Source organism: Maribacter sp. IgM3_T14_3 (genome assembly GCF_049603095.1).
Classification (GTDB): Bacteria; Bacteroidota; Bacteroidia; order Flavobacteriales; family Flavobacteriaceae; genus Maribacter.
On record NZ_CP187138.1, the window covers coordinates 1,005,001 to 1,175,000 of the forward strand.

147 protein-coding genes, 5 tRNA genes, 1 rRNA gene, 1 pseudogene and 2 riboswitches (2 of these 156 only partly in view) are annotated in these 170,000 nt (G+C 35.6%); of the genes and pseudogenes, 52 read left to right on the forward strand and 102 right to left on the reverse strand.

Translation table 11 applies throughout. The features are described from left to right. From ACPF9A_RS04595 to ACPF9A_RS04685, 19 genes are all read right to left on the reverse strand, one after another. Positions 1 to 46: transfer RNA gene (locus tag ACPF9A_RS04595), tRNA-Ala, on the reverse strand; it reaches 28 nt to the left of the window's first position. A 145-nt stretch (positions 47 to 191) separates the two neighbouring features. Then, positions 192 to 265 (reverse strand) — tRNA-Ile (locus tag ACPF9A_RS04600). Between the two features lie 180 nt (positions 266 to 445). After that, positions 446 to 1,970 (reverse strand): 16S ribosomal RNA (locus ACPF9A_RS04605). A 929-nt stretch (positions 1,971 to 2,899) separates the two neighbouring features. Next, the gene (locus ACPF9A_RS04610; RefSeq protein ID WP_424002083.1) at positions 2,900 to 3,139 is read right to left on the reverse strand and encodes a GIY-YIG nuclease family protein; all 240 of its coding nucleotides are present in this window, start codon (positions 3,137 to 3,139) and stop codon (positions 2,900 to 2,902) included. Positions 3,140 to 3,189: 50 nt separating this feature from the next. Beyond that, positions 3,190 to 3,263 (reverse strand) — tRNA-Arg (locus ACPF9A_RS04615). Positions 3,264 to 3,356: 93 nt separating this feature from the next. Next, positions 3,357 to 3,800, reverse strand: coding sequence for a GatB/YqeY domain-containing protein (locus ACPF9A_RS04620; protein ID WP_424002085.1), 444 nt, complete (start codon positions 3,798 to 3,800; stop codon positions 3,357 to 3,359). A gap of 88 nt (positions 3,801 to 3,888) precedes the next feature. Next, complete coding sequence (gene ftsZ / locus ACPF9A_RS04625; protein WP_424002087.1) at positions 3,889 to 5,802, reverse strand: cell division protein FtsZ; 1,914 nt, start codon at positions 5,800 to 5,802, stop codon at positions 3,889 to 3,891. A 43-nt stretch (positions 5,803 to 5,845) separates the two neighbouring features. Next, on the reverse strand, positions 5,846 to 7,189 hold the full coding sequence (ftsA, locus tag ACPF9A_RS04630; RefSeq protein ID WP_133685521.1) for a cell division protein FtsA: 1,344 nt from the start codon (positions 7,187 to 7,189) through the stop codon (positions 5,846 to 5,848). A gap of 6 nt (positions 7,190 to 7,195) precedes the next feature. Next, positions 7,196 to 7,915, reverse strand: a complete 720-nt coding sequence (locus tag ACPF9A_RS04635) for a cell division protein FtsQ/DivIB (protein WP_424002089.1) — start codon at positions 7,913 to 7,915, stop codon at positions 7,196 to 7,198. Further along, positions 7,905 to 9,260, reverse strand: coding sequence for a UDP-N-acetylmuramate--L-alanine ligase (murC, locus tag ACPF9A_RS04640; protein WP_424002091.1), 1,356 nt, complete (start codon positions 9,258 to 9,260; stop codon positions 7,905 to 7,907). The genes ACPF9A_RS04635 and murC overlap by 11 nt, the downstream gene beginning before the upstream one ends. A gap of 1 nt (position 9,261) precedes the next feature. After that, positions 9,262 to 10,350: an undecaprenyldiphospho-muramoylpentapeptide beta-N-acetylglucosaminyltransferase gene (murG, locus tag ACPF9A_RS04645; protein WP_424002093.1), complete on the reverse strand. Its 1,089-nt coding sequence runs from the start codon at positions 10,348 to 10,350 to the stop codon at positions 9,262 to 9,264. After that, positions 10,337 to 11,545 carry an FtsW/RodA/SpoVE family cell cycle protein gene (locus ACPF9A_RS04650; RefSeq protein ID WP_424002095.1) on the reverse strand — a complete coding sequence of 403 codons (1,209 nt, stop codon included), beginning with the start codon at positions 11,543 to 11,545 and terminating at the stop codon, positions 10,337 to 10,339. Before ACPF9A_RS04650 ends, murG begins: the two co-directional genes overlap by 14 nt. A gap of 1 nt (position 11,546) precedes the next feature. Further along, a complete protein-coding gene (gene murD / locus ACPF9A_RS04655) occupies positions 11,547 to 12,881 on the reverse strand; it encodes a UDP-N-acetylmuramoyl-L-alanine--D-glutamate ligase (protein ID WP_424002097.1) in 1,335 nt (444 codons plus the stop codon). Next, the gene (gene mraY / locus ACPF9A_RS04660) at positions 12,881 to 14,101 is read right to left on the reverse strand and encodes a phospho-N-acetylmuramoyl-pentapeptide-transferase (RefSeq protein WP_424002099.1); all 1,221 of its coding nucleotides are present in this window, start codon (positions 14,099 to 14,101) and stop codon (positions 12,881 to 12,883) included. The genes murD and mraY overlap by 1 nt, the downstream gene beginning before the upstream one ends. A gap of 31 nt (positions 14,102 to 14,132) precedes the next feature. Further along, positions 14,133 to 15,596 carry a UDP-N-acetylmuramoyl-L-alanyl-D-glutamate--2,6-diaminopimelate ligase gene (locus ACPF9A_RS04665; protein ID WP_424002101.1) on the reverse strand — a complete coding sequence of 488 codons (1,464 nt, stop codon included), beginning with the start codon at positions 15,594 to 15,596 and terminating at the stop codon, positions 14,133 to 14,135. Then, complete coding sequence (locus tag ACPF9A_RS04670; protein ID WP_424002103.1) at positions 15,593 to 17,599, reverse strand: penicillin-binding protein; 2,007 nt, start codon at positions 17,597 to 17,599, stop codon at positions 15,593 to 15,595. Before ACPF9A_RS04670 ends, ACPF9A_RS04665 begins: the two co-directional genes overlap by 4 nt. Further along, entirely contained in the window at positions 17,599 to 17,925 is a 327-nt protein-coding gene (locus tag ACPF9A_RS04675) for an FtsL-like putative cell division protein (protein ID WP_424004425.1), read from the reverse strand. The genes ACPF9A_RS04670 and ACPF9A_RS04675 overlap by 1 nt, the downstream gene beginning before the upstream one ends. A 1-nt stretch (position 17,926) precedes the next feature. Continuing rightward, a complete protein-coding gene (gene rsmH / locus ACPF9A_RS04680; RefSeq protein WP_424002105.1) occupies positions 17,927 to 18,829 on the reverse strand; it encodes a 16S rRNA (cytosine(1402)-N(4))-methyltransferase RsmH in 903 nt (300 codons plus the stop codon). Next, complete coding sequence (locus tag ACPF9A_RS04685; protein WP_424002107.1) at positions 18,819 to 19,409, reverse strand: division/cell wall cluster transcriptional repressor MraZ; 591 nt, start codon at positions 19,407 to 19,409, stop codon at positions 18,819 to 18,821. The genes rsmH and ACPF9A_RS04685 overlap by 11 nt, the downstream gene beginning before the upstream one ends. A 147-nt stretch (positions 19,410 to 19,556) precedes the next feature. On the opposite strand from ACPF9A_RS04685, the gene ACPF9A_RS04690 reads away from it, so the two are divergent. Then, positions 19,557 to 20,321, forward strand: a complete 765-nt coding sequence (locus ACPF9A_RS04690; protein ID WP_424002109.1) for an alpha/beta fold hydrolase — start codon at positions 19,557 to 19,559, stop codon at positions 20,319 to 20,321. An 11-nt stretch (positions 20,322 to 20,332) separates the two neighbouring features. After that, the gene (gene yihA, locus ACPF9A_RS04695; RefSeq protein WP_424002111.1) at positions 20,333 to 20,953 is read left to right on the forward strand and encodes a ribosome biogenesis GTP-binding protein YihA/YsxC; all 621 of its coding nucleotides are present in this window, start codon (positions 20,333 to 20,335) and stop codon (positions 20,951 to 20,953) included. 928 nt (positions 20,954 to 21,881) lie between these two features. Here the strand turns inward: yihA and ACPF9A_RS04700 are convergent. Further along, positions 21,882 to 22,244, reverse strand: a complete 363-nt coding sequence (locus tag ACPF9A_RS04700) for a GTPase (protein ID WP_424002113.1) — start codon at positions 22,242 to 22,244, stop codon at positions 21,882 to 21,884. A gap of 176 nt (positions 22,245 to 22,420) precedes the next feature. Here ACPF9A_RS04700 and ACPF9A_RS04705 point away from each other — a divergent pair, with 176 nt between their 5' ends. The 21 genes from ACPF9A_RS04705 (at position 22,421) to ACPF9A_RS04805 (ending at position 39,138) form a co-directional block, all read left to right on the forward strand. After that, positions 22,421 to 23,569 carry a hypothetical protein gene (locus ACPF9A_RS04705; RefSeq protein ID WP_424002115.1) on the forward strand — a complete coding sequence of 383 codons (1,149 nt, stop codon included), beginning with the start codon at positions 22,421 to 22,423 and terminating at the stop codon, positions 23,567 to 23,569. A gap of 1 nt (position 23,570) precedes the next feature. After that, positions 23,571 to 25,358, forward strand: coding sequence for an ATP-binding protein (locus ACPF9A_RS04710; protein ID WP_424002117.1), 1,788 nt, complete (start codon positions 23,571 to 23,573; stop codon positions 25,356 to 25,358). A gap of 55 nt (positions 25,359 to 25,413) precedes the next feature. Beyond that, entirely contained in the window at positions 25,414 to 26,037 is a 624-nt protein-coding gene (locus ACPF9A_RS04715; RefSeq protein WP_424002119.1) for a hypothetical protein, read from the forward strand. Positions 26,038 to 26,144: 107 nt separating this feature from the next. Beyond that, positions 26,145 to 26,711 (forward strand): hypothetical protein, encoded by a 567-nt coding sequence (locus tag ACPF9A_RS04720; RefSeq protein ID WP_424002121.1) that lies wholly within the window; start codon positions 26,145 to 26,147, stop codon positions 26,709 to 26,711. Between the two features lie 181 nt (positions 26,712 to 26,892). After that, the gene (locus ACPF9A_RS04725; protein ID WP_424002123.1) at positions 26,893 to 27,558 is read left to right on the forward strand and encodes a hypothetical protein; all 666 of its coding nucleotides are present in this window, start codon (positions 26,893 to 26,895) and stop codon (positions 27,556 to 27,558) included. 36 nt (positions 27,559 to 27,594) lie between these two features. Next, complete coding sequence (locus ACPF9A_RS04730) at positions 27,595 to 28,053, forward strand: DUF2750 domain-containing protein (RefSeq protein WP_424002125.1); 459 nt, start codon at positions 27,595 to 27,597, stop codon at positions 28,051 to 28,053. 63 nt (positions 28,054 to 28,116) lie between these two features. Next, positions 28,117 to 28,815 carry a hypothetical protein gene (locus tag ACPF9A_RS04735; RefSeq protein WP_424002127.1) on the forward strand — a complete coding sequence of 233 codons (699 nt, stop codon included), beginning with the start codon at positions 28,117 to 28,119 and terminating at the stop codon, positions 28,813 to 28,815. A 109-nt stretch (positions 28,816 to 28,924) separates the two neighbouring features. Then, a complete protein-coding gene (locus ACPF9A_RS04740) occupies positions 28,925 to 29,617 on the forward strand; it encodes a hypothetical protein (protein ID WP_424002129.1) in 693 nt (230 codons plus the stop codon). 30 nt (positions 29,618 to 29,647) lie between these two features. Beyond that, positions 29,648 to 30,145 (forward strand): hypothetical protein, encoded by a 498-nt coding sequence (locus tag ACPF9A_RS04745; RefSeq protein WP_424002131.1) that lies wholly within the window; start codon positions 29,648 to 29,650, stop codon positions 30,143 to 30,145. Between the two features lie 5 nt (positions 30,146 to 30,150). Beyond that, the gene (locus tag ACPF9A_RS04750; protein WP_424002133.1) at positions 30,151 to 30,945 is read left to right on the forward strand and encodes a tetratricopeptide repeat protein; all 795 of its coding nucleotides are present in this window, start codon (positions 30,151 to 30,153) and stop codon (positions 30,943 to 30,945) included. A 47-nt stretch (positions 30,946 to 30,992) separates the two neighbouring features. Further along, entirely contained in the window at positions 30,993 to 31,847 is an 855-nt protein-coding gene (locus tag ACPF9A_RS04755) for a DUF5694 domain-containing protein (protein WP_424002135.1), read from the forward strand. 61 nt (positions 31,848 to 31,908) lie between these two features. Further along, positions 31,909 to 32,397 carry an AAA family ATPase gene (locus ACPF9A_RS04760; RefSeq protein WP_424002137.1) on the forward strand — a complete coding sequence of 163 codons (489 nt, stop codon included), beginning with the start codon at positions 31,909 to 31,911 and terminating at the stop codon, positions 32,395 to 32,397. A 70-nt stretch (positions 32,398 to 32,467) separates the two neighbouring features. Next, positions 32,468 to 33,196 carry a zinc-dependent peptidase gene (locus ACPF9A_RS04765; protein WP_424002139.1) on the forward strand — a complete coding sequence of 243 codons (729 nt, stop codon included), beginning with the start codon at positions 32,468 to 32,470 and terminating at the stop codon, positions 33,194 to 33,196. Positions 33,197 to 33,362: 166 nt separating this feature from the next. Further along, positions 33,363 to 33,866 (forward strand): YegJ family protein, encoded by a 504-nt coding sequence (locus ACPF9A_RS04770; protein ID WP_424002141.1) that lies wholly within the window; start codon positions 33,363 to 33,365, stop codon positions 33,864 to 33,866. Between the two features lie 98 nt (positions 33,867 to 33,964). Further along, positions 33,965 to 34,348, forward strand: coding sequence for a DoxX family protein (locus tag ACPF9A_RS04775; protein ID WP_424002143.1), 384 nt, complete (start codon positions 33,965 to 33,967; stop codon positions 34,346 to 34,348). 100 nt (positions 34,349 to 34,448) lie between these two features. Then, positions 34,449 to 34,793, forward strand: a complete 345-nt coding sequence (locus ACPF9A_RS04780) for a cupin domain-containing protein (protein ID WP_424002145.1) — start codon at positions 34,449 to 34,451, stop codon at positions 34,791 to 34,793. A gap of 9 nt (positions 34,794 to 34,802) precedes the next feature. Then, positions 34,803 to 35,204 (forward strand): group III truncated hemoglobin, encoded by a 402-nt coding sequence (locus tag ACPF9A_RS04785; RefSeq protein ID WP_424002147.1) that lies wholly within the window; start codon positions 34,803 to 34,805, stop codon positions 35,202 to 35,204. 665 nt (positions 35,205 to 35,869) lie between these two features. Continuing rightward, positions 35,870 to 36,505, forward strand: coding sequence for a transglutaminase-like domain-containing protein (locus tag ACPF9A_RS04790; RefSeq protein ID WP_424002149.1), 636 nt, complete (start codon positions 35,870 to 35,872; stop codon positions 36,503 to 36,505). An 87-nt stretch (positions 36,506 to 36,592) separates the two neighbouring features. Next, positions 36,593 to 37,180, forward strand: coding sequence for a hypothetical protein (locus ACPF9A_RS04795; protein ID WP_424002151.1), 588 nt, complete (start codon positions 36,593 to 36,595; stop codon positions 37,178 to 37,180). 48 nt (positions 37,181 to 37,228) lie between these two features. Further along, positions 37,229 to 37,810 (forward strand): hypothetical protein, encoded by a 582-nt coding sequence (locus ACPF9A_RS04800; RefSeq protein ID WP_424002153.1) that lies wholly within the window; start codon positions 37,229 to 37,231, stop codon positions 37,808 to 37,810. A gap of 668 nt (positions 37,811 to 38,478) precedes the next feature. Further along, positions 38,479 to 39,138: a hypothetical protein gene (locus tag ACPF9A_RS04805; protein WP_424002155.1), complete on the forward strand. Its 660-nt coding sequence runs from the start codon at positions 38,479 to 38,481 to the stop codon at positions 39,136 to 39,138. Here the strand turns inward: ACPF9A_RS04805 and gldC are convergent. Then, positions 39,135 to 39,476: a gliding motility protein GldC gene (gldC, locus tag ACPF9A_RS04810; protein WP_299325313.1), complete on the reverse strand. Its 342-nt coding sequence runs from the start codon at positions 39,474 to 39,476 to the stop codon at positions 39,135 to 39,137. The genes ACPF9A_RS04805 and gldC overlap by 4 nt on opposite strands. Further along, positions 39,477 to 40,454 (reverse strand): gliding motility lipoprotein GldB, encoded by a 978-nt coding sequence (gene gldB / locus ACPF9A_RS04815; protein ID WP_424002157.1) that lies wholly within the window; start codon positions 40,452 to 40,454, stop codon positions 39,477 to 39,479. Positions 40,455 to 40,524: 70 nt separating this feature from the next. On the opposite strand from gldB, the gene nadE reads away from it, so the two are divergent. Both nadE and ACPF9A_RS04825 read left to right on the forward strand, forming a co-directional pair. Continuing rightward, on the forward strand, positions 40,525 to 41,313 hold the full coding sequence (gene nadE, locus ACPF9A_RS04820; protein ID WP_424002159.1) for an NAD(+) synthase: 789 nt from the start codon (positions 40,525 to 40,527) through the stop codon (positions 41,311 to 41,313). 165 nt (positions 41,314 to 41,478) lie between these two features. Then, entirely contained in the window at positions 41,479 to 42,108 is a 630-nt protein-coding gene (locus tag ACPF9A_RS04825) for a response regulator (RefSeq protein ID WP_424002161.1), read from the forward strand. 75 nt (positions 42,109 to 42,183) lie between these two features. Here ACPF9A_RS04825 and dnaG read toward each other — a convergent pair whose 3' ends face one another. Beyond that, entirely contained in the window at positions 42,184 to 44,169 is a 1,986-nt protein-coding gene (gene dnaG / locus ACPF9A_RS04830; protein ID WP_424002163.1) for a DNA primase, read from the reverse strand. 69 nt (positions 44,170 to 44,238) lie between these two features. On the opposite strand from dnaG, the gene ACPF9A_RS04835 reads away from it, so the two are divergent. Continuing rightward, a complete protein-coding gene (locus ACPF9A_RS04835; protein ID WP_424002165.1) occupies positions 44,239 to 44,460 on the forward strand; it encodes a zinc-ribbon domain-containing protein in 222 nt (73 codons plus the stop codon). A gap of 86 nt (positions 44,461 to 44,546) precedes the next feature. Here the strand turns inward: ACPF9A_RS04835 and ACPF9A_RS04840 are convergent, their stop codons facing one another. From ACPF9A_RS04840 to ACPF9A_RS04855, 4 genes are all read right to left on the reverse strand, one after another. Next, positions 44,547 to 45,629, reverse strand: a complete 1,083-nt coding sequence (locus ACPF9A_RS04840; protein WP_424002167.1) for a hypothetical protein — start codon at positions 45,627 to 45,629, stop codon at positions 44,547 to 44,549. Between the two features lie 89 nt (positions 45,630 to 45,718). After that, on the reverse strand, positions 45,719 to 46,471 hold the full coding sequence (locus tag ACPF9A_RS04845) for a hypothetical protein (RefSeq protein WP_424002169.1): 753 nt from the start codon (positions 46,469 to 46,471) through the stop codon (positions 45,719 to 45,721). Further along, positions 46,458 to 47,021: an RNA polymerase sigma factor gene (locus ACPF9A_RS04850; protein WP_424002171.1), complete on the reverse strand. Its 564-nt coding sequence runs from the start codon at positions 47,019 to 47,021 to the stop codon at positions 46,458 to 46,460. Before ACPF9A_RS04850 ends, ACPF9A_RS04845 begins: the two co-directional genes overlap by 14 nt. Positions 47,022 to 47,165: 144 nt before the next feature. Next, the gene (locus tag ACPF9A_RS04855; protein ID WP_424004427.1) at positions 47,166 to 48,143 is read right to left on the reverse strand and encodes a polyprenyl synthetase family protein; all 978 of its coding nucleotides are present in this window, start codon (positions 48,141 to 48,143) and stop codon (positions 47,166 to 47,168) included. Positions 48,144 to 48,318: 175 nt separating this feature from the next. Here ACPF9A_RS04855 and ACPF9A_RS04860 point away from each other — a divergent pair, with 175 nt between their 5' ends. Next, entirely contained in the window at positions 48,319 to 48,492 is a 174-nt protein-coding gene (locus ACPF9A_RS04860) for a hypothetical protein (RefSeq protein ID WP_424002173.1), read from the forward strand. Between the two features lie 100 nt (positions 48,493 to 48,592). Here ACPF9A_RS04860 and ACPF9A_RS04865 read toward each other — a convergent pair whose 3' ends face one another. From ACPF9A_RS04865 to rsgA, 11 genes are all read right to left on the reverse strand, one after another. After that, entirely contained in the window at positions 48,593 to 49,450 is an 858-nt protein-coding gene (locus tag ACPF9A_RS04865) for an IS3 family transposase (protein WP_424001329.1), read from the reverse strand. Further along, positions 49,450 to 49,821: a transposase gene (locus tag ACPF9A_RS04870; protein WP_024479941.1), complete on the reverse strand. Its 372-nt coding sequence runs from the start codon at positions 49,819 to 49,821 to the stop codon at positions 49,450 to 49,452. Before ACPF9A_RS04870 ends, ACPF9A_RS04865 begins: the two co-directional genes overlap by 1 nt. 267 nt (positions 49,822 to 50,088) lie before the next feature. Continuing rightward, positions 50,089 to 51,132 (reverse strand): 23S rRNA (adenine(2503)-C(2))-methyltransferase RlmN, encoded by a 1,044-nt coding sequence (rlmN, locus tag ACPF9A_RS04875; protein ID WP_424002175.1) that lies wholly within the window; start codon positions 51,130 to 51,132, stop codon positions 50,089 to 50,091. Positions 51,133 to 51,236: 104 nt separating this feature from the next. Continuing rightward, on the reverse strand, positions 51,237 to 52,286 hold the full coding sequence (gene queA / locus ACPF9A_RS04880; protein WP_424002177.1) for a tRNA preQ1(34) S-adenosylmethionine ribosyltransferase-isomerase QueA: 1,050 nt from the start codon (positions 52,284 to 52,286) through the stop codon (positions 51,237 to 51,239). 79 nt (positions 52,287 to 52,365) lie between these two features. Then, complete coding sequence (locus ACPF9A_RS04885) at positions 52,366 to 53,595, reverse strand: 3-phosphoshikimate 1-carboxyvinyltransferase (protein ID WP_424002179.1); 1,230 nt, start codon at positions 53,593 to 53,595, stop codon at positions 52,366 to 52,368. Between the two features lie 37 nt (positions 53,596 to 53,632). Beyond that, complete coding sequence (locus tag ACPF9A_RS04890) at positions 53,633 to 53,959, reverse strand: nucleotide pyrophosphohydrolase (RefSeq protein WP_133674707.1); 327 nt, start codon at positions 53,957 to 53,959, stop codon at positions 53,633 to 53,635. Between the two features lie 10 nt (positions 53,960 to 53,969). After that, positions 53,970 to 55,949: a transglutaminase domain-containing protein gene (locus ACPF9A_RS04895; protein WP_424002181.1), complete on the reverse strand. Its 1,980-nt coding sequence runs from the start codon at positions 55,947 to 55,949 to the stop codon at positions 53,970 to 53,972. 88 nt (positions 55,950 to 56,037) lie between these two features. Then, positions 56,038 to 58,065, reverse strand: a complete 2,028-nt coding sequence (locus tag ACPF9A_RS04900; RefSeq protein ID WP_424002183.1) for a transglutaminase domain-containing protein — start codon at positions 58,063 to 58,065, stop codon at positions 56,038 to 56,040. Positions 58,066 to 58,071: 6 nt separating this feature from the next. Further along, positions 58,072 to 59,964 (reverse strand): DUF3857 domain-containing protein, encoded by a 1,893-nt coding sequence (locus tag ACPF9A_RS04905; protein WP_424002185.1) that lies wholly within the window; start codon positions 59,962 to 59,964, stop codon positions 58,072 to 58,074. Positions 59,965 to 60,043: 79 nt separating this feature from the next. Beyond that, the gene (dtd, locus tag ACPF9A_RS04910; protein ID WP_424002187.1) at positions 60,044 to 60,496 is read right to left on the reverse strand and encodes a D-aminoacyl-tRNA deacylase; all 453 of its coding nucleotides are present in this window, start codon (positions 60,494 to 60,496) and stop codon (positions 60,044 to 60,046) included. Then, entirely contained in the window at positions 60,493 to 61,446 is a 954-nt protein-coding gene (rsgA, locus tag ACPF9A_RS04915; RefSeq protein ID WP_424002189.1) for a ribosome small subunit-dependent GTPase A, read from the reverse strand. Before rsgA ends, dtd begins: the two co-directional genes overlap by 4 nt. 107 nt (positions 61,447 to 61,553) lie before the next feature. Here rsgA and ACPF9A_RS04920 point away from each other — a divergent pair, with 107 nt between their 5' ends. Both ACPF9A_RS04920 and ACPF9A_RS04925 read left to right on the forward strand, forming a co-directional pair. Continuing rightward, positions 61,554 to 62,366, forward strand: a complete 813-nt coding sequence (locus tag ACPF9A_RS04920) for a hypothetical protein (RefSeq protein ID WP_424002191.1) — start codon at positions 61,554 to 61,556, stop codon at positions 62,364 to 62,366. 190 nt (positions 62,367 to 62,556) lie between these two features. Beyond that, positions 62,557 to 62,997, forward strand: a pseudogene (locus tag ACPF9A_RS04925) (hypothetical protein). 57 nt (positions 62,998 to 63,054) lie between these two features. Here the strand turns inward: ACPF9A_RS04925 and ACPF9A_RS04930 are convergent. The 22 genes from ACPF9A_RS04930 to ACPF9A_RS05035 form a co-directional block, all read right to left on the reverse strand. Continuing rightward, complete coding sequence (locus ACPF9A_RS04930; RefSeq protein ID WP_424002193.1) at positions 63,055 to 65,145, reverse strand: DUF5723 family protein; 2,091 nt, start codon at positions 65,143 to 65,145, stop codon at positions 63,055 to 63,057. 155 nt (positions 65,146 to 65,300) lie between these two features. Beyond that, positions 65,301 to 66,383 carry a chorismate mutase gene (locus tag ACPF9A_RS04935; RefSeq protein ID WP_424002195.1) on the reverse strand — a complete coding sequence of 361 codons (1,083 nt, stop codon included), beginning with the start codon at positions 66,381 to 66,383 and terminating at the stop codon, positions 65,301 to 65,303. 5 nt (positions 66,384 to 66,388) lie between these two features. Beyond that, positions 66,389 to 67,255: a prephenate dehydrogenase gene (locus ACPF9A_RS04940; protein WP_424002197.1), complete on the reverse strand. Its 867-nt coding sequence runs from the start codon at positions 67,253 to 67,255 to the stop codon at positions 66,389 to 66,391. Between the two features lie 73 nt (positions 67,256 to 67,328). Continuing rightward, positions 67,329 to 68,477, reverse strand: coding sequence for a pyridoxal phosphate-dependent aminotransferase (locus ACPF9A_RS04945; RefSeq protein ID WP_424002199.1), 1,149 nt, complete (start codon positions 68,475 to 68,477; stop codon positions 67,329 to 67,331). Beyond that, on the reverse strand, positions 68,474 to 69,301 hold the full coding sequence (locus ACPF9A_RS04950; protein WP_424002201.1) for a prephenate dehydratase: 828 nt from the start codon (positions 69,299 to 69,301) through the stop codon (positions 68,474 to 68,476). Before ACPF9A_RS04950 ends, ACPF9A_RS04945 begins: the two co-directional genes overlap by 4 nt. A 345-nt stretch (positions 69,302 to 69,646) precedes the next feature. Beyond that, positions 69,647 to 70,099 carry a hypothetical protein gene (locus ACPF9A_RS04955; RefSeq protein WP_424002203.1) on the reverse strand — a complete coding sequence of 151 codons (453 nt, stop codon included), beginning with the start codon at positions 70,097 to 70,099 and terminating at the stop codon, positions 69,647 to 69,649. Between the two features lie 78 nt (positions 70,100 to 70,177). Then, positions 70,178 to 71,497 carry a hypothetical protein gene (locus tag ACPF9A_RS04960; protein WP_424002205.1) on the reverse strand — a complete coding sequence of 440 codons (1,320 nt, stop codon included), beginning with the start codon at positions 71,495 to 71,497 and terminating at the stop codon, positions 70,178 to 70,180. A 71-nt stretch (positions 71,498 to 71,568) separates the two neighbouring features. After that, positions 71,569 to 72,717, reverse strand: a complete 1,149-nt coding sequence (locus ACPF9A_RS04965) for a serine hydrolase domain-containing protein (protein ID WP_424002207.1) — start codon at positions 72,715 to 72,717, stop codon at positions 71,569 to 71,571. Then, a complete protein-coding gene (locus ACPF9A_RS04970; protein WP_424002209.1) occupies positions 72,714 to 73,526 on the reverse strand; it encodes a head GIN domain-containing protein in 813 nt (270 codons plus the stop codon). Before ACPF9A_RS04970 ends, ACPF9A_RS04965 begins: the two co-directional genes overlap by 4 nt. A gap of 7 nt (positions 73,527 to 73,533) precedes the next feature. Beyond that, a complete protein-coding gene (locus ACPF9A_RS04975) occupies positions 73,534 to 74,631 on the reverse strand; it encodes an acyloxyacyl hydrolase (protein ID WP_424002211.1) in 1,098 nt (365 codons plus the stop codon). Between the two features lie 228 nt (positions 74,632 to 74,859). Beyond that, complete coding sequence (gene metF, locus ACPF9A_RS04980; protein ID WP_424002213.1) at positions 74,860 to 75,813, reverse strand: methylenetetrahydrofolate reductase [NAD(P)H]; 954 nt, start codon at positions 75,811 to 75,813, stop codon at positions 74,860 to 74,862. Positions 75,814 to 75,982: 169 nt separating this feature from the next. Beyond that, positions 75,983 to 78,754, reverse strand: a complete 2,772-nt coding sequence (metH, locus tag ACPF9A_RS04985; RefSeq protein ID WP_424002215.1) for a methionine synthase — start codon at positions 78,752 to 78,754, stop codon at positions 75,983 to 75,985. Further along, complete coding sequence (locus ACPF9A_RS04990) at positions 78,754 to 79,110, reverse strand: four helix bundle protein (RefSeq protein ID WP_424002217.1); 357 nt, start codon at positions 79,108 to 79,110, stop codon at positions 78,754 to 78,756. Before ACPF9A_RS04990 ends, metH begins: the two co-directional genes overlap by 1 nt. A gap of 24 nt (positions 79,111 to 79,134) precedes the next feature. Further along, positions 79,135 to 80,136, reverse strand: coding sequence for a homocysteine S-methyltransferase family protein (locus tag ACPF9A_RS04995; RefSeq protein ID WP_424002219.1), 1,002 nt, complete (start codon positions 80,134 to 80,136; stop codon positions 79,135 to 79,137). 92 nt (positions 80,137 to 80,228) lie between these two features. Beyond that, positions 80,229 to 80,367: riboswitch (SAM riboswitch) on the reverse strand. A gap of 158 nt (positions 80,368 to 80,525) precedes the next feature. Further along, a complete protein-coding gene (locus tag ACPF9A_RS05000) occupies positions 80,526 to 81,587 on the reverse strand; it encodes an NAD(P)/FAD-dependent oxidoreductase (protein ID WP_424002221.1) in 1,062 nt (353 codons plus the stop codon). An 80-nt stretch (positions 81,588 to 81,667) separates the two neighbouring features. Continuing rightward, on the reverse strand, positions 81,668 to 82,510 hold the full coding sequence (gene cobA, locus ACPF9A_RS05005; RefSeq protein WP_424002223.1) for a uroporphyrinogen-III C-methyltransferase: 843 nt from the start codon (positions 82,508 to 82,510) through the stop codon (positions 81,668 to 81,670). Positions 82,511 to 82,515: 5 nt separating this feature from the next. Continuing rightward, positions 82,516 to 84,606, reverse strand: coding sequence for a HEPN domain-containing protein (locus tag ACPF9A_RS05010; protein WP_424002225.1), 2,091 nt, complete (start codon positions 84,604 to 84,606; stop codon positions 82,516 to 82,518). A 159-nt stretch (positions 84,607 to 84,765) separates the two neighbouring features. Then, positions 84,766 to 86,013, reverse strand: a complete 1,248-nt coding sequence (locus ACPF9A_RS05015) for a sulfate adenylyltransferase subunit 1 (protein WP_424002227.1) — start codon at positions 86,011 to 86,013, stop codon at positions 84,766 to 84,768. A 105-nt stretch (positions 86,014 to 86,118) separates the two neighbouring features. Further along, on the reverse strand, positions 86,119 to 87,069 hold the full coding sequence (gene cysD / locus ACPF9A_RS05020; RefSeq protein ID WP_424002229.1) for a sulfate adenylyltransferase subunit CysD: 951 nt from the start codon (positions 87,067 to 87,069) through the stop codon (positions 86,119 to 86,121). A gap of 48 nt (positions 87,070 to 87,117) precedes the next feature. Then, positions 87,118 to 87,741: a phosphoadenosine phosphosulfate reductase family protein gene (locus ACPF9A_RS05025; RefSeq protein WP_299325279.1), complete on the reverse strand. Its 624-nt coding sequence runs from the start codon at positions 87,739 to 87,741 to the stop codon at positions 87,118 to 87,120. 14 nt (positions 87,742 to 87,755) lie between these two features. Further along, positions 87,756 to 88,019, reverse strand: coding sequence for a DUF2061 domain-containing protein (locus ACPF9A_RS05030; RefSeq protein ID WP_291793982.1), 264 nt, complete (start codon positions 88,017 to 88,019; stop codon positions 87,756 to 87,758). Positions 88,020 to 88,423: 404 nt separating this feature from the next. Continuing rightward, positions 88,424 to 88,834 (reverse strand): RrF2 family transcriptional regulator, encoded by a 411-nt coding sequence (locus ACPF9A_RS05035; RefSeq protein WP_073247064.1) that lies wholly within the window; start codon positions 88,832 to 88,834, stop codon positions 88,424 to 88,426. Between the two features lie 85 nt (positions 88,835 to 88,919). On the opposite strand from ACPF9A_RS05035, the gene ACPF9A_RS05040 reads away from it, so the two are divergent. Together ACPF9A_RS05040 and ACPF9A_RS05045 are read left to right on the forward strand one after the other, a co-directional pair. Then, complete coding sequence (locus tag ACPF9A_RS05040) at positions 88,920 to 89,450, forward strand: hypothetical protein (protein WP_424002232.1); 531 nt, start codon at positions 88,920 to 88,922, stop codon at positions 89,448 to 89,450. A 211-nt stretch (positions 89,451 to 89,661) separates the two neighbouring features. Further along, entirely contained in the window at positions 89,662 to 90,393 is a 732-nt protein-coding gene (locus tag ACPF9A_RS05045; RefSeq protein WP_424002234.1) for a carbonic anhydrase family protein, read from the forward strand. A 90-nt stretch (positions 90,394 to 90,483) separates the two neighbouring features. Here the strand turns inward: ACPF9A_RS05045 and ACPF9A_RS05050 are convergent, their stop codons facing one another. The 7 genes from ACPF9A_RS05050 to metK all read right to left on the reverse strand — a co-directional run bounded on the left by ACPF9A_RS05050 (position 90,484) and on the right by metK (position 101,971). After that, positions 90,484 to 91,656, reverse strand: coding sequence for a trans-sulfuration enzyme family protein (locus ACPF9A_RS05050; protein WP_424002236.1), 1,173 nt, complete (start codon positions 91,654 to 91,656; stop codon positions 90,484 to 90,486). Between the two features lie 114 nt (positions 91,657 to 91,770). Continuing rightward, positions 91,771 to 95,157: a bifunctional aspartate kinase/homoserine dehydrogenase I gene (thrA, locus tag ACPF9A_RS05055; RefSeq protein ID WP_424002238.1), complete on the reverse strand. Its 3,387-nt coding sequence runs from the start codon at positions 95,155 to 95,157 to the stop codon at positions 91,771 to 91,773. Positions 95,158 to 95,286: 129 nt separating this feature from the next. Next, complete coding sequence (locus tag ACPF9A_RS05060) at positions 95,287 to 96,561, reverse strand: O-acetylhomoserine aminocarboxypropyltransferase/cysteine synthase family protein (RefSeq protein WP_424002240.1); 1,275 nt, start codon at positions 96,559 to 96,561, stop codon at positions 95,287 to 95,289. A 119-nt stretch (positions 96,562 to 96,680) separates the two neighbouring features. Then, positions 96,681 to 96,783, reverse strand: a riboswitch (SAM riboswitch). A gap of 253 nt (positions 96,784 to 97,036) precedes the next feature. Then, positions 97,037 to 97,498 carry a hypothetical protein gene (locus tag ACPF9A_RS05065; protein WP_424002242.1) on the reverse strand — a complete coding sequence of 154 codons (462 nt, stop codon included), beginning with the start codon at positions 97,496 to 97,498 and terminating at the stop codon, positions 97,037 to 97,039. Positions 97,499 to 97,734: 236 nt separating this feature from the next. Then, complete coding sequence (locus ACPF9A_RS05070; protein ID WP_424002244.1) at positions 97,735 to 99,678, reverse strand: CocE/NonD family hydrolase; 1,944 nt, start codon at positions 99,676 to 99,678, stop codon at positions 97,735 to 97,737. Between the two features lie 386 nt (positions 99,679 to 100,064). After that, complete coding sequence (locus ACPF9A_RS05075; protein ID WP_424002246.1) at positions 100,065 to 100,262, reverse strand: hypothetical protein; 198 nt, start codon at positions 100,260 to 100,262, stop codon at positions 100,065 to 100,067. Positions 100,263 to 100,714: 452 nt separating this feature from the next. Beyond that, entirely contained in the window at positions 100,715 to 101,971 is a 1,257-nt protein-coding gene (metK, locus tag ACPF9A_RS05080) for a methionine adenosyltransferase (RefSeq protein ID WP_424002248.1), read from the reverse strand. Between the two features lie 475 nt (positions 101,972 to 102,446). Between metK and ACPF9A_RS05085 the strand changes: the two genes are divergently transcribed. Genes ACPF9A_RS05085 through ACPF9A_RS05095 form a run of 3 tightly spaced genes read left to right on the forward strand, consistent with a single transcriptional unit; the run spans position 102,447 to position 104,648 of the window. Then, positions 102,447 to 103,061 (forward strand): deoxynucleoside kinase, encoded by a 615-nt coding sequence (locus ACPF9A_RS05085; RefSeq protein ID WP_424002250.1) that lies wholly within the window; start codon positions 102,447 to 102,449, stop codon positions 103,059 to 103,061. A gap of 26 nt (positions 103,062 to 103,087) precedes the next feature. Beyond that, the gene (locus tag ACPF9A_RS05090) at positions 103,088 to 104,062 is read left to right on the forward strand and encodes an aminodeoxychorismate synthase component I (protein ID WP_424002252.1); all 975 of its coding nucleotides are present in this window, start codon (positions 103,088 to 103,090) and stop codon (positions 104,060 to 104,062) included. Next, positions 104,046 to 104,648 carry an aminotransferase class IV gene (locus ACPF9A_RS05095; protein ID WP_424002254.1) on the forward strand — a complete coding sequence of 201 codons (603 nt, stop codon included), beginning with the start codon at positions 104,046 to 104,048 and terminating at the stop codon, positions 104,646 to 104,648. The genes ACPF9A_RS05090 and ACPF9A_RS05095 overlap by 17 nt, the downstream gene beginning before the upstream one ends. A 3-nt stretch (positions 104,649 to 104,651) precedes the next feature. Here ACPF9A_RS05095 and ACPF9A_RS05100 read toward each other — a convergent pair whose 3' ends face one another. Further along, a complete protein-coding gene (locus tag ACPF9A_RS05100) occupies positions 104,652 to 105,680 on the reverse strand; it encodes an App1 family protein (protein ID WP_424002256.1) in 1,029 nt (342 codons plus the stop codon). Positions 105,681 to 105,887: 207 nt separating this feature from the next. Between ACPF9A_RS05100 and ACPF9A_RS05105 the strand changes: the two genes are divergently transcribed. After that, entirely contained in the window at positions 105,888 to 106,592 is a 705-nt protein-coding gene (locus ACPF9A_RS05105; protein WP_424002258.1) for an energy transducer TonB, read from the forward strand. 62 nt (positions 106,593 to 106,654) lie between these two features. Here ACPF9A_RS05105 and ACPF9A_RS05110 read toward each other — a convergent pair whose 3' ends face one another. From ACPF9A_RS05110 to ACPF9A_RS05125, 4 genes are all read right to left on the reverse strand, one after another. Continuing rightward, positions 106,655 to 109,078 carry a sodium-translocating pyrophosphatase gene (locus tag ACPF9A_RS05110; protein ID WP_424002260.1) on the reverse strand — a complete coding sequence of 808 codons (2,424 nt, stop codon included), beginning with the start codon at positions 109,076 to 109,078 and terminating at the stop codon, positions 106,655 to 106,657. 110 nt (positions 109,079 to 109,188) lie between these two features. After that, a complete protein-coding gene (locus ACPF9A_RS05115; protein WP_424002262.1) occupies positions 109,189 to 109,716 on the reverse strand; it encodes an inorganic diphosphatase in 528 nt (175 codons plus the stop codon). A 72-nt stretch (positions 109,717 to 109,788) separates the two neighbouring features. Next, the gene (locus ACPF9A_RS05120) at positions 109,789 to 112,290 is read right to left on the reverse strand and encodes a DUF5686 family protein (protein WP_424002264.1); all 2,502 of its coding nucleotides are present in this window, start codon (positions 112,288 to 112,290) and stop codon (positions 109,789 to 109,791) included. A 105-nt stretch (positions 112,291 to 112,395) separates the two neighbouring features. Then, positions 112,396 to 113,373: a pyruvate dehydrogenase complex E1 component subunit beta gene (locus ACPF9A_RS05125; protein ID WP_424002266.1), complete on the reverse strand. Its 978-nt coding sequence runs from the start codon at positions 113,371 to 113,373 to the stop codon at positions 112,396 to 112,398. Between the two features lie 173 nt (positions 113,374 to 113,546). Between ACPF9A_RS05125 and ACPF9A_RS05130 the strand changes: the two genes are divergently transcribed. The 7 genes from ACPF9A_RS05130 (at position 113,547) to ACPF9A_RS05160 (ending at position 119,197) form a co-directional block, all read left to right on the forward strand. Then, a complete protein-coding gene (locus ACPF9A_RS05130; protein ID WP_424002268.1) occupies positions 113,547 to 114,287 on the forward strand; it encodes an electron transfer flavoprotein subunit beta/FixA family protein in 741 nt (246 codons plus the stop codon). A gap of 37 nt (positions 114,288 to 114,324) precedes the next feature. After that, positions 114,325 to 115,293 carry an electron transfer flavoprotein subunit alpha/FixB family protein gene (locus ACPF9A_RS05135; RefSeq protein ID WP_424002270.1) on the forward strand — a complete coding sequence of 323 codons (969 nt, stop codon included), beginning with the start codon at positions 114,325 to 114,327 and terminating at the stop codon, positions 115,291 to 115,293. 85 nt (positions 115,294 to 115,378) lie between these two features. Next, the gene (locus ACPF9A_RS05140; RefSeq protein WP_133688910.1) at positions 115,379 to 116,008 is read left to right on the forward strand and encodes a bifunctional nuclease family protein; all 630 of its coding nucleotides are present in this window, start codon (positions 115,379 to 115,381) and stop codon (positions 116,006 to 116,008) included. A gap of 14 nt (positions 116,009 to 116,022) precedes the next feature. Next, positions 116,023 to 117,480 (forward strand): NupC/NupG family nucleoside CNT transporter, encoded by a 1,458-nt coding sequence (locus ACPF9A_RS05145; protein WP_424002272.1) that lies wholly within the window; start codon positions 116,023 to 116,025, stop codon positions 117,478 to 117,480. 132 nt (positions 117,481 to 117,612) lie between these two features. Continuing rightward, positions 117,613 to 118,437, forward strand: coding sequence for a thymidylate synthase (locus tag ACPF9A_RS05150; RefSeq protein WP_282076087.1), 825 nt, complete (start codon positions 117,613 to 117,615; stop codon positions 118,435 to 118,437). Between the two features lie 3 nt (positions 118,438 to 118,440). After that, positions 118,441 to 118,833: a hypothetical protein gene (locus ACPF9A_RS05155; protein WP_424002275.1), complete on the forward strand. Its 393-nt coding sequence runs from the start codon at positions 118,441 to 118,443 to the stop codon at positions 118,831 to 118,833. A gap of 13 nt (positions 118,834 to 118,846) precedes the next feature. Further along, on the forward strand, positions 118,847 to 119,197 hold the full coding sequence (locus ACPF9A_RS05160) for an energy transducer TonB (protein WP_424002277.1): 351 nt from the start codon (positions 118,847 to 118,849) through the stop codon (positions 119,195 to 119,197). A gap of 24 nt (positions 119,198 to 119,221) precedes the next feature. Here the strand turns inward: ACPF9A_RS05160 and ACPF9A_RS05165 are convergent, their stop codons facing one another. Beyond that, positions 119,222 to 120,418, reverse strand: coding sequence for an IS256 family transposase (locus ACPF9A_RS05165; RefSeq protein WP_423997793.1), 1,197 nt, complete (start codon positions 120,416 to 120,418; stop codon positions 119,222 to 119,224). Positions 120,419 to 120,674: 256 nt separating this feature from the next. On the opposite strand from ACPF9A_RS05165, the gene egtB reads away from it, so the two are divergent. Continuing rightward, positions 120,675 to 121,835 (forward strand): ergothioneine biosynthesis protein EgtB, encoded by a 1,161-nt coding sequence (gene egtB, locus ACPF9A_RS05170; RefSeq protein ID WP_424002279.1) that lies wholly within the window; start codon positions 120,675 to 120,677, stop codon positions 121,833 to 121,835. 16 nt (positions 121,836 to 121,851) lie between these two features. After that, positions 121,852 to 122,820, forward strand: coding sequence for an L-histidine N(alpha)-methyltransferase (locus ACPF9A_RS05175; protein WP_424002281.1), 969 nt, complete (start codon positions 121,852 to 121,854; stop codon positions 122,818 to 122,820). A gap of 75 nt (positions 122,821 to 122,895) precedes the next feature. Here ACPF9A_RS05175 and ACPF9A_RS05180 read toward each other — a convergent pair whose 3' ends face one another. Continuing rightward, on the reverse strand, positions 122,896 to 123,192 hold the full coding sequence (locus tag ACPF9A_RS05180; RefSeq protein WP_424002283.1) for an isoamylase early set domain-containing protein: 297 nt from the start codon (positions 123,190 to 123,192) through the stop codon (positions 122,896 to 122,898). 148 nt (positions 123,193 to 123,340) lie between these two features. Further along, a complete protein-coding gene (locus ACPF9A_RS05185; RefSeq protein ID WP_424002285.1) occupies positions 123,341 to 124,426 on the reverse strand; it encodes an aminotransferase class V-fold PLP-dependent enzyme in 1,086 nt (361 codons plus the stop codon). 54 nt (positions 124,427 to 124,480) lie between these two features. Between ACPF9A_RS05185 and ACPF9A_RS05190 the strand changes: the two genes are divergently transcribed. After that, positions 124,481 to 124,882 (forward strand): 2TM domain-containing protein, encoded by a 402-nt coding sequence (locus ACPF9A_RS05190; protein WP_424002287.1) that lies wholly within the window; start codon positions 124,481 to 124,483, stop codon positions 124,880 to 124,882. A gap of 11 nt (positions 124,883 to 124,893) precedes the next feature. After that, positions 124,894 to 125,394 (forward strand): dihydrofolate reductase, encoded by a 501-nt coding sequence (locus tag ACPF9A_RS05195; RefSeq protein WP_424004429.1) that lies wholly within the window; start codon positions 124,894 to 124,896, stop codon positions 125,392 to 125,394. Here ACPF9A_RS05195 and murI read toward each other — a convergent pair. Beyond that, entirely contained in the window at positions 125,381 to 126,169 is a 789-nt protein-coding gene (gene murI / locus ACPF9A_RS05200) for a glutamate racemase (RefSeq protein ID WP_424002289.1), read from the reverse strand. The genes ACPF9A_RS05195 and murI overlap by 14 nt on opposite strands. A gap of 1 nt (position 126,170) precedes the next feature. Further along, positions 126,171 to 127,838, reverse strand: coding sequence for an alkaline phosphatase PafA (gene pafA, locus ACPF9A_RS05205; RefSeq protein ID WP_424002291.1), 1,668 nt, complete (start codon positions 127,836 to 127,838; stop codon positions 126,171 to 126,173). Positions 127,839 to 127,955: 117 nt separating this feature from the next. Here pafA and ACPF9A_RS05210 point away from each other — a divergent pair, with 117 nt between their 5' ends. Together ACPF9A_RS05210 and ACPF9A_RS05215 are read left to right on the forward strand one after the other, a co-directional pair. Next, positions 127,956 to 128,693 carry an MlaE family ABC transporter permease gene (locus ACPF9A_RS05210; RefSeq protein WP_424002293.1) on the forward strand — a complete coding sequence of 246 codons (738 nt, stop codon included), beginning with the start codon at positions 127,956 to 127,958 and terminating at the stop codon, positions 128,691 to 128,693. Continuing rightward, complete coding sequence (locus ACPF9A_RS05215; RefSeq protein WP_424002295.1) at positions 128,693 to 129,460, forward strand: ABC transporter ATP-binding protein; 768 nt, start codon at positions 128,693 to 128,695, stop codon at positions 129,458 to 129,460. The genes ACPF9A_RS05210 and ACPF9A_RS05215 overlap by 1 nt, the downstream gene beginning before the upstream one ends. On the opposite strand, the gene ACPF9A_RS05220 is transcribed toward ACPF9A_RS05215, so the two are convergent. The 9 genes from ACPF9A_RS05220 to porV form a co-directional block, all read right to left on the reverse strand. Then, on the reverse strand, positions 129,457 to 130,926 hold the full coding sequence (locus ACPF9A_RS05220; RefSeq protein WP_424002297.1) for a DUF389 domain-containing protein: 1,470 nt from the start codon (positions 130,924 to 130,926) through the stop codon (positions 129,457 to 129,459). The two genes, ACPF9A_RS05215 and ACPF9A_RS05220, sit on opposite strands and share 4 nt — an antisense overlap. Positions 130,927 to 130,928: 2 nt before the next feature. Next, positions 130,929 to 132,008: a mannose-1-phosphate guanylyltransferase gene (locus ACPF9A_RS05225; protein ID WP_424002299.1), complete on the reverse strand. Its 1,080-nt coding sequence runs from the start codon at positions 132,006 to 132,008 to the stop codon at positions 130,929 to 130,931. A 1-nt stretch (position 132,009) separates the two neighbouring features. Further along, a complete protein-coding gene (locus tag ACPF9A_RS05230) occupies positions 132,010 to 132,612 on the reverse strand; it encodes a SprT-like domain-containing protein (RefSeq protein ID WP_424002301.1) in 603 nt (200 codons plus the stop codon). Positions 132,613 to 132,614: 2 nt separating this feature from the next. Continuing rightward, positions 132,615 to 133,295: an SDR family NAD(P)-dependent oxidoreductase gene (locus ACPF9A_RS05235; protein WP_424002303.1), complete on the reverse strand. Its 681-nt coding sequence runs from the start codon at positions 133,293 to 133,295 to the stop codon at positions 132,615 to 132,617. Beyond that, on the reverse strand, positions 133,295 to 134,344 hold the full coding sequence (locus ACPF9A_RS05240; RefSeq protein WP_424002305.1) for a M28 family metallopeptidase: 1,050 nt from the start codon (positions 134,342 to 134,344) through the stop codon (positions 133,295 to 133,297). The genes ACPF9A_RS05235 and ACPF9A_RS05240 overlap by 1 nt, the downstream gene beginning before the upstream one ends. Before the next feature lie 86 nt (positions 134,345 to 134,430). Continuing rightward, positions 134,431 to 136,071, reverse strand: coding sequence for a 2-oxo acid dehydrogenase subunit E2 (locus ACPF9A_RS05245; protein WP_424002307.1), 1,641 nt, complete (start codon positions 136,069 to 136,071; stop codon positions 134,431 to 134,433). Positions 136,072 to 136,075: 4 nt separating this feature from the next. Next, entirely contained in the window at positions 136,076 to 137,074 is a 999-nt protein-coding gene (gene pdhA / locus ACPF9A_RS05250; protein WP_424002309.1) for a pyruvate dehydrogenase (acetyl-transferring) E1 component subunit alpha, read from the reverse strand. A 188-nt stretch (positions 137,075 to 137,262) separates the two neighbouring features. Next, the gene (gene cdd / locus ACPF9A_RS05255; RefSeq protein WP_424002311.1) at positions 137,263 to 137,751 is read right to left on the reverse strand and encodes a cytidine deaminase; all 489 of its coding nucleotides are present in this window, start codon (positions 137,749 to 137,751) and stop codon (positions 137,263 to 137,265) included. A gap of 130 nt (positions 137,752 to 137,881) precedes the next feature. After that, the gene (gene porV, locus ACPF9A_RS05260; protein WP_424002313.1) at positions 137,882 to 139,030 is read right to left on the reverse strand and encodes a type IX secretion system outer membrane channel protein PorV; all 1,149 of its coding nucleotides are present in this window, start codon (positions 139,028 to 139,030) and stop codon (positions 137,882 to 137,884) included. Between the two features lie 437 nt (positions 139,031 to 139,467). Here porV and gldJ point away from each other — a divergent pair, with 437 nt between their 5' ends. Together gldJ and ACPF9A_RS05270 are read left to right on the forward strand one after the other, a co-directional pair. Next, positions 139,468 to 141,135: a gliding motility lipoprotein GldJ gene (gldJ, locus tag ACPF9A_RS05265; protein ID WP_424002315.1), complete on the forward strand. Its 1,668-nt coding sequence runs from the start codon at positions 139,468 to 139,470 to the stop codon at positions 141,133 to 141,135. 63 nt (positions 141,136 to 141,198) lie between these two features. Continuing rightward, the gene (locus ACPF9A_RS05270; protein WP_424002317.1) at positions 141,199 to 142,476 is read left to right on the forward strand and encodes a UDP-N-acetylmuramoyl-tripeptide--D-alanyl-D-alanine ligase; all 1,278 of its coding nucleotides are present in this window, start codon (positions 141,199 to 141,201) and stop codon (positions 142,474 to 142,476) included. Between the two features lie 3 nt (positions 142,477 to 142,479). Here ACPF9A_RS05270 and ACPF9A_RS05275 read toward each other — a convergent pair whose 3' ends face one another. The 16 genes from ACPF9A_RS05275 to nhaD all read right to left on the reverse strand — a co-directional run bounded on the left by ACPF9A_RS05275 (position 142,480) and on the right by nhaD (position 164,888). Continuing rightward, entirely contained in the window at positions 142,480 to 144,195 is a 1,716-nt protein-coding gene (locus ACPF9A_RS05275; RefSeq protein ID WP_424002319.1) for an efflux RND transporter periplasmic adaptor subunit, read from the reverse strand. A gap of 4 nt (positions 144,196 to 144,199) precedes the next feature. Next, positions 144,200 to 147,877, reverse strand: a complete 3,678-nt coding sequence (locus ACPF9A_RS05280) for an efflux RND transporter permease subunit (protein ID WP_424002321.1) — start codon at positions 147,875 to 147,877, stop codon at positions 144,200 to 144,202. A gap of 154 nt (positions 147,878 to 148,031) precedes the next feature. After that, positions 148,032 to 148,106: transfer RNA gene (locus tag ACPF9A_RS05285), tRNA-Val, on the reverse strand. A gap of 93 nt (positions 148,107 to 148,199) precedes the next feature. Further along, positions 148,200 to 149,471 (reverse strand): Nramp family divalent metal transporter, encoded by a 1,272-nt coding sequence (locus ACPF9A_RS05290; protein ID WP_424002323.1) that lies wholly within the window; start codon positions 149,469 to 149,471, stop codon positions 148,200 to 148,202. A gap of 225 nt (positions 149,472 to 149,696) precedes the next feature. Next, on the reverse strand, positions 149,697 to 150,398 hold the full coding sequence (locus ACPF9A_RS05295; protein ID WP_424002325.1) for a FadR/GntR family transcriptional regulator: 702 nt from the start codon (positions 150,396 to 150,398) through the stop codon (positions 149,697 to 149,699). A 224-nt stretch (positions 150,399 to 150,622) separates the two neighbouring features. Further along, positions 150,623 to 151,600: a polysaccharide lyase family 7 protein gene (locus tag ACPF9A_RS05300; RefSeq protein ID WP_424002327.1), complete on the reverse strand. Its 978-nt coding sequence runs from the start codon at positions 151,598 to 151,600 to the stop codon at positions 150,623 to 150,625. An 8-nt stretch (positions 151,601 to 151,608) separates the two neighbouring features. Further along, the gene (locus tag ACPF9A_RS05305) at positions 151,609 to 152,520 is read right to left on the reverse strand and encodes a polysaccharide lyase family 7 protein (protein ID WP_424002329.1); all 912 of its coding nucleotides are present in this window, start codon (positions 152,518 to 152,520) and stop codon (positions 151,609 to 151,611) included. 118 nt (positions 152,521 to 152,638) lie between these two features. Beyond that, the gene (locus ACPF9A_RS05310; protein WP_424002331.1) at positions 152,639 to 154,606 is read right to left on the reverse strand and encodes a PKD domain-containing protein; all 1,968 of its coding nucleotides are present in this window, start codon (positions 154,604 to 154,606) and stop codon (positions 152,639 to 152,641) included. Between the two features lie 17 nt (positions 154,607 to 154,623). Continuing rightward, positions 154,624 to 156,072 carry a RagB/SusD family nutrient uptake outer membrane protein gene (locus ACPF9A_RS05315; protein ID WP_424002333.1) on the reverse strand — a complete coding sequence of 483 codons (1,449 nt, stop codon included), beginning with the start codon at positions 156,070 to 156,072 and terminating at the stop codon, positions 154,624 to 154,626. 21 nt (positions 156,073 to 156,093) lie between these two features. Next, entirely contained in the window at positions 156,094 to 159,192 is a 3,099-nt protein-coding gene (locus tag ACPF9A_RS05320; RefSeq protein ID WP_424002335.1) for a SusC/RagA family TonB-linked outer membrane protein, read from the reverse strand. A gap of 907 nt (positions 159,193 to 160,099) precedes the next feature. Beyond that, positions 160,100 to 160,174, reverse strand: a tRNA-Val gene (locus ACPF9A_RS05325). A 59-nt stretch (positions 160,175 to 160,233) separates the two neighbouring features. After that, positions 160,234 to 161,445, reverse strand: a complete 1,212-nt coding sequence (locus tag ACPF9A_RS05330; RefSeq protein WP_424002337.1) for a bifunctional folylpolyglutamate synthase/dihydrofolate synthase — start codon at positions 161,443 to 161,445, stop codon at positions 160,234 to 160,236. Next, entirely contained in the window at positions 161,442 to 162,380 is a 939-nt protein-coding gene (locus ACPF9A_RS05335) for an energy transducer TonB (protein ID WP_424002339.1), read from the reverse strand. Before ACPF9A_RS05335 ends, ACPF9A_RS05330 begins: the two co-directional genes overlap by 4 nt. Next, positions 162,380 to 162,766, reverse strand: coding sequence for an ExbD/TolR family protein (locus tag ACPF9A_RS05340; protein WP_424002341.1), 387 nt, complete (start codon positions 162,764 to 162,766; stop codon positions 162,380 to 162,382). Before ACPF9A_RS05340 ends, ACPF9A_RS05335 begins: the two co-directional genes overlap by 1 nt. Positions 162,767 to 162,775: 9 nt before the next feature. After that, positions 162,776 to 163,465, reverse strand: a complete 690-nt coding sequence (locus ACPF9A_RS05345) for a MotA/TolQ/ExbB proton channel family protein (protein ID WP_133688941.1) — start codon at positions 163,463 to 163,465, stop codon at positions 162,776 to 162,778. 52 nt (positions 163,466 to 163,517) lie between these two features. Beyond that, positions 163,518 to 164,888: a sodium:proton antiporter NhaD gene (gene nhaD, locus ACPF9A_RS05350; RefSeq protein ID WP_424002343.1), complete on the reverse strand. Its 1,371-nt coding sequence runs from the start codon at positions 164,886 to 164,888 to the stop codon at positions 163,518 to 163,520. Between the two features lie 336 nt (positions 164,889 to 165,224). On the opposite strand from nhaD, the gene ACPF9A_RS05355 reads away from it, so the two are divergent. Together ACPF9A_RS05355 and gltB are read left to right on the forward strand one after the other, a co-directional pair. After that, on the forward strand, positions 165,225 to 166,364 hold the full coding sequence (locus ACPF9A_RS05355; protein ID WP_424002345.1) for an acyl-CoA dehydrogenase: 1,140 nt from the start codon (positions 165,225 to 165,227) through the stop codon (positions 166,362 to 166,364). 320 nt (positions 166,365 to 166,684) lie between these two features. Continuing rightward, a protein-coding gene (gene gltB / locus ACPF9A_RS05360) for a glutamate synthase large subunit (RefSeq protein WP_424002347.1) crosses the window boundary here: on the forward strand, positions 166,685 to 170,000 show its 5' portion. 1,193 nt of this gene lie beyond the right edge of the window; 3,316 of the gene's 4,509 nt are visible here — the first part of the coding sequence; it begins with the start codon at positions 166,685 to 166,687; the stop codon falls past the right edge of the window.

Consider the following 170,000-nt stretch of genomic DNA (forward strand, 5'->3'; position numbering starts at 1 on the left):
CTCCTGCGTGCAAGGCAGGCGCTCTAGCCAGCTGAGCTAATCCCCCATTTATTTTAGTTATGAGTTATTAGTTAAGAGTTATGAGTAACAACCCCTTTAACTCCTCAACTTCTAAAATTTCCTTCAATATTTCAATCTTTATGAACGTTCGTACTACGTACCTCTTTTACCTTGTACCTCGTACTTTTCAGTAGTCCCAGGCAGACTCGAACTGCCGACCTCTACATTATCAGTGTAGCGCTCTAACCAGCTGAGCTATGGGACTGTCCCTACTCCTTCCTCTCGGCAATAAATACCTCGCGAAAAAAGCAATTACTTATATATCATAATTATGGAGATCATTATATTGGAACATTGTTAAAGAAACTATTATTAAATCAAAAGACCGGGACCGTAGTTCCATTCTTTACTTCGTCAGGGACTGTCCTTAAAGGACAATCTCTAGAAAGGAGGTGTTCCAGCCGCACCTTCCGGTACGGCTACCTTGTTACGACTTAGCCCTAGTTACCGATCTTGCCCTAGGCCGCTCCTTACGGTGACGGACTTCAGGCACTCCCGGCTTCCATGGCTTGACGGGCGGTGTGTACAAGGCCCGGGAACGTATTCACCGGATCATGGCTGATATCCGATTACTAGCGATTCCAGCTTCACGGGGTCGAGTTGCAGACCCCGATCCGAACTGTGACAGGTTTTATAGATTCGCTCTGCCTTGCGACATGGCTGCTCTCTGTACCTGCCATTGTAGCACGTGTGTGGCCCAGGACGTAAGGGCCGTGATGATTTGACGTCATCCCCACCTTCCTCACGGTTTGCACCGGCAGTCCCGTTAGAGTCCCCATCATGACATGCTGGCAACTAACGGTAGGGGTTGCGCTCGTTATAGGACTTAACCTGACACCTCACGGCACGAGCTGACGACAACCATGCAGCACCTTGCAAATTGCCCGAAGGAAAATCTATCTCTAGACCTGTCAATATGCATTTAAGCCCTGGTAAGGTTCCTCGCGTATCATCGAATTAAACCACATGCTCCACCGCTTGTGCGGGCCCCCGTCAATTCCTTTGAGTTTCATTCTTGCGAACGTACTCCCCAGGTGGGATACTTATCACTTTCGCTTGGCCGCCCAGAACTCAAGGTCCCGGACAGCTAGTATCCATCGTTTACGGCGTGGACTACCAGGGTATCTAATCCTGTTCGCTCCCCACGCTTTCGTCCATCAGCGTCAGTATATAGTTAGTCACCTGCCTTCGCAATCGGTGTTCTATGTAATATCTATGCATTTCACCGCTACACTACATATTCCGGCAACTTCACTATAACTCAAGACCAACAGTATCAAAGGCAATTTTACAGTTGAGCTGCAAACTTTCACCCCTGACTTATCGGCCCGCCTACGGACCCTTTAAACCCAATAATTCCGGATAACGCTCGGACCCTCCGTATTACCGCGGCTGCTGGCACGGAGTTAGCCGGTCCTTATTCTTACAGTACCGTCAGTAAGCTACACGTAGCTCTTTTTCTTCCTGTATAAAAGCAGTTTACTACCCATAGGGCATTCTTCCTGCACGCGGCATGGCTGGATCAGAGTCTCCTCCATTGTCCAATATTCCTCACTGCTGCCTCCCGTAGGAGTCTGGTCCGTGTCTCAGTACCAGTGTGGGGGATCCCCCTCTCAGGGCCCCTACCCATCGTAGCCTTGGTAAGCCGTTACCTTACCAACAAGCTAATGGGACGCATGGCCATCTTGTACCGCCCGAAGGCTTTAACCACATCCCGATGCCGGGGCGTGGTGCCACGGGGCATTAATCTTCGTTTCCAAAGGCTATTCCCCTGTACAAGGTAGGTTCCATACGCGGTGCGCACCCGTGCGCCGGTCGTCGGCGGAGCAAGCTCCCCGTTACCCCTCGACTTGCATGTGTTAGGCCTGCCGCTAGCGTTCATCCTGAGCCAGGATCAAACTCTTCATCGTTGTTTTGTAAATATTCGTCCCAACGAAGTCCAAATCTCTCCCGGCCCCGACTCTCGATTCAATTCCTTATATATACCTTGCGATATACTAAATTGTATGTTTCCTTAATTCTTGTTCCTCTCATCCAGGTCCTCACCTGAACTCGATTCTTATCTCCACAATATTTCAATGAACTTCTATCCACTCAACTCCAAATCTCTCGATTTCCTCGCCTCGTTTCCCTTAGGTGTTTCCCTAAGCGGCTGCAAATATACAACTGTTTTTTAACCTGGCAACTTTTATCGAAAAAAATATTTTTCTTTTTTTCCCCAGACCTAATCAACATTTATATGAACCTTTTTCCAACGCCCGGTTCAGACATAAACTTCACCGTTTGCGGGGTGCAAATGTACACACTATTCTTAACTACACAAGCCTTTTTTGAATAAAATAAACAAAGTTTTTTGACCAGTCACTAACTGCATGATTTACCGCACGTTAGAATCAACAAAATTCACATAAAAATATAACAACAATGATTACCATAATACACAATACACTTACTAACAATAAAACTGTTTTTTGATTCTGGTATTCAAACGGCAATAGAAACCCTGAAAAGAAGTTTCAACTTGTCATTATCTTAGATTTAAGACATAGAATATATTAGAAACAGTACCTAATTGCATGTCAAAATTCGTATTCAAACTTCAAATATGTCTAGAAAATTATTCAGAAGCAATTGACTAAAAATCTTACTCCTATATAAAGTATAGATTTCTTGTTTTTATAAAACAAGATTCTAACCACATTAAAACCTCATATCATCAGTTTTAACTTCCGCTTAAACATTGGTTCTTTTGCTATGGTATATAAATTTCATCACTAAGAATATTCAAAACCAAAATTGATTTGAAATCTAATGTGTTATCAGGCAGGTCTGATGCTTATTAATTCAATAAATTTCTCAAAAACTCACGCCCAACACCTGATTTAAAATTTTTCTCCTTATTACGTGCTTCTAACCTTGTTTCAAATTCTTCTGAATACATTAAGACCCAAGGAAGAAATCCTTTAGTAGATTTATTCCTCCCTAAATTATGTTGTTCTATTCTTTTCTGAAGATCATTGGTCATTCCTTTATAAAGACGCCCATCCACTTCACTTCTTAAAACATAAACGTGATACATAACTTAAAATAAAAAAGGTCTTGCAAATGCAAAACCTTAATTTAAAAGTGTGACCTCGAAGGGATTCAAACCCCCAACCCTCAGAGCCGAAATCTGATGCGCTATTCAGTTGCGCCACGAGGCCATATTCAGTATTCAATTAGCAATTAGCAATTAGCAATTAGCAATTAGCAATTAGCAATTAGCAAAATTAAAAATGACCTAATACTAATCTATGTTATGCTAATTTCTTCTTCACGATGGTAGATATCAATTTACCGTCTGCTTGACCGGCTAATTCTTTAGAGACGATTCCCATAACTTTTCCCATATCCTTCATACCTGAAGCACCTATAGCATCTATAGTTTGTACAACAACTTTTTCTACTTCTTCTTCCGTAAGTTGTTCTGGTAAAAATTTCTCGATAACTGCAATCTGAGCTAGTTCTGGATCAGCAAGATCTTGTCTACCCTGCTCCGTAAAAATTGCAGCACTATCTTTACGCTGTTTTACCAATTTTTGGACAATCTGAATTTCATCATCTTCAGTAATTTCGCCAGCTCCACTTGTACTCGCTACCAACAATGCAGATTTAATAGCCCTAAGCGATTCTAGTGCTACTGAATCTTTTGCCTTCATAGCCAATTTCAACTGCTCCATTACTCTTTCCTGTAAACCCATTTGCTCTTTATTTTGGTCTGCGAAGATAAAAAATAAAACCCGAAAACTAACTTAGTTTTCGGGTTTTAAAATTATAGTAATCCTATTACTAATCTACATTATCATGTAAAAAAGAGTTATTAGAACGTAACTGAATATCATCATTACTATCACCACTTAACGATGTTCTAGAAATCTTCTTTTCTCTAGGATTTTCGTTCAAATTAACACCTTGTCTTTGATATGCCGGCTTCTTTTCGTCATAACTGGTAGGTGCGTTATTTTTGAACTTATAGTTAAAATCTTTCAGTTTTCTTCTACGCTCATCAGCCCTATCTCGTAACAATTCTTCAATCGGAGTTTCCATTGGATCTAATTGCTCTTCTGGGTGAATTTCTCTTCTTGGCGCTACTGTCTTTTTCTCGAAAATTAATTCATCTTCAATAACTTTTGGCTCATATTCTTCTGCCTTAGACCTTGCACCTGTCAATTTACTTTCTAATTGCATGTAGTCATCTAAGCTATAGCGCTTTTCACCATTCTTATTATACTCTAATACCGGCACAATTTCGATACTATCGTTAACATCTATATCTTTTACTTCATCATGTAAATCGAACATGATTACATTTTCCTTTTCTTCTTCATCTCTAGCAGATGATTCGAAATTTATTGAAAATTCATCTTCTTCATCTTCAAATCTTAATACTTCTGGCTCTACGACTTCGATATTTCGAAAAGATGACGGTGCATCTACGATTACAAAATCTTCTTCAGATACATTTTCAGCCAATACTTCCTCATAAAAAACATTGAAATTTTTAATATAGTTCGTTGTAGGTATCAAGTCAAAATCTGCTTCCTCAACGAACTCATACTTTTTTACGGGTTTGACTTGTTTTACCTCCTCTTCCTCCTCGTCCATTTCTAAAGTATGAACAGTTTTAGTATTAGATAACAACATTGCCTCGGCACGTTGCCCTTCTTCTAAAGTATGAATGATTTTCTTCGATTCGGTATTTACAATATCATCTTGTTGCTCAATATTAAAACCAGTAGCAATTACTGTTACCGCAATAGCCTCACCTAAGCTTTCGTCTTCACCAACACCCATTATAATGTTTGCACCGTAACCCGCTTCGATTTGAATATGATCATTGATCTCACCTATTTCATCAATAGTAATTTCTTGCGAACCAGAAACAATCAATAACAATACGTTTTTAGCTCCTTGTATTTTGTTATCGTTCAATAACGGAGAATCTAACGCTTTCATGATTGCTTCATTAGCTCTTGCCGAACCAGATGAAATAGCAGAACCCATTATAGCAGTACCGCTATTGGATAATACTGTTTTGGCGTCACGTAAATCTATGTTTTGTGTATAGTGATGTGTAATAACTTCTGCAATACCTCTAGCTGCAGTTGCTAATACTTCATCGGCTTTAGAGAAACCAGCTTTAAAACCAAGGTTACCATAAACCTCTCTTAATTTATTGTTGTTGATAACGATTAACGAATCTACATTTTTGCGTAATTTTTCGATACCTCGTTGTGCTTGCTCAACTCGCATTTTACCTTCGAATTGAAACGGCATAGTAACGATACCTACAGTAAGAACATCCATTTCTTTAGCAAACTTAGCAATTACGGGAGCAGCACCAGTTCCTGTTCCCCCGCCCATACCAGCAGTAATGAAGATCATTTTAGTAGTTGTATCCAACATACTTTTAATTTCTTCCATACTTTCCATGGCAGCTTGCTCACCTACTTCAGGATTGGCACCAGCCCCCAAACCCTCTGTCAATGATACACCTAATTGTATTTTGTTAGGCACCGGACTATTGTCTAAAGCCTGAGAATCTGTATTACAGATTACAAAATCAACTCCGTTAATTCCTGCTTGGAACATGTGATTAATGGCATTACTACCACCGCCACCTACACCAATGACCTTTATAACGTTGCTTTGATTCTTTGGTAGATCAAAGGAGATATTATCAAATTCGATGTTCTTGCTCATATTCTAATTATTACTGGTTATGTATTCTCTTATGCTATGCTTATTACTCTGCGTTATCTAAAAATTCTTTCAACTTTTCAGACCACTTGTCAAAAACAGATTTTCTTTCCTTATGTAGGTTCGGGCGTGCTATAGCTTCTGTTTCACGTTCTGCGTATACCAATTCCTCTTCCTGTTCTTGCTCTACTTCTTGTATAATTTCTTCTTGCGTTAACTTCAACTTTTCTTGGTTTTTAATGGCATTCATTAAAAGACCTACAGCTGTTGCGTATAACGGACTAGCGACTTCTTCGTCAGAATCACCTGCCAAATGTTCGTTAGGGTACCCTATACGAGTATCCATACCTGTTATATATTCTACTAATTGCTTTAAATGTTTTAGTTGGCTTCCACCACCTGTTAACACTATACCTGCAATTAATTTCTTCTTTTGCTCTTCGTGACCGTAGTTTTTGATTTCAACATAAACTTGCTCTATAATCTCAACTACACGTGCATGAATTATTTTAGAAAGATTTTTCAAAGAGATTTCTTTTGGCTCTCTACCACGTAAACCTGGTATAGATACAATCTCATTATCTCTATTTTCTCCTGGCCATGCAGAACCAAACCTAGTTTTCAACAACTCTGCCTGTTTCTCTATAATTGAACAACCTTCCTTAATATCTTCTGTGATTACCCCACCACCAAAAGGTATTACAGCAGTATGCCTAATAATACCATCTTTAAAAATAGCCAGATCAGTTGTACCACCACCTATATCTATCAGTGCTACACCTGCTTCTTTTTCTTCTTGACTTAACACAGCGTCTGATGATGCTAATGGCTCTAGTGTTATGTTTCCTAAATCTAACCCTGCACTTTTAATGCAACGACCTACATTCTTAATAGAAACTACCTGACCAACTACTACATGAAAGTTAGCCTCTAGCCTACCACCATACATACCAACAGGCTCGCGTATTTCAGCTTGCCCATCAACCTTGTATTCTTGTGGTAAAACATGAATAATTTCTTCACCTGGTAGCATAATCAATTTGTGCACTTGATTACATAGTAAGTCTACATCTTCATCACCGATTACTTCTTCAGAATCTTTTCTGGTGATGTAATCGCTGTGCTGTAAACTTCTAATATGCTGCCCGGCAATACCAACAACAACAGATCCGATTTTAAGTCCAGAATTTGCTTCTGCCTCTTCGACCGCTTGTTGAATAGATTTTATAGTTTGTGTAATATTGTTTACTACACCTCTGTGTACACCTAAACTTTTGGACTTACCGATACCCAAAATCTCAATTTTACCATATTCGTTTTGTTTCCCGATTATGGCAACGATTTTCGTTGTTCCTATGTCTAAACCGACTGAATATTTAGTTTGTTCCATTTTCTATTATATTTTAGTGCACACCACCTGGTTATTGAATTCTAAACTTACTACCGCATAATCTTCTAAGGTCTGATCCTTGCTCGCTTTGGCATAAAACGCCTTAAAATTGCTGAACTTAGCCTCTAAATCTTCAATACCGCCTACGTTTACAACAAAATTGTTGAGCCTTAATCGCAATTGATATTCCTTCTCACTTTTGATATGAATACCGATTACCGATTCACGAAAAAAATCATCCTTATTCACATGTTCCAATATGACATAGACATCCTCAAGGCTTTTACCACTGATATTGCCTGTTATGATGGGAACTCTTGCTGAATGATTATTTGAAAAAGGCATTCTCTTTCCTTCATCATCCAAATAAAACTTTGTATCCCCCTCTATGCGTCCGATTGGTTTGCGTTGAACTATTTTTGACGTTAGCTCACCATCTATTGTTAGATAGACTTGGGCACTTTTTACCATTTCATTGGCCTCAAGGGCCTTTTCTACAGTATTCAAAACTATATTTTCTTTAGGGACATTTTTGAGACTACCGTAATTTTGTATTAACAATTTATTAACCGTCCCCTCTGTGAGGTACAAATTCTGATCCCCAACGAATTCTACCTTCATTCCCGAAACGTTTTTAGCGTTATTTCGTTCATTAGAAAACGCGTATAACCCCATGATTACCAGAACCAAAGCAGCTAACTTTATTAAATTCCAATTAACCTGCATACGACATTTCTTTTTTTATGTTTACCACTTCTAAACCTATATCTCCAGCTCCCATTGTTATTAAAACTTCTGGATTCTGTTTTTTTATTTCAAAAAGGATTTGTTCTTTCGAAATTAATTTTCTATTGGTATTCGTCATCTTTTCTAACAACCATGCTGAGTCAACACCTGCAATCGGTTCTTCTCTAGCCGGATAGATATCTAGTAACAATACATTTTCGAACTGCGATAAACTTTCTGCAAATGCATCTGAAAAATCTCGTGTTCTTGAGAACAAATGAGGCTGAAAAATTGCCAGTACTTTTTTATTCGGATGCATTTCTGAAACTGCTTCAAAAACGGCATTTATCTCTGTTGGATGATGCGCATAATCATCAATAAAAATAAAGTCTTCATTCTTAATTTGATATGAAAAACGCCTTTGAACACCCTTAAATGTCGCTAGTGCCTCAGCAAGGCGATGCGGCGGGGAACCTGCTTGCATCGCCATTGCGAAAGCTACCAAACCGTTCAACAAATTATGTCGCCCAGGTTTGTTGAATTCAACCCCTTCTAGTTTGAGGTCGGGGGTCTCCAAATCGAATATGTAGGTGCCATGTTCTATTTTTATGTTTCGGATGCAATAATCCGAATCGTCTTCTATACCATAGGTCAACCCTTCTAAAGGCAAACCATTTCGAACAAATAATTTACCGCCTGGCTTTAAGCGTTTGGTAAAATCAACAAATGTTCTTTCCAATTCTTGCGCATCACCATAAATATCAAGGTGATCAGCATCCATTGACGTAACACAGGCTACATTAGGCGTTAACTGCATAAATGAACGATCAAATTCATCTGCTTCTACTACCGAATACTCTGTTCCTTCTAAAAGGAAATTGCTATTAAAATCTTCTGATATTCCACCTAAAAAAGCGGTCATTTTAACACCTGTTTCTTGAAGCAAATGCGCCAAAATACTTGAGGTCGTTGTTTTACCGTGTGTACCCGCAACTGCCAAGCAGAAAGAGTCTTTGGTTATTAAACCTAAAACCTCTGAGCGTTTTTTAATCGTAAAACCATTATTTAAAAAATACTGATACTCTGAATGTTTTGAAGGTACTGCCGGTGTATACACCACCAAAGTATGTTCTGCATCATTCTTATATTCTTGTGGCACTGCATCGATATCATCTGTATAGTGAATATCAATACCTGAACTTGCCAATTCTTTTGTTAGCGGACTCTCGGTTTTATCGTACCCGGCAACCTCTTTATTTATGAACGCAAAATAACGCGCCAAAGCAGACATACCTATGCCCCCTATGCCTATAAAATACACCCTATGTATTTGCGTTACGTTCATCTTATTTTATCAATTTTTCTATTTCATCGCAGATATCAGACGTGGCATTCGGTAATGCCAATGCCTTAATATTCTTTGATAATTCTTGTTGCTTTTCTGCAGAATTCAATACCGATTCGAATTCAGATTTAAATTTTTCGTCCAGCTCTTTTTCTCTAATCATAATCGCAGCCTCATGCCCAACCAACGACAATGCATTCATGGTCTGGTGATCTTCTGCTACCACTGGCGACGGAATAAAGAATGTTGGTTTACCTACCAAACACAATTCTGATACCGCACCCGCACCTGCTCTTGAAATAATGAAATCTGCCGCTGCATAGGCTTTATCCATAGAATTTAAAAAAGCATGCACTTTACTATTTACTGACTGATGCGATTTGTAGGTATCGTAATACCCTTTTCCACATTGCCATATCACTTGCAGCCCCAATGCCTCAAAATATTCTAAATGATCTGCTACCAATTGGTTGATACGTCTTGCCCCTAAACTTCCACCTAATATTAAAAGCGTTTTCTTATCGGCATTTAATTCAAAATATTGTAGAGCTTCACATTTAGTCGCTTTCAATTCCACCAAATCTGAACGTACAGGATTACCCGTTTTTACAATCTTATCTTTCGGAAAAAACTTCTCCATGCCATCATATACCACACAGATTTTCTCCACTTTATCTTTTAATAGTTTATTGGTAATGCCCGCAAATGAATTCTGTTCTTGCAGCACACATGGTATCCCTTTTACGGTTGCCATTTTTAACAACGGACCACTAGCAAAACCACCCGTACCAATTACGACGTGTGGTTTAAACTTCGATACGATGCTATTTGCTCTCATTAAACTACTTATTAATTTTATTGGAAATAGTAGATTTTTAAGGGTCAGTTTTCGCTGAATTCCCGTAATCCACAATCCTTCTATTTTGTACCCTGCTTGTGGTACTTTCTCCATCTCCATTCTATCCTTGGCGCCAACGAACAAAAACTCTGCATCAGGATATCTCCTCTTCAATTCGTTCGCTATGGCTATCGCCGGATAAATATGTCCGCCAGTACCTCCTCCTGATAAAATGAACCTATAACTGCCCACTTAAAATCTCTAAAGGGTTCGTTTCATCCATATCAATATCATTGCCAGAAGCACTCTCCTGAGCTATACTTTTATTACTTGCACTTAATATGATGCCAATCGCCAAACAGGTCATCCAACTAGATGTTCCTCCACTACTGATCAATGGTAAATTCTGACCTGTTACAGGAAATAATTCTACCGCGACCGCCATGTTTATCAATGCTTGAAACACAATGGGCAAACCAACGCCTAGCACGAGTAACTTACTAAAGACCGATGCGCAACCATTGGCAACTACCACTATTCTAAAGAGCAGAAACAAATAAAACAACATGAGGATAAATCCTCCTATTAAACCATATTCCTCAACTATAATCGCATAAATAAAATCTGATGAACTCTGTGGTAAAAAGTTCTTCTGCACACTTTTTCCAGCTCCTTTACCCATTACTCCGCCAGTAGCTATCGCTATTTTTGCTCTTTCAATTTGATAGGAGCCTTCGGTATCCTCAGGATTTGAGAAGCTATCTATACGGCTCATCCACGTATCTACCCTATTCGGAAATAGATCTGGAAAAGCTTTTGCAGTTAATACGAAAATGGTCAGAAACAACATGCCCGCACCAACAATGCCTAACAGGTATTTCATAGGATATCCTCCTAAAAAACACAACACCATAACCATAGCAAATACAATCGCAGCTGTTGAGAAGTTCGCCGGTAAAATAAGTGCTACGACCAAGAAAACTGGAAGCCATAAGGGCAATATGCTTTCTTTAAATGTTATTTTGATTTCTCTTACTTTAGAAAAATACCGTGCTACATATATCATTAATACTACTGCCGCCAAATTCGAGGGCTGAAAACCGAAACCTACCAATGGTAACCGGATCCAACGACTATCGTTGGTACCACCACCAGAGGTGCCTTGTGCCAAAACGAATATGAGTAATACCAATACTATTGGCAGGGCAATCATTGAAAGCCCTTTAAAAAAGTGTGTCGGTATTTTATGTACCCCATAAATAATTCCAAAGCCTAAAAACAACAGTATGGCATGTTTTACCAAGTGCCCCACTGGCGTACCGTTACCCACTACATATACCAAATTACTACTGGCACTATATACTGGCAAAAATGAAAATAACGCCAAAAGTGCCGCAATGGCCCAAATGGCTTTATCTCCTTTTATATTTTGGAATATGTTCAACACCTTATAGGTTTTTTACACAGTTCTTAAATTGATCTCCGCGATCTTCATAATTCTTAAACAAATCGAAACTTGCACATGCTGGTGATAACAAAACAGTATCGCCACGTTCTGCTATTTTATAAGCAACCTTCACTGCTTCTTCCATTGCGAATGTTTCTACTAATAAATCTACCGCATTACCGAATACATGCTTTATCTTTTCATTATCCTCTCCCAAGCAAATAATTGCTTTTACTTTCTCACGTACCAAAGGCATTAACTCCATGTACTCATTGCCCTTATCTACACCACCTACGATCCATACAGTAGGGGTTTTCATGCTATCTAATGCGTAATAAGCAGCGTTTACGTTCGTTGCCTTTGAGTCATTGATATATTCAACATGATGTATTTTTAACACCTTCTCCAAACGGTGGGGAGCCCCTTGAAAATTAGAAACACAGGCTCTTATCGTCTCCTTACGGATGCCAATTAATTTTGCAATTGTTGCCGCTGCCATTGTGTTCTTTACATTGTGCTGACCTTCTAAGGCCAAAGTGTCTTTAATCATGCTAATAGTGTCTGTTGTTGTTTTTATTATTATCTCGTTTTGTTCTATAAATGCCCCTTGTTCAAATACTTTGTTCAGTGAAAAGGGCATTAATTTCGATTTAACCGTGTGCTTGTTCAGCCATTCTACCAAAACCGTATCATCTGCATCATATATCAAATAATCATCTTCGTCTTGGTTTTCTGCTATTCTAAATTTCGATGCGATATAGTTTTCAAACTCATACTCATACCGATCTAAATGATCTGGTGTAATATTCGTAATCACGGCTATGTGCGGTTTAAAATCTACAATACCGTCTAGTTGAAAACTACTGATCTCGAGCACGTAATACTCAAATTCATTCTCTGCAACCATTTTCGCATAACTATCACCAATGTTTCCTGCCATACCGACTTTCAATCCGGCATTTGCCAAAATGTGGTTCGTTAACATGGTTGTCGTTGTTTTTCCATTGCTTCCCGTGATACCAATAATTTTTGCATCAGTATATTTTGATGCAAATTCTATTTCTGATATTACCGGAATGCCTTTCGCTACCAACTGCTTCACTAATGGTACTTTGTCTGGTATACCCGGACTCTTCATTACCAAATCGGCTTTTAGTATGCGGTCTTCAGAATGCTGTTCTTCTTCCCAATCAATTCTAAAATGTTCAAGAACGTTTTTATACTTCTCTTTTATTTTTCCTTTATCAGACACAAATACATCGTATCCTTTTTTTAATCCTAAAATAGCAGTTCCTACGCCACTTTCTCCTCCACCCAGTACTACTAAAAGTGCCATTATCTAATTTTTAAGGTCACTACGGTTAATATTGCCAATAGTATTCCTACAATCCAAAAACGGGTTACAATCTTACTTTCATGGTATCCCATTTTTTGATAATGGTGATGTAATGGTGACATTAAAAATATACGTCTACCCTCACCAAATTTTTTCTTTGTGTATTTGAAATATCCTACTTGCATCATTACTGAAAGTGACTCGGCAAAGAAGATTCCGCATAACACGGGAATCAATAATTCTTTACGTACTATAATTGCGATAACTGCAATAACACCACCTATAGTTAAACTACCTGTATCTCCCATAAACACTTGGGCTGGGAAAGCATTGTACCATAAAAAACCAATCAATGCACCCACAAAGGCGGTAATGAATACCAACAATTCACCTACTCGTGGTATATACATTATATCTAAATAGTCAGAGAATATGATGTTACCAGATACCAAGGCAAATATGCCCAGGGTAAATACGATAATTGCCGATGTACCTGCCGCGAGACCATCTATACCATCGGTTAAATTTGCCCCATTTGATACTGCAGTCACGATTAGAATAATAACCGGTATAAACAATAACCACGCATAATCTTTTGCATCATCACCTGCCCATGATATTAGACTCTCATAATCAAATTCATTGTTTTTAAAGAAAGGAACCGTTGTCATGGTCGATTTAATCTCCGCCCCTTTTACCTGCTCCACGGTGTATGCCTGTGTGATAATCGTTTTATCATGATCACGCATGGTCACTTCTGGGTGAAAATATAGAACAGCACCTACTATTAGCCCTAATACCACCTGACCTAATACTTTGAACCTACCTTTTAATCCTTCTTTATTTTTTTTGAAAACTTTGATGTAATCATCTAAAAAGCCGATTGCTCCCATCCACAGCATAGTGAATATCAACAACATGATGTATATATTTTCTAATCTTGCGAAAAGCAATACCGGTATTAAGGTGGACATGATAATAATAACACCACCCATTGTTGGCGTACCTGCTTTTTGCTTTTGACCATCAAGACCCAAATCGCGAATGGTTTCCCCTACTTGTTGTTTCTGTAGAAAAAGAATAACACGCTTACCGTATACTGTCGCAATCATTAGCGAAAACAGTATAGCCATTGCCGCACGGAATGTGCTGAACTGAAACAGCGAAGCTCCAGGCAACTGGTATTGTTTTTCTAAATATTCGAACAGGTAGGTTAACATATAATCTATATTCTTTGCTACTAAGCCTTGGTTATTTATCTAAGCTTGTTAAAAGCTCTTTTACTATTTTAAAATCGTCGAAATCGATACGTACACCGTTGGTTTCTTGATAGGTCTCATGACCTTTACCGGCAATTAATATAATGTCGTTATCGTTTGCCAGTTGACAAGCCGTTTTAATGGCTTGCTCCCTATTTTCAATAGACAATATTTTCTTTACATTCTGTGGCTCCACGCCTGCCTCTATCTCCGCAATAATCTCAGTTGGAGATTCGGTACGAGGATTATCAGAAGTGAAAATAATTTTATTACTCATTTCTGATGCGATATTGCCCATTACCGGACGCTTTGATCTGTCTCTATCGCCACCACACCCCACAACGGTGATGACGTTTTCATTTCCAGTTCTCAACGTGTTGATTGTCTCAAGCACATTTTTTAGGGCGTCCGGCGTATGGGCATAATCAACTATTGCCGTAATTTTTTTCTTTGATATGTAATATTGAAACCTACCGTCTACATTCTCCAACTCGCTTAATAAGCGTAGGGTTTCTAATTGCTCCAATCCTAATAAATCTGCCGTTGCATAAATTGCCAGCATATTATACGCATTGAAATGACCTATTAATCTTGTCCACAATTCATGGTCATTGATTTTCAACAACTGACCGTCAAATTGATTTTCTAAAATCTGCGCTCTGTAATCTGCATAATTCTTTAAGGCATAGGTCGCTTTTGTTGCCTTCGTATTCTGCAACATTACCAACCCATTTTTATCATCGATATTGGTCAATGCAAATGCCGTTTTTGGCAACTGATCGAATAATATTTTCTTGGTATCGCGATACTCGGCGAATGTTTTATGGTAGTCTAGGTGATCGTGAGACAGATTCGTAAAAATCGCGCCTTCGAACACTAAACCTTCTGTTCTTTTTTGATGAATACCATGAGAACTTACCTCCATAAAGCAAAACTCTACACCGGCATCATTCATCATCTTCAGATGCTTATTGATCACCAATGCATCGGGAGTGGTATGTTTTGTTGCGAATTCAGTATCATCGACCATAATTTTAATGGTAGACAACAAGCCTACTTTATATCCTGCTTTTTTGAATAACTGATATAATAAACTAGATACGGTTGTTTTACCATTAGTACCTGTTACCCCTACTAATTTTAAATTCTTAGATGGCGTACCGTAGTAATTAGAAGCCATCAATGCCAATGCCTGATTACCGCTTTCTACCTCTACATAGGTAACATCATCTTTCATGTCTATAGGCAATTGCTCGCAAATAATTGCTCTTGCACCTGCTGCCACGACTGCATCTATATATTTATGACCATCGGTCAATGTGCCTTTTATAGCAACAAAGGCATCACCTTTTTGAACCTCACGAGAATCAAAACAAACTGATACTATATCACAAGAGGTAGTACCGCTAACAGCAGTAATACGCACTCCATATAATATGTCCTTTAAATGCATCATATTAATTCTAACACTATTTTTTTCACCGAGCTTAAATCGGTGCCTTTAGAAATCGATTGGTTCTTCACCTTTCCGTTTCCTTTTACTTCTACCTCGATACCTAAATTTTCAAGAATCGCAACCGCATCCATACCACACATACCTTTTACATTTGGCATTGATGAATATTTTTGTTGTGCTACCTTATAGTACCCTTGGTGCGAATCTTCATTTTTAGCGATCAACACATCTTTTACATCTACCTCGCTTGTTAATGGCGATGTAGCATATACTTTTTGTGCTACAGATTTAAATACAGGACCAGATACATCGGCACCATAATACCCAACACTTTTGTCTGGCTTATGAATTACCACGATACAGGAGTACTTCGGATTGTCTGCCGGAAAATAGCCTGCGAACGATGAAATATATTCGTATTTCGATTTATCTCTAGATACATAGTTCGTTTGCGTAGTACCCGTTTTACCTGCCATAGAAAAGTTTTTAGAGTACATACCATGACCGGTACCGTGCTCTTTCTCTACCACATTCTTTAATATCTGTTGTACTTTTTTAACCGTTGACTGAGAACATATTGCAGGGTTCAATACTTTTTTATCGAACTTCTCGATAGTCTTGTTCCACTCCTTCACTTCTTTCAGCAAACGTGGCTTTACCATTTCACCATCGTTCGCAATAGCATTATAGAATGCCAATGTTTGTAGTGGCGTAATAGAAACCTCGTACCCGTAAGCCATTTGCGCCAATGAAAGTCCTGACCACCCTTTATCGCCTGGGTAACGCAATACTGGTTTTCCTTCACCAAGAACTGGTAACCCCAATTCTTTATGAATACCCATACTCATTAACCTGTTCACATATTTCTCTGGATCGTTCTTATACCCTTCATGTATCATTTTTGCAAATGCCACATTCGACGATACTTCAAAAGCTGTAGACATGGTAATTTTACCATGACCGCCACGCTTGGTATCTTTAATAGTATGCTTATACAATTTCCAAGCTCCTTTTTCGGTATCGATTACAGAACTGGTATCTATCACCTTATCTTCTAATGCAGCGACCAAATTCACCAACTTAAATGTAGAACCTGGCTCGTGCGATTCGCCAATGGCATAGTTTAAGCGCTCGTAATATTTACCGTCAGCAGTCTGCCCTAAGTTCGATATTGCTTTTACCTCGCCCGTTTTCACTTCCATTACGATTACCGTACCGTGGTCTGCTTGGTATTTTTCTAACTGACCCAATAAAGCATGGTGGGCAATATCTTGTATATTAATGTCAATGGTAGAATACACGTCGTAACCATCTTTCGGTTCAATGATATTATCGTTACCGATCGGTTTCCACTGTCCCTTTGCGATTTTTTGCTTTAAACGTTTTCCAGAAATTCCTCTTAGGTATTGGCCAAAAGCACCTTCCATACCTACACGGGTGTAATATCCGTTCTCATCTACACGCTCATACCCAACACTACGCTCGGCAATTTTACCTAACGGATGCTCTCTTTTGGTATTCTGCTCAATGATCAATCCTCCTTTAAAAGCGCCTTTATTGAAAAGCGGAAATTGCTTAACCGCCATATATTCAGAATAGTCTAGGTTACGAACGATAAGTGCATACCTATTTTTATTCTCACGTGCCTTTCTTAGAATTTGCTGATAGTGAGAAGATGTTTTACCGAAATTCTTGGCTAAGGCATCTGCCAATGGTTTTACATTCGCTTTAAAATCTTCGTTAGATACCGTTACAGCATCAAAACGTATGGTGTATTTAGAAACCGATGTTGCCAAAAGACTACCATCGTCTGAATATAGATTACCTCTATTCGGCTCAATGGTGAACATACGCTCAGTACGCGTATCTGCCATTGCCTGATATTTTTCGCCGTCTACTACTTGTATCGATACCAGTTTAAACAAAACCGCACCTGCAAAAAGTACCATGAACCCGGCTACTAAGTAAAGTCTCTTTAATATGCTTTTATCTGTTGCTGCCATTAGTCCTCCACATTTAAAGATTTCACCTTAATTTTCTGTGGGGGAGTTTCGGAAGGGAATAACCCTTTTGCCGAAATTTTACCGGTAATACTCGATTCTAATTTCAGCTGCTGCACATCTGATCGCATATCAACAAACTCGTTACGCAATTCTTTTACCTCTTCATTTAATAAAGCGATACGGTGTACTTTTTGATCGGCACTATGAGAGCTACTGATCATAACCGTTGCCAAAAAAGAAATGAAAATAATGAACAGCCAATTCTTAGGGGCGTCACCGCTCACCAAAAATTTGCCCTTCAATAGGTCTAATACACCCGTTTTCATTTTATTTTTTGCCATTACGCTCTGCTATTCTCAATTTTGCACTACGTGCTCTGTTATTCAATTTTATTTCTTCTCTGGTCGGTACTATCAATCCGCCAACCTTTTTCAACGGCACATCTATATTGCCGTAAAAATCTTTTTCTGGTTCTCCTTTAAACTGACCTGCTCTAATAAATCGCTTTACCAGCCTGTCTTCTAAAGAGTGATAGCTAATAACACTTAGCCTTCCATTATCATTCAATAATTCTGGTACTTGCTCTAAAAACTCTTTTATAACCTCAATCTCTTGATTCACTTCTATACGAATCGCCTGATATATCTGTGCCAATATTTTATGCTGCCTATGCTCTGGTAAAAACTGCTTCAATGCTTCTTTCAATGCATCAGTAGTTTGTATTTGCCCTTCTTCTCTAGTTGCAACGATTACTTTTGCCATGGCGTTCGCGTTTCTAATATCGCCGTACTCGAACAACACTTTACGCAAATCGTCATATGAGTACTTATTTACCACCTCAAAAGCCGATAATGTATTTCGCTTGCTCATTCGCATATCTAAATCTGCATCGAAACGGGTAGAGAATCCTCTTTCCGCTTGATCGAACTGATGCGATGAAACTCCGTAATCCGCAAGAATACCATCTACCTTCTTTATGCCATAGAACTTTAAAAACTGGGCGATGTATCTAAAATTTTCCGCTATCAGCGTAAATCTTGGATCACCTAATGAATTTGCCTGCGCATCTTCATCTTGATCAAAGGCATATAACCTGCCTTCTTTACCCAACCTTTTTAATATCTCTTTCGAATGACCGCCACCGCCAAATGTTACGTCTACATACACGCCATCTTCTTTGATGTTTAAACCGTCTACCGATTCTTTCAGTAATACTGGGTTATGATACATCTCCACTTGGTTTTTCACCTAGCATTACACGCTTGGCCAACTTTACTTTCTCTTCTTTTGTTGCACTTATAGATTCATCGTACGCTTTCTTATCCCAAATCTCTAATCGCTTACCTATTGGTGCTATCACCACTTCTTTAGATATGCCTGCCAATGAAATAATATCTTTCGGTATCAATAATCTACCGGTCGAGTCTACTTCTACTTGTCGCAACCCTGCCGTGTACATTCTTATAAACTGTAGGTTCTCTTCATCGAACCTGCTTTTTTCATTCAATTCTGCCATCACTCTGTGCCACTCATATGCCGGGTACAACTCCAAACACTCGCTCAAATATGATTTTTTAATGAAAAACCCATCTTTTAGGATCGGAGACACTTGATTGCGCAGCGCAACTGGGAGCATAATTCGCCCCTTAGCATCAGCTTTACAGTTAAATGTCCCAAAGAAATAGATGTCCAAAATGGATGTGTTTTGTTTATATAACTCAAATATATAAATATTATTACCACATTTTACCACTAAAAACCACTTTGTTAATAAATTACCCCACTTTTGAACACCTTTTTTGCACTTCATCGATATTTATGGGAAATTTTTACCACTCGGGCTTAAATTCTGGAAAATCTGAAATCTGAAAGAATCAACAATTCACCTTATCGAAAAGAGTTGTTTGCTATTCTCGGTAATTACCTATATTTGGAGAATTACTGATGAGTAGTGTGCATGGAAAACGATTTGATCAACGAAGGAGGATTTAAGTATATAGAGAAAGGCGAAGGCAAACCCATTATTATTCTTCACGGATTAATGGGCGGACTAAGTAATTTTCAAGGAGTATCAGACTATTTTCCTCCGAAAGGATACAAAGTTCTTATTCCTGAATTGCCCCTATACGCTATGCCGATGTTAAAGACAACGGTAAAGAACTTTGCCAAATACCTTAAGAAATTTATAGATTATAAAGAGCTAGACGATGTTATTCTTTTAGGTAACTCATTAGGTGGCCACATTGGTCTGTTACATACTAAAATGTACCCGACCAAAGTAAAAGCATTGGTTATTACCGGTAGTTCTGGTCTTTATGAAAGCGCGATGGGCGACGGTTACCCTAAACGTGGCGATTATGAGTTTATTAAAAAGAAGGCGCAAGATGTTTTCTATGACCCAGAAGTTGCTACCAAAGAAATCGTAGATGAAGTATTCGCTACAGTTAACGACCGTGTAAAATTGGTGAAGACCTTGGCAATCGCAAAAAGCGCTATTCGCCATAATATGGCGCAAGACTTACCGAAAATGAAAACCCCTACGTGTATTATATGGGGAAAAAATGATAGTGTTACCCCACCAGACGTTGCCGAACTGTTCGATGAACTTTTACCTAATTCAGATTTATTTTGGATGGATAAATGCGGACATGCACCGATGATGGAGCACCCAGACGAATTCAATACCATTCTAGATGAGTGGTTGACGAAAAACAATTTCTAAATACCCTACGAATGAAAATAAAGTCGGCCGACTTTGTAATGAGCAACTCTGATGTTGCCAAATGCCCGAAAGAGCCTTTACCCGAATACGCCTTTATTGGCCGTTCTAACGTTGGTAAATCTTCTTTGATAAATATGTTGACCGAGCGTAAAAGCTTGGCAAAAACATCTGGCAGACCTGGTAAGACCCAATTGATCAACCATTTTAAAATCAATGAGAATTGGTTTTTGGTAGATTTACCTGGCTACGGTTATGCCCGTGTTTCTAAAAGAGATAAAAATACCTTTCAAAAATATATCACCAATTACTTTTTACAGCGAGAGCAGCTTGTTTGCTCTTTTGTACTTATAGATATTCGCCATGACCCTCAACCTATAGATCTGGAGTTCATGCAATGGATGGGTGAAAACGGAGTACCATTTGCCATTATCTTCACCAAGGCAGATAAATTAAAACCGAAAGCCGTTGAGCGGCAAGTAAAAAAATACCTAGATCAGCTAATAGCCGACCTGTGGGAAGAAGCACCGCCACATTTCGTAACCAGCTCAAGCCACCGTAGCGGTCGCGATGAAGTACTGGCGTATATAGATGATATCAACGAGAAGTTTTTCGAGGCAACGAAGAATGGTTGATGGTTGTTCGTTGTTGGTTGTTCGTTTTTTAACGCTGCGCGTTTTTTGTATTAAGTACTTGTTTCTAGTATTCAGTTTTCAGTAACGGTAGTCAGTTTTTTGTATTAAGTACAAAGTACTTAGTTGTTCGCGCTAGTTCTTCATACTGTTTTCCTTTTGCTATTCAATTTACACTCCACATTCATTACTTAGTACTTTGTACTTCTTACTTTGCACACTGTACTTTCTCGCCAACGTCTTAGCGAGCAGACCGAGGCTATCTGCTTGTTTGGAAGACGACACTCATCTCGTGAACGCATTGTCAGTTCGAGTGGATTTTATACTGTAACAGAGCGGAAGTAGAAAATTTGTATCGAGAACCGTCACGTGTTCCAAACCTGTTCTCGATACAAATTTCTCGTACCTCGAAATCCACTCGAACTGACAATAGTACTATCAAGAATAAAAACCTTCAACAAACTGAAATGTCATCCTGAGCGCAGTCGAAGGGACTGGAACACGCCAACCGCAACAAACCACATTGTCACTTCGGCTACGCTAAGCGACCAACCGACAACGAACAACTATCAACAAAATAAAGAATACACTTTCAACAGATTGCCACGTCGCAAAAAGCTCCTCGCAATGACAAATATTAAAATCTCTCCGTCATAGCGAGCAAAGCGCGGCTATCTGCTCATTTGGAACATGCCACACTACAACAAAGCTCAGCGACCGAGTAAACCAACAACCGACAACGAACAACTATCAACCAAACACAGTACACACATTAAACAGATTGCCACGTCGCAAAAAGCTCCTCGCAATGACAAATATTAAAATCTCTCCGTCATAGCGAGCAAAGCGCGGCTATCTGCTCATTTGGAACATGCCACACTACAACAAAGCTCAGCGACCGAGTAAACCAACAACCGACAACCGACAACTATCAACTAAGCGTAGCGATCAACGCCTCCACCGTCTCCATAGCATTCAACTTTTCGTCAGACACCAATACCTCTAAATCATAATCTGTTTCTACCAATATAATAGGATAGATATACTTATGCCCGAACTTACTTTTGTACTTTTTTTGAAACTCATCTTTATGAAAGAATTCTAGCTCGTAGCCTTGCGCTAACAAACTTTCTCTAAACGCTGCCCATTGTTTGTTTTCGGTGAAGTTGCCGTGGGTTAAAGAACAGAGTGCGCAGTCGTACGTATCGGGACTCACAATTTTATGGGCGAAGTCTAACATTTTACTGCCGGTATCACTATTGGCATTATAGATAAATAGAATTTTCTTTGACATGACCTTTTGGTCGTAAAAATACCCAAACTATACATAATTTTTGACCAATTATGGTTTCCCGTAATGTAGTGTGAAATGGAAATTGTAGGTTTATTCTTTAGTGGTAACCCGTATTAGGAATTCTACTTTTTAATAAAAGAAACAATATCTACCACTTGTACAAAAAATGAAATAATATGGATGGAGGTTATTACGCTATAAAAGGATTCGAATATCAGATTGACAAATCGATTCTCGAAGTTTTATCTTGTAATGACATAAAGCAAGAGGTCTACATTGAGCAAATTCAAGATTTAAATACAGAAAGTTTTGTGATGCAAATAAAATATAAAGAAGCTTCAAAACTTATTCCATCTGTAATTAGGAAGCCAATTATACAGCTGATTAACGAGTTCAAAAATAATCCAACCAAAAATTACATTCTTTATTGTTACTTCTCCGACACAAATGGATATACGGAGAAAGTTGATTTAGTTTTTCTGGATAATATTCTAGGAAAGGAAAAGGATAACTTTAATTCTACGATAAAAAATGATTTCCTAGTAAAGTTTCAATTATGTTTTTCTGAAAATTTTCAAAATCAATTTCAATTGGTTTTAGGCAAAATACTTGAATATGATTTTTGCGTTTCAAAAGATGATGCCATTTATTTCTATGCAATTATTGCTGATTATTTGAGAAAAAAAGTAGTAGATAACCCATCAGAAAAAATTGCATCTAGAAAGGTAACTAAGGACGAACTGTTAAATTACTTAAATAAAGGGCGCAGAATTACGTTTTTACCTGCTTATAGAGAATATAGAGGAGAACAAGAGTACTTTAAATTGCTAAAATCACAGTTCAAAAAACCAATTAAGAATCAGAATACTGTAATTTTATTTGGTGAAATTAAAGAATCAAATTCCTGCAAATTACCTTCACTAATATATCAAATAATAGAAAAACATTATACGAAGGCTACTCATGATATAAAACCTTTGATTTTTATTATTCCTGATAATAAAACAGTCGAAGTAAAAACCTACCTAATTAAACAAAATCACCCTTTCAATGATGGATACGAGATGATTTTATTTAGCCAAAATCATTTTGAATCATATCCAATCATAAACAAAAAAACTTCTGGCGGAAAAGCAACTAGCAGCCTTTCGAAAACTTCTTTTAAAGCAAGGGTGATTTCTAATTCAACTCTTAATAAAATAGCAGGATTGAACATAAATGTTTCGTGGATATTTATAGATGTTGACAAACATATGCTATTAGGGGATTCTGAATATCAAAATATTAACAACCTAAACACAGAACAAATATTAAAATTATTCTAACATGAATTCAGATAACTTTAAAATCATAAATGTTTCATCGACTTCAATAACTATTGAGATTGTCGATCCGAGTCAATTTGATGAACAATTCAATTTAGGTAGCTATATTAAAATTCCATATAAAAGTAACGATAGTAAATATGTTATCGGGATTATTGATAATTATAAAATAAAGGATCAAGACAATAACGACAATCAGACAGAATCTACCCCTCCATCCTTTATTTTGGAAGTAAAACTTACTGGAACGCTTGAAGTAAAAGCAGATGGTTCGGTTTTTGAAAGAGGTGGACATGGAATTCCTCTACCACCTAACAATGGGATTTCGTTGCTTACTAATGAAGAATTAGAAAGCATTTTTACGACTAGGTTAAAGGAGAACGAAAGATTTTCATTTTCAAAACTAACAACAACAAATATTAGTATTCCAATTAATGGAAATAAATTTTTCAACAAACACTTTGCTATTGTAGGTTCCACAGGCTCAGGTAAATCCCACACTGTTGCAAAAGTGCTTCAACAAGCTATTTCAGCAAAAAAAGGAACATCCAAAGGCTTAAACAATTCGCATATAATAATTTTTGATATTCATGGAGAATATGAACAAGCATTTCCTGATGCACAAATTCTTAATGCATCAAATTTATCTTTACCATATTGGATGTTAAATGGAGATGAACTTGAACAATTATTCTTAGATACCGGAGACCGGAATAATTACAACCAATCTTCAGTATTGAGAAAAATTATCACTGAAAATAAAATAAAGCACAATAAAAATATTTCAAAAGTACATTTTGATTCTCCGATTAAGTTTGATATAGGAGAAGTTTTCAATTGCTTGTGTAATTTTCAAAATGAAACTATAAATGCAAAAGCACCTGAGAGAGTTATGATTCGTGGTGAAGCAGGAGGATATACAGGTGTAAATTCAATTACAGCGACTGACGGATTACTTTTAACTTCAGAAACACGCCTAGAAAAGTATTTTTTAGAAATATTTGACTTTATACCAAACAGGGGCTCTAATGTAAATAAGGGAATATATGCAGATGGCACTTTAGATAAATTTGTTGAACGCCTTGAAAACAAGATAAAGAATTCAAGATTAGGATTTTTATTTGGCGAAAAATCAAGAGACATATCTTTTGAGGAGACTTTAAAACAATTTATTAGTTATTCAAATGGAAAAGAATCGAATGTTACTATTATAAACCTTGGCGGAATACCTTTTGAAGTGCTTAGTATAACAGTTTCATTAATATCAAGAATTTTATTCGACTTTGGATATTTCTTCAGCAAAATAATGACTGATGCACAAAAATGTGAAACACCTCTTCTCCTGTTATATGAAGAGGCTCATATTTATGTACCTAAAAGTGATTTATTAAAATACCGTTCATCAAAACTAGCTATTGAAAGAATCGCTAAAGAAGGCAGAAAATATGGTATTACTTTAGGAATAGTAAGCCAACGACCATCTGAAATTTCAGAAACTATTTTTTCTCAATGTAATAACTTCATAGCAATGAGACTCACTAATCCTGAAGATCAAAACTATGTAAAAAGACTACTTCCTGACACCTTGGGGAATTTAACTGAAACTTTGCCAACACTCCAAGCTGGTGAAGCCTTGCTTATTGGTGAATCAATAGTACTACCATCACTCGTTAAAATAGATCCCTGCTCGCCTCCTCCAAAATCTTCTGATATTGCATATTATGAAATTTGGAAAGAACAATGGAAGAGCGTTGATTTTGATAAGATATTAAGTGAATGGAAAAAATAAAGCTTAAATATTATCCAATAAAAATATTAATGAACAATCGATAGCAACTGTTTAAATGAATAACTTTCACCTAACCTGTTTGACTCTTCTAATTTCATTGTGTGCCCATTCACAGTCAATATTAAATATAGATGAATTAGAAAATCAAAAGAAAAATATTGAACTAGAGGTTGAAAACTTGACCGATTCAATAAGAAGTATTGATTTAAAAATAGCTCAGTTAAAGTCCAAAAAGTTTTTAGACAAAATAAAAGACTCTTCTCTTACTGCGATTGCAAGAAAGGGAGCCAAATTAAAAAATAAACCAAGTATATATGCTGAAATTATTTCAACTTTAAAAGAAGACCAGGAAATTATAATCTTAGAATATAATGAAAGTTACTTTGCGGTATGTCAAGGCTCACTTTGTGGTTATATGAATGAAATTTGGATTATCAATAATATTTCAACAACTGAATATATTAAATCAATTCAAACGGAAAAAAAATTTAGCACGAACTTCATTAGTACTCCATCCTCATTTAGTTCATCAGCAAAGAGTACAAATTCAAATAGTTCATCCTATAAACCAACGAGAAATCGCTCTTATAGAACCTACTATAGCGGGTCTAGAGGTGGTTGCTATTATATAAATTCAAGTGGTAATAAAAGCTACGTCTCTAGGAGTTTATGCAATTAACACGGAAATCCACTTTAGTCAATTACTATTATAATAATTGTAACCTTTGTGCTTTTTAATTTCTTAAGAAAATAACTAATCATTACACAAATACGTTGCTAAACTTAATGAAAAAAACGCTGATAATATTAATACTAGTTTTGACTTCAAACTTCGCTGAAGCTCAGTTTATAAAAGAAAAATCAATAAATGCCCAAATTGGTTATGGAATTAGTGCACCATTCAATAGCATTGACGAAATCGCTGACGAAGGCATTTTTGTACAAGGCGAACTCGTATTAAAAGTCACTTCTTGGTTTGAATTGAGACCATACGCAGGTTTTATATTGACAAATTCAAACGGAAAAGATTTATATAACAACCCAACTTTTGAAAAAGCCGAATCTAAAGCAGTTTTAATTGGAGGAAAAGCAAGAGTTCGCGCACCAATACCGTGGGTTGCACCTTACATTGAAATTGGACTAGGAACTTCTATTGGAACATTTGAAACATTAACAGCTTTTGACAACGTTGATAAAGGTGGAATTATTTATCATATACCCTTTTCACTTGGACTAGAATTAGGAAAAAACAATAATGTTGATTTAGGTTTAGCATATTATTTTCAACCATCAGTCGAACAATTCGTTGGAGCTTTTGCAGTTGGAGTTACATTTCCACTAAATGCTAAATAATATGGTTTTAAAAATTCGACTTACGAGGAGCTTATATTAAAATTCATTCTTAATCTAAAATCATACAATTCTAAGCTCTTAGATTCTCAAATCAGATTCTTGAGTTTTTTTAATTTCAATAAAATTACAAGGCAACTAATCAATTGCAATTACGTTAGCTATAATTCAAAAAGTATAAAATATGGCAAATAGAAGTTATTTATATAATCTTGATTTCAATCGACTTGATAGACCAAAGACTCCCGAAGATTCTGTATTAAGTGTTTCTGAATACGCATATGAAATCCCGTTGTCTTATAAAGTTTTATTAAGCAACGACACTTTAAATAGCAAATCAATATTATGGGGTTACGAACACCCGATAACTATAAGTGGAAACGCCAATAAAGGAAAGGATAGTCTTTTTCAGTTTTTGGACAGATTGCAAACTTTGAATTTATTCGAACCCGAATATCTCAATTCAGAAATAGAAAAAACGAAACAATTTTTCTCAGATAATAAATTCGAATTAAACTATTTCTTTCTTGAAGGCGGAGAATTGTATGAAATGGGAAATGAACCCTTTGAAGAACAAAACCTTGAAGTTTTTAATGAAGTAACTCAAATAGAAACCACTATTGAGAACTTCATTAAAAAAGTGACCTCTATTAATAAGGAAATAGAGAATCTTGCATCACAAAGAGACCGAATGACAAAAAAATCTTGGTTCAAGAAATCAGTTCCAGTGTTGTCTGAAAAAGAAAAAGTAGAAATTGAAAAAGCAATACGAAACAAACAAATCGAAAAAAGAGTTCTGTTAGGTATTGATAATTGGTCAACAATACTTTATTTTCAATTCGATAAGTAAAAACCAATTAATAATTACTTTCCACAAACACAAAACATGGAACAACAAGGCTCAGATATCATTGCAAATAGATACCAAAAATTTATAAAAACGGTTTGCGAAACAGACATTGTTTATGCGCTTCAAAATCATGAAGGCTTTGCAACCTCAGCATCTGTGCAATATGATGATGAAAATGACAGACCTGTTGGTGTACTTTGTTTTTGGGCAGAAAGTGGCAGGGCGAAATCTTGCACTATAAACCATTGGGCGAACTATCAGCTTACTGAAATAGCATTAACAGACTTTATTGAAAATTGGGGTGTAGGCATGGAAAATGACGGAATACTAGCTGGTATCGAATTTGACCAAAATATGTTCGGCTACGAAGCGAAACCCCTAGATTTAATTCTTGACCTAGTAGCTGAAATAAAAGCTACCAATAAAGAACTACCACTTCAAAAATTCGAAAATATTGCTGATTTAGAAGAGCAGGCGAAAGAGGCGAATGGGTAATATATTAAATCTAAAGCGATTTATGCTTTAATGATTTTTATAGAAAACTCAAATTTAGATGAAATGAATCAACCCATCAGAAAACACATTTTATTACTACTTCTAATTTTGCTGAGCACTGTTTCTTTTGCTCAAAAAGGCGATGCTATTCTTATACTTAAAGATAGCTCAAGAATTAATGGTTATGGTACAATAAGCGGTATCTCATCTATAATGGCAATTCGTTTTAAAAACGATACACTTAAATACAAAAAGTACAAAGCAAAAGACCTTATCGGTATCGATATACTTGAAAACAATTACTATAGGCAGTTTCGTTATAAATACAAAGACAGCGCTAAATTCCCCGAATTGTTAGAAATAGTTTCTATTGACAGTTTAAGCCTTTACGTAAGAATATATGAAGGTGGCGTTATAAGTAATTCACTTTCAACCGAACCCGCGTATGTTATAGGAGACATTCCTAAACAAACAGTTAGGCTCAGTAACGGTCAAGAAGTAGAGATTGGTCAAAGTAAAAACGTTTATAAAGAAATACTCTTTCCGAGATACAGCTATTATGTTGGGCATGGCCAAAGTGATCATGTTTACCACCTTTATACCAAAGGTTTACCCTTTGCAACAAGTTTTAAAAAATCGATGATGGATTACTTCATCAATTGCCCTAGGTTGATTGAGAAAGTTGAAGCTAAAGAGTTCTCAAATGATGACTTATTGAGCGTTCTAGAATTTTATAATCGAAGCTGCTTAAATTTAGAGTAAAACCCATGCTACACCTCATATTTCGCATCAATCCTTCTGACAAAGCACATAACATATAATTCAAATTTTTGTAAGTTTATATTTACTAAACCATTAAAAAGTTGAATTAATGAACATCGGAAGCTGGAAAAAACACGGATTTGAGTTTCTATCCATTTTTATTGCTGTTATATCTGCTTTTGCTTTAAACAATTGGAACGACAACCGAAGAGACAATACCTCTGAACAAAAGATTCTAAGAGAAATTGCAAACGGACTCGTAAAAGATCTTGAAGATGTTCGAGGCAATGAAGGAGGTCATAAATTGGGGATTTCTGCATGCCGGTATTTCAAAAATATCGTGACAGATAAACCTGTTGATTTAGACTCTTTAGGCATTTACTACTTTGTTGTTACCAGAGATTTTGTTTCCATTCAAAATGTAGCCGGGTACGAAACTTTAAAATCTCAAGGTCTAGAGTTAATCAAAAATGACCGTTTAAGACTTGACATTATTTCATTATACGAATATGATTATCAGACACTAAGAAAATTAGAAGAAGAATATTCAGAAATTCAATTCAATGAAAACTATTTTAAAGAAATTAATCAAAGTCTAGCACCTAACTTTCAATTCGATGCTGAGCAAAACATTAGTGGTATTGATCTACCTCTAAACTTACCAACCGAACAGAAGAAAATATTATTGACATACATCTGGAAGATAGAAAAAAACAGAAATTTTATTCTTAAATCTTACGCTCAAGTTGAAACAAATATCAATAAGGTATTAGAAGAAATTAATGTTGAAATATCTGAGTAAAATAATCTCCGATTAAATCCGAAATCTGATTTGAAAAATAAACTGAATATCCTCTTACTTACTAGTTTTCTTATAGCTGTAGCTGTTTACTTTTGGGCTAACTCCCTACATAGAAGTCAAGTTGGTGACATCACTTTTGACGCGTCTATTGACAATTCTGAATTTGTGGTTTGCGATGAAGAACGCATTGTTCAATACTATTCGGCCGGCACTTATTATGAAGGCGGAGAGAAAGCTATAAAAACGGAACTAAGAGAACTTATAACTCAACTCAATTTCGAAAAATCAGGTATGATTACTTTTAGATTTGTTGTTAATTGTACTAATCAAACAGGTAGATTTCGAGTAAAAATGGTAAACACAGGTTTAAAGGAAACCAGCTTTAATTCTAGTAATATCATACAGATTCAAGAATCAATTAAAAACTTGAATAATTGGCAAGCCGGTAAATGGAACAATAAAGCACTTGACACATATTACATTTTGAACTTTAAAATTCAGAATGGTAAAATCACAGATATATTTTAAAGACTATGAAGACATTTATGAAAATAATCAAAGTAGTTCTTACTCTATTGTTTTTATCCTTTTCAATAATCATGCTTTATTACACGGCATTAGCTCCTAAAGTTGACCGATTTAAATTGGCTGAACATTTTCAAGGTTCTTATTTATCTCAAGCTATGTTCGACATTTTAAAAATGCAACACCCAGAGTATTCTGATGCCTATTTTGAACAATCTGTAGCTTTCAATAAAAGAGGCTATTACGCGAAAGGTTTTGAGCTTTTAGACAAAGCTATTGAACTTGATCCAAAAATACATTTGGGATATCGAGGTTGGATGAAATTGAGAAAATTAAGAGATTATGACGGTGCTTTAAGTGATTTCAATAGATTAGATAGCTTAACACCTAACACCATTGATGCACCCTGGGGAGAAGACATTGACTTTCTAAGAGGAGAGTGCTATTTTGGTAAAAAGAATTATCAAAAAGCTATCGATTTCTTTAACCAATGTATCGTAAACCAAAAAGAAGATTGGGCTGATGTACATGCATTCGTTTATTTAGGACTTTGCGAATACGAACTTGGTAATTACGAGAAATCCATTTCTGAATTTCAACGCGCTTTAAACCAATCGGACCACGTACCAGAAGCTCATTTCGGTATGGCAAAAGCGTACCAAAAAATTGGGGAATTAGAGAATGCTAAAGAGCACATTCTAAAAGCTGAAGAAAATATAGCCTCTAAACGTGAAGATTATTACAATGAGTTTCTAAATGAAATATATTTGAATGAAATTTTAGATTTTAAACAATCTCTTTAGAAGAATAGCCTTCTATCAAAATACCACCGACCACCAACTTAAAAAAAATGAAAAACTTAAAAATAGTAACAGGGCTTCTGATCGTATCATTCTTTATTTCTTGCACAGAGACTCCAAAAGAAACAGCAGAAACAAGCACAGAAGGAGCACCAATAACGCCAGAAAGTTCTAGCATAAAAGTATTGAACTTTGCTACCTTCCACATGGGGTACACCAGCGATGCACACACCATGGATTTTGATGAAAACAACGAAAAAAACAAAGACTCTATTCACCAAATAGCTAAAATGCTCTCTGCGTTTAAGCCTACTGTTATTATTTTAGAAACCGTACCTGAATACAACGAGACTTTACAAAAGAACTACGCTACTTATTTAGAGGCGCCAGAGACTAATTTTGAAGAACCAAATGAAGTCGAGCTTCTTGCTTTTGAATTGGGAAGACTAGCGGGTGTAAAACGTATTTACGGCGTTGATCATAAAATGGAGTATAACTATGCTATTGGTTCAGAAATTACAAATGCAATTGATTCCGTAACCTACAACGCATTTATGAAGAATCCGTTTGAGTCCGTTCCTGGTCAAAATATTTTTGAGGACGGTATATCGTTATACGAGAAATTAGCTCGAATGAACAATCCTAAAATATTGGATCTACTTATTACCGCAAATGCTGACATGCTCACCTATGTAGGTACTGAAAATGGTTTTGAAGGTGCTGATGAAGCTGCAAAATATTATCAAAGAAACCTAAGAATATACGCTAACCTAAACAGACTTAAACTAGCCCCATCTGAAAGGGTTTTTATTATATCTGGCGGAAGCCACACTGCTTTTCTTAGAGAATTTATGCGTAGAGATGTGAAGTACGACATGGTAGATACGTTCGAGTATTTGAATTAGGAAACACAAAAAATCTATCCATAAAAGAGGTTATTCTAAAACTTAAAATTTTAAAAACTCTATGCTACACCTCATCGTCGGTAATACAGGGTCCGGTAAAACGACCTACTCGAACGAACTGAAAAAGAAAACCAAAGGTGTAATTTTCTCCATAGATACTTGGAACAACACCTTATTTCTACCTGATAAAACTGAAACTGACGGATTAGAATGGTTTCTAGAGCGCATTGAGCGTGCAGAAACCATGATCTTAAATGTGGTAACGCAATTAGAAGAATCAAATACAGATGCTATTCTAGACTTAGGCTTATCGAAATTTGAACACCGAGAAAAGTTTAGAGCTTTTGCTGTATCTAATGGGTATGAGATTACGCTCCACTTTTTAGATATTTCTAAAGATACCAGATGGCAACGTGTACAACAGCGCAACACCAAAAAAGGAGCTACTTTTGAGTTTGAAGTTACTCAAGAGAATTTCGATTTTATGGAAACTTGGTTTGAAAAACCTACCGAAATTGAACTTATTAATAGTGTTACTATCACCGAATAATACTAATTTTACAACGGCTTTTTTCGCCCATCTATTTTTATAAAACCATACTATCAACCAAACCAACTACTTGAACGTAAAACATACCTTCGTCAACTTTTTTCTTAAGACCAGTAGTAAGCAAGAATGCCATGAGGTTCTAACCATTTGGAATACGTACTACGCTGCTTTATCTGAAAAACATCAAGAATCGTTTGTGGTAAGAACATTGCTGTTTTTAAATACTACAGATTTTGGTTCTACAGAAGGTTTTGATCTTACTACCGAAATGAAACTGGTAATTTCTAGTGCATTCGTTCAAATTACTTTTGGCTTAAAACAAGATGTACTGAGTATCTTCAAAACCATTTTTGTTACTCCGACATCATATTCATACACCGGTAGAGATGTTTTGTATGATGGTGATGTAAATACCGTTACGAAGCGTGTAAACTTACCATGGCCTGCCGTAGAAAAAGGCTTCGTTATTACTAATGACGGGTTAAATATTGCTATTCATGAATTTAGCCATTGCCTAATTATCGAAAATTCTATGGGTTCTTATGTCTCGAAGGTTTTCAATAATACAGACCTCAACGCTTGGAAAGAATTGGCTACTCAAAAACTTCCGCTTATTCGCGATGGTAACTATACTATTTTCAGGGACTATGCCGGTACCAATTTAATGGAGCTTTTTGCTAACGCGTTAGAAACTTTTTTCGAGCAGCCACATGAGTTTTATTCATACGCACCTACCTTTTACCGCACAACAGCCAAAGTGCTAAAACAAGACCCTAGAAACGGCAAAAACCCCAAGTAAAGTATGTCTAAATAAGATACTGGCTATTCAAAAGGAGAACAAGCGTAAGTCTCAAGGAATTCTTCAAAGCATAAAAATCTCGATTATCTAGTAAAACAATACTAGAAGTATTGCGTTGTGTTTCATGGTACACTAATTCACTTCAATTATATTAGACTATTATCTTATGAAGAAATCGCTACTTTTTATCGCATTAATCTTATGTATACTAGCCTCATGCAAAGAAGGTTCAGTTGATAAAACAGAACGCTCTGGTGAACCCGATGTATACAATGTAGAAGACGACGACGCCAAAATGAACCAGGCTATGGTCGATGCAAAAAATTCTATCGGTGAATTTAAGAATGCTCTTGCCAGCGACAACCCTAGTTTTGAGTATTTTACCATCAAACAGAAATTCAACGCCGATGGTGGTGCCGAACATATTTGGGTGGGTGATATTCAGCTCATTGATAACGATTTTATGGGTATTATTGCCAACGAACCGGTATATACCAGCGAAGTACAATTAGGTGATACTATTACCGTAAACAGTGCTCATATTAGCGATTGGATGTACTACGACGACGGAAAAGTGGTCGGCGGCTATACCATTCGTGTTATTCGCGATGCACTCTCTCCCAAAGAACAAGCACAGTTCGATGCTGAAAACGGACTGACATTTAAATAATTACTTCTTCTTTTTTACTGTTCTCCATAACGTAACTAGCTGTATTCTATTGAAATAAGACGTACATTGTAGTTGACAATCAAATCAACCGGTACGTTATGGAAACTATAAAAAAAACCTCGAAAGGCATCTTGTGGACTTCTTATATTCTACAAGGCATTGTTATTATTATGCTTTTAATGGGTGCTGTAAATAATGTTTTACAAACCGAAACGGCTGTTAAAGGAGCTGTAGAAATGGGATATCCTTCAGAGTACGTCATGTCTTTAGGCATAATCTTATTAGTATCTATTGTACTATATGCCATGCCGAAAACCATGTTTATCGGTGGTTTGCTTGTAACCGCATGGTTAGGTGGCGCAGTGGCAACTCATGTAATTCATAAAGACCATATGACCTTAACTATTTTTCCGGTTATTTTTGGTGTTCTTGTGTGGGTAAGTGTTTTACTCAGAAACAAAAAATTGCGTGCATTGCTATAAAATCAATCTATTTCTTAATTCGAAATCTTAGTTATCGGTATAGTATGAGAAGTGTCATAGTTCTAGTTGCCGATCATTACTACTTTTGAAAAAAAGTACCATGCAAAAGATATCTTTCACCGAAAATTTAGATTTCAACGATACTAAAATTGTTACCAAAGTGCTATTGGAAACTTCGTTTTCAAAAGAGATTCGAATTCTATTGAAAAACGGGCAGATCATGAAAGAGCACAAAGCTCCTTTCCCCATTATAGTACATATCGTACAAGGTGAAATTGATTTTGGTGTGGATGGTACTCATCACACTTTAAAGCAAGGAGATATCATTACCTTAGCCGCAAATGTGCCGCACGACCTTTTAGCAAAGTCTGACAGTATTGTACGTCTTACCCTTTCTAAACAAGATGCTGCAGAACGGGTAGAAAAAGTAGTTGCCGATTCTTAATAACAAACCATGAACGAAATTACCAATAGAGAAGATGTTAGCATATTGGTGCATACTTTCTATGATAAAATACGGCAAAACGAACTATTGGGACCCATTTTCAACGGACATATTACCGACGAGGAATGGCCTTCGCATTTAAGCAAACTTACCGATTTCTGGGAATCGAATCTTTTTGGCGTCCGTACGTTTCGTGGGAGTCCGTCTAAGGCACATGTCAACGTCGATAAAAATCTAAACCATACCATCTCTCAAAATCATTTCGCACAGTGGTTACAACTTTGGTTCGAAACTATTGACGAACTGTACGAGGGTGAGTTGGCCAATAACGCAAAAGATATGGCTCGTAGAATGTCGACAGGGCAGTATATTCATATTTGGCAAAATAGACCGGAAGAATTTAGGAACTAGGTTTTAGGGGTTAGGATATAGTTTTCAGTATTCAGTAACAGTTGGCAGTGTTCAGTGTTCAGTGTGTTAGTGAATTAGTTTGATAGTGGATTAGTATAAATTTGCTTTTGGCTACTGGCTACTTAAACATCAACAATTTAGCTTTGCTAAATACTACAGTAAAAACAAGTCTATTCTCTATCTTCTATTTTCTAAATTCTAACTTTACAATAGATACTTAATACTGGCTTTTGGCTTTTGGCTTTTGGCTTTTGGCTTTTGGCTTTTGGCTTTTGGCTTTTGGCTTTTGGATGCGTAAACACACAAAATTTAGCTTTGCAAAATACCAAAATCAAAACAAGTCTTTTCTCTATCCTCTATTTTCTCTATTCTAACTTAATAATAGTTACTTAATACTAAATTCTGGCTTTTGGATGCGTAAACACACAAATTTAGCTTTGCTAAATGCGATTCAATCAATAAAAGTCTATTCTCTATATTCTATTTTCTCTATTCTAACCTTGTAATATCCACTTAATACTTGGTACTCTTTACTTAATACTAAACTGGAGCTGCGAACATAATTAAATCTTTAGAGCTGATAGAAATGTCTGCCATCCATGAAGCAAGTATGCCAAATCTATTTCGTAAATTGAACATGAAATAATTTGCTAATTTTCAGTACTATGGATTTTCTATCGCCTACCTATTTTTTTGATTATGAAAGTGATGAGATACAAGAATTGGTATCTGAATTTAAAAATTCGTCACTTTCTGAAAAAGAAATTTCTATTGCCCTTTATCACAAAGTGCGTGATGCATGGCGATACGACCCATATAGCTTAAGCTTCAATAAAGAGAAATACCGAGCCAGTGAAATTGTAAAACGCCCAAAAGGGCACTGCATTGATAAATCGATCGTATTAATTGCATGCTTTCGTGCTGTGAATATACCCGCTAGAATTCACTTAGCAAAAGTTAAAAACCATATTGGTGTAGAACGTTTAATAGAAAAATTCGGATCTAACGAGCTTACTCCCCATGGTATGGTCGATGCTTTTATAAATAATAAGTGGTTGAAGCTATCTCCATCGTTCAATGCATCGTTATGTGAAATGATCAATGTAGCTCCCTTAGATTTTGATGGTGAAAATGATGCTGTATTACAAGAGTATAATGAAGCGGGAACACAATTTATGGAGTACTTAGAAGATTACGGTCATTTTGAAGATGTACCGATGGAATTTATGGAACGAAATGCACGAGAGCATTACCCAAATATTTTTGACCCCAATAGTAACCAGACCGAATTTCAGTTGTAGATTTTAACAAACTTTAATACTCAAAATTCTGGTCACCTACTGTACAGATTATTTTTTATAGTACATTCGATGGAAAATACAATTCCCTTGAAAAAATTCATATTTACTTTATTCATAGCATTTTCGTCTTCATTGGCAATAGCCCAAGAACCAATGGAATGGTCACCCGATTACGAGTTGCAATTGAGTGATTACCAATCTCCGGAATCGGAAATTAATACCACCCTTACCTCCTATTCTATTTATTCGGGCGCAAAAATCGATTTCAGTTTCAATATGAATTCGGTCTCTTTCATGTTCACCAAAAATTTTAACGACAAAGTAAGAGCAATTTTTCAGAGAAACCTGGCTGTTTTGGTTGCTCCAGATTCAGTGACAGCAAATCAATTACTCCGTTTTGGAAGGTATGACTTTGATTTGGTAGAGCTATACTCCAGAAAAATACGCAAGAAAATTTTTGAGGAAAAAGGTGCTTTTAGCGATTCGAGTTTATTTCAACCTATTTTCAATGAGCTACAAGAAGAAATGAATACGGTTAGTGCCCAAGTCTTTAAAGCCACCGATTTTGGTAAAGATGCTGAAATGTTACAAAAAGAACACGAAAAGGTAACACAAAAGATACATGCTTTATCCGACTTTTGTTTGAGTTGTAAGCCTAAGAAAATAAAGAAATAAATACATGCCTTTATGTATTGGCAAACAACTTCACTAAAACCAATACATATGAAAAATACACTTCTATTTTTATTAGTTATAACAACTTTATTTTCTTGTAAAGAAAATAAGTCAACTCCTCTATTAGTTGCCACAAATGATAATTCGGCTACTATAACCTCAAAATTTCCAGAGAGTGTTCGTACTTGCGGAGCCAATAACAAACTATTTGATGCCATACCGCATCTCGATACCTACGCAACCTATAATTTTAAAAATGTGGGCTGCACTAAGCACGGTCTTAGTGTTCAATACGACCATCCTACAAAAGAATTTTACGAATTTAATTTCACCATCAATGAAGAAGTAAGCGAAAACAAAGCAATGCTCAACTATTTAAAAGTAGGTTACAATGGTGCAGTAAAATTAGATATCGAAGGTACTTACGTTAGTGATCTATCTATATTCGATAATGCGTTTATAACTACCACTACCGAAGCCGAATACGAGGAAGCAAAGTATCATGCCACCTATAAAGATAAATACACTATCATATTAGCCATAAGAGGCGAAAACCTATCTACTAAAGCAGCTATAGATGGCTTAGTAAAAAAATATCTTGAAGCAATAAAAAAAGATTTACTTGATTAGGTATCATACCTCTAGGCATGCACCTGAGAATGACTTTTCGATTTTATGAATATCAAACAGAGCACAGTCAAAGGGAGTGGAACACGCAAACTCACCTCATAACCTCAATGTCACTTCGACTGCGCTCAGCGACCAAGTAAGACCGTCAACGAACAACTATCATCCAAAAAACATACATTCAAGAGATTGCCACGTCGTGAAAAGCTCCTCGCAAAGACGAATAGCCAAATATCTCCGTCTTAGCGAGCAAAGCGCGGCTATCTGCTTGTTTGGAACACGACACCCATCTCGTAAACGCATTGTCAGTTCGAGTGATTTTAGCTAGAGTGCAACGAAAGCCTAAAATTGTATCGAGAACCATTGCGTGTTCCAAACCTCTTCTCGATACAATTCTACGCCTCCACTATGCTACATCTTAAAACCACTCGAACAGACATTGATAGAATTAAGATCACAGATTACCACTTCGTGAAAAACTTCTCGCAATGACCTATACTTTATACTTAAGACTTAAGACCTCTTACTTACTACTTTGTACTTTGTACCTCGTACTTGATTACCTCGTACTTCCAAATTCAACTCAGCATCCAAAACCTACAATTGAGAACTATTTTTTATCTTATGGATTGTTAATACTCCATCTTTGAGTAATATAAAACCAACCGACCATGGAAAATATCATTGAAATCTTTATTTACATACATGCCTTTTTTGGTGGTGTGGGGCTTATTACCGGTATCGCAAGTATCATTGTTAAAAAAGGAAGGTTAAACCATAAACGATTGGGCAAATGGTTTTCGTGGTCTATGATTATTAGTTCTGCGATTTCTTTGGTGATTGCGAGAATGCCCAACCACATTAATACTTTTTTATTCTTGATCGGTATTTTCACAATTTATATGGTGCTAGCGGGTAACAGAGCACTTACATTTAAATCTGTCAAAAAAACAAAAGCAAATTTGACCGATCAATTGGTTTCGGGTACAATGGCGTTCTCGGCTCTGATAATGATTGGCTTTGGTATTACCGGACTCATTAATGGCTATTCGCACAGCATTCTTTTTCTGTTCTTCGGAATAATAGGTCTGTTTCTACCTTATGGAGATTATAAACTATTTAAGACCACATTAGAAAACAGGAAGCTTTGGCTCATAAACCACCTAAGTAGAATGTTAGGTGCACTTATTGCCTCGGTTACCGCATTTATAGTTGCAGGTATGCACCAAGACACCCTTTGGGCATGGATGACTCCGTCCGTTTTAGGAACTATCTATATTGTCTACTGGATTAAAAAAACGAAAGGTAAAAAGAAGTTGAAAACAGCTTAATCTTTTTCTTTAAGATTTAGGTTTTCTGCGAAGTAATCACAGAAATCTTTCATCGTAGCCGTCATTTTATCGTCTTGTGTTGCCTTTAAAAAAGTGTCGGTCAAAGAAACCAAAGTTTGATGAAAGAAAGTTTTCATTTCATCTACGGGCATATCTTTTGTCCATAAATCAATTTTTAAAGACTCTTGGTTTTTACTATCCCACACAGATAATAACATTGCCTTTGCTGCCTCATTCTCAATACCACCGTCTTGTGCAGACCAGTTTAAAGTTTCCGGAATTCTATTTTCATCTAATCCTACGCGCAGTGTAATTTCTGAAGTATGTAAATCTGCCATCTAATTTCTCGGTTTGTAATTTGATTTCTTAAATATTTCATCTGCAGGCATGGTCATTAATTGTTTCATGCTTACATCATTATTTTCCATAAAGGCACGAACTATTTGCCATCCTATATAACGACCTAGTCTACCTGGCGATTCATTATCCAACTCCAATCCGAATTTCGAAAAAGGGGCAGGTTCTAAAAATCGTTGGTTCAATTTATTATCTGTACTATATAAATATTCGTTCTCTATAAAATTTCTCCAAATAGGTTCTTCATTGGCAATTGCCCAATCGATTTCTGTTTGGGTGTATCCTATTTTTTTACCATCTTCAGCTTCTGGCATCAATTTATCCTTCAGGTATAATTCTTTACCAAAATAAACCATTCGAGCAAGATAGGTACGGTCTCTAGGTCTTGGCACTACTTGCTTAGCAAAAGAACTGGCAACATCGCTTACTAAAAAATTGCGATCTAATGATTGTGCTATATACCTTTGGAATCCGCCATAATACATATGCTCGGAGCCCAAATAATTATCAAGACTAATGAACAACAAACTATCGGTTAAAATAATTCGGTTATTATAATCGACATCATTGGTTACCGTTATAATCTTTGGTAGGGTATATTCTGGAAAGTAATATTTTATATGCTTAAAAAGTTGTTCTAAACCTTTTTCTTCATCTTCAAAACTGCGAAAAGCATTACCTACTTCTTGAAATAATTCAATTTGAAGAGAATCGTTCATTTTGGCTACCCAAACACTATCTGGTGCCGGAAATAAATAAGGATAGGTTTTACGCAATGCAGGTAAACCCTTTTCACCCGAAGCGGCAAACTCACGATCAAATCGTGAAATTTTAAGATCTACTGGTATAGCAGCAATCTCTTCAGCTACCTTTTCACTATCATTACAGCTATAAAGAATGGTAAATACTGATAATAGTATAAAAATAGGTTTGACTTTGGCAAGTATTTTACAATACATTTTATTATTCACAGTGTTCAACTTATTTTTATGGCAAAGTTAATTGATTTTACTAAATAATTAGAACGGTATGCAAACGGAAAAGGTAATTGAGCACATTGTTAATTGGTTAAAGGATTATGCTACCAATGCAAAACAGAAAGGTTTTGTCATTGGTATATCTGGCGGAATCGATTCTGCGGTTACTTCTACCCTTTGTGCAAAAACGGGTTTAGACTTGCTTTGCCTAGAAATGCCGATTCACCAAGCCGAGAATCAGAGTGACCGAGCATCTCGACATATAGATTGGTTACAGGCTAATTTTCCTAATGTAAAAAGGCAGCCTGTGAATCTTACGCCAGTGTTCGATAGCTTGGTAGCTGCTTTGCCATCTGTTGAAAATGAAGAAGAGCGTTTTATGTCTTTGGCAAATACACGTGCTAGATTACGAATGACAAGCCTGTACTACTTTGCTGCCCTAGAACGTTACCTTGTCGCCGGTACAGGAAATAAGGTCGAAGATTTCGGCGTTGGATTTTACACCAAATACGGTGATGGTGGCGTTGATTTGAGCCCTATAGCCGATTTAATGAAGACCGAAGTTTATGCCATAGCAAAGGTTTTAGGCATAAATGAAGAGATTATAGGTGCTGCACCAACCGATGGTTTGTGGGGCGATGACAGAACAGATGAAGATCAGATCGGTGCTTCTTACCCTGAGCTAGAATGGGCAATGGACATGAAGGACGAAGGCAAAACAGTTGATGATTTTGAAGGAAGGAAAAAGGAAGTTTTCACTATCTTTACAAGATTGAATACCATGAACCAACACAAAATGTTGCCAATACCCGTTTGTGAGATACCAAAACAGTTAAAATAACAACTCAACTAAGAATCAAGGTATTAAATCGAAAATAAAGTCCAAAATTATACGTTCCTAATAAAATAATGCAACTTTGACTTCTAATTTAGAATTTTAAGCCTTACATTGCATGTAGTCTTTTCAGACAAAATAGGTTCTAAAATCTATATAAAAAATTAATTAATGATCAAAATTTTAATAGCGGACAACCACCCTATCATAAGAATGGGAGTAAGAAAGGTTTTAGAAGCCGCTGAGGGATTTGAACTGATCGATGAGGTAGCTACTACCGAAGAACTGTTTGAAAAACTCAAAAACACAACCCCCGATGTGGTCATGTTAGAAATGGATATTCCAGATATAAATGGAATAGCAGCATTACGCAAGATCAAGAAAGATTATGCAGACGTAAAAGTACTTATGTACAGCGGTCAATCTGAAGATGTATATGCCCTTAGTGCCATTAGAGCAGGAGCTTTCGGTTATTTATCAAAATCTTCTGGTGTAGAATACATAACTGCAGCAGTAACTAAAGTAAGTGAAGGTAACATGTTCATTACAAACGAACTTGCACAACGTCTTGCTTTTGATGAAGGAACTAAGAAACCTAGAAGGTTCTTTAGAAAACTTTCTACTAGAGAAATAGAAGTATTAAAACTTTTAGCTAGTGGTAAACGTAACAAAGAAGTTGCATTAGGATTGAACCTAAATGAAAAAACAGTTAGTACCTACAAAGCTCGTTTAATGAAAAAGTTAAATGTAGACAATATGGTCGATTTATTACAACAGGCTAAAGCCTTAGAATTGTACTAAATTCTTACAACTGTCATATAATAAAAAAAGACCTGCTTTTAGCAGGTCTTTTTTTATGCACTCTATTTTTTTATACTATGATAAAACCCTATTCAATTTCTGATTAAGTAATTTATTCAACTGTATATAGTTCATAATCTCCTCTAATGCCTCTCTATTATCTTTTTCTACCCCTTCTGTAGTATTTTGCAATGTTGCCATTCTTTTTTTAATTAAAAAGCAACGAAGTGTCAGTATGGTTTCACTGACCAATTGTGCTACACCTATTTCTTTTTTCTTCGGAAAAATCTCTTTACGCTCCCAGTCATCCAACTTATAGCGTTCCTCTTCCATTAAAATAGAAGAAATCTGATTCGCCATCTCTTGCTCTAAACCATTGACAAAATTGGTGATCGAAAATTCTTCTTTTTCATTCAAGGCTTCGATCAACCTTGAATACATTTTACGAAAATCTTCATTCGCCAATTCTATTTCGTCTTCTTGAAGATCTAAATAGATTTTCTCATATACCTTAATCTCAGATAACTCTGGCTCTAATACCAAATCTCCTGCATCGTTTTCTTTTAGCACAAGGTCTTCAAACTGCTCTTTGTGGTTTCCGTACAACATTAGCGATTCAATAATTTTTCGCTCCAACATATATTGTACATCTACTTTTTCTTCTTTATGCTCATCGGTATTGCGAACAACATCAAATGCCTTCTGTTTTTCTTTCTGCTGTACCTGTACACTGCTCTCTTCTTTCTTCCCTATTTGGGCAAGTGTATTGTACAAAACCGCCTCAGATATATTCATGATCTGGGCGCACTCTTGAATATAAATCTCTTTTTGAATACGATCCGGAATCTTAGAGATACTATTCACGATATCCCTTACCGTATCTGCTCTCTTTATTGGATCGTTATTTGCCTCTTTTACAAGAAGCGATGCCTTAAACTGAATAAAATCTTTTGAGTTGTCATTTAGATAGTTCATGACATCTTCTAACTCATTATTCTTCGCAAAGCTATCTGGATCTTCACCTTCGGGGAATGTACATACCCGCACATTCATACCTTGCTCTAAAATAAGATCTATACCACGTAGCGATGCTCGTAACCCTGCTGCATCCCCATCAAACAAAACCGTAATATTTTTTGTCAATCTATTGATGAGCCTAATTTGTTCGGGAGTCAATGCCGTACCACTAGAGGATACTACGTTATCTATACCGCGTTGTACAAATTGAATTACATCGGTATACCCTTCTACCAAATAACAATTATCTTCTTTAGCGATAGACTGCTTAGCATGGTAAATACCGTACAGCACCTTACTCTTATGGTAAATGTCACTTTCGGGGGAGTTCAGGTATTTAGCTGCCTTTTTATCGTTCGTTAAAATACGACCACCAAAACCTAATACACGACCACTTAGAGAATGTATCGGAAACATCACCCGACCTTTGAACCTGTCAAATTTTCTAGACCCATTCGGGTTGTTAGGATCTTCCTTAACAATGGTCAATCCTGTTTTTGAGAGGTAGTCTAGTTTATACCCTTTATCTAGCGCTGCAGTTGTAAATCCGTCCCATTGATCTAGGCAATACCCTAACTCAAATTTCTTAATAGTTTCATCTATAAAACCACGCTCCTTAAAATAACTAAGTCCTATAGCTTTACCCAACTCTGATTCCCACAGCATTTCTTTAAAATGCGTTTGGGCAAATTCAGATACCAAATACATGCTCTCGCGTTCGCTAGCTTGTTCTTTTTGTTCGTTAGATTGCTCGGTTTCTTCTACTTCAACATTATATTTCTTCGCTAAATATTTTATAGCCTCAGGATACGTAAAATGCTCATGCTCCATTAAAAAAGCTACCACATTACCGCCCTTACCACTACTAAAATCTTTCCAAATCTGCTTTACCGGCGATACCATAAAACTTGGCGATCTCTCATCAGAAAAAGGGCTAAGTCCTTTAAAATTAGACCCTGATTTTTTTAGCTGCACAAAATCACCAATAACCTCTTCTAATCGAGCAGATTCATATACTTTATCTATGGTAATTTTTGAAATCATATTTCGACCTTAATCCCTCTTAAGGAGGGAAATAAATTTGTGTAAATTAGAACCTCAAAAGTACACATTATGATTTTATTCTTTGGCACTAGACCAGGAAAGCCAGAAACTAAAAAACTTTTTAATAGCACTTGTCCGTATTGCCATCAACGCGGGACTTTAACAGCTGTTGCACAAAAGAACTATTTTCATATATTTTGGATCAAGCTCTTTAAAATATCTAGCACAACTACGATAGAATGCAGCCATTGTAAACGTGGGTTTAAGAAAATGAGTTTACCGAAGAGATGAACAGAGAACTATCTAAAACAAATTATTAGCTGTAGTAACGTTTTTTACGCACGTTACCACAGCTAATTTGATTGATGAATTTTTTATTAAAGGTCGAAACGGAGACCTAAGGAAATGTTGTGCTGCTCTACAACGGCATCTTTAAATATAGGATTCAAATCATATTTCACATATAATAGAAACCCGTCAATACCTGCATATGCACTTACCCCATAAATTAAATCATTGGTATTGTAACTACGCTTCAGTTTGTCTTTTACATTATCACCGTCAAGGTTGTATTTCAATTTTTGGCGAGTGCCTATATTAAATCCGCCATAGCCACCTATTCCTACTCTAAATTGATTTTTTAAAGAATATCGCATGGTTTTATCTGTTGTTTTCAACTTGGACGGACCAAATTCGAAATGTATCGGGAAAACCAGATTATCCATTCTAAACTTTGATTTATCTAGCTCATAATCGTACTCCTGAAGTTCTGATTGTCCGTTTTCAAGGGAGACTAAATACTGATTATCCTTGGCTTTTAATCCGTTAAACTGAAATGAGAAACCGTAATTGAACCTTAAAAAATTCGTGTTTTTAAATACACGAGTACGCCACTGCCATCCCATTTCAAAAAACCTACTACCGCCTATTTTATATGGTGAATCATTTAAAGACTGCCCTTCTACAATAGCATTATTTAAACCAACAGCAAGAACCAAATCTGAGTATGTTCTTCTGTCATACATAGGTTCTATTCTATCTGAATTTTCATTTAGTCTAAAACCAAGTAGTTTCCCTCCATCACCGTCATCATCTCCAAAACCGATTTGAAAAGCAAATTTATAATTCAGGGTATCTAATTCTTTCACCTCTCCGCTGTTCCTTTCTAATAATGAAACTTTATTATTGATAATAGCAATTCTATCTTCAATATTCAAAGCTCTCTTTTCGGCCGCTTCCATTTTCAGAGCCTCCGCTTCTTCTTGTGTGATTTCGCCTTTCTCTAATCTTTTAGAAATCGCTTCTATTTCAAATTTTAAAGCTTCCTTTTCTTGTCTAGTTACACTTAGCTTTTGCTCTTTTAAAATTTCTACTGTTTTTTGATAATCTTCTTGCGCTACTGAATTTTGCACCATAAATAGGGTCAGCACCACGATTAAATACATTGTAATTGTTCTCATTTCGATTTTGATTTTTTTGATGAATAATACTCCGCCCCCTGTCCCTATAGCATATTATAGAGATATAGGATAAAACGATTTGTGTTTGATTAATTATTACGGTCTGCCACTGCAGTTCGCACTTTTATAAAACCGGCTTTTAAAGAATTAAAAATTTGGTCTCGGAAAGATTGATCAAGTTCTTCTTCAACCTCTGTCAACAAAGCCATGGCATCGACAGATTTATCTGTATTAAATATTCTATCTCGTAAAATTTCATCTTGTGCTCGTTTCAATAAGGAATCTACTTCTGCATCTGTAACTGCACTATTTTGTTCTAAAACATCTACCTGAGCAACTATAGCCGCAATTTTAGAATTAATAATTTCATCTGAAATTTTTAATTTAGAACTCGCTTTTTCTGAAGATACATGCTCTACAACTGCTATTTCAACGGCATCATTTAAAGTTTTATTCTCTTGTTCTTCAGGCATTTTATACTTCTCAACTTCAACAGCCACACTTTCTGTCTTTGTACCTGTTTCTACTAAAACCAATTTTTCTTCTTCTTTAAAAGTCACTGGTTCTTTAGCAATTACTTCTTCTAAAGTATCTTCTTTTTCTATGTCAACAATTTCTGCTGGAATATCATTTACCACATCACTGCCATTAAAGTAAAAAAGTGCAACACCTATTAATACAATAACACTTGCCGCAACGCCCATCCATAGATACACAGGTTTCTTTTTTGCAGTATCAGTATTTAATTCTGATGAAATTTTGGACCAAGCATTTTCTGACGGATGAATCTTCCGCTCTTGTAACTTGGTTTTTATGTGTTTTTCAAATTTATCGGTTTCCATACCCTATACTATTTTGCTGCCTTAATTGTTCTTGAAGCAATTTTCGGGCTTTTAATAATTGTGTTTTTGAAGTACTCCCTGTAATTGAGAGCATTTCTGCGATTTCTTTATGCTTATAGCCTTCTACGGTATACAGCACAAATACCATTTTATAACCTTGCGGTAAAGCATCTATCAATTGTTGAATATGCTCGGTATCTAAATCGGTACTTTGCGATATTTCTTCAGATCGATTCTTTTCATACACCTCATCGTCATACACCACAAACTGTTGCTTTCTTAAATAAGAGATGCTTTCTCGAATCATTATCCGCCTCAACCATCCTTCAAAACTACCTTCGAACTTAAACGTATCTAGCTTATTGAACATTTTTAGAAAACCCTGAACCATTACATCTTCCGCAAAATGAATATCTTTTATATACTGCCGGCAGACACTCAACATTTTTGGAGCATGTTTTTTATACAAACGCTCTTGCGCATCGCGGTTACCCGATGTTGCTTTTTTAATGAGCTGTTGCTCGTTTTTATAAAAACGTATAATTTTCAAAATATTGGTTTGGTCTTCTATTAGCATAGACGCAGAAGAAGTAACTATAGTTGCCTGAAGATATGAAAAAAATAAAATTAATTCTTAAATGACTGAATTACAAATGTTTAAAAATTAATTAAATGAATAAAATTTTTACCGGATTTACATTTTACGATCCACCACGTAATTCACCATCAACTTTAAAGCACTTTTATACTCAGAATCAGGGTAGGTACTTAGCAGTTCTAATGCCTCGTCTCTATATTGTAGCATTTTAGATACTGCATAATCCAATCCGCCTTTGTCTTTTACGAAACCGATAACTTCTTTGACCCGCTTTTTGTCCTTATTATGGTTTTTAACGGAATTGATTACCCAGCTTTTCTCTTTTTTAGTACAGTGGTTCAGTGCGTATATTAATGGCAAAGTCATTTTTTGCTCTTTAATATCGATACCTGTTGGCTTTCCTATTTGTTTGGTTCCATAATCAAAAAGGTCGTCTTTGATCTGAAACGCCATACCGCAGAGCTCTCCGAATTTCCTGAAGGTTTCTACATCTGTACTATCCGGTTTAACCGAACAAGCACCAAGCGAACAGCATGCCGCAATCAACGTTGCCGTTTTTTGCCTGATAATATCATAATAGACACCTTCTGTAATATCTAGACGCCTTGCTTTTTCTATCTGTAATAATTCGCCCTCGCTCATTTCGCGAACGGCAACAGAAATAATTTTAAGCAAATCGAAATCTCCGTTATCTATGGAAAGCAAAAGACCTTTAGACAGTAAATAATCACCTACCAAAACGGCAATCTTATTTTTCCAAAGGGCATTTATAGAAAAGAACCCCCTGCGTTTATTACTTTCATCAACCACATCATCATGAACCAATGTTGCGGTATGTATCAATTCTATAACCGATGCACCACGATAGGTGCGCTCGTTTACTTCGCCGTCATTCAACAGTTTTGCTGTTAAAAAAACAAACATAGGGCGCATTTGCTTCCCCTTGCGATTTACGATATAATGGGTAATTCTATTGAGTAGCGCCACTTTAGAGGTCATTGAATCTCTAAACTTAGATTCAAACAGCTCCATTTCCTGGTAGACAGGTTCCTTTATTTGTGCTACTATTTTCAGTTGCTCTTTATTTGGACTCCAAAATTAGTCAAAAGCTAGCAGTTAACAGTAGTTGGCGAGGAGATAATGGTTTCTAGAGTAATTAGGAGTTGGTGGTTAGGAATTAGTTGTTGGTTGTTGGAAAAAATAAGTTCAAGTTCAAAACTCAAGTTCAAGTTCAAAAAACAAACTCAAAATGGCTTTTGGCTTTTGGCTTTTGGCTTTTGGCTTTTGGCTTTTGGCTTTTGGCTTTTGGCTTTTGGCTTTTGGCTTTTGGCTTTTGGCTTTTGGCTTTTGGCTTTTGGCTTTTGGCTTTTGGCTTTTGGCTTTTGGCTTTTGGCTTTTGGCTTTAACGCTTCGCGTTTTTTAGTATTAAGTAATAAGTAATAAGTATAAAGTACTAAGATATTACGCTAGCAATTGCTCTAGTATGTCACGTCCTAAAATACGGCTACAGATTAATATTAGTTTTAAGCGGCATATTGATGCACGTAATTAGGTGTTTTATAATCTAAAGATAAATGCAATCTTTTAGAGTTGTATAGTTTGATTGCATTTTTGGCTGCTTTTTTAGCATGTACCACGCTGGTAAAGGTCTGGTCAAGATAGAATTCATCTTTTAGGATACCGTTTACCCTTTCGGCCAGTGCGTTTTCATAGCAATGGTTCTCTTCTGTCATGCTGATCTTGATTTTCTTTCTTTTTAGTATTTGGGTATATACATTGCTGCAATATTGAATGCCCCTGTCCGAATGATGAATAAGTTGATCAATGTTTTGAGCATTGTAAATAGCCTTATTTAAAGCTCTGACACAACCTTTTAGCTCTAGGCTATCACTTAGGTCATATCCAACAATTTTACGTGAGTGCATGTCGGTGATCAAGGCCAGGTAACAGAATCCTTTAATGGTTCTGATGTAGGTTATATCGGAAGCCCAGACTTGATTAGGTCTATTGATATTAAGGTCTTTTATAATATTACCATACTTGTAAAACCTATGATATGAATTTGTGGTTCTAGAAGAATATTTTTTTCTTCTAACGAGTAACCTGTTCTCTCTTAAGATACGGAATAGCCGGTCTCTGCCTACTTTAAGGTCATATTTATGAAACTCATTTTTTAATGATCGCATGAGTTTTCTTGTACCTTCTCGAGGTAGTGTTCTTCTACTTTTTCGAACAAGTTCGATTACATCTTGTTCTATCTGTTTTTTGATTAGAAACCTTTTTTGGTATTTGTAATAGGCATCTCTTTTCAGATCAAAGGCATTACAGATAGTACCAATTGAATGCAGCCTTTCATTACGGTTTATCGGTGCTACTTTCATCAAGGCTTTATGTTTAAGTTTTTTTTTAATTCTTCAACATCTCTATAGCCCAGGTTTTCGGCGGCTACCTCAAGATAGCTATCGGTCACCAGTTTGTCCAGGTCCTTTTTAATAAGAAGGTCCTTAAGTTGTTTCAGCTCTTTTTGAAGGGCTTTGATACGGGAAAGTTCGTCGTCTGTTTGCACGGTTACACGGGTATTCATTAAATCTTTACGATCATACTTTTTGATCCATACGTTTATAGTACTGGATTGTATACCGTAAGTTAATGCAATTTGTCTTTTGGAATGGTTTCCTTTGGTAAGTTCTGCCAAGACTTTGAGCTTGAAGCTCTCACTATAGCGTTTTACATATCCATCATTTTTATACATATACTTGAAGTGTTTTGTATACATATTTCAGGACGGGTCAGTAATTCGTTTTACTTAATACTATATTATTACTTTTGCAAACTAGTATTACTGATTTTGGACTTCGTACTTAATACTTTGTATTTCCTAAGTTTAGCTTTGCTAAATATTACACTTCGTAACAAGTCTATTATCTATTTTCTCTCTTCTAACTTCTGACTTTGTACCTCGTACTTAATACTTTGTACTCTTTACTTTGTACCTCGCACTTAATACTTTGTACTTACCTTAAGACTTATTCGCCAACTGCCCGCATGCGGCATCAATATCCTTTCCTCTAGAACGACGAACGGTTACTACTATATTATTCTTTTCTAATGTATTAACGTAGCGATCTATGGCTGCGTTTGAGGCTTGCTTGAACTCGCCATCATCAATAGGGTTATATTCTATTAGATTTACTTTAGAAGGTGCAAAGCGGCAGAATTCTACCAAGGCATCGACATCTTTCTGGGTGTCATTAATTCCGTCCCAAACTACATATTCGTAAGTAATTCTACTTCTTGTTTTCTCGTACCAATACACTAAAGACTCTCGCAAATCGCTTAAGGTAAACTTGGCATTAAACGGCATAATTGAAGTTCTGATCTCATCTATCGCCGAATGCAACGAAACAGCCAATTTGAATTTCACCTCATCATCTGCCATTTTCTTAATTAACTTAGGCACCCCGGAAGTTGAAACGGTAATTCGTTTTGGAGACATCCCTAATCCATCAGGAGAAGTAATCTTATCAATTGCCTTCAATACATTATTATAGTTCATTAACGGCTCTCCCATCCCCATAAAAACAATATTGCTCAATGGCCTTTCGAAATATAAACGACTTTCATTGTCTATAGCCACAACTTGATCGTAAATCTCATCAGGATTCAGATTTCGCATACGTTTCAAGCGAGACGTTGCACAGAACCTACAGTCTAAACTGCACCCAACCTGACTAGATACACAGGCAGTGGTTCTTGATTTTGTTGGTATCAAGACCGATTCTACAATTAAATCGTCATGCAAGCGAACGGCATTCTTAATAGTGCCGTCACTACTACGCTGCATTAAATCGACCTTAATATGGTTGATTACAAAATTAGCTTCTAGCATCTCTCTAGTTTCTTTCGATATACTTGTCATCACATCAAAAGAATAGGCAGCTTTTTGCCATAACCACTCATATACCTGGTTTCCCCTAAAAGCTTTGTCACCATTAGAAACAAAGAAATCCCTAAGCTGCTCTCGCGTTAGTGCCCGAATGTCTTTTTTCTTTATTTCTTCCATCACTTTAAAGGTAGGTATTACTAATTATAAAAATCCCGCTTTCTCCATTTGCAGATAAAGCGGGATTTTTTATTTGTCCTTTTAATAAAGGATTTATTTTGAACTTATATAATCAACATAGCATCACCATAAGAATAGAACTTATAGCTTTCCAATATTGCTTCTTTATACGCTTTGTTCATTAAATCATGACCCATAAATGCAGACACCATCATCAATAAGGTAGATTTTGGTAAGTGGAAATTTGTAATCATCGCATTTGCAATACTAAAATCGTATGGAGGAAAAATAAATTTATTCGTCCAACCTTCATAAGTATTCAACGTTTGCTTAGATGAAACAGCACTTTCTAAACCTCTCATTGCTGTAGTACCTACTGCACAAATACGACGTTTTTCTCTCTTTGCATTATTAACGATATCTGTAGCTTTCTCATCAATAAATAACTCTTCACTATCCATTTTATGCTTAGAAAGATCTTCAACTTCTACTGGGTTGAAAGTACCTAAACCAACATGTAACGTTAATTCTGCAAAATCGATACCTTTAATCTCTAAACGCTTTAATAAGTGTTTAGAAAAGTGAAGACCTGCCGTTGGAGCCGCAACTGCACCTTCATGCTTTGCATAAATCGTTTGATAACGACCTTCATCTTCTGGCTCAACTTCTCTTTTTATGTATTTAGGTAATGGAGTTTCACCTAATTCTCTAAGTTTTCTTCTAAAATCTACATATGCACCATCATATAAGAAACGTAATGTTCTACCTCTAGATGTAGTATTATCGATAACCTCAGCTACCAATGTTTCATCATCACCAAAATATAGTTTGTTACCAATACGAATTTTACGTGCAGGATCTACAAGAACATCCCAAAGACGTTGCTCTTCGTTCAACTCACGTAAAAGAAAAACTTCGATACGCGCACCTGTTTTTTCCTTGTTACCGTATAAACGGGCAGGAAAAACTTTAGTATTGTTTAGAACCATTACATCGCCTTCATCAAAATAGTCGATCATGTCTTTGAACATCTTGTGCTCAATTTTTCCGGTATCTCTGTGGATCACCATCAATTTAGACTCATCTCTATTTTCAGAAGGATGCTCCGCCAATAATTCTTTAGGAAGCTCAAAACTAAAATTTGATAATTTCATGTAGCTATTATATTTAATGCAGCAAATTGCGGCTGCAAATATACAATCTGAAGATAGGCCTTGTCAAGTAAAACGTTAATTATAATTCCGTTATACTGAAATGTAGTTGTTTTAGATCGTTCCAAAAATCAGGATATGACTTAGATACTACCTCTGCATCGTTCACAAAAAGTGTAGTTTTCATTGCCAAAGGCGCAAAAGCCATTGCCATTCTATGGTCGTTATACGTATCTATAGCTACATCTGCGTTAATTTCAGCCGTTGGTAAGATGGTAAGTGTTTTATCGGTTACCGAAATAGTAGCACCTAGTTTTGACAGTTCTGTATGTAAAGCTTCTAAACGATCGGTTTCCTTTATTTTTAAAGTATGTAGACCTATTAAATGGCAGCCTACTCCCAATCCGAAACAAGTAACCGCAATAGTCTGCGCAATATCTGGCGCATTCGCTAAATCGAATTCATTTTCAGCTAACACCTTTTTATCGGTCTTTTTTAAGGTGATTTTATTTTCGCCATATGTAGTTTCTACTCCAAAAGATGCGTAAATATCGGCAAGTACACTGTCGCCTTGAAGGCTTTTCTTTTTATAGGCAGACAAGGTTATTTCTGTGCCTGGTGCTGCAAGTGCGCAAATACCATAGAAATAAGAGGCTGAACTCCAGTCAGACTCCACCACCAATGTTGTTGGCGCCACTTTTGCCTTAGAAGATACTTTGATGATATTACCCTCAAATGAAGTCTCTACTCCAATTTCTTCCAACAAAGCTAGGGTCATTTTTATATAAGGCACCGAAGTAATTTTACCAACCAACTCTAATTCTAGTCCGTTTTCTAAACTTGGTGCAATTAACAATAATGAAGAAATATACTGGCTACTTACATTTGCAGGCAGACTCACTTTATCTTTTATGATACGTTGCCCTTTAATTTTTATCGGCGGATACCCTTCATCTTGTACATAAGAGATTTCTGCACCCAAAGTTTTTAAGGCATTTACCAAAATTTCAATAGGTCGCTCTGTCATCCTTTTAGATCCAGTAAGAATTACTTCTTTACCTTCTTGAGAAGAAAAATAACCCGTTAAAAAACGCATTGCCGTACCAGCATGATGAATATCGACCGTACCCTCTGAAATTCTCAAACCTTTTGCCATAACCTGGGCATCATCAGAATTTGAAATGTTTTCTATTTTAATATCTGAGAATAATGCAGCCAATAATAAACTACGGTTAGATTCACTTTTAGAACCTGTTATAGTTATAGTATCTTTTAATTGATGATTTGACGGACCAGTTAAGTGAAGTTTCAATGCGTATAATTTTAAAAATAGAACGCCAAATATACGCCTATTTCAACTTTTTATTGCTGTGATGACGGTCATGATCTCGCTTTGTTTTTAAATCTAACTTTTTATCGAAAGCTTGTTGTAAATCGATACCTGTTTGATTTGCTAAACATAAAACCACGAACATTACATCTGCCAATTCTTCACCTAAATCTTTGTTCTTATCAGATTCTTTTTCGCTTTGCTCACCGTAGCGTCTTGCAATAATTCTAGCGACCTCGCCCACTTCTTCTGTTAGCTGTGCCATATTGGTAAGCTCGTTAAAATAACGAACGCCATGTTCCTTAATCCAATTATCTACTGCTAGTTGTGCGTTTTCAATGTTCATTTTGATTATCCTATATTTTTTCAAAAACAATTAAAGATTGATTCTGACTTTTTACAGCTTCATTAAAAAGCTGTTTTAACCCTGCATAATATCCATTACTGTAATGTGCAGAATTCAATTCAAAAGTAAAAAATAAACTTATCGAACCACTATTATTATCTAACTCATTTAGTTTTAATATACCTCCATCACTTGGCATACTAAAACTTTTGTTTTCAGGAATAGATTTTAATTTATATCCATTAGGTATGTGCATGTTAAGAATATATTGGTATTTAATCGGATAACCGAAATCGACAGGGTAGTTTCTTTCTGAAGATGTAAAAGGATTTTTTTCAAAAAATTTTATGACAAACGGATTAAGATAAATATTATCGCCTTGAAATACATTTTCAATTTCAAAATTGAACCGTTCGGTAATTTTTTTATCATCAGAATATTTCAGGTTTTTTTCATGTGAAATAATATGGAAATCATCTGAAATTTCTTCTTCTAATTTCTCTAGATAAATAGCTTCTTTTGTGGTCGACAATACTTCATCTTGAGCAACTTTATTATACCCCATATTAATGAAATCAAATATGCCCGATAATTTCTTCTCTTCTGGATCAAGAGTCATTTGAGCACGAATCATTTTGGCATTTAATTTTTCTGGTTCAATATCATACCAATAACTTTCAGTATCAAAATCCATAACCCTACCATAATAATTTAAACAACGAAAAGGCAACATACCAAAAGGCATATATTTATCAGTAGCATCTAACAAATATGATTCCCCTTCAATATCAACTTTTGCAATTATATAATTAAAATCATTCATAACTGGGTGTGTCTTCTTTGGCAAACCCCTATTTCTAGTTGCCAAAACCATCATATTTGCTTTTATATTAGCCGCGTTCAAAAGATTTATTAGAGCTATATTTATTTCAGCTACATTACCTCTTTTTTCATCAAAGGCTGTTTTGACCTTATTATCTTGCCAAATACTGTATTTTTCATTCCAAGTGAAATGTTTTTTTATGAATTCATAAATGTTTTTTGCACGGGTAAGTTCATCACCTTCCGTCAATAAACTTTCATCTACATTTTTTTCGAAAAAACTCTTTTTACGAAGCTGACTACCTATATCCTTATCAGTCTTAAATTCTTTATCAACATCATCCCACGATTTGGTATATTTTTCGGTACCACCATAGAAACTTTTATATTCAGACAGCTCAAATTCTATTTTAGATCTGTAATTATTGGAAGAAAGCATGTATTCTTCAGAATCTTTAAATGCAGGTATATCTTTCATTACATATTTTAAAGATTCGCAGTCACTATTATCTTTAGCCCTTGGAAACTCAAAACATCCTTTTACAATATCAGCCTCATTAACATCTAAATTTAAATCTCCCTTAAGACTTCTATTATATAACCAATTACCTGGAATTTTAGCATTAAATTCAGAGTATAGCTTGGGGATGTCTGACTGAAACACCCAACCTGTAAAATTGAAATAAAAAGGAGATTGCATCTCGTATTCATACTCAATTATCGAACCTTCTTGTACATTAGGAAAAGTGAACTTTGTCTGAGACCATTTCTCATTAATCTCCTCTTCGAAGAACTCACTTTTCTTTACCGAATTTTTAATTGCGCCATTGTGAGTTAACGCCTTAATCGCAACAAGTTTTTCTTTTCTGTCCTTAGAATGATAAAGTGGTATTTCAACATTTGCATATTCAAAACCCTCTTTTTCTAGTATTTTAATTTTAGCATGATATTTTGTTATCAGGTAGATATAATCATCTCTAATTTCAAAATAATTATCTCCGTATTCATAAAGATATATGGCCGTTGCTTCTGAATCTTTCCCGTATGATTTAAACTCACTTTCAGATTGTGAAATGGCTCCAAACTCAACGTTATCTTGAGCTAGAATAAGGTTAGTACAAAATATTGAGATCGCTATAAGAAAAATGAAACGGATGATTTTATGCATTTGAGTTGATTGGTTTTATTCAATTTAAAAAATAACTTCAGAACGATTGATTTAAACTTTTTTCAATCTGTTTTAATAACCCTTATTTTTAGATTTTAGTCAATATTATCTTTTCTGATTGTTTCTGTACAATTTGATTGTAAAACTCTTTTACTGCAGTATAATAATTAGGAGAAAACATTGCATATTTAATTTCATAACTACTAACTAACTGTATAATATTTCCATTCTCTTTCATGATAAAGTTATAAATGCCCCTACCCTCAGGTAAACCAATAGCTAAATTCTCTGGCAAGTACTCTACTTTATATCCTTCAGGTATTTTTAAACTGATATTAATTTTCTCTGTTCTTGGAAATACAAAATCTATAGGATACTCTCTTTTCTCCATTTTGAACGGATTTTCTTTTATTGCCAAAAACAACATAGGATCTACGTATATTTTTTCTCCAATACGTTCTAATCCGTTTTCATTTTCAAACGATATGGTTTCTACCATTGGCAAACCAGGCACGTTAAGATTCTTTACTTCTAAATTTAAAATTTCTGTATATGTTAACAATTCTGATTTTTCATCCTTAATTTCTTCAATATTTTTAATGCTGTTGGCATCTCTATAAACATATGCTAAATTATCTGTTAAACTGGTTCTCATATTTCCATTAACCAAGCCATCTTCCTGAAGTTTAACATTCATAAAAATAGTTTTTGAAGATGATTTTTTAGGGCTAAGATCAATGGAAACCGAACTACCATCTTCCCTTACTAAACGTCCATACCAATTTATAGCCCGATTAGGCAACTCATTCACTGTTAACATATTATTCGTAGCATCCAACAAAATATAATCGCCATTATTTTCAATGGCAGCTATAACATAATTAAAACCATTAGTTGTAGGAAACAACGGGATACCATGCTTCTTGGTAGACACCAATACCGGGTTTGCCTCAAATCCAGCGTACCTCAACATTGCTGTCAACATTAAATTAATATCGGCAACGTTTCCTTTTTGCTCTTCTAAAGTTTTTTCAAATCCGTTATCACAGCCATAACCATAGTAACCATCCCAGACGATTTTCTCTTTCACAAAATTATAAATTGAAGCTGCGAGTTCTGCTTTATCTGCATATTTAGAAATCAATACATCAATTTCTTTTCTAAAAACTTTATTCTTGCTTAACTCGCCACCGAAATCATCATACTTGTAAATAACATTTGCAACATCTCCCCATGTTTGACTATACATTCTATAGCCTTCACTTGGAAATTTTGTAGATTCTAATTCAAAAACTATTGCACTTCTATAATTCTCGATATTATCTGTGTATTGTTCTTCTTTAAAAGCAGGAATATTTATAGCGGTAATATTATAATCTGTTTCAAAATACACAAGATCACCTCTTCTAATTCCTTCAGACTGCTCACCACCACCAAATAATGCTTTAGTATCACGTTCTTGTCTATATTGAAAATCAATCTTCTTTTTCTCTGTTACCTCACCAATTTGAATAGGATAAAACCCTCTAACATTTTTCTTAAAATTAAAATATTCAGGTATTTCTACTTTAATATCCACTTGATTTACCGGTATGCCATATTGAATAACAAATGGCGCAATAAAACCTACGAAATCTGATGCAATTTCATATTCTATATCTATAACACTTCCTTCTTTTACATTTGGCATGGTAATAGAAACTTTATCTTCATACTTATTGATGTTTTGAGTAAATACGCCGTCTTTCTTCAATTTATCTTTTACTATTTCATTACCCTGTACATTATAAGTTAAACCTTCAATGCCATAAATTTTTTGACTTAAAGCCCCGTTATTATATAATGGAACGGTTATAGTTGACCAGCTTAATCCAGACTTTTTATAAACCTTTATTCTATAATGAACTTTACGAGAATAATTAAAGCCTTTACTAGGATTATAATCATACACCAAACGTTCTTTTTTAAACAAAAAAGCTGCGCCGGCTTCTTTGTCAAGGTTATGTTCTTTCTGCCCAACCTCTTCCATTGATACCTTGCCAAACTTTATATCGTTAGTTTGTGCGTTTATAAAAATCGAAATAAAAACTATGATAATTGTAAACTGTAATTTCATGGATTTTTATTTTTTAATAAATACAATTTTAGATGCGTCTACTCTAGAAATAGTTTTTCTGAAATCTCTATAATCATTATAAGTTGTCTTCGAAAAATTACCAGGCTTCATTAACAAACTTCTTTTGTAAAGCAACGTAGATTCTGAAAGCTGATCGACACTAACTTCAAATTCACCGAATTCGTTAATAACTTTTGTGTGTTCTAGGTTTGACTCTATTTCGTAACCAAACGGTATTTCTATTTCAAACTCATCTTCATCTAAGTACCCCCTTTTAACCACCACATCTCGGTTTCTATCTTTATCTTTTTTAGGCACAAATTCATTTCTATTTAACATATTCGGAGCGAAAAGAAGACGATCACCTGCTTTTGACAAATAACCAGATGTTTTAATGTCAATATTTTCTGTCGTGATAATATTACCCTTGTCATTTTCGATATCATGTTGTAGAATTTGAACATCATTAACATAATCCCAATGGTGTTTGTAATACTTCTCTACATCTTCTTTACTATCACTAGACAACCCATATTTTTGATTATACTGTATTCCAGTACTTTTTATTTCTACTTGTGCGCTAACTTCACTTTCATTTATACTAATTTTCGCTTTTGTGGTTTGTTTACTTTCTTCTGGCAAATACTTTCTAGACCTCACCATTTCACCACCATCGGCACCAACTTTTAACACATACCTATCATCTGTAAATGTGCCTGAAAAATTTGCCGGCACTACTTGACTTGTGCATTCCAACCAAAGTTCTTCATCGGCTAACGGAACATTCAAAAAAGCGTGATTACCCTGTAACGAAGGAAAGTCAACATCTAAACTCTGCATATTTGCACCAGCCGATACTATGGTATAATAAGATTCTATACCTATCGCTTTTAATAAAACCATTGTATAATTCGTTAGACCTTTGCAATCACCATATTTAACCCTATCTACCTCATTCGCACTAATTGGCTCCCAACCACCAATACCCATTTGTACACTGATATATCTGGTATTATCTTGAACAAATTGGTATACTATTTTTACCTGTTCTTTTGGATCCTCGATACCTTTTACCAAACTTTTTACTTTTTGAATAGTTGAAGGACTTAGTTCTCCTCTTTCTTTCAAAAGCGAATCATATATCCAACCTCCGAACTCCTTCCATGTAGTTGCATGACCGTCTACTCCTTTTAAATGAAAATCTTCTAAAGCAAATTGAACGTTCGGCGCAAAATCTCTAAACTCTGGGTCAAAATCTTCAGATTCAAGAGCTATTAAATTAATAGCAGTATACTTTACCCCAAATTCATACTCTTTTCGTTTCACTTCAAAAGCTGTTAGGTTATTTTCCTTATACCTATATTTTATTTGTGCTGGTAAATTTAGATTGAATTCACTTTTTTCAACACTAAGTCTATACCCGTCCATAAAATACCAGCGTGGCATAAAAGCTGTATCTGAAGTCGTATATTTCTGAGTTAGAACAACTGTATACGGATATTTTACCGGAGTATATCTTAGAAATTTTACTCGAGAGTCAGAATAAAGAGTTCCTTCGCCAGTAGCAGATTGATCAATAAAATCTTTTTCTTTAAACTTTTCTATCTCCTTACCCTTGCCATTAAGTATTAGTGCCTCCAGTTCTTTTATCGAAGTTTCTTTATCATAAAAAAAAGTAGCATTTACATGTTTTGAACCGCTTTCATTAAGAACAGTGACGACCCTTTTTGACTTAACCTCCATATTATCAAATGATTTGAGCACAACGGCGCTTTCATCTAAGCGAACAACTGCATCTGAATTCTTTAAAAGAGAAGGGTCTATTTTTGAAAAATTGTAATCTTGGGAAAGCACGGAATGGGTTACCGTGAACAACAGTAATAAAAATGGTAAGCGCATATGGTTTGGTCAGCTGGTTTTTATCTTAACGATAAAAACGGTATATTTCTTACAAAATATGCAGAAAATTTATTGAATCCTAAGTTTTATCCTTCGTATCAATCAATATAGTAACCGGTCCATCATTCAAAAGCTCTACCTTCATATCTGCACCGAAAACACCTGTACCTACTTTCTTATTCATCTTTGATTCTAGTGTCGAAATAAAAGCTTCGTATAGTGGAATCGCTACTTCTGGTCTTGCTGCTTTTATATATGATGGGCGATTTCCTTTTTTAGTACTGGCATGTAGCGTAAATTGGCTAACTACAATAGCTTCGCCATTTTGATCAAGTAGAGAGTTATTCATCACCCCTTCATCATCATTGAAAATTCTAAGGTTGACTATTTTATTCGTTAGCCAATCAATATCTTCTTGGGTATCTTCATTTTCTATGCCGATGAGAATTAGAACACCACCTTCGATGGCGCTAATCTGTTTTTGATCGACCGTTACACTAGCTTTAGAAACGCGCTGTATTACTGCTCTCATTTTTTCTCGTCGTGTAAATCTACCCTATAATGCTCATCTTCGCCTTTTATCATTTGTAAGTAACTGTTATACCTACTCCAAGCAATATCACCTGCATCTAAAGCATCTTTAACGGCACATTTTGGCTCATCTATATGTATACAGTTATTGAACTTACAGTGTTGTTTCAACTTAAAAAACTCTGGAAAATAGTTGCCTATTTCCTCCTTTTCCATATCAACAATACCAAAACCTTTTATTCCGGGAGTATCTATAATACGTGCGTCAAAACTTAAATCGAACATTTCAGCAAAAGTTGTGGTATGCTGACCTTGAAGATGTTGTTTAGAAATTTGTTTTGTCTTAATATCTAAATTAGGTTCTATAGTATTCACTAATGTCGACTTACCTACCCCAGAATGACCTGAAAACATAGAGGTCTTGCCCACCATCATTTCTTTTACCTTATCTACATTTTTACCTGTTGCAGCAGAAATACCAATACAGGTATATCCTATTTTACGATAAAGGGCCGCCATGAATTTGATCTCATCTAACTCTTCTGGTGTGTATGTGTCAATTTTATTAAATAACAAGACTGCCGGAATTTTATATGCCTCAGCCGTAATTAAAAATCGATCGATAAAAACCGGATATGTAGGCGGGTTATTCAACGTTACCAATAAAAACACCTGATCTAAATTTGCAGCGATGATATGTGTCTGTTTCGATAAGTTAACAGACTTACGAATGATATAATTTTTTCGTTTTTCAATTTCATTAATAATACCAAAGGTATCGTCGCCAGTAGTCTCTACCTCAAAACGCACAGAGTCACCAACCGCAACCGGATTTGTACTTTTTATACCTTTAATTCTAAACTTTCCCTTTATTCTACATTCATAGAAATCGCCATCTTCTGCCTTAACAGTATACCAACTTCCCGTAGATTTGTAAACAATTCCTACCATTTATCCAAAATCCATTCCTTTTATACAAAGTAACTGCTTTAAATATAAAAATTAATATAAATTTGGAATTAGAACTATATTAGTAAATAACAACCAAAATCAAGAAAATGAAATTCATCAAAAAATTCGTACTGACTTTAACTTTATCAGCATTTACTTTTGGGGTTGCCCAAGAAACAATTACCAACGAATCTGTAGTACAAATGGTCGAGCTAGGTTTCGATGATTATATGATTATTGATAAAATAAACACTTCGGATGTTAAGTTCGATGCATCTATTACTGCTCTTGGGCAAATGAAAAATGCCGGAGTTTCTTCTGAGGTTTTGTCATTAATTATGGATAAGTCTAAACAGAACACAATGTCTAAAACTGGTATTTATTTTACAGATGCAAGTGGTGAAGACAAATTGGTTCAACCAAGTGTATTTTCTGGAGCAAACTCTAATCAAGTTGCACAGAAATTAGTTTCTGGTTTAATCAACGCAAAGCAAAAAGCTCAATTACCGAAAACACAATCGAATAATGTTATTCGTCAAAGTCAGCCAGAATTCACCTTTATTTTTGATCCTAGTGTTACTCAAGTTGATAATATGCAAAACAATCAAGGTAGCGATGCCGGTATTTTTAACTGGTGGTTTAGAATGGCAAGTAACCCTAACGAGTTTGTGTTAGTAAAACTTACTGTAAAAGAGAATAAGAACCTTAGAGAAGTAATTACTGGTAAAAGTAGCTGGATCACAAGCAGTAGCGGTATAGACCCTAAATACGCGCTTAACTTTGCCATAGAGGAAATTGAAGGAAATAAATTCAAAGTTACTCCTGATGCTTTAGAGCCAGGCGAGTATTGCTTTATCTACCAAGGTCAAGTACCACAAGGAAGAGAAAACCAATCTGTATTCGATTTCTCTATTCAATAGAAATCCAACATATTTTATATTTAGACCCGATGCCAAAAGCATCGGGTCTTTTTTTTGCCTACTGGTTTTCTAGTAGATTTTTGTAATGGTTAAGCATCATTTTAAAGACCTAAAAAGCCCTTTTCTTTTCTATTTCTATTTTACCACTTATTTTCACTTTTCAATCTCATAATAATCTAAAACCACTCTTATGAAAAAATATTTTTTATGTTGCATTTTATCCCTTATCGGATTAGCTTCTTTAACGGCACAAGAATTTTAAGTAATTACCAGTGTAGAATCTCTAGTACCTAGTGGATTAGGCCGCTCTAGAATTATTGATGCCAATGCGGAAAGAGATTATAAAGAATTCACATCTACCCAAACCGCAGATGATAATACCAGAAATAAGGCAGACCGTGGCGATATAAGGGTCAAAGATTTTGAAGAAACTAAATTGCTGAACTTTTATAATATTGCAGGTATTCGTTTTCAGAATATTGCCGCCAATGATGCGCATATTTCTTCTAAATTAAGTGATATGGCTACAAATGGATGGGAGCTTGTTTTTGTTACCAGTGGTGTTGAAGCCGATGCGGGTAACACAGACGGACAAGGTATTTTCATTACCCAATACATATTTAAAAGATAAAAAATAACATAAAAAAAGCCCGGTATATACCGGGCTTTCTATATGATAGACTTAAAATTATTGTGCCAAGTTAATCTCTACCCGTCTGTTTTTCTGTCTGCCATCTTTATACATGTTCGTTGCTATCGGCTTACTTTCACCATAACCGACCGCTCTTAACCTAGATGAAGAAATACCACCTTTTATAAGAAATTGTAATACCGCTTGCGCCCTAGATTCTGATAGTTTTTGATTTGTTACTTCTGAACCTATGCTGTCTGTATGACCTTCTATGGTAAAATTAGCATTTGGGTATTCATTTAAAATACTGATAATATCAACCAAAACAGGAGTCGATTCATCTTTAAGGCTAGATTTTCCCGTCGTAAACAAAATTGTTTTTGCATACTCGTTCAATGATTTTTGAACCTCAGCGGTAACTACCGGCTCTGGACAGCCTTTATTTGCCACAGTTCCCATTATATTCGGACATTCATCATCTTTATCTATAACTGAATCGCCATCTGAATCTGCCCAAGGACAACCGTTGTTTTCTACTGGTCCTGCTTCGTCTGGACATTGATCTTCATTATCCATTAAAGTATCTCCGTCGGTATCTACCCATGGGCATCCGTTATTTTCTACTGGTCCTGCTTCTTCTGGACATTTATCCTCATTATCTAAAACAGAATCTCCGTCTGTATCTCCCCAAGGGCAACCGTTATTTTCTATTGGCCCTGCTTCCTTCGGGCATCCATCTTCCTTATTTGGTATACCATCACCGTCAGAATCTTTAGGTTGACCATAATAAACAGGCACTTTTACACCTGCATATACATCTGCACCTTGAATTTCATTTTTTGTAAATGTAGATATCAATGACCCTGAACCAATATATAATGGTCCGGCACGTAAACCTGCACCTACTTGCAAGCCACTATATTGGTAACTACTTACCGGTAAATAGAAACTAAACCACTTACTTTCAAAACGAGGCGTCAATGAAAATACATTTGCAGTTCTAAGGTTATTCTCACCAGCAGAACGCATAGATACATCTGTATTGAAATTCAGATAAAAATTGTTTTTAATATTCCAATCTGCATTAAAATGAAGTGCTGTCGGTAAACCAGCTTTCATATCTTCTGTAGCTTGTGTAAACGTATATAAGTTCTGTAAGTCGTCAGAATCTTCTATATTATCATAATCATCTTGGGTAATGGTATTGTTGATATTGTAAGTATCCATTAAGCTACCCTTATAATTAACCGACCCAACATCTGTAAGCGACAAGCCAAATTTAAGCTTGTACTTGTTTTTGTCTTTCATTACGGTTTTCTCACCATCAGCTCCCGTTACCTCATAATCTTTATAGTCTGGTCTCCACTCATAAACGAAACCTAAATCGAATCCGAATCCGTTTGCATCTGGCACTTCATAGTCATAGTTGTCATCATCATAATTATCTGCACGACCATAAATTAAATCGCCCGTAGATTCTAATGTTCCAATAGTAGCATTATTTGGTAATGTTGCACCGTCGGCATCATAATTTATAGTAACATTTCTACCGGCAACATACGCGTTACCAAATCCTTTTAGATATTTTAAGGAAAGTCCACCTTTTAAAAAGTGCTCTTCTTTATTCATTAATTCTTGAGCGTACGTAATACCTACTTCTGCCCAGCCATGCCCAGCGGCAAAGAAATCTCCTTCATCCACCAAAAAGTCTTGACTTTCATCAATACTGTCATCTAAATCATCAATACTTTCGCCGTTAAATTCATTACCGGTAACAAAACTTCTTGCTCTGGTAAATACAGCTATAGAAGAGGTTCTGCCTACGTTAAACATAAACGACGGACCTAAGATATCTACGTTACCAGAAAAATTATTGTTGCTTGTCAACATTAGGTTCGCATCTCTATCAAAATCAAAATCACTTGACACTAAATCTGAATAACCGACACCTACATAATCATTGGCAAGAAAACCACTTACACCAACTAAATTGATATCCGTTTTAAAACGGGAATCTGCAATATTTGCCGGGTTAGAAATTACGCCGTTTATCCCACTATAGTTATCGGTTAAATAGCCAATATAAGATTGTGCTTTTGCTGATAGTGATGCTACCAACATAATGGCAACTAATACTACTTTTTTCATACTTTGGGTTTGGTTAGAATGGTTCTTTAGTCCCCTAAACGATACATATTGGGGGATATTGTTAATACGTACTACTTTTCTTACCATTTAAAAATTAGGCTAAAAAAAACATCCGCATATTACGGATGTTTTTTAGGTATAAAGTTAAGTTAACCTTAAGCGTTTACTATCTTTTCTTGATGACGGATAGACTCTTGGTGAATAGCTTTGAACATGCGAAGAACAAACTCTTCACTTAGTCCTTTACTTTCTCCCTCAAGTATCATCGCTCCTAAAATTTCGTTCCAACGTGTACTTTGCAATACTGCTACGTTTTTCTCTTTTTTAAGCTCACCGATAGCATCTGAAGTTTTCATACGCTTACCTAAAGTTTCAATCAATTGATTATCAATAATATCAATATTGGCTCTAAGGTTATTCAGCTTTGCATTATACTCAGCCTCTGTATTATCTTCTTTACGAATCTTAAGATCTCTCATGATCTGTACCAATTTGCTTGGTGTTACTTGCTGTGCGGCATCACTCCATGCATTATCTGGATCATGATGTGTTTCTATCATCAATCCGTCAAAATTAAGATCAAGAGCAGTTTGTGATACATCAAAGATCATTTCTCTATTTCCTGTAATATGCGATGGGTCATTGATAATAGGTAAATCTGGAAATTTAGTTTGCAGATCAATCGCCATTTGCCATTCTGGAATATTTCTATATTTAGTTTTCTCATATGTAGAAAAACCTCTATGTATTACTCCTAAATTTTTAATATCTGCAGTAGCTAAACGCTCAACAGCTCCCAACCATAAAGCTAAATCTGGATTTACAGGATTCTTTACCAATACAACTTTATCAGTTCCTTTCAATGCATCGGCAATTTCTTGAACGATAAACGGACTCACCGTTGATCTTGCGCCGATCCATAATAAATCGATATCGTGCTCTAATGCTAATTCAACGTGTGCACGGTTTGCTACTTCTGTAGCTGTTTTCATGCCCGTTTCTGCTTTAACTTTTTGAAGCCATTTAAGACCCAAAGCACCTACACCTTCAAAATTTCCTGGGCGAGTACGTGGTTTCCAAATACCGGCTCTGTAGTAGTTTACATCGGTATCTTTTAAGGAGTGTGCTATACGTAGCACTTGTTCCTCTGTTTCCGCACTACATGGCCCTGCTATTACTAGTGGATGGTCTAGCTTTAAATCATCCAACCATGTTCTCATTTGTTTTGAATTTTCCATTTTAATTATTCTATTTCTTGTTTAACGGTATTCCTATTTAATATTCCTTTAATCTTATTCGTATTGTTCATTTCATTATAAATGCCCTCGTAATCATCGTTTAACAGCATTTCTTTAAATGCCGATAAATTTTGAATATACTCTTCTAATGTTTCCACGACATTTTCTTTATTCTGTTTAAAAATGGGTGTCCACATAGCTGGCGAACTTTTTGCCAAACGCACCGTACTCTCGAATCCACTACCCGCCATATCGAAAATATCGCGTTCATTTTTTTCTTTTTCAATTACTGTTTTACCCAACATAAATGCACTAATGTGCGATAAATGCGATACATAAGCAATGTGTTTATCATGGGCTACAGGGTTCATATATCGAATTCGCATACCAACTGCCTGAAAAACTTTTAACGCCCTTTCTTGCAATTTAAAGGCCGTTAGCTCTACCTCGCAAATAATATTCGTTTTGTCTTTGAACAAATTGTTTATCGCTGCAGACGGACCAGAGAATTCTGTTCCGGCAATAGGGTGGCACGCTAAAAAATTTCTTCTCTTCGGATGATTCTCTAGCACCTTACAGATTAAAGATTTGGTCGACCCTACATCAAAAACGACACAGTCTTCATGAACAGCATCTAAAATTACCGGAAGCTCAGTAACCATAACATCAACAGGTATACTTACAATAACCATATCTGCCAATTGCAAATCTTGATAGGTCGCTTTCTTATCAATGATACCCAAAGTCAATGCCTCGGCTAAATTTGCTTCATTAGATTCTACGCCATAAACGGTAACATTGTCAAAGGCAGACTTTATATCTTTTGCCAAAGAACCTCCTATTAAACCGATACCTATTACAAATACATTCATAATCATCCGATAACCCCTCTAAAAGTTGGGGATATTTTTTTACTACACTTTATTCGATTGCCGTTATTCTCAACTAATCAAATCTTTTGATTGCTTCTTTTATTTTTTCTTTTGCTATACAAAGGGAAAAGCGAATATAGCCTTCACCATTACTACCAAATATGGTTCCTGGAGTTATGAACAAATCTTTTGTATACAATATGTTATCTATAAATTCTTCTGACGACACACTGCCTTCTGGTAATTTTGCCCATACGAACAGGCCCACGGCATTTCTATCATATGTACAACCAAGCTTGTCTGCCAATTTGAATATTAGCTCTCTACGTTCACTATACACCGCATTCAAATTCTCAAACCATTCATCGGTACTTTCTAATGCTGCTATGGCTCCTTTCTGAATGCCGTAGAACATACCAGAATCCATATTACTCTTCACCTTTAAAATAGCATTGATATGATCTTCGCTGCCTAATACAAAACCTACGCGCCAACCGGCCATGTTAAACGTTTTGCTCAAAGAATTTAATTCTAAACACACCTCTTTTGCATTTGGTATACTCAAAATACTCGCCGGTTCGTCATTTAAGACAAAACTGTACGGGTTGTCGTTTACTAACAGAATTTGATGCTGCTTAGCAAAGTTGACTATTTTTATAAACTGCTCTTTAGTTGCCGAAGCACCTGTTGGCATATGTGGGTAACTCAACCACATAATCTTTACCTTAGATAAATCTTGCTTCGCCAATACTTCTAAGTCTGGAAACCAACCATTGTCTTCGGTTAGATCATAGTATTTAGGCACTGCACCTACCAAATTAGTTACAGATGTGTACGTTGGGTACCCCGGATTAGGAATTAATACCTCATCACCTGCATTTAAAAAAGAAAGGCTAATATGCATTATACCTTCTTTTGAACCCATTAGGGGTAAAATCTCAGATTCTGGATCGACATCAACACTAAACCTTTTTTTATAAAAATTAGCAATCGCACCTCTTAACTGAGGTAACCCTTGGTAACTTTGATATTGATGTGCACCACTTTCTAAAACCGCACTCTGTATTGCATTTAATACTTCTTGAGACGGAGCCAGATCCGGACTACCGATTCCCATATTTATAATCGGTTTACCTTGCGCCATTAAGCCGCGTACCTCTCTCAATTTTTTTGAGAAGTAGTATTCCTGTATGGTATTTAACCTTTCGGCTGTACGTATCATTGTCTTACATTTTTATATTCACCCAAAACTTTAAAGTCTTCTGCCATGATGTTCAATAGACTTTTTGCTTTGGTAAAATCTGCATAATCAGTAAAAGTGACATCCACAAAAAATGAATACTTCCATGGCGTTTCTATTACCGGCAACGACTGTATTTTTGTCAAATTCAATCTACAATCGCTCATAACATTAAGCACAGCCGCTAAACTTCCCCTTTTATGGTCGGTTATAAACCTTAATGAAGCCTTCGTAATTTCAGCCTCTGGTAGCACATTGTTTTTTGTCTTTACAATGATAAAACGAGTAGCGTTATTTTGTATCGTCTGTATGTCGTTCGCTACGATGTCCAACCCATATAATTCAGCTGCAACTTTTGGCGCGATAGCCGCAACATGGGTTAACTTTTGCTCTTGTATGCGTTTTGCAGTCTCGGCAGTATCTACATCTTCTACCAATTTTATGTGCGGATATTGTCTAAAATACTCCTTACACTGCAACAAAGCCATTGGGTGAGAACTGACCTCAGCTATATCTTCAATTTTCTGCCCCTTCAACATCATTAGATTATGATGGATATTTAAATAATACTCCCCAATAATGTGCAAGTCATTTCGGTTTATCAAAGCATAGTTCGGAATTATAGAACCCGCAATAGAATTCTCTATCGCCATGACACCTTGATCTGCTTCTTTTGACAATAACTTATCTACCAAAGCATCGAAAGAAAGACATTCTACGAGTTCAATATCATTACCAAAATAATCTATAGCTACCTGATGATGGTTACTTCCTTTAATTCCCTGTATGGCTATTTTTAAACTCATAATCCTAATTTCAACTTACTCACAAGTTTTATTGACTTACTTTATAAAATCTAAATTCAAATTATATGCTATTTATAATTTGGGTTTTGAACAAAAAAAAGTTCCGATATATATCGGAACTTAGATTCTATTTTATATTTAAAATATACTACAACAGTCCCGTACCTCTCTTAAAAAAGAAGTAAAAATAAAAACCGTTCCAGAAATATTGTTTTGTCATTGTGATTGTAAACTTTGGCTAATGTAGTAATTATATTTAAAAATGGTTGTTTTCCTTTTTATTTTTTTAAAAAATTCAATTTCTATCTCAAAAAGCGAAGGTTTTGTGTTAAATTTTTAAACTTCTTACCATCTAAGTGCTATACCTAGTCCATTCTCATTAGCTACCGGCTTTAGTTTAAAAACCGTTTTTTTATCAAATTGCTTGTTGTAAGCAAGAATAGCTTGTTTTCTTGCCTTATAAGAGCCATTTAAAAATATAATTGCAATTAAACCAGAGCCAATACCACCTAACAAAGGACCAATTGCCTTTCTACCTTTATCTCGATCACTTACAAAAGGGTCATTATTAAATAATTCTGCCGACCCCCAAGCTACTCCAACAATTTCTCCGACCACAGCAATAGTCGCAATAGTCTTTTTTGCATCAGCTTTCTTCCAGTCACTATAAATGTCATCATTTTTAGAAAATAAATCTTTTACTTCCTTCTTGGTAATTTCCTTATCGTCTTGATAATACTCCATACCCCATATGCCCGTAAAAGTAGTAATCTCTTGTGCTGAAACATTTACAGCCATTATCAACAGTATAATTAAACAACATTTTACCCTCATAACAATTACTATAAATTTAATAATCTTAATAGCGTTTAAAAGTTATTTTAATTGTGTGTTGGGTTGAGAATAAAAAGGAATAATCCACTCAAACTCTTTTACATCGCCCAATGTTTTAGTAACTATCAATGTATTCTCCCCTTTTTGCAACAATTCTTTATCGATAAAGCCTACAATACCAAATTGCTCAGATACGGCATGATCTTTTTTGAGGAAATCAATATTGACAACTTTACCATTTAACTTAATACTATGGTATTTCTTATAGCAGTTAAGAAAATATTTACGACTATTCGCCCTATTCTCATCACTGCTTAAACTTTCATCATCGTTAAATTCACCGCAGGTATTTTTTTGATAATTACGCTCGTGGTGAAAGACCGGTATAAATAATTTTACCGCACTATTTTCTATAATATCGGATTGTATTTGAGGAGTTAGCAAAAATGATTCATCATGATTTTGGTCACCATAATAGCTTAAATACATAAGACTAACATCATGATCTTTAGGGAAAATCAAGTGAAAAATATTTGTATCAGTTACTTTAACAAAGGTCAAAAACATACCTGATACAAAGAATAATAATACTAGATACACTAACGATTTTTTCTTTTTGAAATTGGACCCAAACACCATTGAAACTTGTAGTAAATTACGGTATAAGGGACCATAAGTTACAATTGAAGCTAATCTTACCACTTTAAACATCCATGTTTGAACACCAACGTTATTTTTGAACTTTTTCAAATTCCCTACAATGCCAAAAATCGTTTGAATTATAATTAGACCTAAGATTAGAAAAAGAGGTATTAATAATATATAACTTGGTACATAATCCAATAACAAATTATAAATCAGCATGTAAATGCTTAAAAACAATGACATGTATGAGTAAATCAATAGAATGGTGAATGCCACGGAAAAAATCACACTACACAATTCATCAACCTTTTGAATAGTATCTTCTTGCTTTGGCAGTATAGCCAAAATCTTCTCTGTATAAATTTTAGAGTATGCGCTGTCTTCAACACTATAATCAGGAAAGACCGAATTCAAGCCTACCAAGCCGATCCAATAAGCTCGCAAAATAAAATGAATTACAAACATGGACACTAAAACACTAATCGCCAACAACCCTATAATAGTTATTATGTAACCATAAATATGCTGTTCAATAGGTAATAAGTCTATTAATTTATTAGTAACCCACTCTATAAAACCAAATAATTGAAATGTACCAAAAATGGCAATAGCTGAGACCAATAATTCTGCTTCCCAACTTTCTTCTTTAAGACGTTGAAGCCATTTTATATTCTTTTTATTTTCTACAACTGGGGTGGTTTCTGGTGGTAAGCTCATTCTGTATTAAAAATCTCACGGTTAGTGAGACTAATATACCCTTTCTTTAAAAATAATAAAACAATAAATCACTAAGAATCAACCTCGTCAAAAAAGGAATTGATTAAAGCATCTAACTCCCCCTGTATTTTAGGGTCGGTACAATTAACAAGAATTGAAAAAACAAGTTGCTCGTTAGGGTAGACAAAGAAATTAGAATACCCTCCTACTCCGTTACCAACGTGCCCAAAGAACTTTCTGCCTTTTGCATCTTCACTTACTTGCCAACCTAATCCGTAGTATGTAGAATTACCTTGAACTTGCTGAGCAGTTAAAAATTGATTCAAAACTCCTTCTTTAATCTCAACTTTCTTATCTAAAAATGCCTGTCCGAATTTTGCTATATCTTCTGAGGTGGACAAATATCCGCCGCCTGCTAGTTTGTAAAAATTATCGACAGGTATCGCCTTTCTAAATCCTGAAATACCCTTTGTGTAAAATGTAGCTACTTGGTTTGGTACTTCGGATGTAGAAATAGAATTCACATCGTTTTCTTTTTGGCTGTGAGTACCTATCGTGAAATCAGTACCATAATGACATTCGGGACAATAGGTATTCAACATTCCTAAAGGATTTAGGACTTTCTCTTGCACATATTCTTCAAACGGAATTCCGCTTGCCGCTTGCATTGCCGCTGAAATCATTACCCAATCAAAACTATTATATAAATATTCGGTACCCGGTTCATAAACCAAAGGGTCATTTTTAAATACGTTTAAACCTTCCTTTATAGACAAAGGTTCATTTAAACCGTATTCCTTGCCTTTGTATACTCTAATGCCTGCTGTATGGCTAGCTAATTGACGAATAGTAAAGTCCCATTCTTTTTTAGGGTAATCTGGCAAATAGGTGTAGAAAGATTCATCTAAATCTATAAGACCATCTTGCACCAAATAAGCCAATGCTGTTGCAGCGATAGGCTTTGAAACACTGGCTACTCTGCATATAGATTTTCGTGCATCAATGAATTGTTTTCGTTCTAAATCGGCATAACCATATCCTTTTTGAAAAATAGTTTTTCCACCTTTTAAAACGGTAATTGCAATTCCCGGAGCTTTATCGTGTTTAATTAATTCTTGAAGTAAATAATCTGCTTTTACAAGTCCGCTTAACTGAGTATCATCTGCTAAAACCCGTTTAGCAGCAAATACGTTTTTCAGATATTTGAGAATTGGGTTCATTCCACAAAAATCAAGCGACCGTTATACAATTCTTCTACGGTAACTGTGGGTGGTCGGTTATAACTTTGCAAATCTCCCGTACCTCTCAAAACCCCAGTTAAACTCTCTTGCGGGTTCACCAATAGATCATTCGACCCTCTATGGTTTACATTTACACGTTGAGTTATCAAATCTTGAGCTTCAACTCTAGAATCGCCTGCAGCAATACTTATATTGAAACTTTCTGCCCTGCCTTTCAACTTGAAATAAGAAATTCCATTACTGGTTAAACTTAAATTGGTAACATCTAATTCTAAATTAAATTCACCATCTGTGGTTTCTGCCTCTGGATCTGTAAAACTTTCTGAAAGCAGGCTTAAGCTCTCAAAAGCCAACACTCCGTCACTTTGAATAGGAAAACCGGTACTACTTCTAATACTGGTTAAATTCGGGGTAGTCACATAAACTATGGTTGTACCATAATCCCTAACATAATTACAATCATTGGTATCGGTAAGTAATAATCGACCATCTTCGACCACAGCAGCTACTTCGTTACGTAAATTCTTACCTGTTTCAATTTCTACTTTTTGTGTGTCGCCTTGTTTTATAACCAAGGTTACATTTTCAAAAACCGTAATGGTCGTAAAAGCCGCCACCGAAACTTCTTCCCTACTAATTACACCCGTTTCTTGAAAACAATCTGACGCGTTTTCAGAGTCGCAAGAATTAAATACAAGCAACACAACAAGCATTGTAGAAAAGGTAAAAAGTCTTAGACCTATACCTAAACCATTAAAGTCTATTTTCTGTTTTCTATTTTCTAACATCTTATGACTACAATCTTATTCCAATTCCGAATTCTACTGCTTCTGCCTTTGCACCGTGAGATTTTAAGGTTACTGCTCCATAAACCTTTTCACCAAAATAGCGTTTTAAACCCATTCGATTATACATACGCCCTTCAAAATCAAACGGATAATACACATAATAACCTAATTGAGAAATGATGGACATTTTGTTGATGAACAGCTCATGACCTACAAACACCCCTACCCTTTTATAGTCGTTATCTGCATTAACTCCGTTTTCTGGAAAAGCGATACTTTGATATCGAATCAACTCCTTTAAAAAGTTTGAGAAATAAACATCTGTACCCAGTTGAAGTGCGCTTTTTCTACCTACTCTTTTATCAGCATATGCAGATAGCACAACAAACCCGTATTGACCAGAATCAATAACATCACTCTCATTTATACCTGTTCTTAAAGCGAAATTATAACGTAAACGCTCTGTCACTTTTTCCTTTACTCGTTGTATATATTCTATTTCTTTGCCTCCATCTAAATCATAGACAACACCAACATTAAAAGCCAATGTATTGGTCGATGTATTCGGAGCCCTAAAATTGGCATTTGAATAATGTATTACAGAAATACCTGCCTTAAACCCTAAGCCTTTTATAATATTCTCTTTATGATAATTGAACATTAAATACGTAGAACTCAACACATCAGAACCGTAGGCATTATTTCTAAAGTTGGTTTCTTTGTCATACGGATTGGATGCGTAAGCAACACCTTGGCCCACACGAAGCTGTACGTTTCGCTTAAAAAAATAAAAATTATAGTGCGCGTAGAGTCCGTAATTATCACCTAACGTACTATTGTTCGTATTCTGGTAGATAAATGAATATCCTAAATCTGGATAGTTATATAATGCTTCCCATTCTTCAGAACCATAAGTTTTACGGTTATAACTCAAAATTACACCTGCAGGATGTGATGTAATCAAGTGCGATATATCTGGATTATGTAAAATGATTGACCCGTAGAACTGACTAGCATCTAGGGTATACTTCTTAAGCTCAGTAGATTTCTGTGCAAAACAAAAAGAAACTGAAATCAGTAAAATGGATAGAAACTTAAAATTCATTGAAGGCAAAAATAGTTATAAGTACGAAGTACCATGTACAAAGTATCAAGTTCTTTCTTACAAATCATGTAATTACAAAAGTAACAATGTCACTTCGAGTGAATTTATGAGGTACGAATAAATTTTTATCGAGAAGCTCTCATGTTCCAAAGGTTCTCGATACATTTTTACATCTCCAATACTCTACGAAATAAAAACACTCGAACTGGCAATTCAGCTAGCCAAAGACTAAAACAATGCTTCTGCTATCGCCTTAATATTATCAGATTTTCCCATAGAATAGTAGTGTAACACAGGCACACCGGCGGCTTTCAATTCTTTAGATTGTTGAATTGCCCATTCAATACCTACAGCACGTACCTCTTTATTTGTAGCACAACTATCTACCGCCTCAATTAAGTCTTGTGGCATATCTATTCTAAATACTTGTGGTAATAATTGCATATGCCTTTTAACCGCAATTGGTTTGATACCCGGAATAATCGGCACGGTAATTCCCATATTTTTAGCCGCTTCTACAAACTCAAAATATTTTTTATTATCGAAGAACATTTGTGTAACTATATAATCGGCACCTGCATCTACTTTTTCTTTCAATCGCTTTAAATCTGATTGTAATGAAGGTGATTCTAAATGTTTTTCTGGATACCCAGCTACACCAATACAGAATTCACTACAATGCTCACTTTCTATTGCTTCGTGCAAGTACTTACCACAATTTAAATCTTGAATCTGCCTTACCAAATCAATCGCAAAGGGGTGTCCGCCATCGGTAGCCTCAAAATATTTCTGTTCGCTACGGGCATCGCCACGTAAAGCCATCACATTTTGTATGCCCAAATAGTGGCAATCGACCAACATGTATTCTGTTTCTTCTTTAGTGAATCCGCCACAAATTACATGCGGCACCGTATCCACATCATATTTATGCTGAATAGAAGCACAAATACCCACCGTACCAGGTCTCATACGTGTAGTTTTTCTATCTAACAGACCTTCTTTTTTTACATAAATCGTCTCCTCACGTGAAGTGGTTACATCAATAAACGGAGGTTTAAATTCCATTAATGGGTCAATATTACTATACAATTCTTGAATATTCTTACCCTTTACCGGTGGCACTATTTCAAATGAAAAAAGTGTCTTCCCTTTTGCGTTACTAATGTGATCTGTTACTTTCATATCCTATACTATTACCGTTTTGAGAGCAAACCTCAATGAGGTATTATTACTTATATTTTATTTATTTAGGCGTTCGAGCGGGCTTTCAGCTCTATTTTTTCTATTCAATTTCAATACTTAAATTCAAAACTTTAGCATAGAAAAAGATGCCGCTTCAATCCCTAACGCACTAAGATTCTACTATATTCGGCGCTAACCATCTTTCAGCATCTTCTAATGGTATGCCTTTTCGTTCTGCAAAATCTTTTACTTGATCCTCCTTGATTTTTCCTAATCCGAAATAACGTGCTTGCGGATTCCCAAAATAATACCCACTTACAGATGCTGCTGGCCACATGGCCAAACTATCTGTCAGTTCTACTCCGATATTCTCTTTCACTTTTAAAATATCCCAAATGGTCAATTTCTCTAGGTGATCGGGACAAGCAGGATATCCTGGAGCGGGACGAATACCTTTGTACGATTCCTTAATTAAATCTTCATTACTCAACTCTTCATTTGATGCATAGCCCCAGTGTTTAAGCCGGACTTCCTTATGCAAATATTCTGCAAATGCTTCTGCTAATCTATCCGCAAGAGCCTTCACCATAATGGAATTATAATCGTCTAAGTCTGCTTCATATTTTGCCGCTAATTCTGCAGTACCAAAACCTGTAGATACACAGAAACAACCCATGTAATCTTGCTTTCCAGATTCTTTCGGAGCTATAAAATCTGCCAAAGCATAATCTGCTACCCCCTCTCTACGCTCTAATTGTTGACGCAGGGTTCGGAACGTGTAGTTCTCATTCACTTCGGCTCCGCTCAGTGACCCATTCTTCTTATCTGCAATCGCGCTTGCATCAATTGAAATATCATCATCGTTAATGGAGTTTGCAGGAAATAAGCCAAAAATACCTTTTGCTTTTAATTTCTTTTCAGAGATAATTTTATTCAGCATTTCTTGTGCATCGGCAAATAAATCGGTCGCTTGAACACCTACAACATCATCGGTTAATATTGCCGGGTATTTACCATGCAATTCCCAACTTCTAAAAAAGGGAGTCCAGTCGATAAACGGAACCAAAAGATTTAAATCTAAATCTTCAATCACCTGAATACCCAGTGTGTTTGGTTTAACTATCTCAGATGTTTTCCAATCTATTTTAAACTTGTTTCTACGTGCTGCAGAAATTGGCTTATATGTTTTGCTTGATGAACGATTTAAGAACTTTTCCCTAAATACATCATAATCATCTTTGATGCTCTTTTTATAGCCTTGCGATGTTTCTTTTTTAAGCAAATCGCCCACAACGGTTACCGCCCTAGAAGCATCGTTTACGTGAACTACCGCTTCGCTATATTGCGTATCTATTTTTACGGCAGTATGCGCTTTACTCGTTGTAGCACCACCAATCAAAAGCGGGAATTTAAATTTCTTACGCTCCATTTCCTTTGCCAAATGGACCATTTCATCTAACGACGGAGTAATTAATCCGCTCAGTCCGATAATATCCACATTATGCTCAATAGCGGCTGCAATGATTTTTTCAGGTGGCACCATAACCCCTAAATCAACAATCTCATAATTATTACACGCCAAAACAACACCCACAATATTTTTACCAATATCATGAACATCACCTTTAACGGTTGCCATCAGAATTTTACCAGCTCCCTTTGCATCACCATCTTGTGGGTTCAGTAATTTTTCTTCTTCAATATATGGCAGTAAATAGGCTACCGCTTTTTTCATTACTCTCGCAGATTTTACCACCTGCGGCAAGAACATTTTTCCGCTTCCGAATAAATCACCTACTACATTCATTCCGGTCATTAAATTTCCTTCAATAACCTCAATCGGCTTATTTGCAGCAAGCCTAGCTTCCTCTATATCTTCAATTATATATTGGTCAATACCTTTTACTAAGGCACGTGTAATTCTATTTTGTAATGGCTCTTCTCGCCAAGATAAATCTATCTTACTTTCCTTCGTTTTCCCAACGACAGATTCGGCAAAATCAAGTAAACGCTCGGTTGCATCGTCTCTTCTATTAAGAATTACATCTTCAACACGTTCTAACAAATCTTTAGGGATATCATCGTAAACCTCTAGCATACTTGGGTTAACAATACCCATATTCATACCCGCCTTAATAGCGTGATATAAAAACACGGAATGCATTGCCTCACGTACCGGGTTGTTTCCTCTAAACGAAAATGACACATTACTAACACCACCACTAACACTTGCATGCGGCAAGTTTTCACGCACCCATCTTGTTGCCTCAATAAAATCGATGGCATTTAGTTTATGCTCATCCATACCTGTAGCAACAGGAAAAATATTTAAATCGAAGATTATATCCTCCGGAGCAAAATTGACCTTGTTTACCAATACATCGTATGAACGTTTTGCTATCTCAATTCGACGGTCATAATTATCAGCCTGCCCCACCTCATCGAATGCCATAACAATTACGGCTGCTCCGTAACGTTTTATCAGTTTTGCGTGATGTAAAAATTGCTCTTCACCTTCTTTTAAACTGATGGAGTTTACAACACATTTACCCTGAACAACCTGAAGACCTGCTTCAATGATTTCCCATTTAGAACTATCTATCATGATAGGTACACGAGAAATATCTGGTTCGGCAATCACCAAGTTCAAAAACTTGACCATAGCCTGTTTACCATCTATCAAACCATCATCCATGTTGATGTCGATAATCTGTGCTCCGTTCTCAACTTGCTCTCTCGCAACTACTAATGCCTCCTCAAATTTTTCCTCCTTTATCAAACGAAGAAACATTTTAGACCCAGCTACATTTGTCCGTTCACCTACGTTGATAAAGTTGGTTTCTGGGGTGACGATCAGAGGTTCTAAACCTGATAATTTCAGGTATTTAGTTGTCGGTTGACCGTTGTCAGTTGATAGTTTTTTTGAAATACTTCCAGACATTATTTGGTCTTTTTATAGTAATTTATAAACCCATTAATGAGTTTTTTACATTTTAAAATTAGCTTCGTAATCGAATCAAAATCTTCTTTAATCAAATATTCTTGATCTAAAGCGATGAATAACTGAGTTTCTAATTCATATAGAGAACCTCTAGAAATGTGTAAAAACTGGATAGTATCTGTTGCTGTTCTTCTTCCACATCCTTCAGCTATATTTGACGGAACAGAAACAGCACAACGACGTATCTGATTTGTCAACCCATACATTTCAACCTTAGGAAACTGCTGAGAAACTTTATATATCAAATTCGCCAAAACCCTTGATTCTTTCCACACTTCTAATTCTGTATATTCCATTCAGTTTCTATTTACTGACAACCATCAACTGACAACTGTCAACTTTCTAGGTTCAAAACTCTCAACCATCTTCGCTATCGCCGTAATATGCTCGGGAGTTGTTCCACAGCAACCACCTACTATATTTACTAATCCTTTTTCTGCGTATTCTTTTATCTGCTCTGCCATTTGCTCGGGAGTCTCGTCGTATTCTCCGAAGGCATTTGGTAATCCTGCGTTTGGGTGTGCAGAAACTGCATGCTCACTCTTGGTAGATAAAACCTCTAAATGTGGTACTAATTGACTTGCGCCTAATGCACAATTAAACCCGACGGATAAAATCGGAATATGAGAAATAGATATTAAAAATGCTTCCGCAGTTTGTCCGGATAATGTTCTACCTGACGCATCGGTTATTGTACCACTCACCATTATTGGAACATCGATATTTCGCTCTTCTTTTACTTCTTCAATAGCAAACAAAGCTGCTTTTGCATTCAGCGTATCGAAAATAGTTTCTACCAACAGTAAATCTGAACCACCATCTAATAAGGCTTCAACTTGTTGCTTATACGCAATACGTAACTCATCAAAAGAAACTGCTCGATACCCTGGATCATTTACATCGGGCGACATACTTGCTGTTTTGTTTGTTGGACCGATACTACCCGCTACAAAACGTGGCTTATTCGGTTCTTTCTTCGTGAATTCGTCGGCTACTTTTTTTGCTATGCGTGCAGATTCATAATTTAACTCGTACACCAAGTCTTCCATATAATAATCTGCCATGGCAATTGTAGTACCCGAGAAGGTGTTGGTCTCTACGATATCGGCACCAGCTGCAAAATATTTACGGTGTATCTCTTCAATGGCTTCTGGCTGGGTTAGGGACAATAAATCATTATTACCCTGTAACGGATGTTCCCAGTCTTTAAAACGCTCTCCACGAAAATCTTCTTCTGTAAATTTATAGCGCTGTAGCATCGTACCCATGGCACCATCCAATATCAAGATTCGCTCTTTTAAAATTTCTTTTATATCCTTCATTCTACGTTGTAAAAAATTCAACGTTCAATAAAAAAATTAATTCGGAATCAAGTATGGAGAATTAGGCATAGCGCCTTTTCATAAGTTATCTGTCTTTATTTTGCTATTGTATAATAACAACTCCTGCACAAGTAAGCAGGTTAAAGATAGAATGTAGCACCTTCTTATCCGTATGGAAAAGGGTTGCCAAGGTTTCAATGGGTCTAGTCCCTCCACCTTTCTTGATAACGTTTCAATCTATTTATGAACGATTTGCAAAGTAACGGCACAGTATGCTCTAATCCAAAACTTCAATCGTTTATTTAGTTCACGAAATTCTGGGAAATTGTCATAAAAAAACCTCTAAATCAGTAAAGAATTAGAGGTTTCTACCATATTACTTGACTAATTTAGGCAATACTCTGCACTACTTCTTTCTTAGCTTCTTTCTTAGAACCATCAAATCCTTCGACTCCGCCAACGGTAGTATACTTCATAACATATCGTTTACCAGGATTGATTTGCTGGTATGCAAACTGACACATTACCGCTGCTTCATGGAAACCTGATAATATCAATTTCAATTTACCTTCGTATGTATTTACATCACCAATAGCATATACTCCCGGTATGTTTGTTTGGTAATCTTTTGCGTTGTTTACCTTAATCGCATTTTTTTCGATATCTAAGCCCCAATCGCCAATCGGACCTAATTTAGGCGACAAACCGAATAAGGGAATAAAATTATCAACTTCTAAATACGTGTTTTCTTTCTCTTTATCTGTATGCTCAATTACAACAGCCTCTAGATGATCTTTACCATGAAGCTCCTTAACCTCAGCTTTCGTTATCAATTTAATTTTACCCAACTTGGCTAACTCAGCAGCTTTTTCTACAGAATCTAAAGCTCCTCTAAACTCATCTCTTCTATGCACCAAAGTCACTTCTGAAGCTACATCGGTTAAAAATATAGCCCAGTCTAAAGCTGAATCTCCACCACCGGAAATCACTACTTTTTTATCGCGATATACTTCTGGATCCTTAATCATATAAGCAACACCGATATCCTCAAAATTTACAATATTAGCGATAGGTGGTTTTCTTGGCTCAAAAGAACCTAGACCACCTGCAATAACTACAACTGGCGCATTATGTTGAGTTCCTTTATTCGTAGTAACTACGAATGACCCATCCTCCAATTTATCTAAAGTCTCTGCTCTTTCACCCAAAGTGAATCCAGGTTCGAAAGGCTTGATTTGCTCCATTAAATTATCTACTAAAGTACCCGCCAAGATTTCTGGAAATGCAGGAATATCGTAAATAGGTTTCTTAGGATATATCTCTGAACACTGCCCGCCTGGTTGTGGCAACGCATCTATTAAATGTGTTTTTAATTTTAATAATCCCGCTTCAAACACCGTAAATAATCCGGTTGGTCCCGCTCCTATAATGAGCATATCTGTTTTAATCATAAATTACTTTTTAACTTCTTTTAATTTCACTTAGACTATGTCCTTTATACTCTTTACTTAATACTTTGTACTCATTTACCCTATGCAGTTTCTACCGAGTACAAACTAACATTCTCTTGCGAATACTGATTTTTCGCTACTATTAATGCTTCGCGATGTTTTACCACCTCACCAATAATAATGATTGCAGGGTTTGAGAGATGTTCTTTCTCAACTACTTCTACTATAGTTTCTATAGTTGCAATACCTACTTTTTCATTCTTGCGGGTGCCGTTCTGAATTATGGCTATTGGCATTTCTGCTTTGCCTTCACCTTTAAACAGTTCTACTATTTGTGGGAGTTTTGACATTCCCATTAATATCACCACTGTTGCGCTACTTTTTGCAGCTAAAGCAACATCTGTTGATAGTTTATGTTCTTTTGTTGTACCTGTAATTACCCAAAAACTTTCAGAAGCCCCTCTTTTAGTTACTGGTATATTCTGATATGCTGGAACACTTAAACTTGATGAAATACCTGGCACCATGGCAACCTCCAAACCGTGAGAAGCAGCATACTCCATTTCTTCTGAACCACGACCGAATACAAACGGATCTCCGCCTTTTAATCGTACTACATGTCCCGCAGATTTTGCCCTGCTAACAATTAGTTCATTTATTTGCTCTTGCTGATAGGCATAACATCCCTTTCGCTTACCTACAAAAATCAACTCTGCTTTTTTAGCATAGTCCAACAACTCTTCGTTTACCAAAGCATCGTACAAAACAACATCGGCATTTTCTAGCGCCTTAATCGCTTTTAAAGTAATCAATTCTATATCACCGGGACCTGCACCTACTACTGTTAGCAGCCCACGGTTTCGGCTACACTCAACCACCGTTGGGTAACGCTCAGTCTTCGTAATATTGCTTTCTAAACTCATACCGTTTATGCTTCTGCTAATTCTTGCTCTCTAAACTTTGCAACCGTCTCTAAGAATACTTTAGCATCCTTTATATAAGACTCGGCAAATTCTTTTGTTGGTTCATTTTTATTCAGTTGAAGTACCAATTTTTCGAATCCGCCTACTACAGCAATTCTTCCATCGGCTACAAATTTCTCATCAAAATCTTTAATGATACTTACATGTGTATTCACTTTTGTATTCTCTGACGTTAGCATCGCCTTCGCTGAATTTACCATTGAAGAATATGCGTGGTAGATACTCGCAGACCATTTTTCTGAGTCGAACATATCTTGTGCATTCTGTATTTTCTCTTCACTTTCAAAGAGAAGCGTCGCAATTAAATCAATAACTACACCTGCACATTCACCTACTCCGATCGCTTTTTCATAGCGTTCTGTATTTCCCCAGTCGATAAAATCTTCTGCCGTTAAATCATCTACAGATGATAGTGGCGTTAGAAAATCGTAGAAATACATTTGTCCTTTTTCCGCGTAGTAATCTGGGAATGATAAATCACCTCCATTAGCATCGTAATCATTTAAGATTAAACGTAATGCTTCGGGACCTCTTTTACTTGGCACTTTTACTACTTTATCAGCAAAGCGTCCTTGTCCGTTGCCATCTGTACTTCCTCCCAACAGAACCTGAAGTGCAGGTGCAACTAATTTGTCTTTTGTACGAACAGACATTCCTTGAAAACCAATATTTGCCATATTGTGCTGACCACAAGCGTTCATACAACCACTGATCTTGATGACAACATCGGCGTTATTGATATAATCAGGATATTCTGTTTTTATAACTCTTTCTAGCTCTTCTGCAATACCTGTACTACTTGCTATACCTAAGTTACAGGTATCTGTACCCGGACAAGCAGTAATATCTAATGCTTTATTATAACCAGCTTCCGCAAAACCTAACTTCTTTAATTCCGTATAGAAAAACTCTATGCTTTCTTCTTTTACGAAAGGAATTAAAATATTTTGACGAAGTGATAAACGAAACTCGCCTGCTGCATATTTCTGCACCAATTTCGCTAACAAACGTGCCTTATCCGTATAGAAATCCCCTAATAATACTTTGATACCCAAAGCAACATAACCTGGTTGTTTCTGCGGAATTACATTTGTAGATTTCCACTGCTCAAATTCTTTCGTATCGGTTATTTCAACTTTCGGAACTTCTAATTGCGAAACTTTTACCTTAGGATATTCTTCTGGATCAATCGGAAACGTATCAAAAGGAACCGCTGTTTTTTCTGAAGCTAGCAATTCTTTAAATCCGTCTAGACCTAAATCTTTCAATAAGAATTTCATTCTAGCCTTTGCTCTACTCTTACGCTCACCGTAACGGTCAAAAACACGTATAACCGTTTCCATTAGCGGAATAATTTGATCTGCTGGCAAAAAGCTATATAATTCATCTGCATGTCTTGGCTGAGAACCTAATCCGCCACCCAACATTACCTTAAAACCTGGCTCTCCATTTTCAAGCTTAGCTATAAAGCCTAGATCATGCATGTATGAAAGTCCGGTATCGGCATCACTTGCAGAGAAAGAAACCTTGAACTTACGTCCCATTTCTTGACTCACCGGGTTTCTTAAGAAATACTGGAATAATGCATGTGCATAAGGAGAAACATCAAAAGGCTCATCAACATCTACCCCTGCTGTTTCACTAGCCGTTACATTACGTACCGTGTTACCACAAGCTTCTCTTAATGTAATATCATCCTTTTCTAATTCTGACCACAACTCGGGAGTCCGGTTCAAATCTACATAGTGAATCTGAATATCTTGACGTGTAGTTATGTGCAATCTACCAGTAGAATACTCGTCAGACACATAGCAAATACGTAGCAATTGCTGAGAAGTCACCTTACCATATGGCAATTTTATACGGATCATTTGAACGCCTTCTTGACGCTGTCCGTATACCCCACGAGCTAAACGAAGGCTTCTAAATTTCTCTTCATCTAATTTGCCGCCATGGAACTCATGAATCTTGCGTTCCAATTCTAAAATATCATTCGCAACTACTTGATTCTCTATTTCTGTTCTAAAACTCTGCATACTGTATCCCCTCCTAACCTCCCCAAAAGGGAGGAACACTTACTCGGGTAAAACAAGCGTTATCATTAATTTATTACTTTACTACGCCTATAGGCTTACTATACTTATTAAAATATGAAGTCTAGTTTGAATTCCCCCTTTGGGGGCTAGGAAATTTATTTATTGTATAAATCCCGCTCCCACAGTACTGTTCGATTTGGTATCGATTAGTATAAATGAACCGTTCGTTCTATGATTTTTAAATTGATCGTAGAAAATTGGCTTATTTAAACGGAAACTTACTTGGGCGATATCATTCATACCCAACGAATCTGCCTTAGTATCGACACCTGAATAATCAGGAGCAATTTTATGATGTACTTGCTCCACTTTTGCCAATACTTTATTGACACCGTGTTGTACTATATATTTATTTCCAGCCGCTAGCGGCAATGAATCCATCCAAGAAATAGTAGCGGTAAATTGCTTATCAACTGTTGGCAAATCATTCGCCTTCACTAACATGTCACCACGACTTAAATTAATTTCATCTTCTAACGTAATCGTTACCGAAGAACGTCTTGATGCTGTGTGATACTTTTTATCGTGGAAATAAATTTCTTTTATTTTTGAACGTGTTTGCGATGGAAGTGCTACTACCTCATCACCTACGCTTAACTCGCCACCATACACTTTACCTGCAAAACCTCTAAAATCGTGATGCTCATCTGTCTTCGGGCGGATAACATATTGCACCGGGAAACGCGGCGTACCAACGTTGAAAATATCTTTTCTATCTAAGGCTTCAAAATGTTCTAACAAAGTAGGACCTGTATACCAAGGTGTCTTATCTGTTTTATTTACTACGTTATCTCCTTTTAATGCACTTACAGGAATAAAAGTTATTTTCTGATCTTGATAGTCTCTTTTAGCCATTAACTCTTCAAAATCTGCTTTGATAGCATTATAAGTTTCCTCAGAATAGTCCACCAAATCCATCTTATTAATAGCTACTACTACATCTTTAATGCGCAGTAAATTATTAATAAAAAAGTGTCTGTTCGTTTGTTCGATTACACCTTTTCTAGCATCGATCAATATAATCGCAGCTTGCGAAGTAGATGCTCCTGTAACCATGTTACGAGTATATTCTACATGCCCAGGGGTATCTGCAATAATGTAACTTTTCTTTGCCGTAGAAAAATAGATATGCGCAACATCTATAGTAATACCCTGCTCACGTTCTGCTACTAAACCATCTGTTGCTAAAGAGAAATCTAAATAATCATATCCCTTTTGCTTACTGGTTTTTTCTATTGCTTCTAACTTATCGCTGGTCAAAGATTTTGTATCGTAAAGCATTCTCCCAATCAAGGTGCTTTTACCATCATCTACACTACCTGCCGTTGCTATTTTTAGTACTTCCATTACTATACTGTTAGCCATTAGCTTTAAGCTACTGGCTTTTAAATTATTAATTAAGGCTAATAGCCGATAGCCAAAAGCTAAGGGCAGAATTTTCTAAAGAAAATTCTAAAAATACCCTTGTTGTTTTCTTTTCTCCATTGCAGCTTCTGAACGTTTGTCATCTATACGTGCACCTCGTTCTGAAATGGATGAATCTCTAATTTCCTCTACAACTTTGTCAATAGTTTCCGCATCTGAAAGTACTGCTGCTGTACATGACATATCGCCTACTGTACGAAAACGAACTAATCTTTCTTCTACCACCTCATCTTCTTCTCTAAATACGATACCGTCTTCTGCAGACCAGATCATACCATCTCTAAAAAATGTTTTGCGTTTGTGTGCGAAGTAGATAGACGGAATTTCAATTTGCTCTTCTTTGATGTAAGACCAAACATCTAATTCTGTCCAGTTAGATATTGGAAAAACTCTTACGTTTTGCCCCAATTCAATTTGCCCGTTCAACATATCAAATAATTCCGGACGTTGGTTACGCTCATCCCATTGACCAAAATCATCTCTTACAGAGAAAATACGTTCTTTGGCACGTGCTTTTTCTTCATCTCTACGCGCCCCACCAATACATGCATCGAACTTAAATTCTTCGATTGCATCTAACAATGTTGTTGTCTGCAAGCTATTTCTACTAGAATATCTACCGGACTCTTCTTTTACTTTACCTTGATCGATTGAATCTTGCACATTACGCACAATCAACTCTAAACCTAATTCTTCTACCAACCTATCTCTAAATTCGATAGTCTCTGGGAAGTTATGCCCAGTATCAATATGCATTAAAGGGAAAGGAATTTTCGATGGCCAAAATGCTTTTTGAGCCAAACGAACCAATGTAATCGAATCTTTTCCTCCTGAAAATAAAAGAACTGGCTTCTCGAACTGAGCTGCTACTTCTCTAATGATATAAATTGCCTCATTCTCAAGTGCATTTATGTGAGAGGTATCTTTTAAAAGTTCTATGGATGGGGTTACTTCCAATTCCGTACTGCTATTACTCATTCTATATTTTCTTAGATAAATTATCTTATTCTTTTCTACGCTCTTAGATTAACTATGTAACCCGCATTCTCTATTTTCTAACACTTTAGTTGGGTCGAAATAGTTATGCTCATTAGGCAGATTATATTTCTTTAAATACGTGTCTAGCTGTGTGTCGTTCCAGTGGTAAAACGGACTCACCTTTAAAACGCCGTCTTTGCTTAGACTTAAAATATCTAGACTATCGCGGTGTGCAGTCTGCCCTTTTCTTAAATTCGTAAACCAAACATCTGGTTTAAATTCTGCCATTGCCCTTTTAAAAGGCTCCAACTTTACTTGCTCGGTAAATAATGCATGTCTTGGATCATCGATTTGTGGAATACCCATTACAGCATCTCTATGCGCAGTAGTCTGCTTTGGCACAAATAACTTTACGTTCAAATTCAACTTGCTGATTATTTCATCTGCATGTTTGTATGTTTTCGGGGTGTTATAACCCGTATCGCACCAAACCACAGGAATATCCTTTCTTACCCCAGATACCGCATGTAAAATAGCTACTTCATATGGTCTGAAGTTTGTAGTTACTACTGGAGTTACTGCATGCTTTACAGCCCAAGAAATAATTTCTTCTGGCGGTATACCTTTAAATTGTATGTTTAACTTCTGAACTTGTGCTTCTGTCAATGCCATAATCCTATTCTTTATTATTTACCCCACTTTACTAAATTCCAGATTCTTTCGTGAAAAAAGTACAACACCATCTTCGTTACAAAATCTATAGATGCAATTGAGGCAGCAAGTGATATTTTGCCTGTAAGTAAGTATGAAATAATTAAAGTATCTAACGTACCTATTACCCTCCAGCTAAAAGCTTTTGCGATACTACGCATTGGCTTTTCAGAAGTTTTATCTTCTTTATAGGTCGTTTTAGACTCTTTTTTATTTAAAATAAGTTGATCTGCAATCATCTTTTACTCAATTTTTATTACCCTACTAATTTAATAGAGTTTTCAAAAATAGTATTATTTTCCAAAGTAGTCGCCCTAATTTTAGATAAATTTCATTTACCCTATAGATTTAGTAGATTATTAACAAAAGGGTACGAAAAATTAATAATTCGCAATGAATTATTGCTTACAAATAAAACGAAGATGATTAGGTGGTTCTTAGGTTTATGGTAGAATTAGCGCCTGAATGCCTTATTAAACATACCGTCTTTAAAGAAAAAGTACTATCAAAACCTATTTTTTACTGGTAATAGTTCTTGACTGCGCTCGAACGGACTATAGAAAAATTTAATCATTCTTAAGGTCAAATAAATAAATTGTAGTGAGTACAGGTTTGAGCTAAAAATAAATTAAAAATGGAGATTTTACGAGATGATATCCTTTAGTGTATTATTTCGATAAACATCTAAAGCACTATCACGTACCTGCAGCATTAGCTTATGAACTGAACAGGTATTTTCATCGGGACAGTCATCGCAGGTTTCGTAGAAATTAAGACTTACACAAGGCACCATAGCAATTGGTCCTTCTAAAACCCTCATTATATCGGTCATAGATATTTCTTCGGGAGATTTTATTAAATAATAACCCCCACCTTTGCCTTTTTTTGAACCTAAGAATCCTGTTTTTCTTAAACTCAATAATATACTCTCCAAGAATTTCTGAGAGATGTTCTCTTTTTCAGCAATTTCTGAAATTTGAACGGGTTTTTTATCGGGTTGTGCCGCTAAATACGCCAGTGCCTTTAAACCATATTTTGTCTTTTTCGAGAGCATGATGCTAAGATAGCCAAATAAAAATATGTGCTAAATACTTGAACCAACAAAACATCGTTATACAGTTTCAACCATTAAATTAATTATGAAAAAAGTATTCTTATTATCGATTATCGCACTATCATCATTAGTCTTCACATCTTGTTCAAATGATGAAGATGCTGTTTCAAATGCTAACGAAAGTGAAATCATAGGCACATGGAATTTAACCGCGCTTCAAACTAAAGACGGAAAATCGAATACCGATTTTGACGGAAATGCTATAGAAACCACTTTCTCTTCTGTTGGAAAAGATTTTGACACCGTAGTCACTTTTTCTGAAGACCCACAGAATGTTACTAGCGAAGGTTCATACACGACTATATTAACTACAACCTTTATGGGCGAGTCTCAATCTGAAGAAATAGAAGGCGATGATTTTTTTCAGTCTGACAAATGGAGATTAGATGGCAGTACTTTATATTTTGTTTCTGCTGACGGAGAAGAAATCGGATTGACCATTACAGAGCTTACAGATTCTAAAATGGATCTTAAATACGATTTAAATGATACTGTTGAGGTTTTTGGAGGTACTACTTCTGTTAGTGCTACTTATACAATGACGTTAAGTAAATAGAAATACTGTTTATACAAACAAAAAATGCCCGGTATATACCGGGCATTTTTTGTTTGTATCAGAAGTTCAAATCTAGCTACATAAATAATTAATTAATAAAATTGATAGTATTACTATTATATATTAATACTTTAACTATTATTTGTGAGTAGTAATAGTTTCATTTTGGATTTTGCTATTTACATTTGCAAAGAATTAAATAACGATGATTATGAGACAAAATTTAGTATTACTTGTTAGCTTACTCGCATTTTCAACTACCATGACCTCGCAACAATCTGAAAGCGAAACAATTGAGATAGATAAGAGTAAAATTTTAGTAGAATCTGTACTTTCTGCAGAGGAACAGGCAGCATTAACACCTTTAGATGTATTTAATATTTTATCAGCAGGAAATGAAAGATTTGTAATGAGCGACCTCACCGCTAGAGACCATTCTATGCAAATAAGAGAAAGTGCAGAATCTCAATATCCAAAAGCAATAGTTCTTTCATGTGTTGACAGTAGAGTACCTGTAGAAGATGTTTTTGACAAAGGAATTGGGGATATTTTCGTTGCTCGTGTGGCAGGAAATTTTATTAACGATGATATTCTTGGTAGTATGGAATTTGCGACCAAAGTGGCGGGTGCAAAACTAATACTCGTTTTAGGTCATGAAAATTGTGGAGCAATTCATGCTGCAATAGATGGCGCAGAGTTAGGTCATATTACCAATATGTTGAAAAACATAGAACCAGCTGTAAAAATGTCAACTAAATCAGAAGGTCCTAGAACTTCTAAAAATAGACTTCTAGTACATGAGGTAAGTGAAAATAATGTTCGAGTAGCTATCGATAAAATAAAAACGGATAGCCCTATACTTAACGAAATGATGAACAAAGGCGAAATAGATATTAGAGGTGCCGTTTATGACATGGATACCGGAGTAGTGAATTTTCTTTAAAACATAAAATTATAAATGAAATAGCCCTTTCTCTGCAGAAAGGGCTATTTTTATTTTTATCAATACGTACCAAAATAGTCTGTCCTTATACTATCCCAGTGCCTGATTAATATCTGCAATAATATCATCGATATGCTCTAAACCTACCGATATTCGTACCATTCCGTCAGATATACCCACTGCTGCACGCTCTTCTATACTCAACTTACTATGTGTTGTTGATGCCGGGTGCGTTACTATTGTTCTTGAATCTCCTAAATTAGCTGACAGGGACAACAATTTTATGGAATCGAAAAACTCTCTACCTGCATCCAGTCCTCCTTTTACCTCAAAAGCTACTACACAACCACCCGCTTTCATTTGCTTAATGGCTATCTCGTATTTCGGATGCGATTTTAAGAACGGATATTTTACCCAGTTTATATTTTCATGAGCTTCTAGATACTCCGCCAATTTCAAAGCATTTTCACAATGTCTATCTACTCGTATGGCCAATGTCTCTAAACTTTTTGATAACACCCATGCATTAAACGGTGATAAAGCGGGACCTGTAATTCTTGAAAAACGATACACCTTGTCCATCAATTCTGCACTACCCACCGTAATACCTGCCAATACTCTACCTTGACCATCCATCAACTTTGTACCTGAATGAATAACTAAATCTGCACCGAATTTTATCGGCTGCTGTAAATAAGGCGATGCAAAACAGTTATCGATGACCAAAATCAAATTATTCTTTTTCGCAATCTTACCCAGCTCCTCTAAATCTAATACATCAACACCCGGATTCGTCGGAGTCTCTGCATAGATGATTTTTGTTTTCGGAGTGATTAAACTTTCTATTTCCTCTAATGCATCTATCTTGAAATAGCTATGGTCAATATTCCATTTCGGGAAGAAATTCGTAAACAACGAATGCGTTGACCCAAATATGCTTCTTGCCGAAAGTACATGATCACCACTATCTAATAATGCCGCTAAAGTAGAAAAGACTGCCGCCATACCAGATGCAAATGCAAAGCCACTCTCTGCGCCTTCCATTTGGCAAACTTTATCTATAAATTCAGTTGAATTTGGGTTCGAGTATCGTGAATATATATTCCGCTCTTTCTCTTCCGCAAACGATGCACGCATATCTTCTGCATCTTCAAACACAAAACTAGATGTCAAATACAAAGGAACGGAATGTTCCAAGTTCTCTGTTCGCTTTAACTGCGTACGTATGGCGTTCGTTTCAAATTTATTGTTGTTCTTGTTCATTTTATTCTTCTAAACTATTCTTGAAATAGAATAAAGAAAAGAGAGAATAGATTCATATCCAGTTTCCCATAACACTTCTGTCTAACCTCTTTATTCTATTTTCTAACTTCTTCTTTATCCTTTCTCCGCAATTCTCAATATATCTCCAAATACACCTCTTGCAGTAACCGCTGCTCCTGCGCCTGCTCCTTGAATTACTAACGGATTCTCACCGTAAGATTCTGTATAGATTTCTATGATGGAATCTGATCCTTTTACCTGCCCCAAGGCACTTTCTTTTGGTACGGATATCAATTTCACATCTAACACTCCTTTTTCCTTTTGAAGGTTTCCGTGTAAATCACCTACATATCGTAATACATGATTTGGCTTTTGATTCTTTTTAATTTCATTGAATTTGGCATCCAACACAACTAAATTTTCCAAAAAGAAACTTACTTCGCCATCTTGTAATTTCTTCGGGATAAGGTTATCAATATGTATATCGGCAAACTCATTATGCAAATCTAGCTCACGTGCTAATATCAATAACTTTCTACCTACATCGTTCCCAGATAAATCTTCACGTGGATCCGGCTCTGTAAATCCTTGTTGCATTGCATCTTTTAAAATAGATGAGAATGGTAGGTCACTTTCTGAAAAAGTATTGAATATATAACTCAGCGATCCTGAGAACACCCCTTTAATTCTAGTAATATTTTCTCCGGATAAATGCAATAACTTGATGGTATCTATCAATGGCAAACCTGCACCTACATTGGTTTCATACAAATATTGTTTTTGATTCTTCTGCAACTCTTCTCGTAACAACTGATAAAAATCGTATCGTAATGTATTAGCTATTTTATTTGAGGACACGATGTCAAAGCCGTAATCTACAAATTCAAAATAATTCGCCACAAAATCTTTACTTGCCGTATTATCAATAACAATCAGGTTCTCTAAATGATGGCGCTTTGCAAAATCAAAGGCATCATATACCTCATAAGATTTTCCTTTTTGTTTTAGATTCGTTTTCCAGCTTTTGGTAATTCCCTTTTCATTCAACAAAATCTTCTTGGAATTCGCGATTCCAAATACCCGTAAATCTAACTTTTTACGATCCTTGATTGTTTTGGCAGATTTCAGAATTTGATCAATCAGCGTTCCTCCGACATTTCCATGTCCGAAAATAAGAATATTAATTCTTTTGCTAATACCAAACACTTGTCCGTGCATGACGTTTACCGCCTTGTGTAAATCTGCTTTCTTCACCACCAAACTCACATTCTTACCTGACACCGTATTATTGAATAATAATGGTACAATCTGGTTTTTAATGAGTGCGTTAAACGGATTATGGAACGTACTCAAGTCTTGACCTACAATAGATATGATAGACACATCATCTATTACCGTAATCATATTCACATCTTTAGATTCGAAATCATTACTGAATTCATTCTCTAAAGCCAATTTCGCTCTCTTAGCCTTGTCCTTTTTTACGACAAGACCTATTCCTCTTTCCGAAGAACCTTGAGATATAATACTTACACTAATATTACTTGCTTCTAATGCTTTAAATATTCGGGCATCTACACCTACTTTACCTAAAAGCCCACGACCTTCAATATTAATCATCGCTACATCTTCAATAACAGAAAGCGATTTTATGCCTTCTTTGCTTGATTTTGCACTGATTAATGTTCCTTCATTATCATCATTATACGTATTTAAAATACGCAGCGGAATGTTCTTTTCAATTAGCGGAATTATCGTTTTTGCATGCAAAATAGTTGCGCCGAAATTCGCTAATTCATTTGCCTCTTCATAAGACAGGTTCGCTAACTTTTTAGCCTCTGGTACATAGTCAGGATTCGCAGTATATATCCCGTCAACATGTGTATAATTCTGTAATTCTTCAGCATCTAAAAAATTCGCCAATAGTGCTGCGGAATAATTACTACCATTCCTTCCTAAAGTAGTTGTTTCTCCATCTAACGTAGATGAAATAAAGCCCGTAATTACCGCTACGGTATCTGTAGGTATTTCAGCAAACTTTAGCAATACCTGCTCTTTTGATTCTGCCTCTAACACCTTGGCATCACCAAATGTGTTATCGGTTTTTATCACTTCACGAGTATCCACTAATTGGGCATTGATACCTTTACCTATCAATAATTTAGTTACCAATTTTGCAGAAATCAATTCTCCGTAAGCTAGTACCTCATCTTTAATTTTGGCACTGTAATCGCCCAACAAAGAAACACCTTCATATAACTTCGCCAAGCCTTTAAACTCTGCCGATAAATTTACATTTTTGTACGTATGCTTTTGATATTTTTCTAAGGCCTCAAAGTCCGACTTATAGTCTTTTCCCTTTGCAGCTTTCTCCAGCATATCCTCTAACTGGTCTGTAGCTTTTTCCCTTGCGGACAAAACAATGGCAATGTTCTCATCATTCTTCACCTTATTGGCAATAATATCTAATACACGCTCTAGCCCTTCTCCGTTGCTCAAGGACTTACCTCCAAACTTTAGAATCTTTATTTTCTTGACATTTCCGTTGGTGTTGAAAATACCACCTAGCAGTTTCTCCATTTGATCGAACTCGATCAAAAACGCATCATGACCGTGCAATGATTGTACTTCGCCATAGGTAACGTTACTCTTCGCTTGCGCCAATTGCTTAAACGTATCTTTATTTTCTTGTGCGGTAAAGAACATATCAGAATCGACACCAATAATATGAATGTTGGTATCGCTATTTTGCAGTTTGATGAAATTCTCATCTCCACCTCTAGTAACATCAATGGTCTTCAATAACTGATTCATCAATTTATAGGCAGATAACTGAAAACGCTCTTGCAGCTTATCGCCATGATGCATTAACCAACTTTCTACATTAAAAACCTTTAACTCATCATTTGTACTTCTTTTGAAGCGCTCTTTGAAGGAAGCGGGAGTTCTATAACATAACATTGCATGCATACGTGCATCGTGTACAGGTTGTTTTGAGTTTACCAAAAACTGCTCTTGAATTTGACAGTTGGCAATGAGCCAATCGGTCGATTTCCAATCAGATGCCACAGGTATTAAATGCTCTGTCAATGTTGGGTGTAATGCTGCCATTTCCCAAGCTATACCACCACCTAAAGACCCACCAATTAATGCAAACAATCGGTCTATTTTTAACTGTTGCAAGCCCAATAAAAAAATTCTAGCCACATCGCCAGCTACAAAATCTTTGTAGTTTTCAATCACGAATTTATCATGACCGTTACCCGGTATGTTGAATGCCAAAATGGTATATTTCTGGGTATCTATACATTTTTCCTCACCAATAAGTGCAGACCACCAACCATCTTTACCAGTAACGTTAGAGTTACCCGTTAAAGCATGGTTCACCAAAATTATCGGTGCCGTATGCAACTCTTTGCCGAATACCTGATACGATAATTGAATATCTTGCGAGGTACCGCTTAAGGTCTTGTATTGTTTAATCTGTAATTGATGTAGCATCTATTTCAAAATCAATTTGTGGCTTGGCTTCGACTTCGCTCAGCCACCTTCTTTATAAAATTCATGAATAATCGGTCACTGAGCGGAGCCGAAGTGTACGTTTGCTTCGGCTCCGCTCAGCTAACTAAATTAAAGACTAGCAAATGCCTGCTCTAAATCGGCTTTTAAATCTTCGATATCTTCTAAACCAACAGATAAACGAATTAAATCTCGACCTACACCTGCACTATCTTGCTGCTCGGCAGTTAATTGTTGGTGTGTTGTACTTGCTGGGTGAATGATCAATGACTTCGTATCACCGATATTTGCTAGCAACGAAAATATCTTTGTAGCATCGGTAACTTTTTTAGCAGCTTCGAACCCACCTTTTAAGCCAAAGGTTACAATGCCGCTTTGTCCCTTTGGTAAATATTCTTTTGCTAACGCATTGTATTTGTTGCTTTTAAGCCCTGGGTAATTTACCCATTCCACTTCTTTTTTACCCTCTAACCACGTAGCCAATTCTAATGCATTTGCACTATGTTGCTTTATACGTACCGGTAAAGTTTCTAAACCTTGAATAATTTGGAATGCGTTAAACGGACTCAATGCTCCACCGAAATCACGTAAGCCTTCTAATATTAATTTAAAGGTAAATGCTGCCGCACCTAATGCTTCACTATAAACCAAACCGTGGTAACCGGCAGATGGCTCTGTAAACTCCGGGAATTTTCCATTTGTCCAATCAAAAGTACCTGCATCAATAATTGCTCCACCTAAAGAAGTTCCTTGTCCGCCGATATATTTTGTCAGCGAGTGAATTACCAAGTTTGCTCCATGTTCAATCGGATTTAACAATGACGGAGTAGCCACTGTATTATCCACTATAAATGGTACTCCCGCTGCTTTAGATTCTTTTGAAATTGCTTTTAAATCCAATACATCTAATTTAGGATTCCCTAAAGACTCAACAAAAAATGCTCTTGTATTCTCCTGTACAGCTTTTCCAAAATTTTCAGGATCTGATGCATCAACGAATGTTGTTGTGATTCCGAATCTTGGTAAGGTTACGTTCAATAAGTTAAAGGTACCACCGTATAAACTGCTCGATGCCACAATGTGATCGCCTGCTTTCAATAAAGTCAATAAACCTGTAGAAATAGCAGCTGTACCCGATGCGAAAACTACTGCGCCAATACCACCTTCTACTGCAGCTAATCTGTCTTGTAGAATTTGATTGGTAGGGTTATTCAATCTTGTATAAATGAACCCTAGTTCTTTTAAAGAAAATAAGTTTGATGCATGGTCTGTATTATTAAATACATACGATGATGTCTGATAAATAGGCACCGCTCTTGTACCACCGTTGGTAGTTGTGTCGTGACCTGCGTGTAATGCGTTTGTTGCTAATTTGTAATTACTCATGATTTTGTTGTTTTTAAAAATTGTTTAAATAATTAAAAAGCTCAACCTCGACCTGCAAAAATTGCGGGTAGGTAAAATCAAAAAGTTATAAGAAAGTAATATCGAAGAAAATTCGATTACTGTTATCCATCCCCTAAGGGTAGAATGTAGCACCTTCTTTGTGCGAACAAAGGGTTGCTAAGGTTTCAAAGGGTCTAATCCCTCCACCTTTCTTGATAACTATTCAATAAGTGTGTGAACTTTGAGCTACAAATATTGGGCAGAAGTTTCTAATAACCTAAGATTTTAAGAAAAATATATAATTTGAGGTTGTGTTGTTAGTTTTCTGTGTGTATTTGAATTGGTAGACTACTGTAATAAAATACCTGCTTAAAATAAGATTGGTTTTTTAATTTTCGATGTTGCCGCTTAAATGAAATCAGTCAAATAACAAGCTTTTTTTTACTCAATTTTAGATAAGTTCAGTAATATCCCCCTATGCATCTAGTTTATGCTCAATTCTTTTTAATATCCCATAAACACAATTAAAATAGTCAAATGAATGTTTTTTAGCTATTTCGGATTTTGCAAGCCCTTGAAATTGTGGGATATCTGAAATACTAAATTCCTTAAAATTAAGCGGTTCCTTATCTATTTTTCCAAAAGTCCCCATATAAAATGGCACTTTTATATTCTTAAATATTTTTCTAGAGTCTGAATGTGAAAAACCGTTTCTTAAACGCTCTCTAAATTCGTGTAAAATTTTCTTTTCTGCTTTTGTTATTAAGCCTTTACTGCATGAACTATTAATGGTTCGACTTAAATCCAAACTACTATATTTATCAAGTCCTTCTTTATAAAATGTATCCATTTCTTCTAAATTAGATGATAGCTTAACTCCATATTCGCTATAAAGTAAACCTGTTTTTAAAGTATCCTCTAGTAAATGGTTAGTCAAGGTAATTGCCGCTTGATGTAGACCAAAGAATATACAATAGCATATTTCAGTACGAACCTCTTTTAAATTATCTAATATGGTTAATTCATCTTCAAAAAAGGCTTAATCTTTGCAGCTTTTTGTAAATCGAAATCCAACTTCGAATTAACCTTTTCTGTAATAAATTTTTTAATTACCTTTTCTAAATTCTCCAAATTAAATATGAAATTACATTTTAATTATAAATAACTACAGAACTACTCCAACACAGAAAACTCAACACTAGAATCTGTAAATACCGTATGCGTTTGGGTTTTAAAATCTGATTCATCTGCCTCGAAGATATTATCTACATAAGTCTGAGGATTTAAATCTATTAACGGAAACCACGTGCTTTGTACTTGCACCTGTAACTTGTGCCCTTTCTTAATAGTATGAAAAACATCTTGCAGCTTTATGTTTACATCTGTCTTTTGGTTCGCTACAAATGGCTCTGGGTTTGCAAAGCTATTTCTAAAACGCCCACGCAATACTTCGCTACGTACCATTAAATGGTAGTTGCTCATTTTTAAGTGGTCTTGCATTCCTTCATAAGCTGGCTCATCGGCTGGATGTACGTCAATGATTTTTACAATCCAATCTGCTGCAGAACCTGTGGTGGCCACTTTTAGCTTGGCAAGAATATCACCTGCTAGGGTCAAATCATTTTCTATCACTTCGGTTTCAAAAACCAAAACATCGCCACGGCGAGCAGCAAAACGCTGATCGTCTGTCATGTATTTTCTCGGGGTAAATACCGTTTTAATATCTTCTGAATACGGGACTGGTTTTTTAATATCACTAATAAACTTTACTTCCTCAACCGCTTTTGGCTCAAAGGTCAGTTCTTGATCCGGAGATAAATACATATCTTTTTTGACTACACCTGCCGGTGGCCAGGTATCGTAAGTCTTCCAATCTTTTCTACCGGTATCGAAAACGTAAGCTTCCGGTAATCCGCTATTTTTATCTCCGTTTCCTTTTAAGAAGTGGTCAAAGAATTTCGTTTCTATGTTCTCTTGAAAAAACTCAGAAATACTATCACCAAAGTAATAGTTACCTACGATGTTCTGACCTTTTCTTCTTGCCCATCCGCCGTGATCCCACGGTCCGAATACCAAAGTATTGTAATTATCGGCATTGTACTTTTCAATATTCTTGTAGGTTTCTAATGGTCCGTATAAATCTTCGGCATCAAACTCTCCCCCAACAACCATAGTCGCTACCGTTGGTTTTACATTTTTTAAGTGCTGAATTAATCCCTTGCTCTGCCACATTTCATCATAATTAGGATGCTGCTTTAGCTCGTTCCAAAAATAATCATCGGTTACCCCTTCTTTTGCCATACGTGGCGTATCTGTAGTTTCATATTCAAAGAAGCGATCTAAATTTTTCAGCGGACCTTCATCTAAAAAGAATTGATACTGATCTTCCGTTGGTAAATCGGGCAGTGTATACCATGCCGTATCTATAGGTTTATCACTATCTGGTCTTGGCGTACCAAATAATGATGTTGCCCTAAAGTAGCTCAACAAATAGGCTCCGTTATGGTGAAAATCATCAAAAAAGAAATCGGCAATACTCGCCTGTGGCGAGGCTGCTTTTAACGCTGGGTGTGCATCTACAACGGCATACGTAGAATAATAACCAGGATATGAAATTCCCCAAATACCCACATTACCATTATTGTTTTCTACATTGTTTACCAGCCAGTCAATCGTATCATACGTATCTGAGCTTTCGTCAATATCTTTTTCTGATTTTTTATTCGGATTGAAAGCACGCATGTTCTCATAATGACCTCCACTTAACCAACGCCCACGAACATCTTGGTAAACTACAATGTAGCCATCTTGCATCATGTGAATATTCGGAGCAATTTTCGTCTTGAATTCGCCTTCTCCGTATGGTTGCGAACTATAGGGAGTTCGTTGCATGATGATCGGGTATTCTTTTGAAGTGTCTTTTGGCGAATACACCGTAGTGTGCAATTTAACGCCGTCACGCATAGTGATATCGACTTCTTTCTTGGTGTAGTTATCCGCTACATAAGTTTCGGAGACTTCAGCATCTGCTACTTTAGGTGCTGTTTTTCTACAGGAAATAATTAATGTTGAAAGAAAAATTAGGGTAAAAAAGTGTTTAATGGTAAACTTTGGCATGTCTTAAGAGTTTGAAGTCTTAAATCTAAGAAAGTTTACTCGAATATTGGAGATTTATGGATAGGTAGACACAGGAAAATTTTGACTTATTGAATACCTAATTTGAAGTTTACCAAATTACGTCATAGTCTATCAACCATGCAATACCGATTACTCGGCAGACTTAATATATTTTAAAAAATAAAAAGTGTTATTTAGAAAGGGAAAATGTTTCATAAATGCTATCAGACGATAGCATTTATGAAGCAATTGTAAACAAGATTATACCATGAACAACTTTCTAACAAGCATGAGTATGCCCGTAAAAAAATCGCTTCTATATTCTTGAACAGTAGTTTCTTGGAGTAGTTGTTTTTTCATTTGGTTAATGTTTAGTGTGTTGGAATTTAATCAGAAAAAGGAATCAATGCAACTGTTTCTTTATTTTTTTTAATTTGAAAATCCGGATTGATTTTCACCGAACGATATTCGGTTTTGTCGGCATCTAAAACAACATACTCAGAAATTAGGTCGGTTTCTTTTGAGCAAGACTGTAATATTATGCAAGCCAAAATGGCTAGAGAAATACTGTGGGGTAATGACATGGCATTCGTAGGTTAAGTTATTACTTTAATAGGTTTTCAAAGATTCAATACTTTAAACAGATTTATAATCAAGCTGAATTTTGGGGCTTCAACCTGAACTTGTTTCTGTCCGTTTTTTGTTTGTACAACTAGTATATATTTCATCTTTGTAGGTGGCGAGATTTGGGATTCTCTAATTATTATATTTCAAATATATATAATCCTTTTCCTACAAAATAGTTTATGTGGTCAAAGTATGCCAACTTGTTGTGAATGGGTGTTAATTGGCTTGTGAGGTAATTTTGAGACAAAAAAATGCCCCGTGAAACACGAGGCATTTTTACATACTTAATTTTATTTGAGAAAACATATTAACTTGACTTCACCCTTTAATAAGTTGAAAATTAAAATGTAAACAACAAAGTATTCATCTCCATTACAAATAAATAGCTTCGTTGAAGTAGCAGTAAAGTCTATAAATTAAACGCTGACTTTATCTCTGCTACTTTATCTAATTTTTCCCAAGTGAATAATTCCACTTCCCTTTCGATGCGACCATTATATGGCGATTCAAAAACCTTAGTAACTGTTACGGGAGTTTTACCCATGTGTCCGTATGCAGCGGTTTCTAAATAAATCGGGTTTCTTAATTTTAAACGTTCTTCAATAGCAAAAGGTCTCATGTCAAATAACTGCGCAACTTTCTTGGCAATATCACCATCGCTCAACCCTACTTTAGATGTACCGTAAGTATCCACATAAATAGATGTTGGCTCTACAACACCAATCGCATAACTAACTTGTACCAAAATTTCGGTTGCCACACCTGCAGCCACTAAATTTTTTGCTGCATGACGTGCCGCATAAGCTGCACTACGGTCTACCTTGCTTGGATCTTTACCGCTAAAAGCGCCACCACCGTGAGCTCCTTTACCACCATACGTATCAACAATAATCTTACGACCTGTTAATCCGGTATCGCCATGCGGACCACCGATTACGAACTTACCTGTTGGGTTTATATGATATTTGATCTGATCATCAAACAATTTCTGAGTATCTACAGGTAATTGTGCCTTTACCCTTGGTATCAATTTTGAAATAATGTCGGACTTAATTTTTGCCAACATTTTCTCATCATCTGCATCAAAAGCATCGTGCTGTGTAGAAACTACAATAGTATCTATACGTATTGGCTCATTGGCATCTGAATATTCTATGGTAACCTGTGCTTTTGCATCTGGTCTTAAATAAGAAATCTCTTTATTCTCGCGACGCATTTCTGCCAAAGTATGTAGAATTTTGTGGGAGATATCTAAAGCTAACGGCATGTAGTTCTCGGTCTCGCTAGTTGCGTAACCGAACATCATACCTTGATCACCTGCACCTTGCTCTTCTTTTGAACCACGGTCTACACCTTGGTTAATGTCTTGAGACTGCTCATGTATCAACGATATCACTCCGCAAGAATCTCCGCTAAACTGGTATTCTCCTTTTGTATAACCTATTTTATTGATGACTTCACGGGCAATGTTCTGTACATCTAAATAGGTATCACTTTTAACTTCTCCCGCTAATACTACTTGACCAGTTGTTACTAATGTCTCGCAAGCAACTTTACTTTCTGGATCAAAGGCAAGAAAATTATCTAATAACGCGTCACTGATTTGATCCGCAACTTTGTCCGGATGTCCTTCACTAACAGATTCTGATGTAAATAAATATGGCATAACAATCTTTTTTTTTCAAAGGATTTGAATGAATGCCGAAAAGAAGTGTGATGTGATATAGTATCAACATCAACTGCTTTAGCATTTTTTTCGCTTTATACCCTAAGGCTAAAACAGAGGTTGCAATCAGTCAAATCCCTCCTCACTTTTTTAATTCAGATGCAAAAATAGAAAAAATGTTCTGTTCAATTCTTAATATGATGTTATTTATTGACTCAATTAAATGAATCGATAATTCTCGTATCTGAATTATCAGCATAAATATAGTATTCATAATGCACCAGAGTTATTACATTCTTTTAAAACTGGCATCTAAACGAATATTTAATTTAATCGAACTTGATAAATGAATCGACTTCGGTAATTATTTTTATGCCATACAACAAATATGTTTTTACTTCCTGATGTTATCTTGTATCTTGTACCATCGAAATTTTATGAGATTAACAACACAACCATTAATCAAAATAATTCTATGCACATAGCAGTTGCCGGAAATATCGGTGCAGGAAAAACAACCCTAACTAGATTACTTGCTAAACATTATAAATGGGAAGCTCATTATGAAGATGTAGTAGAGAACCCGTATTTAGATGATTTTTACAATCAGATGGAACGCTGGAGTTTTAACCTTCAGATATACTTTTTAAACAGTAGGTATCGCCAAATTCTTCAGATCAAGGAAAGCGGTAAAGAAATTATACAGGATAGAACCATTTATGAGGATGCGCATATTTTTGCGCCCAACCTTCACGCGATGGGTTTAATGACCAATCGTGATTTTCAGAATTACTCTAGCTTATTCGACCTAATGGAAAGCTTGGTACAACCGCCAGACCTTCTTATATACTTACGTAGCTCTATACCTAACCTGGTAAAACAGATTCATAAAAGAGGCCGCGAATATGAAAACTCGATTTCAATTGACTATTTAAGCCGATTGAACGAACGATACGAAGCTTGGATTCATGGGTATGAAAAAGGAAACTTATTGATCATCGATGTTGACGATTTAGATTTTGTGGACAATCCCGAAGATTTAGGTAGTATTCTCAATAAAATTGATGCCCAAATTAACGGTTTATTTTAGGTTCATTTTTGCAAAGCCCGAAACCAATGGAGAATTTTGAAAAAAAAGCGACTCGCTTTCTTCAAGATGGAATTCCGTTTTTGTTCATCATCGATTTTGAAAAATCAATAAAAAAGGTTTTTACGTTTGAAGAAGCTGCAAACGAAAATATCTTCTTCAATATCAAAGGCAACGGTAATGATGAAAATCTTGCTAAAACTAATCTTGAAGGTGTCGATTTTGATTTAAAACCAACATTGGTTTCTAAAGAAATTTACGAGAAAGCCTTTAACACAGTTAAACAAGAACTAAATAATGGTAATAGCTTTTTGCTAAATCTTACTTTCCCTACAGCGGTTAAAACAGCGGTAGGTTTAAATGAGATTTATCAAAAAGCCCATGCGCCATACAAGCTTTTATATAAAGATAAATTCGTTGTTTTTTCGCCCGAATGCTATTTAAAAATCAAGGATGGCAATATTTTCTCATATCCTATGAAAGGCACGATAAATAGCGACATACCGAATGCACAAGAATTATTGCTTGCGAATAAAAAGGAGCTCTACGAGCATAATACCATCGTTGACCTTATACGCAACGACCTTTCTATGATCGCTAAAAAAGTAAGGGTCAATAAATTTAGGTTCGTAGATAAAATTAAAAAAGGTGATCAAGAATTACTACAGACCAGTACCGAAATACAAGGAGAACTACCTGAGAATTGGAAAGATAACTTCGCTTCTTTATTATTAAAAACATTACCGGCGGGATCTATAAGCGGGGCACCAAAAAAGAAAACACTAGAAATTATTTCTAAAGCGGAAATTGAACCACGTGGTTTCTATACGGGAATCTTTGGCGTATTTGACGGACACCAAATTGATAGCGCGGTAAGCATACGGTTTATTGAAAAAATTAATGACACCCTTTTTTACAAAAGTGGCGGTGGGATTACTCACTTGAGCGAGATGAATGAGGAATACCAAGAACTTTTAGAAAAAATATATGTACCCATTATTTGAATCTGTTTGCATTGAAAATAGCCAAATTAAGAATGAAGAATTTCATAAAGCTAGATTCAATAGGTCTTATATTCAACACTTTAAATCCCTACCAACCTACTCGTTATTCGATGGCATACACCTTACTAATTTAGACAACTCCTTAAAATATAAGTTGCGCATTGGTTACAAACAACATGGTACTCGATTCTCTATTTCTGAATATAAAAATAGTATACCAACCTCCCTTAAATTAGTTAGAGACAACAATATTTCTTACGCCTTTAAAAAAAACAACCGTAAAAAATTAAACGAACTCTTTTTACAAAAAGGTGAAGCCGATGATGTTTTGATTATTAAAAACGGATTAGTAACAGACGCATCTTACTCAAATATACTTTTCTTTGACGGTAAGCAAATAATAACGCCTTCTACCCCACTACTTGAAGGCACTTGCAGAGCCAGACTTTTAGCTAAAAATAGTATTGTAGAGAAGTCAATTTCAGTAGCTGACCTTCAAAATTTTGAAAGCTTTCAATTGGTAAATGCCCTCAATGATTTCGATGAAAGCAGGTGGATTCCTATTCAAAACATTAAAAAGGACTAAGGCCTAGATGAATCCGTTTTTCTTGGCGTGGTCTATAGCTTCAGATGTTTTATTGACCATCAAGAACGGAATATCTTTAAAATCTACAAATAGATTTTCTATTCTCTTCATTCGTTTGGTGTGATTTACACTTCGTAAATAAATGGCTTTTATTCTACCAGGAAATAGTGTGGAAATCTCCTGATAAATATCGCCATCTTTTTCACCACTATCACCGATTAATATGAATTTTAAATCTGGATAGGATTTTAATAAGTTAGATATCTCTTTCTGTTTCTGCGGCTTTTCATCACTCTTCTTCCTCATTTTAAAGCTCGCCATGCTGCGCAATAGAATTGGACCTTTAGGGAAATTATTCGTTTTTAAGAAGAGCTCAAGATATCTGTATAAATTCCACGGACTATGACTTACGTAAAATATTGGGTTTGCTTCATTACCCGTTTTCCCTTGGTGAAGTTTTGTGTAAAAATCAGACGCCCCTTCTAATTGTAAGCGCTTGGTCGCCCTTTTAAACATGGTATTAATAATTACCTTCCATTTTAAAGAAGACACTACTCCTGTATGTAAAATGGTATCATCTATATCACTAATTACTCCAAACTTGGCATTACTACTAGGTATTAACATTTCACCTGGAAAACGATTTTGAAGTAATATCTCTCTATTTAATTTGGTATTCGCAAAAGACAGCTCAAAATTCACCCAGCCCTCTTCATTTGCCAGACTTTGGAGTCCTTCTACATGCTCATCAATTAAATAATAACCATCATTATCGGTTGTACCTTGTACCGTATGACCATTAGAAAACGTAATCTTAACTGGGGAGTTTTTTATTTCATCAGTTTCAAATCGTTTCCAAGTATTCTGCATTAAATTAAAAATACCTTTCTGGTCTAAATCGATATTTTCATCTTCAATAGCCCTACCTCTTACATACAGGCGACTAGTGCTACCGTATGACTGAAAGTTGATGATTTGAAGTTTATCTTTCTTAAAAATACCCATGGGCATAAAATTACGGTCTTTCAGCAACCTTTAAAATTTTTATTTGAATAATTATTGATTTTATCAATCTAGAAATATCTTTTACTAATGTAAATAAAAAATTAAAGTGCTTTCACTCACCCAAAAGCAGCGTTAACTCATTACCCGTTTTACAGCCTTTAGGTTTGCCATAGTTTTAAACAAGTAAATAAATAATAACCCTACTTGTTTATGCAAGTCTAAAATTCAAACATTATGAGACCAAAAAAAAATCCACAGAATGACCTGAATAAAAAGAGCGGAATGTTCTTTGTAGTCGGACTATTATTAGTATTAGGTATGGTATACACCGCCTTAGAATGGAAATCGTTTGAAACAGAAATTGATTACACAGGTATGCTAAATGTTCCTGAAAACGGGATAGAAGAAGATGCACCAATTGTTCAATTTCAAGTTACACCACCACCAAAACCACCAGTTTTACCAACTGAAATTGAAATTATTGAAGATGATGACCCAACTGAAGAAACAGAAGTTATTTCTATTGAAGTAAATACTGAAACCGAGGTTGTAGACGCATCAGATTTTGAGGTTGTAGAAGAAGAGGAAGAGGTGAAAGTTATTTGGTCAACCATTGAAGAAGTTCCTGTATTCCCTGGTTGTGAGAACGAGAAAGATAAAAGAGCTTGTTTTAATGACATGATGCAAAAACATATTATTAAAAACTTTCGTTATCCAGAACTAGCACAAGAAATGAATATTCAAGGTAGAGTGAATACTACGTTCATGATAAATAATGATGGCACTATTGGCACTATTCAAAAAAGGGGGCCGCACGATGTATTAGAAAAAGAAGCGGTAAGAATTTTGTCTAAACTGCCAAAAATGACTCCTGGAAAACAAAGAGGTTCAGCCGTAAAAGTTTCGTTTGCCATACCTATTACATTCAAACTACAATAGTTCTAAAAACAAAAAACCATCAGACTTGCTGATGGTTTTTTTATATTTTAAACACTTTGTGCTTATTTATTAATCTCTACTTTTTCTATAGTTATTTCGGATGCAGTCCCGTTCTTTTGAACTGTAGCTTTTTCAAACTCTTTTAGCTGCGCCTCAACCTCAGCCTTTGTTCCTTTATAAACCTTCTCCTCAGTAACAGATGCACCATTCACTGTAGTAGAATAGGTAACAATAGCTTCCGCTAAATCTGCACTTTCCACATTCATTTCTATAGTAACTTCTTTTGTGTCATTTACCATCGCAAAACCATCTTCTGCATGACCACCTAATATTGGGGCAATTACTAAACCTATCAAGCAAGTCAATTTAATTAAGATGTTCATTGAAGGACCTGAAGTATCTTTAAAAGGATCACCAACCGTATCACCAGTTACAGCTGCCTTATGAGCTTCTGAACCTTTATACGTCATTTCACCATTAATTTCAACCCCTGCTTCAAATGATTTCTTGGCATTATCCCAAGCGCCACCAGCATTGTTCTGGAAGATTGCCCATAACACACCAGACACGGTAACACCAGCCATATAACCACCTAACATTTCTGCAATTGCCAATTTGTTCATTCCGAATAACATTGGAACGAATGCGATTACCAAAGGAAAACCGATAGTCAATAAACCTGGCAACATCATTTCTTTCAAAGAAGCTTGTGTAGAAATAGCTACACATTTGTCATATTCTGGCTTTCCAGTACCTTCCATAATACCAGGAATTTCTTTAAACTGACGTCTAACTTCCTGTACCATTTCCATCGCCGCTTTACCAACAGCATTCATTGCCAATGCAGAGAATACCACTGGCACCATACCACCAACAAATAACATTGCCAATACCGGAGCTTTAAATATATTGATACCATCAATACCCGTGAAAGTTACATAGGCAGCAAATAATGCCAAAGATGTTAATGCTGCTGAAGCAATAGCAAAACCTTTACCTGTAGCTGCGGTTGTGTTACCCACTGAATCTAATATATCTGTTCTTTCTCTTACGATAGGTTCTTGCTCACTCATTTCAGCAATACCACCTGCATTATCAGAAATTGGTCCGAAGGCATCAATCGCCAATTGCATAGCTGTAGTAGCCATCATTGCAGATGCAGCTAAAGCCACACCATAAAATCCTGCAAATGCATAGGATGCCCATATAGCACCTGCGAACAATAAAACTGATGGGAATGTAGAAATCATTCCCGTAGCTAAACCTGCTATAATATTTGTACCTGCACCTGTCGAAGATTGCTGTACAATCTTTAATATTGGAGGTTTCCCTAATCCTGTATAATATTCAGTTACCGAAGAAATAACCGCGCCTACTACTAAACCTACCAAAGTAGCATAGAATACACGCATTGCAGATATTTCTATAAGTCCTTCCCCGAAGAATTCCATTTTCATGGTTTCAGGTAGCATCCACGTAACTAATCCAAAACATGAGATTGCAACCAAAACTATTGATGTCCAGTTACCAATATTTAAAGCTCCCATAACCTCAGCTTCTTTAGCATCGTTGCTTTTTATTTTCACCAACATAGTACCGATGATAGATATAATTATACCTGCACCTGCAATTGCCATTGGCAATAATATAGGACCGATACCACCAAAGTCATCAGAAATACTGCCACCCATATCTTTTATTACATAGTTACCCAAAACCATTGCCGCCAAAACTGTTGCTACATACGAGCCAAACAAATCTGCTCCCATACCTGCAACGTCACCAACGTTATCACCAACATTATCAGCAATTGTAGCCGGGTTTCTTGGGTCATCTTCTGGTATACCTGCTTCTACTTTACCAACTAAATCTGCACCTACATCGGCTGCTTTCGTATAAATACCACCACCTACACGTGCAAACAATGCAATAGATTCAGCACCTAAAGAAAATCCTGCAAGAGTTTCTAAAACAATTGTCATATCCATAGTAGATGTCCAAACACCTCCCATAAAGAATTGAAAGAATGCGATAAAAAATATCGTAAGCCCTAATACCGCCAAACCAGCAACACCAAGTCCCATTACAGTACCACCACCAAAAGAGATTTTCAATGCATTAGGCAAACTTGTTCGTGCTGCCTGTGTAGTCCTTACATTGGTTTTAGTAGCGATTTTCATGCCTATATTACCTGCGTAGGCAGAAAATATAGCGCCGAAGATAAATGCTATTACAATTAGCCAATGTGTTGTTGGCACTACAAAAGAAACGATTGCAAGTAAAACACTTACCACTACTACGAATATGGCCAAAAGCCTATATTCTGCACTTAAGAAGGCAAGGGCGCCCTCATAAATGTAATCTGATATTTCTTTCATTTTCCCATCTCCGGCATGTTGTTTCAATACCCAAGATCTTTTAATGCCCATATAAATTAGGCCTAGTACTGCCATAAGAATTGGCATGTAAATCATCAATGACTCCATTTAATCTGTTGTTAGTTATTCTATTAGTCCGACTAATGTAGTAAAATAGAATAGAATAAAAAAAGCCACTTTTTATTAAAAAAAGTGGCTTAAATAAAGTCAAAAATTATTTATATCATAAAAGTGCGCTTTGCTTTGTGCTCACTCTCATCATATCGCTTGACACATTCGTGGTAGATTTCTATTGCTTTTTCAGCATTACTCCAACCACCTGTATCCACTTTTTTCTCTTCTAAATCTTTATATACCTGAAAGAAATGTTCGATTTCTTTCAATCTATGCGGATTCAAATCACTTATATCATTGTTATTGTTCCAAATTGGATCTGAAACCGGAACACAGATAATTTTCTCATCTGGACCTTTCTCATCCGTCATGTGGAAAACACCTATAGGCTTCACTTCCATTACCGTCATTGGGTAAGTAGGTTCTGTACCCATAACTAAAACATCTAATGGATCTTTATCCAACGCTAAAGTTTCAGGTATGAATCCATAATCACCAGGGTACATCATTGAAGAAAATAACATACGGTCAAAACGAATTTTATGTAAATCAAAATCGTATTCGTACTTGTTTCTGCTTCCTTTCGGAATTTCTATTAAAACATCAAAGGTTAAGCCTTTTGCTGCTGCCATATTAAAAATTGTTTAATTTATAGTTTCTTATGAAACGTTACTAAGTTGTTATAATTGTAAAAAATAATCGAATTAAAAGACAAATCCAAATGTACCGGTGACACCGAACTTTCGTGCATCTGGATTTTCTAAATAATTTCCTCTAAAGTTAAAATCTAATCTAAATACCTTAAAGATATTTCCAATTCCGAAAGAATACTCGTAGTATATTTTATCTGATGGAGCTCTTAATGGCGTATTTACTGTCGCTGGCGCACTTAAGGCAATATTTTCATCAGACAAATCTCCCCAAACCCCTCGAACAGCTACTATTTCTCTTAAATTATATTTCCTTAAAAACGGAATTCTAGAGAAAAATCGACCATTAAAATTATGCTGTAAATGAACTGCCGCATACGTATCGGTTACAAATTCATAAAAATCTAAATTTGGGAATGTACCATAATTAGAAAAAAAGGTTTGGTTACCAGGCACTACACTCAATAGCCCTAACGGCACTTCGCCAAATGTTTTACCAAGCTCAACTGTACTCAACAATCTACCAAAACCACCCAATTGCCAAGGCTGACTATATGAAAACTGAAGCTTGCTATAATCAAAATCGCTATCTAGAACTCCCTTTGTTCCTTTGGTGTAATTTAATAATATAGTACTATACGTATCATTTACCTCTCTACGCTCAACACCAAAACCTATGGTTTTCTTACCTGGCGTATACAATACCAATGCATTAAAATCGAATTGTCGAATTTCTGATGAAACACCTGTAGGAGATTCTGGATCTACATAGTCTAAACTAAAATCGCCTGGCAAGGCAGAACTCAAAGTTCTAAATGTACCACCTACTGATAATTTTACATTGGTTAATGGCTCAACTTCAAAATTAAGCGCACTTAAATTAATATTCGTTAACCGATTATTTGCCCCTACAGTCAATAAGGAAGATGATGCGATACTGCGGCCTAACACGTCATTCGTTGCGGTTAGACTAACACCGAGTTGCTCTATGTCTCTACGGTTACCGCCAGATATGATTAATCTGCTGTTTTTATCAACCAGCATTTTACCTGCTAACCCGTGTTTAAATTTATGATCTTTAAAACCGTATGCCGTATACCCTTCTATTCGCCAAAGGTCATTTTGCCCATAATAGGTTCTTGCCCCCAGTCGAACTCGTGCGCCCTCTGCGGTATTGTATCCGAAGAAATCATAAACAGATCCTAAATCTAAGTTCCATTTATCTACCTCAACATAACCTGATCCTAAAATACTTACGAAATTATAATATGTTTTAAATTTAGGCACCGTTTTAAGGGTGTCGAGCAATTTGTAAATACCCTGCTCGTCTTTATTTAAACTTTCTAACCTGTTCTGTTCCCAAAATTCATCGCTTTTAATGATTTGGGTAACATCTAAAGGATTTCTGTCTTTTTTATAAACATCTCTTGGCTTCACCTTATTGAACTCGTAGTTATCATAAACACTTGTTCGTTTGCCATATAAACCTTTTGATTCTTCTTTTTTATTAAAGCTGAAATCACTCAACATATAATCGCGCTTCAGAAGAAAAACTGAGTCGTTTACCACCTCAAAATCCTGCTCAATGTAGATATCTTTTACCCAGTTGATATTAGCACTTTTGGTAACCTGAAGATTAATATTTTTTACCGCCCAAGTAGAATCATTTACCCAAAAATCTCCTTTGAAGGTCAATTCGTTTTTACGACGTGGGTAGTATACGATATTATAACACCACTTATTATCTATAAAAGCACTGTCTCGAAGTGCATAATTGTATACATCTACTCCAGTTTTTGATAGCGGACTTGTAAAGCTTTTATCAAAGAACTTCAAGTAGTTATTATACACATCGTACTCTTGGTACAAATCTTTTACAAAGGCAATAATAGCTTGATTGTTTTCAAAACCAGAGTTCTTGTTACCAAGTATCTCTTCTTTCTCCTCTTTAATTTTATTATCACCGTAAACTTTTGAAAAAGTTTCGTTTAAGAAAATTGGCAAATAGGTTTTACCCGTAATACGAGAGGTATCTAAATCTTGAAAAACAAATTCCAGTCCTTTAAATATCTTACTTTTAATTAGCGAACTATCAATGGTATTGAGATCGAATTCGACTTTTTCATACTTATCAAACGCATATTGATTAAATTGTCGAACACCGTTTTGCCTCTTTTTCGCCCATATTTTTCTCAATATATCTATCGCAGGGTTATTTTTTTTAGATTGTTTACCCGCAATTAAAACCACTTCGTTCAACTGCTCGGCAGCTTCAATAAGTGTAATTTTTAAATCAAAAGAAACTTTAGAATCTAACCGCAATTCATAATCTGTATACCCTATAAAAGAAATGATTACAGTTGGGTACTCATTTTCAGATTCTATGTAAAACCTACCATCATCATTTGTAATGGTACCTTCTGTAGAATTCTTAAAAAAGACATTCGCAAAAGATACGGGTTCACCTTGTTCATCGATGACAATACCACCAACCTTGGTCTGACCCTGAGCTATGAAAAAACATAGACTTAAGAATGTAAAAAATAATACCCTCATTAAAATTAGTCGTTCAAGATATTTTTGACGCAAATAGCATACCAATAAAAAAAGCTTCTCCAGACTTGGTCGGAGAAGCTAAAGTACTTTACAAAAGTAAATCTTTTATTTGTATAAAACTCTTTTAACAGCCTCAACAACATCTTTATAATTTGGTAACCACTCTTCAAATAGAACAGGAGAATAGGGTGCCGGTGTATCTGCAGTGTTAATTTTAACAATAGGCGCATCTAAATAATCGAATGCATGTGCCTGTACATGGTAGGTGATTTCTGTTGCAACATTTCCAAATGGCCACGCTTCTTCTAAGATTACCAAACGGTTCGTCTTTTTAACCGATTTTAAAACAGCTTCGTAATCTAGTGGTTTTACAGTACGCAAATCGATAATTTCACAGCTAATACCTTCTTTTTCTAATTCATCGGCAGCTTTATCAGCTTCCTTTATAATTTTACCAAAAGAAACAATAGTTACGTCTTTACCTGCTCTACGAATGTCTGCAACACCTAACGGGATAGTGTATTCACCTTCTGGCACTTCACCTTTATCACCATACATTTGCTCAGACTCCATAAATATTACAGGATCATTATCGCGTATTGCAGCTTTCAATAACCCTTTTGCATCTGCCGGGTTAGATGGAACAACTACTTTCAACCCCGGACAGTTAGCGTACCAACTCTCAAAAGCTTGTGAATGCGTTGCAGCCAATTGACCTGCAGAACCTGTAGGACCTCTAAATACTATAGGACAAGGAAATTGCCCACCTGACATTTGTCTGATCTTCGCAGCGTTATTAATAATTTGATCAATACCTACCAACGCAAAGTTGAAGGTCATGAATTCTATAATAGGTCTATTGCCCGTCATAGTAGAACCAACTCCTATACCAGCAAAACCAAGTTCGGAAATCGGAGTATCAATAACCCTTTTAGGACCAAATTCGTCCAACATACCTTTGGAAGCTTTATAAGCGCCATTGTATTCAGCTACCTCTTCACCCATCAAATAGATAGATTCATCCCTCCTCATTTCTTCGGACATGGCCTCGGCTATTGCTTGCCTAAATTGTAGTGTTTTCATGTATGGTAAATATTATTCTTTGTTATATGCTAGAAAGCAAGCAAAAATAGGAAATATAATATCAAAAAATAGAATGACATATTTAAAAAAAGTTATAAAATTTACTATGCATGCATAGTAAATTAGGATTTAAATAGCTATCTTCGTCACCATTGATATAAAGTTTTTTAAACATGAAGATATTAGTTTGCATAAGTAATGTTCCAGACACTACGTCTAAGATAAATTTCACAGATGGCGATACAAAATTCGACACTAACGGTGTACAGTTTGTAATTAATCCGAATGATGAATTTGGATTGACCAGAGCTATGTGGTTTAAAGAAAAACAAGGTTCTACAGTACATATAGCTACTGTTGGCGGCCCAAACGTTGAACCAACAATGCGTAAGGCTCTTGCCATTGGCGCAGATGAAGCTTTCAGGGTAAACGCAGAACCTACCGACGGATTTTTCGTTGCACAACAACTTGCAGAAGTTGTTAAGAACGGAGGTTACGATTTGGTTATAGGCGGTAGAGAATCTATTGATTATAATGGCGGTATGGTACCAGGTATTTTAGCTTCTTTAACGAATATGAATTTCATCAATTCTTGTATAAACCTTGAAATTGACGGAAACAACGTTACCGCAATTAGAGAAATCGATGGTGGGAAAGAAAAATTAAGCAGCTCATTACCTTTAGTAGTAGGCGGCCAAAAAGGTCTTGTTGAAGAAAGTGATCTTCGTATTCCTAACATGCGAGGTATTATGATGGCAAGAAAGAAAACACTTTCTGTTCTTGAACCGGTTGATGGTCTTAAAGCAACAGAAGATAAAAAATTCGACAAACCTGCTGCAAAAGGTCAAGTTAAACTTGCCGATAGTGTAGATCAATTAATTGACCTACTACACAACGAAGCAAAAGTCATTTAATAACCTATTTATTAGGTAATCATTAAAAATAAAAAAGATGTCAGTTTTAGTATATACAGAATCAGAAAAAGGGAAATTTAAAAAGAATGCATTTGAGGTTGCCTCATATGCCTCTGCAGTTGCCAAAATGATGGGTACAACTGTTACAGCAATCGCTTTCAATACTACCGAGGGTGAATCTCTTGGCGAATACGGAGTTTCTAAAGTAATGAACGTTAAAGACGGCTCGTTAGAAACTTTTAACGCAGGTGCTTTTGCAGCATCTATTGCTGAAGCGGTTAAAAGTACAGATGCAAAAGTGGTGATACTTAGCTCAAGTACCGATACAAAATATTTAGCTCCTTTATTAGTTGCCAAACTATCTGCTGGCTACGCACCAAATGTAGTTCAAGCGCCAGACAGTACTTCTCCATTTATGGTTAAAAGAACTGCTTTTAGTAATAAAGGTTTTGCACACACTCAAATAGATACAGATATCAAAATCGTAGGTGTATCTAACAATGCTTTTGGTGCCCATGAAAACAAGACAGCTATTTCTGTTGAAGAAATAAGCGGCGCTACCGATGCTGCTACGAATGATACCAAATCTGTTGAAATAGATAAAGTTTTAGGTAAAGCGACGATAGCCGATGCCGATATTGTAGTTTCTGCAGGAAGAGGAATGAAAGGACCAGAAAACTGGGGAATGATAGAAGAACTTGCCGATATTTTGGGTGCTGCAACAGCTTGCTCTAAACCGGTTTCTGACCTTGGCTGGAGACCTCACGGCGAACATGTTGGGCAAACGGGAAAGCCCGTTGCTAGTAACCTTTACATTGCCATCGGTATTTCTGGAGCGATACAACATTTAGCAGGTGTAAGTGCTTCTAAAACAAAAGTTGTGATCAATAATGACCCTGAAGCACCTTTCTTTAAAGCTGCTGATTACGGTATAGTTGGAGACGCCTTTGAAGTAGTTCCACAATTGATTGAAAAATTAAAGGATTTTAAAGCACAAAACGGGTAATTTTTTGTTATTTTGTGCCCCTTAAAGGGCTGTTCGTATAGTTGGAGCCCCAAGTATTCGAACAGCCTTTTTTAGTTGAAAATCTATGAGTCTAGTACGATTAAAAATAAAAGGAATCTCTTACAGCCAAACTCAGAACGGGGCATATGCCCTTATCTTGAATGAGGTTGAAGGCGACAGAAAGTTACCAATTGTTATTGGCGCTTTTGAAGCACAATCTATTGCAATCGCTTTAGAAAAAGAGATTAAACCACCAAGACCACTTACACACGATCTTTTTAAAAACTTCTCTGATAGGTTTGATATCGTGATCAAACAGGTAATCATACACAAACTCGTTGATGGTGTATTTTACTCGAGCATTATTTGCGAAAGAGATGGTATCGAAGAAATCATAGATGCCAGAACGAGTGATGCTATTGCCTTAGCATTGCGTTTCAACGCTCCTATTTTTACCTATAAGACCATATTGGACAAAGCGGGTATTTTTTTGAAATTCTCTTCTAAAGAGAAAGATAAAAAAGACAACGATGACAGTATCATGGTCGATGAAATTTTGCAAGAAGGTGAAACTATAGAAATAGAATCTGGTGCTAGCGATGGCTACACAGAACTTACAATAGATGAATTGGAAGCAGAATTAAAAAAGGCAGTCACCAACGAAGACTACGAAAAGGCGGCAAAACTAAGAGATGAAATCTCTAAACGTAATTGATTAAATAGATTTGCATGAAGAATTGGGGTTGGGTTGTGTTTATATGTGTTATTTTTTCGTTTTCTGCTTTTTCTCAAGATGTTGGTATTCAAGATAGCTTATCTACTTTAACACAAGATAATATTGTTAAAGATATTTCCAAACCTATAGATCAAATAGTTCCTGTTGAAGGGTTTTCCATTCACAGTTTATGGAGAGGAATTTTAGGGATGGCTGTTTTAATATTTATTTCTTATTTATTTAGCTCTAATAGAAAAGCAATTAATTGGAAAACAGCTGGTATTGGTCTTTCAATACAACTTATAATTGCTATTGGTGTATTAAAAGTAAGTTGGGTTGAGAAAATTTTTGAATCTATAGGAAAAGTATTTGTTAAGATATTAGAATTTACAACCAAAGGAAGTGAGTTTATTTTCAAAGGCCTTGTTTCGGACATGGATACATTTGGCTACATATTTGCTTTTCAGGTATTACCAACAATCATTTTCTTTTCGGCTCTAACTTCTGTATTATTTTACTTAGGTATAATTCAAAAAGTAGTCAAAGTCCTTGCTTGGCTTCTATCAAAATCTTTAGGTATTTCAGGTGCTGAGAGTTTAAGTATTGCTGGCAATATATTTTTAGGGCAAACAGAAGCTCCATTATTGATTAAGCCATATTTAGAGAAAATGACTAAGTCTGAGATTCTATTGGTAATGATTGGAGGTATGGCCACATTAGCTGGTGCTGTACTTGCAGCATATATAGGATTTTTAGGTGGAGATGATCCCGTATTACGTTTAATCTTTGCTAAACACCTTTTAGCTGCATCCGTAATGGCTGCTCCCGGAGCCATAGTAATATCAAAAATACTATACCCGCAGACCGAAGAAATAGACACAAATGTAGAAGTATCTACTGAAAAAATAGGCGCAAACATATTAGATGCAATTGCCAACGGAACAACAGAAGGTTTAAAATTAGCGGTTAATGTAGGGGCAATGCTATTAGTATTTGTTGCATTTATAGCTATGATTAACGGTATATTCGAATTTACAGGAGATTTAACAGGATTAAATCAATGGGTAGCAAACAATACTAGTTTTGAAAGGTTTTCCTTAGAAGCAATTCTAGGAACCATATTCGCTCCATTAATGTGGATAATAGGAGTTGCAAATGAAGATATTATGCTCATGGGCCAATTACTTGGCATTAAACTTGTTGCCAGTGAATTTGTTGGATACACTCAACTTATAGAGCTAAAAGATATGGCAAGTGCTGCACACTTGACCTATAATAAATCGGTAATAATGGCAACGTTTATGTTATGCGGTTTTGCAAACTTTGCTTCTATTGGTATACAAATTGGAGGTATTGGATCTCTTGCTCCAGGCCAAAGAAAAACGTTATCTGAATTCGGAATGAAAGCTGTTCTTGGTGGTTCTTTAGCATCATTACTTTCTGCAACTATTGCAGGTATGATTTTAGGATAACTTACATTTTTCAACTTTAATTTAGTTAATAAGATCTTCATAACCCATACTTTAAATTCCACTCAAAAATTCATCTAAATAGTATTTTTGCAATACGTCGATGCAATTTGGCGTATACATAATTCTATTGCTATGAAACAATACCACGACCTTTTAAAACATGTTCTTAATGAAGGAAACCAAAAAGGCGACCGTACAGGAACCGGAACTAAAAGTGTTTTTGGGTATCAGATGCGTTTTGACCTCAGCGAAGGTTTCCCTATGGTTACTACCAAAAAGCTACATTTAAAATCTATTGTTTATGAACTACTTTGGTTTTTAAAAGGCGATACCAACATCAAGTATTTACAAGAAAACGGTGTTCGTATTTGGAACGAATGGGCTGATGAAAACGGAGATTTAGGTCCGGTTTATGGTCATCAATGGCGTAACTGGAACGATGATGAAATTGATCAGATCAAAGAAGTAGTTCATTCTTTAAAAACCAATCCTAATAGCCGAAGAATGCTAGTGTCTGCTTGGAACCCTAGCGTATTACCAGATACTTCTAAATCCTTTTCTGAGAATGTTTCTAACGGCAAAGCTGCTTTGCCTCCTTGCCATGCATTCTTTCAGTTTTATGTTGCAGACGGCAAATTATCTTGCCAATTGTACCAACGTAGTGCAGATATCTTCTTAGGCGTACCATTCAATATTGCATCTTACGCATTGTTCACCATGATGATGGCTCAAGTTTGTGGTTATGAAGCCGGCGATTTTATTCATACTTTCGGTGATGCCCATATTTACAATAATCATATGGAACAGGTTGAATTGCAATTAAGTAGAGAGCCTAGAGCATTGCCTAAAATGAAAATGAATCCGGAAGTGAAAGATATTTTTGATTTCAAATTTGAAGATTTTGAATTGGTAGATTATAATCCGCATCCTCATATAAAAGGAAAAGTAGCTATTTAAACTATGAAAATAAAAGCATCAATTTTACTAATCGTTTGTACTTTCATTTCAATGAATTGTTTTTCTCAAGACGATTCCATTTACTTTCCACAAGAAGAAATAATAATTGATGAGTGTGCAGATACTTTAGATAAAAATGATTGCTTAAGTCTTAAAATTGAAAATGAAGTTCTTGATGTAATAGAAGATTTATTCAAAAAGAGAAATCAGAAAATCGATACTTTAAAAACTTGTGTCATTTTTAGTCTAAATGACTTTAATCAAATTAATGAGGAAAGAATTTATACTTCTGTAAATAATAAAAAACTTAATAAAATATTCTCTAAAGAACTCAATCAAAGAATTGCTGAATTACATGTTTTAAGAGTCAACAATAAAAAAACCTATAAAGAATAGACCTAAATACGTCTTGAAATACGATTACCTTACAAACGATAATCTATTAAAAAAAATTCCTCTAGATAGTAGTTCTATTTTCAAAGGTGGTGTTATTGAAGAAGTGCCTTTATTTCCAAATCAGCCAAGGGTAAATGATTTAACAGATAGAAAAACTTTTAATACCCTAATGCAACTTCATATTGGTTCTAACTTTGTTTATCCAAAAGAAGCTATTGCAAAAAATATCAGTGGCAGAGTAAGTATAATGTTCACTATTGACAAAAAAGGCAATGTTGGTGACATTAAAACAAAAGGTCCTGCACCAATTTTAGAAAACGAAGCTCGAAGAATTAGACACTATCCCATTAACTGTGTAAGTTAAAAATAACAGGGGTTGGACTTTTATCTAAAGTCTGACCCTTTTTTCATAGATCGTCAGGAACTGATTTAGGATTATGCCCCAGTTCCTTACAGGCATCGACCACTTTTTGGTGGCCTCCCTTACCGCCAAATATACGGATTTCATCACGGCATCGTCCGTCGGGAAGGACAGCTTGTTCTTGGTGTACTTCCTGATCTTGCCGTTCAGGTTCTCGATAAGGTTGGTGGTATAGATTATTTTCCTGATCTCGATGGGGAACTCGAAGAACACGGTAAGCTCGTCCCAGTTGTCCCTCCAGCTTTTGACGGCATAGGAGTACTTCCCTTCCCATTTGTCCGCAAAGTCCTTTAGGGCGGCCTTCGCCGCAGCTTGTGTAGGTGCGTTGTAGATAAGTTTCATATCTGTTGTAAAGGCTTTTTTGTCCTTCCAGACAACGTACCTACAGGCATTCCTTATTTGATGCACCACACATATCTGGGTCTTGGATTCGGGGAACACGTTCTTGATGGTCTGGGTGAACCCGTTCAGATTATCGGTTGCGGTTATCAGGATGTCCTCGGTGCCACGGGCGCGTATATCGGTCAGTACGCTCATCCAAAAAGCGGCGGACTCGTTCTTGCCCAACCAAAGCCCAAGGACCTCTTTCTTACCGTCCCTGCGCAATCCTACCGCGATATAGACCGTTTTGTTGATGACCTTCGAGTTCTCGCGTACCTTGAACACGATCCCGTCCATCCAGACGATAAGGTATATCGGTTCCAATGGCCTGTTCTGCCAAGCGACGATGTCCCCGGAGATCTTGTCGGTTATCCTCGATATGGTGGATGTGGAGATATCGAAGTTGTAGACCTCCCGTATCTGCTCTTCGATATCGCTGTTGCTCATTCCCTTGGCATAGAGCGATACGATCACGTTCTCGATACCGTCGACCATATTACCGCGCTTGGGCACGATCATGGGGTTGAAACTGGCATCCCTGTCCCTTGGCACCGCGATCCTTGATTCCCCGAAGGAGGTACGGACTTTTTTGGTCGAATGGCCGTTACGTGTGTTCCCGTTCCTGGCCTTTCCATGTTTGTCATAATCGAGGTGGCCGTCAAGCTCGCCTTCCAGCATCTTCTCGATACCACGTTTTTGGAGTTCTTTCAGAAAACCGTTCAGCTCGTCACCGGTCTTGAACTGTTTTAAGAACTCATCGTTGAATAATTCCTCTTTCTTCATAATGGTGTGAAAATTTAAAGTTAAAAAAATAGCGGGGGCATGCCCCCGCTATTTTTTTATTTACACACTTTATGAGATAGTCCTAAGAATTATTTCATTACTGCCAAAATTTCAAATAGGAACCCAAAATGGTGTACCTAAAAAGGTACCATACTCCATTCCTATTAACTTCAAGCTTTAATAGTATCAATTTCTTAATTTATCAGGTTAAACTCAATTCGTCATTTTTATTTAACTTTCCATAAAAATTGTTTTCATGGTTAGTACTGATACGTTCTTAGATTTCTTTTTAGAAACCAGAGAGCATACCGAGGCTATTTGCAAGCCTCTAGAAATTGAAGATTATGTGGTACAACCTATCATTGACGTCTCTCCACCAAAATGGCATCTAGGTCATACGACTTGGTTTTTTGAGGAATTTATTCTTAAAACATATGTTAAATCTTATACGGTTTTTGATGAAGATTTCTCGTTCGTATTTAATAGTTATTACGAAACAGTAGGTAAACGCGTTGTGCGTGCCGATCGTGGTAATCTGTCTAGACCTTCTGTAAAAAAGGTTTATGAATACAGACAGTATGTAACCCAAGCAGTGAAGAGGCTGTTAGAATCTAATGAAGACGAAACATTATTAGCCGTTCTTGAAATCGGTATACATCACGAAAAGCAACATCAAGAATTACTACTTACAGATATTAAATATATTCTCGGGAACAACCCGCTATTACCTAAATACTCAGACTATTTCAAAGAATTTACTATTGAGAAAGAAGCTCAAAGCTGGATTTCTATGAGCGAAGGTATTTATGAAATAGGTCATAATTCTACTGACTTCTGTTTTGACAATGAATTAGGTAGACACAAAGTTTATCTACATGATTATCAAATTTCAAATAAACTCGTTACTAACGCCGAATATATTGAATTCATAAAGGCAGACGAGTATAAACGTTTCGACCTTTGGCATGCGGCTGGATGGGATTGGGTGCAGCAATACCAAATAACATCACCATTATATTGGCATGAGATTGATGGAATCTGGCATTATTACACCCTTAACGGATTGACTGAAGTTGATTTAGACGCACCTGTTACCCATATTTCTTATTTTGAATCGTTTGCCTTTGCCCAATATAAAGGTTGCAGATTACCTACTGAATTTGAGTGGGAAGCAGCACAAAACCAATTTAATTGGGGACAACGTTGGGAATGGACAGAAAGCGCATATCTACCCTACCCCAACTATAAAAAAGTTGATGGTGCTCTAGGCGAATACAACGGTAAGTTTATGGTGAACCAAAAAGTACTTAGGGGCAGTTCTATTGCAACCCCGAACAAACATGCAAGACATACATACCGCAATTTTTTTCCAACTGATTTAAAATGGCAGTTTACAGGTATAAGGTTAGCTAAATAAATACGACAGATTACGCATGCAAGACACAAAGACGACAATTACCAGTATAAGTGATTTTGAAAAAGAAGTTTCCCAAGGCTTGACAGATAACCCCAAGCACTTATCTTCAATGTATTTTTACGACAAAAAAGGAGATAAGCTTTTTCAAGATATTATGGCTATGCCAACGTATTATCTTACCGATTCGGAATATGAAATTCTTGAGAACAATAAAGAAGAAATCTCAAATTTGTTTACCGGTTTTGGGTCATTCGACTTAATTGAACTTGGTGCTGGAGATGGAAAAAAGACTAAAATTCTATTAAAAGAATTCAGCGACCAGAAAATCGATTTTACTTACGTACCCATTGATATTAGCGACAATGCATTAAATCTACTACAGAATTCTATTGAGAAAGAATTACCAGAAGTAAAAGTTCAGCCTTTTAAAGGGACATATTTTGAAGCGCTTAAAGAAATAAACAGTCGAGAGAATAGAAAAATTATTTTGTTTTTAGGTTCTAATATTGGCAACTTAGCGCATGAGCAGGCGGTTGTCTTCATGAACAAGATACAACAGCTAATGCAACCTGAAGATTTACTGTTTATGGGGTTTGATCAAAAGAAAAATCCGCAAACGATATTAGATGCCTATAATGACAAAGAAGGCATTACAGCTGCGTTCAATAAAAATGTTCTTGCAAGAATAAACACAGAATTAAATGCAAATTTTGAATTAGATCAGTTTTTACATTGGGAGGTGTATAACCCCGAAACAGGCACTGCAAAGAGCTATTTAGTTTCGAAAATTGAACAAACCGTACAAATTGAAAATTTAGAATTGACAGTAGATTTTAAGCAATGGGAAACTATACACACCGAAATTTCACAAAAATATGATGATGAAATAATTACTTGGCTTGCGAAAGAATCTGGTTTAAAAATGACCACTTCTTATGAATCAACAGCATATGGTTATAAAAACTATGTCTTTAAAAAAGCTTAGTTTAAACTTTTAAAAAGAAAAAAAAGCCTGCTATATCAAATAGCAGGCTTTCTATATTTTAGTACTATTTCTTTTTTACAATTCTAATACAGCATTCTCAGAACCAGCGAAATCATTCCATTGGTAACGATCTGCCTCGCCATCGTTTACATATTCTCCATCAACGATGTATTTGAATTCAAATGAATTCTCTTTTGGAAGATCAAAAGTTCCTGTAAAAGAACCATTCTTTTGTTTCTTCAATGCGCTCTTTTTTGCGTTCCAGTTATTGAAATCGCCTACAACAGCTACTTTTTTTGCATCGTCTGTAGGTACTGTAAAAGTAACCTTACATACTGGCTTAGTTTTTAAATATTTTTTTGCAATTGCCATGATATTAAATTTAATATTTAAAGCAAAACTAGTACAATAAAATACTCATTTACAACACTTAAGAGATTTTTGTCAAATCCTTAATATTTAGGCTTTTTATAGATATACAACGGAATTTAATCCTACAAAATTACTTTATTGTGAAAAGCTACTTTCCTGTTTTTAAGATTTTTACAATTGCATCTATTTCTGCTTCGGTATTATAAAAATGAAAACTTAAACGTACCCCATCGCCTCTTTGAGCACAAAACACATCATTATCTATTAGTTTTTGATAAGTAGCTTCGTTTGCTTTAATATTAAAAATGGTACTGTGTTGCTTTCTTCCCGAAACCACATCAGATAGTAGCCCTAGCTTTTGAAATTCTACCATTGCCTTCTCAGATAATTTCCGATTCTGCTCTGTAATTTTATCTATTCCGATTTTTTCAAAAAACTCAATTGAAAACTTCATGCTTCCAAAAATAAGCGATGATAAATGACCTGGCTCAAACTGTTTTGCAAACCTTATTTCATCTCTTTTATCTAACTCGCCATTGGCAGCATTAAAACCAATATTATGCAATGAAAACTTTTCTTTTATCTCATCAGAGAATAGCATGCATCCGTTTCCATAGCCTGCCAATAACCATTTGTATGCACTTGCTCCTAAGGCGTCGATACCAGAATTATCAAAATCGAATGTTGTACTACCACAAAACTGTGTGCCGTCGGCAATTATAATCAAATCAGGATGTAGTTTTTTTAAGCCTTTCAAAAATTCTAAATCAATGGTAAATCCGTCTAACCACTGTACCAGACTTAATGCTAGTACATCTATTTTTTTCTCTGACAACACTTTATGAATTTGATCTTCAATGTCAATCGTCATTTTCAAATACTCAATATCAAATTCTCTTTTTTCAAAACACCAGTTAAGTGACGGGTAGTCGTTTTCTACTAGAAGTATTTTTTTATTTGAATTTAATCCTTCAAGTAAGACATTTAAGCCAGTAGAAAAATTACTGACCAATGCGACATTTTCTCGTTTACAATTAAAAAATCTGCCAACAGTAGATCTGGTATCAGCTATAACTTTTAAGGCTTTATCACGCATATCGCTACCATATATAATAAAGTCTAAATCGTGCTCTTGCCGCCAATCTAGCAAAGAATCATACAACAGACCATATACCGCTGTGTTAGCATAAATACCTTTTTTTAAAACCGGGAATTCCTTTCTAAATTTTTCCATTGATTATAGCGTATAATACATTTCCTGTATCTTTATACCAAATATAGGAAGAGTATGTTTTCTAGAAATAAAAATACCTCCAAATTAGATTTAGAGCAGCATGAACTTTTAGAGAATGCTCAAAAAAGGGTTCGTCAAAAGAAGCGCTTATACACCCATTTTGTAGTTTTTTTAATAGGTAGTGTATTTTTGGTGCTGATCAATAAAATATTAAAATACGGACAAGAATATAATTGGTTCGTATGGGCAATTACCTTTTGGGGATTTTTGTTTGTACTTCATATTTTCAATGTTTTCATTACCAATAAATTTATGGGTCAAGATTGGGAACGCGCCCAAAGAGAAAGATTAGTCGCTAAGCAAAAGAAACGCATTGCAGAAATGGAAAAAGAGATTGAACAGGATTTAGAGTTTCCTACCTCATTTGAACCCGAACCTAAAAAAAAATTACTTTGAGCACACTTATAATGATAGCTGCGGCAGCAGAAAACAATGCTTTAGGCAAAGACAATGATTTGCTTTGGCATTTACCAGATGATTTTAAAAGATTTAAAAAATTGACGTCTGGTCATAAAATTATCATGGGCAGAAAAACATATGAAAGTTTCCCTAAACCTTTACCGAACAGAACTCACATCATCATTACCAGAGATAAAAATTACTCGGTAGACTATGATGAATGTATTGTAGTACACTCTCTTGATGAAGCTATAGACTTAGTTGACAATGAAATTGCCTTTATAATTGGTGGTGGAGAAATTTACAAGCAAGGGGAAAAACGTTCTGATAAAATTGAACTTACCCGTGTTCATGCCACTTTTGAAGATGCAGATACTTTCTTCCCTGAAATTGACGAAAACTATTGGATGTTAACGCAGCAAGAATTTCACCCAACAGACGAAAAACATAAATTATCTTTCACTTATTTGACTTACGTTAAAAAAGAAAATACGCTTAAAAGTCTTTAAAAGCTACACTCAAATTTGACTGTGGCATATTTAAAATACTAGCTAGCACTTTTTCATCGCCATTGGTATAAAATTGGTGCAAACCCTGCTGTTTAGAACTGGTCAATAACTCGTTTTTCTCTAAAACCGTTTTCGTTTGTCGCGCCACTGCCTGACCAGAGTCTATAATAGTTACATTCTCTGGCAACATTTTTTTCAATAACGGAATTAAATATGGGTAATGGGTACAGCCCAAAACCAAATAATCCATCCCCTTTTCAAGCATAGGTTTTATATAACCTTCTAATAACTGGTATAATTCATCGCTTTGTAGGTTTCCGTTTTCGATCATCTCGACCAAACCGGTACCTCGTTGCTCTAACACGGTTATACCGGCAGCATGATTTTTTGAAGTACTGTGAAACAGACTACTCAACAAGGTACCTTTGGTCGCCAACACACCTACAATCTTAGATTTGGTATTTATAGCCGCAGGTTTTAATGCCGGCTCAATACCTATAAAAGGTATCGTATAGTTCGCCCTTAAATAATCTATGGCGTTTGTGGTTGCGGTATTACAGGCAACGACAATAATTTTGCAACCTTGGCTTACTAAATATTCGGTATTTTTTATACTTAGCTCTAGAATTCGCTCTTCAGATTTTTCACCATAAGGCGCATTCTTACTATCTGCCAAATAAATACAATTTTCATTTGGCAAAAGTTCTTGTATTTCGCCCCATATAGATGTGCCGCCAATACCAGAATCAAAAATACCTATTAGCCTATCATCCATATTATTTAAACACCTCTGTTATGGGTTTACCGTTTGTACCATTAGGAAAAGATATACCTAACAGCGCCGAAATAGTAGGTGCAATATCAGGAATTTCTGTTCTGTTAATAGTCGATCCGGGCTTTATACCCATACCATAAAACAATAATGGCGCATGTGTATCGTAGATTTGTGGCGAACCATGTGTTGAGCCAGTAGAACCGTAAGAAATAAAACCAGGCTTCAATACTACCAATACATCACCTGATCGCTTTTGGTTATAACCGTTCTGCAAAATATAAGGTATACCAGAAGTATAGTTAGTACTCCACATTTGATTTGCAGTATACACTCTATCAATAGCATCGTAATCTAAAATTTCTTGTGCTATTTCAACTTGAACTTCTGCCAGACTTAAATCTAGATTTTTTACAATTTTATGATCTAAAAATATTTGATCGTTAGAATAGTTTTTAACTATATCTTCTGTACCATACTTATACTGCAAAAACTCGGCTAACCTCTTTTTATTCGCTGCTGTTTCTATATAACCAGATGGTATTTTTACACTCTTTAAATACGTTGGCACTTCAATAGCCGCATGGTCTCCTGTTAAAAATAACGTGTATTGCCCTTCACCTACATTCTTATCTAATGCTTTAAATAATCTTTCCAAATCTGCATCTAACCTTAAATAAGTATCTTGAACTTCTTTAGAATTTACCCCATACATATGCCCAACATAATCGGTACTTGAAAAACTTACTGCAAGAAAATCTGTAATATCATCTTTACCCAGACCTTCTTGCTTTAGTGCTTCTATAGCAAAATCTGCAGTCAATGAATTACCAAATGGCGTTGCTTTAATTATATCAAAATCTTTGGTTTTGTCTAATAATGCAGGAGTATTATGGGGGAATGAGGTTGTAGATTCTCCTTCAAATTTTCCTTCAAAGAGGTTAATATCGGTTCCACTTTCTTTGTATTCTTTAATATCTTTTAGCGTATTCCATTCTCTTTTATACGATTGTGCCGTACCAGATGAATTAAAATCATTAACCCATTTTGGTAGCTCGTTCATGTAATAAGAACTTGTTATCCAATTCCCTTCATTTGCACCATGAAACCAATACGCTGCATTAGCCGTGTGCCCACCAGGTAAAACTGCACCTCTGTCTTTTAGTGCAATGGCAATGGTCTTACCTTGCATTTGGTTATTTAAGCGTAATTCGTCTGTTATCGTAGTTACCCCCATACGGTGCGGTGACATTTGCCCCGCATCTGAAGCTGTACCTACAGATGTGTACGAATCATCGCCGGCACAATACACACTTTTATCTATTTCTTTATCGTACCAATTGTTTCCTATAATGCCATGTACTGCTGGCGTTGTGCCTGTATATACAGAAGTATGCCCAGGTCCTGTGCTTGTAGGTGCATAATTAAAATGATTATTCTTGCAATTAAAGCCTTGCTCTACAAGTCTTTTAAATCCGTCATTTCCAAAATGATCATAAAAACGGGTTAGATAATCATATCGCATTTGGTCTACCACAATACCAACCACCAATTTTGGCTTCACCCATAATAAATTGTCGGTCGAATTATCTTTGTTTTTCTTTTGCGCTGTTAAACTACTTGTCAACAACAATGTAACCATCAATAATGATGCACTTAAATATTTTTTCATTTTGATACTGGTGAGATTGAAACGCAAAAGTAAATAATTTCGACGTTTAAAGATTAAACGGAGGTTAAATCAAGTCCTTTATTGTTATTTTTACGATAAGAAATTTATTTGTAACGAATGAACTATTTAGCATCTGTAGGAAGCTATGCAATTATGATCCGCGAGGTTTTTAAAAAACCTACGAAATGGAGAATAATGAAATCACTTATATTTAAGGAAATAGATGAGCTAATCTTTAGCTCTTTGGGTATTATTATATTCATCTCCTTTTTTATAGGTGCCGTTGTAGCTATACAAACTGCCCTTAACCTTACCAACCCATTAATACCTAGAAATCTTATTGGTTTCGCGACACGGCAATCTGTAATATTAGAGTTTGCGCCTACGTTCGTTTCTATAATTATGGCTGGTAAAGTGGGATCTTATATTACATCTAGTATCGGTACCATGAGGGTTACCGAACAAATCGATGCGCTTGAGGTAATGGGTGTAAACTCTTTAAATTACTTAGTATTCCCAAAAATAATTGCAATGCTTTTTTACCCTTTTGCAATTGCAATTTCTATGTACGTCGGAATATTCGGAGGATGGATGGCCGGTGTTTTCGGCGGATTCTTAACTAGTGAAGATTTTATAACCGGACTACAAACAGATTTTGTACCCTTTCATATCGGATATGCATTTGTAAAAACATTAATTTTTGCCTTTGTAATTGCTACTATACCATCGTTTCATGGATTTTATATGCGCGGCGGAGCTTTAGAGGTTGGTAAGGCAAGTACGACCGCGTTCGTTTGGACGAGTGTTGTAATTATCATACTCAACTACATATTAACCCAACTTTTACTAGGATAATGATAGAAGTACGAGATATACATAAATCTTTTGGTGATGCTCATATTCTTAAAGGAGTTACCACCACATTCGAAAAAGGCAAAACCAATTTGATCATTGGACAAAGTGGATCGGGTAAAACCGTATTTCTTAAATGTCTTTTAGGTTTATTTATTCCTGAAGAAGGTGGTATCGTCTATGACGGAAAATTATATGCCGATCTTTCAAACGACGAGAAACGCGATTTAAGACAAGAAATGGGCATGGTATTTCAAGGTAGCGCCCTGTTTGATAGTATGACGGTTGAAGGTAATGTAATGTTTCCTTTAGAGATGTTTACTAAACAGCCTAAATCTGAAATGAAAGACCGTGTAGATGCTGTTCTAAAAAGAGTTAATCTAATTGATGCGCATCATAAATTTCCTTCCGAGATTTCTGGTGGTATGCAAAAGCGTGTAGCTATTGCTCGTGCGATAGTTATGAATCCGAAATATCTTTTTTGTGACGAACCAAATTCTGGTCTAGATCCTAAGACAGCTATTCTTATTGATGACCTTATCAAAGAAATTACCGAAGAGTACAATATCACCACGGTTATAAACACCCATGATATGAACTCGGTAATGCAAATAGGGGAAAAAATAATATTCCTTAAAGACGGACTCTTAGAATGGGAAGGAACCAAAAATGAAATCTTTAAGACCGAAAATGAAGCGGTAACTAATTTTGTATATTCATCTGACCTTTTCAAAAAAGTACGTCAAATGTATATTCAAGAACAGAACTAGTCTTTCGCTATTTCCTTTATTTGAATGTTTTTATTATTCAATCTAAGACGCAGCCAATCTTGTAGCTTGCCCATGTCTTTAACCGTTTCTGCCCTTTTAGCTTCCTTCTTCCAAGTGACCTCAAATAATGGTATACTATCAGTTTTAGCAAAATCTGTTGAAATTAAATAAGCATAGCCTATTCGTTCTAAATTTTCATAATTCGTTTTAGCCTCTAGACTAATTTCTTTGAAAGGAATCTGATTTGATGATATTTGATTTAAACGAACCAATTCACTTTCTAAAAGCTGAATTTTCTCGTCTTTAGTGGTAAGAATACTTTTCTGTGACTCATAAAGCTCATTAACATATTTCAGCTCATTTGCTTCGTCACTTTTAGAACCCTGAACAACGCTAAGCTCAGTTCCTTGTAGTTGTTTGTATTCTGCCATTTGGGCACGCCAGGTAGCAATTACATTGTCCGGTATGCCGTCATTACCCATGAAAACCAATTCAATTTTAGACTTACCTTCAGCATCATAGTCTACCTCACTAAAATCTTTCAAAAATTTACCTTCACCCGAAAATTGGTATGGCACTATTTTCTCTGTTATAAAAGTTTCGGCATCTCTATTAAATAACGATTTTTTGAAAACGCTGTAAAAAGTAAATCCCGCAGGTATCATTACTAGTATAGCTAATAAAGACGCTAATCTACCTATTAATTTTCTTCGCTGCGAATTCACATAGCGAACCATAGGAAATTTTAATAGCTTAATAACCAAGAAGGTTGCAAGGGCTATAAATATGGTATTAATAATAAAGAGGTACATCGCACCTGATGCATAATTCCAATTACCAATTGCCAGACCAAAACCTACGGTACATAATGGCGGCATTAACGCTGTTGCAATCGCCACACCGAAAATAACACTAGCTATTGTTCCTTTCTTAGCACGAGCAATAACCAATGCCAAACCACCAAAAAATGCAATTAAAACATCTCTAATATCAGGTTCGGTTCTTGCTAAAAGTTCTGAAGACTCATCTCTAAGCGGAAAAAACCTATAGAACAAATAGGCTGTTATTACACTTAAAACTACCATTACGGCAAAGTTCTTCAATGATCTTTTTAGCGTATCAATGTCATTTATTGCCACAGACATGCCAATACCTAAAATAGGCCCCATTAATGGAGAAATTAACATCGCACCAATAACAACAGCTGTAGAATTGGCATTAAGACCAATTGATGCAATAAAAATAGAACAAATCAAAATCCAAGAAGTATGACCCTTAAAAGGTATATCGGCAATAATAGCTTCTTTCGTTGCCTGCTGATCAGTATTCGTTCTAATGTCCAACAACTCAGAAAGAAACGTTTTAACACTACCTAAAAGACCTTGAAAATCTTTTTTTACTTCTTCACTACCACTACCCTCATTACTATTAGGGGTAATATTATCTTGATTAAGATTGTTCTCCATATTTAAGCGAATTCATCACCAAAGGTATCTTTTACCTTATTTAAAACTTGTTTAATGTCTTGTTCTTTTGTCTTTGGGTAAATCAAAAGTACTTCATCTTTATCAACTATTATATAATCACTTAGACCATCTACTACAACAACTTTACCTGCTTTAGACCTAATCATGTTACCATTAGCATCTTGGGCTATCACTTTTGCATTTACTATGGCATTTTCATTCTTATCTTTATCTAACTTATCATACAATGAGCCCCAAGTACCTAAATCATTCCAATCAAATGTTGCTTCTTTTACGTAAATAGCTTCCGAATTTTCTAATATGGCATAATCGATTGAGATATTTTCTGCCTTAGGATAGTTTTCAGATATAAATTTCTTCTCATCATCGGTATTATAACACACTAAACCATCTCTAAACAATGCATATTGTTTCGGTTGAAAATTTTGAAATGCGTTTACAATTGTCTTTGCACTCCACATGAAGATTCCCGCATTCCATAAAAAATTCCCTTGTGCTAAAAAATCTTTTGCAGTCTCGTAGTCTGGCTTCTCTCTAAACTGATTTACCTTTTTAATTTGTGCTTTATCTGCCTTGTTATATTCTATGTACCCAAAACCAGTGTTTGGAAAAGATGGCTTAATACCTAGCGTACATAACACATCTTCAGTTTCGCATTTCTTAAAACAAGCTATAACATCTTTTGCAAATGCATCTTCATCTTCGATCCAATGATCACTTGGTGCCACTATCATTACGGCATCTTTGTTCATCTTCTGAATTTTCATTGCAGCATATAAAATACAAGGCGCCGTATTTCTCATGGCTGGCTCAAGAACGACTTGCTCTTGTTTTACCATCGGCAATTGCTCTAATACTAAATCATTATAGCGTTCATTGGTAAGAATCAAAATATTTTCGGTAGGTACAAATTTGTTCAACCTCTGAAACGTTTTTTGAATAAGGGTATCACCTGTACCCAACATATCATGAAATTGTTTCGGATTGTCACTTGTACTTATTGGCCAGAATCTAGACCCTACTCCTCCTGCCATTAAAACGGCGTAATAATTTTTATTCATGTCAGCTTTTTATTAATTCCACTTCAGCATTAGGTTGAAACAGAAACATCCTACCTGAGGATAATTCTACACATTCATAACGCTTAGTTCGTTTATTTCCTTTTTTAAATAATTTGCCATTATAGATGCGAAACACACACCCAATCGGTAATTCGTAAACGTAAGTTTTTTCCGATTGTTGTTCATCGAATTGCTTTAAAGCAATAGATAATTGAGCATCTGTACTACTGCTTGCCTTCGGATTCTTAAAATGTCTAGCCAATAAAGGTAAAAGTTGCGAAGGAAATATCTCTGGTCGTATAAATGGTAGCATTAAATGCTGAAAGGTTTTTTTCCATTCTAATCCATGTGGCTTAATATGTCGACCATATTTCTCAAATGCCATTAAATGGGCAATCTCATGAATTAAAGTAATCAAAAACCGGTACTTATTTAAAGACGCATTGACCGTTATTTGATGATTACCATCTTTTCGCCTTCTATAATCGCCATGCCTAGTAACCCGCTCATTCACGATTTTTAAATGCACCTGACTAACTTTAATTAGCTCATAACATGGACTAACCGCTAATTCTGGAAGATATTTAGCTAACGTTTGTTGCATTTTTATGGTGTACTACTGCTTACCTGTAATATTTTACCATTATAAAGCTTTTGGCCTTTCAAGGCAAATTCCATTATATATTCAGCCATTTCTAATGCAGTAACAGGAGCTTTATAACCCGGAAAAGCTTCTTCTAACATTTCTGTCTGTACCGCACCTAATGCGAGTGCATTGAATGCCGGACCTGTTTCTTTGAATTCCTCAGCTAGTAATTCTGTTAGTGTAAGAACAGCTCCCTTACTCGAACTATATGCAGAAAGACCTGGGAATTTTGCGCTCCCCTGAATACCACCCATAGAACTAATAGTAAGTACGTGACCATTAGTATTCATGAATGGTACCACCAATCTTGTCATAGCCGCAACCCCAAAAACATTCACATCATAAACCGACTTAAACTCTTCTTCTGTCAATTCTAAAAAAGGTTTGTTGATCAGCTTGCCCGCATTATTTATAAGTGCTATTACATTACCCTTTTTATCTTTTAAATAATCAGATAATTTAGCTCTATCTGTTACCGAAGACACGTCAAAGGAAAATGTCTCAATATTTTTATGGTTAAGGTTCTTTATCGGCTTTTCATTTCTAGATAGCGCCAAGACTTTATAACCGTTATCGGCTAGTAGCTTACTCAATTCAAAACCAATTCCCCTACTGGTACCTGTTACAATTATGTATTCCATTAATTATATTTTACTTCTTTTATCGGTGCGTTAATTATACCTTCTAGCATAGGCATGGCTTCATTTACAACTGTAGACATGAAATTATAATCCATCAACGATGCTTCATCGCCTACTTTATGATATTCACCAAAATTTGTAAAGTCAAAAGAGCTATATGTTTGCGAAGGCACATTAAACTCATCGTGAAAAGGAGCATTATCTGACCTTCTAAACAAATTAAACTCTTTTGCTTTCGGAAGAAAACCTACTAAATTTTTGTGCGCGTACGAATTACTGATGTCTGCTAAATTTGACAACTCATATCCTGTTAAATACAGACTATGATCTTTATCGACCATAGGTACACCTACCATTTCAAAGTTTAGCATGGCATATAAATCAATATTTTCAGCCTTTAATTTGGAAGCCAAATGCTTAGAACCTAACAAACCCTTTTCCTCAGCCGTAAACAGTGCGAAAATTATACTTCTCTTATTGCCTTTCAACTTGCCAAAGTATTTCGCCAATTCTAAAACTGTGGTTGTACCAGATGCATTATCATTTGCTCCATTCGCAATTGAATCATCACCACCGCCACTTATTAAACCGATATGGTCATAATGCGCACCTATAATAACAAACTCGTTTTTCAACTTATCATCTGTACCTGATAAAAAACCAACTATGTTATAAGCTACACCATCGTTATAATTTTCTAAAGTATCTCTGTATGAGGTAAAATAAGGTGCGATTCTATTCTCTTCAAATATATTTTCAATATAATCGGCTGCCATTACAATACCTTCACTGCCTGTATCTCGACCCTGTAGCTTATCTGAAGTTAAAAACGTCATAATTTTTTCAATGTCGCCTGGTGTGGTATGCGCCTTCAGCTTTGAGGATTCCATATCAACTTCACCTTCAGAACTTTCAACTGTACTGCTAGGTAAAACCGTTCCTTTTACTCCCTTCGGATTTGTAGGATTCAAGACTGTTGATTGATCAACTTTCGCCCCACCACAACTAAGAATTAGTGTACTGAGAAGTACTAAGCTTAAATATTTCATAACAAGATTACATTTAGAATATAAAGATAAAAAAAAGCATCCCGACGAAAGGATGCTTTTCTAATTCTATTTTTAAAATCAATTTTCTATGCTAACATAGTAACCGGATTTTCAACAAAATATCTTAATGTCTGAAGAAACTGAGCTCCTACAGCACCATCAACAGTTCTGTGATCACAAGCAAGTGTCAACTTCATAGTATTGCCTACAACAATTTCACCATTTTTAACAACCGGCTTTTCAACAATTGCACCAACTGAAAGTATTGCTGAATTTGGCTGGTTGATAATACTAGTAAATTCAAGTATACCGAACATACCTAGGTTTGACACTGTAAATGTACTGCCTTCCATTTCTGAAGGAGCAATTTTCTTATTACGTGCTTTACCTGCTAAATCTTTTACGGCACTACCTATTTGCGTTAAACCTAATAGATCGGCGTGTTTTATAACTGGCACAACTAAACCTTCATCAACAGCAACAGCAACACCCATATGAATGTGTTTATGGTACTTTGTAGTTTCGGCACTCCACGAAGTATTAACCTGAGGGTGCTTTCTAAGTGCCATTGCACATGCCTTTAATATCATATCATTAAATGACACTTTGGTATCTGGCAAGCTATTTATCTGTGCGCGAGATTCTTTTGCATTATCCATATCTACCTCAATGGTAAGATAGAAATGTGGAGCATTAAATTTAGAATTACCTAATGCCTTAGCTATCGCCTTACGCATATTAGAGTTCTTAACCTCTTCGGTACCTTCTTCACCAGACGGCATTGCCATTGATACAGGTTGGGCAGCGATTGCGTTATCAGCTTTTACACTTGCAGTAGCTGCTGGAGCAGAAGCTGCAGCTGCACTTGGTGTGTAATTTTCTATATCTTTCTTTGTAATTCTTCCATGATCACCAGAACCAGAAACTTTAGCTAAATCGATACCTTTATCGGCAGCGATTTTTTTAGCTAACGGCGAAGCAAAAATTCTTTCACCATCGGCTACCGAAATTGAAGCCTCTTTAGTATCAGAAGTATCATCTGATTTTTTATCTTCTTTCTTAGTTTCGGTTGCAGCACTCTTTTTACTTCCGCCAGATTTGTTATTTAAAACAGCATCGACATCTGTACCTTCTGGACCTATAACTGCCAATACAGCATCTACAAGAGAAGACTCACCTTCTTGTATACCAATATATAATAGTTTTCCATTATAGAAAGATTCAAACTCCATCGTAGCTTTATCGGTTTCGATTTCAGCTAATATGTCACCTTCTTCAACATCGTCACCAACTTTCTTTAACCATGTTGCCACGGTACCTTCTTCCATGGTATCACTCAAACGAGGCATTTTTACGATTTCAACTCCCTCAGGAATTTCACCACCACCATGCGCTTCTTCAGCTGTATCTTCAGTAACAACTTCCGCTTCAGATGATTTCTCTTCTCTAGCTGCCGTACTACCACCTAACAAAGCTGAAATATCTTCACCTTCATCACCTATAATAGCCAATAGACTATCTACAGGGGCAGTATCACCTTCTTGAATACCAATGTGCAGTAAAGTTCCCTCATTAAATGATTCGAACTCCATCGTTGCTTTATCAGTTTCGATTTCGGCTAATATATCTCCTTCTTGAATTTTATCTCCAACGCTTTTTAACCATTTAGCTACGGTACCCTCTTCCATGGTATCGCTTAAACGGGGCATATTTACTACTATAGCCATCTAATTAAAATTTATGTTCAACAAATGGAAAATCCTCTTGTTCGTAAACCATATCGTATAATTGGTTTATAGGTGGATAATCTGATTCTTCTGCGAACTTCTCGCACTCCTTAACCATTAATTTGACATTTTTATCAATTTCCTTGATTTCGGCTTCAGTTGCGTAATTATTTTCTTTAATAATATCCAACACTTGAGTAATCGGATCTATTTTCTTATACTCTTCAACTTCATCTTTCGTTCTGTAATGCTGTGCATCTGACATTGAGTGACCTCTATATCTGTACGTTTTCATTTCAAGAAAAGTTGGTCCGCCACCACTACGAGCTCTATCAATAGCTTTACTCATTTCTTGTGCAACCGTCACAGGGTTCATTCCATCAACTGGTCCACAAGGCATTTCGTAACCTAAACCTAACTTCCAGATTTCTGTAGAAAAAGATGTTCTAGCCACCGAAGTACCCATTGCATAACCATTATTTTCGCAAATGAAAACAACTGGCAATTGCCATAGCATTGCTAGATTGAATGTTTCATGTAATGCTCCTTGCCTAACAGCACCATCACCCATATAACATAGGGTAACATTATCTCTACCAGCATACTTATCACCAAAAGCCATACCTGCACCTAATGGAATTTGCCCACCAACAATACCATGACCACCATGAAAACGGTGCTCTTTCGAAAAGATATGCATCGATCCACCCATACCCTTAGAAGTACCGGTAACTTTACCATAAAGCTCAGCCATAACCATTTTAGGATCCACACCCATACCAATTGGCTGAACGTGATTTCTATAAGCCGTTATCATACGGTCTTTGGTTAAATCCATTGCATGTAGTGCACCAGCCAAAACAGCTTCTTGCCCATTATACAAATGTAAAAACCCTCTTACCTTTTGCTGAATATATACAGCAGCCAATTTATCCTCAAATTTTCTCCAAAACAGCATGTCTGCATACCATTTCAAATACGTTTCCTTGGTGATTTTTTTCATCAATTTTAACTAAAGGTTTAAAATTCTATATTGATAACAGAGGTAATATGACCTATGTATACTAGAGTAGCAAAAATACACATATAAATGAATCGATAAAAATATTAGAAGCAAATCCATTCAGAAATTATACGCTTAACAAATAAAGTATATAACGTGTTTATTTACAATACTTTTTGCGAGAAAAATTAATTTAAAAAACTACTATTGAAACCGAGCGGCAGTAGATCTGCTAAAGAATTGCACTCTATAACACTACCTGTCTCTCCCATTAATAAAATTTTAATCGGTTGGCCCTGCCTAAATTCATACTCAGAAATCGCCTGTCTGCAATTACCACAAGGGGCTGCAGGTTCACTTACTTCATGATTTAAAGATGCAGCTGTAATTGCAATTGCCTTGATTTTCATTCCTGGATATTTCGCACCTGCATAAAACACAGCTACCCTTTCTGCACACAAACCTGAGGGATAAGATGCATTTTCTTGATTATTACCCTCTATAATTTCTCCGTTTTCCAACAAAACGGAAGCGCCAACATTAAAACTTGAATAAGGCGCATAAGCTCTCTGCCTTGCACTGACAGCGGCCGACATTAAATTTTGGTCATCACTTTTCAGTTCATTGAACGAATCATATACCGTAACATCAAAACTTATCTTCTTTTTGTTGACCATGTTTTATTTTTATGTTTCAATCTACAAATATATATCTGGTGGCTATATAAATTTACCTTTAAAAAAATTACCACATAAAAAAACCTGCAATTGCAGGTTTTTTTTATATTCTTATAATCTATTTTAAAGCCTAATCGTTGTAAAATTCTTCTCCTAAATTAAAGGTAAGAGAAAAACGTAGTGTATTCTCTAGGGGATTTCTAACCTGAGAGGTAGAGAACAAATAAGATAAATCTACTTGTGCAGCCTTAAATTTAAAGCCAGCACCTAAGGTGAAAAACTTTCTAGAACCTTTCTCTTCACTTTCATTAAAATAACCTGTTCTAATCATAAAGGCATCTTGATACACATATTCTGCACCTAAAGCCCAAGTAAATTCTTTTAACTCTTCACTAAAACCATCTGGTGCATCAGAGAATGAATTAAAAATACCACTGAATCCACTTTCGTTCTGGTAAATATCATTATCAGCAGCGTCTACATCGCCATCACCATCATAATCTTGTGGTGTAGGAACTAGCAACTTGGTAAATTCTGTTGTAATACCAATAACATTGTCTTGATCTAATATAAAATCAAACCCACCACCAAAACTTAATTTACTTGGTAAAAAGTTTTCTTGTCCGCCAGCATCATACTGAATTTTCCCCCCAATATTTGAAAGGTTGAAACCTGCTCTCCATCTACCATCAAAATTACTGTAAGCTATTTCGTCAGACCTATAATAACCTGCTACATCTACTGCAAACGATCCCGCAGCTTGAGAATCTTCGGTACCGTTTTGAGGCAATCTTAAATTAGACCTAATATATCTACCACCAACGGCCATAGAAAAAGTCGGACTCAATTTTAAAGAGTACGAACCATCTAGCGCTAATTCATTTGGTTTAGCAATTGTACCCGGGTCATTTGCAAATTGTCTTAATTCTATTTCACCTAAAGTAAAATATCGTAAACTTAAAGCAAACGCACTTTGTTCATCTAGTTTATTATAAAAACTAGCGTTCAATAATGAAATATCGGTGATTATACTTTCTAAATATGGAGTATAACTAATACCTATACCCATTTTACGGTCTGCAAAAGCAAACTTAGCAGGATTCCATTGTTGGGAAAAGGCATCTGTAGACGTTGCCACACCCATGTCACCCATACCCGCAGATCTTGCATCTGCTGCAATTGTTAGAAAAGGTACAGCTGTGGTTATAACACGTTGATTATCTTGTGCGAAAATTTTACCTACAAACAATACAATGAAAATTATTGAGATTTTTCTCATCAGAATTAATTCTTTAATTAATAAAAACTAAATATACCTTATAAATATATTTACAATAGTTATTTTACATCTAAACGCTGTTTTTCCCGTTATCTTGCATAAGCAACAAGAATTTTGTGCGAATTTGCCCGCAAAGCAATCTACCATCTATTTTACACCTTCTTCCACTATAAAAAATAACACTTATATATACTTTCAAAAAGAAATATTCAAAACCATACTAATTAATCGTTTTAAGCGTTTACCTAATTAAGCGAGCCTAAATTTATTGACAGTTCGATATGAGATTTTTAAAATTATTTTTAATTGTAAAATAATCTCATAAAAACACCGTTCTATTGAGCGAAAGTGACAAACAAATTAAAAGAAATTATAGTATCATATTCTGTAGCGACCAAACTACTATAGTATATGTAAATTGAACTCAAGTCCTAATTATGAAAAAACATTTAATAAAAGTTGTACTCTCATGCACGGTATTAGTAGGAGGTTTTACAGTAAGTAGCTGTTCGAAATCCTCATCTGGAAAAAATACCTCTAGAGCTACAGGTTGGAAGATAAATGCCAAAGAAGGTGGTTTTCAATACAATACCGACTTTAAAGAGCAAGAAACTGCTCCAGGCTTGGTGTTTGTTGAAGGTGGTACATTTACTAAAGGTAAAGTACAAGATGATGTAATGCATGATTGGAACAATACCCCAACTGCACAACATGTACAGTCTTTTTATATGGATGAGACTGAGGTAACTAACGTCATGTATCTAGAATACCTTGACTATTTAAAAAGTGTTTACCCTCCAGAAAATCCGAAATATACTAATATCTATGTTGGTGCATTACCTGATACTTTAGTATGGAGAAACAGATTAGGTTTCAACGAAACTATGACAAATAATTACCTGAGACACCCAGCATATGCAGAATACCCTGTGGTAGGAGTTAACTGGATACAAGCAACACAATTTGCAGAATGGAGAACCGATCGTGTAAACGAGGTTATGTTAGAAAGAGAAGGTTACTTATCTGAAGATGCAAAATACCAAGCATCTACAGGTGAAGTTCAAGGTACTTTTAGTACTGAGGCTTACTTAAACAGACCAGAATCTGTTTATAACGGACAAATTGATTCTTTACAAGGAAAGCAGAAAAAAGATAGTACATCTACTTTTGCAAAAAGAAGTAGTGGTATTATTATGCCAGAATATAGATTACCTACTGAAACTGAATGGGAATATGCTGCTCAAGCACAGGTTGGTCAAAGAGAATATAATAACTATAGAGGTAGAAAAAAATACCCTTGGGAAGGTGATTATACTCGTAACGGACAACGTGTAGGTAGAGGTGACCAATTAGCGAACTTTAAGCAAGGCAAAGGTGATTATGGCGGAATCGCAGGTTGGTCTGATGATGGTGCCGATATTACCGCACAAGTAATGTCTTACAAGCCTAACGATTTAGGTCTTTATGACATGGCTGGTAACGTTGCCGAATGGACTGCTGATGTTTACCGACCAATAGTTGATGACGAAGTAAGTGATTTTAACTACTACAGAGGTAACATATACATGAAAAGCGCAATAGGCGAAGATGGTAAAGTAAACATCTTAAGGGATACTATTGTTTTTGACACTTTACCGAACGGAAAAGTAGTTGCAGTAAATTTACCAGGTGAAATTAAAATGGTAGCTGTTGATGAAGAAGAAACATATTTAAGAACAAATTTCTCTTCTAGTGATAACAGAGGATATAGAGATGGTGATTCTGGATCTTCAAGATTTTACGACAGATTTAATGACGGCGAAGAAGAAGACCCAAACAAAAAAATGTATAACTCTCCTAAGCATTCAGTTGAAAGAGATTCATTAGGTAATCTTGTTAAAGGTTTTGACGTTTCAAACAACAGAACTACGTTAATTAATGATGAAGTTAGAGTTTTCAAAGGTGGTTCTTGGAGAGATAGAGCGTATTGGTTGGATCCAGCACAAAGAAGATACTTGCCAGAATATATGGCGACTGATTACATTGGCTTTAGATGTGCAATGTCTAGAGTTGGTTCTAAGTCAAAAACAAAGAACAAAACAGTTAGAGGAAAAAAAGCTAAATAATTTTTCTCTTTACAAACTAAAAAAAGCCCCTTTCTTAAGGGGCTTTTTTTTATCTTCGATTTTATGAAAATTCAAGATTTACATTCCGCTTTTTTAGCGAACCCTTCTATAAGTACCGATACCAGAAAAATTAAAGCTAACGATATATTCTTTGCTTTAAAAGGTGATAATTATAATGGCAATATGTATGCTCAAAAAGCTCTTGATAGCGGAGCAAGCATTGTCATTATCGATGAAAAAGAATATCTAATTGACGATAGAACAATTCTTGTTAAAGATGTATTGACGGCGCTACAACATCTTGCGAATTTTCATAGAAAACAATCTAAAGCGCAAGTTATAAGTCTTACCGGTAGCAATGGTAAAACCACCACTAAAGAACTAATTAATGCCGTTTTAAGGACCACTTACAAAACTATAGCTACTAAGGGAAATCTCAATAACCATATAGGTGTTCCATTGACATTATTGACTATTGAACCCGATACTGAAATTGCAATTATTGAAATGGGCGCAAATCACATTAAAGAAATCGAATTTCTTTGCAAAATTGCTGAACCAGATTTTGGGTATATCACAAATTTTGGAAAAGCACATTTAGAGGGCTTTGGAGGTGTTGAAGGCGTTATTAAGGGAAAAAGCGAATTATATAAATATCTCACCTCTCATAAAAAAGGAATTTTTTTAAATGCTGACGACCCTATTCAAAAAACTAAGCTAAGCACTTACACGAAAAAATTTGGTTTTAGCTCTGAGGATTCTAAATACTATATTATTAAATTACTGGAGGCTCAACCATTTGTTCACCTGTTAGTAGAAGACGTCCATATGGAGACTAATTTAATTGGCACGTACAACTTCTCGAACTGTTGTGCTGCAATTGTAATGGCAAAATATTTCAATGTTGAGTTAAATGATATAAAAAAGGCGCTTGAAAAATATACTCCGGATAATAATAGATCTCAAATATTAAATAAAAGCGGGCATTATATTGTTTTAGATGCCTATAATGCCAACCCTTCTAGTATGACTGTCGCATTAGAAAACTTTAATTCTTTAAATAAGAAACGAAAAGTTTTAATTCTGGGTGATATGTTCGAATTAGGCGAGTCTGCAAAAGAAGAACATCAAAATATTTCAGACTTAGCAACGAGCTTAAATTTTGAAGAAGTGATATTGGTTGGAGAGAATTTTTATCTAACGGATTCTAGCGCAACTAGATTAAATAATTTCGAAGAATTGAAATCTCACCTAAATAAAAACCCTTTACAACCTAAATCTTCTATATTGATTAAAGGTTCTAGGGGAATGGCTTTAGAGCGTGTTTTAGAGAATTTGTAATATTTAATTTATAACTTTTATTATGCTACCACAAGTCAACATTTTGTCGCCGAAATAAGGATTCTTAATAGCCTTATCTAAACTTAACCAGTCTCCACCAGTATTATTATCTGCCATAGGGCAATGCTGAATGTAAATAGGGTTACCGTAATCAGTTATTTGAGAAGATATAAAGATAATAGCATTTGACAGATTCTTAAATTCTAAACGATTCTTCTCCAAATCTTTACTCTTTTCAATAATTACAAGCGATGTGAGGGCAGATTTAATATTACCCTGAAGATTATTATCCATTCCTGTTTGATTTACTAAAACCAATGCTTTATAAAGTTTTTCGGCGAGCAATGTTGAATTAATAGAATTCGATTCAACCAATGCATCCTTAAAATCAAAATAAACTTTTAAGGCTTCCTTCAAGTTTTGGTTCTGTTCTAAAGTCAATTTATTTAGATGTTCTTCATGCTTTGCATTTTGGCTTATTTCAAGATTATTAGAATACATCATTGAATTCTTGCCTTGTAATTGCGCTGCAGCATCAATTACAAAAGCACCATTAGTGACAATTTCATCACCTGTTTGTAATCCTTCCAATACTATGTAATTCTTACCAACAGATTCACCCAACTGAACTTGTAACATTTCAAATTCAGGTATATTGGCATTTACCTTTTTATAGACAACAGACCGTTCACCCGTCCAAAGAACGGCACTCTTCGGCACCATTAACAGTTTTTCATCGGCACCTTCGACATTTACCTTACCTTCAACAAACATACCCGGCTTCCATTTTCCATCTTTATTTGAAATATCGGCTCTAACAGAAACTACTCTACTTCCCCTATCCAGTAAAGGCTCTATGAAAGATATTGTTGCTTTAAGAGAAGTTCCTTTAAATGCTTCTGACACTATTTCAATTTGTTGTCCTATTTTCAATAGTGGCATCTGATTTTCGTATGCTTGAAAAACCGCCCATACTGTTGATAGACGAGATACCTTAAACAAAGGATCACCTTGTTTGAAATAATTACCCTCAGACGCTATAATTTCTACTACTGTCCCCGCTACATCAGCTACCAAAGGAAAATTCTGAATAGGCTTACCACTCTTTAATAAATCATCTATCTGTTTGTCTGTTAATTTCCAAAGCCCCAGAGTATTTCTTGCTGCAGCATATAGTTTTTCATGCGTATCTTTATATGACGCAGAGGTAAGTAATTTATCTTGAGCCAAGTACAAATCTGGACTATAAATTGTTCCTATAACCTGACCCTTTCTTACATATTCACCTATATAATTAACTTCTAACTTATCTAATCTACCATCAAACAATGTGGTTTGGGTAGCATTTGTTTTATCATTGGATGTAATCTCTCCAGACAGGGTTACTTGTCCATTTTGTGCACTAAAACCAATAATACTAGTTTGTACATTTGCCAATGCAACTGCACGTTCACTCATTTGAAAACTATTATCGAACTGAGTATTAAAATCAACACGCCTTTTCACTAAATCCATTCTGCAGATTGGACAAGTTCCTTTTTCATCACTGTCAACATTTGGGTGCATTGAACACGTAAATGTGATTTTATCAACAGAGTTCTCTACTTCTATGGATTTATTAGTATCTGATTCGCCAAAAAACCAATACCCCAATAGTAGGCCAAAAAGCAATACCACCAAATAGACTGCGTATTTTTTATATTTCGCTAAGCTCTCCATCGCATTATTTTTTTTCCAATTTCAATTCTTGCCAAAAACTATATAATACAGGCACAATTAATAATGTTACCAGAGCAACCAACATTCCGCCAAAAGCGGGTATAGCCATCGGTATCATTATATCTTTACCATGACCTTTTGCCGTTAGTACAGGTAAAAGTGCCAATAAAGTAGTTGCCGTAGTCATTAAACATGGTCGAATTCTCTTTTTACCTGCATTCAATACAGCTGCTCTAATTTCTTTAACTGATGTTGGTTTTTTTTCTGCAAAACTTTGTTTTAAATAAGTTGCTATTACTACACCATCATCAGTTGCAATACCAAACAAGGCAATAAAACCGACCCAAACGGCAACACTCATATTTATGGTTCTAACATTAAATACACTTCTTAAATCATTTCCTAAAAAACTAAAGTTTAAAAACCAACTTTGTCCATAAAGCCACAATAACATAAAACCACCTGCAAAGGCAACAGCTACTCCTGAAAATATCATTAAAGACACCGCTAACGACCTGAATTGCAGGTATAATATAAACAATATAGCAAGTAGTACTAACGGTATAATTAAAGATAAGGTTTTCTCTGCATGAACATTATTTTCGTATGTACCTGCAAACCTGTAACGCACACCATCAGGAACAATTAATTCCCCTTTTACTATTTTTTCTTCAACAATACGCTTTACCTCTTCTACCACAGTTACCTCGGCCAAACCCTCGATTTTATCAAACAAAACATAGCCTGTTAAAAACCCATCCTCGCTTTTTATCATTTGAGGACCCTTTTCGAATTTAATATTCGCCAATTCGGAAAAAGGTACAGAACTACCATCTGGCAATGAAACGATTATATTTTGTAAATCTTTAGGATCAGACCTTAACTCTCTAGGATATCGAATAGTTACATCGAAACGCTCTCGACCTTCAATTGTTTGAGTCAATACTTTGCCTCCAATTGCAGATTCCAATATTTCTTGTAATTCATTTATGGTCACTCCATATCTCGCGGCCCTATCTCTATCAAAGACAACATTTATATAAGGTTTTGCAATAATTCTATCGGAAAAAACAGAGGCTTCATCTATTTCTTTTATTTGTTTTAATTCTTTTTCTAATTCATAGCCGAATTTTTCAATAGCTTCTAAATTAGGTCCGAAAATTTTAATGCCCATTGATGAACGCATACCAGTTTGAAGCATTACCAGCCTAGTTTCTATTGGTTGTAATTTGGGCGCAGAGGTAACGCCAGGTATATTGGTGATTTTTACTATTTCATCCCAAATATCATCTGCACTATTTATATGTGAACGCCAATTTCTAAAATGTTCACCGTCGTTATCAACGATTAAATTATTTTGAGAAGTACCTGAACCAGCAGAAACAAAACCTCCGCTTTTTGTATAAAACTTACCATCTTCTGAAGTTTTGAACGCAAGTGGAATTCCACTCTCATCTAACATAAATTCAGTTTTATAGATTATGACGTTTTCAAACATTGATAAGGGTGCAGGGTCTAATGCCGAATTAACGCGACCCGCCTTACCAATAACAGTTTCAATTTCAGGAATAGAAGCAACTGCCATATCTAATTGCTGCAATATTTTTTTATTTTCAGAAATACCAGAATGAGCTGTAGAAGTTGGCATTAACAAAAACGACCCTTCATTTAATTTTGGCATAAACTCTTTACCAATAGACACATATACCAATGAGCCCAATATCAATAAAAATAAAGGGATGCTCAAGAAAGCTAATTTATGAGCCATTGCCCAAAGTAATATTTTTTCGTAAAATTTATGAAAAGCATATAGCATACTTAAAATGGAAAAGGTGGCTAGCAACACAAATATCAAATCTGAAAAATAATTATTATCATACCCTAACGGATTCCAATAATAAGTAAGAATAAGTAGTATCGACGACACTACATATACAATTCTTATGCGTATAAAATACTTTTTATCGACTACCCCATATTCTTTTAAAAAGTTCAAAATCCTTAAACCTACTAGCACCAAACCTATCCAAAAACCAGACAACATTAATATTAGACCAAGTACACCTATTAGATAAGAACTAATGTTTTTTATCTTAAATTCTTTAAAACTAATACTATACCATTTAGCAATTATTGGAGGAATTACGAACAATGACAATAACATGGCCGCAAGTAAAGCTGCTGTTTTTGTAAAAGCAAGAGGCGAAAATAATCTACCTTCTTCACCAGTTAAAGCAAATACAGGAATAAAACTTAAAATTGTGGTTAAACCTGCGGTTACGATGGCCCCCGAAACTTCGCTAACACCTTCAATTACTACATCATCAATTGAATTACCGGTTTTATCTAGCTCCAGTTTGCGAACAATATTTTCCGATAAAATAATACCTAAATCGACCATGGTACCTATGGCAATCGCAATACCCGACAAGGCGACAATATTTGCCTCAACACCAAATAACTTCATAGCAATAAAAACCACAAGCACCGCTACAGGTAATAATGCAGAGATTATGATGGATATTTTTAAATTACGCAGCATTATTAAGACTACTAATATTGCTATTAATATCTCTAAATACAGTGCCGAACTTAATGTACCCAAAGTACTTTTTATAAGCTCTGTTCTATCATAAAATGGAACAATGGTCAATTTAGAAATAGAACCATTATCAAGTTTTTTAGATGGCATGCCTTTGCCTAATTCCTTTATTTTTTGTTTGACAGATTCAATTACTTTTTGAGGATTTGAACCATATCTACTTACAACGACACCACCTACAACTTCAGCGCCTTCCTTATCGAGAATACCTCTTCGTTCTTTTGGACCCAAGGCTACATTGGCAATATCTTTTACTCTTATAGGAACAAAATCATTTGAAACTACCACAGTACTTTCGATATCAGCTATTTTTTGTACCAAACCTAAGCCCCGAATCAAATATTCTGCGTTATTAATTTCTATGGTATTTGCACCGACATTTTTATTCGTTTCTTTAACTGCCTTTACAACATCTTTTAAAGAAATTTGATATTGACGCATAAGTTGAGGGTTCACCTCAATTTGATACTCTTGAACATGACCACCAATAGAAGCTACTTCGGCAACATCATCTGCCGAAGAAAGTATATTTTTAACATAAAAGTCTTGCACTTTTCTTAATTCATGCAAATCCCAACCACCCGTAACATTCCCATCTTCATCTCTTCCCTCAATAGTATACCAAAATAATTGACCCAAAGCATTTGCATCAGGTCCAAGTTTTGGAGTGACACCTTTAGGCAATAAATCTGACGGCAAACTACTCAGCTTTTCTAAGATTCGGCTACGACTCCAATAGAACTCAACATCATCGTCGAAAATTAAATAAATAGTTGAAAATCCGAACATTGAAGAGCTACGCACCGACTTTACGCCGGGAAGCCCCAATAGATTAGAGGTTAGAGGGTAAGTGACTTGATCTTCAATATCTTGAGGTGATTGACCTTCCCATTCCGTATATACTATTTGTTGATTATCCCCTAGATTAGGAATAGCATCTACCGATACCGGATTTGAACCAACAAGTATATCATTCTCAGTAAATGGAGTACTCATTAAACCCCATACCGAAAGAACTAATAACATAACAAATGCTATTAGCTTATTCTGTACAAGATATTTAATCAAACCGTTTAGCATAAACCTTATAAACCTCCTTGTTCATTATAAACAATAAGCCTCTGTCAATAAACGTAGGAAACAAGTATAGATTGTAGATAGAAGACAACTAATTATTCAATGTTTTAATCATAAATAATGCCTTCAATAAATAACTATACTTTATGAAAAATTGTGGGATATACTGGATTCGAACCGGTGACCTCTGCCCTGTCAAGGCAGCGCTCTAAACCAACTGAGCTAATATCCCTTTAAAATTTATTATAAGAGGATAAAGATACTACATATCCTATTTTAAAATGAAGTGATAAAAATAAAATCATTCGATTTGATTTTATCTTCATTAAAAATAATCGAATAAGGCAACTATACCATTATAAGAAATTACACAAGAAAAGAAAAGTGCCGCGAATAGACCAATATTTAGCCATGTACCTGCCTTATAAATGGTCATTAATCCTTTATTATTGATTAAGAGAATTATGCCGATTATTACTAAGGGTAATACAAATACATTAAAAACTTGGGATAGTATCTGCATTTCAATAGGGTTTGCCCCATAAACAGGTACAATTAAAGCAAATACGCAGGCAATCGCCGTTATAATTCTAAATTGCTTTGAATTGGTATCTAATACACCAGATTGATAATCTGCCAACAATATCGGTGCAATTAACAAACAAGGAAATATTGAAGATAAACCCGCACTTAGGGTACCAAAAAAGAACAGTGTAAGCGCAAATTTACCTGCGACAGGCTCTAATGTATTCACCATGTCCAATACTTGGGTTACGGGTTTCCCTTGATGAAATAACGCTCCGCATGCCACAGCCATTACAGATGCACTAATGAAGAACACCAACGTTGCCGCAATTATCGCATCTTTCTTTTGTTGCGAACGATTTTTTATCGTCCATCCTTTTCCTTTTACAAAAAGTGGACGCGACAGAAAAGTTGCTGCCGCCATTGTAGTACCCACAAAAGCAGCTACCATCATTTGACCTCCTTCCACTTTCGGAATTGTTGGTATCAACCCCTTCGCTACCTCAACAGGTAAAGGATATACCATGAACAAAGAAATAATAAACGAGAGCCCCATAATCGTGACAAAAATGACAAGTATTTTCTCAAAGAAGGCATATTTACCGACCATTAAGAACCCATAAAACACCACTATTACAACAATAGCTATTGACAATACTGCTTCATATTTAAGGTCTGCTAAACTTGGAAAATATATTAGAAAAATCTCGTAAATGATATTGGCGGAAATACCTAAAATCCCCATTAAGGAATTCCACTGACCAAATGATATACCTAAAATTATAAGGATCGCAATTAACTTACCCCATTTTAAATGTTTCTTAAATGCATACAGTGCTGTTTCGCCCGTAACTAATGCAAAATTCCCGTATGCATACATTAACAACCCCGAAAAAATACAACTGAGAAGAAGCACCCATAAAAGTTGCATGCCATATGTACTACCAGCTACGATCATTGAAGTTACGCTACCGGTACCTATGGTATAGCCTATGGCAAAAATACCTGGTCCAAAAGCGAGAACTACCGCCAATATTTTTTCCCAGATTGATAGTTTAATTGGCTTGCTCATCTATTTGTAATTTAAGTTTGGAGGTAGATATTGTAATTGATGGGATTCAGTTTAGGTGTTCAGCTCGGTTGAACACTTATTGTAATAATTATTTGAATCTATACTTTTTAATTGAAATAGAACAAGCATTTCTAATTTAAGCGAAGCTTAGTTTGAACCATCGCATAAATGTTAGAGAGTTTTATTTAACAATGCTAATCTAAGCGTACTCAGTAAGAAAATATTTTAAATATTATAACAATACTGGTAAAGGTTTTTGAAATGCACTTTCATTTTTTCTCTTGCTAATTGCGGATTTTGCTCATTGATAGCATCAAAAATATCTTGATGTTCTTGAATACCTTTAAAAGCCATGTCTTTATCGCAAACATGGTATTTTTCAAAATTGGTCAATATCTCTGGTATAATAATAAGCATGAAAGTGTTTAAGGTACTATTTCCGCTTGCCTTTGCTATGGCCAAATGAAATAATAAATCTTCTTGAACTGCATCTTCTGCATTTTCAACTTTTTGCTTATACGCTTCTAACGAGTTTTTTAATCGCTTTAAGTCGTCTTTGGTTCTTCTTCTAGCTGCCAGTCTAACCGTTTTAAGTTCTAGCAATATTCTTGTTTCCACTAAAGATTTAAAATCTGGCTCTTCTAATCTTAAAATTTCATTGACCATACCATTCATAGCGATCTGCCCAATATCTGCTACAAAGGTTCCGCTTTGTGGTTTTGATATTAAAATTCCATAAAACTCTAATTTTTGAATCGCCTCACGAACACTCGTTCTACTAACCCCAAATTTATCTGAAAGGGATCTCTCGGAAGGTAATTTATCACCAGGCTCGAGATTTTTATGATTCATTAAATCTCGAATCTGAATTACAATATCATTTTGTATTTCTTGGTTTTCGGTCCTTGTGAGGATTTCTATTTTCATATATAGCTTGTCATTAATAGAAAAATGATTAGTAAAACAGTTTGCTGAAAATTAGTTACACAAATGAACAATTGTGTAAAATTAGCTTTCAACGTATTATTACTCAGTTCTAAACCCTAAGGTTAAATGAAGTTTACCGGCCTAAAAAAGACCAGTAAATTCATTTCAACAAATTTAACTCAAACAACTTTCTTATTTACATTAAGTATATTAATCGTTAAATACTAATGTGTTACTTCTAATTCGTAATATTTAACTTTAGCAGAAGCTCCGGCATCAAGGGTTTGCAAATAGTTACCTGCTTTAAAATAATTTTCAAAAACACCCCATTTTTCCATATGAATGTCTTCATAAACCACAGATTCGGTTTCATTTAAGATGACCTCCATTCTACCATTAGAGGCAATAATTTCAAATGTAAAAATGTCTGTACCTATTTCATCAGGGAATGTGTAACCTTCATCATCGCCCCAAGCATCGGTATGTAATATTTCTTCATCTGATGCATTAATATTCTTTAGCACTTTTGTTTTAACCCTAATTTTTCCATCTTGCCAATATATTTTTAATATCGGAGGAGCATTATTATCATTCTCACCAATTAAATCTCGTTGAGCATTGGTTAACCTACCATGAATTTGCATAACCATAGTTCTATGATAATCTCCACTTGCATCTGTTGTTATTTCTGGTACTGACAAAGTACCTTTCATTCTACCACCTTCTGCAAAAGTCCAATTTGTACTATTGCTCCCCGGCACCATTTGTTCTCTCAGCTCTGTTCTAGAATATGAAGAGTTCGCTGTTGAAGAACCTGGGGAGGTATAAAAAACTAATGAGCCATCTGTAGAATCATTATACATATATGGTATTAACTTTTCATCTGTAGCATAATCTAAAATCTCGGGTGGCTCAACCTCATCAGGACTACCGATAGGTAATGTCACTTTCCAATTGCTTAAATTAATATTTGACAAAAAGAAGTCTACCCCTTCTACCATTACTTCTTCTTCAACCTCTTCTTCTACTTCAGGCGCAGGTTTTTCTTCAACTTCTTCTTCTACCACTACCTCTGGAATAACTTCTGGTTCATTTACCTCAGCATCGTTACTACAACCATATATGGAAATTACAACAGCAAAAACTATAATGAACTGGTAGCTCATCTGTTTACTTACTTCTATTATTTTATTTAATATCATCTCTCTAATTATTTGTGCTTAACCTCAAGTTCATAAAAACTTACTTTTGCAAAAGAACCTTCATCTCTACTTTGAAAATAATTACCTGCTTTAAAGTAGTTTTCAAATATGCCCCAACGTTTCATATTAGCATCATCATAGACGGCAAATTCTGAATTATTGAGTGATACCACCATTTTACCATCGGTAACTTTAATTTCAATTTGAAATCTATCAAATCCTACTTCTTCTTCAAAATTAAATCCTTCATCATCTGTCCAAGCTTCTTCATGTAAAATGCCTACAGAATCCACACCAGAAAATTTGAGTTTTTTTGTTTTGACTCTGATTTTACCATTCTGCCAATAAATCTTTAATACAGGTGGTGCGTTATTATCTTTTTGACCTATTAAGTCTTTTTGCTCATTGGTTAATCTACCATGTATTTGCAAAATGATAATTTTATGATATTTACCATTACTATCTCTAGAAACCTCATCAACAGAAAGTTTTGCTTTCAAAGTACCGCCTTGACTAAATGTCCAATTGACATTATCATTACCCGGCACCATTTGCTCTCTAAGTTCTGACCTTGAATATTTAGTATTTGCTGTGGTCGCTGTAGTTGGATAAGCGTAAAATGTTAATGCCCCTTTCGTTGAATCATTGTACATATAAGGCTTTAAAGTCTCATTTGTACCATAATTCAAAATTTCGGGCGGTTCAACACTAATTGCGCCTCCTTTTCCTTTACCCTCAGGTATAGTAACCTTCCAATGGCTTAAATCAATCGTTGGTAGTTTTAGTTTTTTATTTTTTTTAACTTTTTCTCCTATCAAGTTAGAATCAGGATGGTCGCTTTTCTTCTTTTGTGCAGTAGCACTAAAAGTAATAGATAAAATCAATATTAAATTAACAAGAGTCCTTCTGTAAATTCTCATATTATTAAATTTCTTGAAGAAAGGTTAAAATCAGTGAATTTTAAATGTTGGAACTGTCTGTTAAATAACCACCCAGAACTTTTGTGAAAGTCTGGGTGGTATTTAATTTTAATTTTTACTAATTCTCTGTTACAATAACATTGTCTAAAAAGACTTCATTACTGCCATCCACTGCATTTAAAGCTCTAACATAAATAACTATTTTATTTGAAGAAGCGGTAAATGTAAACGTACTTGTCGTAAATACAGCCTTATCAGTATTGAAGTCATTTGTTATATCAAAATAAGCATCAATAGCAGCATCAGTTTTTGAAGCATCAATACCAGTCTCTGTAGTTATTTCATTGTTTAAAATAAAGACCTCTGTATTAATACCTGCAGCTTCTGAACGTGTATCAATAGAAAAAGTATAACTTTTACCTTGCTCTACTGATACTAATTGATACATACGACGACTACTGTCACTAAATTTAGCTCCTCTTGACGCATTTCCATCTCCTGTATTAGCTGGTTGCTCATTGGTGCCATATGTAGCATCTATATAATCGTTTAAAGCTGTATTATTCCATAATACTTGGTATGGGCTAGGAACATCTTCTCCACTTCCATCAAGATTCTTAACTGTATTGTTAGGAGTCATATCCCAAGCATCTACATTATCACCATTATCAACTCCTGTATACTCATCTAAAGAACCATTAAGAACTTGAACTACAAACCCTTGAGATACCACCAATTGTTCTGTAACTACACTGGTGTTTCCAGTAATACTAGTAGCGGTCAAGGTCACTGTATAAATACCGTCTTCATCATAGGTATGTGATGGGTTCATTCCCGTAAATTGGAAACCATCTCCAAATTCCCATAAAAGCATTACAGCATCTATTGAAGCATCCATGAAATTAAATGTTCTATAATCATCTGGATCAATTTCAGATGTAAATGCAGCCGTTACTGGTGCTAGAATAGTAATATTTTTAATTAACTCAGCCGATAAATTAGAATCATTTTTTGCAGTTAATGTCACAGTATACGTATCGGCATTTTCATAAATGTGAGTTGGTTCTTCTTCTGTTGATGTATTACCATCACCAAAATCCCATTCGAAACTTGTTGCACCAGTAGAAGAATTAGTAAACGAATATTCAAGGTAATTTTCTTCACTTTGAACAGAAGTAAACCCGGTAGAAGGTGGCACTGCACCTGCTGCACCGATGTCGATGGTAAAATCATCAAGTCTTCCTTCAACATCACCATTAGTAAAGTAAATTGCAACGGTATTATTTACGCCAGAGTTAAAAGATAATTTTTGTTGTACATAAACGTCTGGTTCAGAATCATCGGTAACAGTTACAGAAGCAATTGTACCTTCTGAAACCTCTGCATCTGTCGTAAAAGTTCCGCCATTTGCAGTAACCCCTAATATAGCAACAGTCATAGATGGATCAGAAGAACCACTTAACATAGTGTACCAGAAACTTAAATCATAATTTGAATCTGGTTCTACAGTAATTTCTTGATAACCTACACGATCACCTGCCGGTACAGGTAATTTAGCACCTTGATCACCAAATGTTACCGGACTTCCTGTAATTTGAATTACTCCACCTAAATCATTATTTCTCCAAGAATCACGTCCATCGCCACCACCATCTGGTAATGTACCATCTTCAAAGCCTGCTTCTAAAATAACTGGTTGAAATGGACCTTCTACAACCAAAACTTCAACTGTAGTAGAACCAGTAACACCGTTTGCATCTGTAGCGGTTAAGGTAACTGGATAAGTACCTTCGCCTTCAAAGATGAATGAAGGATCTTTATCGGTAGTAGTATTACCGTTACCAAAATCCCAAATAAAATTATTTGCCTCAGTAGATAAATTACTAAAAAGAATGGTTTTAAAATCATCTATAGATGAGGCATATGAAAAGCTAGCTGCAGGAAAAGCAGTATCAGCCTGTGAATTTGCACCTGGTAAATCATCTCTAAAAAGTTCATCATTTACACAACTAGCCACAAAACCAGCCGATACAAAACATAACAGCAGCAGTTTTGCTTTATTTAATATACTTAATTTACGATTCATAGTTTTTTATTTTAATATTAATACCCTGGGTTTTGTGTTAACAATCCTCCACTTAAATTGATTTCACTTTCTGGAATTGGTAACAGTAACGATCTTGAAGTAAAAATGTATCCCTCTTCAATTGCATGTGCACTCAATACTGCATCTGCTACTCCGAACCTCAACAAATCGAAAAAACGTTCATTCTCAAATGCTAGTTCTACACGTCTTTCTACAAGCAGCTCTGTTTTAGATACACTTGACACACTGTTTGGAGCGGTATCTGGAAATGCTCTATCTTTTACTTCTTGAAAAGCCATTAGCGCACCTAAATCTGACGTGCTAGTTCCTGTTCCAATTGCAGCCTCAACTCGCATTAAAAGTACATCTGAATATCGAATCGCGATATAATCGTTTCCTGCATCACGTGCATTGTTACCATATGTTGGAGGAAATACTGAAAAATCTGAACCATCTGGCAAAAACTTAGTTACTTCTGTTCTGGTCGGGAAAGTAAAATAGGAAACACTTGTTCTATCCCCTCCAAAAGCAGTGAAATCTGCAATTAAATTATCATTTACAATATTTTGACCATCATCGCCACCTTGACGAAAAGTAGATGTAAACTCAGCCGAGAAACCTTGACTTTCTTGTGCATTTCCCGTTACATACTGTACTGCAAAAATAATTTCATCATTTAGCTCAGAGTAAAAGACATCATTATAATCTGACATTAACGAAAATCTACCGCTACTTATAATAGCATCACATAATTGTTGTGCACCTGCATAATTACGGGTAGGTTGTGTCATGTATACTTTCGCCAATAAGGCTTGTGCTGCAGCTCTAGAAGCTCTCGATTTAGAACCATTATCCAATACGCTTACCGCTTCTTGTAAATCTGATACAATTTGCGCATACACTTGTTCTACCGATACTCTAGTAAAAAGCGCTTCTTTATCATCTGACAATACTACTTCAGTAACCAAAGGCACATCACCATAAAGTCGAACTAAATTAAAGTAGGCATAGGCACGTAGAAACTTTGCTTCTGCTGTGTATTTTGGTTGATTAGACGCGTCTGCAATATCTATATAATCTAAAATATTGTTAGCTCTAAAAATTACCTCATACATTGATTGATAGTAATCTTCAGATTCTACATTAGTAGCATCAACTACATATCTATGAAAATCGGCTTTCGACCCTTCTAATGTTTGTGTTCTTGTATTATCAGAACGATGCTCTGTCAAAAGATGCTCTAATTGAACACCTCTATTGGCATTAGCTTCGTTGCCTTCTGTATTTTCATTAACACCTTGTAAACCGTCATAGATACCATAAATACCGGATAGTACGTCTGCGTCTGTTTGAAAAAACGATTCTACTGCTATAGCAGTCTCTGGTAATGGGCTCAAAAACTCATCACTACAGGACAAAAAAACAGAACCTGTAATCGCAAAGACTAAAAATTTTATATGTTTCATAATGTATTGTGTGTATTAAAATTAAAAATCGATGTTCATACCTATGGTTAACGTACTAAATATAGGCGTACCTGCACGTTGAGAGCCATAAGCTCTTGGGTTAGATCCATCTACAAATTCTGGGTTAAAACCATGATAATCATTTGCAGTGATATATAATAGGTTTTGCGCAGTTCCATATACTCTTAAACCGGTCAACCCAAATTTATCTAAAGATTTACGCGAAAAATTATAACCCAGATTAACGTTTCTTAATGAAAGGTAATTAGCACTTGCGATTACCTCGCTAGTCAATACCTTTTCTTGAATAAAAGAAACATCAGATACATAACCATCAGCAACTGCCTGCAATGCACCACCACTTCTAGTTTGGTTACCGAACCAGTTGTAGAAATATTCATCACCAATATTATTTACTTGTGCCCCTAAGCTACCTTGAAGCATGAAAGAAAAATCAAAATTACCTATCTGAAATTCATTGGTAAAACTGTAAATTAAATCTGGATAAGGATCTCCAAGTATTGTTTTATCTTCTGCGGTAATAATACCATCACCATTCAAATCCAATACTTTAGTATCTTGAGCTTCACCATTAATTCTGTTCCATGGATTGTCTACGTAAGTTGTTCTATACTCTACATCTGAATATGTTGGATCTACTACGTAACCCCAAAAAGAAGAAATAGGCTCACCAATACGATTAATCCATTGCGAGTTTCTTCCATAATCATCTTCAATTAGTGCATTGTTAGAATCTCCAAAACTTAATAATTCGTTTTGATTAGTTGAAGCCACAATAGTAGAACTCCATTTAAATTTTTCGCTCAAGATATTTTTAGTCCTAAATTCAAGTTCGAAACCTTTATTTTGAACTTCACCTAAATTCACAATACCACTGCTAAAACCAGTTACGAAGGATACAGGATTTTCTAGAAGCAAATCATTACTTGTTCTTTGGTAATAATCAAATGACCCAGATATTCTGTTATTAAAAAACCCATAATCCAATCCAATGGTCAATTCCTCAGAAGCTTCCCATTTCAAAAGATCATTTGCAATATTTCGTGGAGATACCCCTGTAACGATACTACCATCTACTACAGCATTAGAATTATTTAATAAAGCTAGGTAAGCATAAAGATTAACATTATCATCACCTACATTAAAATTCTCTGCACCAGTTAAACCATAACTAGCTCTGAATTTTAGACTATTGATCAACTTGCTATCTTTCAAAAAATTCTCTTTTGCAACATTCCAACCTACCGATACCGCAGGGAAATCACCATACTTGAAGTCAGAACCAAAAACAGAACTACCATCTCGCCTAAAAGAAGCATTGAATAAATATTTATCTGCATATGCATAATTTAATCTAGCAAAATAACCTACTTTTTTAAGCTGTACGTTAATCTCATCAAATTCAGCAATTGCAGTAGCGCCTTCTAGATTTTTCAACAAATCGTTAGTATACCCATTACCCGTAACCTGACTCTCGTTACTTCTTCTTTGCTGAACAGTCATACCCCCTAAAAGGTCTAAATCATGATTTCCAAAGCTTTTACTGTATGACAGCGTATTATCTAAAACCAATCTAATACGATCTCTGTTTTGTAAATTGTATTGAGCCCTGCTATTACCTGAGGCATGGTGCTTGGTACCATCCCATCTTGTTCTTTTACGTTGTTCTAGAGTTAGACCTAAATTTGTTTTAGCAGTTAGTCCATCAAAAAGTTCGTAACTTAAATAAGAGGAACCGAACAATTTTGTGTTATATTCATAATGCTCACGCTCTACATACTGTGCATAAGGATTAGAATCACCAGAGGTACGTGGTCTACTTGTACTGCCGTCACCATTAATATCTAAATTTAACAAGTGATTTTCGTAGAAGTAATCACCCACTCCAACATTTGGATATACATCCCTATCTATAAATTGAAGTGATTCTGCAGTATGATAAATAGGCAACCATGGAGATTGACGTATTGGATTATGTATGGATGTTGGCAAACTTCTTTGTTTTGAATAAGAAGGACTAACATTAAGTCCAAACCTCATTTTTTCGCCAAACTTCGTATCCATTTTTAAGTTTGCAGTATACAATTTATAATCATCTGTAATAACTACACCCTCATCATGTAACGCTCTTAAAGAAGCACTGAATTTTGTATCCTCTGAACCTCCTCTTGCAGAGAATGAATGGCTTGTAATATTACCACCATCAAAGAAAACATCTTGCCAATCTCTATCAACACCTGTAGTAGCCACTAACAATTGAGCATATTGAGTTTCATTCGAAAGTTCTCCTGTAGCAGCAAGTTCTTCAGTTGCCCATTTCGAAACACTTTTTCTATAATCATCACTACCATGCGCTTCTTTACGACCTGTATAGGTTTGGTAACTAAATTTTGTTTTACCTGCCTTACCACTTTTAGTAGTAATCAAAATAACCCCGTTCGCACCTTCACTACCATATATAGCAGCAGAGGCAGCATCTTTAAGTACTTCAAAAGACTCCACATCATTCATGTCCACATTTCCAAGAAAATCAGAACTAACCACAACTCCATCTATTACCAATGCTGGCCCAGAACTTGCTGTCACAGAACCTACACCTCTAATTCTGATAGTTGGCGCAGCACCTGCTTCAGCGCTTGTTGCTTGTATGTTCACACCAGAAACTTGTCCGATTAAAGCATCATCAACCCTTGAAACCGCAATTTGGTCTAAGGTTTTGTTAACCACTTTAGATACGGAACCTGTTATAGAGGATTTCTTTTGTGTACCATAACCAACAACAACAACCTCGTCCAGTTGACTGGTATCTACCTTTAAAGTAATACTTACATTATTTTGAGCTGTTATAGCAACAGATTCTGTACCATACCCTATGTATGAGATACGTAACATATCACCACTAGCAACTTGAATGGTAAAATTACCATCAAAATCTGTTTGTGTACCTTTTGTTGTGTTCGCCACAAGTACATTTGCCCCAGGTATAGGCACATTGTCTACATCTACTACAGTACCCGATAAGCTATAAGCTTCTTGAGCAAATAATTGCACATTGACCAGCAACATTACAATCATAAAAAGTTTAATTCTAAAATTCATTTCTGTTAAATTAAGTTAGTTCTATTGAATTTGTTAATACCTTTTTTGCATCAACTTACAAATGTGATGTTGTTTTCACATTAAAATCCTCAGTCTACCAATACACCTATTTCTATTTATTAATAATTTCAACATTTATAATAGTAAGAAAATAGTCTTTTGGCAATAATTACATGTTTGTGTGATACTCCTTTCTAAATAAAGTGATTATCAATTAAAAAAAGAAGGCGAGCACCCATCCTTTTTTCTGCCGTTTTTTTAAGGTTTCATGTCTATTTTTTTAGTTAGTAAAAATTTGTCTCAAGTAACATTTTAACTGGTTTACCAAATTGGTTCGTCAAACTGGTTTACCAAATATATGTTATTATCTTGTTAAAAAAAATTACTTCAACTAATAAAGCCTTAAAAATTTAAGATTTAACACAATAAAGCCTTCTTAAATTAGATATTTCATAATTATAGATGCAGATTAACTTGTGCTATACAATTTTAAAGTAAGCAGTTACACTTATTGGTCTGCGGATGATTGAGACACAATTAGAGTAATAGCTCTTGAAAAAATTTCAGCTAATAATAATTTATCAAATGGTAAATTATTATTTATTATTTAAAGCTAATTTCTTGATATTACGCAGTATTATACTTGATTTTTTAAGTCAACCCTATATAACAATTTGATGAAAATAAAGGAAGATATTTTGATGATGGAGTAATGATTACAAGAAATAATTGATAATTACCAAATCTAATTACCTATCGGTTGAAGAAATTATATATGAAATAACAAGAACTATTTTTACACCTAAACAAGTGATGCAAAATCCATTTAAAATAACAGAAGTATAGCTAATAGGAAAGTATTAAAAATAAAAAAAGGCTTCCATTTTCATGAAAGCCTTTTAACCTGTGGGCCCTACTGGATTCGAACCAGTGACCCCCTGCTTGTAAGGCAGGTGCTCTGAACCAACTGAGCTAAGAGCCCCAAAAGGAGTGCAAATATATAATACTTTTACATTCCACAAAAGAAAAATCAATAAAATTTTAAAGAACTTCTGCTACAACAAAATTACTACCGCCAACATATATAAAATCATTCTTTTTAGCGTCTTTTTTCGCCGATTTAAATGCCTTATTTACAGACTTATAAACCTCACCTTTAAAATTGAGGTCATAAAATAGGTTTGCCAAAATATTTTCATCTAACCCCCTAAATATTTTCGGTTTGCAAAAATAATAGGTTGCGTTTTTAGGAAATAAAGGTATAATTTGACTAATATCTTTGTCTTTTACGAAACCTACTACTATATGAAGATTTTCATATTGCTGCGTTTTTAGTTGGTCTAAAACTATAAATATACCTTCTTTATTATGGGCTGTATCACAAATTATCGTTGGTTCTTCACCAATTTGTTGCCAACGCCCCATTAATTTGGTATTATCAATTACTCGCTTTAATCCTAAAACAATATCGTTTTCTTCAACTTTGAAATTAGACAATACGTTTAAAGTCGCTAAAACACCTTTTATATTTTTCTTTTGATAAGAACCTAATAAGCCAATTTCATAAGGTGGATACTCATTATCTTCTGCAAATACTATAGGTGCATTTACCTCTTTCGCTCTTGCCTTAAATACTGGCGCTGTCTCATCATTATATTCACTTATAACCACAGGCACATGAGACTTTATAATACCAGCTTTCTCTTTGGCTATTAGTGGAATGGTACGACCAAGCATATCAACATGGTCTAAGCCAATATTTGTAATTAAAGCAACCTCTGGTAAAATAATATTGGTAGAATCAAGCCTACCGCCTAAACCAACCTCTATTACCGCTATATCTACTTTCTCAAATTCAAAATATGAGAACGCCATACCTACTGTCATTTCAAAAAATGAAAGTTTGTTAGAAACAAAATAAGATTGATTTTGAGCAATAAAATCTACCACCCAACTCTTTCCTATTTTTTTTCCATTAACACGAATACGCTCTCTAAAATCTTTTAAATGAGGTGAAGTATAAAGTCCGACCTTATAGCCTGCTTCTTGCAAAACAGACGCTAGTAAATGACTGCTTGAGCCTTTACCGTTAGTACCGGCAACATGAATGCTCTTAAATTTTGTATGAGGATTATCTAAATGTTCGGCAAATGAAGTAATGCCATCTAGTTTCGAATTAAAGGCTACTTTACCTTTATTCTGATACATTGGAAGTTGTGCAAACATCCAATCTAATGTTTCTTTATAGGTCACTCTCCAAGCTTAAAGTTAACAACTACGAAACCAACTTGTTGATTTGGGGCATTGCTATCTAAATTCCATTTGTGCATGAATGCCGTCTTTTTAGCTGGCTCTAATAAACACGGATTATTGTTTGTAGTACCACGAACACCTGGCTCAGCACTAATTACTTTTCCATTTCTATCAACAACAATTTTCACTACTACTCTACCAGATTCATTGCATTCTTGCTGCACTTTTCCCTTATTAACTAACGAACGACCGTTTAATCCGTATCCGCCAGTTCCACTTCCGCTACCAGGACTTCCATAATAACTAGTTGCGTAAGGGTCACCATCTGCTTGACCTTTATCTCCTGCTTTGTTATCATCGCCTTCACTACCCGATGCTGTACCGTCAGACTTATTAAGTCCGCCCATCATGGCATCTAAGGCCTTCTTTTTAGCTTCTTGTTCTTGGCGAGCCTTATCTTCAGCATCTTTCTTTTGTTTTGCAATTTTAGCTGCCTCTGCCTTTTTCTTATTCTCAACTGCTTCTGCCTTTCTTTTGGCATCTGCAGCTGCCTCATCAGCCTTTCTTTTAGCTTCTTTAGCTTGATTAATTTTTATTGCCTCTTCGTTTTCTTTAGTCAATAATTTTTCTGCCGGGGCCTCCTTCTCAGCCGTTGCTTCCTCTACTTCTTCTTCAGGCAATTCAATAGCCTCTTCCACCTCTTGTTTTGTAGGTTCTACTGGCGGAGTATCTAATGGCTCTGATTGTATTTTTTCTTTTGGCTGCACTTTACCGCTGCCAAATTCCATAGTTCCAAAATTGACCGAGATTCCATTCTCTTCTGGCGGATCCATGTATGTTAGACCAATATAAAATAAAACCAATAACAGTGTACTTAACAACAATGTGGTAAGTGTCAATGATTTCTTTTTATGTTTTGTGTCTAAAAATGCCATTAGTTGGGGCGTACCGCTAAAATAACTTTATAATTATTTCTGTTCGCGATATCCATAACATTTACGGCTTCTTTAATCGCGACACTTTCTTCTGCTCTTAAAATTATAGTAGGATTATCTTGACCTGCTAATGCCTTCTTAAGCTCTATCTCAATATATTCTCCATTGATACGTTCATCATTAACAAAGTATTGAAGATTCTTATCGATGCTGACCGAAACGTTCTGGGTATTTGTAGATTTTCCTTTTGCCTTTGGCAGTAACAAATCTAAAGCGTTCGGTGAATTAGCCGTTAGCATGAAAAATATCAACAACAAGAATACAATATCTGTCATTGAAGACATGCTAAAGTCTGGACTGACTTTATTTCTTCCTTTTAATTTCATAGAATAAAATTAAAGAGGTTCGTTTAATAGATCTAAGAATTCTACCGCGTTAGCTTCCATTTTATGAACAACCTTATCGGTTCTATTCACCAAATGGTTATACCCAACGTAAGCTATAATACCTACTATTAGACCCGCTACCGTCGTAGTCATCGCAGTATAAATACCTGAAGCCAAAGACCCCATCTCTGCTTGACCACCACTACTGGCCATTTCATGAAAGGCAAGTATCATACCTATAACAGTACCTAAGAAACCAATCATTGGTGCCGCACCTGCGACCGTAGCAAGTATACTTACATTTTTCTCTAGCTTGTATACCTCTAAAGTACCAGCATTTTCAATTGCGGTATTTATATCGTCTAATGGCTTACCAATTCTAGATACACCTTTCTCGGTCAATCTAGCTACGGGCGAATCAGTTTGCGCACAAAGCAGTTTTGCCGCATCTAATTTACCTGAAGTAACATAATCACGAATTTGATTCATGAAATTCTTATCTATTTTAGATGCCGCATTTACAGCAAGCAATCGCTCAAAATAGATATATAACGCTACACCTAACATTATAAATAGTACCGAAATAATGATGACACTACCTGTACCCCCATTAAATATTAAATCTATAACCGAAAGAGTTTTCTCTTCAGACAATAATTCGTCGCTCGCATTTTGAGCCAAATCCTGGAATAATAACATAGTATTCTTTAAGTATTGAATTTGCCTTTATAACGATGAATTGCGAATTAAATTATACGTTAAGTACAAAATCTCTTAACAATATAAAAACTATGGCTCCACTAATAAAACCTGCGAATGCCAACCATGCAATTTTTTTAAGATACCAGAAAAAATCAATTTTTTCCATACCCATAGCAACAACACCTGCTGCCGAACCAATAATCAACATACTACCACCTGTACCAGCAGAATATGCGATGAAATGCCAAAGTGGATTATCTAAAGGCTCGCTAAACATACCCATACTTGCAGCAACCAATGGTACGTTATCAATAACCGCAGACCCCAAACCAAATAATAATACGACAATATCAGTATTAGGTATTGCTTCATTAAGTGCACCTGCAGCATTAAAAAGTATTCCTAATGACTCTAAAGCAGCTACCGCCAATAAAATTCCTAAGAAGAACAATATACTTGGCAATTCTATTTTAGATAAAGAGTGGTGAACAGGACTATGGTGACCTTCACTATCTTGACCTTCTTGATCCACTGAAGAGATACTAAACTTCTTATTACTATATATTTCAGCGAAAGTCGCTACAACAGCCAACGATAACATCATACCAACATAAGGTGGTAAATGTGTAACTGTTTTAAAAATAGGAACGAACAAAATAGCACCTAGACCTAAGTATAACATTACTCCACTATACTTAGACTTAGATTTTTCTTCATCTAATTCCCCATCAATCAAACCTTTAAACACTTTAAACCTACTTGCAATCACTACAGGTACAATCATACAAACTAATGACGGCAAAAGAACATGAAGCACTAACTGACCGGCACTTACTCTATTCGCAATCCACAACATTGTTGTTGTAACATCGCCAATTGGTGACCAAGCACCACCAGCATTAGCCGTTATAACAATCATACCAGCAAACCATAATTTAGTTTCTCTATCCTTAATAACCTTCTGGAGTATTGTTATTAAAACTATAGTAGCTGTAAGGTTATCAATAATAGCAGATAATATGAATGCTAATATTGAAAACAACCAAAGTAATTTTCCTTTATCCTTTGTCTTAATAAAGCCTTTTATCGTAGCAAAACCATCGAAATAATCAATTATTTCTACAATTGTCATAGCCCCTAATAAAAAGAACAGTATTTCAGCAGTTTTACCCAAATGATGTAAAAGAGATTCCTCCATCATATGCATTCGATCTAAATGACCGAATTCCTTAAAACCTTCAACAAGACTTTGATGAGCTGAATCAAACCAGTTTTCATAACCATCTATTCCAAGAGCGATCAGTGCCCAAAGTATAGCCATCATAGCTAGTGCTGGAATTAATTTATCTATTTTAAGATTGTGTTCTAAGGTAATGGCAAGGTATCCTGCCAAAAAAACAATAACAATGATGGTTTCCATATTAGTTGGTTTTTTGAGTAACTAGTTAGTAGTTGTAAATATAGGTTCTAATTCTAAAAAATAAATCTTCCAAATATATTTAAAATTGTCTGTGAATTCCTAATGAATTGACAATAATACCGAAGTTATTTGACTTCCAAATACTTAAATCGATACTATTCTAAATTTAACAAGTTTTTAGTGACCACATTTTAACGTATAAGAAAATGTTAAATAGTCATCTCTCCACAATTTGAAACCCACATTTGTTATAAAATCGATTAAAAGAGACTTTTTAAGTTGAATATTTAACGAGTATATCTTTATCTTTGAGAAGATAACTTTTATAAAATTTACATGGATTTTTCTTTAACTGAAGAACAACAACTTATTCAACAAGCAGCGCGCGATTTTGCCCAAACTGAATTACTACCTGAGGTAGTGGAACGTGATGATGCACAAAGATTTCCTAAAAAAGAGGTCAAAAAATTAGGCGAACTCGGATTTTTAGGAATGATGGTAGATCCAGCTTATGGTGGTAGTGGTTTAGATACCTTATCATATGTATTGGCTATGGAAGAAATTTCTAAGATTGATGCCTCTACATCTGTAATTATGTCTGTAAATAATTCTTTGGTTTGCTGGGGATTAGAAAAATTTGGTTCTGAAGCTCAAAAAGAAAAATACCTTACCAAGCTTTCAACCGGCGAACAAATTGGCGCATTCTGTCTTTCTGAACCTGAAGCTGGTAGCGATGCTACTTCTCAAACAACAACAGCAATAGATATGGGCGACCATTATATTGTTAACGGTACTAAAAACTGGATTACCAATGGTGGCACAGCTAGCACATATATTGTTATAGCCCAAACCGATAAAGAGAAAAAACACAGGGGAATAAATGCCTTAATTATTGAAAAAGGTGCTCCAGGATTTGAAATTGGTCCTAAAGAAAATAAACTAGGGATTAGAGGTAGTGACACTCATTCTTTGATATTCAACGATGTAAAAGTGCCTAAAGAAAATAGAATTGGCGAAGATGGCTTCGGTTTCAAGTTCGCCATGAAAACTTTGGCCGGTGGTCGTATTGGTATTGCTGCACAAGCATTAGGTATTGCTGCAGGTGCTTACGAATTAGCTTTAAAATACTCTAAAGAACGAAAGGCGTTCGGTACAGAGATTAGCAATCATCAAGCTATAGCTTTTAAACTTGCAGATATGCATACCGAAATTCAAGCAGCAAGGTTGCTTGTATATCAATCTGCTATGGATAAGGATAATGGTAATGATTATGACCTTTCTGGTGCTATGGCTAAATTATATGCTTCAAAAGTTGCGATGGAAACTACAGTTGAAGCCGTTCAAATTCATGGTGGAAATGGGTTTGTAAAAGATTACCACGTAGAAAGATTAATGAGAGATGCAAAAATCACTCAGATATATGAAGGAACTTCAGAAATACAAAAAATCGTAATTTCAAGAAGTATTCTGAAGTAAAAAAGTGCTTTTACAATAAACACCCCTATAATTTATAGGGGTGTTTTTATTTTAAATCAATACTAACTTTGTTACCCTCTCAATAAAGTTAGACTTAATTGTTAGAAAGTTACATAAACTGCAACTTACCCCCTTAGTCAACCCTTCATTTACGTTATATTAACTTAAATTTATCAATCTGATAAATTGAAGGTTTTAAAAATCCATAATTATCGATTTTTTAAGCTTTTATTTAATCTGTTGAGTTTTTTACTAGAATTTGTTCAAATCGTTGAATATAATTCAATTAAATTGATATTTTTGAAGAAATACCACAAAGGATGACACTGAAAAAGCAAGGATTATATCTACCGGAATTTGAACATGATAACTGTGGGGCTGGATTTATTTGTAGCCTTAAAGGAAAGAAGTCCAACGACATTATACATAAAGCGTTGGAAATTCTTGAACGTTTAGAACATAGAGGTGCTGTAAGTGCTGACGGTAAAACAGGTGATGGAGCGGGTATATTGATAGATATACCTCACGATTTTTTTCAGGCTGTGTGTAGTTTTGAATTACCTAAAGCTGGTGATTATGCTGTTGGTAATATATTCTTTCCACGTAAAGCTAATCAGCGAGATTTTTGTATTTCGGTATTTGAAGAAAATATAAAAAAACAAGGGTTAAAATTATTAGGATGGAGAGATGTACCTGTTAATAGATCAATACCTGGAAGAATTGCGGCTGAAACAGAGCCTTTTGTAAAACAAATATTTGTTGCGAAAGAAAACGAAGAACAAGACTTTTTTAATTTTAACCTAAAATTGTTCATTGCTAGAAAAGTAACGGAACACACGATTATAAAGTCAAAATTATCTGAAAGCAAATTCTTTTACGTACCAAGTTTATCTACCAAAATAATTATTTTCAAAGGATTGTTAATGCCTTTAGATATTAGTCTTTATTATTCAGACCTAATGGATTCTAGAGTTGTAACCAGACTGGCATTGGTACACCAAAGATTTTCAACAAATACTTTCCCTACTTGGGATCTGGCACAACCATTTAGATATATGTGCCACAATGGTGAAATCAACACCTTAAGAGGAAATGTAACTCGAATGTTCTCTAGAGAAGAGCTATTGAAGAGCGACGTATTCGGTGATGAAATTAAAAATATACTTCCTGTAATTTTACCTGGAAAATCAGATTCTGCGACTATGGATATGGTTGTTGAGCTTTTACTTATGACCGGTAGATCATTACCAGAAGTAATGATGATTCTAGTTCCTGAAGCTTGGGAGAAAAACGCAGAGATGTCTGATGCTAAAAGAGCATTCTACGAATATCACTCCTGTATGATGGAACCATGGGACGGACCAGCATCTATTCCTTTTACAGATGGTAACTTTATTGGTGCTGTTCTAGACAGAAACGGACTAAGACCTTCACGTTATACCGTAACCAAAGATGACTATGTAGTTATGTCTTCAGAAACTGGTGTTGTAGATATTACTCCAGAGAATGTAGAATTTCATGGTCGTTTACAACCGGGTAAGATGTTCTTGGTAAATATGGAAGAGGGCAGAATTATTAACGATGAAGAAATTAAAGAGAACATCGCAAAAAAATTCCCTTATCAGAAATGGTTAGATGATAACCTTGTTCATTTAAAAGACATACCTTATAATGATTGTCCTTTATTTTTAGGGGAAGAGACTTTAGAAAAAAGGAAATCTGTTTTCGGTTATACATTAGAAGACATTAACACCATAGTGTTACCAATGGCGAAAGCTGGTAAAGAACCAATTGGATCAATGGGTTCAGACACACCAATTGCTGTTTTATCTCAGCGCCCTCAATTAATATATAATTACTTTAAGCAATTATTCGCTCAAGTTACGAATCCGCCTTTAGATGGTATTCGCGAAGAATTGATTACAGATATCAGTTTAACTTTAGGTAGCGACCATAATATTTTTGAATTTACCGAATTACACTGTAGAAAGCTTAAAATTCAAAACCCGGTTATTTCTAAAGAAGATTTAGATAAAATTAAAAATTACGATGTTAGTCCAGATTATAAAGTGGTTTCAATACCGATGTTATATCCTATTAAACAAGGGCATAACGGTTTAGAAGATGCACTTCAAGCTCTTTTGGAACAAGCACGTAAATCAGTAGAAGAAGGCGCAAACATTATCATACTTTCCGATAGAAATGTTACCGAAGAAATGGCTCCTATTCCTGCATTATTAGCTTGTTCATTTGTAAATAGCGGATTGCAAAGGCTCGGTAAACGTTCTAAACTAAGTGTTATCATAGAATCTGCAGAACCGCGAGAAGTACATCATTTTGCCTTATTATTTGGCTTTGGAGCAAGTGCTATTAATCCATATTTGGTTAATGAAATTATCGCTGAGCAAATAGAAGAACATGATATTACAGAAATATCATTTGACGATGCTATTAAAAATTACAATAAGGCTGTAGGTAAAGGCATTTTGAAAGTAATGAACAAAATCGGTATTTCAACATTGAACTCATACCGAGGTTCTCAACTTTTTGAATGTATTGGTATCAATACTAAGGTGGTTGATAAATATTTTCCGAATACACCAACCCGTATTCAAGGTATTGGTCTATATCAAATAGAAAAAGAAATTGCTTTACGTCACCATAAGACTTTTAGCAAAAAACATATTGATGCTAATTTAGATTTAGAAATTGGTGGTGAATATAGATGGAGAAGAGATGGTGAAAAACACATGTTTAATCCATTATCCATTGCCAAGCTTCAAAAGTCTGTTCGTAATAATGAGCCAGACACCTATAAGGAGTACTCAAATATGGTTAATGAGCAATCTAAAAACCTGATGACTATTAGGGGTCTTTTTGAATTCTCTAATTATGACCCAATTCCTTTAGAAGATGTAGAACCATGGACGGAAATTGTAAAAAGGTTTAAAACCGGTGCAATGTCTTACGGATCTATAAGTAAAGAAGCACACGAGAATTTAGCGATTGCCATGAACCGTATTGGTGGCAAAAGTAATTCAGGAGAAGGTGGTGAAGATGAAGATAGGTTCTATAAGAATTCTACTGGTGATTGGAGAAATAGTGCCATTAAACAAGTTGCCTCTGGTAGATTCGGAGTTACTTCTAACTATTTAACCAACGCCAAGGAAATTCAAATAAAAATGGCTCAAGGTGCCAAGCCTGGTGAAGGCGGTCAATTACCTGGACCAAAAGTAAATCCTGAAATTGCGAAAACAAGAAATTCAACACCTTATGTTGGATTAATTTCTCCACCACCGCATCATGATATTTATTCGATTGAAGATTTATCTCAACTTATATATGATTTAAAATCTGCTAATAGAAAAGCTAGAATTAATGTTAAATTGGTTTCTGAAGTTGGTGTAGGTACTGTTGCAGCAGGTGTCGCAAAGGCAAAAGCAGATGTAGTATTAATATCTGGTTTTGATGGTGGTACAGGAGCATCACCTTTAACCTCATTAAAACATTGTGGTTTACCTTGGGAGCTTGGTATTGCCGAAGCCCAACAAACACTTGTTCTAAATGATTTAAGAAATAGAATTGTTCTTGAATGTGACGGACAATTAAAAACAGGTAGAGATGTTGCCGTAGCTT

Bases quoted from the DNA above. Each gene is read 5' to 3' on its own strand.
- cobA (WP_424002223.1), bottom strand. From the start codon at position 82,510: ATGAGTTTAGAAAGCAATATTACGAAGACTGAGCGTTACCCAACGGTG.
- ACPF9A_RS04700 (WP_424002113.1), bottom strand. From the start codon at position 22,244: ATGTCAAAGAAAATTCTATTTATCTATAATGCCAATAGTGATACCGGC.
- ACPF9A_RS04775 (WP_424002143.1), top strand. From the start codon at position 33,965: ATGGAAACTATAAAAAAAACCTCGAAAGGCATCTTGTGGACTTCTTAT.
- ACPF9A_RS04870 (WP_024479941.1), bottom strand. From the start codon at position 49,821: ATGTATAAAAATGATGGATATGTAAAACGCTATAGTGAGAGCTTCAAG.
- ACPF9A_RS04705 (WP_424002115.1), top strand. From the start codon at position 22,421: ATGGATGGAGGTTATTACGCTATAAAAGGATTCGAATATCAGATTGAC.
- metF (WP_424002213.1), bottom strand. From the start codon at position 75,813: ATGAAAGTAACAGATCACATTAGTAACGCAAAAGGGAAGACACTTTTT.
- ACPF9A_RS04725 (WP_424002123.1), top strand. From the start codon at position 26,893: ATGGCAAATAGAAGTTATTTATATAATCTTGATTTCAATCGACTTGAT.
- gldB (WP_424002157.1), bottom strand. From the start codon at position 40,454: ATGTATTGTAAAATACTTGCCAAAGTCAAACCTATTTTTATACTATTA.
- ACPF9A_RS05140 (WP_133688910.1), top strand. From the start codon at position 115,379: ATGAGTCTAGTACGATTAAAAATAAAAGGAATCTCTTACAGCCAAACT.
- ACPF9A_RS05275 (WP_424002319.1), bottom strand. From the start codon at position 144,195: ATGGAGAGCTTAGCGAAATATAAAAAATACGCAGTCTATTTGGTGGTA.
- ACPF9A_RS05115 (WP_424002262.1), bottom strand. From the start codon at position 109,716: ATGGCAGCAGCAAAAGGCTTAACCTTTGATGTTTTAATAGAAATTCCG.
- ACPF9A_RS05240 (WP_424002305.1), bottom strand. From the start codon at position 134,344: ATGAAATATTTAAGCTTAGTACTTCTCAGTACACTAATTCTTAGTTGT.
- ACPF9A_RS04620 (WP_424002085.1), bottom strand. From the start codon at position 3,800: ATGGGTTTACAGGAAAGAGTAATGGAGCAGTTGAAATTGGCTATGAAG.
- ACPF9A_RS05340 (WP_424002341.1), bottom strand. From the start codon at position 162,766: ATGAAATTAAAAGGAAGAAATAAAGTCAGTCCAGACTTTAGCATGTCT.
- ACPF9A_RS05060 (WP_424002240.1), bottom strand. From the start codon at position 96,561: ATGAGTAATTACAAATTAGCAACAAACGCATTACACGCAGGTCACGAC.
- ACPF9A_RS04940 (WP_424002197.1), bottom strand. From the start codon at position 67,255: ATGAATGTATTTGTAATAGGTATCGGTTTAATAGGAGGTTCTTTGGCA.
- ACPF9A_RS04790 (WP_424002149.1), top strand. From the start codon at position 35,870: ATGGATTTTCTATCGCCTACCTATTTTTTTGATTATGAAAGTGATGAG.
- ACPF9A_RS04610 (WP_424002083.1), bottom strand. From the start codon at position 3,139: ATGTATCACGTTTATGTTTTAAGAAGTGAAGTGGATGGGCGTCTTTAT.
- rlmN (WP_424002175.1), bottom strand. From the start codon at position 51,132: ATGGAAGAAATAAAGAAAAAAGACATTCGGGCACTAACGCGAGAGCAG.
- queA (WP_424002177.1), bottom strand. From the start codon at position 52,286: ATGAAATTATCAAATTTTAGTTTTGAGCTTCCTAAAGAATTATTGGCG.
- ACPF9A_RS04840 (WP_424002167.1), bottom strand. From the start codon at position 45,629: ATGAGAACAATTACAATGTATTTAATCGTGGTGCTGACCCTATTTATG.
- ACPF9A_RS05085 (WP_424002250.1), top strand. From the start codon at position 102,447: ATGCACATAGCAGTTGCCGGAAATATCGGTGCAGGAAAAACAACCCTA.
- ACPF9A_RS04825 (WP_424002161.1), top strand. From the start codon at position 41,479: ATGATCAAAATTTTAATAGCGGACAACCACCCTATCATAAGAATGGGA.
- ACPF9A_RS05290 (WP_424002323.1), bottom strand. From the start codon at position 149,471: ATGAGCAAGCCAATTAAACTATCAATCTGGGAAAAAATATTGGCGGTA.
- ACPF9A_RS04970 (WP_424002209.1), bottom strand. From the start codon at position 73,526: ATGTTAGAAAATAGAAAACAGAAAATAGACTTTAATGGTTTAGGTATA.
- gldC (WP_299325313.1), bottom strand. From the start codon at position 39,476: ATGGCAGATTTACATACTTCAGAAATTACACTGCGCGTAGGATTAGAT.
- ACPF9A_RS04865 (WP_424001329.1), bottom strand. From the start codon at position 49,450: ATGAAAGTAGCACCGATAAACCGTAATGAAAGGCTGCATTCAATTGGT.
- ACPF9A_RS04740 (WP_424002129.1), top strand. From the start codon at position 28,925: ATGAACATCGGAAGCTGGAAAAAACACGGATTTGAGTTTCTATCCATT.
- ACPF9A_RS05305 (WP_424002329.1), bottom strand. From the start codon at position 152,520: ATGAGAATTTACAGAAGGACTCTTGTTAATTTAATATTGATTTTATCT.
- dnaG (WP_424002163.1), bottom strand. From the start codon at position 44,169: ATGATTTCAAAAATTACCATAGATAAAGTATATGAATCTGCTCGATTA.
- ACPF9A_RS05050 (WP_424002236.1), bottom strand. From the start codon at position 91,656: ATGAACAAGAACAACAATAAATTTGAAACGAACGCCATACGTACGCAG.
- cysD (WP_424002229.1), bottom strand. From the start codon at position 87,069: ATGAGTAATAGCAGTACGGAATTGGAAGTAACCCCATCCATAGAACTT.
- ACPF9A_RS05125 (WP_424002266.1), bottom strand. From the start codon at position 113,373: ATGAAAACACTACAATTTAGGCAAGCAATAGCCGAGGCCATGTCCGAA.
- ACPF9A_RS05190 (WP_424002287.1), top strand. From the start codon at position 124,481: ATGTTTTCTAGAAATAAAAATACCTCCAAATTAGATTTAGAGCAGCAT.
- ACPF9A_RS05215 (WP_424002295.1), top strand. From the start codon at position 128,693: ATGATAGAAGTACGAGATATACATAAATCTTTTGGTGATGCTCATATT.
- ACPF9A_RS05165 (WP_423997793.1), bottom strand. From the start codon at position 120,418: ATGAAGAAAGAGGAATTATTCAACGATGAGTTCTTAAAACAGTTCAAG.
- ACPF9A_RS05070 (WP_424002244.1), bottom strand. From the start codon at position 99,678: ATGCCAAAGTTTACCATTAAACACTTTTTTACCCTAATTTTTCTTTCA.
- ACPF9A_RS04955 (WP_424002203.1), bottom strand. From the start codon at position 70,099: ATGGCTGTAAATGTTTCAGCACAAGAGATTACTACTTTTACGGGCATA.
- ACPF9A_RS05220 (WP_424002297.1), bottom strand. From the start codon at position 130,926: ATGGAGAACAATCTTAATCAAGATAATATTACCCCTAATAGTAATGAG.
- ACPF9A_RS04905 (WP_424002185.1), bottom strand. From the start codon at position 59,964: ATGCGCTTACCATTTTTATTACTGTTGTTCACGGTAACCCATTCCGTG.
- egtB (WP_424002279.1), top strand. From the start codon at position 120,675: ATGGTTAGTACTGATACGTTCTTAGATTTCTTTTTAGAAACCAGAGAG.
- ACPF9A_RS04735 (WP_424002127.1), top strand. From the start codon at position 28,117: ATGAATCAACCCATCAGAAAACACATTTTATTACTACTTCTAATTTTG.
- ACPF9A_RS05310 (WP_424002331.1), bottom strand. From the start codon at position 154,606: ATGAATCGTAAATTAAGTATATTAAATAAAGCAAAACTGCTGCTGTTA.
- ACPF9A_RS05300 (WP_424002327.1), bottom strand. From the start codon at position 151,600: ATGATATTAAATAAAATAATAGAAGTAAGTAAACAGATGAGCTACCAG.
- ACPF9A_RS05185 (WP_424002285.1), bottom strand. From the start codon at position 124,426: ATGGAAAAATTTAGAAAGGAATTCCCGGTTTTAAAAAAAGGTATTTAT.
- ACPF9A_RS04975 (WP_424002211.1), bottom strand. From the start codon at position 74,631: ATGAATTTTAAGTTTCTATCCATTTTACTGATTTCAGTTTCTTTTTGT.
- ACPF9A_RS05280 (WP_424002321.1), bottom strand. From the start codon at position 147,877: ATGCTAAACGGTTTGATTAAATATCTTGTACAGAATAAGCTAATAGCA.
- ACPF9A_RS05105 (WP_424002258.1), top strand. From the start codon at position 105,888: ATGAGACCAAAAAAAAATCCACAGAATGACCTGAATAAAAAGAGCGGA.
- ACPF9A_RS05245 (WP_424002307.1), bottom strand. From the start codon at position 136,071: ATGGCTATAGTAGTAAATATGCCCCGTTTAAGCGATACCATGGAAGAG.
- ACPF9A_RS05150 (WP_282076087.1), top strand. From the start codon at position 117,613: ATGAAACAATACCACGACCTTTTAAAACATGTTCTTAATGAAGGAAAC.
- ACPF9A_RS05035 (WP_073247064.1), bottom strand. From the start codon at position 88,834: ATGCTCTCGAAAAAGACAAAATATGGTTTAAAGGCACTGGCGTATTTA.
- ACPF9A_RS05120 (WP_424002264.1), bottom strand. From the start codon at position 112,290: ATGAGGGTATTATTTTTTACATTCTTAAGTCTATGTTTTTTCATAGCT.
- ACPF9A_RS05045 (WP_424002234.1), top strand. From the start codon at position 89,662: ATGAGACAAAATTTAGTATTACTTGTTAGCTTACTCGCATTTTCAACT.
- ACPF9A_RS05155 (WP_424002275.1), top strand. From the start codon at position 118,441: ATGAAAATAAAAGCATCAATTTTACTAATCGTTTGTACTTTCATTTCA.
- ftsA (WP_133685521.1), bottom strand. From the start codon at position 7,189: ATGGAACAAACTAAATATTCAGTCGGTTTAGACATAGGAACAACGAAA.
- ACPF9A_RS04960 (WP_424002205.1), bottom strand. From the start codon at position 71,497: ATGAGCTTACCACCAGAAACCACCCCAGTTGTAGAAAATAAAAAGAAT.
- ACPF9A_RS04990 (WP_424002217.1), bottom strand. From the start codon at position 79,110: ATGGAATATACAGAATTAGAAGTGTGGAAAGAATCAAGGGTTTTGGCG.
- ACPF9A_RS04950 (WP_424002201.1), bottom strand. From the start codon at position 69,301: ATGAGTTTAAAAATAGCCATACAGGGAATTAAAGGAAGTAACCATCAT.
- ACPF9A_RS04900 (WP_424002183.1), bottom strand. From the start codon at position 58,065: ATGAAATTACAGTTTACAATTATCATAGTTTTTATTTCGATTTTTATA.
- ACPF9A_RS04895 (WP_424002181.1), bottom strand. From the start codon at position 55,949: ATGCATAAAATCATCCGTTTCATTTTTCTTATAGCGATCTCAATATTT.
- ACPF9A_RS04635 (WP_424002089.1), bottom strand. From the start codon at position 7,915: ATGCAGGTTAATTGGAATTTAATAAAGTTAGCTGCTTTGGTTCTGGTA.
- metK (WP_424002248.1), bottom strand. From the start codon at position 101,971: ATGCCATATTTATTTACATCAGAATCTGTTAGTGAAGGACATCCGGAC.
- ACPF9A_RS05230 (WP_424002301.1), bottom strand. From the start codon at position 132,612: ATGCAACAAACGTTAGCTAAATATCTTCCAGAATTAGCGGTTAGTCCA.
- ACPF9A_RS05030 (WP_291793982.1), bottom strand. From the start codon at position 88,019: ATGATTGCAGATCAACTTATTTTAAATAAAAAAGAGTCTAAAACGACC.
- ACPF9A_RS04920 (WP_424002191.1), top strand. From the start codon at position 61,554: ATGAAATTCATCAAAAAATTCGTACTGACTTTAACTTTATCAGCATTT.
- ACPF9A_RS04785 (WP_424002147.1), top strand. From the start codon at position 34,803: ATGAACGAAATTACCAATAGAGAAGATGTTAGCATATTGGTGCATACT.
- porV (WP_424002313.1), bottom strand. From the start codon at position 139,030: ATGAGAAAAATCTCAATAATTTTCATTGTATTGTTTGTAGGTAAAATT.
- ACPF9A_RS04800 (WP_424002153.1), top strand. From the start codon at position 37,229: ATGAAAAATACACTTCTATTTTTATTAGTTATAACAACTTTATTTTCT.
- ACPF9A_RS05110 (WP_424002260.1), bottom strand. From the start codon at position 109,078: ATGGAGTCATTGATGATTTACATGCCAATTCTTATGGCAGTACTAGGC.
- ACPF9A_RS04965 (WP_424002207.1), bottom strand. From the start codon at position 72,717: ATGAACCCAATTCTCAAATATCTGAAAAACGTATTTGCTGCTAAACGG.
- nhaD (WP_424002343.1), bottom strand. From the start codon at position 164,888: ATGGAAACCATCATTGTTATTGTTTTTTTGGCAGGATACCTTGCCATT.
- ACPF9A_RS04860 (WP_424002173.1), top strand. From the start codon at position 48,319: ATGGCTTTTGGCTTTTGGCTTTTGGCTTTTGGCTTTTGGCTTTTGGCT.
- ACPF9A_RS05295 (WP_424002325.1), bottom strand. From the start codon at position 150,398: ATGAAAATAGAAATCCTCACAAGGACCGAAAACCAAGAAATACAAAAT.
- ACPF9A_RS05000 (WP_424002221.1), bottom strand. From the start codon at position 81,587: ATGATTAAAACAGATATGCTCATTATAGGAGCGGGACCAACCGGATTA.
- dtd (WP_424002187.1), bottom strand. From the start codon at position 60,496: ATGAGAGCAGTAATACAGCGCGTTTCTAAAGCTAGTGTAACGGTCGAT.
- ACPF9A_RS04770 (WP_424002141.1), top strand. From the start codon at position 33,363: ATGAAGAAATCGCTACTTTTTATCGCATTAATCTTATGTATACTAGCC.
- ACPF9A_RS04755 (WP_424002135.1), top strand. From the start codon at position 30,993: ATGAAAAACTTAAAAATAGTAACAGGGCTTCTGATCGTATCATTCTTT.
- pafA (WP_424002291.1), bottom strand. From the start codon at position 127,838: ATGAAAAAATATTTAAGTGCATCATTATTGATGGTTACATTGTTGTTG.
- ACPF9A_RS05270 (WP_424002317.1), top strand. From the start codon at position 141,199: ATGAAAATTCAAGATTTACATTCCGCTTTTTTAGCGAACCCTTCTATA.
- thrA (WP_424002238.1), bottom strand. From the start codon at position 95,157: ATGCTACATCAATTACAGATTAAACAATACAAGACCTTAAGCGGTACC.
- ACPF9A_RS05145 (WP_424002272.1), top strand. From the start codon at position 116,023: ATGAAGAATTGGGGTTGGGTTGTGTTTATATGTGTTATTTTTTCGTTT.
- ACPF9A_RS04670 (WP_424002103.1), bottom strand. From the start codon at position 17,599: ATGGCAGCAACAGATAAAAGCATATTAAAGAGACTTTACTTAGTAGCC.
- ACPF9A_RS05015 (WP_424002227.1), bottom strand. From the start codon at position 86,013: ATGGAAGTACTAAAAATAGCAACGGCAGGTAGTGTAGATGATGGTAAA.
- murD (WP_424002097.1), bottom strand. From the start codon at position 12,881: ATGGCACTTTTAGTAGTACTGGGTGGAGGAGAAAGTGGCGTAGGAACT.
- ACPF9A_RS04805 (WP_424002155.1), top strand. From the start codon at position 38,479: ATGGAAAATATCATTGAAATCTTTATTTACATACATGCCTTTTTTGGT.
- ACPF9A_RS05075 (WP_424002246.1), bottom strand. From the start codon at position 100,262: ATGTCATTACCCCACAGTATTTCTCTAGCCATTTTGGCTTGCATAATA.
- ACPF9A_RS04780 (WP_424002145.1), top strand. From the start codon at position 34,449: ATGCAAAAGATATCTTTCACCGAAAATTTAGATTTCAACGATACTAAA.
- ACPF9A_RS04945 (WP_424002199.1), bottom strand. From the start codon at position 68,477: ATGATACGTACAGCCGAAAGGTTAAATACCATACAGGAATACTACTTC.
- ACPF9A_RS05210 (WP_424002293.1), top strand. From the start codon at position 127,956: ATGAACTATTTAGCATCTGTAGGAAGCTATGCAATTATGATCCGCGAG.
- cdd (WP_424002311.1), bottom strand. From the start codon at position 137,751: ATGGTCAACAAAAAGAAGATAAGTTTTGATGTTACGGTATATGATTCG.
- ACPF9A_RS05320 (WP_424002335.1), bottom strand. From the start codon at position 159,192: ATGAATTTTAGAATTAAACTTTTTATGATTGTAATGTTGCTGGTCAAT.
- ACPF9A_RS04995 (WP_424002219.1), bottom strand. From the start codon at position 80,136: ATGAAGGATATAAAAGAAATTTTAAAAGAGCGAATCTTGATATTGGAT.
- yihA (WP_424002111.1), top strand. From the start codon at position 20,333: ATGAAAATAAAGTCGGCCGACTTTGTAATGAGCAACTCTGATGTTGCC.
- ACPF9A_RS04730 (WP_424002125.1), top strand. From the start codon at position 27,595: ATGGAACAACAAGGCTCAGATATCATTGCAAATAGATACCAAAAATTT.
- ACPF9A_RS05040 (WP_424002232.1), top strand. From the start codon at position 88,920: ATGAAAAAAGTATTCTTATTATCGATTATCGCACTATCATCATTAGTC.
- murC (WP_424002091.1), bottom strand. From the start codon at position 9,260: ATGAACGTAACGCAAATACATAGGGTGTATTTTATAGGCATAGGGGGC.
- rsgA (WP_424002189.1), bottom strand. From the start codon at position 61,446: ATGGTAGGAATTGTTTACAAATCTACGGGAAGTTGGTATACTGTTAAG.
- murI (WP_424002289.1), bottom strand. From the start codon at position 126,169: ATGGATGATAGGCTAATAGGTATTTTTGATTCTGGTATTGGCGGCACA.
- ACPF9A_RS05345 (WP_133688941.1), bottom strand. From the start codon at position 163,465: ATGTTATTATTCCAGGATTTGGCTCAAAATGCGAGCGACGAATTATTG.
- ACPF9A_RS05355 (WP_424002345.1), top strand. From the start codon at position 165,225: ATGGATTTTTCTTTAACTGAAGAACAACAACTTATTCAACAAGCAGCG.
- ACPF9A_RS05180 (WP_424002283.1), bottom strand. From the start codon at position 123,192: ATGGCAATTGCAAAAAAATATTTAAAAACTAAGCCAGTATGTAAGGTT.
- ACPF9A_RS05225 (WP_424002299.1), bottom strand. From the start codon at position 132,008: ATGAATAAAAATTATTACGCCGTTTTAATGGCAGGAGGAGTAGGGTCT.
- pdhA (WP_424002309.1), bottom strand. From the start codon at position 137,074: ATGAAAAAAATCACCAAGGAAACGTATTTGAAATGGTATGCAGACATG.
- nadE (WP_424002159.1), top strand. From the start codon at position 40,525: ATGCAAACGGAAAAGGTAATTGAGCACATTGTTAATTGGTTAAAGGAT.
- ACPF9A_RS04690 (WP_424002109.1), top strand. From the start codon at position 19,557: ATGGAAAACGATTTGATCAACGAAGGAGGATTTAAGTATATAGAGAAA.
- ACPF9A_RS05135 (WP_424002270.1), top strand. From the start codon at position 114,325: ATGTCAGTTTTAGTATATACAGAATCAGAAAAAGGGAAATTTAAAAAG.
- ACPF9A_RS05315 (WP_424002333.1), bottom strand. From the start codon at position 156,072: ATGAAACATATAAAATTTTTAGTCTTTGCGATTACAGGTTCTGTTTTT.
- ACPF9A_RS04750 (WP_424002133.1), top strand. From the start codon at position 30,151: ATGAAGACATTTATGAAAATAATCAAAGTAGTTCTTACTCTATTGTTT.
- ACPF9A_RS04665 (WP_424002101.1), bottom strand. From the start codon at position 15,596: ATGATGCATTTAAAGGACATATTATATGGAGTGCGTATTACTGCTGTT.
- ACPF9A_RS04760 (WP_424002137.1), top strand. From the start codon at position 31,909: ATGCTACACCTCATCGTCGGTAATACAGGGTCCGGTAAAACGACCTAC.
- ACPF9A_RS04845 (WP_424002169.1), bottom strand. From the start codon at position 46,471: ATGGAAACCGATAAATTTGAAAAACACATAAAAACCAAGTTACAAGAG.
- ACPF9A_RS05025 (WP_299325279.1), bottom strand. From the start codon at position 87,741: ATGGCATTGACAGAAGCACAAGTTCAGAAGTTAAACATACAATTTAAA.
- ACPF9A_RS05095 (WP_424002254.1), top strand. From the start codon at position 104,046: ATGTACCCATTATTTGAATCTGTTTGCATTGAAAATAGCCAAATTAAG.
- ACPF9A_RS05130 (WP_424002268.1), top strand. From the start codon at position 113,547: ATGAAGATATTAGTTTGCATAAGTAATGTTCCAGACACTACGTCTAAG.
- ACPF9A_RS04715 (WP_424002119.1), top strand. From the start codon at position 25,414: ATGAATAACTTTCACCTAACCTGTTTGACTCTTCTAATTTCATTGTGT.
- ACPF9A_RS04890 (WP_133674707.1), bottom strand. From the start codon at position 53,959: ATGAACATTGAAAACGCACAACTAGCAGTAGATAATTGGATTAAGGAA.
- ACPF9A_RS04720 (WP_424002121.1), top strand. From the start codon at position 26,145: ATGAAAAAAACGCTGATAATATTAATACTAGTTTTGACTTCAAACTTC.
- metH (WP_424002215.1), bottom strand. From the start codon at position 78,754: ATGTCTGGAAGTATTTCAAAAAAACTATCAACTGACAACGGTCAACCG.
- ACPF9A_RS04710 (WP_424002117.1), top strand. From the start codon at position 23,571: ATGAATTCAGATAACTTTAAAATCATAAATGTTTCATCGACTTCAATA.
- ACPF9A_RS04930 (WP_424002193.1), bottom strand. From the start codon at position 65,145: ATGAAAAAAGTAGTATTAGTTGCCATTATGTTGGTAGCATCACTATCA.
- ACPF9A_RS04935 (WP_424002195.1), bottom strand. From the start codon at position 66,383: ATGGAAAATTCAAAACAAATGAGAACATGGTTGGATGATTTAAAGCTA.
- ACPF9A_RS05235 (WP_424002303.1), bottom strand. From the start codon at position 133,295: ATGGAATACATAATTGTAACAGGTACCAGTAGGGGAATTGGTTTTGAA.
- ACPF9A_RS04835 (WP_424002165.1), top strand. From the start codon at position 44,239: ATGATTTTATTCTTTGGCACTAGACCAGGAAAGCCAGAAACTAAAAAA.
- rsmH (WP_424002105.1), bottom strand. From the start codon at position 18,829: ATGTATCATAACCCAGTATTACTGAAAGAATCGGTAGACGGTTTAAAC.
- ACPF9A_RS05335 (WP_424002339.1), bottom strand. From the start codon at position 162,380: ATGGCATTTTTAGACACAAAACATAAAAAGAAATCATTGACACTTACC.
- ACPF9A_RS05195 (WP_424004429.1), top strand. From the start codon at position 124,894: ATGATAGCTGCGGCAGCAGAAAACAATGCTTTAGGCAAAGACAATGAT.
- ACPF9A_RS04675 (WP_424004425.1), bottom strand. From the start codon at position 17,925: ATGAAAACGGGTGTATTAGACCTATTGAAGGGCAAATTTTTGGTGAGC.
- ftsZ (WP_424002087.1), bottom strand. From the start codon at position 5,802: ATGAGCAAGAACATCGAATTTGATAATATCTCCTTTGATCTACCAAAG.
- ACPF9A_RS05175 (WP_424002281.1), top strand. From the start codon at position 121,852: ATGCAAGACACAAAGACGACAATTACCAGTATAAGTGATTTTGAAAAA.
- ACPF9A_RS05090 (WP_424002252.1), top strand. From the start codon at position 103,088: ATGGAGAATTTTGAAAAAAAAGCGACTCGCTTTCTTCAAGATGGAATT.
- ACPF9A_RS05010 (WP_424002225.1), bottom strand. From the start codon at position 84,606: ATGCAGAGTTTTAGAACAGAAATAGAGAATCAAGTAGTTGCGAATGAT.
- gldJ (WP_424002315.1), top strand. From the start codon at position 139,468: ATGAAAAAACATTTAATAAAAGTTGTACTCTCATGCACGGTATTAGTA.
- mraY (WP_424002099.1), bottom strand. From the start codon at position 14,101: ATGTTAACCTACCTGTTCGAATATTTAGAAAAACAATACCAGTTGCCT.
- ACPF9A_RS04685 (WP_424002107.1), bottom strand. From the start codon at position 19,409: ATGAAGTGCAAAAAAGGTGTTCAAAAGTGGGGTAATTTATTAACAAAG.